Here is a 223,525-nt window from a genome sequence, read left to right on the forward strand (position 1 = left end):
GGGGGAGGGACTAACCTGGGGCGCCCACGTCGCCCCTCTTGAAACGTTGAAGATATGGACCGCGAGTGCGGCAGTTTAAGCCCCTCCCCCTTGTGGGGAGGGGTTGGGGAGGGGACTAAATTAATGACGGAAGATGGATCAGTCAGCAGCCTAAAAAAACGAAGCCGACATTTCCGGCGGCCCCTCAAGTGCATGTGCCATGAAGTCCAGCGCTCCCTTCAGGCGTTCGCGGCTGATCGGCCCGCCGAGGCAGACGCGCACGGCTTCGGGGGCCGCACTCTCCACCGAGAAGGCGTCGCTTGCCACCACGCCGATGCCGGAGGAGCGCATGTGGCTGCCGAAGGTGGAACGGGTCCAGCCATTGGTCAGCGGCAGCCAGATGTTGAAGCTGATCGGATCGGCCTTGTAGCTGCCCTCGGGAAGGATATTCGCCACCATCTGTTGGCGGGCACCCGCCTCCGCGCGGATGAAGCGCAGGATCGTGTCCGCCGTGCCATCTTCGATCCAGCGCGTCGCGAGCGCCACATTCATCGGCGAGGCCATGACATTGTTGGTGCGCATGGCGCTGACGAAGGGCCAGATCGCCTTGGTGTCCGGGGCGACCACATAGGCAAGGCGCAGGCCGGCGCCGATGCATTTGGCGAGACCGCCGATATGCCAGGTCAGGTCAGGCGCAATTGCCGCCAGCGGCGGCGGGCCGTGCAGCGGGATGAAGCCATAGGCATCGTCCTCGACGACAGGCACATGATATTTGCGGGCAACGGCGGCAATTTCCTCGCGGCGCTTTTCGGGAATGGTCAGCGTCAGCGGGTTCTGCAGGGTCGGATTGAGATAGAGTGCCTTCGGGGCCAGGCGCTCGCAGGCCTCGGCAAAGGCATCGGGCAGGGTGCCCTCCTCATCCATCGAAAGGCCGGAAAGATTGAGGCGAAGCTGGGCGGCAATCGAGCGCATGCCGGGATAGGTGATGTTCTCCGACAGCACGGTTTCGCCGGGCTTCGCCAGCAGGCCGAAGATCGCCAGCAGCGCGGGATGGGCGCCGGGTGTCACGAAGATGCGCTCCTGCGAGGGCACGAGCCCGCGACGGCTGAGCCAGGCGGCGGCGGCCTCCTTATCCATGCCCGAGCCGCCGAACCCCTGGTAGCGCAGCAGCGGAATGAGATTGGTTGCAACCGCCGACATGCCCTCACGCATGCGGGCGATCAGGTCCTGATCATCCGGCTCGGGCGGCAGGTTCATCGAGAAGTCGACCACCGAAGCGCGGCGCGGATCGGGCGCGGCATCAGAGGCGAAGCCGCGGCGCTCGCGGTCCTGCCCGCCGGTGACGAAGGTGCCGCGGCCGACATGCGAATCCACCAGACCGCGCTTCTGCGCCTCCACGTAGCCGCGCGCCACCGTGGTGAAATCGATGTTCAGGCGCTTGGCGAGCTCGCGCTGGGGCGGCAGCCGGTCTCCTACTGCCAGCACGCCGCTTCTCAGATCCATTTCGATCAGGTCGGCAATGGCCATGTAACGGGGGCTTGAGGAACGGGTAAGGTCTGGATGCCAATCTTTCATGTCATGATCCGAAATTCGTGATCGACGCAGAAGGGATTCCCGTCGACATTGACCGTATATTGTTGCATATTTCGCCTGTCACGCAAAAACAGCGCACGCCTTCCATGCGCCAGACGACTGACTGCCGCACGCAAGCATGATATAATCGGCATCACGCATTTCATCACCATATTGATCGCATTTTGACTGCATTCATTTTGATCTTCGTTGCATTCATTTTTTGCACGTAAATGCCCTTCTAATTGGCGTCAAATTCACCTCTGTCTAAAATTGAATGGATAATTGAACGCTTTTAGATGCAAATTGACTGCTATTTGTGCAAAGTCAATTTGGCACGGTGCTTGCAATTCAATGGCTGTACCCCGCGAGAGGGGCCTGACTTCAAACACAGGAGCCATTCATGCCCGCAGTTACCGCACCGGCCCACGCAGATGGAGACTTCTTCGTCGATTACGAAGAGAAGGTCTTTGAAGACGTTCAGGCCAAGGAGGGTGAGAAAGCCCTCATCACCTTCCACACCGTCGCCTTCGAAGGATCGATCGGCCTCGTGAACCTGCTGCAGGCCAAGCGCCTGAAGCGCAAGGGCTTCGAAACCTCCGTGCTGCTCTATGGTCCCGGCGTCACACTCGGCGTGCAGCGCGGCTTTCCCAAACTCGGCGCGGAAGCTTTCCCCGGCCACCTGAACTTCAACAACCAGATCAAGGGTTTCATGGAGGAAGGCGGCAAGGTCTATGCCTGCCGCTTCGCATTGCAGGCGCTCTATGGCCATGGCGAACAGTCGCTGATCCCCGGCATCCGCCCGATCAGCCCGCTCGATGTGCTGGACATGATCCTGATCCACCGCCGCGACGGCGCCTTCATCCTCGACACCTGGACGCTCTGACCCCGGCGGCAGCGCTGTCGTCAGGCGCGTTCGGGAGGCGGAGTTCCCCTCCTCCGCCTCTCCCACACCATCAGGAGGATTTCGCCATGGAAAAGAACAAGACCGTCCGGGCCGCAGCCGCGCAGATCGCGCCGGACCTGACCTCGCGCGAGAAGACGCTGGCGCGCGTGCTGGAAACCATTAGCGAGGCGGCCGCCAAGGGCGCGGAGATCATCGTCTTTCCGGAGACCTTCGTTCCCTGGTATCCCTATTTCTCCTTCGTCCTGCCGCCGGTGCTTTCGGGCCGCGAGCATCTGCGCCTCTATGAAGAGGCCGTCACCGTTCCGAGCGCCGCCACCGATGCGGTCGCGGCGGCTGCGCGCGAATATGGCATCGTGGTGGCGCTCGGCGTCAACGAGCGCGATCACGGCTCGCTCTACAATACCCAGCTTCTCTTCGATGCGGATGGCAGGCTGATCCTCAAGCGCCGCAAGATCACCCCGACCTACCATGAGCGGATGATCTGGGGCCAGGGCGACGCCTCCGGCCTCAAGGTCGTCGACAGCAGCGTCGGGCGGCTCGGCGCACTTGCCTGCTGGGAGCATTACAATCCCCTCGCCCGCTATGCGCTGATGGCCCAGCACGAGGAAATCCACATCGCCCAGTTTCCGGGCTCGATGGTCGGGCCGATCTTCGCCGAGCAGATGGAGGTGACGATCCGCCATCATGCGCTTGAAAGCGGTTGCTTCGTCGTCAATGCCACGGGATGGCTGACCGAGGAGCAGATCACTTCCATCACGCCCGACCAGGGACTGCAGAAGGCGCTGCGCGGCGGCTGCATGACGGCGATCATCTCGCCGGAGGGCAAGCACCTGGCGCCGCCGATCACCGAGGGCGAAGGCATCCTGATCGCCGATCTCGACATGAGCCTCATCACCAAGCGCAAGCGCATGATGGATTCGGTCGGCCACTATGCCCGCCCCGAACTGCTGCATCTCGTCATGGACGGCCGCGCCACCCAGCCGATGGTCGCCTCCGCACATTCCTTTGAAACAGACACAGGGACCAAGACCGATGGACAATACGACGTTTCTGCCGACCGAGACGCTGATCAACGAGTTGCAGTCCTTCGGAGCCAGGCTGGTTGATCCCAAGGCCGGGCATGAGAGCCGCCGCGGCGGCGCCGGTCCGTCCGACCACAAGGCGCTGACCATCGACGGCATGACCGTGATGGTGCCGGTTCATACCGCGCCGGCCTTCGAGAGCCCTTATCTGGTGGAAAAGCCCGATGAGGCGGGCAAGAGCCGCATCAGCCGCGACGGGCGCGTGCTCGGCGAAGTGTCCTTTCCGCTGCGGCCGCGCTTCTACGAGCGCACGACCGCCGACGGCATCCCCTATTCGCAGATTGCCGTGCTGCATGGCCGCGATGTGCTGGCGACCACGGTGCTGCAGACCTGCATCCGCTATCAAAGCCGCACCAAGACCTGTCAGTTCTGCGCCATCGGCCAATCGCTGGCGGCCGGCCGCACCGTTGCCCACAAGACGCCGGAGCAGCTCGCGGAAGTCGCCAAGGCCGCCGTCGAGCTCGATGGCGTCAAGCATATGGTGATGACGACGGGCACGCCGAAGGGGCCGGATCGCGGCGCTTCGATCCTTGCCGACAGCGCCCGCGCCATCAAGGCCGCCGTCGATCTGCCGATCCAGGCGCAGTGCGAGCCGCCGGAAGACGACATCTGGTTTTCGATCATGAAGGAAGCCGGCGTCGATGCGCTCGGCATGCATCTCGAAGTCGTCACACCGGAGCTGCGCGAGCGCATCATGCCCGGCAAGGCACAGGTGCCGATTTCAAAATACATGGCCTCCTTCAAGGCGGCCGTCGAGGTCTTCGGGCGCGGCCAGGTCTCCACCTATATTCTCGCCGGTCTCGGCGATACGCGCGAGGCGATCCTCGATATCTGCGAAAAGCTGGTTGCTATCGGCGTCTATCCCTTCGTCGTGCCCTTCGTGCCGATTTCCGGAACGCCGCTCGAAAGCCATCCGGCGCCGAAGCCGGACTTCATGCATTCGATCCTCGGCCCGCTCTCGAAAATGCTGGTCGAAAGCGGGTTGAAGGCCGTCGACATCAAGGCCGGCTGCGGCAAATGCGGCGCCTGCTCTGCCCTTTCCTCCTATGAAAGGATGCTGACCAAATGATGCTGGAGCCCTTCTCGCCCTATCGCGCCAGCGAATTCCAGGTGAAGTTTTCCACTTCGGAGTGGGAACGGCAGGAAGCGCATGCGCTGCGCCGCGCCGTCTTCTGCGAGGAACAGAAGATCTTCGAGAGTGATGATCGGGATGCGATCGACGATCACGCGATCCCGATCGTGGCGCTGTCGATGATGGGCGTTGCCGCCGACCGGGTGGTCGGCACGGTGCGTATCCATCAGGAAGAGCCGGGTCTCTGGTGGGGTTCGCGGCTCGCCGTGCATGCGGATTTCCGCAAGATCGGCGCGCTTGGCGCGACGCTGATCCGGCTTGCCGTATCCTCGGCCAATGCGATGGGTTGCCACACGTTTCTCGCCAATGTGCAGGTGCAGAACGGGCTGCTCTTTCGCCGGCTGCATTGGGATGTGATCGAGGAGTTCGAGGTCTATGGCAAGCCGCATCTCAGGATGAAGGCGGATCTTGCCTGGTACCCGCCCTGCCCGACGCCGGAAACCGGGCTGGTGGCGCTCGCCAGGAAGGCGGCGTGATGGGCGACAGGATCGATCTTGAGGCACTTGCCGCCAGGCTCACGGCCTCCTCCGGCATCGCCGCCAAGGCCGATATCGGCACGGTTGCCACGAGCCTCGGCCTTGCCGGCCAACCGGTGGCGGTGGGCGACGATTGCGCCGCACTGCCCGATGGCGACGGTTATCTGCTCTTTGCCATCGAGGGCTTCATCAACGAATTCGTCGCCGCCGACCCCTGGTTTGCCGGCTGGTGCGGGATGATGGTCAATATTTCCGATGTCGCCGCCATGGGTGGCCGGCCGGTTGCGGTCGTCGATGCCGTCTGGGCGAATGGCGAGGCAGGCGCAGCACCCGTCCTCGAAGGCATGCGGGCGGCGGCCAGAACGTTCGGCGTGCCGATCGTTGGCGGCCATACGAATATCCGCACCGACCGCGGCCAGCTTTCGGTCGCCATTCTCGGCAGGGCGAAGACGCTACTGACGAGCTTCGATGCCAAGGCGGGCGATGTGCTGATCGCTGCGATCGACCATCGCGGCCGCTATCGCGAGCCTTTCAACAATTGGGAAGCGGCAACCGATGCCCCGCCTGCCCGGCTGCGCGGCGATCTGGAACTCCTGCCTGACATTGCCGAAGCTGGATTGGCGCTGGCCGCCAAGGATATCAGCCAGGGCGGGATGATCGGCACTGCGATCATGCTGGCGGAATGTTCCGGCGTCGGCATCGATATCGATGTCCCGACAATCCCGCTGCCGCATGGCGTCCCACTCGAACGCTGGCTCGCGACCTTCCCAAGCTTCGGCTACCTGATCTCCACCGCGCCCGAAAAGGCCGATGAGGTGATCCTGCGTTTTGCCGCCCGCAACATCAGCGCGGCCGTGATCGGCAATGTCGAAGCCGGCAGCGAGGTGGCGATATCGGACGACACCGATCGTGTCGTGATCCGCGATTATTCCGTGATGCCGCTGCTGCAGCTCGGCCAGCAGGAGAATGCCGCATGAGCCGGCCGCTGCGGATCGCCATGCTCGCCCACTCCACCAACCCGCGCGGCGGCGTGGTGCATGCCATGCAGCTTTCGGAAGCGCTGGCCGCTCTGGGCCATCAGGTGGTGCTGCATGCGCCGGATGCGAAGGGGACGGGATTTTTCCGTGAGCCGGTCTGCGGCGCAGTATTGGTGCCGGTTGCGCAGGTTTCTCCCCCTTCTCCCCAGCGGGGAGAAGATGTCCGTAGGACAGATGAGGGGGCGGAGCGAAGCGACGCATCGAGCGGCAAGCGAGATGCTGAACTTGCGGGCGCGGCCCCCTCATCCGACCCTTCGGGCCACCAACCGGGGTCGAGCCACGGGTCTCAACCCGTCCTTCGGACCCCCGCTGGGGAGAAGGGGGAGATGACGGTGATGGTCGAGCAGCGGATTGCTGATTATGTCAGGTACTTCGAGAACCCGGCCGCCCGCGATTTCGATATCTACCACGCCCATGACGGCATTTCAGGCAACGCACTGGCGACGCTGAAAGAGCGCGGGCTTATTCCCGCCTTCGTTCGCACCGTCCATCATATCGACCAGTTCGCCGATATCAGGCTGATGGAGCTGCAGGACCGATCCATCGACCGCGCCGACCTGTTCTTCACCGTCAGTTCGATGTGGTGCAAGACGCTCAAGGAGACACGCGGCATCAGCTCCAGCATCGTCGGAAACGGCGTCGATACCAAGCGCTTCTCCCCCGCCATCGACGTTAGCGCACTGCGCCGCAAACTAGCCCTGCCCGATGGCCCTGTTTTCCTTGCCGTCGGCGGAATCGAGGCGCGCAAGAATACGATCGCCATGCTGGAAGCCTTCCGGCAGGTGCGCGCGATCCGGCCGGATGCGCAATTCGTCATTGCCGGCGGCGCTTCGCTGCTCGACCATCGCGGCTATCAGGGCGAATTTCGCGCTGTGCTTTCCTCCCTCGGCGAGCATGCGGCCGCCGTCCACATCCTCGGCACTGTGGCCGATGAGGACATGCCGGCGCTTTTACGGCTGGCCGATACGCTGGTCTTTGCCTCGGTCAAGGAAGGGTTCGGCCTCGTGGTGCTGGAGGCGATGGCGAGCGGCGTGCCCGTCGTGGTCTCCTCGATCGCGCCCTTTACCGAATATCTCTGTAACGATGATGTCGTCTGGTGCGATCCGCAGAATTCCGCCTCGATTGCTGAGGCCATGGCGATCTCGCTCATGCCGCCGGTGCGCGCCGGGCTGATCCCGCGCGGGCTTGATCTTGCCGCTCATCATAGCTGGCAGCGCACGGCTGCGGCCCATCTCCAAGCCTACGAGACATTGAAGGAGCCTGCCCATGCCTGAAATGCGCTTCGTCATCGCCTGGCCGGATGGCCGCGAGGAGACCTGTTATTCGCCCTCCCTCGTCATCCGTGATTTCTTCGAGGAGGGCCAGACATATCCGATCCGCGATTTCCTCGACCGCAGCCGCAAGGCGCTGACGATCGCCAGCGACCGGGTGGAGGCGAAATACGGCTATCCCTGCTCGCTTGCCCGCGGCCAGCTTGCCCGTATCGAGGAGGCCGGCTCCCTCTTCCTTGCCGATGTCGATGCGCGCGTGCGCTGCGAAACATTCATTCTCTGAAAGGAACCCGACCCATGACCTTTTCCCTCAAGCCGCATTACAGCGCCGTCGTCATCGGCGGTGGTCAGGCCGGGCTTTCGGCCAGCCACTATCTCCAGAAGCACGGCATCGACCATGTCGTCTTTGAGAAGAAGACGGTGGCGCATAAATGGAAGAACGAGCGCTGGGACGCCTTCTGCCTGGTCACGCCGAACTGGCAGTGCCAACTGCCCGACCACCCCTATGACGGCGATGATCCGCATGGTTTCATGGTGAAGGACGAAATCATCGCCTATGTCGACCGCTTCGTGAAAAAGGTGAATGCGCCGGTTCTGGAAGGCACGAGCGTCACCTCGCTGGAAAAGATAGGCGACCTCTTCCGGCTCTCGACTTCGGCTGGGGCGCTGACCGCCGACAGCGTTATCATCGCCACCAGCCTCTACAGCGCGCCGGCTATTCCGCGCGCCGCTGAACGCGTGCCGGACGATATCCTGCAGATCCACACGGCCGATTACCGCAATCCCGGTCAATTGCCTGACGGTGCCGTGGTCGTCGTCGGCTCCGGCCAGTCCGGCTGCCAGATCGCCGAGGATCTGCATCTGGCCGGCCGCAAGGTGCATATGGTGACGGGCAATGCGCCCCGCTGCGCCCGCTTCTACCGCGGCCGCGATGTAGTCGACTGGCTCGCCGATGTCGGCCAATACGACATCACCATCGCGCATGACGGCATGACCAAGAAGAAGCACGACACCAACCATTATCTGACCGGCCGCGATGGCGGGCGCGATATCGACCTGCGGAAATTCGCGCTGGAGGGTATGTCGCTCTACGGGCGCATGGAGGGCGTGTCCGGTGGACGGATGCTGTTCGAGGCGAACCTCAAGGACAATCTCGACAATGCCGACCGGGTCTATAACGGCATCAATGCGCTGATCGACCGGCATATTGCGGAAAAGGGCATCGATGCGCCGCCGGCCAGCGTCTATGCGCCGCTCTGGGAGCCGGAAAGCGAACCGACCGAGCTTGATCTCAAGGCGGAAGGCGTGACCTCGATCATCTGGGCGACCGGCTTTTCGCCTGACTGGTCCTATGTCGGCCTGCCGATCTTCGACGGCACCGGCTATCCCATGCAACGGCGCGGCGTGACCGGCATTGACGGCGTCTATGTGCTCGGCCTGCCCTGGCTCTGGACCTGGGGGTCCGGCCGGTTCCTCGCCGTCGGCAAGGATGCCGAGCATGTAGTGAACCATCTCGCCGGCCACCTGGAAGCCGCTGCCCAACCAGCCCTGAAGCAGGCGGCCAGCGCTTGAACATGAATGTCGCGATCCTCGATTTTCATCCCCCTGAACCTTCGGCGCGCGAGTTGATGGAGCAGGCGCTTGCGCCGCACATGCTCATCGGCATGCCTCACCTGACGCCCATAGGCCTCTCCGAGACATGGGCGATGAAGGAACTCGGGCATCGGCACTGGCTGATGCTCGCGCGCCATCTCGGCATGGAGAATGCCGATTTCCGCACGCCCGATGGCGGCGAGACCTATGCGGCGATCTGCGCGACCTCGCTGGAGCACGCAAACTTCGGTGCCGTTCGGGCCAACGATGTGCTGACGATTCGTTCGGCGCTTTCGCCGGTATCGCGCACGCAGGTTTCCACCCGCCACCGGCTTTTCGTGCGCGCCGGCCTGATTGGTGAGGTGGAGCTGATTTCCACCTTCGTCTGCCGCATGCGGGAGGGCGACAATTACTCCATCGCCCGCGTTCCCCTGCCCGGCCTGACGACGGCTGTGGAGGATAATGCGCTGGCAAGGACGGCGGCATTGCTGCGCGCAGGCACGCTGGAGACGCATTTCGGCCTGCCTGCCAATCCGGCCAAGGCATTGCGCGGCTTTCGCTTCGAGCCGGATGCATCGCAGGAATTCAACGGCGCCGGCCTGTTCTACTTCGCCGAATTCCAGGCGCTCGCCGACCGCGCCTTCGGGCGATGGTTTCCGGAGCTTTCGCAGGTGTCCCGGCGGGAAATCTTCTTTTCCGGCAATATAAGGGCGGGCGAAGCCGTGCGGGTGGAATTGATGGGGCTTTCACACGACCGGCGGCAAACCTGCTGCCGGCTGCGGCGGGAAGAGGATGGCAAGGTGATCGGCAAAGCCTTTATGGAGTGGCAGGCGGACTCATTGATGCCCGCTTGAGCGCATCCCGAAGCACCTCGAAGACCCTGTTATCCAGCGTCTGGGAGACGTTGAAGCGCATGAAGCCGGTGGCCGATTGCGACAGGCTGAAGGCGTTGCCGGGTGCCAGCACGACATTCTGGGCGAGTGCGGCGCGCGCTACGACGGCGGCATCGAAGCCATCCGGCAGGCGGCACCAGAGGAACATGCCCGCCTGCGGCTCCAGCCAGGGCCGGATGCCAAGTGATTTCAGCCGGGTGGTTACCTCGAACATCGCCTTGGAGAGGCGGCTGCGCAGGCCCTCGGCATGTTTGCGGTAGGTGCCGTCGCTGAGCACGCCGAGCACCAGTTCGGCATTCAGCCGGGCGCCGCCGAAGGAGGTGGCGATCTTGAGGTCGATCAGGCCTTCGATCCATTCCGGCCGCGCCGCGATGAAGCCGCAGCGCGCGGCGGCCGAGAGCGTTTTTGAAAAGCTGCCGATATGGATGACGCGGTCGAGCCCGTCGAAGGCGGCAAGGCGTGGTGCCGGCGTTAGTTCGAAATCGGCGAAAATATCGTCCTCGATGATTGTAAGGCCGTGTTGCTCGGCAAGCTTGAGCAACCGATGCGCCGTGACGGGCGAGAGCGTGGCGCCGGTCGGGTTGTGGATTGCGGAATTGGTGATGTAGAGGCGCGGCCGATGCTCGGCAAGCGCTGCGGCAAAGAGCTCGATATCCGGACCTGAAGGCGTGTAGGGAACGCTGACGACCTTGGCGCGGTGGGCTCTGAGAAGCGCATGGAAATTGAAATAGCAGGGATCGTCGACCAGCACGGTATCGCCGGGCTCGATGAGGAAGCGGCAGAGGAAATCGATCGCCTGGGTGCCGGATTCGGTGAGCATGATCTGGTCCGGCGAGGCCTCGATACCACGCTCCGCCGCGCGGCGTGCAATCAGCTGGCGCAGCGGCTTGAGGCCGAGAGGCGCACCGTAATCGGAAAGGCTCGCGGTATCGGCGCGCGACAGGGTCCGAAGCGTTCGGCGGATCGCCTCTTCCGGAAGCCATGCGGGCGGCAGCCACCCGCAGCCAGGCTTCAGGTCGCTTTCGCGCGCCTCCAGCGATTGCCGAGAGATCCAGAAGGGATCGACGGCGCGGTCGAGCTTCGGGCCGATATCGGCGAGCGAGAGCGGTGCCGTCTGGCTCGCGACATAGAAGCCGGAACCGGGACGCGAGAGGATCGCGCCCTCGGCCACCAGCCGTTCGTAGGCATCGACCACGGTGGAGGCGGAAACCTTCAAGGTTCCCGAGAGGCTGCGGATCGAAGGCAGCTTGGCTCCGGGCGTGAGGCTGCGGCCGGCAATGCGCTGGCGGATCGTCGCCATGACCATTCCCACCCGCGTGCTTCCTTGTATCTGCTCGTCCATCCGTACTGGTTCTTTCATCATTACAGTTTTGCCAAACTGTACCGAACTGTGGCTGGCAGCGCCAGTGAGAAGCGCCGATAAGCGTGAGACGAACAATGAGGGAGTCTCGGATGGATCGCACAGCGGCCGGATGGATCAATGGTTTTATCGGCGTGCTGATCTTCAGCGGATCGCTGCCGGCCACGCGCGTGGCCGTCATGCAGCTCGATCCGGTTTTCCTGACGGTGGCGCGAGCGGCGATTGCCGGCATCCTGGCGCTCTGCCTGCTGATCGCCTTCCGGGAAAAGCGGCCTTCCCGTCAAGACCTGATTTCGCTCGTCGTTATCGCGCTCGGCGTGGTCGTCGGCTTTCCCTTGCTGACGGCGCTGGCGCTGCAGCATGTGACCTCGGCGCATTCCATCGTCTTCATCGGCCTGCTGCCGCTCGCGACCGCAATCTTCGGCGTCATCAGGGGCGGGGAGCGGCCGAAGCCGGCTTTCTGGCTGTTCTCGCTGCTCGGCAGCGCGCTGGTCGCTGGCTTTGCGCTCGCGCAGGGGCTGACTGCCTCGCCCATCGGCGATGCGTTGATGCTCAGCGCCGTCATCGTCTGCGGGCTTGGCTATGCAGAAGGTGCGAGACTGTCGCGCCGGCTTGGAGGCTGGCAGGTAATCTCCTGGGCACTCGTCGTATCCCTGCCGGTCATGGTGGTGGCTGCCATCGCCTACCGGCCGCCTGACTTCACCGATATCCAGGCTCCCGCCATGCTGGGGCTGGCCTATGTCTCGCTCTTCAGCATGCTGATCGGCTTCATCTTCTGGTATCGCGGCCTTGCACAGGGCGGTATCGCCGCCGTCGGTCAGCTGCAGCTGCTGCAGCCCTTTTTCGGCCTGGCGCTTGCTGCAACGCTGCTGCGCGAAACGGTGAGCTGGTCCATGCTGGCGGTTACGGTCGCCGTCATTCTCTGCGTGGCCGGGGCGCGCAAGTTCGCGAAATAGGCTGTCAAATTGACAGGCCGGATATCATGTAATAACTAAAGTTACATGCAGATTAACGATCAATCCAATCCTCCCGCCTCTCACAGGACGGCATCTGCCTTTACCGGCGATGCCGTCAAATCCTATCTCGAAGGGCCGCCGCGGCAGGTGCCCGGCCTTTCAAGCCTGCACCGGATGGCAGCAATGCTGATGGCGGAGCGGATGCCTGACAAGGGTCGCGTGCTCGTGCTCGGCGCCGGTGGCGGCCTTGAACTCAAGGCCTTTGCCGAGGCGCGTGCGGGCTGGACTTTTGATGGCGTCGACCCCTCCGCCGACATGCTGCAATTGGCGCGGGAGGTTGCCGGAGAACATAGCAGCCGGATCGGCTTTCACCAGGGCGGCATCGATGCCGCGCCTGAGGGCCCTGTCGACGCCGCCGTTTGCCTGCTGACTTTTCATCATATCCCCGTAGAGCAGAGGCTCGAAATACTTTTGCAAATTCGCCGCCGACTGAAAGCCGGCGCCCCCTTTGTTGTTGCGCATATGAGCTTCCCGCAAACCGAGCCGGAGCGATCTATGTGGATCGATCGCCATATCGCCTATGGCGCGCCTGACGGAACAGACCCTTCCCGGCAGGAGAATGCACGCAAGGCGATGCGCGAAAGGCTGCATATCCTCGCCCCCGATGAAGAGGAAGCCATGCTGCGCACGGCAGGCTTTTCAGATGTCAGTCTGTTCTACGCCGCCTTCAGCTTCAGGGGATGGGTCACTTACGCTTAGCCAGCCTGCTCTGGCGGCCCTTAGACCTGCCTGATCCGGTCGCGATGCGCGGCCTGCTTGGCACGGTTGCCGCAGAGCGCCATGCTGCACCAGCGCCTGCGGTGGCCGCGCGTGTGGTCGGCAAACAGCAGGGTGCAGGACGGGCCTTCACAGGCCTTCACATTCGAAAAATCCTCCGTGCAGACGAAGCGGCCAAACGCCTCGCCGACCGGTAGCAACAATGCTTCCGGGGAGCGCCACTTCCGCATCGGCCGAAACTCGAAAACCTCGCCTTCGTCCGTCCGGCGCGCCACGACGCGACCGAAACCTTCGTCACGTTCGAGCAGGCGGTTCAACGGTTCCAGCTCAGCCAAGGCATCAGGCTTCAGCGGCTTTCCTTTGTGCTCTCGGACAAAGGTCCGGAACCATTCGCGCAGGTTCCTCGCCTGATCGGCAACTTTGTCCAGTTCGCCCGGCAAAGCCTGGGCGCGGATGCTTTCAAGCGCCTCTTCCGGAACCAGCTTTGCCTGCTCCAGCCAGCGCAACAGCCCCTCCCCGTTTTCTATCCAATCAACAGGCGTGTCGATAGGCGTCGCCACCGAATTCAGGAAATCCAGTGCCAGCGCATCACCTAGAAAAAGGGCGGGAGAGTGGTTGTCCATTACAAGTCCTATTCCGGCTGCCGGCCAACGCCGTAGGGCATCTCGCTTCAAAACGCGATTCACATGTAACCCGTCAAAAGGCTGTTGACAAGTTACCTTTCTCGATAGTAACCGTTCTACATCAATTTATACAGTTACCAAACGAAAGAAGGAGGAAGCAGATGTCACCGCAGTCAAAAGATCGGCAGACTACGCATACGGTGCCATCCATGGCGCCTGGGCTGACGGGTCCAGGTGGACCAATGTCATATCAGCACTTGCCGCCGAGGGCTTTGCGGCGACAGCCGCACCGCTGCCGTTGACCTCCTATGCCGATGACATCAACGCCCTTGCGCAGGTGCTGGATCGTGTGGAAGGGCCAGCGGCTCTCGCCGGCCATACCTATGCCGGAGCGGTTATCTCCGAACATCAACAGAAGGAAACAGGACCATGACCAAGATCCGCTACCGCAACACCACCGTCGACGGCATCAAGATCGCCTATCGCGAGGCCGGCCCCAAAGGCGCGCAGAAGCTCCTGCTGCTGCACGGCTTCCCGACCTCCGGCTATATGTTCCGCGATCTGATCCCGCTGCTTGCCGATCGCTATCACATCATCGCCCCTGATCTTCCGGGCTTCGGCCAGTCTGGCGATCCCGCTGTCAACAGCTTCGACAGCATTGCAGAGACGATCGACCGCTTCACCGAGATTGTCGGCTTCGATCGCTACGCAATCTATCTCTTCGATTACGGCGCGCCGACCGGCTTTCGCCTGGCGGTGAAACATCCAGAGCGGATCACGGGCATCATCTCGCAGAATGGCAATGCCTATGTCGATGGCCTCAGCGAAGCATGGAACCCGGTGCAGGCCTATTGGCAGGATGCTAGCGCAGAAAACCGGGCCGTGCTCAAAGCATTCCTCGGACCGGAAACGACGATCTGGCAGTATACGCATGGCGTTGCCGATCCGACCGCGGTCTCGCCAGACGGTTATTCGCTCGACAATTTCTATCTCTCGCGGCCGGGCGCGGAAGATGTGCAGCTCGATCTGATGGGCGACTACAAGAGCAATGTCGCGCTCTACCCGACCTTCCAGAATTACTTCCGGACCCACAAGCCGCGTTTCCTGGCGGTCTGGGGCAAGAACGATCCCTTCTTCCTGCCGCCGGGTGCGGAAGCCTTCGCCCGCGACATTCCTGATGCCGTGATCAAATTCTTCGACACCGGCCATTTCGCGCTCGAAACGCATGCGGACGAGATTGCCGCTACGATCCGCGGCTTCCTCGATTGAGCCTGATCGACTATCCGGACGTGACGCAGAAATTGTTGCCTTCGGGATCGTTCAGCACGGTGTAATCGGCCGTCTCACGCACGAAGGTCGCGCCGAGGGATATCAGGCGCGCGACCTCTTTTTGGCGGTCATCGGAGGCGATATCGAGATGGACGCGGTTGCGGGCGGTCCGCTCTCCGCGGCGAAGGTGGAAGCAGAGGCGTGTCCCCGGCCCCTCCATCATCACCACCGGGTCGGTCTCGGGGGTCAGGCCGAGCGCTGCAAGGCGGGCGATCTCCTGATCGTCATAGGGCAAGATCTCATAACCATCGAGTGCGGCGGCCCAGAAGCGGGCGACGCGGGAGGGTTGATCGCAATCGATGACGATTTCCTTCAGCCGTCCCATCGGTCCTCACGGATTGCCGGAACGGCGCTGGGCGACGCGCTCAGCCACGGCACCGCCGGCCGCCGGCAACAGTGCGAAGAGGATGAGTTGCGGCGTTCCCGTCAGGGTCAACAGGCTGGAAAGGAGAATGGCGACCAGCATTCCTGCGAGCCCGCCGACCAGATAGGGAAGATAACCCTTCAAGAGAGCCTCCGTCTTATCAATCGAAATGAGCTCGCAAGGCTCCACATAGGACGCTCAGCGGTATCGGCAATGACCGGTTGCGACCCGAGACGCCTTTCGCCCGCCGAACTAGGCGCTCGCTTTTTTCGATGCCGGTTTGCTCGCCTTGTTCAGCGCCACCGCCGCCCGTACCAACGCCGTCAGAGCCGCCTCGTCAATTTTCTCCCCTTCGTGAATATCGATCGCGCGGCGCGTATTGCCCTCAAGGCTGGAATTAAAGAGGTTGGACGGATCTTCCACGGAAGCGCCCTTGGCGAAGGTCAGCTTGACGACGGTCTTGTAGGTTTCGCCGGTGCAAATGATGCCGGCATGTTCCCAGACCGGGACGCCGCGCCATTTCCACGTTTCCTCCACCTCCGGATCCGCCTCGCGGATGATGGCCCTGATGCGGGCGAGCGTTTCGCCGCGCCAGTCGCCGAGCTCCTCGATCTTCGCATCGATGCGCTCGGAGGGAGAGGCTTCCTTCTTCTCAGTTTCCTTTTTCGTCGTCGCGGCTTTCATCAAACGCTCTTCCTTACATTTTCTCGCCGGGCAGCAGGCTTGCCTGTTTCACCCACGATGTAAACTGCGCCTCGTCAATCTCATCCTGTTCGTGGATGTGGAAATAGCGTGTTTCCGCTGTCCTGGATTCTTCTGGCGGTACGGGCTGCAAGGCAGCGCCGCGGAAGAAGGCGACCTTGATATATTTGTTGTAGCAATGGATGCCGAGGAACCAGCCGTCGCCCTTCATACCGTAGAACGGCGAGTTCCATTTGACGGCCTTGTGAGCATCGGGAACGGTTTGCATGATCAACGCATCGAGGCGACGGCCGACATCGCTTTTCCATCCGGGCATGGCGGCGATATAGGCCTGCACCGGGCCGTCGCCTTCGCCTTTTGCGATCTGCGGATTGCCGCCGGATAGCAGCTTGGGCTCTGCCGGTTTTGCCGGTTTGGCGGATATCTGGTTGGTCATAGGCTTCTCCCTTTGGGGATAATAAGGAAGGACGTCTCGATTTCCAGTCATGCGGAATGGACACAGGCTGCAAAGATCACAGCTTCATGACGCGGAAAACCTGCGACACGGCGGTAAACCCGTGGCATAAGGGCGCCAAAATTCTCCCTAGCTCTCGCGTCAGACATGATCCGTATCGAAAATATCAGCAAGCAGAACAGCCACCGCATCCTCTTCATCGAAGCCACAGCCGCCTTGAACCGCGGCGAAAAGATCGGTCTCGTCGGCCCGAACGGCGCCGGCAAGACGACGCTTTTCCGCATGATCAATGGCGAAGAACTGCCGGATGAAGGCCAGGTCTCGGTCGAAAAGCACGTCACCATCGGCTATTTCAACCAGGATGTCGGCGAAATGGCCGGCCGCAGCGCGGTTGCCGAGGTGATGGAGGGCGCCGGCCCCGTCAGCGTCGTCGCAGCAGAATTGCGTGAGCTGGAAGCCGCCATGTCCGACCCTGATCGCATGGACGAGATGGACGAGATCATCGAGCGCTATGGCGAGGTGCAGGCGCGCTACGAGGAACTGGATGGCTATGCGCTCGAAGGCCGGGCCCGTGAGGTTCTGGACGGCTTGAGCTTCAGCCAGGAGATGATGGATGGCGATGTCGGCGCGCTTTCGGGCGGCTGGAAGATGCGCGTGGCGCTCGCCCGCATCCTGCTGATGCGCCCCGATGTGATGCTTCTCGACGAACCGAGCAACCATTTGGATCTCGAAAGCCTGATCTGGCTGGAAGAATTCCTGAAGACCTATGAAGGCGCGCTGCTGATGACCTCGCATGACCGCGAGTTCATGAACCGCATCGTCACCAAGATCATCGAGATCGATGCCGGCTCGCTCAACAGCTATTCCGGCGACTACGGCTTCTACGAGCAGCAGCGGGCGCAGAACGAGAAGCAGCAGCAGGCGCAGTTCGAGCGCCAGCAGGCGATGCTCGCCAAGGAAATCAAGTTCATCGAGCGCTTCAAGGCGCGTGCCAGCCACGCCTCGCAGGTGCAGAGCCGCGTCAAGAAGCTGGAGAAGATCGAGCGCGTGGAGCCGCCGAAGCGCCGCCAGACCGTTGCCTTCGAATTCCAGCCGGCGCCGCGGTCCGGCGAAGATGTCGTCAACCTCAAGAACGTGCACAAGAAATACGGCAGCCGCACCATCTATGAAGGGCTGGACTTCATGGTCCGCCGCAAGGAGCGCTGGTGCATCATGGGCGTCAATGGCGCCGGTAAATCCACTCTCCTGAAGCTGGTAACCGGTACCGCAGAGCCGGATGCGGGCAGCGTGGCGCTTGGCGCCAGCGTCAAGCTCGGCTATTTCGCACAGCACGCCATGGACCTGCTCGACGGCGAGCGCACGGTGCTCGAATGGCTGGAGGATTCCTTCCCGCTTGCCGGCCAGGCGCCGCTGCGCGCGCTCGCCGGCTGCTTCGGCTTTTCGGGCGATGACGTGGACAAGCGCTGCCGCGTTCTCTCGGGCGGCGAGAAGGCCCGCCTCGTCATGGCCCACATGCTGTTCGACCCGCCGAACTTCCTCGTGCTCGACGAGCCGACCAACCACCTCGACCTCGACACCAAGGAAATGCTCATCAAGGCTCTCTCTGACTTCGAAGGCACAATGCTCTTCGTCTCGCACGACCGCCATTTCCTGGCAGCCCTTTCCAACCGCGTGCTGGAACTGACACCCGATGGCATCCACCAGTATGGCGGCGGCTACACGGAATATGTCGAGCGCACCGGCTACGAGGCGCCCGGCATCCACGCTTAACGGCTGAACGCGTCTATACCGGTCAGTTCCACCGAGAGCGCCCAGAGACGGGTCGCCTCGTCGGGATCGACGGCATAGGCGCGCACGCTGGTTTCCGCGCCGTCATCCGAGATGACAGCGACATCACAGTCTGCGCAGTAGAGGCCGCCGAGTCCTTCGAGCTGCGGCGAGGTCGCGGCCCAGACCTGTGTGGCGGCGCCCTGCTCCGGCGTCTTGAAACTCGGGTCGGCGGCGTTGCCCTCGGCATCGATCCAGCCGGCGGCGACCATGTCCTCCTTCTGCAAATGGCGCTGCAGCGGCGTCAGGATTTTGCCGGGATGCAGTGAGAAGGCGCGTATGCCGGCATCCCTGCCCAGCCTGTCGAGCTGCACTGCAAAGAGCGCGTTTGCGGTCTTCGACTGTCCATAGGCCTGCCACCGGTCATACCCCTCGGAGAACTGGATGTCATTCCAGCGGATAGGTGTGATGCCATGGGCACCGGAGGAGACGGCAACCACACGGGCTCCCCTCGCTATCGCCGGCCAGAGGCGATTGACGAGCGCGAAATGGCCGAGATGATTGGTGGCGAACTGCGCCTCCCAGCCCGGACCCACCCGCGTTTCCGGGCAGGCCATGATGCCGGCGTTGTTGATGACGATATCGGCCTTGCGTCCGGAGGCGATGAAGCGTTCGGCAAACTGCTGCACGCTTTCGAGATCGGAAAGATCAAGCCTGCCGACCTCGACATTGGCGATGCCCGAGAGCACCTCGGCCGCCGCTTCCGGCTGACGGGCGCCGATCAGCACATGGCTGCCTGCCCGCGACAGCGCCTTCGTCGTCTCCAGCCCAAGGCCGGAATGGCCGCCGGTGACGATTGCCAGTTTCCCCGTGAGGTCGATGCCGGCGAGCACGTCGTCGGCCGTTGAACGGGCGCCGAACCCGGAGCCGATCGGGTGTTGTGCGTTTTCCATTGATTCTCCTTTTTGCTTCTGTCTGAGACTAATGCGTTGGCGGCCATACGATCTATGCGTTAAAGTCCACGATATATTTGCGATCGTCCGGATTTCCGCATGAGTTCCGTTTCCATGGATCCGCTCTCCGATGTGCTGGCACTCTTGAAGCCAAAGAGCTACGTCTCAGTCGGGCTCGATGCCGGCCGCGACTGGGCGATCGATTTCCCGCCGCCGCAGGGCATCAAGTTCAATGCCGTGCTGTCGGGCAGCTGCTGGCTGGAGGTGGATGGTACCGCTGAGCCTGTCTGGCTGGAGGAAGGCGATTGTTTCCTGCTGACGCAGAGCCGGGCTTTCCGCATGATGAGCGATCGCAGCCTGCCGCCAATCCCGGCCCATGACGTCTATGCCCATGTGAAGGACGGGGTCGCCACCTGCAACGGCGGCGGCGCCTTCTTCCTGGTCGGCAGCCGCTTCGGCTTTTCCGGCCCTGGCGCCGACCTGCTTGTCGGCATCTTGCCGCCGGTTGTCCATATCAGCCAGCATTCGGATCAGGCCTCGGTCTTGCGTTTTGCCATCGACCAGATGGCGCGCGAGCTGCGCGGCCGACACCCGGGCGGCTTCCTGATGACCGAGCATCTGGCGCATATCATGCTGATGCAGATCCTGCGGCTCTATCTTTCAGCACCCGATACCGAAGGCACAGGCTGGCTCTTCGCGCTCGCTGACCGGCAGATCGGCATGGCGATCGGCGCCATGCATGCCGAGCCGGCGCGCCGCTGGACGCTGCAGCAGCTTGCAGCCATGACCGGCATGTCGCGTTCCTCCTTTGCCGAGCGTTTCAGGCAGAAAGTCGGTACTGCGCCGATGGATTACCTGACGCGCTGGCGCATGATGCTGGCGGGCGAACGGCTGGCAAAGAGTCGCGAGCCGATCGGAACGATTGCGCTTTCGCTGGGCTATGAGTCAGAAAGTGCCTTCAGTACCGCCTTCAAGCGTGTGATGGCGCGCTCGCCACGACAATACGGCCGGGACGCGGCAGGATAAAAGACGCAGGCCGCGGTCTTGCAGAAACGGCAGTCGTTTCATACCTATAGAAGGAATGGTATGCGTCCGGCCCTTGCCGGCCCTCGCAGCATTCCGGGCCTTCGTGCCGCGCCTTACGAGGATGAAACCATGAATATCGACAGGATTCTGCGGTCAGTCGTGGCCGTTCGCGCCTCCATCCCCGAAGATGCCTTCACCGCGAATACGCTAGGCACCCGCCGGGAAGGAAGCGGCGTCGTCATCAGGGAAAACGGGCTGGTGCTCACCATCGGCTACCTGATCACCGAAGCAGACGAAATCTGGCTGACGCGCCATGACGGCAAGGTCGTGCCCGGCCATGCACTGGCCTATGACCAGGAAACCGGCTTCGGCCTCATTCAGGCTCTCGCCCCTCTCGAGCTGCCAGCCATCGAAATCGGCGACAAGGTAAAGACTAAAGTCGGCGATGCAGTCATTTTTGCCGATGGTCTCGGTGAATTCGTACAGGCCCATATCGTCGCCAAACAGGAATTTGCGGGCTACTGGGAATATCTGCTCGACGAAGCGATCTTCATCGCGCCCGCTCATCCCTCCTGGGGCGGCGCGGCACTCATAAGCGACGAAGGCAAGCTGCTCGGCATCGGTTCGCTGCGCCTGCAGATGGTGCAGGACGATGAAGTCGCCGACATTAATATGGTCGTGCCGATCAACCTCCTGCCGCCGATCCTCGACGATGTGCTCAACCGCGGCCAGATCGACCGGCCGCCGCGACCCTGGCTCGGTGCTTTTTCGGCCGAAAGCAATGGCGAAGTGGTGGTCATGAGCGTTGCTCAGGGCAGTCCGGCCGCACAGGCCGGCCTGCAACAGGGCGACGTGATCTCGGAAATCCGCGACGGCGAAGTGGACGGGCTTGCCGATTTCTACCGCAAGGTCTGGAAGAGCGGCCCGGCGGGGGCGGAAATTCCCATGCGTGTGCTGAGGAACGGCCGCGAAGCATGGCTGCGCATCAAATCGGCCGATCGCAACAGCTTCCTCAAAAAGCCGCTGATGCAATAAAGCAGATACAGAGTGGCACCATTCGGCGGCTTTTATATGTAAAGAGGCGCCATTCGGCGCCAGGCACCGGCGCGGTGTGCCCTGCCATCCCAGAAATGCAGCTGATGGCCGACACCCTTGTCCGCGAGCAGGCGGCTGAGATAGCGATTATTGTCGAGGAAGGGATCCTCGTTGCCGATCGTCAGGACGATTTCGACCTGCCGCAGCTTCTCCAGCCGCCAGTCAAAGGAAAGACCCGGCAGGAAATGGGTCGGCATGTGGAAATAGACCGTCTCGTCGTAATAGCCGTCGAAAAGATCGCCGAAGGACTCGACCTTCATCGTCAGGTCATAGCGCCCGGAAAAGGCCACGAGCTTGCGGAAGAGATGCGGGTGGCGGAAGACGAGACTGGCGGCCTGGAAGGCGCCGAGGCTGCAGCCGTGGACGATGGTGCATTCGTGGCCGTTGCGGCTCTGCATCAGCGGCAGAACCTCGTTCAGCACATATTCCTCGAAAGCGATATGACGGCGGATGCGGTCGGCCGGATGGCGGCCGAAATCGTAAAAGCTCTCGCCGGCCAGACCCTCTATGCAGAAAAGTTGCAGATGACCGGCCTCGAGCTTTTCGGCGAGGCTGGCGACGATCCCGAGATGTTCATATTCCCAAAAGCGCCCTTCCCGAGTTGGGAATACCAAGACTTTGGCGCCGGCATGCCCGAACACCAGAAGCTCCATGTCACGGTGGAGCCGATCGCTGTACCAGCGCAGATATTCCCGGTTCATAGATTCCTGAAAAACCGCCCGACTCGCTCGCGCAGTGCGGTTTGTTGCACTGCACTGTCAGCATAATCGAAATGCCCGGCATCCAGGATGAAGATTTCATTAAATTTTGATTTTGGAAGAGCGTTCGCCACAGCGAACTGACAGGGGGGTGCCACCGCCGGATCGAAGAGCGCGACAGCGGCCAGCATCGGCACGTTGATGCGGCCCGCAGCCGTTGCGGCATCAAAAAGGCGTAGTTTTTCAAAGACGTCGGGATGAGCCTTCGCATATTCCTGCACCGAATGGGCGCTGCCCACCATCGGCAATGTCAGCCAGAGCTTGCGGTTGCCGAAGGTCGGTACCGTCAGATGGCCGCGCTTGATCCTGCTGTCGAAGGGAATGCCGAGCGCGCCGATACCGCCGCCGAAGCTGATCCCGCTATAGCCGATGTGGCCATCGAGCGCGGGATAGAGCGACAGCAGTGTAGAAACGGCAACCCAGAGGTCCTCGACGCAGCCACCGATCACGTAATGGTCGGGATCATCGATATCATGCAGCACATGGAAGGGAGCGTCGGGTGAAATCGGCGGATGAGCGCTGCGCGACATGCCGCGGAAGCAGGGAAAGAGGATCGCGGTTTCCTCGACCGGAATATCAAATTCAGGCTGGTCCCTGCCTCCATAACCGTGGCCGACGACGAGGCCACGCTTGACCTCACCCTTGCGGGGCGTGAGCAGCCAGCCGCCGATGCTGATATCATCCGTGGACGTGTAGACGATATCGCGTACCTGCCAGTTTGGATGGGTATCTTTGCTCGGGCTCAGGCGCGGCTCGGGCTTCACCGCCAGAGCCCTGGCATAGCGGTTCTGCCAGAAGAGATCGAATCCCGAGAGCGATTCCGGCGGGCGGATCGCCTGCAGGTCGGCAAGCGTCATGCCGTAGGTGGGATCGAAGTCGAAAGGATGGTCCGTCGGGATGCTCATGCAATGCTTGTTGCCGTGAAACCAGCCAGGGAGCAAGGCCTGCGGCCAGTTCCTGCCCACAATCAAACCGCCCTCTCCCTGAAATTGCGTGACAGCCCTGCTCGGCTGGTTTTAACTATAGTGCGCCGTCCACGCCGACTCGGGCGGCGCTCATTCGTTTTGCGTTCACTTCATCGGTCGGAGGGACCGCTTCAAATGAAAATCCCTGTCAACGGCGCGGCCGCGACGATCGGCCGGAAACTCGTCCGTGCTTCATGCGGGCGCGGGGTCCGCGTCCATATCGAAGACGAATTGAGCAACAGACTGCCGGAGCGCACCTGACATGCTGCTTGGAGCCATAGCCGACGATTTCACCGGCGCCAGCGATCTTGCCAACACCCTTGCCCGCGGCGGCATGGCGACGATGCAGTTCGTCGGCCCCGGCCGCGGCAAGGTCAATTGCGAAGCCGGCGTGGTGGCGCTGAAGACGCGCTCGGTACCGGTCGAGGACGCGGTGTTGCAATCCATGGATGCGGCGCGCTGGCTGCTGGACCAGGGCTGCGAGCAGATCTTCTTCAAATATTGTTCGACCTTCGATTCCACACGTGAAGGCAATATCGGCCCGGTGGCAGAAGCGCTGCAGCGGCTGACGGGGGCCGATGTCACCGTCGTTTGCCCGGCCTTTCCGGCAACCGGAAGGCGGGTGTTCATGAGCCACCTCTTCGTCAAGGACAAGCTGCTCAGCGAATCCGGCATGGAAAACCATCCGCTGACGCCGATGACCGATCCTGATATCCGCCGCTGGCTGCGGTACCAGACGCGCGGCGGCGTCGGCAGCATCACGCTCGATACGGTGCGCGAAGGTTCGGGCGCCATCCGCAGCCGGTTGCGCGACGAGCTCACCGATGGCAACCGCCTCGTCGTCGTCGATGCGATCGAGGATGAAGACCTCATGACGATCGGCGAGGCCGTCGCCGACCATGCGCTGGTCACGGGCGGATCGGGCTTGGCGCAGGGGTTGGCGCGCAATTTCGCCAGGCACGGCAAGCTTTCCGGCATCCCTGCCGACGTGCCTGTCGTCACCGGACCGGGCGTCGTCCTCTGCGGCTCCTGCTCGCTCGCCTCGCAGAACCAGGTCGCCTGCCACCTGCAGAACCATCCCGGCCTTTCGATCGATCCGGCAGCCATCGTGCGCGGCACCATGTCGGTGGAGATCGCCGCCCGCTGGGTCGCTTCCAATGCGGCCGACAATCCGATCGTCTATTCAACCACTTCGCCCGATGTCGTGAGCTTCGTGCAGCAGCGCTTCGGCCGCGAGGAATCGGCAAAGATCCTCGAAGATTTCTTCGGCAGCCTCGCCAAACGGCTTGCCGATTCCGGCACGCGCCAGATCGTCGTCGGCGGCGGGGAAACATCCGGCGCGGTCGTGGAGGCACTCGGCCTCAAGCATATGACCATCGGTGCGGAGATCGATCCCGGCGTGCCGGTTCTGGTGTCGGAGTACGGCCGGTCGATGCGCCCGATCGGGCTTGCGCTGAAGAGCGGCAATTTCGGTTCGCCCGATTTCTTCGCCAAGGCACTGGACAGGATTGCCGGCCATGAATGAAACGGCACTGCGCGAAGCCATCGTCCGCTGGGGAAAATCGCTCTTCGAGCGCGGCCTGACGGCCGGGTCCTCCGGCAATATCTCGGTGAAGACCCCAGACGGCTACCTTGCGACGCCTACCAATTCCTGTCTCGGTTTCCTCGATGCCGACAGGCTTTCGAAGCTCGACAGCGACGGCAAGCATCTCTCCGGTGATGCGCCGACCAAGGAACTGCCGCTGCATTTTTCCTTTTATGAGAAGCGGCCGCAAACGGGTGCCGTGGTGCATCTGCACTCCACCTACGCGACGGCCCTTTCCTGCCTTGCCGATACCGATCCGAGGGATGCCATTCCGCCGCTGACGCCCTATGTGGTGATGCGGGTCGGCAAGGTTCCGATCATACCCTATACCCGGCCGGGTTCGAGCGAGGTGAAGCCGCTGATTGCCGAGATCGCCGGCGAGCACAGCGCCGTGCTTCTGGAAAACCACGGGCCGATCGTATCGGCCGCCACGCTCGATTCCGCCGTCTTCGCGATCGAAGAGTTGGAAGAGGCAGCAAAGCTTTCGATCATCACCCGTGGCATGAAGGTCAGACAGCTCAATACCGAACAGATCGCCGATCTGGAGCGGCATTTCAAACTGCGTTAATTCTCTGTTTTCACGCATTTCCGGACGCGAAACCGCTGCGCGCTTCTGCTGGAATTGCTTATGCAAGCTCAATCAAGAGAGCCCGGTGGTCGGAAACTTCGGGCTGCTCCACCACCTCGAAACGCTGCACCACGATATCAGGCGTCACCAGCATATAATCGGCAAAGCGTCCCTCCTTCGGGTAGAGCGAAGTGCGGGTATCGGAAAAACCCTTGCCGGTGACGAGATCGTTGAGGCCGAGGCGACCGAGCTTTTCGAAGGTGATACTGTCAGGCAGCACGTTGAAATCGCCGCAGACGACGAGGCGTTCATCACCAGGCCAGACGCGTTCGATCAGCTCGACCAGCGCATCCGCCTGCGCATGGCGAGCCGGAATATCGCCCTTGCCGGCGGGATCACGCAAGCCGTGCAGCTGGACGATGGTGACCGAAAAGCCGCCGGTATAATCGAACAGACGGATGCAATGGGCGTTGCGGGAGCGCGGATGCTCGCCCCAGCCATCGGACGAAAAGCGGCCATGAATAAAATCCACCGCCTGGCCGATGACCGGATACGACTTGCGAACGAAAGTGGCGATGCCGAATTCGGTGGTAAACACCCTCCCGCCGTGAAAGAGATCACCCCGCGCAAACGGGCAGAAGAAGCCGTCATGATCGGGCAGAGCGGCGGCGACCTCGTCATAAAGATGGGCGCGCTGCGGCAGCACGACGTTCCCATCGCGGTATTCCAGCCATTCCGGCGCATCGGCGGCCGATCGCACCACCTCCTGCAGGCAGAAAACATCGGCCTCGGCGCCCGCGAGGTAAGTGATCAGCGGCGCATGGATGCTCCCGCCCCAGACATTCAGTGAAATAATCCGCAAACCCATGCCAGCCCCTTCCGGCGGGAAACTAGCAGATTCTTGTGAGGAACAAATGCCGGTCCTGCCCTGTTGTTGTCTTTGGACAGTAAGGAGAAACATCATGGGATCGAACAGCCCCAAGGATGGTGCACCCGGCACCACGGATCAGTCGCCGCGCTGGGAAGGCCCCCAGGGCACAAAACCGTCAGGCTATCTGCATGCGAAGGATGATCCGGAAAAGGCCCTCGACGCGCATGGCGAGAACCTTAACCACCCCAAGGTGAAGAAGGTTTCCGACGCCATGAAGACGAAGGAAGACGAGTAGAAAGACCGGGCGGCAGTCACCCGGCAACCTTTCATGACACCCGGAGGCGGCGCTCCTCATCACCCTTCAAACGCGGCCCGCGAGGCGCCGGATTGTAACCTCAACAGCTCGATCAGCGATAGCCGGTCTCATCAGCCGGCCGGCCGGGCTCTTGCACCTCGGCCAAGTAGCGCCAGCAATCCGGGCGCGTGCCGTCGAGATCGGTCAAGTCGTAGGCTTTCGCCAGTTGGAAGCTTGAAAGCGATTGGCCGTTCCATCTCTTACGGTCGGGATCGGCGGCAAGGGCAGCTACGCCCCGGCCGGTGAAACGCGGCGTTTCGGAGATAGCGAAATGCGGCTGGACTTTCGTGGCGTCGCGCCAATTTTCTTCCTTCACGCCATAGTTATCCAGCATCATTTCAGATCGCATCCAGCCGGGAGAAACCGAGACTGACGTCGCGCCGTGGCGCGCAAGATCCTTGGCGTGCGCCCAGGCCATGCGGTTCGTGCCCGTCTTGACGAGATCGTAGTAGGGGCAGAGCCGGTAATGCGTGGCATTGTATTCTGCCGTACCGTCGGTCATCTCCACCAGCAGGCCACCAGGCTTTTCGATCATTAGCGCCAAAGCGTAATGGGCGGTGATGAAATGGGTGTCGATCGCAAGCCGCAGCATATGCAAGCCCTTGTCGAGGGAATGCTCCCAGACCGGCTTGTCCCACTCCGTCAGATGCTCGCCGCCCCAGATATCGTTGACGAGGATATCGAGCTTGCCCTCCTCCGCCCGGATGCGGGCAACCAGCGCTTCGACTTGCTCGGGAACCAGATGATCCACCTGCACGGCAATGCCACGCCCACCCGCCGCGCTCACCAGTTCGCCTGTCTCCTCGATGGTCTCGGGCCGGCCATATTCGGATTGGTGCGCGCGGGTCGTGCGGCCGGTCACATAGACCGTCGCCCCTGCCGCGCCGAGTTCCACCGCAATGCCGCGGCCGGCACCGCGCGTTCCGCCGGCAACAAGTGCCACCTTTCCCTTCAACTTCGCTGTCACTTCGCTTTCCTCCCCGCTAGAAACAATCAATCGGCCTGATTGGCTTGCTTGTATGTAAACGAATGTTCGTTCATAAATATGGCGAACGCAAGGGAAAATTTCATGCCGCGTCCGCGCACGCTTTCAGATGAACAGCTACTTTCGATGGTTCTCGATGTGATCCAGTCCGAGGGGCCGGATGCGGCGACCTTTGCGGCGATCGCCAAGGCGAGTGGCCTTTCCGGCTCAACGCTGGTGCAGCGCTTCGCCACCAAGGCCGGCATGCTGCGCGCCGCGCTGCTCCACGCCTGGGATCGGCTGGACGCCGAAACGGCGCGGCTTGCCGAGACCCTGCCGAAGACCGCGGAGGGTGCGATCGCGCTCCTGACCGGTCTTTCCCGGGACTATGGCGATAGTCCCGCCTCCTATGCGGAAGGCCTGCTTCTGCTGCGCGAGGATTTCCGCGATCCGGTGCTGCGCGCCCGCGGCGGGGCCTGGGGGGCTGCCCTGACGGCAGCCCTCGCACAGCGTTTTGAGGGTCGGAAGCAAGCGCAAATCATTGCACGGCTGATGCTTTCGCAGTGGCAGGGATCGCTGCTCTGGTGGGGTTTCTCGTCCGAGGGGGCCGTGGCCGACTACGTGGAGCAGGAACTGCGGTTGTTTCTTGCCGCCCTCCAGCCCAAATTAATCTAGGGTCTCCTGCGAGTTCTTATCGTTTGTCGAGGGCAAGAGCCCGCGCTATCGACCGCATGCCGGCCATATCGTCGGACGATAGAGAGGAGACGCCATGAAGGTAAGACATTGCCTTATCGCCCTCGCCTTGTCGGTGAGCCCGCTTCATGCGGCAGACATGACGGACAAGGCGTTCCAGGAGATAGCGGAGCGCGTTTTTCAGCCCGTGATCAAACAATACGACATACCGGGACTGGCCGTCGGCGTGACGATCAGCGGCTCGGAATTCTATTACGCATATGGTGAAGCCTCGCGCGAGACGAAAGCGCCCGTGACCGGCGACACGATCTTCGAGCTCGGCTCCGTCAGCAAAATTTTTAATGTCACGCTTGCCGCACTTGCCGAACAGCGCAGCCTGCTTTCGATGGACCAGCCGGTTTCGACCTACCTGCCGGAACTCAAGGACAGCGCCTTCGACAGGATCACACTCGTCAATCTTGCCACCCATACCTCGGGCGGCCTGCCGCTGCAGGTGCCGGATAGCGTGACTGACGATGCCGGGCTGATGACCTATCTCAAGAGCTGGAAGCCGGCCTATGATGCGGGCACCATGCGCTCCTATTCCAATGTCAGCATCGGCCTTCTCGGGCGCATTGCCGGAGAGCGTTTCGGCGGCACCTACAGGCAGGCCGCCGAAGGCCGGCTGTTTCCCGCCCTCGGTCTCAAAAGCACCTTCATCGCAGTTCCGCCCGATGCCATGGATCGCTACGCTTTCGGTTATGACAAGGCCAACAAGCCGGTCCGCGTCGGACCCGGCGTCCTCGACGACGAGGCCTACGGCATCAAGACCACGGTCCGCGACATGGTGCATCTGCTGGAGCTGAATTTGAAGCCGGATGCTCTGGCACCCGAACTCAAGGCCGCAATCGAGAAGACGCATACGGGCTATTTCGATACGGCCTATTACACGCAGGACATGGTTTGGGAGCAATATGCCTGGCCCGTCGCGCTCAATAAGCTCCTCGACGGCAACTCTGCCAAAATGAGCCTGGAAAGCCAGCCGGTGAAAAAGCGGGCGGAACCGCTTGCGCCGCAGAGCGCAGTGCTGATGAACAAGACCGGATCGACGAACGGTTTCGGCGCCTATGTCGTGCTGCTGCCGAAGGCACAAATCGGGCTGACGGTGCTCGCGAACCGGAACTATCCGAATACCGCGCGCGCCGAAGCCGGGCTGAAATTCATCCACGCACTGGAGGCATATACAGCGAAATAGCCGCCAGGCGGCCGGTCGCAGCAAAGGTCGCGACCGGCGCCAGCGGTTCCCTATCCATTGGTGTCGCGGGACAGATCTCTCTTATCCGTGATATAGCGGCCGGTACCCCAATCAGGATGGAATGCATGTCATCGCATATGCTGGCAGATCCGCTGTATCAGTTTCTCGTTCTCGTCCTGCTGAGCGTCGCGGCGCGGTTCATTTTCGGACGAGAACCCACCTTCCGGCTGGCTGCCAACCTCGTCTTTTTCGCGCTGCTGACCTTGTTGCTCGTGAAGCACGAGATTGCCCCCTATACGTCCGACATGGGCAATGCCGACGATCTCTTCCGGCGCATCTTCGTCGGGGTCGCCAAGGCCGTCTGGTGGATCGGCGGGGCGATGGTGCTGGCAAGCTCGGTCCGGCTCTTCCTGATCTTCGAGCGCAAGCCGCGTGAGGGGCGCCTGCTGCAGGATCTCGTCGTCGCCATCATCTATCTCGGTGCCGGGCTTTCGGTCGTGGCTTACGTCTTCGGCGTACCGGTCGGCACACTGATCGCCACATCGGGCGTCTTCGCCATCGTGCTCGGCCTTGCGCTGCAGAGCACGCTGAATGACGTCTTCTCGGGCATCGCGCTCAACCTCGGCCGGCATTACAGCGTGGGTGATTGGATCGTTCTCGACGACGGCGTGCAGGGGCGCGTGGTGGAGACGAACTGGCGCTCCACCCATCTCCTGAACGGCACGAACGACCTCGTCATCGTTCCGAACAGCGCGCTCGCCAAGGCGCGGCTGACGAACCTGACAAGCCCCGAAGAAGCACACGGCGTGTCGCTGAAGATCCGGGTCGTGCCGTCAAGTCCGCCGGCGACCATCGAAGAGACGATGCGCACGGTGCTCTTGAGCAGCAATGCCATCCTGAAATCCCCTACCCCTGTTGTCAGCATCACAGGGCTGGACAGCAGCGCCATCGAATTCGAACTCTCCTTCCGCGTCTCCGGGTTGGGCGAAGCGACTGCCGCCCGCAACGAAGTCTACGATCTCGTCTATCGTCACATCAGGGCGGCCGGTCTGCAGCTTGCCGCATCCGCAGGCTCGCCGGCAATTCCCGTTACCGATCCGCAGGAAGACGCCGGGAAACATCCGAACTCGGCCTGGCGTCTGCTCAATGCCATCCCGCTCTTTTCGACGCTGACGGAAGACGAGAAGGAGTCGCTCGCCGCCGATATGAAACGGCTGACCTTCCGCAAGGATGCATTGATCGCGACACAGGATTCATCGCTGACATCGCTGATGATCGTCAGGCGCGGGGTGGCCGTCGTCGAACGCAAGGAAGGCGGAGAGACGATCGAGCTTGCGAGAATTGCACCGGGCGATCTGTTCGGCGAACGCGGTGTGCTGATGGGGGCGCCGGAGCCGGCCAATATCCGTGCGCTCACATCCGTCGTGGTTTATGAGATCGCCAAGGATCATCTTGCCGCCATCATGCAGGAGCGGCCGGCACTTGCCGAAGAGCTCGGCCTGCTGCTGTCGCGCCGGATCGAATCCGAGAAACATCGTTTCAGCGCCGGTGTGTCGGCCGACGCCAGTCATCCGACGACGCTGACGACACGCATAAGGCATCTGTTCCAGATCCCTCACAGCACCTGGTCGTGACGCTCAGCCGGTCTTTTCCGCGGGCTCTTCGGCGTCTTCGCCGACCGTCAGCGGCCAGTCGACGACATAATCTTCGAAATCATCGATATCGACGTCGTTTTCGCTGATGGTGCGGCCGCGGGCCGAGATGCCGGCAGCGTGGACGGTTTCCGGATCCCCTGATACCAGCGGGTGCCACCAATAGAGATCGCGGCCCTCGTTGACGAGGCGATAGCCGCAGGTCGGCGGCAGCCATGCGATCTCGGAGACGTTCTCCTTGGTGAGCTGAACGCAATCAGGCACGAAATCCCAGCGGTTCGGATAGCTGGAACAGCGGCAGCTTTCGCTGTCGAGCAGCTTGCAGCGGACCGAGGTGAAATAGACGTCGCCGCTATCCCATTCCTCGAGTTTGTTGAGGCAACAGAGGCCGCAGCCGTCGCAGAGGCTTTCCCACTCCTCGGCGTTCATTTCGGCAAGCGTCTTTCGCTTCCAGAAGGGCAGATCGTTCATCGCTCGTTTCTTGCAACAGCCGCCCGCAAATTCGCGTGACGACCGTTCAACTCTCTTGTTCTTGTGCGCAAAATCAACCAATTATTCAACTTGCTCCGGCTATCCGGAGAGTGAGGCGGCCCATTCAGGCCCGCTCTGGCGTCCGGAATCCGACGGCCGGCAGGCGTGTTCAAGCGGGAATACAGGACGTGCAGGATCCGGACAACCCCGAAAGCGGGCCAGATAAACCCGAAAGCGGGCAAGGCAAGACGCCAGATAGGCGGGAAGCCAGGAACCGCCATCTGCTGCTGCGCATCGATTCGTGGATCGACTCGACCGTCTGGAACGCCGGCTTCCGCGCCGCCGAAATCTGGGAAGACACCACCATCTTCTTCCGCCGCTTCCGCGTTCGCGGCTGGAAACGTATGGTTTTCGAACTCGCTGGCGAGGGATTGACGCTCGGTTCCGTCGGAATGGTGCTGATGCTGGCGCTCGCCCAGCCGGCTTTCGAGGCCACCAAGGAAGACTGGCGCAATCGCGGCGACTTCGCCGTCACCTTCCTCGACCGCTATGGAAACACCATTGGCCATCGCGGCGTCATCCATCAGAATTCCGTGCCGATCGACGAACTGCCGGATTCCCTGATCAAATCCGTCATCGCGACCGAAGACCGCCGCTTCTTCGACCATTTCGGCATCGACGTCATCGGCCTCTTTCGCGCCATGGTCACCAATGCCCAGGCCGGCGAAGTCGTCCAGGGCGGCTCGACGCTGACGCAGCAGCTCGCCAAGAACCTGTTCCTCTCCAACGAGCGCTCGATCGACCGCAAGATCACCGAAGCCTTCCTGGCGCTGTGGCTCGAAGCCAATCTCTCCAAGAAAGAGATCCTCGCGACCTATCTCGACCGCGCCTACATGGGCGGCGGCACCTTCGGTGCTGCGGCAGCGGCGCAATTCTATTTTGGCAAGAACATCACCGACGTGAACCTCGCCGAATCCGCCATGCTCGCCGGCCTCTTCAAGGCGCCGGCCAAATATGCGCCGCATGTGAACCTGCCGGCGGCGCGCGCGCGCGCCAACGAGGTGTTGACAAACCTCGTCCAGAGCGGACTGATGACCGAGGGACAGGTGATCGCGGCGCGGCGCAATCCCGCCACCGTCGTCGACCGCAACGAGGTGGAGTCGCCCGATTTCTTCCTCGACTGGGCCTTCGACGAAGTGCAGCGTCTGTCACCGCGCTTCCATCAGCGCTCGCTGATCGTGCGCACCACGATCGACATGGGCATCCAGCAGGCAGCGGACGATTCCATCGAGACGTCGCTGCGCGAATATGGCGAGGCCTATCACGCCAAACAGGGCGCGATGGTGATGATCGAAAACGGCGGTGCGGTGCGCGCCATGGTCGGCGGACGCGACTATGGCGAGAGCCAGTTCAACCGCGCCACCAAGGCGCTACGCCAGCCGGGCTCCTCCTTCAAGGTCTATACCTATTCGGTGGCCATGGAGAGCGGGATGACGCCGAAGACGACGATTATCGACGCGCCGATCTCCTGGGGCAACTGGAGCCCGCACAATTACGCAAACCGCTATGCCGGGCGCATCACACTGGAAACTGCGATCGCCCAGTCGATCAACACCATTCCGGTCCGACTTGCCAAGGAAAAGCTCGGGATCCAGCCGATCCGCGCCATGGCCAAGGCCATGGGCGTCGAAACGCCGATCCGCGACGACGTGACGATCCCGATCGGCACGTCCGAGGTGACGGTGCTCGACCAGGCGACCGCCTATGCCGTTTTCCCGGCCGGCGGCTTCCAATCGCGCCGCCATGGCATCACGCAGGTTCTCGACTACGACGGGGACGTTCTCTACGATTTCGATCGCGACGAGCCGCCCCCCCGGCGGGTGCTTTCCGAACAAGCCGACAGCTATATGAACCAGATGCTGTCGCGGGTGCCCTATGTGGGGACGGCGCGCAAGGCAGCGCTGGACAACGGTGTCGTCACCGCCGGCAAGACGGGAACGACGCAGGCCTATCGCGACGCCTGGTTCGTGGGCTTCACCGGCAATTACACCTGCGCCGTCTGGTTCGGCAACGACGACTACACGTCGACCAACAACATGACCGGCGGTTCGCTCCCCGCCATGACCTTCAAGCGCGCCATGGACTATGCCCATCAGGGTGTCACGCTGCGCCCCATTCCCGGCATCGAAAACCCGCTGCCGTCCGAACAGGATGTCGCCAAGGCCCAGGCCAGTAAGCCGAAGGACGGCGTGCCGGCCCTCATTCGCCCGCGCATGCTCTCCGTACAATCGACAACCATTCTCAAGGGCATCGGGGAGAAGCTGAAGGATGCTGCACCGCTCGAGGTGCAGAAGGTGGCGAGCGCGGAGTGATGGCCTAACCTGCGCTTAAGCGGCGCGCGGTGCGATCATCGCGAGGTCACTTAGTCTCTTCAGCCGGGGACACATCGCCTCACGGCATTCCACCCTGCCAGAATCAATGGTAACCCTTTCAACTGATTTGATCTTCAAGTTTGATCTTCAAGGGCGCAAGGTGTTTCGGTTTCCCCTTTTCATCCTGATCACGCTGATCGTCGCCTTCGGCGGCGGCATCATGATTTCGCTTTACGCGCTGGATGCGACGCAGGGATTCGGGGCGATCAAGCTCGGCGCCTGGGAGGCTTTTCCGGAACTCCAAACCGTCGACGCCGACCCCTATGCGAAATCGCACCGCGCGCGTGCAGGCAAACTGCTCTATGGCAGCGCGGAAGGGCTGACATTTACAGCCGGTGTCGACGACAGCGGAGAGCGGCTGAATGCCGCCTGCCATTACCGTATCACCGGCCAGACGCCGCCGGCGCGGCTGTGGACGCTGTTTACTGCAGACAATGCCGGCAACCCCGTTTCCCTGCAGGCGAGCCTGCCGGCGGCGCTGAACTCATGGACGGTGTTGCGACAGCCCGATAGCAGCTTCGCCATCGACATCGCCGCACGCGCTCAGCCCGGCAACTGGCTGGCGCTGCCGCAGGCCGGCTCGTTCCGGCTGGTGCTGACGCTGTTCGACACGCCGACGGCCGGCAGCTCCGGCGTGATCGACCTTTCCATGCCGAAGCTGACCAAGATCGGGTGCGGCAATGCTTAGGGTGTTCTTCGCCCTCCTCGCCGGGCTTTTCGGCGCAGCGCTTCTGCACCTCGTCATCATTCTCGCGCTGCCGCACTTCACCGGCCGTGATGCGGCGACGCGCGTGGAGGCGGAAGGCGATCCGAACAATTTCTATCTGCTGAGCAGCCGATATGACGAGGCAGGGCTCGCCAATGGCGATCCCTTCGTGCGCACTGCCGTCTGCTCCTTCGATGTGAGCGAAGCTCCGGTGCATTTCACCGCCAAGGGCAATGTGCCCTTCTGGTCGATCGCGATCTATGACCGCGCCTCGAACGAGGTCTTCAGCATGAACGACCGCACCTCCGTCGGCGGCGCGCTCGACGTTCTCGCAGCAAGCCCGATCCAATTGACGGATCTCCGCAAGAACCTGCCGCAGGCGCTGGAGCAGACGATCATGGTGGAGATGGCGCATCCCGAGGGCTACGCGGTGCTGCGTACGTTAGCGCCGCAGTCAAGCTTCGACGAAGCTGCTCGGGCTTTTCTGACGGAAGCGGGCTGCGACGAGCTCGACGCCCGCTAGGGTTGTTTTCGTGAGTTACTTGTTGTTGACGCGCGGCGCAGAATGCGTCGGGCCTTTACCAGGGGTTTCGACGATCCGTTCATAGCGGACGCCAGTAAACCAGAGGATTTTTGCTTCGCGGGGCTCCTTGCCCGTGCGGCGCGGCTCCTCACGCAGCCGGTCAGCCAATGCGACTACAATTGCCATTCTCGTCTCCCTGCACTGCCCGAGACGGATGAACTTGCGATGGATTTCACCCTGCCCGCCATGTTGCGGGCCAGCGCGTCCTCAAGCGCCGGATGAACCGGATCGAGGGCATTCGCGCCTTTCTCACGGCACCTGATCGAAATACCGTGATGTTGCGGAGCTTCCACGATCGATATTCCCAAATCGCGTCGTTCCTGTCCGAATTGAGACACACGACAGTTAACAGATTACTAATGTTCTGCCATTGCTTTGAGCAGTCTGCTCGGTACCGAGATAACGCGCAGAATGGTTGTTTGGTTGCAGCCGCGGAAAAGAAAAGCCGGGCTGACATCCGTCCGATAAAATTGAGGATAATTCAGGCAGTTAGCGGCCAAAGCGACACCCCGGAGGCTGGTGTTGCAAATATGCGTCACAAAAATATTAATTGCAGCAGGGTTGGATCGGTGTATCCTCCTCCCATCGGCCAGAAGCTTTAAGGCGACGGTCGCTCGGGAGATCATACGTGCTCTTGCTGTCATTCGGAGAGCAGCCCATGTCCTTTCTCTATAATTCCGCCTTCACGTCAGAAGACCTGGATGTGTTGCGTGACGCACTGGATGCGTGGTGCGCGGAAAAGCGTATCGACATCAGAAGTGTCGAAGCGCAATTCGCCGCTTCGACGGCGCTCGACCTTTACCAGTCCGGCCATGACGATCACGACAAACTTCTGTCGGCCCTCAGAAGCCGCAAGAGCCTTTAGTTTGCCGGCCATTTATCTCCATATTTAAATGTTGGGGATCGCCTCACCTCCGGGGCGATTTTATTTTGCCGGCTCATCAAGCTGCAACACGCGTAACGTGTATATTTCCGTTGCATTTTAATAAAATCTTCAGCATGCATTAACCCTGCCGGTGTAGGATTTGTTCATAACCGTATGGTCTGACATGCGTTCCGCCAGCGCTTGTCAGCCACCGTTTCCCGCTTGTTCTGCGTTTTCAGGGTGTGCTTGTGCGTGACCGGTTTCGAGACCTAGAAGGCCCCTTGGCCATCAGGAAGAAGGACGTGGTGTTAATGGCGACTGTCAGCAGTTTCGAGAACCTGTCACATCCGACACGCTCCGAACTGCGCCAGTTTGCCGAGCTCTTCATGCCGCTTTTCCAGGCCTCTTCCGAAGAGGCACGGCGTCAGGCCGTGGCAGCCCTTTCCCAATGCGAGAACATGCCGGCAGCAGTCGCACTCTTCATCGGCAACCAGCCGATCGAAATCGCCGCCCCTTTTCTCATCGCCTCCAAGGCGATCAACGACGACACGCTAATCACCATTGCCCGCACGCAAGGTGCTGCACATGTGAAGGCGATCGTCAGCCGGGATTGCCTCTCGCCTGAAGTCATCGATGCGCTGGTGGCCCTGCGCCAGGCCGAGCCGCGGCCGGTCGCCGCCGCACCTGTCGAGCAGCCGGCGATGCCGCTTTCGCCGATGCCTGACCTGCCCGAAATGGACCGGGAGGAAGCGCGGCGTCTTGCCGATGAAGAGGCGTTGCGCGAGCGCATCCGCAGCCTTGCCGGCCATCTCGGCCGCAATGACGAGGACCGGCTCGGCCTTCGCTCATTGTCCGACATTCAGGAGGCACTGCTGGTACGCTTTGCCCGCTCGCGTGAGGCCACGCATTTCGCCACCGCACTTGCCGATGCATTGTCGGCCAGCCGATGGCTTGCAGAGCGTATCATGCTCGACCTCTCGGGCCAGCAGTTGGCCATCACCTTGACGAGCCTCGGCATGGACTTCCTTGATTCCGTCTTCGTGCTGGAAAAGCTCTATCCGCATCTTGCAAAGGTGCAGCACAATGTCAGCCGCGCCTTCCTCTTGCTCGATGCGCTGGACCCGGAAGAGTGCCATGCCCGCGTGGAGGCCTGGTGTCGGGCCGACGGCTACACCTATAATCCGGACAAGCCGGCGGCAGCACAGCCGGCTCCCGCGGCCCAGGCTCAGGCTCCATCTTATCGCTTCATCCGGCAGGCGCCGCTGCGCGACCTCAAGAGCGTCAACCGGGCGCGCTAACGCGTGTCGCGATCTTCAGATCCGCTCGCCACGCTTTAGCTCTTTGTTTTACGCATGTCGTTATCGCAAAAACCGCTGCGCACTTTTGCGCGACATGCTTTAGCCGGTTTACAATGGAACTGCCTGCGCGACGAGCCCCGGCTCGGCGGCATGACGCCTATCGCGAGGTCTGCGACATTGCTGAGCTACTGTCTGCCGAGAAGCAGCTCGGCATCCCCTTCGCGTAACTACCTTGCCGGCAATTCCAGCCGGCGCGTGATGCCGACCATCTCCAGGAACACCTCGTCATGGCTGACGATCAGCAGTGCGCCGTCATAGGCCCTGAGGCCTGCTTCGACGGCAGCGACGGAATCGATATCGAGGTGGTTCGTCGGCTCGTCGAGGATCAGTAGCGACGGCGGTGTCGCGCTGCCGAGAACGCAGGCAAGGCCAGCGCGCAGAAGCTGGCCGCCAGACAAAGTAGAAACGATCTGCAGCGCCGCTTCCGCGCGGAACATGAAGCGAGCAAGTGCTGCACGGCAGGCATTCTCATCCGATTGCGGATTCAGGCGCCGGAAATTGTCGCGGATAGACCGTGGGGTCGAGCAGGCTGACGCGCTGGTCGAGCAGCGAAAAAGAGGTCAGTACTCGGACCGTTCCTTCCCACGGCTGCAGATCGCCTGAAATCAGCGCCAGCAAAGTCGTCTTGCCCGAGCCGTTGGGGCCGGTCACGGCGGTTCGTTCGGGACCTGTAATCTCGAAGGACAGTTTGCGGATGACGGGCTCATCCGCCTCGTAACCGGCCGTGACTGCATCGATCTTCAGCACCGATCTGCCCGGCGGCAGGCCGGTGGAGGGCAGTTTGACGGAGAGCGGCTGCAGGATCTCGATGCGTTTGCGCGCCTCCTCGGCATCCGCAAGCGCCTGCGCGCGACGCCGTTCGGCGAGGCGGGCATTCTCGCCGCTGGTATTCTCCGCCTGACGTTTCAGGCCGCCGGCAACGATACGGGGCATGTCGCCCCTGGCCGCTTTCTTCTTGCCGGCGCTGTCCTTGCGGGCCTTGCGCTCAGTCGTTTCCTGCGCGCTGCGGGAAACCTCGGCCATGCGTTTTTTGGCGTCGGCAAGATCGCGCTCGGCGGCGGCGAGTTCCAGTGCCTTGCGGGCGCGGTAGTCGCCCCAGTTGCCACCGTAGCGGGTGGCGCCCAATGTCGTAAGCTCGACGATGGCATCCATCGTCTCCAACAGTTCGCGGTCATGGCTGACGACCAGAGCGCCGTGGCGCCAGCCGCCGAGGAGCGAGATTACCGCTTCGCGCCCATCACGGTCCAGATTGTTGGTCGGTTCGTCGAGGATCAGAAAATCCGGATCCTCGAAGATCAGAGCGGCGAGTGCTGCGCGGGTGCGCTGGCCGCCGGAGAGCGCAGCTAGCAGCGCCTGCGGCGCGACGGCGAGGCCGGCACGTTCCAGCGCGGCTTCGATGCGGGCTTCGAGCGTCCAGTCGGCCACGGCAAGCTCATCGGCGCTCGCTTCGCCGCTTTCGGCACGGCGGAGAATGGCTAGCGCCCGCCTGGCGCCGAACAGGTCGGCGATCGTTTCATCAAGCCCGACCTGCACGCTCTGGCGCAGGATGCCCAGGGTGCCGGATACAGCGATGGAGCCGGTCCTCGGCTGCAGCTCGCCGGCGGCGAGCTTCAGAAGCGTGGTCTTGCCGACCCCGTTGCGGCCGACGAGGCCGGTGCGCTCTGCATTGAAGCTCAGATCGATATTGGAGAAAAGCGGCCGGCCGTCAGGCGTCGACCACGAAAGGTTGGAAAGTGTAATAGATGCAGGCATGGAAATCCCCGATGGCAAGGCGAATTGGCATTGCGATCAGGTTGGAATCCATTTTGCACCGTCCTGTTGGTATTGCGGATGGCGGTAAACTAGGCGGCAATTGGCATAAATTCAAGGCAGACCGTCAGCCGGCCATCGGGATGAGTTCCGAAACCTTGTCCGTCTCCAGCTCGACAATCCAGAGATCGGGGTCGAACTTGCGCTCGCGGTCCAGCATATCCCGCACTTTGTCCGGCTCGGCACGCTCCAGCCTGATTTCGAACAGGCGGTCGCCGCTGCTCTCTTCGTCGAAGAAGCTCTGCGGGGCGGGCGCATAGAGGGTTTCGAGCCCGTCGCGGAAACGCTGACGGATGAAGATCGCGCCGGCTTCCTCGGCGCCCTTCTTCTCCACGGCAGCAAAATCGCCCGCGGAGAAAACCCTGCGGACGAGAGCGGAAACGTAGATATCGGCGCGCAATCTCATGGATGAGGTATAAACCGCGCCGCAAATGGCGGCAACGTCGCGCTAAACTTGAGCGCTCTAAACCTTGACCGCCAGCCGCAGGCCGCCCCAATGCCTGCCGCGGACGGTGATCGGCGCGGATATATCCTTCATCATGACGAAATTGCCGCCGCCCATGTCTCGCCGGTAGGTCTGAACGAGGAAGGGCGCGGTGCTTCTGCCGGCGGCAAGGCCGACGCGGTCGTTGAAGATGCGGCGATTGCGGCAGTTGGCGGTATTCCAGACGGTGTCGCCTGGCCGCTGCGGTTCAGAGAATTTGCGGTTATGGGTCGGCAGGTAGCCATTTTCGTCGACGGCGGCGCAGAAGGCGATACGCTCATCCGAACCGGCAACCGGTTCCTGGATCGGCGGCAGCAGGCGGTCGGCGAGGCCTGTGAAGGGGGCCATCATCTGCACCGGATCGGTGCCGGGAATGAGCTGATACTGCCGGTTGAACAGGCTTTCCATACTGATTGCGCCTTCGGCGACGGCACGCTCCAGAGCTTGCGATATCTGGCCGGCGACGGATTGCGCCTGTTCGATCCAGCGGCGGTCGGCGGTTTCCACACCGGCGCTCGCGGTCAACTGGATCAACGTTTCCGAGAGGCCGACGACGCTGTCGACGCGTTTGGCCGCCTGCTGCAGCCGGCCGTTGGAATCCAGCACTTCCGCGGACATTTCGCCGAGCTGGGCGACGAAGCCGGCGCAGTCGCGATCCACGGCCTCGGTCGTGTTGGCCATGACGGCCGATGAATCGAGGATGCGCGTGATGACATGCTCCATGCTTTCGAAGGCGCCGCGCATCGCCTCGGACTTTTCACTGACGCCGGCCGCACTCTGGCGCGCGCCGCCGCCGACAGTCGAGAGACGGTCGATCTTGACGCGAAGCTGCTCCAACGTTTCCTGAATGGAGCCTGTGGCCTTCGAAGTCTGCAGCGACAAAGCGCGGATCTCAGAGGCGACGACGGCAAAGCCCTTGCCCGCCTCGCCGGCGCGGGCTGCCTCGATCGCGGCATTGAGCGCCAGAAGATTGGTTTGACGGGCGATGGTGCTGATTTCGGCGGCCACCTTATCGACATCTGTCAGCGAGCGGGAGAAACCGGAGATTTCCGTGCTGATCTCTTCCGACGACTGAACCATATGGCGGATTTCCTCGACCGAACCGGATAGGCGGTCGGCCGACTCCTTCAGCATGTGACGCGCCTGGGTGGCGGTGCTGTCCGTCTCGCGCAGCGAAACGGCAACGGAGCGGTTGGTCTCGGCGATGGAAAGGGCTGTGCGGGTGACATCGTCGAAGGCGGCGGCATGGCGGGCGGACATCGCCGCCATGTCCTGGATTGCGCCGGCTATATCGACGAGGTCGACGCCGAGCGTGGAGGCTTCCTCAGCGAGGCGCGAGAGAATATGGCGCAAGGTGTCGCGATCCGGTCCATCCGGCGCGTGGGCTGGACCTCCAGCATTATCCTTTACGGCCTGCAACGCCTGCATGATCGAGCTCCCCCAGGCTATATTAGAGAAGCTTCAAACAACATGGTTAACAATTGCCTAAGAATACGGGAGCTTATACTTAGGTCTTAAGTAGCCTTCAGCTAGGCGTCAGGCCCGTCAGTCTTTCGCTCATCTGCCAGAGGCGCTCGGCAAGCTCCGGATCGGTCGCCCAAGGGCGCACGCCGAGCAGTTCCTCGGAGTCGGCGGGTACGGCCTTTGCGATGTCGCAGTTCTCGCAATAGACGCCGCCCATGCCTTCCAATTCATTGCTGACGGCGCACCAGACGGTAGTTGCTGCGCCCTGGGCAATGGTTTTCTTGTTATTTTCGGGGTCGATGACCGGATTGCCGTCCGCATCTACATAGCCGCTCGCCTGCAGATACTCGCGCGACTGGTGACGGACGAGATCGGTATTGACGATGCCACCCGGATGCAGCGAGAAGGCCCGCACGCCCTCCCTTGCACCCAAAGCATCCAGCGAGACGGCAAAAAGTGCGTTGGCTGTCTTCGACTGGCCGTAAGCGATATAAGGCTGATATTCGCGGTTATCGAACATCGGGTCGTCGAAATCGACGCCGGAGCGGGCATGGCCGCGCGAGGAAACGACAACGACGCGGGCGCCCTCTGCCTTCACCAGTGCCGGCCAGAGCCGCGCCGTCAGCTGGAAATGGCCGAGGTGATTGGTCGAGAACTGCGATTCATAACCGCGGCTGTCGCGCGTCAGCGGGTTGGCCATGACCGCAGCGTTGTTGATGAGGAAATGCAGCGGCTCACCGTCCTCAAGGAAGCGATCGGCGAAATCGTCGATGGAGTCGGGATCCATCAGGTCCATGTAATCGAGCTTCAGGCCGGGGACGATTTCGCCGGCGGCTCTGGCTTTTTCGATATTGCGGGCGGGCACGATGACCTTGGCGCCGGCGGCCGCCAGCACGCGAGCGGTCTCAAGGCCGAGACCCGCATAACCGCCGGTGACGATCGCCACCTTGCCTGTGAGATCATGGCCGGCAGCCACCTCTTCGGCCGTAGACGCTGCGCCGAAGCCGGAGCCGATAGGAGCTTGTGGAGTGGACATCGAATGTTCCTTTCTGGTCGGGGAACATCTATGTCTGGCCTGCGGGATTTTGAATGCTTGTAAATCCCAATTTCTTGCGCCATCGTACAAGAATGACCAGCGATCCCCTCTCCGAAATGCTCAGTCTGCTCGATGCCCGCTGTCTGATTGCAGGCGGTCTGATTGCCGGGGGCGCCTGGGCGATTGCCTTTCCGCAGCCGAACCGCATCAAGATCAGCGCCGTCGGGAAAGGCCGCTGCTGGCTGGCGCTCGACAATGGCAGCGCGCCGATCCTGCTCGAAGCCGGCGACGTCGTCCTGCTTAACGGCAAGCATTCCTTCGTGCTGGCAACCGATCTTGAGGCAACGCCGATCGATGCCGTCACTGCTTTTAAGGAGAAGAAGGTCAACGGCATGGCGCGGCATGGTACGGGCGAGGATTTCCTCTATATCGGCGGGCATATCGCGCTTGGACCGGCCGGCACGGCGCTGCTGCTCGACGTGCTGCCGCCGGTCATCCATGTGCGGGCGACCCTTGCCGAGGCCGGCGTGCTGCACTGGCTGCTGGATCAGTTGGTGCGGGAAATGGCCGCCGGCAAGCCGGGGGCGCTGCTTGCCTCGGCCCAGCTTTCGCAGCTCATCTTCGTACAGGTGCTGCGCGCCCATATCATGACATCGGAGCCGCTGACGGTCGGCTGGCTGCGCGCCTTCGGCGACGAGAAGATCGCGCCGGCGCTGCGCCTGATGCACGCGGATCCGGCACATGACTGGCAGCTTGGAGAGCTCGCGAAAGCGGCCGGCATGTCGCGCACCAGCTTCGCGCTGCGCTTCAAGACGGTCGCGGGTGTTGCTCCGCTCACCTATCTCACCGCCTGGCGCATGCGACTTGCCGAACGGGCGCTGCGTGAGGGCTCGATGCCGGTTTCCGCGCTGGCGCTTTCACTCGGCTACACCTCCGAAAGTGCCTTCAGCAACGCGTTCAAACGCGTAACCGGCATCGCGCCGAAGCGCTACCGGACGTCAGCGGCCATCAATATCGGGCCGATCGAAGAAGTCGTCGATGTGGAAGGACGGGTGCCGACGGTCGACTATCGGCCTCTGCGACTGGGGAACCAGTCATCCGCGCCGGTGCGGCAGGGCTGATCCCGGTCTCGTTCGCTATCGGCCGACAGCAGGAGGCATTGTCGCAAATATGGGCTGTTTTGCCAGAGTGCTGGTCAAAGCGCGCCGATTTCCTTGAGCTTCTTCAGCACGGCTTCGTTAGGCTCACCATTTTCCGGGAGGTTATAGTGCTTCTGGAAGTGCCTGATAGCGGCGCGGGTCTGTTCCCCGGCGACACCGTCGACGCCGACATTGGCGTAGGCCATGTTGACCAGGCCCTTCTGGATCTTCAGTACCAGATCGACATTGGAAATGCCCGACAACGGAACCTGCTTCGGCCCAGATGGAGCCGTCTTGACGGTCTTCTCCGCGCTGCGGATGGCAGCTGCGACCGGATCTTCCTCTGCCGCCTTCGAGGTCACGTCCTCGCGCGGCTTCTCGACGGGGATGGTCGAGGGGCCGGCGGCATCGGTTTTGAGCGCTGCGAGCACATCGGGCGTCGCTTCGCCGCTTTGCGCCATGCCGACAGTTTCCTCGAAGAAGAGGATTGCCGCGCTGGTGCGCGGTCCGATGACGCCGTCTGCATTGCCATTGTAGAGCCCGCGGCGAATCAACTCCTTCTGGATATCCATCACGAGCTGGCTGGGCTGCTGGGCGGTGGCGGCAGGTGGCGTGGTTTGGGTTGTTGCAACGGCATCGTCCTGCCGCTCGATACGAAAGGTGGTGACATCGCCCTGCAGCTCGGCCTGCGGACGGAAGCCGATGGCGTTCGGCGCACCCGGATCGCGCGTGCGGAAGATCGGATGGGGATGCGCCCCCGGCTGATACCAGAGCGCATTGGCGGCCACGAAGGAGAAGATGACGACGAAGGCGATCGTACCGCCGGCAACAGAGGGATTGCGGCCTATGACACCGCCAAGCGCACCGGCGCCCTGAAGACCGAGGCCACCGAGCGCAGCCGCGCCTTGCAGGCCGACGCCGCCGAGTGCCGCCGCACCGGTCATCAAAAGGCCGGGCTGCTGCCGCCCCTTCCTGCCCTTAGGCGATTTTCGCTTGCGCGCGGCCATCGAAAAGCCCCTCTTCCAGTTCTGCGGCACCCACCGCGCCCTTCAGCCGCGGCGGGAATTCGACCGTTTCTGCTTGGCCGACATCTTCAACAGCCGGTGCTCCGGAACCATCCGCCGCGATCTCGATGGTGATGATCGTGCCCTCGCCTGGCTGGCTGGCGATGGCGAAATGGCCGCCATGCAGCGCGACAAGACCTTTGACCAGCGAGAGGCCAAGACCCGTGCCCTCGAATCGGCGGGTATAATCATTCTGGATCTGGACGAAAGGTTGGCCTAGTGTGGCGAGCCTGTCGGCGGGAATGCCGATGCCGGTATCGCTGACCGTCAGCTTGAGAATACCGTCGCGCATGGCCGCATCGACGGTCACCACGCCGCCGGCTTCGGTGAATTTCACGGCGTTGCCGACGAGATTGATGAGAACCTGCTGCAGCGCGCGCTGGTCGGCCACGACCTCTCCGATACCGCGCTGGACGCGGCTCGTCAGCGTGACGCCTTTGCTCTTGGCCTGCAGGGCCAGCATCGATTCGCAGGAGCGGATCGATGCGCCGATATCGAAAGGCTCGAGCATCAATTCGTAGCGGCCGGCCTCGATCTTGCTCATGTCCAGCATCGTGTTGACGACGGAGAGCAGATGCGCGCCGGACTCACGGATCAGGCCGACATATTCACGCTGACGCTCGTTCTCGAACTTGCCGAAATATTCGCCGATGAGGATATCCGAAAAACCTAGAATGGCGTTCAGCGGCGTACGCAGTTCGTGGCTGACAGCAGCAAGGAAACGGGATTTGGCATCGTTGGCCGATTCCGCATCGGCCGCACGGGTCTGCGCCTCGGCGCGAAGTCGCTGTTCTACCGACACGTCATGCAACTGGGCGATGACGGCCGAGAGCACGCCGTCGATATCGCGCCGCGCGGTCATATCCATGCGCAGGTACGCGAACTGCCTGTTATTACGCGAGACCGAGGGTCGCTCCAATCTCAGATCCACGATCCCCTTTTCCTCGCCCTGGCGCAGCGCATCCAGCGCCTGCAGGAAAAGGATGCGATCGGAAACATGCACCTGCTCGAAGAAGCCACGACCCTTCAGATCGCGCATCCAGGCGAGATAATCGCGCTTGTCGCGGCCGCCCGTCATCGTCACGCTGCCGTGCGGGTCGAGGAAGAGCACCAGGCCCGGGCTCATGTCAAGGAAGAGATCGTCGGCACTGGCTGCCGTCGTGTGCTGCGGGATAGCCTGGCGGGCCAGCGCGATGCTGCCGACGGCGGAAAAGAGAAAGGCGGCGCAGACGGTGGCGACACCGGCCGGAAGCGCAACGGCGGGGCTGGTGACGATGGAGAGGCCCACAGGAGCGGCGATGAGAGCGGCAGAGGACAGGAAGACCAGGCGGCGTAGAATGGCGAGTTCGCTCCCGCGCACGGTTTCGCCGCCGTTCGTCCGGGAGAGCCAGCCTGCCGCTGCCCGGTCTACGAGGGCTGTCGCCCGGCCGCCAATGTCACTCAATACACGCACGCAATACCTGCCCGAAAAGGCCTTTCGTTGACCTGGACAATAGGCCCCGGCGGCTTAAGGAAAGGATAAGGCAAAGTCGCCTTCCACAGCGCAAAAACGCCAAAAGTCCCGTTTTGGGCCATCTGTGCTGCTCTTTGAATTTCGTGGTTAATAGCAGGTAAGCGACGGATTTTCCTCATATTTCAGCACTGCGTTAACTCTTGTGGCAGAGCAGCGGGCCAAAAGCCCAGCAATTGCAGGCGGCGGCTGCCACCATGCTTAACGATATCAGGTAGAATTTGACTGAAATGTTCCGAAAATACCGATCATTAAAATTCGAGACAAATTTGCCGCAAATGCCAGTGAGTTTCGAAAAGCGGCATTCGCAACTTAGCGGTAGGGTGCAGACACACCGGACAACCGGCCCGATTCGGCGACAAGACCGGACGGGAAACAGGATGGGCAAGACAATGTGGTTTCTGATCAAAGGATCATTCTGGTTTGGCCTCGTGCTCGTCGCTCTCTCCATTTTTAGTTCGGAGAGTTCTGACAATGCCGGCCACCCGCAATTGCAGCTTTCCGACGCCTTCACAGCGGCAAGCGGTGCCTATGACTATATGACCGGCATGTGCTCCGAAAAGCCCGAGGTCTGCACCAAGGGCGGGGAGACGCTGACTGCTCTCGGCTATCGGGCTCGCGAAGGCGCCCGTGTCGCCTATGAACTGCTTGACAGCCAGTTCAGGGATGACAGCACCAAAATGGCTTCCGCAAAGACGGCCGTGCCGCCGGCGGCGCTTGCCGCACCTTCCCTGCCGGAAGCGCTCACCAGTACGGTGCGCGAGGCACAGGCTGCACTGAACCAGCCGATGCCGCATCTGCCGCAGCCCTACCGCGCGCCTGTCGACGACGACGCCTCGGCCGAACAGGTCGTAACTGGTACCATTCCGGCCGGGTCGATCCCGCTGCCAACGCCGAAACCGGCAATCTGACGAATTTCGCGGGCGGCTTGCCCGTGCCCAAGCTTGCATCGGCGGTCCGCATGAAGCGGAGATGCCCCATGCCTGACGTGCCTGCCCTGTTTATTTCAGCACTTTGCTGCGCCGCGAGGATGCCCATCCCTCGCGGCGTTTCTTTTAGCGGTTCAAATCTGCGATGGCTTCGCCTATATGAACTGATAATAGCGAAAGGCCTGACAGCATGGCGACCCTCGACCAGATCATCGACGACTTCTCCTTCCTGGACGATTGGGAAGACCGGTACAGATACGTCATCGAACTCGGCAAGGCGCTGCCTGATTTGGCCGACGAGAAGAAGACTTCCGAAAACAAGGTGATGGGCTGCGCCAGCCAAGTGTGGCTGGTCACGCATACGTCAGGCGACCCGGACAATCCGGTCATGCGTTTCGAAGGCGATTCCGATGCGCATATCGTGCGCGGTCTCGTCGCCATCGTGCTTGCCACCTATTCCGGCAAGACGGCGTCCGAAATCGCTTCGCTGGATGCGTTCGAGACCTTTTCCAGGATCGGGCTCACCGAAAACCTCTCCTCGCAGCGCTCCAACGGGCTTCGCTCGATGGTAAACCGCATCCGCGAGGAAGCGCGTGCACGCGCGGTCGCCTGAGGGCGCGCGCGGGCTAAGCGCCCGGAGGAAATCCGCCGGACGCCCGAATTTAATACCCTCTGAGCGGATTATTTGCCGTCAGCTATCTTTTCACGCAGGCGCTCTTCCTGTTCGGCAAGCTCCGGTGTGAAGGCTTCGCCGAAATCGGCGGCTTCGAAGACCTGGCGGATTTCGAGCTCGCTTGGGCCGGGCATCGGATTGGGGCAGCGTTTGACCCATTCCAGCGCCTCATCCATGTCCTTGACCTGCCACAGCCAGAAGCCGGCGATCAGTTCCTTGGTTTCGGCGAAGGGGCCGTCGATGACGAGCCGCTTCGGGCCATCAAAGGCAACGCGCTTTCCCTTGGAAGACGGATGCAGGCCCTCGCCCGCCAGCATGATGCCGGCGTTGACCAGATCCTCGTTATACTTGCCCATGGCCTCCAGAAGCTCGGTGGAGGGCATGACGCCCGCTTCACTGTCTGCGGTCGCCTTGACGATAACCATTACACGCATGTCTCTTCTCCTCTTATCTGCGGCGGCATGAGCGCCTGCCTGTCTTGAGATCTTCTTGCTTTCACGCAATTCCGGACGCAAAACTGCTGCGCACTTTTGCTGGAATTGCTTTAGAGACGGATGAGCAATCGCCGGGCCGACATTTTTTGCCGCACTTTTTTGAACATAGCTGACAGAGGTTGGAAGTCATTCGAAGAGGCAATCGCCACCTTGAGGACGAATGAAAAAAGCCGGGTTCTAAGCCCGGCTTTTTGTTATCCAGCGGCGCTTGAAGCTCAGCCGCGACCGCGCTTGCGACGCTGCCCCAGGCCCATTTCCTTTGCGAGGCGCGAGCGCGCTTCGGCGTAGGCCGGAGCCACCATCGGGTAGTCGGCAGGCAGGTCCCACTTCTCGCGATATTCTTCCGGCGCGAGATTGTGATGCGTCATCAGGTGGCGCTTCAAGGACTTGAAGTTGCCGCCGCATTCCAGGCACGTAATCTGCTCGTCCTGTACGGACTTGCGGACAGAGACTGCGGGCTTCTGCTTTTCGACGACCGCTGCCACCTGCTGCGGTGCGGATGTGTTGCTCAATGCCGAGTGTACGTCGGAAATCAGATTAGCCAGGTCGCTGACCGGGACAACGTGGTTGCTGACATAGGCCGCGACGATATCGGCCGTCAGTTCCACAAGCAGCTCCGGCGCATTGCCGGTCGCCATATCCGTCATATTCTTTCTCCTGTTAGCATGCTCAAACGGTCCTTCTCTCAAGAGACGAAGAACGCTCGTCGTAGAGCTAAACAGCAAAAGAGCAGGTGGCAGCCTTTTGTTTCGAAAAACCGGAAATCCACCCCTAGATTCCGAAGACCGTATTCTGCACCAATACTGCCTGAAGGTGGTTTACTACGTATTCTTCCAGGCCGTTACCCAGTTAGACATTGGCAATCAAGGCAAAGGGACTTAGAAGCAGTACGATTCTAATTCACAATCAGAACTCTACTTGATTTTTCAAATAGCATCGTTTTCGCAAAAGGCCAATTATTAATTGTGATTTTTCTAGAAAAAAAATCCGTCACAAAGAATTGGTCAGGAGTTCAGCAAGCTTTACTCGTGCTTCCAGTGCATAAGTTTGGGTAAAATTGCTTAAAATTCTGAGTAGCCCCGTCCTCAGCGCATTCGCATATCGTCACGTACTGAGATATCGGCCGGAAAGTGCCCGGTTTTATGCGCAGCTTTCGCAAGAAGGTGTGCAGAAACAGGTGCCGTCAGGATGAAAAAGAGGAAACCGGCCAGCGCTCTTGCAAGCACGGCAAGTTCGCCCGAGTAAATCCCGGCGGCAAGCAGCAACAAGCCGGAACCGACCGTGCCGGCCTTGGAAGCAGCGTGCATGCGCGTGTAGAGATCCGGCAAGCGCAGGATACCGATCGCTGCCACCAGCGCGAAGAAGGCGCCTGCCAACAGCAGCAAGGCGGTGGCTATGGCGAGCGTGTAGTCCATCATCGTCAGTTTCTCCTTTGCGTTCCAGGCCCGGCATCTCCCACCTGTCCGCGCGAGAGCACGAAACGAGCGAAGGCGACGGTTGCCAGGAAGCCGACAAGACCGAGCGCAATGGCAATATCGATGTAAAGCGAGAAGCCGGTACGCACCGCGACGACAGCGATGAAGCCGATGGCGATACCCGTCAGCATGTCGAGCGCCAGAATGCGATCCGGCAGGCTGGGGCCGGCAATGACCCGCCAGACCGTTATCAAGAGCGCCACGCAGAGGATGCCAAGCGCTGCGATTGCAGCAGTGGAAACGATTGCGGCGGGCGTTATCATCCGAAGGCCTCCATGATACGGCGCTCGAATCCGTCAGCAATATCGCGTCTGACAGCCAGCGGATCGGCACAGTCCAGCGCGTGCACATAGAGCGTGCGCCGATCCTCGGACACATCGACCGAGAGTGTGCCGGGCGTGAGCGTGATGAGGTTGGCAAGCAGAGTGATCTGGAAATCATCCCTCACCGTCAACGGGAATGCGAGAATACCGGGAGTAAGCTGCATACGCGGCGAAAGCACCGTCAGCGCCACCCGCCAGGCCGAAAGTGCCAGCTCCTTCAGGAAAAGGCCGGCAAGGAGGAGGATATGCAGCGGGCTGATACGGCGCGGCGGCGACCGGTCGGCAAAGGCTTCGCGCACGACCGCGAGCGACAGCAGCGACAGGGCGAGGCCGAAAACGAAATTATGCGGCGAGGCGCTGCCGGTTACGGCGACCCAGGCAACGGCGAGCGGCAGACTGAGGAACAGGACGCTCATCGTATAGTCCCTTCCGGAAAGACGGTGAAGATATAGGCGGAGGGATCGGCGAGCCCCTCGGCGGCGGAGCGCGCGAGCTGCAGCAATTGCTCCGGCAGGATGCCGAAGCCGATGACGAGGATCGTCAATGCAGCAAGCGGCAGACTGGCCGTCCAGCCGGTCCGCACCGGCGGGAGCGCCATGAGCGCGGGACGCCAATAGGCAAGCAGGAAGACGCGGCCACAGGCGATCGTCAGCAGGAAACCGCCAAGCAGGATCGCGCCCGCCAGCCACCAGGCGCCGACATCGAGCGAGGCCTTGACCAGCAGCACCTTCGGCCAGAAGCCTGAAAAGGGCGGCAGGCCGCAGGCGGCCAGAAGCAGCATCAGCGAAATCGCCGCGAACCAGCCGTTCTGGCGATAGAGGCCGGCGAGCGCAGCAATCGAGAAGGAGCCGCCTCGCCTGCCCGCTTCGCCGGCAACAAGATAGAGCGCCGTCATCAGCACCACCGAATGCAGCGCATAGAAGACAGCACCGGAGAGACCGTCGGCGGTGCCGAGTGCCGCACCGACCATCATGTTGCCGATGCCCGAGATCACCACGTAGCCGAGCAGACGGCGCAGGTCGGTTTCGGCAAGCGCACCCAGTGCGCCGACGATAATGGTCAGGGCACCGACAACCGATATCAGCAGGCTGAGCTCATCGCGCTCGACCGGCAGCAACATCACCAGGACGCGCAGCAGCGCATAGATGCCGACCTTGGTCAGCAGGCCGGCAAAGAGCGCGGAAACGGCGATGCGCGGCGTGTGATAGGAGGCCGGCAGCCAGAAATTCACCGGAAAGGCCGCGGCCTTCATGGCGAAAGCGAGCAGGAAGAGGCAGGCAAGCGTCATCAGCGGCGCCGTGCCGCTCAAGCCCGCTGCCCGCTCGGCGATATCGGCCATGTTGAGCGTGCCGAAGCTCGCATAGAGGATGCCGATCGATATCAGGAACAACGTCGTGGCGATGAGGTTCAGTACCGCATATTTCAGCGCTCCATCGATCTGCGCCCGCTCGGAGCCAAGGATCAGCAGGCCGAAGGAGGAGATGAGCAGCACCTCGAACCAGACATAGAGGTTGAAGATATCGCCGGTCAGGAATGCGCCGGTGACGCCTGCCATCAGCAGCATCAACAGCGGAAAGAAACCGTAGCGCCGGCCGCTTTCAGTGACATCAGAGAGCGCATAGATGCCGGCCGAGAGGGCAGCGACCGCTGCGGCGAGCGCCATCAACGCACTGAAGACATCGACCGTGAAAGCAATGCCGAAGGGCGGCAGCCAGCGGCCCATGACCATGGTGAGCGGGCCGTGTTCGACGACCTGCCGCAGGAGGGCGGCGTCGAGAAACAGCACGACGGCAAGGCCGGCGATGGCGATCCATGCCTGCAGGCGGGGAAGGCTGCGCAGCATCAGGAGCAGCGCGCCGAGGCTTATGCAAAGCGCGACCGGCAGGATCGCCAGCCAGTGGGCCGGCGGGACAGGCGTGGTGACCATGGCGGCCGAGAGGTCGGGGATGGGGGCTGCCATCAGGCCGTGCCTCCCATAAGGGTCGTCGGGGTGAGCATCCGCACAACCATGCCTAATACCCCAACGGCGGCAGCGACCGGTCTTCCGGCTCCGCATCGTGCATGCGGGTCGTATCGTCGGTGCCGAGCTCCTGGTAGGCGCGATAGGTCAGCACCAGCAGGAAGGCAAGGAAAGAAAATGAGATGACGATGGCCGTCAGGATCAGCGCCTGCGGCAGCGGATTGGCGGCACCTGATGGCAGCATGTCGGCCCCGGTGGGTATGATCGGCGGCACCTCTCGCGTCACTCGTCCTGCCGTGAAAATCAACAGGTTGACGGCGTTACCGAGAATGGCGATGCCGAGCATGATGCGGATCGAGAAGCGCGACAGGATCAGATAGACGGCTGCCGAAAAGAACAGGCCGACGAGAATGGCAAAGAGCACTTCCATCAATCCATCTCTCTTTCTTCCAGCGCCAGCGCAATCGAAGCGACGGCGCCGAGCACGACGAGATAGACACCGAGATCAAAGAGCATGACGCTGGAAAGCGGCACCTCCACGCCGAAGACGACAGGATAAATCCAGAGACCGGTCATGAAGGGCATGGCAAAAAAGATGGAGACCAAGCCGGCAATGCAGGAGAGCAGCAGACCGAAACCGGCAATCGCCAAGGGGTGGAAGCGCATTGCCCGGCGCACTGCCTGCACGCCGAAGGCAATGCCGTAGATCGCCAAAGCCGAAGCGGCAATCAGCCCACCGATGAAGCCGCCACCCGGTTCATTGTGGCCGCGCAGCAGGATGAAGACGGAAAAGAGCAGCATCAGCGCGGTGATAAAGGGCGCGACCGTGCGGAAGATGACTGTGTTCATGGGGCGCCTCTGGTTCCAGGTATGGCAAGGCGGGCAGACACAGGAAGGCGGGCGCTGGTCGATCTGACTTGCCGAAACCTATTCCCTCTCATCAAGTCAACAAATGAGGAAAGCGGTGCTCGTGGCCCCCTCACCCTAACCCTCTTCCCGGTGGGTAGAGGGGACGTGCTCCATGATGCCCTTGAGAATGCGCCGACGGTGCCGAAACTCCCCTTCTCCCCTCGGGGAGAAGGTGCCGGCAGGCGGATGAGGGGGCCGGACCGCAATACGTCAGCCACTGTGCTCATGCCTCCTCCGCATCCGGATCGTTCGTCGCCAGCCGGCGCTCCGAATTGCCGCGGATGCGGATGAGCGCGAGGATGGCGAGGCCTGTTACCGCGACGACGGCGATTTCGCCGAGTGTGTCCGTGCCGCGGAAATCGACGATGATGACGTTGACGACATTGGCGCCGTGGGCGATCAGCTTCGAATGGGCGTTGAAGAAATCGGTGAGCGCCGTGTTGAACGGTGCGTCGGTGGAGCGCATCAAAAGCAGCGCAAAGCCGAGGCCGCAGGCGAGCGAAAGGGCGATATCGAAAAGGCGGCGGGCGCCATGGCGCGGATCGGTCGGCGACAGGCGCAGACGGGTCATGACGAGAGCGAGGATGACGACTGCGAGCGTCTCGACCATGAACTGGGTGAAGGCCAGGTCCGGGGCGCCGAAGAGCAGAAAGATCAGCGCGACAGCAAAACCCTGAATGCCGAGCGAGACGATCGCGGTGAGCCGGTCGCGGGCGATCAGCACGGCGGCAAGGCCGAACAGGGCGATCAGCATGACCCCCGCTTCCTGCAGGCGCAGATCTGCAGGCCAGACAAAGCCCAGCGGCAGTTCGTCATGGCTGATCAGCGGGACGAACAGGATCGCGGCGACACAGAGGAAGGTGCAGGCGACGTAGACATCCAGCCGTCTTGGCTGGACGATTGCGATGACATGGTGCGCGAAACGGACAAGCCCGGCGATGACATGATCGAAACCACGATCCGGGCCCTGAACGGAGTGCAGCAAGTACCCGACAAGAGTCCTGCTACGGTCGAGCTGCCAGTAGACAGCGATGCCGAGCAGTATCGTCAGCAGCGACAAGGCAAGCGGCAGGCCGACATGCGGGACAAGCGAAATGGAAACAGCCTTGGGAATGCCGGCAACGGCTGAGGCCATGGGCGAGGAAATTGCGCCATGAATGACGCCGGAAAAGAGGGCGACAAGCAGGCCTGCCAGAGCGAGAACGGCCGGTCCGAGCCAGAGCAGAACCGGCGCTTCGTGGGGAGGTTTCGGCGTTTCCACCGGCCGGCCGAGAAACGGTCTCATCGCCACGGCGAAGGCGATCGCGAACATCAAGGCATTGCCGAAAACTGCGATGGTCGTGGCGAGGATGGAATAAAGATCGCCGCCGACGAGAGCCGTGTAGATTTCCTCTTTGGCGAGAAAACCGAAGAAGGGCGGCAGGCCGGCCATGGAAAAGGCGGCAGCCATGGCGATCGCAAAGGTCAGCGGCATCGCCTTTCTCAAGCCCCGAAGCCGCGTGATATTGCGCGTGCCGGTCTCATGGTCGATAATGCCTGCGACCATGAAAAGCGCACCCTTGAAGAGCGAATGCGCCACCAGATAGAGCACCGCCGCTTCGACGGCATAATCCGAGCCGAAGCCGGTCAGCAGCACCAGTAAGCCGAGGGAAGAGACGGTCGTATAGGCAAGCTTCAGTTTCAAATCCGTCTGGCGGATCGCGAGCACCGAGCCAGTGGCGAGCGTCAGGCCGCCGAAGATGGGCAGCAGGACCTCCCATGCTGACGTCGCGCCCATGACCGGGTTCAGCCGCATCAGCAGATAGACGCCTGCCTTCACCATGGTGGCGGAATGCAGATAGGCCGAAACGGGTGTAGGCGCTTCCATCGCGTTCGGCAGCCAGAAGTGGAATGGAAACTGAGCCGATTTGGTGAAGGCGCCAGCAAGCACCAGCAACAGGGTTGCGAAATAAAGCGGGCTGCCCCTCACGATATCGCCGAACTGCAGCAGCTCGGATAGCTGCGCAACGCCTGTCTGCCCCCAGAGCAGGAGCAAGCCGGCAAGCAGCAGCAGCCCTCCCCCGCCTGTGACGACGAGCGCCTGCAAAGCGGCGCGACGTGCCGCCTCCCGTTCATGGTCGAAGCCGATCAGCAGGAAGGAGGTGATCGATGTGAGCTCCCAGAAGATGAAGAACATCAGAAAGCTGTCCGACACCACGACGCCGAGCATCGCACCCATGAAGAGAAAGATGAACGAGAAGAACCGGCCCTGATCCGGATGGCCCTTCAGATATCCGCCGGCATAAAGCACGATCAGCGTGCCGATGCCGGTAATGAGCAGGGCGAAGGTGAGCGACAACCCGTCGAGGAACCAGGAAAAGCGCAGGCCCAGGACCGGCACCCAGTCATAACCGTCGGTTATGATTTCGCCATCAGCGATCTGCGGCAGGAGACGCAGAAAATGCAGGAAGGCGAGTAAAGGGGCGACGGCGAGCAGCCAGGCGCCGCCTGCACCGAAGGCACGAATGATAAAGGGAGCCGCAAGAGCGCCAATCAACGGCAGGCACAGGGCCAGAAATGTCAGAGCCGTGACATCGGCCATGTCCCCTCCCGTGAGCACGGATGAAAGCTGGCAATCAACCTTTTCTAAGGCTTAGGTGAATCGGCTGTCAGCCTCAAGCAATTTCGGCAACCCCTCAATGGAGGCAGGCGGCGGTTTTCACAGGCTTGACGTTCAGGAAAGGCGCGTGACGAGACGGGAAAAGGAACCGTGCAGGATGAAGAAAGCAAGCGGCAAAGGCCAGAGAATGCAGGCGATCAGCCCGGCGATGCGATGCACCGTCCAGCGGTCATGGTTGACCCAGCCTTCCAGCAGGGTGATGGCCAGGGCGATCGCGGCAACTGCGCCGTACAGAACAATCATCAGAGTATGAAACACCGTTTGTCCCCGAAACACGCAGCATTAAGCTTAATGGCACACTAAAGATAAAGCACGGGTGATTCGCCGTCTTCCCCCGAATTGGGTAGATAGCAATTGGGGCGTTGAAGCGGCGGGTTTGATCGTGAAGCCCGATCCCAGACTTGATCAATCGTGCTCAACGCACCACATTTGCGCACGAAAAAGAGATTGCCCATCGGCAAAAGGAGCACTCCATGGCCGAAACGACCGCTACCCCGAAAGTTCACAAAACCGATGCCGAATGGAAGGAACTGCTGACTCCCGAGCAGTACCGCATTACGCGCCAGCACGGCACCGAACGCGCTTTTACCGGCCCCTACTGGGATTCCTTCGAGACTGGTCTTTACCGCTGCGTCGGCTGCAATGCGCCGCTCTTCCGCTCCGACACGAAGTTCGATGCCGGATGCGGCTGGCCGAGCTATTTCGAGGCGGTTTCTCCCGATGCGGTGACCGAACACCGCGACACGACCTACGGCATGGTGCGCACAGAGATTCGCTGCGGCACCTGCGAAGCCCATCTCGGTCACGTCTTCCCCGACGGACCGCCGCCGACCGGCCTGCGCTACTGCATCAACGGGCATGCAATGGTTTTCGAACCCGGCAAGTAAGAGCTTGCAAGTAAAAGGAAAGCGGATCCCAACCGATCCGCTTTTTTCATATCAACCCGGCGGATGGGATGAGCGGCGAGCGCCGGTCTTGCAGTACATGCTCTGCCGCTAACCGGCCGAGCAGCGGCGCGAGAATGACGCCGGGATGGCCGACGGCGACGTAGGCGCCCTCAATGCCGGGCAGGAAACCGAGCCGCGGCATTTCATCGGAAAAGAAGGGGCGATACCCTGTAGCGGCCTCGACGAGCGTCACGTCTTCCGGCAGGCGCAGGCGCTCATGCATAACCTTCAAGATCCGCTCGCCAACCTTTTCCGGCGCGTTTTCCTTGCGATCGTCGATATAGCCCTTGGCGACATGCAGCATGTTGTCCGCCGACTGGCGGATTTCCAGGCCGGGGCCGCGGAGGATGCGGCTCACGACAGGCTCCGCGCAGCCATATCGGAGGATGATCGAGGGCGAGGTTTCGACGCCGGTTCGGAAGCCCAGGCGTTCCGTCAGGCGGTCGACCGATGTTCCGCCTGCGAGGATCACGAGATCGGCATCGATCGTGCCATCGGCCAGACGTACGCCACGCACCCGGCCACCCGAAAGGATGAGGCTTTCGACCTTTTGACCAAAGGTGGCAGTTACGCCGACGGCATCGATCAGGTCGCGTGACAGCCTTGCAGGATCAAGCGCGAGATCGCGAGGCGAGAAGATCGCGCAGGCGGGCGGCTCAAGCAGATTGGGTTCCCATTCGGTGATCGTCGCGGCATCGACCAGTTCGACATCCGTACCTGTGGCGCGATGAGCTGCCGCGAAGGCTTCGGTCTCCGCAGTACTTTTGAGCCAGAACAGGGAGCCGGGACGCGCGGCGACAAAGGCATCCGGCAGATCGGCCTGCAGACGGGTATAGTCGGCGAGCGCCTGCTGCACCAGGCGGTAATTGACCGCTCCCGGTGCGATATTGATGATATTCACCCAGCCGAAGGCGCGTGCTGTCACGCCGCTGCCGGCTTGCACATTCTCCTCCACCACATGGACAGTGGCTCCACGCCGGGCGAAATGGAAAGCCAACGAAGCGCCAACAATGCCGGCACCGACGATGATGACGCGTATCTTTGCAGATGCCATGGTGGGAGCTCTTGTATAAAGCGGAACGAAGAGGTGGGCGCGGCTTAGGCTCGCTCCATGACAGAGGGATGAAACGATGTCCATCGTCCGCGAAATCCTGCGCAGCGACCGGCTGGTGTTGCGCGAAATCACCGTCGCGGACCTGCCGGCGCTCGAGCGCATCTTCTGCGATCCGCTGTGCATGCGGTATTACCCTTCCGTGAAGGATGCCGCAGCGACGCGCGATTTCTTCGACAGGCTCGCCTTCGGAAGCTACGAGAAAAATGGCTTCGGCCTCTGGGCCGTGATCGATCGCGACAGCGGCGATCTGCTCGGCGACTGCGGGATCACGCTGCAGGACACATCGCGCGGAATGGAGCCGGAGCTCGGCTACCATCTCTGGCCGGATTACTGGGGCAAGGGCTATGCCACTGAGGCCGCGCTTGCCTGCCGCGACCATGCCTTCTCAGTCATGGGACTGTCGCGCCTCGTCAGTATCGTCAGCCTGGAAAACCTTCCCTCGCAGAAGGTCGCCGAGCGGGTGCATCAGCGACGGGAGGTCTTCAGCAAGAAGAATGCGGCCGGCGAGACGGTGGAGCGCTATCTCTACATCAGCGAGAAGAATTCAGGCGCATGAGCACGATCAGCCACCCCGAAGGATCGGGCATCTTTCCGCCAGGATCGAACGCGATCGCTCGGACGTAGCGAGGGGTATGCTCTTCTGCGTCAGCCTTTGCCCTGACAACAACCTGCTCCGGCAGAATGCTGCAATCTAGCCAGAAAAGGCTCTAATCCTGCTCCTGCGGGCAAGGCCAGTTCGAAGGGACAGAAAGCCCCGAAGGCAGCTTCGTGGAGGAATCACCGCAGGCGAGGTCGATCTGCGCCTGCTGCAGGCCGGTGGCGGCGGACAGATCCAGACCCTCGATGCGGGTCAGAAACATGAAGGCTCGGTCGAAGCTGATCGCACCTTCGTAACTTGCGCCCGTCAGATCGGCGCGGGAGAGATTGGCGAGCGCGAAGCTGACGCCTGTCAGCACCGCCTTGTCGAAATTGGCCCGGCCCAGTTCGGCCTTCTCGAAATTGGCTTTGGTCAGCTGCGCACCGGTGAAATCGGCCCGCTGCAACTCTGCACCGGCAAAGCTTGCGCCGTCAGCGATGGCGCCAGCAAATGTGGAGCGGTAGGCTTCGATCTTGCCGAAGTTGGCGCCCTGAACGCTTGCCCCGGCCAGCGAGGCGCGCACGAGGGTCGCCTTTTCCGCATTGGCGGATTTGAGGTTGGCGCCGCCGAGGTCGGTCAGCGAGAAATCGGTGCCGGCCAGATTGGCACCCTGGAGGTCGCTGCCCTGAAGCATCAGGTTCTTCTTGTTGCACTCCTGCCAGTCGAGCTCCGGCGAAGCCGTGCTGCCGCAACTGGCCGCTATCACCGGCAGCGAATAGGCCGCCATAGCCAGGAAAGCCGAAAGACCGAGCACCGAGCGTCCAAACATCAACCTCTCCTCTGCGAGTCGCGCCACCAGAGATTTCTACAAGGCGCAGACTACGATAAAAATATGGTTAGTCCCGGGCGGCAATCAATCTGGAGATGGCCCTGTCAGGCTTTTGGTACGCGCAATTCCATGCAGGTGAGATCCAGCCAGCGGCCGAATTTGATGCCGACTTCGGAAAATGTGCCGGCGATGCGGAAACCGAGTTTCTCGTGCAATCTGATGGAAGCCGTATTTTCGGCCTCGATGCCGGCGATCATGACGTGGACGTTGGCAGCACTTGCACGCTCGATCAATGTGCGCATCAGCTTTTCGCCGATGCCGGCGCCGCGGCGATCCTTGTCCACATAGACGGAATGCTCGACCGTATGGCGGTAGCCATCGAAGGCGCGCCAATCGCCATAGGAGGCGTAGCCTACGACCTTGCCATCCATTTCGGCGACGATGACCGGAAAGCCCCTGCCCCTTCGCGCCTTGAACCATTCCAGCCGGTTGTCGAGATCGACGAGCGTCTCGTTCCAGATCGCCGTCGTATGCTCGACCGCGTGATTGTAGATATCCCTGACAGCTGGAAGATCAGCTTCGGCAGCGTCCCGGATGAGAACGGTATCGGTCATGTGGCAGGCCCGGTTCGGAATCGTCTTCTGCCGGGGCATACGCCGGGCGCGGGCCGATGTAAACGCCGGAGATCAGAAGCTGGGAACCGACAGGCTGAAGCAGGTCAGCACGGCCGAATAATGCACGGCGGCGGCGGCGACCACGAAGCCGTGCCAGATGGCGTTCTGGAAGCGCAGCCTCTCCCAGACATGGAAGACGACGCCCAGCGAATAGATGATGCCGCCGATGACGATCAGCAGCATGGAAGCATAAGGAATGCGCGAGGCGACGGGCTCCGCCACCAATACGCCGCTCCAGCCCATGGCGAGATAGAGCAGGATCGCCAGCCGGTCATACTTGCCCGGGAAAACACATTTGACGAAGATGCCGAAGGCGGCAATCAGCCAGATGACGATCAGCATGCCAGACAGCAGCGGATTGTCGGCTCCGCGCTCCAGGAAGGGGGTGTAGGTGGCGGCGATGAGGATGAAAATCGCCGAATGATCGAGCCGGCGCAGATACCATTTGGTGCGTGAAACCGGCCAGATATTGTAGGAAAAGGAAATGCCCAGCGTGAGCACCAGCCCGACACCGTAAACCCAGGCGGCAATCAGCGCGCCGGCAGGGCTCCAGAGAGTGGCGTAGAAGATCAGCACGGTCACGCCGATCAGGGCAAAAAACAGCCCCACGCCATGGACGATGCCGTCGGCGATCAGTTCATATCTGTCGTAAGCCCAGCGAATGCTGTTGATTTCGCCCATGCGCTCACCCTTACTCAGAGTGAGAGGATCGTCGCATTGAATTGGCCAGGGCGCAACCGGACGCCTGGTGGCGTCAGGTTAAATCTTTGTGACGAGCCATGCTCGTTTTTGATGACGCACCTACTTGCCCGCCGCGCAATCCTCGCAGAGCGGCGTCTGCGGCAGCACAGCGAGGCGAGCTTCCGATATCTTGGCGCCGCAGCGGGCGCAGGTGCCGTAAGTGCCCTTGGCGATGCGTTCGAGGGCGGCGTCGATGGCGCGCAACTCGTCCTCGCCAGCCTGGCCGAGACCTTCCAGCACTTCGTCATTCTCGTTCTCGATGGCACGGTCGTCGTCATCGGCAGTCTTGGTGCGGCTAAGGTCCGTGTCGATCTTTCGCAGGCGCGCTGTCAGTTCGTGCCAGCGGTTGCGCAGAATCTTTTCCTGAAGTTTCGTGTCCATGGCTTCACATCCTACCGATCCACCAGCACCGAGCACTTGGCGTGGCGCACCACGCGGTCGGCGGTCGCACCGATGAAATAATTATAGATGTCGGGAATGTGCGAGGCGATGATGATGAGGTCGGCGCGACGCTCTTCGGCCGCAGCGATGATTGCCGTAGCTGGCGAACCGTTGCGGACTTCGACAGCGGCCGGAATGCCGGTCTTGGCAACGAGGCCGCCCAGCCGCTCGCGGCTTTCCTTCATGGCATCCTCGATGATGTTTCCCGGCAATTCGATGGCGACATAGGTCGGAATATCCTCGACGACATTGAGGAGGATGATCTCGCCGCCGTTGTCGAGCAGCTCTGCCGCCTTGCGGAAAATCTTCTCGCCTTTTTCGATGCTGCCGATTTCAATCGGAACGATGATTTTCTTGTACATGCGATCCTCCTTGAGGTGTTGCCCTTCACCGTCAACTTCCTCCCTGGATAGATAAAGCGCATTGACTGATATCAAGTGGGACACGAGCCATCGTCAATGTTTATAGAACGCTTCATCGTCAAAAACGGCCCTTCTGTGAACAATGCGAATGGGCCATATAGGGATCAAGTACAGCAGCCGAGGGGAGCTTACAGGCGAATGGACCGGCGAAAATTCCTCGCGCTCGCTACGGGCGGCACATTTGCCGCCACCGCCGGTACGCTTTTCGATTCAAGGGCAGGAGAACATTCCATGACGTCATCTGAAACATCCTATGCGCTGACGCGCCCTGCCTATATCGACCAGTCGCATCTCGTCGTGAAAGACCTGTCAGCTGTTTCCGGCTTCTATCAGAAGATGCTCGGCCTCTCGGTGCTCGAAAAGACCGCAAGCGGCGAGATTCTGGGCGTCGCGGGGCTGCCGCTGCTGACCTTGACGACGGATGGCAATGCGCGCGAAGCCCCCCGCAATGCAGCCGGCCTGTTTCACACCGCCTTTCTGATGCCCAGCCGCGCCGAGCTTGCCCGCTGGCTGCGCCATGCGGTGCACCACAATGTCGCACTCGACGGCGCGTCCGACCATCTGGTCAGCGAGGCGATCTACCTTGCCGATCCGGAAGGCAACGGCATTGAAATCTATGCAGACCGGCCGCATGAAAGCTGGAAATTCCATCCGGACGGCATGGTGGAAATGGCAACGCAGCGGCTCGACCTGCAGGCGCTCTACAACAGTGCACCAGAGGATACCTGGATCGGGATGGCTGACGGTACCGCGATCGGTCACATCCATCTGCAGGTCGGCGACATTCCGCAGGCGGATGCCTTCTATCGCGACGTGCTTGGCCTGAAGGTGATGGCACGTTATCCGAGCGCGAGCTTCTTTGCGAGCGGCGGCTATCATCACCATCTCGCCGCCAATATCTGGAACAGCCGCGGCGCCGGCATGCGCGCCGACCACATGACCGGTCTTTCCGACTATAAGATCCGCTTCAACGACAAGGAAACGCTCGACAAGGCCGTTGCCAAGCTCGATGAACTGGAGATCAAGAGCGAAAAGCGCGACGGCGGCGTCTTCCTTAGGGATCCCTGGGGTATCGGGCTTACGTTGTCGGCCTGAAGGAATCGGTGAAGCGACGCGAATCGCGATTGGAACGCGCGGGGCTGTGCTTTCGAAGCAAGACGTCCAGACGACGAATGGCGCCGGTTCCGGCGCCATTTCTCATTTGCATGCCTCAGACTTCAGTGACGGGGCTCGATAGTCACCTCGCCGAACATGACGCCGCGCGTCAGTGGCTTGGCAAGGAAATCATGCGGGAAGCCGAGAACGATGGCGCTTGCCTCGGCCAGCCGGGCACGATGCTCGTCCGACAGCACAACGTCGAGCGCACCGAGATTGTCTTCGAGCTGGGCCATCGTCTTCACACCCATGATGGGCGAAGTCACAGCAGGGTTGGTGAGCGTCCAGGCAATCGCCACCTGTGCCGGCGTCTTGCCGATTTCGGCGGCGATCTCTTTCACGACATCGGCAATGCCGAGATTGCGTTCGGTCAGCGAACCGTTGCCGGCAGCGACATTCTTGCGAGTACCGACCGCGCTTGCGGTGCCGGCACCGATATCGAGACCGGAGCGGCTGTATTTGCCGGTCAGGACGCCCATGCCAAGCGGCGACCAGGGAATGACGCCGAGGCCGAGTTCAGCGGCCATCGGGATCAGTTCGCGCTCAACCGTGCGCTCGATCAGGCTGTATTCGATTTGCAGCGCCACCAGCGGCGCCCAGCCGCGCAGGTCGGCCAGCGTCTGCATGCGCGCCACCTGCCAGGCCGGCGTATCGGAAATGCCGGCATAGACGATCTTGCCAGCCCGAACGAGGTCGTCCATGCCGCGCATCACCTCCTCGACCGAGGTCGTGAAGTCCCAGGCGTGCAGGTAGAAGAGGTCGATGTAATCGGTGTTCAGCCGCTTCAGACTATCTTCCACCGAACGGACCATGCTGCGGCGGTGATTGCCGCCGGAGTTCGGATCCTTCGGGCGCGAGGTGATCGTGTATTTGGTGGCAATCACCAGCTCGTCGCGGCGGCCTTCGGCAAAGCGTCCCACAAGGGTTTCGGAGGTGCCGCCCGTATATTGATTGGCAGTATCGATGAAATTGCCGCCGCGATCGACATAGGCGTCGAACATGCGGCGAGACTCCTGCTCATCGGCGCCCCAGCCCCAGTCTGTTCCGAATGTCATGGCGCCGAGCGACAACGGCGAAACGCGCAGGCCGGAACGGCCGAGGAGACGGTAGCGGTCAAGGGACAATGTATCAGTCATGGATGATCTCCTGTGTTGCAGACAGAAGATGCGCGTTGCCGATACTGACAACAATGCTACATTATCAGCATGGCTTCTTTAGAAAATAGAACATAATGCGCGGCAGCGACTATGCGGAACTCAGGGCTTTTGCGGCAGTTGCCGAACAGGGAAATTTTGCCCGCGCGGCCGCGCGGCTCGGCATGTCGGCCTCCGCACTCAGCCAGACGATCCGCACACTCGAAGAACGGATGGGCATCCGGCTGCTCAACCGCACGACCCGCAGCGTCGCGCCGAGCGAGGCTGGCCAGCGCCTGCTTACCCGGCTCTTGCCGGCCCTTGCCGATCTCGACCGGGCGGTAGCGGACGTTGCGGCGCTGCGCGATAAGCCAGCCGGTCTCCTGCGCATCAACGCGCCTCGGGTCGCGATCGTGCACAGGCTGGCGCCGTTGATCGCCCCCTTCCACGCGGCCTATCCCGATATCGCCATCGACATTATCGTGGATGACAGACTTTCCGACATCGTCGCCGGCCGTTTCGATGCTGGCATCCGGCTGGGTGAGATGGTGGAAAAGGACATGGTAAGCGTGAAGCTCGGCGGCGAGATGCGGCTCGTCGTCATCGCCTCGCCCGACTACATCGCGCGCCACGGCGTGCCGGAAACGCCACGCGACCTGCGCGACCACTCTTGCGTCGTCTCCCGCTGGCCGACGGATGGCAGCCTCTATCACTGGGAATTCGAGCGTGGGGACGAAAAGCTCGAAGTGGCCGTCACAGGGCCGCTCAGCACCACCGACAACGATCTGATGCTGCGGGCCGTGCTCGATGGCGTGGGGATCGGCTATCTCTTCGATTATCACGTGGCGGACCATCTCGTCTCCGGCCGGCTGGTCAGCATGCTGGACGACTGGACACCCCCCTTTCCCGGCTTCCACCTCTATTATCCCAGCCGGCGCCAGATGCCGCCGCCGCTGCGTGCCTTCGTGGATTTCATCGGGCGGCAGCGAGCCGCCTAGAGGCCTTTAACCTCCCGGGGAACCGGCGGCACCCCCTGCGCGTTGATTGGCGAGGCAATGGGGCTTCGGGGACATATCGCACATGGGCATCGCCAACGGCATCCGGAAACAGGCAAACAATATCCGCCTCGGCGAGCGCCATACCAGCGCATGGGCACGAACGTTTCAGGAAGCTGCCGAGGAGCTTCCACAGGCACCGATGCGGCGTGTCGAGAAGGACGGGCTCGATGTCAGCATGGCGTGGGCCATCATCGGCATTTTCGGTATCCTTGGATTAGCGGCGGTCTATCTGATGTCGCTGATCCTGATCCCGATCACGCTCGCCGTGGTCGTCGGCATGATCCTCGGTATGGCGGCGGAGAAGCTCTCGAAGATGGGCGTTCCGCGGCTCGCGAATGCGGTGATCCTCTCAACCAGCGTCGCGCTCGTCATCGCTCTGCTGATCAATTCGCTTGCCGGACCGCTGGCCACGCTTGCCAATGAAGCGCCTGACTTCATCGGGCACACCGCCCAGCGCATCATGCCCTATCTGGAGCGGATCGAATGGCTGCACATCACGCCCGCGACCTTCCAGAGCGGGCCGATGTCCATCGATGCGCTGCTGGAAAACACCGGCAACGTGCTGCATGTCGTGACGACGAACCTGACGCCGGCGCTGGTGCAGGGACTGATCTTCTTTGCAGCGCTGCTGCTCTTTCTGGCAAGCCGCGTGAGCCTGCGCAAGACGATCATCATGACCTTTCGCACCCGTGCGCAGCGGCTTGCGGCCATCCGCGTCATCAACGCGGTAGAGCAGGCGCTCGGCTTCTATTTCGCCACTGCTTCGCTGATCTATGTGGCGCTCGGCTTCATGATGACCGTTATCGCCTATGCGGGTGGGCTATCCATGCCCATCCTTTGGGGTTTCTTCGCCTTTCTTTCGAGTTTCATTCCCTATCTCGGCATAACGATGATGACCCTTGCGGTAGCGATCGCCGGCGTTATTACCCATGATGCCATCATTATCGGCCTTATGCCGGCTGCAGCCTTCTTCACTGTCCACCTCGTGATGGAGAACCTGATCTTTCCCGCTGTCATGGGCAGGCGGCTGGAGATCAACCCATTCATCGTCTTCCTGGCGATCATCTTCTGGACGTGGATGTGGGGGGCAGTCGGCGCGATGCTGGCACTACCGCTCTCGCTCATCGTCATGACCATCATCGAGGAGCTGGTAATCGAGGAAAGACCGCAGCCGCAATTGCCGAAGTAAGGACAACGGCCGGGGACCGGAGACGAGTTGAGATAACCGCGCGGCATCCTTGTTTTCACCCGATTGCAAATGTGAAGCCGCTGCACGCTGTTGCTGGAGTTACCCTATTCGGTCGTCTTGTCGTCACCCGTATCGGCAACATCCTGCAGCCGGACGAATTCCGTACCCTTGGCCTTGAGATCGACAAGCGCCCTGGCGACGCCCGCACCGGCCGCGTGGGTCGGCTGGTTGATGTGGGAGATGACGACATCGCCGTCCTTGGCAGAGGAAATGCGCTTTTCGGTGATCGCAGCACCGAGCAGTGAACCGCCGTCGCCATTCACGGAATAGCCGGCGATACGGTAACCCATGGCGCGGATCTGGCCGATGGCCGAGAGGTCATACTTGGCGGTCGAGCCACGGAACCAGCGGGGCGCCGGAATGCCCGACGCGACCATCGCGGCAGCACCGCCTTCCACTTCCTGCCTGACGGCATCGGGCGAGCCGGCAGCTGCGATGCCATAGACCAGCACCGGCTTGTCGACGGCCGGGATATGCTTCTCGCCGTGATTTTCCAGTTCGAAGAGATCGGGATTCTGTAGGAAGACGGCAACCGCCTTCGGATTGCGCTTCAGCCAGCGCGCCGTGACGAAAATCGTCGCGGGAATGCGCTCATTCACCAGCGTCGAGAGAATGCGCTCGTCGGCCTCGCCCATGCAGGCATCGAAGGTAAGCGCGATGCGGGCATGGCCCGTGACGTTCGAGCGGGCGATGTGCAGATGCGGTTCCACAAGCTTCGGACCGGCGGCCATGAGCGGAGGGGCGAGCACGGCAGGTGGAACTTCCGCAGCAAGCACCGAAGAGGCAGCAGCAAGCAGCAGTGCAGATCCAAGAAGAGGTCGGTTCATGAAGAATCAGATCGGTTGATGTTTTAGCTGATGTTAAAGCAAAGACATGAGCCGATCTATGTGGCCTGATGCCGCCCGGCAAGGACGGCTCATGTCTCAATCTGCCCGCATCGCTATGCCTGGCACGGGAATGCGAAAGAGCGGGAAAAGATCGAGGGCTCAATCGTAGAGGTAATATTTGGTCCACTTATCCTTCGGTACCTTGTCACCGATCTTGTACTTCAGGTCGCGTACATTGATGTGCTGCGGACCGGTGATGCAGGTATAGGACAGGTGGTACCAGTCGCCCTTGCTGCGGAAGACGGCGCCGGGCGCTTCGAGGCGATCGTCACTCGGGATCGGGTCCTTGAACGTATAGGCGATGACCTTGTCCGGCCGGAAGCCGGTGCCGTCCTTGTTGATGCGGCTCATGGCTTCGGCATCGCAGCTTTGCTCGAGGCGGGTGGCAGGATCCAGCTTTTCGAGCTGCTTCTTGATGGCGGGGTCGACCGCAAGGGCAGACGAGGCGGCAAGGCTTGCGAGCGACATAAACAGGACCAGACGTTTCGGCATGATGGAGAAACCTTACTGTTATCTATTCGCGCCGCCGGCTGCCTGCCGGGGCCTGATGCGAGTGCAATTTTCGCGCGGGGCCAGCGGACATTCTCAAACAATGTGGTGACATCAAGGCGACGCGCCGGCCATCTGTCCCAAGAGGGTTCACCGGCCGACGCTTGATCATAACCTGCAGCACCTCTATCTCTTGCCCACCGATACCGCCCTTACGGAGCTTTCCTTGACCCCTTTCAAGAACCTGCCTACCCCGCCCGCCGCTGAAAAAAGACCCGTCTCCGACACGCGCCACGGCATCACGCGGACCGACGACTACGCCTGGCTGCGGGCCGACAACTGGCAAGCGATGTTCAAGGATCCTTCTATCCTCGATCCTGACATCCGCGCCCATCTGGAAGCCGAAAACGGCTACATGAATGCGGCCATGGAAGACACCAAGCCGCTGCAGAAGACGTTGTTTGCGGAGATGCGCGGCCGCATCAAGGAAGATGACAGTTCCGTACCGGTCAAGGATGGCGCCTATGCCTACGGCACCTCCTTCGTCACCGGCGGCGAGCAGCCCCGCTATTTCCGCATCCCGCGCGACGGCAGCGTGAGGGACGAGACGATCCGCACCATCCTGCTCGATGGCGACAAGGAGGCTGCGGGCAAGGCCTATTTCCGCCTCGCCGGCCTTGACCATTGCACCGACCACAGCCGCGGCATCTGGGGCTATGACGACAAGGGTTCCGAGTTCTTCACGCTGAGGGTTCGCGACCTCTCGACGGGGGCGGATCTGCCCGATCTCATCGAGAATACGGGCGGCGGCGGGGTCTGGGCGCCTGACGGCAAGAGCTTCTTCTATTCGGCGCTCGATGAGAACCACCGTCCGTCGAAAGTGTTCCACCATATTCTCGGCACGCCGCAGAGCGAGGACCGCCTTGTCTACGAGGAAGCGGATGCCGGCTTCTTCATGGGCGTCGGCGGTTCGCTGCTCGATGATTTCATTTACATCGACATCCACGACCACGAAACGAGCGAATATCGCCTGCTTTCGACCAAAGATCTGACAGCCGAGCCGACGCTGGTGGCCGCGCGCCAGGAAGGCATCGAATATTCGCTGACGGAAGGCGGCGATGTCTTCTACATCCTCACCAACGATAGTGGCGCCAAGGATTTCAAGATCATGGAAGCGCCGGTTGACAAGCCGGGCAAGGAGAACTGGCGCGAAGTGGTGCCGCACAAGCCGGGCACGCTCATCATCAGCCACATGGCCTATGCACGCCATCTGCTGTGGCTGGAGCGCAAGGACGGCCTGCCGCAGATCATGATCCGCGACCGCCGCACCGGCGAAGAGCATGCGATCGCCTTCGATGAGGAGGCCTATTCGCTCGGCCTTTCGGGCGCCGCCGAATATGACACCGACGTCATCCGCTTCTCCTATTCGTCGATGACGACGCCCTCGCAGCTTTACGATTACAATATGGTCACCCGCGAGCGCACGCTCCTGAAGACGCAGGAAGTCCCATCGGGCCACAATCCCGACGATTATGTCACCCGCCGCGTCTTCGCGCCGGCATGGGACGGCGAAAAGGTGCCGGTGACGTTGCTTTACCGCAAGGACACGCCGCTCGACGGTTCCGCACCCTGCCTGCTCTACGGCTATGGCGCCTATGGCATCACTATTCCGGCCGGCTTCAATACCAACTGCCTGTCGCTTGCCGATCGCGGCTTCGTCTATGCCATTGCCCACATCCGCGGCGGCAAGGACAAGGGCTTCGCCTGGTACGAAGACGGCAAGATGGACAAGAAGACCAACACGTTCAAGGACTTCATCGCCGCCGCTGACTATCTGAATCAGGAGAAGTTCACGTCCTACGCGAACATCATCGCCGAGGGCGGATCGGCCGGCGGCATGCTGATGGGTGCGGTCGCCAACATGGCGCCGGAGAAATTCGCCGGCTTGATCGCCGCCGTGCCCTTCGTCGACGTCTTGAACACGATGCTCGACGACACGCTGCCGCTCACCCCGCCGGAATGGCCGGAATGGGGCAACCCGATCGAAAGCAAGGAAGAATACGAGCAGATCGCCGCCTATTCGCCCTATGACAATGTCGGCGCCAAGTCCTATCCGCCGATCCTGGCGCTCGGTGGCCTGACCGACCCGCGCGTCACCTATTGGGAGCCGGCCAAATGGGTCGCCAAGCTGCGCGATAAGACAACCGGGCCCGCACCCATCCTGCTCAAGACCAATATGGATGCCGGCCACGGTGGCGCCTCGGGCCGCTTCCAGCGATTGGAAGAGATCGCATTCGAATATGCGTTTGCGGTCAAGGTAGCGGGCAAGATGTGAGGAGTAGATGTGGCGTGTTCTCTACACGCCACTCATTCAAGGGAGGGAGAAATGGCAGTCTATGTTGCGCTGCTGAGAGCCGTGAATGTCGGCGGCACAGGCTCCCTGCCGATGGCGGAGCTGAAGGCGATCTGCGAGGGGCTCGGCTTTGCCGATGTGAAGACCTATATCCAGAGCGGTAACGTGCTCTTTCACTCCGACGAGGCCGAAAAGGCGGTCGAGGAAAAGCTCGACGCGGCCCTCGGGAAGACGTTGGGCAAGCGGCCCGGCGTGATGGTGCGCAGCCGCAGGGAGCTCGACGCTATTATCGCCGATGCGCCCTTTCCCGAGGCCAAACCCAATTTTCTGCTGGTCTACTTCCTGCCGCAAGCGGCACCGAAGGATGCGCTGGACAAGATGGTCGCGCCCGATGGCGAGGAAGCGAAGCTCGCCGGGCGCGAAATTTATGTGCATTATCCCATCGGCTCCGGCCGCTCGAAGCTGAAGCTGCCGGCGCTGAAGGCGGGAACCTCCCGCAATCTCAACACCGTACGCAAGCTCGCCGGCATGGCGGCCGAGATGGAAGACGGCAAGCCTTAAAGCTGGCGTCGGCTCAACGAGCGGCGGCTCGATGACTGCAGGAGAGCATCCCTACTTGGCCTTGTAGCCGCTGATCTCTGCGCCTGCCGTCGGCGAGAAGCGCAGGTTCCAGATGGTGGCGCTGATCGAAATGAGTGCGACAACGACGAAGGCGGTGGAAAAATCGCCAAGCTCGGGCGTTTCGACGCCGTTGAAGGCCATCGAGGCATGCAGCGCCAGCGCGCCGATGCAGATACCGAGCGAGAGCATCAGCTGCTGGAAGGTGGTGTAGAAGCTCGTCGCCGAGCTCATGCGTTCCTGGCCGATCTCGTCATAGGCGATGGTATTGTAAGCCGTGAACTGGAACGACATGAAAAAGGCGCTGAGCACCAATGCGATGAAGATCAGCGGCATCGGCCAATCCGGCCGGAAGGCGGCGCAGAGGCCGTAGCCGATGGTGCCGAGAATACCATTGATAATCAGGCTCCTGCGGAAGCCGACACGGCGGAAGACGGCTTTGGCCAGAGGCTTCATGAACAGCGCGCCGAGCGCCGTGGAAATGACGATCTGACCCGCGGCGGCAGCCGACAGGCCGAAGCCGATCTGGAAGAGCAGCGGCAGCAGGAAGGGCTGCGCGCCCTGCGTGATGCGGGTCAGCGAACCGGCAATGACCGAAATGCCGAAGCTCGGCACTTTCATCAGTGAGAAATCCATGATCGGGGCCGGATGCTTGCGGGCATGGCGCAGATAAGCGATGCCGAAGAGCAGACCGATCGCGATGAGGAAGATCGAAAGCGAGACCTGCCCTTCATGGCTCGACAGTTCGAAGCCGAAGAGGAGGGAGCCGAGCGAGATGCCCGACAGGATGAAGCCGATCGTATCGAAAGGACCAGCGGCCTTGCCCTTCACTTCGTCGATATAGATCGAGACGAAGATCATGCCGATGATGCCGATCGGCACGTTGATGTAGAAAATCCAGCGCCAGTCGAGGTAGGTGACGATGAAGCCGCCGAGTGGCGGGCCAACGATCGGGCCGATCAGCGCCGGTACCAAAAGCCAGGACATGGCGCTCACCATATCTTTGCGATCGACGCTGCGCATCAGCACGAGACGGCCGACAGGCATCATCATGGCGCCGCCGATGCCCTGCAGAAGGCGCGCAAGCACCAGGAACGGCAAGCTCGGCGCGAAGGCGCAGAGGATGGAGCCGACCACGAAAACGGCGATCGCCGAACGGAAGACGGTGCGCGAGCCGAAACTATCCGCCACGCGGCCACTGGCGGGGATGAAGATCGCCAGGCTGAGCAGGTAGGAGGTCAGCGCAATCGACATGGCCGGGGCGTCCACACCGAAATCGCGCGCCATCGTCGGCAGCGCGGTCGCCAGCACCGTTGCGTCGACATTTTCCATGAGCATGGCGCTCGCGACAATCATCGCGATCACCCGGAAATTGGGTGCTGCACGCCGAGCCAACGGCGCATGATAAATCTGATCCGACATCGTCAGGGATCACTCGCAGTGGCGCAGCGGAGCACACGGGGCGACAGGGCCGCGGGGGATGACATGGCAAAAATGCCAAGGGGAGATGGTTTGCTATACGCCTGCAATCATGGCGACGCTATTTCTTTTACGGCAAATCTGCTTTGACGAAAGGGAAAGGCAGATCACTATTCCTTGCACTTTTTGTCTTTCGTGAAGGGAACGGTTTGGAGCCGAGATCGGCTTGCGCAATTGCACCTGCGGCCCTACCTATTGGCCATGACCTCCGCCTTGCAGAAAAACCGGCCGGACACGGCCTTCGGCTTCGACAATAGCTACTTGCGGCTGCCGCAGAACTTCTTCGCATTACAGGCGCCGACGCAGGTGGCCGAGCCGTGGCTCATCAAGCTCAACGTGCCGCTGGCCGAAGAATTGGGACTTAATGTCGAGATTCTGAAGCGCGACGGCGCTGCGATCTTTTCCGGCAACCTCATCCCCGAAGGTGCCGAGCCGCTCGCTATGGCTTATTCCGGCCACCAGTTCGGCCATTTCGTGCCGCTGCTCGGCGACGGGCGCGCGATCCTGCTCGGGGAGGTGATCGACCGCAACGGGCAGCGCCGCGATATCCAGCTCAAGGGTGCAGGGCAGACGCCCTTTTCCCGTCGGGGGGACGGGCGGGCAGCGCTTGGCCCAGTCTTGCGCGAATATATCATCAGCGAGGCGATGTTTGCACTCGGCATTCCGGCGACGCGAGCACTTGCAGCCGTACTGACCGGTGAAGGCGTTCGGCGTGAGAATGTCTTGCCGGGCGCCGTCTTCACGCGCGTTGCTGCAAGCCATATCCGCGTCGGCACCTTCCAGTATCTTGCCGCTGGTGGTGACGAGGATGGCATCAAGGCGCTTGCCGACTATGTGATCGAACGGCATTATCCCGAGTTGCTGGCGGCAGAGAATCCTTATCTTGCGCTCTACGAGGCTGTCTGCAACCGGCAGGCCGCGCTGATCGCCCGCTGGCTTCAGGTCGGCTTCATCCACGGGGTAATGAATACTGACAATATGACGATCTCGGGCGAGACGATCGATTTCGGTCCCTGTGCCTTCATGGACGCCTATGATCCGATGACGGTCTTCTCCTCCATCGACCAGCATGGGCGCTACGCCTATGCCAACCAGCCGGGTATCGGGCAATGGAACCTGGCGCGGCTCGGCGAAGCGCTGCTGCCGCTGATCGATGTTGACAGAGACAAGGCAATCGAGCACGCCAATGCCATCATCAAGGCCTATGGCGAGCGGTTTCACGCCCAATGGCTGCAGGGTATGCGCGGCAAGATCGGCCTGGATTCAGCCGAGGACGGCGACCTTGAAGTCATTCAGTCGCTGCTGGCGCTGATGCAGGCACAGGGCGCGGACTTTACGCTGACATTCCGGCGGCTTTCGGCGCTTGCAGGCGATCCGGGGGCAGAGAGCGTCTTCGCAGCGACCTTCCGCGAACCTGCTGCCACTGCGGAATGGCTGCTACAATGGCGCGAGCGACTATCACGCGATCCGCAGGTGCCCGCGGATCGGGCCGCTGCTATGAAACGGGCCAACCCGGCCTTCATTCCGCGCAACCACCGTGTCGAGCAGGCAATCGAGGCTGCCGTTCAGGATGGCGATTTCTCGTTGTTCGAGGCGCTGCTGACGGTTCTTTCGCATCCCTATGATGAGCAGCCGGCATTTGCGGCCTATATGGAGCCGCCGAAGCCCGAAGAGCGGGTGCTTCAGACCTTCTGCGGAACCTGATTTCAGTGAATTCGATAACAACTGGCCATACTAACTGGAGATAATGATGACCGACCTTCTCGATATCCCGGTCAAGACCATTCAGGGGCGCGAGACGACGCTCAACGAATATCGCGGCCAGGTGCTGCTCATCGTCAACGTCGCATCCAAATGCGGGTTGACCGTGCAGTATGAAGGGCTTGAAAAGCTCTATGCGGACAAGCGCGAACGCGGCTTCGTCATCGCCGGCTTCCCGGCCAATGACTTCAAAGGCCAGGAGCCAGGCACAGATGCGGAAATTCTGGATTTCTGCACCAGCACCTTTGGCGTCGATTTCCCGATATACTCCAAGATTTCCGTCAAAGGGCCGGACAAACATCCGCTCTATAAGAACTTGACCAGCGCAGACGTAGAAACGACCGGCGAAGGACCGATGCGCGAACGGCTGAAGAGCGCCGGCCTTGCCTCCGACGACAAGGAGATCCTCTGGAACTTCGAGAAATTCCTCGTCGGCCGCAACGGCAAGGTCGTTGCCCGTTTCGCCCCCGACGTGACGGCTGACGATAGTCGTCTCGTCTCGGCGATCGACCGCGAGCTTGCAAAAGCGAATTAGTGCGACAGTTTCAACCGCCGCGAATTGCGGCGGTTGAAAGGCAGCCCTTCCGCTCTACCTGCCTGATCGGCGTATGTTTTTCGCCATCCTCCGATCCGGCTAACCAGCGGGAGACTGCCGTATGGCAATCGTCATTACCTCCATCCTTTTCATCATTTTCGGACTGGCGCTCGGCGCCGGCGGGCTCTGGCTCGTCACGCTCGGCGGCAGCGTTTTCTATCTCTTTGCGGGACTGATGTTCCTGCTGACGGCAGGCCTGCTTCTCATGCGCAAATCGGTGGCGCTCTGGGTCTATGCCGTGCTTGTGGTCGTTGCACTCGCCTGGGCGATCTGGGAGGTCGGGTTCGACTGGTGGCAGCTCGGCCCGCGCGGCGGCCTCATCATTCTCTTCGGGCTCTGGCTGCTGACACCCTGGATCCGCCGGCCACTCGGCTTCCGCAGCCCGACCGGTACCTACTACGGCGCCAATCCCTGGCCGCTCGCCATTCCTGTTATCGCCGCCATCATCGTCGCCCTCTATTCTATGACGACGGATCCGCATGACCTCGCGGACGACTTGCCGACGCAGGCGGTTACCGCCACGCCGGCCTTCGGCGGCAATGTGCCTGATGGCGAATGGCACCAATATGGCCGCACGCCCTACGGCCAGCGCTATTCGCCGCTCGACCAGATTACCGTTCAGAATGTCTCCTCCCTTAAGGAGGCCTGGCGCTACCAGACCGGCGACGTGAAACGGCCCGACGACGTCGGCGAGACGACCTATCAGGTGACGCCGCTGAAGGTCGGCAACACGCTCTATCTCTGCACGCCGCACAATTGGGCGATCGCGCTCGATGCCAAGACCGGCCAGCAGAAATGGAAATATGACGCCAATTCCGGCATGAACCCGGACCGGCAGCACCAGACCTGCCGGGGTGTGACCTATTACAGCGATGAGGCGACGCCTGCCGGCCAGCCCTGCAAGGAGCGCGTCTACCTGCCGACTTCGGATGCGCGGCTGATCGCGCTCGATGCCACCAACGGGCAGGTCTGCACGGGCTTTGCGGAACAGGGCGTGCTGCAGTTACAGGCCGGCATGCAGTACAATCCGGCCGGTTATTATTACTCCACCTCACCGCCGGTCGCCGTCGCTGGAAAGATCATCATCGGCGGGGCAGTGAACGACAACTATTCGACGAAAGAACAGTCCGGCGTCATCCGAGCCTATGACATCAACAGCGGCGCGCTGATCTGGAACTGGGATTCCGGCAATCCGGACCAGACGACGCCATTGCCGGAGGGACAGCATTACACGACGAATTCGCCGAACAGCTGGTCGGTCTTCAGCGTCGACGACCAGCTCGGCATGGTCTATATCCCGCTCGGCAATCAGGTCCCGGACCAGCTCGGCATGAACCGCAGCGAGAATGTCGAGAAGTTCTCCTCCTCCGTCGTGGCGCTCGACATCAATACGGGCCAGCTGCGCTGGGTGCAGCAGTTCGTCCACCACGATCTCTGGGACATGGACGTGCCGGCCCAGCCGGTGCTGCTCGATCTGACGAAACAGGATGGAACGACAGTACCGGCTCTGGTGGCATCCACTAAGCAGGGCGATATCTACGTGCTCGACCGGCGTACCGGCCAGCCGATCATTCCCTTCAAGGAAATCCCGGCACCTGGCGGAGCGATCCCGGAGGATCACACGGCGCCGACGCAGCCAATCTCCGATCTCACCTTCTCGCCAGAGCCCCTGCAGGAAAAGGATATGTGGGGCGTTTCGCTGTTCGACCAGCTTGTCTGCCGCATCGATTTCCACCGCTACAAGTACGAGGGCCGCTATACGCCGCCCTCGCTGCAGGGAACGATTGTCTATCCCGGCAATTTCGGCACCTTCAACTGGGGCTCGGTCGCGATCGATCCGGAGCGGCAGGTGATGTTCGGCATGCCGACCTACCTCGCCTTTACCTCGCGCCTCGTGCCGGCAGCCGATATTCCGCCTCGCGGGCAGGATGAGAAAGGCAGCGAACAGGGCCTCAACCGCAACGACGGCGCCCCCTACGGCGTGTTCATGGGTCCCTTCCTCGGGCCGCTGCAGATTCCCTGCCAGGCGCCGCCGTGGGGCTATGTCGCCGGCGTCGACCTGCGTAGCGGCCGTATCGCTTACATGCACAAGAATGGCACGGTGCACGACATGACGCCGCTGCCCCTCCCCTTCAAAGTGGGCGTGCCCGGCATTGGTGGGCCGATGGTAACCAAGGGCGGCGTCGCGTTCCTCGGTGCAGCCGTCGACAACTACCTGCGCGCCTATGACGTGACGAACGGACGGCAATTGTGGGAAGCCCGGCTTCCGGCCGGCGGACAGGCGACGCCGATGACCTATACGACGGATGACAACAAGCAGTATGTCGTCATGGTCGCCGGCGGGCATGGGTCTGTTGGCACCAAGCCCGGCGACTATGTCATCGCCTACACGCTGCCGTAGTACGGCAGCGGAGAGACACAAGCTCCGGGCAGGTTTGCCCGATCATGCTGCTGCCGTTTTTCAGGGGGATTTTTCATGGAAATCGGTAGCAGCCTTTCAATTTATTCCGGCCTTGGTGCGCTTTTCGAGCAGGGCAAATCCAAGAATAAGCAAGCCGACGAATTCGGCGGCAGCACGCGCAACCAATCCGGCGCCGGCCTGCAGCCGAGCACGACACCGCCGTCGATCGCCAATACGATGTGGGCAGTGCAGGCGGGCAACGAGACCTATATCAATCCGCCCTCCGGTGAGGAGGCGACGATCAAGGAGGCAAATAAACGCGCGGCGGATGAATTCAGCAAGTGGAGCAGCATGACGCCCGAAGAATTCATCCGTGCGCGTTATCTGGCGGCACACAATCTCACCGAGGACGACCTCAATGCGATGTCCGCGGACGAGCGCGCCGCAATCGAGAAAGAAATTGCCGAACAGATCAAGCGCGAACTCGCCGGTATCGAGGATGGCGGAGACGGCAACAAGAAACCCGCCGCTGCGCAATCGACGAGTACGCAGGCCGCCGGCGAAAATACAGGCGCCTGAGTTGCAACACCAATTCAAAAGCCGCGGACGGCGGCGCTGCGCCGCGGCTTCATTGATCGCTGTCCAATTTACATCGATCCGACGGGCAGGGAGAGACCCTGGAAGATCAGGCCACTTCCCTACACCATCTCCGCGATCATCCTGCCCACTTCAGCGAAAACCGGGTTGAACTCATTCATCTTCGCAGTCGTTTCCGCGATATAGACGGCGGCGACGATCGGGCCACGGTTGGGAGGCCAAATGATAGCGATATCGCCGGCCGCACCGTTATCGCCCGTTCCGGTCTTGTCGCCGATCTTCCAATCAGACGGCAACCCTGCGCGCAGGCGCGCGCCGCCGGTCGTATTGGCCACCATCCAATCGACCAGCTGACTTGCGGAGGTTTCCGAGAGAACCGAGCCGAGGGCAATATTGCCGAGCGTATCGAGCATGGCATCCGGTGTCGTGGTGTCGCGCGGATCGCCCTTTGCCGCCTCGTTCAGCGTCGTTTCCGTGCGGTCGAGCCTCGTCGTGCCGTCGCCGATGGAGCGCAGCCAGTCGGTGAGTGCAGCCGGGCCGCCAAAGCTTTCCAGCATCAGGTTGCCGGCCGTGTTGTCGCTCAGCGTAATAGCGGCCTTGCAGATCTCGGCCATCGTCATGCCGTCGCCGCCGGCATGCTTTTCGGTCTCGGGCGAATAAGTGACGAGCTTATCCTTGCCGTAGATGACGCGCCGGTCGAGCTTTTCATCACCCTTATCGACACGGGCAAGAACGAGGCCTGCGGCCAGAACTTTGAAGGTGCTGCACATGGCGAAGGGCTCGCTGCCGCGATAGCCGAATGAAACATTCGTGTCGCTGTCGAGAACGGAAACCCCGAGGCGCCCGCCAATGCGCGCTTCAAGCGCTGCAAGCCGCTTGTCGATATCGTCGTTCTGCTGCTCGGCGCGCACGCAAGGCCCAAAGCCCAGCGCAGGCAGCAGCAAGGCGGAGCCCATGAAACTGCGGCGGGTGAGGCTGTGATTCATGAAGACCTCCAGGGAATCAAGGATCACAGGCGTAAGGCTCGATTGCGGCGGCATCTCGGCTTTTGGGCGCGATCAGGCAGCGCGCGTAACCTCCACCGTCACATGCGACAACTCGTCTAGGCTCGCCAGCCTCTCCTTGTAGAAGGCTGTATCGCGCGGCTGCGGCGTCAGCACCGCGACAATCGCGGCATGGTGGCCGGGACCGACCTGCCAGACATGAAGATCGGTGATGCGGTCGCCATCGCCTTCGATCGCGTCCCGAATCTCGTCCGGCAGTGTTTCCCCTTCCGAGAGCACATCGAGCAGCACGGAGCCCGAAGATTTCATCAGTCCCCAGGACCATTGCGCGATGATCAGAGCGCCGACAATGCCCATCAGCGGATCAAGCCAGAGCCAGCCATAGAGGCTCCCGAAGGTGAGCGCGGCGATGGCAAGCACCGAGGTCAGCGCGTCGGCGATGACGTGCATATAGGCAGAGCGAATATTATTGTCGGCATGACCATGGTGATTATGATTATGATTATGATTATGATGATGATCGTGATGGTGATCATGCCCGTGACCGTGGTGGTGATGATCGTAGCCGCCACCACTGAGGAGCCAGGCACTGACGAGGTTGACGGCAAGGCCAATAACGGCGACGGCAATCGCCTGGCTGAAGGTGATCGGCACCAGCGACGTGATGCGCAGGAAGCTTTCCCACCCCATCAGCAGGGCGATCATCGCCAGAATGATGGCACTCGCAAAACCGGCGAGATCGCCGAGTTTGCCGGTGCCGAACGTGAAGCGCGGATTGCGGGCCTGCTTGCGGGCGAAGAGATAGGCGAGCGCAGAAATGAGCAACGCGCTGGCATGGGTGGACATGTGCCAGCCGTCGGCGACCAGCGCCATCGAGCCATAGATCGTGCCGGCGGTAATTTCGGCCACCATCATGACAGCCGTCAGCGCGATCACAAGCCAGATGCGGCGTTCGTCCCGCCCCAGGAAGACATGATCATGTCCGTGGGTATTCGTTCCTGATATCATCGCCATCTCCTTATCGATATCGATCCGGCTCAGCGGATATAGGTGCGCAATACTTCCGATATTTCCTCGACCGCTTCCGCCCTCGCCTTCTCGTCGACGGCCTGCAGCACATGTTCGTGCAGATGGTCGTCCAGCACTTCGCCGGTCAGCCCTGTCAGTGCGCCGCGCACGGAGGCGAGAAGCTGGAGGATTTCGCCACATGGACGCTCAGCTTCCAGCGCGCGCTCGACGGCCTCGAGCTGACCTCGGAGGCGGCTGACACGGGCGATGAGCTTCTTCTTCTGGTGGGTCGTATGGGACATGATCATCTCCGATAGGATAGTGGGGTACCCTATTCTACATTCCATAAAAAGCAATCCGGCAATGGTCAGTCCGCGCCCATCTGCCGCCCATTGACAAACGACCGGTTTAGGAGGATTGATCTCCGCATGATCGAGAACGCGCACCATAGCCGCTCGTATTTTTGGCTGTACCTGTAAAGGGCGGCCGAGACAGATCATAATGTCAACAAGCCGCCGTCAGGCGGCTTTGTTGTATCGGCAGCGTCCTGGCGGCATAAACTTCGAAAAGGACGCGAAGACCATGCTTGAAATCGAAGACAGCGAAATATCACTCATGCGACCGCCGGTCGTGACGATCCGCGCCGCAAAACCGCGCGACATTTCCGAACTCCACGAAATGATCGGCCTGCTTGCCGCCCATCATGGCGACATATCGGTCTCGACCCAGGAACAGCTCGAGCGCGATCTCTTCGGCACCACGCCCTGGATTTCTGCCATTGTGGCCGAAGGCAGCGAGGGGCTGATCGGCTACGCCATCCTCGTCCCGCTCTACAGAGCGCAGGAGGGCAAGCGCGGCATGGACCTGCATCATCTTTTCGTGCGCGACGGCCATCGCGGCCATGGCACGGGCCAGCTTCTCGTCGACCGCGCCCGCGAAACGGCGCGCATTGTGGGCTGCGATTACCTCTCCGTCAGCGCCGCAACCGGTAATCTCAAGGCGCACCGCTTCTACGAACAGATGGACTTCACCCCTCGCCCGGTCACCGGCATGCGCTATATGCAGGCTCTGTCGTGAGTGGCTCCAGCCGCTCGGCCATCCTGCAAGGGAGGAAAGCATGACTCGACTGGCGGTGGTTCTGACCGAAGGCTTCGCGGACTGGGAAGTGGGGCAGCTTGCTGCCTCCGCCCGCACTCACTTCGGCTTCGATGTGGTGACGGCAAGTCCCGGAGGCGCAGAAATCCGCTCCATGGGCGGGATGCGGGTGGCGGCAGATACAGTAGCCGAAAACCTGCATGGAGACGCTTTCGATGCGCTTGTTATCTGCGGGGGCACAATCTGGGAGACAGAAAAGGCACCCGACCTTTCGTCCGTCATCAACGATTTCATTGCGCGCGGCAAGGTCACTGCTGCGATCTGCGGCGGGACGCTGGCACTGGCACGTGCCGGTGCACTGAACAATATTCCGCATACCAGCAACGCGCCCGACTTCATTGCCAGTGCTGAGGGCTATCGCGGCCAAGCGCATTATCGCGACGGTCCGCAGGCCGTAAGATCGGGCATGATCGTGACTGCGCCCGGTTCGGCGCCGATTACTTTTACGGCTGAGATTTACCGGGCGCTCGGCTTCGGCAGCGAAGAACTCGACACCTATGTGCAGATCCTCGGCGCGGAACATCAGCCGAAGGCGGCTTGAGCGTCACCGAGCACGCCGATCATTTGGATGAGCCTCCTTCGGCAGGTTGTCAGTGGGCGCCACCTCATGCACCGGGCGGGTCGCCCATTGGTGAAGCGCGCTCTTCGCGAACAGAAAGGCCGCAGCCCTTGCCTGCGCAAGATCGACGGGATCATCGAGACGGCCCGCAGTCTTTGCCTCCATGACGGCAAGCGTATCGGTGAACCACCGCGCGAGAACCGCGTTGCGCGCAGCGAGGCGCTCCCGCATGTGGGCGATGGCGGCGCCTGTTTCCTCGAGCGACGGATGCTTCATTGTGCCAGTGTGGCCTGCGGCGCTTGCCCCAAGCAGACGCTACTTATTCGGCACTGCCTTCAAATAGGCTGAGATCGCTTCGATGTCGGACTGCGGCAGATGGGCGATGTTTTGCTGCACGTCCACCATCTGGCCGCCCGCGGAGTCGAAATCGGGGGTGAAGCCGGTCTGCAGATAGTTGGTGATATCGGCCTCGCTCCAGGAACTGATGCTCTTCGAGCCGGGTGTGATGTTTGGTATACGGCCCTTGCCTTCCGGGTTTGCGGCGCCGGCAAGCCACTGGTCGCGAACGAACCCCCCGAGGGAATCGCGCGGGGTGTGGCATTCGCCGCAATGGCCAAGACTTTCGGCCAGATACTGGCCGCGCTTCACCTTGTCATCAGCGTTGGCGAGTACGACGCGCGGCTGGTCGTTGAAATAGAGAAGCTTCCAGCCGCCGAGCGCCAGGCGGATGTTGAAGGGAAACGGCAATTCGTGCGGCGGGGTGACATTGCTGCTCTTCGGCAGCGTTTTCAAATAGGCGAAAAGGTCGTTGACATCCTCGTCGCTCATGCGCGCGTAGGAGCCGTAGGGGAAGGACGGATAGAGATGCTGGCCGTCAGGGCCGACGCCGCGCTTCATGGCGTTGCCGAACTGAGCGAGCGACCAGCGGCCGATGCCGGCCTGTTCATCCGGAGAAATATTCGGGACATGGAAGGTGCCGAAGGGGCTCTTCAGTGCGAGGCCACCGGCAAGCGTCAGCTTCGCATCGCCTTGCGCGCCGGGGGCGGCATGACAGCTGACGCAGCCGCCGGCCCAGAAAACCCTTTCGCCATTCGCAACGTCAGGAGCGCCGAGACTGGCCCATCGGCTTTCCGGCAACGAATCGGGTGCGGTGACGAAATAGAAGGCCGCGCCGCCGATGACGACAACGCCAATGAGACAGAGCACCAAGCGGATGAACCTGCGGACCATGCGCGGCCTCTCCTTACTACCGACATTAAGGGCATTCCCGATCCGCCGGCCAGCAGCGCTCGGGGAGAATAAGGCAATCCGCACCGGCGGCAAGGCCAGTGCGGACCACGGGATCATGCGGGAAGCGCTCTATCGCTCAGTCTTTTTTGATGCGATAGAGCTGATGACAGCCACCGCAATTGCCGCCGATGGTATTGAGAGCAGCGCCGACGCCTGCAGCATCGGTCGGAAGCTGGGCGAGAACTGTTTCGGCATCGGTCGACAGTTTTGCGGCACGAGCCTTGAAGTCATCGATGTTTTCCCAGATCTTCGGGCTGGCTTCGCTATCGCCCGTCTCAGTGCCGGGTTTGAACTGCTCCGGGAAAGCCTTCGCCGTCTGAGCGATCGTCGTCACTGCCGTCTTTACGGCTTCGGCATCATAAGGCTTAGTGCCCTTGGCAATGGCAGCGAGAGAACCTGCTGCGCCGCCGATCTGCTTCATCATCCCAATGCGTGCGTCATGCGTGCCGTCGGCGGCCACAACCGGGCCAAAGGCAACGCCGGTGAACGCCATAGCCGCAGCTACTGCTTTCCAATTCATATTCTCTCTCTCCATTGTTCCACCGGCGAAGCCGGCCCTGCGCAATCTGCACCGGGATCATGACAAAATCCATGTGGGCGCATAGTCACGTTTAACCGGACCCTCATAAAAACAATGTGATAAAGACAGGCGGAATCAGGCCGCTTTCCAGCCCTGCCAGAGGCTGATCGCAGAGATGACGACCAGCAGCAGGCCGGCAAGACGGCCGATGACGGCGGTCGTCTTCGGGTTGGACACCAGGAGATCGCGGCTGCGCCCGGCCGTCATCGCAAGCGTGCCGTAGACAGCAAACTGGGTGAGCACGGTCAGGACGCCCATGATCAGCCCCTGCAGCCAGATCGGCCCATATTCCGGCTTTATGAACTGCGGATAGACGGCCAGCACGAAGATATAGGCCTTGGGATTGACGAGGCAGGTGACCGCACCCTGCCGGAACGCCTTCCAGGTGGATCGCGCCGTGCCGGGGCCGACCGCCTCGACCTTGATCGAGCTTTTCATCAGCGAGATGCCGATCCAGATCATATAGCCGACGCCGGCAAAGAGGAGCAGGTTGAAGATACCGGGCAGCATGGCGACGAGGATGCCGACACCTGCCGCACCATACGCCGAATGCACCGCCCCTCCCAGCATAATGCCGCTGGTGGCGGCGAGCCCCCGCCTGGTGCCGCCCGTCAGCGCGTTGGCGAGCACGAAGAGCATGTCCATGCCCGGTACGATGATGATGCCGAAGAGAAGGGTGAAGTAGAGCCAGAGGCTTTCGTGATAATCCATGTCAGTTGTCCGTTCCGTATTTCTGCGTGCCTTTTCAGGAAGCACATAGATTTCAATTCGATAGGATGCTCTATACGGCAGGCCAACTGACAGTGTATTGTCAGGAGCTTTTGAGAAAGGGTGGCAAATGCGCAAGGCCTCCAGGCTTTTCGAGATCATCCAGATATTGCGGCTGGCAAAGAAGCCGATGACAGCCGCCGCCATGGCCGAGAGGCTGGAGGTGACGGTGCGCTCGATCTACCGCGATATCACTGCCCTGCAAGCGATGCGCGTGCCGATCGAAGGCGAGCGCGGCATCGGCTACATCATGCGGCCGGGCTTCGACCTGCCACCCTTAATGTTTTCGATCGAGGAGACGGAGGCGATCGTGCTGTCGCTGGCACTGCTGGAACGCACAGGCGACGAAGAACTGAAGCTCGCCGCCCGACGGGTCAATCAAAAACTTGCCGGCGCAGTGCCGCCGCCGCTCCGCCAGGCCATGGAGAACAAGGCGCTGTTTGCCTGGGGTACGATCGCTCCGCCTCCTCCGGGGATGGATCTTGCCATCGTGCGCCGGGCAATCCGCGACGAACGCAAGCTCACCCTCGATTATCGCGACGAAATGGGCCGCGCGACCGAACGGACGATCCGCCCGATCGCGCTGATCTATTATTCACAGACCGCCAATATCGTCGCCTGGTGTGAACTGAGGCAGGCAATCCGCAATTTCCGCAGTGACCGGGTCGAGGCCTGTGCAGAGGCGAACGCCTTTTTCAAGGGCGAAGGCGACGGACTGCGGATACTTTGGACGCAGAGTTGGACGGAAGGGGCAGTCGCGGCGAATGCCTGAACCGCTGCGTTACTCCCTGCGGGCAAAATCGGCAAGGAAAGCGGCGTCAATCATCGCCGCCATTTGCACGTCGATCTCCGCCCGCGTCCAGGGTTTTCGCGGCGCATCCTCGCTGATCAAGTCGGTTCGCGCAGGGCACAGCCGACGGCGATCGCGACGGAGCCGGCTTAATAGGACAGCGTGCGGCTTTCTTCGCGGCCGAAACCGCGGATTTCCAGCCGGTCGGAATAGACATCGACAATGGCGAAGGTGTTTTCGCTCTCAGTATCGACCACGCCCTTGAAGTTGACGAAGTGGCAGCCGGCGACCTTGCCGTAATTGCCGACATGGTTGTGGCCATTGAGATAGGCGATGACATTGTCCTGCGAGGACAGCAGGGCGACGATGCGCTCGCGGTCCCACATGTCATGTTCGCAAGGCGGATGGACGGGGAAGTGATTCATGACGATCACCTTCTCGTCGGCAGCCTTCGCTTGTTCGATTTCATGCGCCAGCCAGGCGAACTGCTCGTCGCTCAGCGATGCATTCCATGTCTGCGCGTTACTCGCACCAACTGCCAGCAGGGCAGCGAGGCGCTGCTCGGCCAAGGCGCGGAAGGGATGGCTTTCCGGCGGCGCGAAGGTGCTGACCTCGTTGCCGTCGAGCACGATGAAGCGGAAGCGGTGGCGCCGGAAGCTGTAATAAGGCGCCGGCATGCCAACGCGCTCAACGACCTTTTCCAGATCTTCGGGGGCGACGGCGAAATCGTGATTCCCAAGCAGGAAGAGCGCTTCGTGGCGCAGCTTTTCATAGACTGGGAGGATATCGTCGAAGCTCTTGAAATCGCGGTCGATAATATCGCCGAGCGTCATGACGAAATCCAATTCCTCGCCATTGAAGGTCTCGATCGCAGCTGCGACCTTTGCGAGGCTGTTGGCATAATAGCGCCCCATCTCGACCTGAGGTTCGATGGCGGCATATTGCGGATCGGCGATGATGCCGAAGCGGAAAAGGGGAAGATCGGCTGATGACATGCGGCGTGATGTAGAGGCCGCGGATGACAGCGATGTGACGGCTGCCAGCCACGGTCTCAGTGAAAACCGCATTCCCTACCCTGCAGCCGATACCTGCTCACGGCGACCGGTGAAATAGGGCAATGCGAACATGTAGAGGCCGCTGAGCAGCAGCAGGAAAAGCGGCGGCAGCGGCGAATAGACCACCCAGGCCGGCGGCGTGCCGAAGGCCATGGTGGCGAAATTGGCGACGACCGTCAGCGTGAAGATGATCGACAGCCAGCGGTGAAGCTGACGAATAGACTTGCTCCAATTCACTGATATTTCCTCCTCAAACAGGCCGATGCCTTTGTTCAGTCTTCGCGCCCCAAAACCTCTTGCAGATTGTCGAAGAAGCGCTGCCAGCCGAACTTGGCACCCTGGTAGGCCTGTTCCTGATCTGGGCGGAAGCCTGCCTGTTCCATGCGCAGACGCGTGCCGGAACCGGCAGGCGTAAGCGTCCAGGTGACGGTGCTTTCGAGGCCGTAGGCATCCCATGTGTAAGAAAGGGTCCTGTTCGGTTCTATCTCCAGTACCTTGCAATCGACGGAGCCCCATTCGGCGGTGAACTTGAACCTGTGATCGCGCACGGGCTTGAAGTCGCTCTTCATCAACCATTCCTCAATCAGATGCGGCTGCGTCAGCGCACGCCAGATTTTCTCCGGCGGAAACGCGATCTCCCGCTCGACGACGACGGAGCGGACTTCAGTTGCGGTGTCGTTCATTGATCCATCCTTTTGAGCAAATCTTCCAGAGCGTCGAACCGGCCTTCCCAGTAGCCGGCCATTTCCGTCGTCCAGTCCGCCAGAGGAGCAAGCGCCTTGATCTCGGCGCTGTAATGCGTCTGGCGACCTTCATGACGGTCGCGCACGAGGCCGGCGGTCCTCAGCACCGCCAGGTGTTTCGAGACGACCGGCTGGGAAACACCGGCGCCGACCGTCAGAACGCCGACCGTCTTCTCGCCTTCGCGGCACAGACGCTCGAAAATGGCGCGCCGGGTCGGATCGGCAAGCGCCCGGAAAAGTGCGTCCTGAACATTCGACATTAGAATTCATACCTGATTGGCTATGGATTAACTTATAGCCATACGGGTATGAATGAGTCAACGGCCTTCGAAGGCATTTGTTTCAGCAGAAACGAAAACACCCGGCGCTGGGCAGCGCCGGGTGTTCAAAAACCAAAGCTTTGGAAGTGCTTACTTGGTAGCTGCTTCGTAACGTTCCAAGACGTAGTCCCAGTTGATCAGGCTGTCGATGAAGGCTTCGAGATACTTCGGACGGGCGTTGCGGTAGTCGATGTAATAGGAGTGTTCCCAGACATCGACGCCGAGGATCGGGGTGGCGCCGTGCACGAGCGGGTTTTCGCCGTTCGGGGTCTTGGAGATTTCGAGCTTGCCGTTCTTGACGGAAACCCAGGCCCAGCCGGAGCCGAACTGGGTGGCGCCGGCATTGGCGAAATCGGCCTTGAACTTGTCGTAGCCGCCGAGGTCGGAATTGAAGGCAGCTTCGAGCTTGCCCGGCAGCTTGTTGCCGCCGCCGCCCTTCTTCATCCACTTCCAGAAATGGATGTGGTTGTAGTGCTGGGCAGCATTGTTGAAGAGGCCGGCATTGGTGCCGAAGGACTTCTTGACGACGTCTTCCAGAGAGAGATCGGCGAGGCCGGCTTCTGCTGCAAGCTTGTTGCCGTTATCGACATAGGCCTTGTGGTGCTTGTCGTGGTGGAACTCCAGCGTCTCCTTCGACATGAAGGGAGCAAGGGCTTCGTAGTCATAGGGAAGTTCAGGCAATTCGAAAGCCATATCAGATCTCCTCTTGGCAATAGATTGCGTCATCGGCAGGTGAGGCGGAACATAGGAGGGGAAGCACAGACAGGCAACCGGCGAATTATCAAAAAACAACGACTTCGAGGAAAAAACACCTCTCGCCACAGGCTCCCTTCGAAAGCGCGAACCGCGGGAAGTATCGCGCTCTGCGGGATATGAAAGCAGCGTGGCCACAAGGAATTGCGATGCCGCCGGAACCGGAGCCTGCCTTCATGAGTTTGAAGGCAGGGTCTGGAGGAGGCGCTCGCGTGGGACAAGTTCGAAATCAGGCGGAAGACCAGCAGAAAATTTATCAGCGCTGGGCACCGGTCTATGATCGGATCTATCGCGGCCTCCTGCGCGACGGGCATCGCACACTGGCGCGACTTGCCGCTGGTGCCGGTACGGACATTCTGGAGATCGGCGTCGGCACCGGTCTGGTGCTCTCTCACTATCCCCGCCGCTCCCGGGTGACGGGCATCGACATTTCCGAACATATGATCGCCAAGGCGCGGGAAAAAATCGATCGTCACAAGCTTTTCCATGTGCGGCAATTGCAGGTGATGGACGCGCACGCGCTGGCCTTCGAGGACAAATCCTTCGACGCTGTCTGCCTGCCTTTCGTCATCACGCTCATCCCCGAGCCGGAACGGGCGTTGGACGAATGCGCCCGTGTTTTGCGGCCAGGCGGCGAAATCATCGTGGCCAGCAAGCTCGGGGACGGCGCAGGACTGCAGGGGGCGATCGAGGAGGCGGTCGCTCCGCTCGCCCGGCGGATCGGTTGGAGCTCGTCTTTCCGGCTCAGCCGGATCACCGATTGGGCGCACAAGAGAGATTTTGATGCCATCGAAATATTGCCGGTTTTTCCGAACGGATTCTTCAAGGTGATCCGCCTCAAGCGCCGCTTGCCAAACGCCGAGACGGACCTTTCACGCTAGCCCTAGCGTATTCTCAAGCGAGCACCGAATTCGCCGTGACGCTGATATCTCGATGACCTTTATGCTGGCGCTCCGCTGGTGTGAACTAGGCCCGATCATCGCGGGGCGATCGCCGCGCCCGTCGGGGCGATACCCGTCAAGCGGCTGCCCGTGAAACCGGATGATCGCAGTCTCAATCGTCCTCATCGCGACATCGGCGGTGGGGCTCTTCTAGGCCGTATTGCGGCCGAAATAGACATCGACCGAGGCTATCCTGTTACCGTCGAAGCGGAAACTTTCCATGTTGCGGAAGGCTTTGCCATCGGTCATTTCGGCACGGTAACGGACGACCGCCTCATCACCCTGAACCGTCAGGAACTCGATGTCGAAGGCTTTCAGCGCCGGCTCTTTCGGCCAGCATCGCTCGAAATAAGTGGCGCGGTCGATATGATTGTCCTGCGGACTGGAGAAAGTGAAATCTTCAGCCAGCATCGCGCCGACGACTTCCTTGCGGTGAGCGATATAGGCCGCGTAGAGATCGCGCAGCATCTGTGCGCGGTGTTGATCGCGATTGGTCATGTCTGCTCCTTCATATTACTGATTGCACATTGCAATCAGTTAGCGGCAAAATCATGACATTCAAACCGCCGTCCCCTTGCCGGCAGGTCTGATCGGGGGGAATTAGTCCTTGGCAGGATTCCGGTCTGTGCGTAAAGTGAGGATCGCTTCATCTTGGCCACGCCAGACTGTACCGAAGAAGATCCGCAATGACAGATACTCAATGGGACGCCGCGAAGGTGGTGCCCGAATCCGCCTACTGGAAACGCAATCTCGTCATCTCATTGCTTGGTTCGTTCACGACCATCGTGGCGATGACGCTGCTGCTTCCGTTTCTTCCGCTTTATGTGGAAGAACTTGGCGTGAGCGATCATACGGCGATCGTGCAGTGGTCGGGCATCGCCTATGGCGCGACTTTCTTTGCTGCCGCCTGCGTGGCGCCGCTCTGGGGCCGGCTGGGAGACATCTACGGGCGCAAGCTGATGCTGGTGCGTGCAAGTCTCGGCATGACCATCGCCATCTCGCTGATGGGAATGGCCGGCAGCGTCTGGCAGTTGGTGGCGCTGCGCCTCTTCGTGGGCCTGGCGGGCGGTTATGCCTCCGGCTCGATGGTGCTGGTGGCGACGCAGACGCCGAAGGACCGGTCTGCCTGGGCGCTCGGCGTGCTCTCATCCGGCATCATGGCCGGCAATCTCGTCGGGCCGCTGATCGGCGGGGCACTGCCGCCCATCATCGGCATCCGCGGCACGTTTCTGGCCGCAGGCGGCATGATCTTCATTGCCTTCCTGGCAACCACGTTCCTGATCAAGGAGGAGAAATCGGCAGCCCGCAAGCAGGCGGCCAAGGCCTCCGGCGGTTGGAAATCCATTCCCGACAAGGGGCCTGTCGTCGCGATGCTGGCAACCGGCCTGCTCCTCATGCTCGCCAACATGTCGATCGAGCCGATCATCACCGTCTATGTGGCGCAACTCGTCCCTGATCAGGGTCAGGTGACAATGATAGCCGGCATCGTGATGTCGGCGGCGGCGCTCGGCAGCATTCTCTCGGCCTCGCGGCTCGGGAAGCTTGCCGACCGGATCGGCCACTGGCCGGTCATTGCCGGCGCGCTCGCAATCGCGGGACTGCTGCTCATTCCACAGGCCTTAGTGACCGCCTCATGGCAGCTGATCGGCCTGCGCTTCCTGATGGGTCTGGCACTCGGCGGGCTGCTGCCCTGCATCACTGCCGTCATCCGGCACAATGTGCCTGATAGTGCCGCCGGCAGCATTCTCGGACTGTCCATTTCTTCGCAATATGTGGGACAGGTCACCGGACCTATCCTTGGTGGCTTCGTCGGCGGGCATATCGGCATGCCGGCGGTCTTTCTCGGTACCAGCGTTCTGCTGCTGGCGGGCGCGGCCTTCACATGGCTGGTGCGGACGAAGGAAGAGGGAGCCTGAACCTCAGGCTTTGCCGCAGATCATATCCACGCCGGACTGTGCCAAAGCCTCCAGCGTCTTCCGGCTGTCGCCGGCCCGGGCGCGCACGGCGAGCGAATGCATGACGGCCGAGGCAAGCCTCGCAAGCGTGTGGACATCGCTGCCGTCAGGCAGTTCGCCGCGTTCGACGGCGAGCGCCATGCGCTGTTCGATCGCACCGTCAAAATCCTCAAGACTGCGGCTCAGGAGGTCCCGAACACGCTCATGCTGGATCGCCTCAGCCGTCGCGGTGCTGATAAGGAAACAGCCCCGCGCCGAGGTCTCACCATGAAGATAAATCTCGAGCGCGCTCTTATAAACCCGCGCGAGATTGTCGCGCAGCGGCAGTGACGGATCGAGTGCATCCGCCAGCACATCCATGCTTTCGGCCCGATACGCCTCCATGACATCGAGATAGAGAGCCTCCTTGTCGCCGAACGCACCGTAGAGGCTCGGACGATTGAGCCGGGTGGCGGCGCTCAGCGTATCCAGCGATGTGCCGGCAAAACCGCGGTCCCAGAACACTTCCCTCGCCTTTTCCAACGTTACCTTGGCATCGAAGGCTCTCGGGCGACCACGCTTCTTCTCGCTCATTTTGTACCGTTTCGCATAAAATAATTGACCGAGGGAATTTTATGCGAAATAGTACAAATGTTCAACGGATTGATGCGGCCGGTCTTAAACCGCCGCAGGAGGAGAAGCCATGAAGCTCTATATGCATGCAGCCGCCTGTTCGCTGTCGCCGCACATCATCTGCCGCGAACTCGAGGTCGATATCGAGCTCATCACGGTCGATCGAAAGACGCACAGGACCAGCGAGGGAGACGACTATTTTTCGATCAACGGCAACGGCTATGTGCCGGCGCTGGTGCTTGACGACGGCAAGGTGCTGACGGAGGGACCGGCGATCGCGCAGTTTCTCGCCGACAGTTCCCCTGATGGACGAAGAATGCTTCCGGAATTCGGCAACTTTGCCCGCAATCAGGTGCAGTCCCTGCTGAACTTCATCACATCGGAACTGCACAAGCCGATGGCGATGCTTTTCAACGCCGACTATGCCACGGCCCATGACGCCATGCGGGAAGTCGTCCACAAGCGTCTCGACTGGATTAATGGAAGGCTTGCCGGCCCCTATCTCACCGGCGAGGATTTCACGGTCGCGGATGCCTATCTTTTCGTCTGCCTCAACTGGTCGCCGTGGATCAAAATCGATCTCGACCGCTTTCCCGCACTTCCCGCTTTCATGAAACGCGTCGCGTCACGGCCGGCGGTGTTGACGGCGCTGAGCGAGGAAGGGCTGATGGCCTTCGACGCCAGCGGGAGTTTCTTTGCACCGGCCGCCTATATCCAGTCTGCCGGTTATGTCGGCTCGCCGGTCCGGCCGTGATGGAGTGCCGATCCGGCAGCAGCGCCGCCGGATCGCATCATGTTTTAATCTAATAGCCGCCCATTGTTGGCCCGGCCAAGCGGCACCTGGCCCTTCGCGTGGCTTAGGGCGTTCGAGCCTGCAATCGATTCACCGGATCGATTGCTGCCGCTGCGCGGCACCGGCTCTCACCACCACCACTATTCATCGCTCGCAGAGCGGCCGTAGGCCCAGTCCATGTAGAGTTCCAGCGCCTTGCGCGTGACCGGGCCTTCCTGGAAATGACGGCCGTCGAGCCTGTTGACGCCGACCACCTTGGCATAGTTGCCGCTCGTGAAGACCTCGTCGGCGCCCATGAAATCCTCGACCGAGAGTGTTGCCTCGCGCACGTCGAAGCCTGCCTTGCGCAAAAGGCCGATGACACGCTGGCGTGTAATGCCGGCGAGGAAGGTGCGGTTGGCGATCGGTGTGAAGACCACGCCGTCCTTGACCATGAAGACGTTCGAGGAGGCGGTTTCGGCCACGTTGCCGTTCATGTCGCGCATCAGGGCATTGTCGAAGCCGCGGCTTTTCGCTTCGGCGATGGCGCGGCCGCTATTCGGATAGAGCGAGCCCGCTTTGGCGTCCGTCGTCGCGGTTTCCGGCGTCGGGCGACGGTAGGGAGACATGGTGAGCGAGGAGCCGCCATGGCCGCCCATGGCCGCTTCGAACAGGCAGAGCGCAAAACGGGTGGATTCACCATCAACGGCCACGACGCTGCCCGGCGAGCCATGCTCGCCCCAATACATCGGCTTGATGTAGATCGGCGTCTTGCCGTCGAATTTCTTCACGCCTTCCCAAGCGAGCGCCTCGATTTCTTCGGCGGTCTTGACCGGCTTCAGCCCCATGGCGACGGCGGACCGGTTGATGCGCTGGCAATGCAGGTCGAGATCGGGCGCGATGCCGTCGAACCAGCGGGCCCCGTCAAAAACGGTGGAGCCGAGCCACATGGCATGCGAGGTCGGCCCGATCAGCGGCGGGTTGCCGGCAATCCACTCTCCGTCGACATAGGTCCAGGTGGTCGTGCGAGGTGACGTATCGACGGGCATTTGCGGCTCTCCTTATGAAGTCGGCAAAGCAAAATCCTCCCTGTCGGGGGCGGTCAAGCGCAAATTGACGGTTGAAACATCGAAGCAACAAAATGCCGGAGACCGCGCTGCGATTGAAATATTGATGCGTGTGTCATGATGCTAAAACGATGGATCCATAAGGGAAAATGATGGAAATGCGACTGGATGGATGCCACTTCCACATGCCATCATGGCTGACGGGAACGCGGCCGGGCGAGGAGATGAACTGATGAAAGCCATGTATTACGAAGCCTTCGAACAGGCGCCTGAGATCCGTACGGTGCCGGACCCGACGCCTTCGGGAGACGGCGTGGTCATCAAGGTCGGCGCGACGGGGCTCTGCCGCAGCGACTGGCACGGCTGGATGGGGCATGACCCGGATATTCGCCTGCCGCATGTGCCGGGGCACGAGCTTGCCGGCAAGATCGTCGCTGCCGGCAAGGGCGTGGTACGCTTCAAGATCGGCGACCGTGTGACGGTGCCCTTCGTTTCCGGCTGCGGCCATTGCAGCGAATGCCATTCCGGCAACCAGCAGGTCTGCCCCAACCAGTTCCAGCCGGGCTTCACCCACTGGGGCTCGTTTGCCGAATATGTCGGCATCGATTATGCCGATACCAATCTGGTGCATTTGCCGGAGACTGTGGATGACGCCACGGCGGCAAGCCTCGGCTGCCGTTTCGCCACCTCCTTTCGTGCAGTCGCCGACCAGGCGCGCACTGGCCCGGGCGAGTGGATCGCCGTGCATGGCTGCGGCGGCGTGGGCCTTTCGGCCATCATGATCGCGACTGCGCTCGGGGCCAATGCGATCGCCGTCGACATATCCGAGGAGAAGCTCGCCTTTGCGCGAGAGTGCGGGGCCGTGGCGACGATCAACGCCTCCGCCGTCGCCGACGTGGCGGAAGCGGTGCGCGAGATCACCAAGGGCGGCGCGCATGTTTCCATCGATGCGCTCGGCCACCCCGTCACCTGCTTCAACTCCATCAGGAACCTGCGCCGGCGCGGCCGGCACGTGCAGGTGGGTTTGATGCTCGGTGAGCACTCGACGCCTCAGATCCCAATGGCGCAGGTGATCGGCCACGAGCTGGAAATCTACGGCAGCCATGGAATGCAGGCCTGGCGCTACGACGCCATGCTTTCGATGCTCGCGGCCGGCAAGATCGCGCCGCAGAAGCTGATCGGCCGGCGCATCAGCCTTGCCGAGGCCGTGCCGGCGCTGATGGCGCTCGACAGGGCCGAAGGTACCGGTATCAGCGTGATTACGCAGTTCTAGGATCGTGGGATGGCAGTTCGGCGCGAACTACCGGGCTAAAGATCGCGATCCCACCTATGGTAGATGAGGCCGCGGGTTCGCCGGCGGCATGGGGATTTCATGAGCGAGACACACCGTAAGCTGACGACGATTTTTGCAGCCGACGTGCAGGACTATACGCGCATGATGGGCGAGGATGAGGAAGGGACACTCGCGATGCTGAAGCATTATCGCGATGCCATGTCCCGCCTTATCGCCTCGCATGGCGGCCGGGTGGTCAACACCTGGGGTGATGGGCTGCTTGCGGATTTTCCAAGCGTCGTCGAAGCGGTGCGGGCGGCGATCGACGTGCAGAACGAACTTGCCGGCAAGAACGCGGCGCGACCCATGGACGGGCGCATGCTCTTCCGCATCGGCATCAATCTCGGCGACGTCATCCTCGAGGGTGAGGATATCTACGGCGACGGCGTCAATATCGCTGCCCGCCTGCAGGCCTCCGCGCCGGCCGGAGGGATCGTGATCTCGAACACCGTCTACGATCAGGTGCGCAACAAGGTCGCTGTAGGGTTCGACTTTCTGGGACCACTGGAGATGAAGAATGTTGCCGATGCCGTGCCGCGCTATGCCGTGCGCATCGGCGATATCAGCGCGGAGCCGCGGAAACCGGCAGCCGCTCCCGAACGGTCCGTCGAAACGGCGGCACCCAAATCCGCCCCGGCGCTGCGCCCGCGCGGCAGGCTGCGCAAGCTCGGTGGCATTCTGGCTCTTATCGGCGTGGTACTCGTCTTCATCAACATTATCACTTGGGAAGGCGAGTTTTGGGCGGTTTGGCCGCTGCTTGCCTTCGCCTTCGTGGCGGCGATGATTTGGGTGCGGAGGCAGGACCGGTTCGATCAGCGCGTCGCCGCGCTAGCCGTCATCGGGGTCGGCATCGTCGTTATCAACATGCTGACATGGCACGGGACATTCTGGGCAATATGGCCGTTGCTGGGGCTGTCTGTCGCCGCCGGCATTCGCTGGGCAATGCGCGACTGAGACTTAGGCGCCATCGACAAGGACGGGCGGCGCCATCGATCATCATCCGCCGGTCGGCTTCGAAGAAGGCCTCGCGGCTGCAATTGTGATAATGCGTGGCCGCCCGGCGCGTCAGCGGGAAATCGGCGGCTTATCAGTGATAAATTTTCAGACGATCCAATGAAAAAAGCTCTTACCGTCATCTATGCCACCGTAATCCTCGATGCCGCCGGGATTGGCCTCACCCTGCCGATCTTTCCGCGACTGCTTCAGGATGTCGGCCATACCGACAATCTCGGCTGGCGGTTCGGTGCCTTCCTGGCGCTTTATGCGTTGATGCAATTCATCTTCTCCCCGGTACTCGGTTCATTGTCAGATCGGTTCGGCCGTAAGCCGGTGCTGATGCTGTCGCTTGCCGGTGCGGCGGTCGACTATGTTTTCATGGCTCTCGCGCCATCGCTCTGGCTGCTCTTTATCGGTCGGGCGATCGCCGGTATCACCGGCGCCAGCAACGCAGTGGCTGCCGCCTGCGTGACGGACATTGCCGAAGATACCGAGCGCACGCGCCGCTTCGGCCAGCTCAGCGCCTGTTTCGGCATCGGCTTCATTGCCGGCCCGGCGATCGGCGGCGTTCTGGGTGAATTCTCGGTGAGGTTGCCCTTCATTGCTGCTGCCGCACTCAATGCCGTCAGTCTGCTGATGGCGCTCCTCCTGCTGCCGGAGACGCGCATGACCGGTGCGGAAGCCGAGAAACAGGAGTTTTCGCCACTCGCCCATTTCCGCTGGCTGATGAGTTATCGGCTGCTGCTGCCGCTTGCCGGCGTCTATTTCATCCTGGCACTCGTCGGCGAAGTCGGCGGCACGATCTGGGTTCTCTACGGTCAGGACAAATTCTCCTGGTCGCCGATGATGGTCGGCCTCTCACTTGCCGCCTTCGGCTTTTTCCATGCGATCGTGCAGGCCTTCATCGCCGGGCCGATCAGCGAAAGATGGGGAGAACACCGGACGCTGCTGATCGGCATCGTCGCCGACAGCGCGGCCTATATCACCATCGCGCTGGTGACGCAGGGCTGGATGGCATTCCTGCTCATGCCGCTCTTCTGCCTCGGCGGCATAGGTGCGCCGGCCCTGCAATCTCTGGTCACCGGGCGCGTCGACGACGATCATCAGGGACGCGCGCAGGGGCTGCTGGCGAGCATGACGAGCCTTGCCTCGATCGTCGGGCCACTGGCGATCAGTACGGTCTATTTCGCCTCGCGCGATGTCTTTCCGGGGCTGGTCTGGGTGTTGGGCGCAGGCTTCTATGTGCTCTGCCTGCCGGTCGCTTTCACGCGGCGGCCGAAAAATGCCGCAGCCTGAAGGGTGGCGGCGGCGAGACATCACTCGCCGCCAGGCAATCCTGATTTACTGTGCTACGCCGATCGAGGCCAAATATTCGGCCGAAGCGATGATCTTCGACTTGTCCTTGATCTCGATGATCAGGCGCGGGTTGCTTTCGACCTTGGCAAGGGCCGCAAAGACCGCACGCCAGTTGACGGTGCCTTGGCCCAGCGGCCAGTGGCGGTCGGCATAACCATCGGCGTCCTGCAGGTGAACGTGGCCGAGGCGGTTGCCGGCGGCATGGACGTAGTAATCGACCGGCGGGGCGCCGGTGGAACCATGGGCGTAGTGCGCATGGCCGGTGTCGATCGAGACGGCGACTGCCGGCGAATTGAAGCTCTCAGCCAAAGCTACGCGGATATGCGGATCCTTGTCCTCGATGTTCTCGATCACGAGCGTGCAGTCGATTTCCTCCGCGCGCTTCACGGCTTGCCTCATCGTCTGATGGGAGTAATCGATAATGCTTTCGCGCTCGCCTGGATTGTTGTCGAGATTGTTGTAGCCCCAGGTCGTGTAGGGGCTATGGATGACCATGTGCGTGCCACCGATCGCGGCGCAGACATCGAGGCCCTGCAGCATGCGGCGGGAGACGACGGCGCGGATATCCGGATCCTGCGAGGCGATGATAAAGCCCCAGAACGGGCCATGGATGCCGACGCGGCCCCTGAAGCCGTCGAGCAGTTTCCTGGCGCGATCTGCGCGCGGCGTCCAGTCGCCGTTCAGAACGTCGGCATCGATGAAGCTCTGCAATTCGAGATCGCGGGACTTTTCGAAGAGCCAGTCACGATGGTTTTCGAGTTCGTCGATCGTCATGGCTGCGCCGACGACGGGAAGAGAAGACATGGGTTGCTCCGCTGATGGTATGCCTGATTGGCGGGGAAGGATCGGTGCGTTCTATGCGCCTCTTCTATGTCGCCGATATTACAGAAGAGGCGGCTGTCAACCTGTCGCACTTGCGAAGCGGAGAAGCCATACCGATATGATCGCGGTCGGTTTCAGGGACGGAAACCGCGCAAACGGCGCTTTGCTCGCCCCTCCCCGATTTTGCGGCGGTTGCCAAAACGGCCGCAAAGGTCTATCGGACCGCCCCGCAAGAACAAGAAAGAGACATCATGTCCAACTCATTTGTGAAAGCAGATGCCCGGACGGAGGCAAAAAGCTTCTTCGTGCTGGGCGACAAGGTCGAGCGACGGGCTCGCCTCACAGGCAACTGGCTCAACATCTTCGACGTGACGGTCGAGCCCGGCGGCAAGACGCCGCGCCACGCCCATGCAAGCCCGGAAGTCTTCCGGATCATCGCGGGTACACTGACGATCTGGCGGCTGACCGATACAGGGCCGGAGGAGATCGAGGCGAGCGAAGGCGATATCGTCGCTATCGCGCCTTTCATGGTGCACGGCTATTCCAACAATGGAACCGTCCCCGCAGTCTTTTCCGCCATCGTCGATCGCGACATGGCCGAATTCATCGAGACCGAGGGTGTTACCGAGCAGCCGCAAGGCAGCCCGTCAGCAGAAACCGTGGCGCGTATGCGGGCCGCTGCAAACGCCCACGGGATCACCATACTGGCGGCGTAAGCGCCGTCAGTTTCTCCTGATGCCACGGAGCTACTGGCGAAAAGATCGTCCTCGAGGCCTCCCCGCGTTAACACATTCGCTATTCGACTGCCTAAGCACCACTTTCAGTATTGCGCGCAGCGGTTGATCCGTTAGCATGTATTTTGCGGCGTCTGGGGATTTAATCGTGTTTCTGCGTACAGTCGTTTTAGGGGTCTTAACGTCCGCATCCTGGTTCGGAACTGCATGCGCGGACATCGCACCACAGCGCGTGCCGGCCGCAGCGTCTCCCGCAATCAAGGTCGAGCGGCCAAACGCAGCCGACTTTCCGGTTCAAGGCCGGTTTACCGGAAAGACGGTGTTGCCGGATTTCAAAAGGCGTGACCGTGACTTCAACAGCTTCAGAACGCGCATCCGCGAGGGAATGCGCCAAGGACCGAATTTTGCTGGACACTATACGCTTATCCAGATTGGTTGCGGTGCCGGGTGTTCTTTCGCCATAGTGGCCGACAACCAGACAGGTCGTCCGGCGTCTTTCCCCCGTGGTGGCGAAGACAACATGTATCTGGACCTGGATTATAGCCGGGACAGCCGACTCGTTGCCGTCCAGTGGCTGAGCTACGAGGTCAACAAGTGTTTCATCGAGTTCTTCGACTTCGATCGGAATACATGGAAGCCCATCAGCAAAACCGAGATCGGCGATACCGATGCCTGCTACAAGCCGATAAAAGAAAACCTTCGCTGACCCCGCCGACATTCGTCGAGATCGGAAATGTGCAAGTGTTAGCGCGGCGATCCTGGTCGCCTGAATCGGTCGGCCTGCGCGGCCGATCCTCCTGCGCCGGCAGATACACGGGCCAACGTTCACGGGAGATAGCGCCGGCGCTCTGAATACCCTCACAGATAACCACCATCACCGCGTTCGGAAGGGGCCGACGCTTTGCGGACGCCGTAGCTCCCGCAGGTCTCAGCGCGCAGGAGGATTGGACCCGCCTTCCCGCCCAATAGTGACATCGGGCAGCGCTTAAAAGGCAATGGACTCCACACACCGTGATTGCAGCCTGTGGCAACAGAGTCTAGTCGCAGACGGTCCTGTATCGTACCACGCGGTGATGATGCCTATATTTGTAGTATTTCTGCGTCCAGCACCGGTCGCGATGGCGATACCTCGGGCGGTCATAGTCGTCATCGTAGGCGTAGCGTGGCGGGTATCGATAGTACCGTGGTTCTGGGCGATCGTAATAGCGAGGGCCGGTCCCATACTCGAAGTAGATCTGAGAGAATGCGGGCGACGCTGTTAACGCCGTCGCTAAAGCCAACGTTGCGATAATGAGCTTTTTCATGTCTTCTTCCGATTCCGATTTATGCGCACTCCGTTGAAGGCAATCTCCCCACGCCTTGAATCCTAATATGTCGTCTGCACCATGTTTGGACACTGGACCTAGGTCCCGCTCGAACAAGGACTTAGGTCCGACAACATAAAGCGGGATCCTCGGCGAACATGCTGCGGGCCGTTTTGCGATGGATCATCTGGCATTGCCGCGTTATAAGCGCGCGCTATTTTCGGGAAGAGCCTTTTAGCGGTAACCGATGCCAAGTCCTCCCAAATCCTCGACGCAAAGTGCTGGTGACTCAAGCGCAGGCGGCAATCAGCCGACAAATTCGGAGCTCCCGAGCGACGATGTTGGGGCGCAGGCGCCTGCCACGGACCCTTTGGACGGAACCAGTTCATCCTCCCAGGCCGACCAGCCGCAACAGTCCCTCAAATCCTTCGGCCAAAGCAGACAGGCGGCGCACAATTTACTGCATGCCCTGGCTCATGATTTGCGGATGAGTTCAACCTGGGCCAAGGCCAAGACAGTCGCAGCCGCCTCGTATTTGAATACGAAATTCGAGGGATTAATCCGGCCGGAAACCACAACGACGATCCCCGATCTTGGCAAGTGGTTTGCGACTGCTCTGGCTAAAGCAGGGCGCGGTATCCGTGCGATACCCTTCAAAAATCGCCGACGCGGCTCGCATGCGGGACGGTGGAAAATCGCTCTGGGATCGGCCTTTCTTGCCTGCCTCCTGCTGACGGGAAGTGTCCTGGTGTGGGCGCTAAAGGACGTTCCCTGGGGCGAGATCCGGGATGGGACCTTGAAGCCTGTCGTGGTGCTGGAAACCGCTGACGGTGCGCCGTTGGTGAGACAGGGGCCGTATCAAGGAGCCTATGCGCAATACAGCCAGTTTCCGCCGCATCTGATCGACGCTGTCCTCTCGATCGAGGACCGGCGGTTCATGCATCACTTTGGCATCGACGTCAGAGGGATCGGGAGAGCGCTCCTGCGGAATTTCCAAGCTGGTTCGGTGGTAGAGGGCGGCAGCACGATCACCCAGCAGCTTATCAAACTGCAGTATCTCGACAGTGACCGGACAATAAAACGAAAGATACAGGAGGTCGTCATCGCCCTCTGGCTGGAGTGGAAACTCGGCAAACAGGAAATCCTGGCACGCTATCTTAACAGCGCTTATCTCGGCGCCGGTGCGACCGGAATGCCTGCCGCCGCGCGGATCTACTTCAACAAGGATATCGGCGCCCTCGATCTGCCGGAATCAGCGATGCTGGCGGGATTGCTGCGGGCACCGAGCCTATGGAATCCGATCGATAATTTCGAGGGCTCCCGGCAACGCACCGCCGTCGTTCTTGACGCGATGGTGGCCAATGGCAAGATCACCGGGCCGGAGGCGGAGGAAGTCAAGGCGAGTTTCGCCAAGCTGCATCCGACGACGCCGACACCGCGCTCCGGAAGCTGGTTTGCCGACTGGATTTCCCCGCAGGCGAGCGAGATCGCCGGCGCCGCGCCAGGATCGACGACAGTGCGCACCACCCTCGTGCCGCATCTGCAGCAGATCGCTGAAAGCGTCGTAAAAAGAGCCCTGGACAGAGAAGGAAAGGCTGCAGGAGTTTCGCAGGCAGCGTTGGTTGCAATGACGCCGGACGGCGCGGTCGTCGCGCTGGTCGGCGGCCGCGACTACAAGGCAAGCCAGTTCAACCGCGCCGTCACGGCGATGCGGCAGCCGGGCTCCACCTTCAAGCTGTTCGTCTACTACGCCGCTCTGAAGGCTGGGCTTACCTTGTCTGATTGGGTTCTCGACGCGCCGATCGACGTCGACGGTTGGTCACCGGAAAATTCCGGCGGCCGCTACCACGGCTGGGTGACACTCGCCGAGGCTTTCGCCCGGTCGCTCAATGCCGCTACGGTGAGGCTTGCCGAACAGGTGGGGCTCGACAATGTGATTGCCGCCGCACGCGAGCTCGGCATCGATGCGCCGCTTGCCAATACACCGTCTCTGGCGCTCGGCACATCCGAAGTAAACCTGCTCGACCTCACCAGCGCTTATGCGTCCGTCCATCTCGGCAAGGCGCCTGTCAGACCCTGGGGTATCGTCGACTTTCAGGCGGCCGGGCAGCCAAAAGCGTTTCGAGTTGGCTCACAAGCTAGGCCGAGCATCGATCTTTCCCCCTATCAGTCCGATCTTCTCGGGCTCTTGCAGTTGGTGGTCGAGCGCGGCACCGGACGGGGAGCCGACCCGGGGACGTTCGCGGCCGGCAAGACGGGCACCAGCCAGAACAACCGCGATGCCTGGTTCGTCGGCTTCACAAAACCGCTTGTCGCCGGCGTCTGGGTGGGCAATGACGACGACGCGCCGATGAACGGCGTCACAGGCGGCGCCCTGCCGGCCCGTATCTGGCGGGACTTCATGCAGGAGGCGATGAGCGAGCCTGCGCCCAATGAGACGAGGTCGACAGAAACAATGATTGACGGCCAAAGCGCACCGCAGTCCTGCAATATCACCGCCTGCTCCCGCAGCTATCGTTCCTTCCGACCGTCCGACTGTACTTACCAACCCTACTCTGGCGAGCGGCTGCTTTGCGAAAAGTGATCTTCATTTCGACGCAAAAGCCCTACCGGACAGCCCGTTCGAACCGGCGGCAACATAGACAAGGTTCGCATCGCCGCGTCGAGGACGCGGCCCGACTCCAGGAGAAAAAATGATGGCATGGTCGGCCAGCCAATATGTGAAATTCGAGGATGAACGCACCCGCCCGGCGCGCGACCTGCTGGCGCAGGTGCCGCTGACGGAACTCCGCCACGCGATCGATCTCGGCTGCGGGCCGGGCAATTCGACTGAGCTGATCATCGATCGATATGGCGCGCAAAACGTGTCCGGACTCGACAGCGACCTGAACATGCTGGAGGCGGCCCGCAAGCGCCTGCCGGGCACGGCGTTCGTGGAGGCTGACCTTTCCACCTGGCAGCCTTCCGAGCCGGCTGACCTGCTCTTTGCCAATGCCGTGTTCCAGTGGTTGCCCAACCATCTCGACATTTTCGACCGGCTTATGGACGGGCTGGCGCCGGGCGGCGTGCTTGCCGTGCAGATGCCCGACAATCTCGGCGAGTCGAGCCATCTGATGATGGAGGAAACGGCGCATGCCGGCCCTTGGAGGACGGCCTTCGAGAAGAAGAGCGTGCGGCGCAATGGACTTGCGCCGCCATCCACCTATTACAGCCGGCTGACCGTCAAATCCTCGCGCATCGACATCTGGCACACGATCTACAATCACCCGATGGACAATGCCGCGGCGATCGTCGAGTGGGTGAAGGGGACGGGCCTGCGCCCCTATCTCGATCATGCCGGCGAAGAGCATCGCGAGGCGTTTCTGGCCGATTATCTCGACCGCATCGAGCGGGTCTATCCGAAGACCGCCGACGGCAAGGTTCTGCTCAAGTTCCCGCGGCTCTTCCTAGTGGCCGTAAAGGCCTGATCACAAAATCCCGGTTTATTGCCCTGGATGCCGGCGGCGGTCCCTGTGATGACTGCCGTCGCAGCTTTGCCGCCATCGGCAAGCCACACGCAATGTTTGAAGTGTAGTGAGCCGCCCTGTAGTTTCTCAATCCAGACGTGCTTTTGCTGGCGTCATCGATGCCAATCCCTATCCGTTAAACGCCTTTGCGCCACCACGTGCGGGCCCGACAAAGAGATTTTGAGATGGTTTCTTCTGTTTCCAACATTCGGCTGCAAACGGCGCAGATAGCGTTGCAGACGATCAAGGGCGGCTCCTCGGAGAGCAGATCCGGCAGTTCGACCGATCACGACTATTCCAGCCTTCCCTCACAGACGCGCTCGGCGCTGTCGGTCATGCTCGACAGGATCAATGCCGGCAAGGCAGGATCGACGGATGACCCCGGCAACACCACCGCCAGCACCGACATCACCACCGCCTCCTTTATGGCGCTGCTGCGCCAGAACATGACGGCTGCAGCAGACGCCAAGGGCGAAGGCAGTCAGGAAGCCGCCATGCTTGCCGCCTTCAAGAAGGGCCTACTGACGGTCACCGATCCGACCCAGGGCGTTTCGATCAAGGCCTGGGACGTGACCGACCCCAACGAAGCCGATATCGACCAGAAGAAGGGCACTGATATCAAGACCGACGACTGGAACGACTTCCTGCGCGACCATCTCCAGCGCGATTCGCACGGGCGCCTGGTTCGAAGCGAAAACGGCAGCTTCATCGAGAAGGGCACCGGCAACGAAGTCTACTTCGGACAGGTCGGCACGCAGAATTACTACATCACCTGGCCGGTGAAGACCGAAACGAAGCCGGTGAATGGCACAGGTGACAAGCTTGCGAACGATGCCGGTGTATCGAAACCGGCCACCGATACCACGCCGGACAAGTCCTCCTCTTAAAACGGCCATTGCGGTAAGCCTTTCGCAATGGCCGTATTGTTTCACGCGCCGACAAGGTCGATCAGCGACACTATCGCAGCCGCGAGAATGACGAGGCCAAAGCAGATGTTGAGTGCCCGCTCGCTCGACGGCTCCAGCTTCACCTTGCCCAAAACGACACCCAGCCACAGCCAGAAAATATCGACGACGATCATGATGAAGACGCAGAGCGTCCACTTGGCCTGCATGTCCAGCGCGCCGTCCTGCGAGAGCCGGTAGGCAGCGAAAAGAGAGGCGAAGGCGATATAGGCCTTGGGATTGGTGAGGCCGAGTACGACACCGCCGGCAAGGGTCGGCGACGTCTCGCGCCGGGCAACGGAGAGATCGGCACCGACTGGCGCCGAGGCAATGTTCCAGGACAACCAAACGAGATAGAGGGAGGCGGCAACCGCCATTACCAGCATTGCCCCGGGGATTGCTTCGATCAACGACAGCAGGCCGGCTGCTGCCGCTGCGGCTGCAATCGCGAGACCGATCTGCCAACCGTGATAAAAGCGCAGGCCGGTCGCCATGCCGTGCAGGCGGCCCATTGCGAGAAGGGCGGCGATCGCAGGCCCCGGCGAACCGAGAAGTGCGAGAGCGGCCATGACGAAGAAGCCGGCGCTGACAATATCGATCAATGGCTGCCATTTAATGACATAATGATATCTTTATATGATTACATGGTTTTCCCGGATGTCAAACGCTTGTTACCCTTGAGCCGCAAGGTGGTTGCGGCGAAGCCGGAGCGCTTTATATTCGCCGGGAAAATAAGCTGGAGATGACACTCATGGACGCTCACCCCACCCCGCCCGTCACTCTCGTCATCTTCGGCGCCACCGGCGACCTGACACGGCGATTGCTGGTTCCCGCCATTATCAATCTCACCCGCGGCCGTCTCGTCGGCCAGGACCTGAACATCCTCGGCGTCGGCATCGAGCCCGGCGACGACGAATTCCTGCGCCAGCGGCTGGATGCTTTTCTCGCCCATCTCGAAGGCGAGGAGGCGAGCGCGAAGGATGAAGCCTGGGAGAGCCTGCGAGCGCGCATCTCCTATCTGCAGGGCGATTTTACCAAGGACGACATCTTCCTCGAAATCGGCAAGCGGCTCGGCACGACCTGCAATGCAGCCTTCTATCTCGCCGTGCCGCCGAGCTTCTTCGGCCCCATCGTCGAGAAGCTGTCCGATCTCGGGCTGATGGACGAAAGCGGCGGCTGCTTCCGCCGTGTGGCGATCGAAAAGCCCTTCGGCACCGACCTTGCCTCGGCCCGGGCCTTGAACGCGCGCATCCTCGCCCGCGTGGACGAAAGCCAAGTTTACCGGCTCGACCATTTCCTCGGCAAGGAAACGGTACAGAACCTGATGACGGCGCGTTTCGCCAACATGATGATCGAGTCGCTGTGGAACAGCCGCTATATCGACCACGTGCAGATCACCGCCTCGGAGATCGTCGATGTCGGCACACGCGGGAAGTTCTACGATGCGACTGGCGCGCTGCGTGACATGATCCCCAACCACCTCTTCCAGCTTCTGGCGATGATCGCCATGGAGCCGCCGAACAGCTTCGACGCGGAGGCTATCCGCAACGAGAAGAGCAAGGTGCTGAAGGCGCTGCGCATCTATACGCCGGAGGAAGCCAGAGCGAATGGCGTGCGCGGGGCCTATACCGCCGGTCCGCTCAACGGTACTGACCTGCCTGCTTATCGCGAGACGAAGGATGTTTCACCCAGCAGCAAGATCGAGACTTTTGTGGCGCTGAAGCTCTATGCCGATACATGGCGCTGGGCGGGCGTTCCCTTCTATCTGCGCACCGGCAAGGCAATGACGGCGCGCGATACCGAAATCGTCATTACCTTCCAACCCGTTCCTTTCGCGCAGTTCCGCGAGACGGAGGTCAACCGACGGCTGCCGCCGAACAGGCTCGTCATCCAGGTGCAGCCCGATGAGGGCATGAGCATGGAGATTTCCATCAAGTCGCCGGGACAATCCGTCGATACCGTACCGGTCTCGCTCGATTTCCGCTATGCCGACAAATTCGATATCAGCAAGACGACTGGCTATGAATCCCTGCTCTACGACCTCTTCATCGGCGACCAGACGCTATTCCAGCGCGCCGACGGCATCGAGGCCGGCTGGGCGGCGGTGCAGCCCTTCCTGGACGAGTGGGCAAAAGATGACCGCATTCCTGATCCCTATGCTCCGGGCAGCATGGGACCTGCCTGTGCCGACGAACTGATCCAGCGCGACGGCCGCGAGTGGCATGAACTGGGCGTGATCCTGCACAGGAACGGGAAATAGCCGTTCCTGCTCTCTCTAACCTGACCTTATTCCGTCAGCGGCAGGCGGCTGCCAACGTGCCATCGCGCTCGGCCACGCGATATGCCCGCGTGCCATGCTTCGGGCAAACCGTCCGATCGGACGGAACGACGACGGTGATGTTCTCGCTTTCGACCGGGTCGAGCGGAATGGAGATGCCGCCGCCGCTGGCGTCAGCATCCGGAACGGTGCCAGGCGGCATGCCGCCGAAACGGCCGGAATAGTCCATATCGCCGAGGGTTTGGGAGAAGACCGGGGCGGCGAAACCGAGGAGAATGATCGAGGCTGCTGCAATGACCGTACGCATGACCATATTCCTTCTTATCTGGCCGATATGAAACGAGATCTGGGTATCCCTCGTTCCAGCCGATCCGGCCGTCGGTGAAAAAATCCGGCATGCACTTATCTAGGAAGAGTCTGCGCGGATTTCCATCCGGCGATTGACGCCGCCGGATGTTTTGCTTTGATTCAAAAAACAACCGATCCGTTCGCGAATAAGGCGCACGGCTCTCATCACCCACGAGGATCGATCATTCGTATTCATCGAGATAAAAACCCCCCGCGCCTCTCAACCTGCAATACTCAGCCTCAGGCTCTCGCCCGTGAATCGCCGGTCGCACTTACCTTTCTGACCATGGCCGACACTCCAGCAACACGGCCAGACGAGGCGTTCAAGCCCTGTCGAGGCGATCGCCTCGAAAGAGGACCAGGCCTTGCTGCCGTCGCGTCGCCAGAGTACGCCGCCCGGCCCCATGCCGCCATGCAGGAGGATGTGAAGATCGAAATCCTCGCCCGGCGGCAGGGCGGGACCGAAGAAGTAGTAAGGGCTGCGACCGGGATCGCGACCGAGGATGAGCGTCAATTGCTGCTGCCTGCCGCGCAGGCCAAGCCATAGGGGCGCCAAGCCTTCATCGCCGAAAGCCGAGAAGATCGTCTGCGAAGGGGTCTGGGCGTCCGATGCCATGCGGCCGCTCAGGCGCAGTTCGATGATCCGGTCGGCACCCATCGGCCCAGTCCAGAGAGCGTCGCTCACGCCATGGGGGAGGCTAAGCCATCTATCCCCGCGCGCAAGGACAGGCGGCCATTGCAGGCTTTCCCGCGCAATGCCTTCGGTATCGAGAACCTGATAGCGAAGGCCCTCCTCATCGAGGGCTGCCTGGATGCAATGGAGATATTCGACACCTTCGGGCATTCTGTGTGCGGTTCCCGCTCCCGCTGTACATATTTGCAGCACACCGCGACGAACCTGTACATCGAAAGCCAGGATATGGCTGCAGCAATAGGCGAAAACATCAGCCTTCACGAGAGTATCCCAGAAGCGCCCGGCATATTCATGGCCGATCTCGCGCTGGTAGGCGCCGGCGTAGCCATTGACCGGAAAGACCGGATGATGACCGAGCACCAGCTTATAGCGAGCATCGGCATGGTCCCTCAGCGTCGCCTCCAGCCACTCCGTTTCGACATGACCTTCGCCGCCAAGACCGCTCCAGAGTGTATGGACGAAGACCATGAGCAGATCACCGCGGCGAACCCAATACGCGAGCCCCTCCTGCCCCGCGGGCCCGTTTGCCGGAAGGCCGAGCGTGTCGCGGAAGACGGCCTCGCTCATCTCGTCATAGGTCGTGTGATTGCCGGTCGTGTGCCACATCGGAATGTTCACCCGGTCGAGCCAGGCCATCTCGACATCGAACCAATGCCGCCACTGGGCGCGCAGCGAGGCTTCATCTGCCGTCAGGCCGATGATCTCATCGCCCGGAAAGAGAATGAACTGCGGCTGGGGCCTAAGCCTGTGCAGGACAGCATTCACGGATGCAAAAGTACGCTCGTGCAGGGCACCGGCGACGCCCGAGCAGGAATCGCCATAGAGCACGAATTGATGGCCGGCCGACTTGGGCAGCAAAGCTTTGATCGGGGATGTACCGGCCATGAAAACACACAGAGAAACGAGGGAAAGGCTTTAAAAACAAAGCCCCCGGCCGATGTGAACTGACCCCCGAAGGTTGATGTCCAACTTTCGGGGGTCAGTTCAGATTGCCGGGGGCTTCAGGAAATGATGGGTCGTCTCAGACGAACTGGCTGAGGCCGGGAACGGAAGCGACGACCTGATCGACCACTTCCTCGCCCGCATGTTCCTTGGCAATCGCAATGGTTTCCTTGGCGAGCGAGGTGATTTCGCTCATGCCGAGACCTTCGCTCATCAGCTGCTGGCCGAGGCCCATGATGCCGCCGCCACCGAGCGCGCTCATCAGGCCGCCGAGCAGGCCGCCGCCACCGCCGGACCCTTCGCCGTTGAACTGGGCGACGAGTTCGGTGGCGCCGGGGATTTTCTCGATCATCTCGGCAACCGGGCCATCGGCCGCTTCGCGCTGCAGGAAACCGAGCATCATGCCGAGCGCCTTTTCGGCCAGATCGGGCGCAATGCCCACACGATTGGCGATTTCAGTTACAATCTCATTCATCGTCTGCCTCCTGTCTGACGTTAACGTCAACGTAATCGAAGCGAGGCGGCAACTCAAGCGGCTCCGTTGGAGAGTGTCCGCTCCCGCTTTTCCTTTCGACACAGACAGTTGTCCGTCTCCCGTCGCCTGCTTATAACAGAGAAACGATATTTGCATGACCGTGCGGAAAGAGCATCCCGCATATTCTGGAATTGAGCGGCGGCATCGACCGAGGGAGACATTCTACATGCTCGAGGACGGCAAGATTTTCATCGGCGCAAGCCGCAATCCCGACGACAGCATCAACAAGGGCGAATATCTCGACCTCAAATTCGGCAACCGCCACGGGCTCGTGACCGGTGCCACCGGCACCGGCAAAACGGTGACGCTTCAGGTTCTCGCCGAGGGTTTTGCGAGAGCAGGCGTTCCGGTCTTCGCCGCCGACATCAAGGGCGACCTCTCGGGCATCGCCGCCAAGGGCGAGCCCAAGGATTTCCTCACCAAGCGCGCCGAGCAGATCGGCTTTACCGACTACGAATTCGACCAGTTTCCAGTCATCTTCTGGGACCTCTTCGGCGAGAAGGGCCATCGGGTGCGCACGACCGTCGCCGAGATGGGCCCGCTGCTGCTGGCACGACTGATGGACGCCTCCGAGCCGCAGGAAGGCGTTATCAATATCGCCTTCAAGATCGCCGACAAGGCCGGCCTGCCGCTGCTCGACCTCAAGGACTTCACGGCGCTGCTCAACTATATGGGCGAGAATGCGTCAGAGCTTTCCAGCCAGTTCGGGCTGATTTCCAAGGCCTCCGTCGGTTCCATCCAGCGTGCGCTGCTGGTGCTGGAACAGCAGGGCGCGGAACATTTCTTCGGCGAACCCGCCCTTAAGATCACCGACATCATGCGCACGTCGAACAATGGCTACGGGCAGATCTCCGTGCTTGCCGCCGACAAGCTGATGATGAACCCGCGCCTTTACGCCACCTTCCTGCTCTGGCTGCTTTCCGAACTCTTCGAGGAACTGCCGGAAGTGGGAGATCCCGATAAGCCGAAGCTGGTCTTCTTCTTCGACGAAGCGCATCTGCTTTTCAATGATGCGCCAAAGGTGCTGGTCGAGCGCGTCGAGCAGGTCGTGCGCCTTATCCGGTCCAAGGGCGTTGGCGTTTATTTCGTCACGCAGAACCCGCTCGACGTACCGGAAACGGTGCTCGCCCAGCTCGGCAACCGTCTCCAGCATGCGCTGCGCGCCTATTCGCCGCGCGAGCAGAAGGCGGTGAAGACGGCGGCCGACACCTTCCGCCCCAACCCGGCCTTCGATTGCGCCACAGTCATCACCACTCTCGGCACCGGCGAGGCGCTGGTCTCGACGCTCGAAGCCAAGGGCGCGCCCTCGATCGTCGAGCGCACACTGGTCCGTCCGCCGTCCGCACGCGTGGGACCGGTGAGCGACGCCGAGCGCCGGCAAGTGATGGACCATAGCCCCGTGCTCGGCGTCTATGACGAGGATGTCGACCGTGAATCCGCTTTCGAAATGCTCGCCGCACGCGCCAGGAAGGCGGCTGATTCCGAAGCCGCCAAGCGGGCGCAGGAAGAGGCGCCGGCGCCGCAGGAGGGCAGCACCACATCCGGCTGGACGCTCCCCGGCTTTGGCGGCAGCGACGACGACCAGCCCGCCCGCGGCCAGTCTCGCGGCCGCGCCGGCTATCAGCGCGAAACGGTCATGGAAGCGGCGATGAAGAGCGTAGCCCGCACGGTGGCGACCCAAGTCGGCCGCGCGCTGGTGCGCGGCATCCTCGGCAGCCTAAAGCGCTAAGACCAAGACATGGCGCGCAAAATCGCTGCACGCTTTGCGCAACATTCCTTGATCAGCGCTTACGGACAAATTCCGTGCGAAGTACGAGACCCTTGATCGTATCGTGACGGCAGTCGATCTCTTCCGGATTGTCCGTCAGACGGATCGAGCGGATGACGGTGCCCTGCTTCAGTGTCTGGTTGGCGCCCTTGACCTTCAGGTCCTTGATGAGCGTGACGGAATCGCCGTCCTTCAGCACATTTCCGGAGGCATCGCGAACCTCGGACGCAGCCTGTGCGGCTGCCGCCATTTCGGAGGCAGGGCGCCATTCGCCTGTCGCCTCGTCATAAACATATTCGTCGTCACCGCCTGCCATGAATTCGCCCTCGATCAGGAATTTCCTCAGTCTATCGACGGCTGCTTATAACGCTCACAGGGTGTTGTGCAACTATAGTGGTAAACAGAGGACGATGCCCTGCGGCGCGCCTCGCGATCCCGGATGAAGAAGGCCTTTCATACCATCTGAGCGTGTTCACTGCCATCATGATCCCTTGTTTCCAACCGCGGGCAATGGTATTTCCCTTCTGGAACCGAGAAAGAAAGGAGGGCTGCCCATGAATACCTATTTCCGGCATCATCGCCAGCGTGGCCCAGTCAACGCCCTGCAGATGCGTTTGCAGGGCTGACCAGAGGCCGTTTCTCGCAAATCTCTTCCTGGTCTGCCCCTAGTGGCACTGCTGCACCTGAATGCTCGTCGTTCAAGCTGCAGCATTTCATCATCCGCCAGCATAACGCGCTTTTCCGTCGATGGCTGGAAGCCCCGGATAGGCGCGATCGCTTGGCAAGACCAGGATACGCTCATGACCCTCATCAATATCCGAAATGTCGGCATCGTCCTGTCCGCGCCGCTGTTTTCGAAACTCAATCTCGTCGTCAATGCCGGCGACCGGATCGGCCTCGTGGCGGCGAACGGGCGGGGCAAATCCACCCTGCTCAACCTCATGACGGGCAAGCTAGAACCGACCGAAGGCGAGATCACCAGGGCGCGCGGGCTCACCATCGGCCATGTGGAGCAGAATGTGCCACCGGCACTGCTCGATGCCAGTTTCCGTGACGCCGTGCTTCTCGCCCTTCCTCCTGATCAGGCCGAGAGCGAAAGCTGGCGTGCGGATGTCGTGCTGGAATCGCTCGAAGTGCCTGAGGAATTGCGCGAGCGGCCGCTCCGACAGCTCAGCGGCGGATGGCAGCGGCTGGCGCTGATTGCCCGCACCTCAGTGAACGAACCGGACGTGCTGCTTCTCGACGAGCCGACCAACCATCTCGATCTCGAAAAGATCGCGCAGGTGGAAAACTGGTTGAACGCGCTGCCACGCGATACGCCGGTGATCATCTCCAGCCACGACCGCGCCTTCCTCGATGCGACGACCAACCGGACGCTCTTCCTGCGGCGGGAGCAATCGCCGGTCTTCTCCCTGCCCTATAGCCGGGCGAGAGCGGCACTCGACGGGGCGGACGCCTCCGATGCGCGGCGCTACGAGAAGGACATGAAGACGGTCGAGCAGCTGCGCAAGCAGGCGGCGAAGCTCAACAATATCGGCATCAATTCCGGTAGCGACCTGCTGGTGGTCAAGACCAAGCAGCTGAAACAGCGTGCCGAAAAGCTGGAGGAAGCCGCAAAGCCCGCGCATCTGGAGCGTTCGGCAGGCGCAATCCGCCTCACCAATCGCGGCACGCAAGCGAAAGTGTTGGTTACGCTTGAGGATGCAGAAGTCACCACGCCTGACGGCACGCTGCTCTTCCGAACGGGAAAGCAGTTCATCTGCCAAGGCGACCGCATCGTGCTGCTCGGCCTCAACGGTGCCGGCAAGTCGCGGCTCGTCTCCATGCTGCGGGCAGCAATCGCCGAGCCTGAAACGGCGAAGGCCGGCATCAAGGCGACACCCTCGCTGGTGCTCGGCTATGGTGATCAGCTGCTTGCCGATCTCAGCGATGCCGACACCCCGCTGCAGACGATCATCCGCCGTTTCGATGTCGGCGACCAGCGGGCGCGCTCGCTGCTTGCCGGCGCCGGCATGACGATCGAGATGCAGGGCAAACCCGTAAAGCTGCTTTCCGGCGGACAGAAGGCACGGCTCGGCATGCTGGTGCTCAGGCTGACGCAGCCGAACTTCTACCTGCTCGACGAGCCGACGAACCATCTCGACATCGAGGGGCAGGAGGCGCTTGAGAGCGAGCTGATGGCGCATGAGGCAAGCTGCCTGCTCGTCTCGCATGACCGCAGTTTCGTGCGGGCGGTCGGCAACCGCTTCTGGCTGATCGAGCGGAAGAAGCTGGTGGAAGTGGAGAGCCCGGAAGGGTTCTTTGCAAGTGTGGGTGGGGCTGGATAGAGGAGTCTCGGGCGGCTTTTCGTCTTCTGGCGTGCCTGTGGCCCCCTCATCCGACCCTTCGGGCCACCTTGTAACTTCCCCTTATCCGCGATTGAGGCTGTAATGCCTGTTGCGGTGGCGGATGGAAGACCGATGCACCTTTGGGATACCAAGCCCGTGGGAGAGCCTGGGTCTCCGTCCGCCGTTCCATTGAACCCGAACAGTCGCCAGGGCCGCTTGCGAAAGCAAAGCCCGCTTAGGCAAGGATGGGATCAGATGGAGACAATTGTTGGCATTGATGTTTCGAAGGACCGGCTCGACGTGGCGGTCCTACCGCAGGGCGAGGCCTTCGCTGTCGGCAATGACGATACCGGCATCGGCGAACTGATTGGCCGGCTGAAGACCATCGGCGCCGATGCGATCGCGCTCGAGGCGACGGGTGGCTTCGAGACGCAGGCGGTGGCCGGACTGTCATCGGCGGGATTGGCGGTCCTCGTCGTCAATCCGGCGCAAGTGCGCGCCTATGCTCATGCCATTGGCCGCAGGGCCAAGACCGATCCGATCGATGCTGCCCTCATCGCCGCCTTCGTGCTGGCGACGAAGCCGGAGATCCGACCGTTGCGTGATGCCGAGACGCAGGCTCTGTCAGAACTCGTGGCCCGCCGGCGTCAGATCGTGCAGATGATCGTGGCCGAAGAGAACCGGTTGCGCATGGTGCTGGCAAAGCAGGCGCAGAAAAGCATCAAGCGCTTGCTTGCGGCCTTGCGGCGCGAGCTCGAAAGCCTCGATGCCGATCTCGACGACCATATCCGCAAGTCGCCAATATGGCGGGTGCGCGAGACGCTGCTCGTCTCCGTGCCGGGTGTGGGGCCGACAACGGCCCGCACGCTCCTGGCCGAGCTGCCTGAACTGGGCAGTCTCGACCGGCGTCAGATTGCCTCGCTGGCAGGCCTTGCGCCCTGGACGCGGCGATCGGGCAAGTGGAAGGGTAAGAGCTTCATTGGTGGCGGCAGGAGCAAGGTACGCGCCGCCCTGTTCATGGCAGCCCTTGTCGCCAGCCGTCATAACCCGAGCCTCAAGGCCTTTCGTGACCGTCTCGTTGCGGCCGGCAAGCCCAGGATCGTCGCCATCGTCGCAACCATGCGAAAATTGCTCACCATCCTCAACGCCATCATCAGAGACAATAAACCATGGCAAAACGCTTGACAGCAGAGACAGTCGCTCTCCCCACTGGGGAGAAGGCAAGAATGCGAGGGCTCGGCGGCGTCCTTTCTCCCCGGCGGTGCCGGCAGGCGGATGAGGGGGCCACACGGCACCCCTTACCCGCGTCACTTCTACATTCGGCCACCCCCTACCGCTTGCCCGCCGACAGGCAGAAATAGGCGCCTTGCGGATCCACCGCCTGACAAACCCAGCCGCCGGGGACTTCCATGGGGCCGTTGACGATCTTGCCGCCGCCAGCATTGGTGCGTTCGATCGCAGCATCGAGCGCCGGCACGGTGAAATAGTAGGACCAGAAGGCCATCTTGACTTCCGGGGGGCGGGTCATCATGCCGCCGGTCTGTTTTCCGTGTTCGGCGAAGATATGGTAGACGCCCATCGGCCCCATGTCGAAATCCTGATCCTTCGTCCAGCCGAAGAGCTTGGAATAGAAGTCGAACGCCTTCGCCCCGTCATTGGCGTAGAGCTCCCGCCAGCCGACATGGCCGGGCGTGTCGAAAGGCAGCTCCGGCGGCGGATTTTCCATCGGCAGCGGCGTCATGATGCAGAGCACAGCTCCGTCAGGATCGGCTACCACGGCAAAGCGTCCTATGCCTGGAATATCCGCCGGCTGGCGGCGGACGGTACCGCCGTTTGCCGCGAAGTCGCGTGCCGACTGATCGACATTGTCGACGGCGACGTAGCCGGTCCAATTCGGCGGAATGCCCTGGCCTTCCAGCTCTGCCGGAAAAGGCATCATACCGGCGACCCTGACGCCGTTCGCCTCAAAGATCGTGTATTCCGGCTGGTCTGCCGCCGGCATCTTGCTCGACGTCCAGCCGACGACCGAGCCGTAAAATTTCGCCGCCGCATCCGGGTCCGGCGTCATCAGTTCGCACCATATGAACTTGCCATGCGTATTGGACATCGTGTTCTCCTCGCTCCACGCTTGAGTTCTGTCTCCTGGCTTTCACGCAATTTCAGCCCTTGCGGGTGTATCTGGCTTCCATGAACTGCTTCCAGGTGCCATCAGGCTCCCTGGTGCTCGACGTGAAGGTTCTGACGTCCTCGTCGAGGAAGATGATCTGCTCGCGATAGTCAGCAAGGCCGCTGCCGTCGAAGGCCGGCCCCCTCGTATACAGCGACAGCACGTTGCCCGACGGCTCGACCTCGCCCTCATAGGTCCACATGTAATCCATCATGGAGCCGATCCAGCTGCCGACGTACTTGCCTTTGCTCGGGTCGTAGCCGAGGGTCAGGATCGTTGTCGCCTGCTTGCCGTCAGTCATTTCGCCGCTGCCTTCGGCAACGAACCAGATGCCTTGCAGAGAGCGCACGGTCTCCTCCCAAGGCTTCTGGCCGGTCATGTCTGGAGCGTTGACGGCCCATTGGCCGACCATTCTCTCCAGAAAACTATGCTCCTTCAGCACTTCTGCAGTCTTCATCGTCCTTCTCCTCCGGATGACGGATGGCTGGCTTGAGCATTTCCGTTTTATTTCGAGTCCCGAAATTGCCCTGTCTCATTGCTTTCACGCAATTCCGGATGCAAGACCGCTGCGTACTTTAGATTGAATCGCGTTAGTGGCAGCAGGATGAGGCCTGAGGGGCTTCCTCATATTCGTCGTGGCGCTTTACGAAATCCATGGTCGAATCTTCGTTGCGGCCTTTGGGGGCATGATCCAGAATCATCAACGTACCGAGAATTTCTTCCGCGCCTCGGGCATAGCTCGAATAGGTATGAAACACTTCACCCTTGTCATTTTTATAAAAGGCGGAAAGTCCCGGTAGTTCATCATTGGCGTCAGCGGGCGCTATGGCTGAGAAATTGTAAAAGACCTTGTCTTTGGCAAGATCCTCGGGCGTGAAAGATACGTGATAATCGAAGTTGAAGTCGCTGCCGAAAGACGAGACCCAGGGGAACTTCCATCCCATGCGCTGCTTGTAGGCCTCGATCTTGGCGAGCGGCGCGCGGGCGACGGCAACGAGAGTGACGTCGTGGTGATTGAGGTGCGGCAGTGTGCCATCGAGGTGGTCGGCCAGGAACGAACAGCCGGGGCAGCCGGCCTCCCATTCGGGGCCGAACATGAAGTGATAGACCATGAGCTGGCTGCGGCCGTCGAAAAGGTCGGCGAGCGATTTCGGACCCTGCGGCGTATCGAACCTGTAGTTCTTCTCCACTTTCACCCAGGGCAAAGCCATGCGCTCGGCATTCACCTTGTCTCTCAGATGGGTCGCCTCCTTCTCTCTCAGGAGCAGAGCTCGGCGCGCTTCGAGCCATTCCTCGCGGGACACGACGGGATTTTGAGTTACCTTGTTCAGCATGATCTGCGCCCTCCTCCGGCGCGGCCGGTATTTTCCGGCAGATGATCTCCTCATCTTGACTAAATATATTGATATCAATAGAAATAGATCATGTCAAACGTGATCACGATTCCTTTTTCCACCACCCTACTGGTGCGCGATACGTGCCTGTGTCTGCACGTACAGCGCGCTGCCCGTGCGCTCGCCCGCCTGTTCGACGATGCCCTGCGGCCCGTCGGCCTCACCAATGGCCAATTCTCCCTTTTGATGTCCCTGAACCGACCGGAGCCGCCGCCGATGGGACCCGTCGCAAACCTGCTCGCCATGGACCAGACGACACTGACGGCAGCATTGAAACCTCTACAGCGCAAGGGTTTCGTCGATGTCGTGGCCAACCCGAGAGACCGGCGCGGCCGCCTGCTCCTCCTGACGGATGACGGGCGAGCTGTGCTGCAAAAGGCCCTGCCGATATGGGAGAGCACACATGCGGCACTGGAAGCAAAGCTGCCAAATGGCGATGCAAATGGGCTGAGACGAGACCTGCAGTTTCTCTCGTGATCTTTACAAGGCCCGGGATAAGATGACTGCAAAATTAGCTGCAAAAAGCCTCTTGACTTAGAGTGCGCTCGAAGCCGTAGCTTCCTTGGCGTCGTGACAAGAACAGGTGTCTCATGAAGATCAGTGACCTCGCGAAACGGTGCGGTCTGTCGGCGCATACGCTGCGTTATTACGAGCGTATCGGCTTGCTTCCCTATGCCGATCGCGACCGATCCGGACAACGCGACTACGACGCCTCAATCCTTTCCTGGATCGAGTTTCTCGGCCGTCTGAAGACGACCGGCATGCCGATCCGCGACATGCTGCTTTATGCAAAGCTTGCCGGTAGCGGGAAAGCCACTTTCAGCGAGCGTCGAGAGATGCTTGAAGAGCATCGCGAGCGTGTCCGGGCCCATGTGGCCGATCTCGAAGCCTGCCTTCGCGTCCTCGACGGCAAAATCGCCTCCTATGGGGAGGCGGAAGAAAGGATGAGAGATGACAAACGGAACAATGCGAACACGCCGGCTCGGGCAAGGACTTGAAGTCGGATCGATCGGTCTCGGCTGCATGGGCATGAGCTGGGCCTATGGCGCAACGAAAGCGGACAGAGGCGAGGCGATCGCGACGATCCATCATGCGCTCGACCGCGGCGTAACCCTGCTCGATACCGCCGATGTCTACGGCCCGCATACCAACGAGGAGCTTGTGGGTGAAGCGATCAGAGGCCGGCGTGAGCAGGTGGTGCTTGCAACCAAGTTCGGCATCGTACGCGGATTAGAAGCAATACCTGGCACCCAGACGGTGAACGGGCGGCCCGACTACGCCAAAGCCTCCTGCGAAGGGTCCTTGCGGCGCCTCGGCGTCGACCACATCGACCTCTATTATCTCCACCGCGTCGACGCCCACACACCAATCGAGGAAACGGTCGGCGCGATGAAGGAGCTGGTCGAAGCTGGCAAGGTCAGGCATGTCGGCCTGTCGGAAGCCAGCCCTGAAACGATCCGCCGAGCGCATGCCGTGCATCCCGTCACCGCTGTCCAAAGCGAATATTCGCTGTGGTCCCGCGACCCTGAAGGTGGCGTGCTGCAGACATTGCGTGAACTCGGGATCGGGCTCGTCGCCTATTCGCCGCTCGGGCGCGGCTTCCTGTCGGGCGCCATCCGATCCATCGACGATCTTGCGCCTGACGATTACAGGCGGACCTCGCCGCGGTTCGTGGGTGACAATTTTAAGCGCAACCTCGAACTGGTCGCTGTGGTCGAAGAGATTGCGCATCGCAAGGGGGTAACACCGGCGCAGCTGGCGCTTGCCTGGGTGATGGCGCAGGACGAGAACATCGTTCCGATCCCCGGCACCCGCCGCCGCAGCCGGCTGGACGAGAATCTCGGAGCGGCCGCCCTTGATCTGACGGCGCAAGATCTTGAGGAAATCGCCAGTGCCCTGCCTCGTGCGGCCGGAGATCGCTACGGCGAAATGGGCATGCGCGAAGTCAACGGATGAAATTTCGAAACAAACGAACAGCAGGCGGCGCATTGAATTCAACGAAAAGGCCGGAGCGCTGCCCCGGCCCTTCTCGATCGATATTCGAGAATAATCAGGCAACCGTGACCGGAACTTCGGTCGAAGTGCGCATCGCGTGGCTGTAAGGGCAGACAATATGGGCGGCCGCCGCGAGCTTTTCGGCGGTTGCCTTATCGACACCCGGGATGTTGACCGTCAGCGCAACTTCGATGCCGAAGCCGCCGCCATCTTCACGCGGGCCGATGCCGACGGTTGCGGAAACCGTTGTTTCCTCGGGAATCTTGACCTTTTCCTTGCCGGCCACAAATTTCAAAGCACCGAGGAAGCAAGCCGAATAACCGGCCGCGAAGAGCTGTTCGGGATTGGTGCCGGTTGCGCCGTCGCCGCCGAGTTCCTTCGGCACGGTCAACGTAACGTCGAGAACGCCGTTCTCGGAAACGGCGCGGCCTGCGCGGCCACCGGTGGCGGAAGCTTTGGTCGTATAGAGAATAGGCATGACAATCTCCTTTGGTTGGCCCCGTTCGTTCGGGTTGAGTTTTTAATAACGCCCAATTAAATTGTACGCAAGTGAATTTTGCAAATTGCATTCGGAATTTGAAAAGAGGACAATGAAGACGTCTAGGGATGGCAGTGATGAAAGCGAGAACGGCGAAAGTGATGGAAATACCGGAAGAGGAAAAGCGGCTGGAGAAGCAGCTCTGTTTCGCGGTCTATGCGACGGCGCATGCGTTTACCCGCGCCTATAAGCCCATACTCGATAGGGTGGGCCTCACCTATCCGCAATATCTCGTCATGCTGGTTCTATGGGAAAAGGCTGAACTGCCGGTCAAGACGATCGGCGAGCAGCTCGATCTCGATTCCGGCACGCTCTCCCCCCTCCTCAAGCGGCTGGAGCAGAACGGTCTCATCAAGCGCACCCGCGATTCCCGCGACGAACGGCAGGTCATCGTGTCGCTGACGCCGAAAGGTCAGGCGATGAAGGGCGAGGTCAACACGATCATGTCTTCGATCGGCGAGGCGATCGGCTGCACGCTGGAGGAAATGGCCGTCATGCGTGACATGCTGACCCGTCTGCGCGGAAATCTCAACGCAAGCATATAGGCCGAGACCGAGCACGGCCTGAAAGACGATGCCCGCGCCACTCCGGCGCGGGCAATTTGCATTATTCTGCTGCCTGATAGGCCTGCGGGCGAAGCCCGGCGCTCTTCGGGCCGACAGCGGCAAGCAGCGTGATCAGGATCGCCAGCAGCGCCACGAACACGATACCGCCGACGTAAGGGTCCCAGCCGAAGTGCGGGGCTGCCGCGAAGATAGCGGAAGCGGCCGCAAGCACGATGCCGCCGCCGATCTGGAAGGAGGCAAAGAGCAGGCCGGAGGCAAGGCCTGACTTGTCTTCCTCGACATCGGAGAGAGCAGCAACCTGGATCGCCGGATAAGTCATGGCATAGCCGACGCCGAGCGGGATCTGGTTGAGGGCAACCAGGATGATCGGATCGATGTGGCCGACCAGCGCGACCCAGAGGATATAGCTCATCGCCTGCAGCCCGACACCGACCGCCATCAGGCCCGTCGTGCCGCGGTTCTGCGCCACAGTGGCGAAACGCGGTGCAAGGAACATGACGCAGACGCCGCCGAAAGCGAAGCAGAAGCCGGTGGCAAAGGCCGACCAGCCGATGACATCCTGATAATAGAGCGTGGCGATGAACTGGAAGCCGACATAGGCGCCCTGGAACAAAGCGGCGATGGCATTGGCATGGCTGAGCTTTGCCCTGCGGAAGATATGCAGAGGCACCATGGGATCGGCATGGCGCGATTCCACGATCAGGAAGAGCGCGATCAGCACCGCGGAGGCGACGAGCGAACCCCAGGTGAAGAAATCATTCCAGCCCGCGGCCGCGGCATTGGTAATGCCGAAGACGAAGAGCAGCAGTCCAGGCGTGATTGTGAGCGCGCCTGCCCAGTCGAAGTGCTTGCGCCCCTCGCCGCGGCGCTCGTCCGCAGGCAGGACGAAGGGAGCGATGACAAGTGCCAGAATGGCGACCGGAGCGCCCATGACGAGCGTCGCCCGCCAGCTGACGATGGTCGCCGCACCGCCGAGCACCATGCCGAGCACGAAGCCGGTGGCGCCTGTCGAGGCGAAGACGCCGAGCGCCTTTGCGCGCTTTTCACCCTCGCCGAAAACGGAGAGCAGCAAGGCGAGTGCCGCAGGCGCGGTGAAGGCGGCAGCGATTCCCTTCACTAGGCGGGCAGCGATCAGCGTCGGGCCGCTATCGACGAAGCCGCCGGCAATGCTGGCGGCAGCGAAGATGCCAAGCGACCAGAGGAAGACGCGGCGGTGGCCGAAGAGGTCGGCGACACGGCCGCCGAGCAGCAGGAATCCACCGTAACCCAGCACATAGGCGCTGACGGCCCATTGAAGCGAGGTTGCAGGCATACCAAGTTCGGTCTGGATAGCAGGCAGGGCGACCCCGATAGTGGAAACATCCATGGCGTCAAGGAAGTTCGCAGCGCAGAGCAGCAGCAACGCCAGGCCGGCTCCGCGTGGAGATGGGGAATTGGTCATCGATCTCGGTTCCTTCTTTGCTGCCGCCTTCACCGGGAGGCTGGCGGGCGGCAGGGAACGAGAAAATGTACAGCCTCACATCCTATTGCAAATTGATAGTAGCCATGTCAGGTATTACTCATAATGATGAATGATGCTGTCCTTCGCAAAATCGATCTGAACCTTCTGCTCGCCTTTTCAGTGCTGATGCAGGAGCGCAATGTCAGCCGTGCAGCTGAAAGGCTGTTGCTCGGCCAGTCCGGACTTTCCGCCGCGCTCAAGCGACTGCGCGAGGCGCTGGACGACGAGTTGTTCGTACGCGTCGGCCGCGGCCTGCAGCCGACGGCGCGGGCGCTGGCCATCGCGCCGGCGATCGAGGATGCGCTTTCCGGAATCGAACGGGCGATCCGCCCGCCCAAAGGCTTCGATCCATCGACATGGCAGGGCGAATTCCGCGTCGGCATGTGCGACAATCTGGAGACGGCCTTCTTCGGCCCGCTGGTTGCGCGGCTGCGCCAGCTTGCGCCGGGCGCGCGGCTGGTGGGCGTCGCCGCCGACAAACGCGATGCGGCGCAGATGCTTGATGACGGCGCCTACGAATTCAGCATCTCCGTTCATGGCGAACCGGCCTCCTGGCATATCCGCATGCCGCTATTCGAGCAGTGTTCGATCGCTATTTATGACCCGCTGCAATTGAAACTGAAGCCGCCGATCAGCGTTGAGGATTTCGTCGCCGCACCGCATATTGCCATCTCCTTCGTCGGCAGTGCGACGACGGCGGTCGATGCCGCGCTCGACAAGGTGGGCCTAGGCCGCAATGTGGTGGCGACCGTCCCCCGCTATTCGGCCGTGCCGCCGGCGCTGAGGGCCATGCCGTCGATCGCCATCGTGCCGGAATCGCTCGGACGCTGCATGGCGCAGCTTCACAATCTCGAGGTCTCGATGCCGCCGATCGAGCTGCCGGCCGATCCAGTGTCGATGCTGTATCGGCGGGTGGACAGGGCGGATGAGCGGGCGTCGTGGTTTCGGCAGCTGTTTGTCGAGGTGGCGGACAAGGCGCTGCTTGCCTCGGGGTGCAAGGCTGGGATTTGCGCTGAGGCGGCGTAACTATCAAGTCAAAAGAAAACCGCCCGTGTTGGGCGGTTTTTGTGTTTTGGGGTTAGGCACCCTTCCAGCCCTGCGCTTACGCTTCGGGCGTTCGCTGCTGCAATCGATTCACTGGATCGATTGCTCGGGCTACGCCCGACCGCAGCTCACTGCCAAACAACGATCGGGGTTTTGTTGGGGACGCGATCGTAGAGGTCGATGATGTCCTGGTTGAGCAGGCGCACGCAGCCCGATGAGACGGCCTTGCCGATGGAGCGCCATTCCGGGTTGCCGTGCAGGCGGTAGAGCGTATCTTCATCGTCGGAGAAGATGTAGAGCGCGCGCGCACCGAGCGGATTCAAGAGCCCAGGTTCCATGCCGCCACGCTCGATCGAGTATTTCGCAAGCTCCGGCTGGCGGGCGACCATCTCATTCGGCGGCTTCCAGCGCGGCCATTTCTGCTTCCACTGGATGACGCCATTGCCCGACCACGCAAAACCTTCGCGGCCGATGCCAACGCCGTAGCGCATCGCCATGCCGCCGGGCTGGACGAGATAGAGGAATCGCGAGGGCGTATCGACGACGATGGTACCGGGTGGCTGGCCCGTCGGATCCACGACCTGCTGGCGGTAGTAGCGCGGATCGATCTGCTGGTAGGGAACGGCGGGGATGAGGAAGCCGCCGTCCTCGATTGGGCCGTACATGACGGCAAGTTCTGCTTCGCCGGGCACGCTCGTCGTCTGGAACGCGCGGAAAGGCGAACGGTAGCTGATCGACATGCCGCCATTTTCGACCGTATTCGAGGTGGAGGCGCAGCCTGCCAGCGCGGAAGCCGCTGTCAAAGCCGAAAAGGAAAGAAAGCTACGACGGGAGAGAGGTTTATCGAGGCTCATGACGCGGGACTGATTTCCTTCGTGATGCGGGGCTTGCCATAAGCGCAGCTCACCCCTGATTCGTCCAATGCCGAAATCGACAAGAAAGATTTATCGGCTTATGCTGAATAAACCATAGCATCACGCAGACGTGTGCGGCTTCGGGCAGACGATCTCGCCTGCCCTGTTGCAGCCCTACATCACCACGATCTCGGACTTGGCAGGCACACGGTCATAGAGGTCGACGACATCCTGATTGAGCATGCGCACGCAGCCCGAGGAAACCGCCTTGCCGATCGACTGCCAGTCGGGCGTGCCGTGGATGCGGTAGAGCGTGTCCTGGCCGTCCTTGAAAATATACATGGCGCGGGCGCCGAGCGGATTTGCAAGCCCCGGATTCATGCCGCCATTCTCCGCAGAGAAGGGGCGAACTTCCGGCTGGCGGGAGACCATTTCGACCGGCGGCGTCCAGCGCGGCCACTTCTGCTTCCACTGGATAAGGCCACGGCCCTTCCAGGCGAAGCCCTCCCGGCCGAGGCCGACACCATAGCGCATCGCTCTGCCGTTGCCTTCGACGAAATAGAGGAAGCGGTCCTTGGTATCGACGACGATCGTGCCCGGTCGCTCGTTGGTCTGGTAATCGACCTCCTGGCGCAGATATTCCGGATGGATGCGCGTGGCAGGGATGGCCGGCAGCGTGAAATCGCCGTCCCTGACCTGGCCGTACATGCCCATATCCAGGTTCAACGGATTGCTGACCGGCAGGCCGTAAGTCTGGTGGAACTGCGTCTTGTAGAGTTCGCGCGTCTGCGGCACCGGCTGATCGGGGATCGGCTTGACGCGGCGCGGATCGACGCCGGGCGGCTCGTAAAAGACCGGCGAGATTTCCTGGACGAAGCGCGCAGGCGAATCGGCTGCGACATCGGGAACGAGAATGTTGCAGCCGCTGACCGTCATTGCGGCAGCCGCGAGCCCGGCAAAGGGGAAAGCCCGGCGCAGAAAATTCATCAAACCACCCTCATCAGCGATAACAGAGACAGCATAATCTGCTCGCAGGATGGCATTCGCGGCTGGCGCGAGGCTGGTGGCCGACGCTAAAAACCGGCTGGAAAAGCCTGACGATGCGGGTCCTCGCCGGCCCCGCATCCAACAGCCCTCAGGCCGCCACACCGTGGAAGAACTGGATGCTCTGAGCGATCTCGGCCGGCAGCGCCGAGGTATGGTTGCCGACGACAGTATCGGCTTCAATACGCGTGCCCGCCGCACGGGCGCGGGCGACGAGCAGATCGGCGCGATCGTTGAAGTGAGACTCTTCCGTGCCGTGCAGCACCCGCACCGGGCATTTGAAACTATGCGCGTAGCAAAGCGCCGTGCGCACCTCGAATTCATGCGCATTGGAATCGTCGAAGCGGATGTCCTCAGGATAGCGGTTGAAGAAGCGGAAGGCATCTGCGTTGCCTGAGATCGGCACGGCGGCGCGGAACTGGCGCGTACTCATCGCCGTCAGCATGGTCAGCGTGCCGCCGATGCTGTGGCCCGCGATGAAGAGACGCTCGGGATCGACGCCCGGTAGATGGCGCAGCCGCTCGGTCGCGGCGAGCACATCGTCCACCTCGTCATAGAAGCCGGAAAAATTGCCCATCTGGCCGTTTTCGCCGCGCAAGGACGGCATCATCACGACATAACCGGCGTCTATGTAAGGTTTCACGAGCTGCCAGTGGCCGATACCCATGGCATTGCCGCCATGAAGAAAGAGGACACCGGGCTTTGCCTTGTGCTCACGCTTGTATTTGGACACCCAGGCCGTCAGCTCCAGCTCGCCGCCGTAGCCGGAGCGGTAGAAGATCCGGTCGGCATCGGCGGGTGCTGTCAGGGGCTCGTATTTATCCGGCGCGGGCCCCTTCTGCAGCAGTTTGGTGCGGAAGTGGCGGCGGACACTGGCATAGTCATGCTTGGCGAGCCTCGGAACGTCGGGAACATCGAAGGCATTCGCGAGGCTGGGCAGCACAAGAGAGCCGGCGATGCCTGCAAGCAGGCCGCGGCGTTGACGGAAAAAGGCATTTCGTTCTTGCGAGCTCATACGCGGCACCCATCATTTCCCCGGCTCGAAAAATCTGCACCGGAAGAGCGTTGCCGCCAATACACATGCTGTTGAAAACGTGGTGTCTGCGTCATTTTTGCGCAGGCGGATAGTATCAGCCCGCCTTGGCGTCGATCATGGCAATGAGCGTGCGCAGGCGATCGGCCTCGTAGGACGGCTTGTCGGGTCGTAATCTCGCGATGCGGGGGAAGCGCATGGCAACGCCCGACTTGTGGCGGGTGGAGCGATTGATCCCCTCGAAGGCGACTTCCACTACGAAGCCGAACTCCTTGTCCGCACGCACTGCCCTGACTGGGCCGAAACGCTCGGTCGTATTGTTGCGCACGAACTTGTCCAGCACTTCGAGCTCGGCATCGGTGAAGCCGAAATAGGCCTTTCCGACGGGGACGAGCTGTTCCCCATCCTCGTCCTCCGCCCATACGCCGAAGGTGAAATCCGAATAATAGCTGGAACGCTTGCCGTGGCCGCGCTGGGCATACATCAGCACGGCGTCGACATTATAAGGGTTGCGCTTCCACTTGAACCACGGCCCCTTCATGCGCCCGGCCTGATAGATGCTGTCACGCCGCTTGATCATTACGCCTTCGATGACGGGATCGGGCGGTGCTGCGCGCAGACCGTCGAGCTCCTCCCAGGTCGAGAAAGGCACCAGCGGTGAAAGATCGAAGCGATCGTGAGGCGCGTGCTCGATGATTTCGGAGAGACGATCGCGGCGTTCGACATAGTTTCTGCCGCGCACGTCCTCGTCGCCGTCGAAGAGCATGTCATAGGCGCGGATGAAGGCTGGATATTCGTCCAGCATCTTTGCCGTCACCGTCTTGCGGTTCAGGCGCTGCTGCAGATCGGAAAAAGTGCGGGTCGGACTATTGGAGCGCGCCGTGCCGCCGACCAGAAGCTCGCCGTCGATGACACCGGAAAAGCTGATCGATTCCAGAATATCCGGGAAGGCGCCGGAGATATCGTCGCCGGAACGGGAGTAAATCTTGCGTGTCTCTCCAGAGCGCGACAGCTGGACGCGGATGCCGTCCCATTTCCACTCGGCAGCGTAATCGGCAGGGTCGAGGGCACTCAGATCGCCCTCCTCTACCGGATTGGCGAGCATGACGGAGTGGAAGATCGCGGGCGAGGCGAGCACCGGCTTTCCTTCTCTGCCCTCAAGCCATTTGAAGAGCGATTCATAAGGCGGCTGCAGGCCGTGCCAGAGGGTCTCGATCTCTGTGACATCCTTGCCGCCGAGGTCGGCGAGCGCCTGTTTGGCAAGCCGGGCGGAAACGCCTATGCGCAGCGCTCCGGTCGTGAGCTTGATGAAGGCGAAGCGGCCGGAGGAGTCCAGGCGATCGAGCAGGTCGCGCACGAAGCTTCGTACCTCGGTGCGGCCGAGCGAATTCATTTTAACGATCACTTCGCCGAGACGCGGCTGGGCAAGTGCAGAGCGGTCGATATCACGCTCGTTGTCCCAGACCAGTGAGATGGTTTCGGCCAGATCGCCGACATAGTCATAGGAATAGCGGAAGAGCACCTCGTCCATGCGCTCCAGCACCAGATCGCGCAACATGGCGGGCTTGACGTCACGCACTTCGAGCGTGCCGGCGATGGCGGCAAGGCCGTAACCGCGGTCAGGGTCCGGCGTATCGCGGAAATAGTCGGTCAGAAGCTTCAGCTTGCCGTTGCGGCTGGGGGTGAGAACCAGACGGTCGAGGAGGTCGGCAAAGGCCTTCATTTTAGGCCTCCATCCCTTCTCCCCAGCGGGGAGAAGGTAGCCCGAAGGGTCGGATGAGGGGGCCGCGAGCGCCGAACGTGAATTGTTCCTGCAACAGATAACTCTTGGCTTGCAGCCCCCTCATCCGGCTGCCGCCACCTTCTCCCTGATGAGGAGAAGGGATCTTTGGTTTGCCGCCCGCCCAACTTTTTGCTCCGTGGAAAAGTCCCCTCCCCAACCCCTCCCCACAAGGGGGAGGGGCTACGATGCCGCTCCCTCCTGCCCCTAAGCCACGCTGCTATTCGCGGGATGGCAGGAAGTGAAATGCGAAGGGCACGGCACGAAAGCCCCTCCCCCTTGTGGGGAGGGGTTGGGGAGGGGTTTTGACGCACTGAGCATCTCGCCATCCTCAATCCCCCTCATCCTCATAGCCGACAAGATGCAGCGGCTTGGCCTTGATGCCCTGCAGCTCGCACCAGCGCACCAGAGCCTCCTCGCGGCCGTGGGTGACCCAGACCTCCTGCGGGGCAAGTTCGGTGATCGTCTCGGTCAGTTCCGGCCAATCGCAATGGTCCGAAATGACGAGCGGCAGTTCAACGCCGAGCTGCTTGGCGCGCTGGCGCACCATCATCCAGCCGGAGGCGAAGGACGGCAGCGGGTCGTTGAAGCGGCGCGCCCAGCGGTCGGCGAAGGCTGAGGACGGGCCGATGACGACGGCACCCTTGAAGAAAGACTTGTCGCGACTTTCGATGGTTGCCGGCAACAGTTCGCCGAGATCGATGCCTTGGCTCACATAATAATCGCAGAGCCGTTCCATGGCGCCGTGGATATAGATCGGCTCGCGATAACCCGCATCACGCAGCAGGCGGATGACGCGCTGCGCCTTGCCGAGCGCATAGGCGCCGACGAGATGCGTGCGTTCGGGAAACTGGCGGAGTGAGGCGAGAAGCTTGCCGGTCTCGTCGATCGGATCGGGATGGTGGAAGACCGGCAGGCCGAAGGTCGCCTCAGTGATGAAGACATCGCATGGCACCGGCACATAGGCTTCGCAGGTCGGATCGGGGCGGCGCTTGTAATCGCCTGATACGACGATGCGTATGCCGTTCTTCTCGATGGCGATCTGCGCCGACCCGAGCACATGGCCGGCGGGATGGAAATTCACCCTGACGCCATTGACCACCAATTCTTCACCGAATGCGACCGGCTGTTCGCTGGCACAGAAACCATCGCCGTAGCGGATGCGCATGATGTCGAGCGTCTGGGCGGTGGCGAGCACATTCACATGGCCTGGACGGGCATGGTCGGAATGGCCGTGGGTGATAAGCGCCCGCTCCACCGGCCGCACCGGATCGACATAGAAGCCGCCTTCCGGGCAATAGAGCCCTTCAGGGGCAGGATAGAGCAGCGCGTCTGGTCTCATGACAGCAAAGATAGTGGGAAATGTGTTTTGCGCCAGAGGGATGGCGCGTGCCGCCTTTTCCTTCGTTGCATCAACCCGTCAGTCTCGCTAGCTTCGCCCGCGCTGCAACAGGGAAGCGATTGAGGCGCATGCGGACGGTTTTCGGATTTGGACTACTGGCGCTCGGGCTGATGCTGCCTGCCGTGGCCTCGGCGACCGACTGGCAGCCGAGCGAAGAAGTGAAGGCCTATGCAATCACCGGCCGCACCGGCATGGAACTTTACCGGTCCATCGGCGAACACGGGCCGCAGGCTGGGCCAGGACGGGTGATCGCGCATACGACTTTCAAGCTGACCTGGACGCGCAAATATGAACAGCGGGGCAGCGCCTGCACCCTTACCTACGCGAAGCCGAAGCTCATCATCATCTACACGTTGCCGAAAGCGCCGGCCGACCTTCCGGCGGCAACCAAGGCAAGCTGGGAGAGCTTCATCGCCGGCGTGCGTACCCATGAACGCTGGCACGGCGAGACGATCATCGAGATGGTCAAGGAGATCGAGACGCTGAGCAACGGTTTCTCCGTACCTGATGACCCCGGCTGCAAGAAGATCAGGCCGGAACTGACGGTGCGGCTCGGCGAGCTGTCCAACAAGCAGCGCCAACGCGGCCGGGATTTCGACCGCGTGGAAATGAGCGAGGGCGGCAACATCCAGCAGCTCATCCTGAAGCTGGTGAACGGTCCCTGACGAGTTCAGAGCGCGGCAAGGAAAGCGTCGACGCGGCTCCAGGTGGCTTCCGCCGCCTTTGCATCATAATCAGGCAGCGACGGATCTGTATAGAGATGACCGACGCCGGGATAGAGGAAGACCTCAAGAGCGATATTGGCTCTTGCGGCATGCGCGCGCCACGGAGCCACCTCGTCCGCCGGCGCAAACTCGTCGGGCTCTGCCAGATTGAGCTGAAGGGGAATGCCTTCGCGCGCATTGGCAGGAATTTCTGCGATACCGTGCAGCAAGAGAATGCCGGCCGCTTGCGGTCGGCCCGGCCAGAGGCTTGCGGCTACGCCTGCGCCCATGGAGAAGCCGCCGAGGACGGCTGACGCCGGCAGGCCGGCGACCGCTTTTTCAGCGCGCCTGCAAAGTTCGGCCCAGCCAATCTCTTTCTTGAAGGCGAAGCCTTCTTCGAGGGTGCGCCCTACCCTGCCCTCATAGAGATCGGGCGTGATCACCTGATGGCCGGTCGCCCGCAGGCGCTCCGCAGCGTCGCGCTCAAGGGATCGAAATCCGTAGACCGAATGAAAAAGTGCAATCGCCGCCATCGCTACCTTCCTGTTTTGCGGGGTCAACATAGGGTTTCTGCAACGTGAAGGCGAGCCTTTCCCCACAAAAACCCTAAATGAGCCCAAGAACCACCGGAATCGCTTTCTAGCCATTTGCCGAGGCAGGATCGGAGGGGATGATGGGACGGAAGCTCAAATATGCCGGCGTGGCGGTTCTTATCTTTGCCGCCGCAGTTTATCTCAACAACACCAGTCTGTTGGCCGAACATCGCGAGGGCAAGCCATTGCTTCTGGCGCATCGCGGCATCGCCCAGCGCTTCGACGAAACGGATCTCAAGAACGACACCTGCACTGCCGCGCGGATGCTGCCGCCGAAACATGACTATCTGGAAAATACCATCCGCTCCATGCAGGCGGGATTCGATGCCGGCGCCGACGTTGTGGAGATCGACGTGCATCCGACGACGGACGGGCAATTCGCCGTCTTCCACGACTGGACGCTCGATTGCCGCACGAACGGTCATGGCGTCACGCGCGAACATTCCATGGCCGACATGAAGACACTCGATATCGGTTACGGCTATACGGCCGATGGCGGCAAGAGTTTCCCGTTCCGCGGCAAAGGCGTCGGTCTGATGCCCGCCCTTCACGAGGTGCTTTCCACCTTCCCGGACAAACATCTGCTCATCAATGTCAAAAGCCGCGACCTCTTGGAGGGCGAAAAACTCGCGGCCGTGCTGAATGGCCTGCCTGCCGAACGGCGCGCCAGGATCATCGTTTATGGCGGCAACGAGCCGATCGGCAGGCTCCGGCAATTGGCGCCCGATATCCACACCGCTTCACGCGCCAGCCTGATGGGCTGCCTCACCGGCTATATCGGCTACGGCTGGACGGGCATTCTGCCTGATGATTGCAAGAATGCGATGATGCTGGTTCCGATCAATTATGGGCCGTGGCTGTGGGGCTGGCCGGACAGGTTCCTCAACCGGATGCAGGACGCCAATACCCAGGTCTTCGTCATCGGCCCCTATCATGGCGGCGGTTTTTCGACGGGTATCGACAATGCCGAACGCTTCGCGCAACTGCCCGCCAATTATTCCGGCGGCATATGGACGAACGAGATCGAGACAACCGCCGATCTGGTGAGAGATCAGGCGCCTCGCGCCAGCAGCATGACGCCGATTTCTTCCGGTGCGACAGGCTTGGAGAAGCGATAGCCCTGCGCCTCTTCGCATCCGGCATGACGCAGGAACTCCAGTTGCGCATCGGTTTCCACGCCTTCGGCGAGCACCGAGAGTTTGAGCGTCTGGGCGAGCGAAATGACGGCCAAGGCAATGGCGACGGCGGTCTTGTCCGCAGGCAGAGCCTCGACCAGCGAGCGGTCCATCTTCAGCCGGTCGAAGGGGAAGGTCTTCAGCGCCGCAAGCGAGGAATAGCCGGAACCGAAATCATCGATCGACAGGCGCACGCCGAGAGCACGCAGCGACAGCATCATAGACAGCGCGCGGGCAGCATCCTGCATGATAACGCTCTCGGTCACCTCCAGCTCGAGCCAGTGCGCACTCAGCCGGTGGCTGTCGATCGCCTCGGCGACGTGACAGGCGAAATCCGGATCGGCAAATTGCTTGGGCGAAACATTGACAGCAATGGTCAGCGGCGTCAGGCCCATGTCCTGCCAGGCGCGAGCCTGACGACAGGCCTCATTCAGCACCCAGAGACCGAGCGGCACGATGAGACCAGTCTCTTCGGCAAGCGGAATGAACTTGACGGGCGGTACTATGCCCTTCGTCGGATGGTTCCAGCGTACCAGAGCTTCGAGACCGGCAATGCGGCCGGTCGCGACATCGACCTGCGGCTGATAGAGCAGGAAAAGCTGGTTGGAAACGATCGCCTGGCGCAACTCTTCCTGCTCGCTGAGCGGCAGGTCGACGGAATTGCTCACGACGCCGTCGTGATATTGCAACGTATTCCGCCCAAGCTGCTTGGCACGGTACATGGCGCGGTCGGCATTGGTGAGCAATTCCTCCGGTGTGGCGCCATCCCATGGGAAGGCGGCGATGCCGATGCTGGATGTGACAGCGATTTCCCCCGCCTCGGAGCGGACCGGCTTGGAAATCGCCTTCTGCAGCTCGCGCAGGCGCCGCATGATGCCGGCATCATGGCCGGACTGGTGGACGAGCACGACGAGGAATTCATCGCCGCCGAGACGCACGACCATATCTGAGGCGCGCACGCAGTTCGCCATGCGGGCGGCTATCTCCTTCAGCACCTCGTCGCCAGCCGCATGACCGCTCGTGTCGTTGATTTCCTTGAAATTGTCGAGATCGATATAGGCGACGGTGACCTTGCGATTGTTGCGGCGGGCCTGGTCGAGGATCTTGGCCATGCGCTCCTTCAGGAAAGCGCGGTTCGGCAGGCCTGTCAGATCGTCGTGATGGGCCATGAAATGGATGCGGTCGTCGACGCGCTTACGCTCGATGGCGATGCCGGCGATATGGGTGGCGAGCGCCACCAGCGTCATCTCGTGTTCGGTCGGGCGCCGCGGCTCCTTCGAATAAAGCGCGAAGGTGCCGAGCACATTTTTTTGCGAGGTGCAGATCGGCGTGGACCAGCAGGAGCGGAAGCCGAACTGGCTGACCATCGCCCGAAAGTCCTCCCAGAGCGGATCGGCCATGATGTCCGCAACGATGGTGGTTTCGCCACGCCAGGCTGCCGTGCCACAAGAGCCCACCTTCGGGCCGATGGCAACGCCATCGATCATTCGGCTGTAGGCGCCGGGCAGATTGGGAGCCGCGCCGTGGTAGAGCCGCGTTCCCTCGCTGTCGAGCAGCAGCACGGAGCCGGAAATACCGGTCATCTGCCGTTCGATCATCAGCACCAGCGCCTCAAGAATCATCGGCAGCGGTTCGTTGCGGGCAATCATTTCCAGTAGGTTCGCCTGACCGCGATAGAGCTCCTCCTGTCGCTTGCGCTCCGTGATGTCACGGGACACGCCGATCAGGCCAACCACCTCGCCGTTATCGTTGCGCAACGGTATCTTGGAGGTCAAGCGACATACGGTGCCGCCACCGGGCAGGGGCACGAGTTCTTCCATGTCGATGCGGGGCTCGCCGCTCGACATGATGTCCTGCTCGATATCGAAATACCTGCGGGCCGTTTCAAAATCGAACATATCGAAGTCGCGTTTGCCGGCGATCTCGGCGGCGTTCTCCAACCCGTGGCTGCGCGCCACGACGGCATTGGCGAAGACGAAGCGGCTGTCGCGGTCCTTGACGTAAAGAAAATCGGGAAGCTCGTGGACGATCGCCTTGAGGCGGAGGTTTTCTATGCCTTCGGAAAGGTGATGGGCGGTCGCCGCCATCATTGCCTCGGTGGCAGCTACGATACGTCGTGTCTCGGCACTGAAGCTGTCACCAGATTCCCAACGCCGGGCACCCATTCCATTCATGACGCTGTTCTCCCGGTAACCGCAGCTGCCCACAATAGTCATAATTGAAACCGCTTTTCTAAAATAACGGGCATTTCCTTCGGGGTGCTTAAATGGAAAGGTGAACAAGACGACAATATTGAAAAGGTTGCGTTTGCTACTCGACCGATGGTTATTCTCCCCCTGCAGATATGCGTCAAAAAGAGACATTTCTGCTGGCATGAATCCTGCATGGGCACCGCTATGAAGAAGGATTTCACAGAAGTCTCCCGACGGGATATACTTGGCATGGCGGGGGCCACCGCAGCGGCCATGCTGGCGCCGCGCGCTTTTGCTGCTCCGCTCAGTGCGAACCAGTCTGACCTGCGTGGTGCAATCGATGCGGTGCAGTATCGCGCCATTCCCGAAAGCGGCGGACAGACGAACCGTAACCTGCAGCAGATGATCGAAAAAGCGGCGCGCGAGAACGTCCCGGTCTTCCTGCCGCCAGGAACCTACCGCATCTCCAACCTAACGCTGCCGGACAATACGCGCATCACAGGCGCGCCGGGTGCAACACGGATCGTCTATACCGGCGAAGGTCACCTCTTTGCGGCAGAGAATGCCGGCCACATCGAACTTTCCAACCTCGTCATCGACGGATCGAACCGGTCGCTTGCAGACTATGCCGGCGGCCTCATCCAGTTCACCGGCGTCGGTGAGGTGTTGATCGACAATTGCGAGATCGTCGGCAGCCGGAAGCATGCGCTGCAGCTCGAGCGTTGCGGCGGGCGTATAGAGCGCAGCAAGATCTCGGGGGCCGGTCAGTCCGGCATCTATGCTGTGGAATCGGCGGGTCTTTCGATCACGGACAATGTGGTTTCCGATTGCGGCAATGGCGGCATTCTCGTGCATCGCTGGAAGAAGGCCGAGGATGGCACAATCGTTTCCGGCAACCGTGTTTCCAATATCCGTGCAAATGATGGCGGCACCGGCGAAAACGGCAACGGCATCAATATCTTTCGCGCCGATGACGTGACGGTGACAAATAACCAGATCTCCGATTGCGCCTTCACTGCGATCCGAGCCAATTCCGGCTCCAACATCCTGATCAACAACAACCAGTGCCGGCGCTCCGGCGAGACGGCGATCTATGTGGAGTTCGAATTCGTCGGCGCCATTGTCTCGGGCAATGTGATCGACGGGGCGGCAAACGGCATATCGATTGCCAATTTCGACCAGGGCGGCCGACTGGCCAGCGTGACGGGCAATGTCATCCGCAACCTGTCGCTCAAGGGACCCTACAAACACGAGGTCGGCTTCGGCATCGGCATCGCGGCGGAGGCCGATACGTTTGTGTCAGGCAACGTCATCGAGGATGCGCCGCGCTGGGGGTTGCAGATCGGCTGGGGACCCTATCTTCGCAATGTCGTCGTCAACGGCAATGTTGTGCGCAAGTCGCCGGTCGGTTGCGCGGTCTCGGTTGCCGAAGGCGCCGGTTCGGCCGTCATCACCGACAATATCTTTCAGGAGATCGGCAAGGGCGCTGTGCTGGGGTTCGAGTGGGAGAAGCAGGTGTCGGACGAGCTTGCCGACGACAGCTCCCGCTACAAGCAGCTGACAGTCGAACGAAACCGGACTTCCTGAGCGCTATCAAAAGCTTTCATCGACATATCATTCGCAGATGCTTTCTTCACGATCGCATTGCCCTTAGGGTCGGCGCAGCAAGGAAGGGGACTGTCATGCTGACAATCTACGGGGTCTACCGTTCGCGCTCCGCGCGCGTTTACTGGATGGTCGAGGAATTGGGGATCGAATTCCATTCCGTGCCGGTACTGCAGGCCAGGCGGCTTGCCAATCCGCTGTCTCCGGAAGCGCCCGTCAATACGCTCTCGCCGGAATTTCTCGCCATCAATCCAATGGCGCTGATTCCAGCGATCAAGGATGGCGATCTCGTACTGAACGAGTCTCTGGCGATCAATCTCTATCTCGCGCGCAAATATGGCGGAGAGCTCGGCGGCAAAACCGTCGAGGAAGACGGTTTGATGACGATGTGGACGGTCTGGGCAGTTTCCGAGCTCGATGGCAACACGGGCAAGATCGTCTCGACCTATGATGACGGCAAGGAGAACACCGAAGCGGGCCGCGCGGTGATCGATGTCGCCTGCCGTAGCATGAAGCGTCCGCTTGCAGTCCTCGAAAAGCATCTCGACGGCAAGGACTGGATCGTCGGCGGACGCTTCACAGTCGTTGACCTCAATATCGCGGAGGTGCTGCGCTACGCCCAGAGCGAAACGGCGCTGTTTGCGGCGCATCCGAACATCGATGCCTGGATCAAGCGCTGCCAGTGGCGCCCGGCCTATCTGGAAATGCAGCGGAAGCGCTCACTGGAGCCGGTGGACGTCTGACGGTCAGCCGAAGATCGCGGCCGTTTCAGCCATTTCCTCGCGGATCCATGCCTTGAAGTCGCGCACCTTCTTCGGTTCGCGGCTGCCTTCGGCGGTGACGAAGTAATAGCCATCGCCGGTACTGGCGCGGATACCGAAAGGTGCGACCAGCCGGCCCTCCTGCAGCGAAAAGCCCGCGAGCGTCTGCCAGGCGAGCATGACGCCCTGCCCGGCAATCGCTGCATCGAGGCAGAGCGAGGCGTCGTTGAACACGTGGCGCACGGTTGGCGGCGGTCCTGAGAGGCCGGCGGCTCTCATCCAGACATCCCATGTGAACATGGCATGGGCATCGATGACGGCAGGGAGCTTCACGATATCGGCCGGCTCCCTCAGCTTTGCGGCCATGTCGGGAGAGCAGACCGGAAACACCTCCTGTTCCAGGAGATGCTCGACCTTGACGCCCGGCCAATGGCCTTTGCCGACACGGATCGCGACATCGATGTCGGAGGCGGCCAGATTGACGAGCTTGGTGGTCGCATCGAGACGCAGGTTGATTTCCGGGTGACGCTCCATGAAACGGTCCAGCCGGCAGACCAACCAGCGGGCGGCGAGAACAGGCGCCACCGAAATGGTCAGGATGCATTCGTCCTTGCGTTGCGCCATCGCGACGGCTTCAGAAAGCCTGACGAAACCTTCGTTCAGCGCGGCAAGAACAGGCGTGCCGGCTTCGGTTATCAACATGCCCTTCGGTGTGCGCTCGAAGAGCAACCGGCCGAGTTGGCCTTCAGCCTTTATGACCTGCTGGCTGACGGCACCGACGGAAACGCCAAGCTCATCCGCAGCCGCTTGAAGCGAGCCGAGCCGACCGACAGCTTCCAGGGCGCGAAGCCCATTAAGATGCACGGAGTTGAGGTTCCTCATATAGCTTTTCTATATCGGCAAACCGGTAATCTCAATTGAAAACGACGCGGTTGCCGCCAATATTGATATTACAAGAGTGGCGTCCGGAGTACAGCTATCATGAACTGGCGGGCGCAGCTAAGTCCCAGCGCCACGAGCCGAAGACGACCCTCGGAAAGCGAGAGCAAGATGTCGTTGCTGAAGTTTTTCTTGAGCCAATCGACCCCTACCAAGGTCGCTCAACGCAAATATGACGAGGATGAAGATCTCCTCGATCATCCCGATATCGCCACGATGTCGCAGCGAGAGCTTGCCGACCTGCCTTTGCCGATCCCTGCGCCAAGACGCCCCCAACCGCAATCAGGCTCAGGATCTATCGGTTTGGATTGAGCTATGACTCACGGTTCGGCAAAGAGATTGTAAGGGCTGCAAGCGCCTCGAAATCGCCGGCATGTCGACGCGCGTTGCCGTCACTCTTCCAAAACAGATACTCGGCGGGAAGTAACGCCACGATGTCCTTCAGACGGCTTATGGCCCGCTCTTTGTTGCCATCTCTTGCGGCGGAAGCCTGATTGCCGCACCCGTCAGGAGGTTGTTGAGTTCCTGCGCCATCCGAAGGTGGTCAAGTACCTTCGGAAGAAGGGCGGCCGCCAGCCGCTGCATGTCCGCATCCTCGCCCATGGAGATCTCCCATGAAAGCAGTTGCGCGGTTTTCTGATGGTCGACAATCTGGGACTTGACGTAGGCGGCATCAAAATCGTCGCCATTCAGCTTCTGAAGCCGGTCGCGCACGATCGAGTGCTCCGCGTCGAGCTGGTCGGGGATAGGAATTTTCGCTGCGTCAGCCAGGTCCTTCAGCTTGGCGTTGGCATCAGAATGATCCCGGACCATGATCTCGGCGAAGCGCTGTACGGCGTCCGCCTTCGCTTTTTCACCGGCCAGTTTTCCAAAATCGACTTCAGCGATGCCGCCCGCTATCGCGAGCTGGGCGAACAGCCTGTCCTGGTTGTTGGTCTGGTGCGGCGCAGGGACCCCTGGCTTCGTCATGCGGGTGTCGACGCCCATACCAGCCGGATTGCCCATCTGCGCCGCCGCGGCGAGCGGCGTGACGCAGAGTACGACGGATAGAATTGCAGTGCGGATTTTCATCGCCGCCTCCTATAGCGTTAGCATGTAAGCGACGAGGTCCTTCTTCTCCTGCTCCTCCAGCTTGGTGCCGAGAACGAGGTTGAAGAACTCGACGGTGTCGGCAAGCGTCATCAGACGGCCGTCGTGCAGGTATGGCGGCGAGTCTTTGATGCCGCGCAGCGTGAAGGTCTTGATCGGGCCATCGGGGAGTGTGACGAAGTCGTTGAAGACTTGGCCGACCCTATAGAAGCGCTCGAGCTTCAGGTCGTGCATGTTGTTGTCCATGAACTCCGTCTGCGGCACATGACATTCGGCACAACGCCCCTTGCCCATAAAGATCTTTTCGCCTGCCAACTCCTGCGGCGTGGCAAGTGAAGGATCAAGCCGGTTGAACGGATCGAGCTTGGGCGCCGGGGGAAAGTCGATGATGTTTTGCATCTGCGCCATCATCGCGACCTGGTTCGTCCTATCCGGCAGGTTCGGGCCTTTGCGGGTGGCGCTGACGTGGTCGCCGTTAAAGTAGGCCGTCCGCTGTTCAAATTCGCTGAAGTCTTCAACGGACCGCAAGGAGCGCTTCGATCCGTGGATCTGCTGGTTGAACAGACCTCTGATGCTGGTCGTATCGAGACGGAAGCGGTCTGCCTGCGGCCTTACATCCGGCGTCAGATGAAAGGCAGCGTTGGTGTGAAAATTCGAATGACAGTCGAGACAGGCGACGCCGGTGCTCTGATCAGCCACCTTCCGGTCTTCCGTCTGGTTGAACTCCTCCTGCGGAAACGGCGTCAGCAGCAGGCGCAATCCTTCCATCTGCACCGGCGTGACGATCCCGTTCATGATCTCGTAGAAATTCTTGATGGTGAGGAGCTGCCCTCGGGACACGTCACCGAGCTCCGGATGGGTCGTCAGGAAGATCGGCGGAGGGAATTCCGGCGTCAGATTGTCGGGCAGATCGAAATCGACGTCGAAACGACGAAGATCGCGCATCTCCTGCGCGTGGATCTCGTCTATCTGCCGGTTTGGAAACACCTGGCCGCCAGTCGCTTGTTTGACGTGAGGCAGGGGCAGGAAGCCTTCAGGCAGAAGGTTTTTGTCCCTGATCTCGAGCGGCTTCATCGCCGCAAGGTCAGCCCAGCTCGTGCCAGGCGCGAGTTTCACGCGAACGCCGTCCTGAACCGGCTTCAGTCCGCCGGACATCATCACGCCTGCCATCGGCTTATCTGAAAGGTCGTAGCGCCTTTCGAGAAGATCGCGCTGGCGCTTCATGACCTCGGGCTTCTGCGCCTCGTCGATTTGACGCGCCTGGGAGAACGGCATTGTCGGCAGCGGCCGATATGTCGTGTCCGGAGGCAGCGGATCGGAAAACGCTCCGACCGCAAAAATAACGACCCCTGCGGAGAGAGATCCAGCAATGAGCGTCATCAAGATTCGTGAGTTGGACATGATTTCCCCCTGCGTCGAGCGCAAGTCCAACTCCGAAGAATTCAAAATGTTCCCGTTAAAGTTCATTGATCCAGCGCTGGAGGCTGAATCGAGCGATCGGAAATGAAGGGCTTGGGAGGACGTCTGCGCAAGCGGCCGGTTGGCGAGACAAAGCCAACCTGGAAGGTATAGCTGAAGACGTGATAGATTTTTGCGGGGACAATCGGGCAGACGACATGACCGAAGGCGTGGAAGGCGTTCTAGCGCGACTGAAGCGGCTGGCAAAGGAGGCCGGGCTGCCCGGCATCGAGGAAAGCACATCCTATGGCAACCCGGCGCTGAAGGTCGGGGGCAAGAGCTTCGTCGCGGTCAAGAACGACGAAACGGTGGTGTTCTCGATCCCGATCGATCACAAGGAACACTTGCTGGCGATGGCGCCTGACATCTATTTTCAGACGAACCATTATGCCGGCTGGCCGCACCTGCCGCTTCGGATCACCGCCATCGGCGACGATGAGCTCAAGCAGCGGCTGATCGACGCCTGGACGTACCGGGCGCCGAAGAAGCTGATGTCCGCCTACCGCGCTCAAACTTTTTCGCGTGCCAGCGCTCGCTGAACCGCAGGGCGCTCCAACATTCGGGCATGATGCTCGCTGATCTTGGGGAAGCGCGCGGGATCCACACCATCGGATGGCAGCCAGCCGGTGATGACGAAGAGATAGGGATCGGCGACCGTATAGCTGTCACCCATCACCCATGGCCCCTTGAACATGGTTGCCTCGATCAGCTCAAAGCTTTCGCCCATGGTCTGCGGCACCTTGGCCCTCATGGATTCCAGCGCGGCTTCATCATCGGCCCAGCGGGAACCGCGCGGGCGGTGGGCGTGGTTCACATGCACAGTGGAAGAGATATACCCGTTGAAAGCCTGGAGCCGGGCAAACTCGAAGGGGTCGTCCAGCGGAGCGAGCCTGGCGGCCGGCGCCACCTGGGCGATATAGGCAAGGATCGCCGTCGTCTCCGTCAGCACGCCGCGATCGGTTGCAAGCGCGGGAACGCGGCCCTTCGGATTGATCTTCAGATAGGCTTCCGAACGCTGCTCGTTCTCCCGCATACTGATCTTTTTCGTATCGAAGGAAAGACCGGAATCCTCCAGTGTAATCAGGCTTGCAAGCGCGCAGGTTCCCGGTGCGAAATAAAGTGTGAGCATGGTGAGACTCCCCTTTCGGAGAGCCTTATAGCGTGAGTTTCGGGGCCAGAGAAAGACAGCGTGGCGTATTCCCTCTCAGACCGGAAGAACGGGCAGAGCCTCAAGCGCAACCCGGCACGTCCTCCAGCCGGTACCAGACCGGAATACCGCGCTCCTCGGCGATGCGCACGTCGTTGTCGGCGCCCTTGGAGTCGCCCGGCAGGCGCAGCACGCCTTCGCAGAGCTGCAGCAGTCGGCCGGCGACGGGGTGGAAGATTTCCTCATAGAGGTCGTCACCCACCGACTTGCCGCCGGCGGCATGCCAGATGGGCAGCGCCACCCATTCGCCAATCATCGGCACATGGCCTGCCTTGAAGAGCGCATGAGACGGCTCCTCCAGGCGCTTGAGGTTGGCAGCCATCTTTGCCGGGTCATCGCCCGTTCCGGACCGGTACGGACCGGCAATCAAAATCAACATTGGTGTCTCCATCAACTCCCGGCCTCATGCACGGACTTCACGAAAATGCACGATATTTCTTGAATGTCGAGTCAATTCGTGCATATTCATGACATTCATAGATTTTCGTGCAGGGGCATCCATGCTGACCAGCCAACGCAAGACCCTCATCCTCGACATCCTGCGGCGCGATGGGCAGGTCATCGCCAAGCGGGTCGCGGAGGACTTCGAATTGTCGGAGGATACGATCCGCCGCGATCTCCGGGAGATGGCCGCAGAAGGGCTGCTCAAGCGCGTGCATGGAGGGGCCTTGCCCATTGCCCCTGACTTGCCCGACTTCACGGCCCGCCGCGACGTCGCTTCTGGTGTCAAGGCGCGGCTCGGCGCGAGGGCGGCTGAGATGGTGAAGGCCGGACAGATGGTGTTTCTCGACGGCGGCACGACCACGGCGGAAATCGTTCGTCACTTACCGCGCGACATTGCCTTCACTATTGCGACCCACAGTCCAACGATTGCCGCCGAGCTGGAGCACCACCCGACGGCCGAAGTGATCCTCTGCGGTGGCAGGCTCTACAAGCATTCCATGGTGGCGACCGGTGCCGTCGCGATGGCGGCGATCTCGGCCCTGCGGCCGGATCTCTTCTTCCTCGGCGTGACGGCCGCTCATCCCGTACACGGATTTTCGACTGGGGATTTCGAGGAGGCCGCGATCAAGCGGCATATCGCCCAGCGTTCGGCGGAGACGCATGTGCTGCTGACGGCGGAGAAATTCGATCTCGTTTCACCGTGCACGGTGCTTGCCGTAAGCGACGTGGCGGGGTTGATCGTACCTGCAGAAACGCCGGCTGAACGGCTTCAGCCTTACGCCGAGCTCAATGTCGCAATTGCCGCAGCTTGACCTGCGTTCGGCGCAGCGAAGGAACAAGGCCCGGTGGCAAATGCATGATTAGGGCAGCGATCAGGCGAAGGCCTCGGTTACCCTGATATCGCCGACATGAATGCCGTTCCAGTTGCGCATTGATTTATTCGCCATCGCCGTCAGCGCAACCTCTTCCTTCCCGCCCTTCTCGAAGAAGCGGGCAAGCGTGGCAGCAACCATGGCTTCGGCGGCGCGGGTGGTGCCGTCATCACATTTCAGCGCAATCGCAATGCCCTGTTCTGGTATCGCGGCGCAGAAGACGCCTTCCGCACCCGTCTTGCAGAAGATCCGGCCGGGGGCGATCTGCATCAGCACCGTGCAGGCGCGGCCTGTGCCGGCAACATAGAAAGGCTCTGCCATGCAGGCTTCGACGAGCCGGCGCGAAGCTTTCGCACGCTCGCGGCCGAGGCCGTTGCCAGTCGCCATTTTCGCAAAGCCATGCGCAAGTGCTTTCAGCGGCACGGCATAGGTCGGAATAGAGCAGCCGTCGGTGCCGCAATTATCATGTCCGAGTACCGCACCCGTCAGGCTTCCCATAGTGTCGCGGATCTGCTGCTGAAGAGGATGGTCGTAGCCTACGTAACCCTTGGCATCGATGCCCTGATGACAGCAGGCGCAGATGAAGCCGGCATGTTTGCCGGAGCAATTGTTGTGAAGCGCCGTCGGCCTCTCCAGCGTGCGGGCCTGATGGATCAGCGTCTTCTGGTCCGAAGACCAATGCGCGCCGCATTCCAACGCTTCCATATCGCGGCCGGCCCGGGACAGCATGGAAGCGGCAAGCGCCACATGTTCGTCCTCGCCGCTATGCGAGGAACAGGCGAGCGCAAGCTCCTTATCACCGAAGCCATAGGCATCCGCCGCACCGCTTTCAATCAATGGCAATCCCTGCATGGCTTTGCAGGCCGAGCGCGGGAAGACATTCGCCTCAATTTCGCCGAGCGAAAAGGCGACACGGCCATCGCCATCCACGACCGCAATCGAACCGCTGTGGCGGCTTTCGACGAGCGAGCCCCTGGTGACTTCGACGAGGACGGGATTGGACATGAGCAAGAATCCGGATTGTGGGCAGGGAAACTGCAGGCATAGCCTCTCGCTCTCCGAAAGCCAATGGCATTTGCGCCGGTGCCGCTGTCGGCATTGTCACGATCGTCATCCTGCTTCATCTCGAAACGGCAGCCTGGCGTGCCAGCCGGCCTGGACCTTGGTCTCTACCCAGTTCCTCATCGAAAACCGTATGACACTTTTCGGGAATTGCTAAAGCGGGGTAACTCGATAAGCGCAACGCCGCGCGCCTAGCAATATGTGTTCGCATCGTTCGACATTGGCAGCGAGTACGCTGCGGAAGGTTTCGAGCTCGGATCGGCAGAAGCCGGCGCACGCCGTCGCCGCGGCACAGATCGGGCAATGGTTTTCGACCAATATCAACGATCCATCGTCCTCCCGCCAGCTATCCGCCATGTAGCCCTCACGGGTTCGGATGGCGGCCAGCCCTTCGACGCGGGCGGCCAGATCCGACCTGTCTGCGAGTTCGTCACGATAGCGCTGCAATGTTTGATTTTCGCGAGCAGTGATGACGGTATTGAGTGCGGCTTGGCCAAGCTGTTCGACCATGGTGGTCAAAAGCGCTGCCGTCAGTTCGGCATGGGCATCTGGGAAACGCGCGTTACCCTCGGCCGTCAGGTGCCAGAGTTGCCGGGGCCGTCCCCTCCCCTTGGCTGCGACTGTCACGGGCTCCACAAGCCCCTCTTCAGCCATCTTGGCAAGCTGCTGGCGGGCGGCCTCGCCTGATACGCCGAGCGCATCCCCGACCGCAGCGGCGAGTTGCGGTCCCTCGGTCTTCAACAGGATCAGAATGCGATTGACCGGAGACTGGCGCATATTTCCAAGCTATCTCTTGTTTTAATCCCAAGATTGTGCAATTTTCCAATTCACAGCTTGGAAAATAATAACGAATTGGGAAAAAAGCAAGGATTAGTCATGTCCGAGACCGCCTTGGAATCACCAGCTTCTTCAAATTCCGTCTTCCAGCTCTTTTCTCCCTCGCTGCTGCCGGGAACGTTGATGCTTGCCGGCGGCGTGACGCTTTATGCCGTAGAAAGCTACATTACAGCAACGATTGCGCCGAGTATCGTCCGCGATATTGGTGGGCTGGCATTGTTTTCCTGGGTAACGACACTTTATATCGCTGCCGCCCTGCTCGGTTCGATCTTTATCGCGACACGACCAAAGGCTTTCAGCCTGCGCAACGTTTATGTCATGGCTGCAGTGGTTTTCGCCATCGGCAGCTTGCTTTGTACCATCGCCCCATCCATGCCGGTCGTTCTGCTCGGCCGAACGGTGCAAGGTTTCGGAACGGGTGCGCTTGCCGCCCTCGGCTACGCCTTCATCCGCTTTGTCTATCCCGAGCCGCTCTGGTCCAAGGCATCGACCCTATACGCGGCGATTTGGGGTATATCGACCGTCATCGGGCCGACGCTCGGCGGCTTTTTCGCGCATGACGGCGCCTGGCGCTATGCCTTTGCCGTGCTCGTTCCGTTCGGCGTGCTGATGGCGGTTCTGGCGCCACGGCTGCTGCCGGAGGCCGAGGATGACCGCGAGGAAACCGAGACGCCGGTCCTGCAGATCAGCCTGCTGCTATCGGCAGTGCTGCTCGTCAGCATTGCCGGCACTTTGGAGGCGATGAGCGCAAAAATCACACTGATCGCCGTTTCCGTCGCTGCCGTCGGTGCGATGCTCGTCCTGGAAAGGCGGAGGACCAACCGGCTGCTACCAGCGGGCGCTGTGACCTTCTGTCAGCCGATCGCGCGGGTGTACCTCACAATGCTCGGCCTCACCTTCGTCCTCGTCAGCGATATTTTCATTCCCTATTTCCTGCAGGTCCTGCATGGGGTGACGCCGCTGGTCTCAGGCTATCTGGTGGCGCTGGTCGCGCTCGGCTGGACGATAGCGGCTTTCCTCAGCGGGTCCTTCTCCGGCCGGAAAGCCGACGCGGCAATTATTGCAGGCTGCGCGACAGAGGCCGTGGCGACAGCCGCACTCGCCATCTTTCTCGCTCGCGAAAACCGCGAAGCCCATCTCGCGGTCCTTGGACCGGCGGCGGTTGCCATGTTCATGATGGGGTTCGGGGTTGGCCTCGGCTGGGCGCATCTCGTCGCCAAGGTTCTGAAGCTGGTAATCGACAGCGAACAGGACAAAGCGTCGGCGGCAATCCCGACGATGAGTTCGCTCGGCAGCGCCTTCGGCGCGGCCTTTGCCGGCGTCATCGCCAATGGCGCGGGACTCGTCGAGCCGGGAGGCGTTGCAGGGGCGCTTTCAGCTGCAGGCTGGCTCTATCTGATCATGGCATTACCAGGGCTGATTGCCATCGGCGCGGCGTTGTCTCTCAACCGAGCTTCAGCATGATCTTGCCGATATGGTTGCTGCTCTCCATCAGTCGATGAGCGGCCGCTACATCCTCGAATGCAAAGGTCTCGTAGATGACGGGTGCGACCGTGCCGGCTTCCAGGAGCGGCCAGACCTCGGAGAGAAGATCATCGCGGATCGCCCGCTTCTCCTCTGCCGTGCGCGGGCGCATGGTGGAGCCGGTTACCGTCAGACGCTTGACCATGATCGGCGCCAGGTTGACCTTTTCGGCAACCGCGCCCTGCAGGAAGGCGATGATGGACAGGCAGCCGTCCTTCGCCAAGGAGGCGATGTTCTTTTCGAAATAGGCTGCGCCGATCATGTCGAGGACGATATCGACGCCCTGGCCGGTCTCTTGCCTGATGACGGCGGCGAAATCCTCTTCCCGGTAGTTGATGGCCCTCGCAGCGCCGAGCTTCTCACAGGCCTCGCACTTCTCCTTGGAGCCGGCGGTCGCATAGACCTCGGCGCCGAAAGCCTTGGCGAGCTGAATGGCGGTCGTGCCGATGCCGCTGGAGCCGCCATGGATCAGCACTTTCTCGCCTTCTGTGAGGCCGGCCATCTGGAAGAGGTTTGCCCAGACGGTAAAGAAAGTCTCCGGAAGGGCCGCCGCCTTCACTGCATCGTAGCCCTTGGGGAAAGGCAGCGCCTGACCGGCCGGCAGAAGGCAATATTCTGCATAGGCGCCGCCATTAGCGAGGCCGCAGACCTTGTCGCCCTGCGAATAATCGGTCACGCCGGGACCGATCGCGACCACCTCACCGGCGAGTTCCAGGCCGAGAATGGGGCTTGCATCCCCTGGCGGCGGATAGCTGCCCTGCCGCTGGGAAATATCGGGACGATTGATGCCTACCGCTTCAGTACGGACGAGGATCTGGCCTTCACCGGGTACCGGCACTGGTCCGCTTGCAACGACCATCGCCTCCGGCCCACCGAAAGACGGCAGATCGATAAAGCGCATTTGCGACGGCAAAGACATGGCCCGGCTCTCCCTGTTCCGAAGCACTGGAATAAATCAGGGTCTGGGGCTTGGGAAGGCCGGAAGTAACAGAGGCGTCAATTCGCCTCGCCTAACGCATGAAATACGAGGCCGTCTTCATTTTCCTTGGCGGCAGACTTTACGAGGGCGATCTCGGCGCTGACACGATTGATATCGTCGATGACGAGACCTTCTGGCAGTTCGAGAACACCGATCGAGCAGCGCATCAGCGGGAAGAAGGCCTCCGCGCCGGCGCGATCGTGCCCGTGGATCCGGCCGGCGGCGCGGTCCTCATCCGAATAGAGATCAAGCACATCGTCGTGGAAATCGCTGATGAGACGATCGAGGATTTCCGTCAGTTCCTCCTTCGTCCAGCCAACGACACCGATGAAGAAGTCATCGCCGCCGACATGGCCGAGAAAGTGGCGCTCGGCAAAGAAGTAACGGCGCATCAGCGCGGCAAAGAGCGAGATCGCATGGTCGCCGAGATGGAAGCCGTAAGCATCGTTGAAGGGCTTGAAGTTATCGAAGTCGCAATAGCAGAAATGGCGCACGTCGTCGCCGTCGCGGCCGGAATGGCGCATGAAGTCGCGGATGGCGCGATTGCCCGGCAAGCCGGTCAGCGGATTCTGATCCTGCGCCGTCTTCAGCTGCTTCTCGTTGATGACCTTGATCAGCGAGGCGGCGGAGACGACGCCGGCATAGCGCATGTTGTCGGTGAGGATCAGGCAGTTGCTGCCTTCCATATTGGCGAAGATCACCATGAGCTGATCAGCATCGCTGTCGAGGCCGACGATCGGCGCACGCTCGACGAAATGCGAGATGGTGCGCTCGTAGTCCTTGTTCTTCAGAAGGTCGCGACCGAAGGGCTGGTAGATATATTCCTTGAGGTGATGCTCGTGGATGATGCCGCGCGGCTCGCCATTGGCATTGAGAACAGGGAAATAGGCCTGGCGCGGATTGCGGCGGAAGAGTTCGAAGACCATATCGATGCCATCGCTCTCATAGACGGTCGGCAGCATTTCGATCTGCTTGCGGATGAGGATCTCGTCGAGCGACTGGCTGTTGCCCTTGTTCTTGCCGAGTTCCTGCAGATGCGGGAAGGCAGGCACGAGTTCGGAGAGATGCGTCGACGGACGCGAGATGAACCAACCTTGCACGAGATCCACGCCATAATCGCGGCAGACGATGAATTCGGCTTCCGTCTCGATGCCCTCGGCGATCACGCGCGTGCCGAGCACATGGGCCATGTTGACGATGCTCTTCAGCAGGTGGCGCTTGCGCGGGCTGCGATCGATATCCTCAACGAAATGGCGGTCGATCTTCAGGTAATCGACGGAATAATCGCAGAGCAGTTTCATTTCGCCGTGGCCGACCCCGAAATCGTCGATCGCCAGCTTGAAACCCGCCTGGCGCAGACGCGAAACGAGTTCGGCGAATTCGGGGACGCTGGTATTGTCGAAACGTTCGGAAAATTCGAAGCAGACGGAGGATGGCGGGATGTTCGCCGTTTTCAGCTGCAGCAGCAGGCTCTCGATCAGACGATTGCCATGTGGGATGAGGCGAACGTCGAGATTGAGAAACAGCGTTGCGGTCGCGAAGTTCGACAACGTGGCGAATTTTGCGAGCGCGCGGTTGGCAACCATCTGCTCGAGTTGCAGGAGCTGCCCGTGCTCGTGGGCTTCGTCGAGGATTTCGATCGGCGTTTCGAAACCGATGCGCTCCTGTCCACGCATGAGGGATTCGTAACCGAAGACCGTGCCGGTGCCGGCTTCGACGATCGGCTGAAACGCATTTTCGATGACGAGTTTGGCGAGGGGGACGATTTGATCGCTGGCGTAACGACGCACGACACCCGGTTCGACGCTGGCAGCCAAAGACATGCCAATCTCCACTGTGACCTTTTCTTTTTCGGCCGGACAATGGAACAGAAGGGTCAACGAACCCTTTCGTTAGTGTGAAACTTTTATGAACGCGCAAGCGCTCATGCACGCCGAGCGCTTATTAGATTTCTATTTTGCAATCAACAGCTTATCAGGCCGAACGGCGATGCTCGGCTTCATGATCGGCGAACATATCGGCGACGCATCTACCACCGCTGGGTGCGCTTTCATCGGCCGGGACTTCGCCGCGATATTCGCCCAGTTTGCGGGCCGTATCCCACAGGCGCAGTGCCTCGCGCACGACTTCGCTGCTCGACGCATATCCCCCTTGATCGACAGCATCGCGAATGCCGGCTGCCTGGAGCGGTGAGATGGAAACGGTGACCATCGGCATGGAATTCTCCTCCCATTCTATTTCGGCAGAGACTGCCTCGGGGGTCCATTTTCGGCTTCTCAAGGCGACATGCGCCAATGCCGAAGTGCCTCAGCACAGGAGGCGGCCCTTCTGCGGAGCCGGCCTTCAATCGCGGAATTTTAGTACCCAGTCATCTTCTTGTCAAAAAAGAAACCGCCTGATCAGACCATCCGGCGCGCTCTCCACAGTTCAAGACCGGATACCTAGGCCGAAGGCGAGCATTGTCCAGCCCTGAATGATGAGATCAACCGCCAGGAAGAGGCCGAGAATCCAGAGGCTGTTGACCGGCCAGCCGAGTGCAATCACGAAGCCTGCAAGGGCGGTGATGACACCGCTTGCGACGATCCAGCCCCAACCTTTGAGCGGTCGCATACGCCTGCCGACGAAGACGCGGAAGACACCGGCAATGAGCAACGCGATGGCCAGAAACAGGGTCAAGGCAGCCGAGGTGAGGATGGGATTAATGAAGGCGCAGATGCCAGCGAGCACATAAAGCACACCGCTCAACGCCCAGAAGAGCACATGATCCCAGCCGCGCACCTGGAAGGCGTGGATCAAATAGATAACTCCGCCTGCCAGCATCAGCATACCGACATAAAAGACCGAAGCCACGGTCGCCATCAACAGGTTACTGAGAGCGATGAGGCCGCAGATGAGAAGCAGCACGCCGAGACCGACGAACCATACCCATTTCGACCGCAACGGGGATTCGGGCATTCCGTCGTAAATATTGGCCATTGGCGCACCTCCTGATTGCTGGAGATATGCTGCAGCAATTTCTCGCGAAAAGAGGTGATCCGGATCAATGCAGCGAAAGATTTTTGTTGATTGATCAGTCAATCAAAAATACGCTCAATGCATTCTCGGGAGAATTGAACTTGCCGAAGGTCGGAATGGAACCGGTGCGCCGCAAGGCGCTTGTTGATGCAGCACTGCGGGTGATCGGCGATCACGGTTCGCTGACCGTCACCATGTCCGATATCGCCCGCCGGGCCGGGGTCTCGCCAGCTCTTGCGCACCACTATTTTGGCAGCAAGGAACAGCTGCTGATCGAGACGGTTCGTTTCCTTTTACGCCAGTTGCGCGACGACGCTGTGGCGGCACTGGGGCAAGCGGCGACACCGCGGGAGCGGGTCTCGGCCATCATCCGCGTCAGCTTTAACGCCGACCAGTTCGCGCCGCAGACGATTGCCGCCTGGCTTGCCTTCTATGCCGACGCACAGCGGTCCGAGGAGACACGGCGTTTCCTCGTCATCTACGCGCGACGCCTGCGCTCCAACCTGCTTGCGGCGCTCAAGGCGCTTTGCCCTGACGATGCCGCAGAACGCATCGCCGAGGGCGCGGCCGCGATGATCGACGGGCTCTATATCCGGCAAAGTCTGAAATCGGCACCGATCGACATCAAAGCCTCGATCGCGCTGACGGAGGATTATGTGACGACGCAGCTTGCCCGCATAGGCAAATAAACAACACCGTGACAACCAGCCAGGGACCAGCGACATGAAAGCCCAGCCGAAAGCATCGCACTTCATCGACGGGGAATATGTCGAGGATGAAGGCGGCACCCTCATCGAAAGCATCTATCCGGCAACCGGCGAAGTGATCGCCCGGCTCCATGCCGCAACGCCTGCTATCATCGAAAAGGCGATCACGGCTGCCAAACGCGCGCAGCCGGAATGGGCGGCCATGAGCCCGATGGCACGCGGGCGCATCCTCAAGCGCGCGGCCGAGATCATGCGCGAGCGCAACCGCGAGCTTTCGGAGTTGGAAACGCTCGATACCGGCAAGCCGATACAGGAAACGATCGTTGCCGACCCGACGTCGGGAGCTGACGCCTTCGAATTCTTCGGCGGCATCGCACCGGCGGGACTGAACGGCTCGCATATCCCGCTCGGCCAGGATTTTGCCTATACGAAACGCGTCCCGCTCGGCGTCTGCGTCGGCATCGGTGCCTGGAACTATCCGCAGCAGATCGCCTGCTGGAAAGGCGCGCCGGCGCTGGTGGCCGGCAACGCGATGGTCTTCAAGCCCTCGGAGACTACGCCGCTCGGCGCGCTGAAGATTGCCGAGATCCTGTACGAGGCCGGCCTGCCGAAGGGCCTCTACAACGTCATCCAGGGCGACAGGGATACCGGGCCGCTGCTCGTCAATCACCCCGATGTCGCCAAGGTGTCGCTGACCGGCTCGGTCCCGACCGGGCGCAAGGTGGCCGCGGCGGCTGCAGGCCAGCTCAAGCACGTGACGATGGAGCTCGGGGGCAAGTCACCGTTAATCGTCTTCGACGATGCCGATCTCGACAGCGCCGTCGGCGGCGCCATGCTCGGCAATTTCTATTCCACGGGCCAGGTCTGCTCCAACGGCACGCGGGTCTTCGTGCAGAAGAAGATCAAGGGCGAATTCTTGAAACGGCTAAAGACGCGCACCGAAGCGATCCTCATCGGTGACCCCCTGGACGAAGCCAGCCAGCTCGGCCCGATGGTGTCTTGGGCGCAGCGCGAAAAGGTGTTGTCCTATATCGAAAAGGGCAAGGCCGAGGGCGCAACTCTGGTGACCGGCGGCGGCATTCCCAATCACGTAACCGGCGAAGGCTATTATGTGCAGCCGACCGTCTTTGCCGATGTGACTGATGGCATGACGATCGCCCGCGAAGAAATCTTCGGCCCGGTCATGTGTGTGCTCGATTTCGACGACGAAGCCGAGGTGATCAAGCGCGCCAACACGACGGAGTTCGGCCTCTCCGGCGGCGTCTTCACCGCCGACCTGACACGCGCTCACCGTGTCGTCGATCAGCTCGAGGCCGGTACGCTCTGGATCAACACATACAATCTTTGCCCGGTCGAAATCCCGTTCGGAGGATCGAAGCAATCAGGCTTCGGGCGCGAGAATTCGCTGGCAGCACTTGAGCATTATAGCGAGCTGAAGACGGTTTACGTCGGCATGGGCCCGGTCGCCTCGCCTTACTAATAAAGTCCCCTCCCCAACCCCTCACCACAAGGGGTGCGAGAGGAAATCCAGATCATCCGTTGCACACGACAATCCAAAGGGAACAGCATGCAACAGGCAGATTTCGTCATCGTCGGCTCCGGCTCGGCAGGTTCGGCGCTGGCCTACCGGCTTTCGGAAGACGGCAAGAACACGGTCATCGTCATCGAGGCGGGAGGCTCGGATTTCGGGCCGTTCATCCAGATGCCGGCGGCCCTTGCCTGGCCGATGAGCATGAAGCGCTATAATTGGGGGTATCTGTCGGAGCCTGAGCCCAATCTCAACAATAGGCGCATCACCGCGCCGCGCGGCAAGGTGATCGGCGGCTCCTCCTCCATCAATGGCATGGTCTATGTGCGTGGCCATGCCGAAGATTACAACCGATGGGAAGAGCTCGGCGCGAATGGCTGGGCCTATGCGGACGTGCTGCCCTATTTCAAGCGCATGGAGCATTCGCACGGCGGAGAAGAAGGCTGGCGTGGCACGGACGGGCCGCTGCATGTGCAGCGCGGCGTGATGAAGAACCCGCTGTTCCACGCTTTCATCGATGCCGGAAAGCAAGCCGGCTTCGAGACGACCGAGGATTATAACGGGTCGAAGCAGGAGGGCTTCGGGCTGATGGAACAGACCATCCATCGCGGCCGGCGCTGGTCGGCGGCGAGCGCATATCTGAAGCCGGCGCTGAAGCGGCCGAACGTTGAGCTCGTTAAGGGCTTTGCGCGCAGGATCATCATCGAAAACGGCCGCGCGGCCGGCGTGGAAATCGAGCGCGGCGGCGCAACCGAGATCGTCAAGGCCAATCGCGAGGTGATCGTCTCGGCCTCCGCCTTCAACTCTCCGAAGCTTTTGATGCTGTCAGGCATCGGGCCAGGTGGCCATCTGCAGGACATGGGCATCGAGGTAAAGGTCGACCGGCCGGGCGTCGGCGCCAATCTGCAGGACCATATGGAATTCTATTTCCAGCAGATATCGACAAAGCCGGTGTCGCTCTATTCCTGGCTGCCATGGTTCTGGCAGGGGGTGGCCGGCGCGCAATGGCTGCTTTCCAAGGGCGGGCTCGGCGCTTCCAACCAGTTCGAAGCCTGCGCCTTCCTGCGTTCGGCACCCGGCCTGAAACAACCAGATATCCAATATCATTTCCTGCCAGTCGCCATCAGCTATGACGGCAAGGCTGCGGCCAATACGCACGGCTTCCAGGTGCATGTCGGCTACAATCTCTCCAAGTCACGGGGCAATGTCACACTACGCTCAGCCGACCCGAAGGCAGATCCGGTGCTGCGCTTCAACTATATGAGCCATGCCGAAGATTGGGAGAAGTTCCGCCACTGCGTGCGCCTCACCCGCGAGATCTTCGGCCAGAAGGCCTTCGACCATTATCGCGGCCCGGAAATCCAGCCGGGCGAGAAGGTCCAGACCGACAATCAGATCGACGCCTTCCTGCGCGAGCATCTGGAGAGCGCCTATCACCCCTGCGGCACCTGCCGGATGGGCGCGAAAGACGATCCGATGGCAGTTGTCGATCCCGATACAAGGGTGATCGGCGTCGATGGCCTGCGTGTTGCCGACAGCTCGATATTCCCCCATGTGACCTACGGCAATCTCAACGGCCCATCGATCATGACGGGCGAGAAGGCCGCAGACCATATTCTCGGCAAGCAACTGTTGGCGCGCTCCAATCAGGAACCATGGAGCAATCCTCGCGCGGCGGTGAGCGACCGGTAGTCAGTGATAGTCTTCTTCGCGCTGATGACGGATGGCGAGCACGATGACGGTCGCTTCATCGGTCACTTTGAAAAGAATGACATATCCGACTGAGCCGAACGGGACGACAAGTTCACGTAGCAACGGATCATCCGCAGATGCGCGTCGCGCCATCAGCGGAAAGTCCTGCAGTATCATCAGAGCTTTTTGAATGCCGCTGATGGCACGTTCCGCCAGAGTCGGATCGTGTTCGATAAGAAACTCTGAAAGCCGCTCCAAATCCTCATAGAAGGTTCGAGTATACTTCAGCTCGAAGGTCATTTCTGTTGAGCGGCCTTGCGCGCTTTCGCCTTTTCAAGCTTCTTGCGTATCAGCTCCATGACGTCGGCATTCGTGTGATAGACACCCGTGCGTTCCGCTTCCGCCAAGCCGGCCAGCCCTCGTGCAATGAATTCCGCCTGGGTCTTTCTGTAATCGATCTGGCGGCGAAGAGAGTCCTCGATCAGCGACGACAAGGACTCGCCTTCTTTCAAAACGCTTTCGGCGGCGGCGCGCAATTCAGGATCGACGCGAAGGGATGGGAGCGATGCCGTTTTCATGATCTGCCTCATGCGTTGCAATTGCGATGCAAGATAGCGTGCGGTTGAGTTTTAAACAACTCCTCTCTGTCGAGCGCGTCTTGACCGAAGCGAATAAAAACTGGACAGCATGTAACAAATGGCCACCTCATCTCGTCCAGCCTTCTCGAACCGGCGAGTGAAGGCGATGGCATGGCTATGGCCAAGCTGGACGAAAGAGAGGCTGAGCGATGACGGCGGCAGAGGGAGAAGCGCCATGGCCGCCTTCAATCCGCTGCGCCCGCGCTTGACGCGAGTTGCCTATCGTATGCTGGGTCGGTAGCAGAGGCCGAAGATATCGTTCAGGAGGCATTCGCGAGCCGACGGCTTTTTGGACAGGATCGGCCAACGGGTGCTGCAATTCATGCGTGGGCGCGGCTGAGCAATCGCATCAGAGAATTTTCCCCCTACCCGAATGCGCAGTCAGGTGGAAATGAAAAGAGCGCTCACCGATTCCTAGAGATCGGTGAGTCGGAGGAAACGGATCAGGCGAGAAGGCGCGTGACTTCAGCACCCCGCTTGGTGCCGACGGCATCGGCAATCGTCGTGGAGAACAACACCTTGCGGGTGGCGTCCGCTACCTTGGCGAAAACGTGACGAATCTGGCAGGTCTGCTCGCCGTCGCAATCATCGCACTTGCGATAGGCAGTGATCGACAGGCAGGGCAGCGGCGCGATCGGGCCATCGATGACGCGCAGGATCTCGCCAAAGGTGATGCTGTGGGCCGGCTTCAGCAGCAGGTAGCCGCCCTGCTTGCCGCGACGGCTGACGACTATGCCATGATGTTTGAGGTCGAGCAGTATCTGTTCCAGAAATTTCTTCGGGATCTTCTGCTGCACGGCAATGTCGGAAATCATAACGGGTTCGTCGGCCGTAGCTTCCGCCAGAACCGTCAGCGCCCGCAGCGCATATTTCGCCTTTTGCGTAATCATCTCGGACCGTCGACACACACAGAGCGGTGTCGAATCCGACATCGCCAAAAAAGCTAATTGCCTCTATTGCACGGCCAGCATGAACGGAATTTGAACGCGCTGGAAAAGCCTTGAGAGACAAGTATTTTGGCCTTGTTTTTTACCCTCAGCCAACAGCTGGTAATCTATGTCAAAACAGGGCAATTTTCATCATCCGTGCCATCAATTCAGATTTCCAATTGACAGGCACCGTGTAACTCTACTATTTTTATAGACATTAAGTTCGAGGTGCGGTTTCTGCGCCTGCGGCTGCTTTTCTGCATTGCGGCGGGATGGGAGAGATATTTGCTCCGCTAAGCAGTCCTTTCGAAATCCCTTTTTCTGTCCGATCCATCCTTGAGCTGCGATACTCCGGCAAATATTAAGGACAGGATCCCCCATGACTGTTATCAATCCGATCGAAGAAGCCGAGGCTTTGGCTGACAAGCTTTCGGGTCTCGACCTCGCGGGCCGGCTTTCGTTCGTCGCCGGCCTTGGCGGGCGCGTGGTCTTCACCACCTCGCTCGGCATCGAGGACCAGGTCATCACAGCCGAGATCGGCACGCATCGCCTGCCGATCGACGTCGTCACGCTGCAGACAGGCCGGCTTTTCAAGGAAACGCTTGATCTGATCAGTGAGACCGAGAGCCAATACGACATTCACATCACCCGCTACGAACCGGAGCAGGCCGACATCGACGCCTATGCGGCGAAATACGGCATGAACGGTTTCTATGAGAGCGTCGAAGCCAGGCATGCCTGTTGTGGCGTGCGCAAGCTGAAGCCGCTTGCGCGAGCGCTGGCAGGCGCCACCATCTGGATCACCGGCCTGCGCCGCGGCCAGTCGGCCAACCGCGCCGAGACGCCGTTCGCCGAATATGATGCCGAGCGGCACCTGCTGAAGGTCAATCCGCTCGCCGACTGGGACATCGACAAGATCAAGGCCTTCGTCGCCGACAATGGTGTGCCAATCAATCCGCTGCATGCCCGCGGCTATCCCTCGATCGGCTGCGAGCCCTGCACCCGAGCGATCAAGCCCGGCGAGCCTGAGCGTGCCGGCCGCTGGTGGTGGGAACAGGATGAGAAGCGCGAATGCGGCCTGCATGTCGCCGAAGAGGCGGCAGCGATCGCCGTGCAGCAATAAAAGTCTGGAGTACGAAATGCCCGATACCCGTCAGGATACGCAACTGACCAATCCGCAGAGCGCCAAGCCGCCGCTCGACCCGCATCTGAAGGCGCTGGAAAACGAAGCGATTCACATCTTCCGCGAAGTTGCTGCCGAATTCGAGCGTCCGGTGATGCTCTATTCGATCGGCAAGGATTCCTCCGTGCTGCTGCACTTGGCCCGCAAGGCCTTCTATCCCGGCCGCGTGCCCTTCCCGCTGCTGCATGTGAATACCGGCTGGAAGTTCGCGGAGATGATCACCTTTCGCGACGAGATCGTGAAGAAGTACGATCTCGATCTGATCGAGTACATCAATCCGCGCGGTGCGGCTGAAAATATTACGCCGTTCACGTATGGATCGGCCCGCTATACCGACATCATGAAGACAGAAGCGCTGCGCAATGCGCTGGATGCCGGCCAGTACGACGCAGCCTTCGGCGGCGCTCGGCGCGACGAGGAAGCCTCCCGCGCCAAGGAACGCATCTATTCGTTCCGCACGCCCGACCATCGCTGGGATCCGCGCAATCAGCGCCCCGAACTGTGGAACGTCTATAACGGCCAGATCCGCAAGGGCGAAAGCGTTCGCGTCTTTCCGCTGTCCAACTGGACCGAGGTGGATATCTGGCGCTACATCCAGGCCGAGGAAATCCCGATCGTGCCGCTCTATTTCGCGGCCAAGCGCCCCTATGTAGAGCGCGACGGCATGATGATTGCGGCCTCCGATCCGCGCCTCGAGCTGCTGCCTGGCGAAACGAGGCAGGAAGATTTCATCCGCTTCCGCACGCTCGGCTGCTTCCCGCTGACCGGCGCGATCCGCTCGACCGCCACCACCCTTGAAGACATCATCGCGGAGCTGGAGATCGCCACGGTTTCCGAGCGCCAGGGCCGCGCCATCGACCGTGACCAGTCCGGCTCCATGGAAAAGAAGAAGCGTGAAGGATATTTCTGAGATGACTGCAGTAGTTCCCGCAAACGCCGTCGCTGTGCCCGCCGCCGAGCCCCTGAAGGCCGTGCGCGACTCGCGTCCGTTGCGCCTCATCACCTGCGGCAGCGTCGATGACGGCAAGTCCACCCTGATCGGCCGCCTGCTCTGGGACACCAAGGCAGTGAAGGAAGACCAGGCGGCGACGCTTCGCCGCGATTCCACCGGCAAGCAGAACGATCTCGGCCTGCCCGATTTCGCGCTGCTGCTCGACGGCCTGCAAGCAGAGCGCGAACAGGGCATCACCATCGATGTCGCCTATCGCTATTTCTCGACCGACAAGCGCTCCTTCATCGTCGCCGACACGCCCGGCCACGAGCAGTACACGCGCAACATGGCGACCGGCGCCTCCACTGCCGATCTCGCCGTGCTGCTGGTCGATGCCCGCGCCGGCATTCTCGAGCAGACGCGCCGTCATGCGACGATCGCCTCGCTGCTCGGCATCAAGCAGTTCGTACTCGCCGTCAACAAGATCGACTTGACGAACTACGACCGTGCCGGCTTCGACAAGATCACCCACGAGTTCAAGGAATTTGCGCTCTCGCTCGGCGTCAAGCAGATCACCGCGATCCCGATGTCGGCGCTAAAGGGTGAAAACGTCGTCTATTCCGGGCAGGCAGCCATGCCCTGGTATAATGGTCCGACGCTGGTCGAGACGCTGGAGCACGCAACCGTCCGTTCCGGTCAATCGACGGGCTTCCGCCTCTCCGTACAGCGCGTCTCGCGCCCGGGCGAAAGCTTCCGAGGCTATCAGGGCACGGTTGCCGGCGGCTCGGTGAAGCCTGGCGACAGCGTCATGATCCTGCCCTCGGGCATGGTCGCCAATGTCAGCAAGATCGTGACCTTCGACCTGGTGCGCAATGCGGCCGTTGCGGGTGATGCGATCACGCTCGTCCTCGATCGCCAGGTAGATGTGGCGCGCGGCGACATGATCGTGTCGATCGACAGCCAGCCGCAGACCGGTCTTTCGTTCGATGCACAGGTGGTTGCTCTGCAGCCTGAAGGCATCGAGGCCGGCAAGCGCTACTGGCTGAAAAGCGGCTCTCGCCGCCAGCGTGTTCAGGTCGAGCCTGTCAGCCAGCTGGATCTGAAGAGCGGTTCATGGAATTCCGCCCAGCGGCTCTACATGAATGCCATCGGCAAGGTGCGCCTGGTTTTCGACGAAGCCGCGATCTTCGATCCCTATGAACAGAACCGCATGACCGGCTCCTTCATCCTGATCGACCCTGAAACCAACAACACGATCGCCGGCGGCATGGTGACCAGCAAGCGTGCCGATGTCAGCGGTCTCCATGGCAATGATGCCCGCGTCATTCTTTCGCTTCCGGCCGATCTCGCAGAGCAGATCATGGCGAGCGAGCTTTTCGCCAACCGCCGTCATGAGGCGGAAGTGCGCCGCATGACAGCATCGGAAGCGGCCGAACTTTGGTCGAGCGCGGCAAGCGATATCTAAGGAAAAGGGGCCGACCGGCCCCTTTTTCATTGCTTTGGCTTTGCGCGCGTCGAACCACGTTCGATAATTGAAAGGCCGGAAGCGATCCGGTTCGGCTAAACGCGAAATCGAAAAATTCAACATATTTGACCATTCCGGCACCCGCGTGCATCAAACAGGCGGCGCGGGGAGAATAGCGCCGCGCTTAGTCAACCAAGATTAAATTATAGTAATACCTTACAATGCTGTAATATAAACATGATCAATGTTTAATTTGCAAACCCTGCGGAAACTGGTCATATAGATATCCAGCGCCAATTCCTGCTGTTCGCAGTATTCACCAAAGAATATACGGACGATCCAAGTAATAATGACATGAATTGGCAGCGATACTCTTCGACGCCAAGGTCCATGGCATGGAACCAAGACGCCATCTAATGCCAACGCTCTCGCACGGGACTCCATCATGTCAAACATTCTTCGCAAGCACAGGGCCGCAGCACTTGTCGGAGCGGCCATCGTTCTCGGCGCGGCCTCCCTGCCCTTCGCCATCTCCTCGTCTTCGAAAGCTCTTGCTGCGCCGGCTGAGACCGGCGGCATTCTCGCCTCCAGCGGCTCATTTGCTTCCGTCGTCGATGCCGACAAGCCGGCAGTGGTGACAATCACCACCACGATGAAGGCAACCAACGCCAGCGCCGACAATTCGCCGATGGACGAGCAGTTCCGCCAGTTTTTCGAACAGCAGGGCATTCCTTTGCCGCACCAGGCACCGCAGCAGCACGGTTCGCAGCATGCCATGGCGCTCGGGTCCGGCTTCCTCATCAGCCCTGACGGCGTAATCGTCACCAACAACCACGTCATCGACAATGCGATCGACATTAAGGTCACGCTCGACGACGGCACCGAGCTGCCGGCAAAGCTGCTTGGGGCGGATGCCAAGTCCGACCTTGCGGTTCTGAAGATCCAGGCTCCGCATCCGCTTGCGACTATCGCCTGGGGCGATTCCGATAAGCTGAAGCTCGGCGACCAGATCCTTGCCATCGGCAATCCGTTCGGCATCGGCACGACGGTGACGGCCGGCATCGTCTCGGCCCGCGGCCGTGACCTGCACAGCGGCCCCTATGACGACTTCATCCAGATCGACGCGCCGATCAATCATGGCAATTCCGGCGGCCCGCTGGTCGACCGCGATGGCAATGTCGTCGGCATCAATACTGCCATCTACTCGCCGAACGGCGGCAGCGTCGGCGTCGGCTTCGCCATTCCCTCGGATGAAGCCAAGGCGATCGTTGCCAAGCTGCAGAAGGATGGCTCGATTGATCACGGCTATCTCGGCGTGCAGATCCAGCCGGTCACCAAGGACGTCGCCGATGCCGTCGGTCTCCCCAAGGCTGAAGGCGCGCTGGTAGCCGCCGTCTCTACCGGCGCACCTGCAGCCCATGCCGGGGTAAAGACCGGCGATATCGTCACCGCGGTCGGCAGTGAAAACGTCAAAACGCCGAAAGACTTGTCGCGCCTCGTTGCCGACCTGTCGCCGGGTGCCAAGGAAACGCTGACTGTCTGGCGTGACGGCAAGGCGGTCGATCTCAATGTCACCGTCGGCGGCAATGAAGACACGCAGAAGCAGGCCGCCGTCGAAAGCAGCGACGACCTGGGCCAGGCTGCCAGTCAGCCGAGCCTCGGCATCGGCCTAGCCGACCTGACGCCTCATATCCGCCAGCAGCTCAACCTGCCCCACAGCGTTGTCGGCGCCCTCGTTGCCAACGTCAATCCGGACAAGTCGGCCGCAGCGGCCGGTATCCAGCCCGGCGACGTGATCGTCTCGGTGAACGACAAGCCGGTGCATGACGCCCGTGACGTCAAAACCGCCGTAACCGATGCCGGCAAGTCCGGCCGGAAGTCGGTGCTGCTCCTGATCGAACGGGGCGGCAACAAAACCTTCGTGGCCGTGCCCTTCGCCGCCGCTTGAAGGGCGCCCACGTGAGCGCTGCGCCCGGACCATGTCCGGGCGCAAGTGTTTCTAACCTAACACCAGCCTGATATCGCTCGCCAGTTTTTCAACGGCGGTCGCTTCCGCCTGCGAGATGCCGAAGAGAATGCCGGGAGCGGATCTGCCGATAAAGAAACCGGACATCGGCATCAGGCCGTATCCCGATGCATTCATCCTCGCGACGACCGCCCGGTCGTCCGCGGTTTCGTCTCGAAACCAGACCGCAAGCTGCAGCCCGCCATTGCCGCCGGAAATGGCGAGTCTTCCGTCAAAACGACTCTCCAGCATTCCGATCGTGCGGGCCATGCGTTCTGCATATTGCTGGTTCATGCGCCTCAAGTAAGCGCGCAGGCGGCCCTCGTTGATGAAATCGGCAAGAGCGGCCTGGATATGGGTGGAGACGGCAACGCCGCGCCGATGCAGCGCCTCAGAGGCTTCCGCCACCAGCCAGCGCGGCACGACGGCATAGGCGACACGCAGGCCAGGCGCCAGCACCTTGGAGAAGGTGCCGACATAGGCGACCACCTCCGCCCTGTCGATGCCCTGCAAGGCGGCGATCGGCCGCGAACCATACTGAAAATCGCTGTCGTAATCGTCCTCGACGACAAGGCTTTGGTGACTGCGCGCCGCCTCCAGCAGCGCCAGCCGGCGCGGCAGGCTGAGCGTAGCGCCAGTTGGATATTGATGGGATGGCGTCACATAAATCAGCGCCGGCTGCGCGCCGTCCACCCTGGAAACATCGATACCCTGATCGTCGCAGGGGACCGGCACGACCTCGGCGCCTGCATCGCCGAGCAGCAAGCGCGCGGCGGGATAGCCGGGGTCTTCCATCCATGCCGTCTTGCGGCCGCTCCTTCTCAGCATGGTCCTTGCCAGCATGTCGATCGCCGCGCGCGTGGAGGGCATGATCATGACCTGCTCCGGCTCGGCGATCACCCCGCGCGTTGCGGAAACATGCTCAAGGATAGCTTCGCGCAGCTCGCGGATGCCGGTCGGGCTCTCATAGCCGAGATGATTGCCGCGCAGCGAGCGGCTGCGTGCGGCAAGGTGACGGCTCCAGGCGGCATGCGGGAAATCCGATACATCTGGCACACCGGGCCGGAAGAGACCGCGATAGGAAGGCAGGTCGGGCCTCTTTTCCTCAACGTGCGCGCCGTTATCCCGCTGCCGTTCCGGTCGCATTCGTTCAAGTGTTGAAACCCGCGTCGCGGCACCCGCAGAAGCTTCGATATAACCTTCGGACTTCAGCCGGTCATAGGCTTCCACGGCCGTGGAGCGCGCGACACCGAGCGAGGCCGCCAAGGCGCGTGTCGACGGCAGCCTGTGACCAGCCGGAAGCTGGCCAAGCAGGATGCGCTCGCGCAGGCTTCGATAGATCTGGCCGGTTAGATCGCCACCGTTTCGATCGAGGCTCAACCACGCGGGTGCTGATGTCATGCGTCAACTGGTCTGCTGAAAAGATCAGAATTGGACTTTTACTCCAGTCCATTTGCAAGGCAAGAGCAGTCGGAGTTCAATGCATAAGTTCAATGGAATGACGGATATGACAAAGGATCTTGCAGACTGGAAGGGCGTTGCCCGCCCCGCCCGCGCCCCGATCGAAGGCCGCTACGTCCGCCTGGAACCGCTGGACGCCGCAAAACACGGCGCCGATCTGCTCCGCTCGGCACAGCAGCCGGGGGCGGAGGACCGTTTCCGCTATCTCTTCGAAAGCGCGCCAGCCGACATGGCAGCCTTCACGCCCTGGCTGGAAAAGTCCGTCGCAAGCGAAGATCCGCTGTTCTTTGCCGTCATCGACAAGGCAACGGGACGCGCCGAGGGCCGGCAGGGGCTGATGCGCATCGATACCGCCAATGGCGTCATCGAGATCGGCAACATCCTTTGGGGACCTGATATCGCACGCACGCGGGTTGCGACCGAAGCGCTCTATCTCTGCGCAGCTTACGTCTTCGACACGCTCGGCTACCGGCGCTTCGAATGGAAGTGCAACAACCTCAACGAACCCTCCAAGCGCGCAGCACAGCGCTTCGGCTTCGCCTTCGAGGGCGTTTTCCGCCAGCATATGGTGCAGAAGGGGCGCAATCGGGACACCGCCTGGTTTGCCATGATCGACAGCGACTGGCCGAAGCTGAAGGCCGGATATGAGGCATGGCTTTCGCCCGAGAACTTCGATGCCGAGGGACAGCAGAAGAGCAAGCTCAGCTTCTAATGCGGCTGGCGGCGGCAACAAAAAAGCCGCCGCCCCGATGACAATAACTTCACTGCTACCAATATGTTCATGCGTCCCAATTGAGGTTAAGGATTGGGGCCTTCATTCAAAGCACGAAGTTATTCTGTCAGGAGCTCACATGACCGGTTCGTCCGAGTATACGCCCCCAAAGATCTGGACCTGGGACAAGGAAAACGGCGGCCAATTCGCCAACATCAACCGCCCGATTGCAGGGCCGACCCACGAGAAAGAACTGCCGGTCGGCCGCCATCCGCTGCAGCTTTATTCGCTGGGAACACCGAATGGCGTGAAAATCACCATCATGCTTGAAGAGCTGCTGGCACTTGGCCACAGCGGCGCGGAATACGATGCCTGGCTGATCAAGATCGGAGATGGCGACCAATTCGGCAGCGGCTTCGTCAAAGTCAATCCGAACTCCAAGATCCCGGCCCTGATGGACCGCAGCGGCGAGAAGCCGGTGCGCATTTTCGAATCCGGCGCGATCCTCACCTATCTCGCCGAAAAATTCGGCGCCTTCCTGCCAACGGATCCGGCCAAGCGCGCCGAATGTTTCTCCTGGCTGTTCTGGCAGGTGGGCAGCGCGCCTTATCTCGGCGGCGGCTTCGGCCATTTCTATGCCTATGCGCCGACGAAGATCGAATATGCGATCAACCGCTTTGCCATGGAAACCAAGCGCCAGCTCGACGTGCTCGACCGGCGCCTGGCCGAAAGCGAATATATCGCCGGCGACGAGCTCACCATAGCCGACATAGCGATCTGGCCCTGGTATGGCGGCCTTGTGAAAGGCTGGATGTACGGTGATTCCGCCGAATTCCTGCAGGTGCAGGAATACAAGCATGTAAACCGCTGGGCCAACATGATCGGCGACCGCCCGGCCGTCAAGCGCGGCCGCATGGTCAACCGTGTCAGCGGCGAGCCCTCCAGCCAGCTTCGTGAACGCCATGACGCCAGCGACTTCGACACGAAGACGCAGGACAAGCTGCAGGCAGCCGAGTGACGACACCGGAAGGCGGGCGCGTCGTTACGACGGCGTGCTCTCCTTGCCAAAAAACGGCGCAAGGCCGAAATCGCAAATTTTCCCACTAAAAATTACGGGTTTTTAAGCGAGCTGTACCGAATCCGGCAAAAGTGCCCTCGCCTCATCCTTTCAGTCTTGCTGAAATGCAAAAGCTCTCCTGCCACCTTTCGGAGAGCTTTCCCCATCTACCCCGCCGAATGCCGCCGGCGGGGCTTTTTTATTTCAGGCTGTTGGGAACCATAAAGCTCTCAGCTGCGCCAGAGCGGGCAGGCGCCGTCACGGCAAAGCTCTGGGTGAAAACAGCTTCCAGTTAGCGCCACTTCGGCTGAGGCGTCGGAGCATTCGCCTGTATCTCATGGAGCGGCGCCCGATGGCCAAGGAGCTTCTTCAGCTTTTTCTCCTCGGCCGGGCCTATGCCGAATTTCCGGCAATGCTCGGTGATGTCCTGATCTTTCGGGCCGGGAATTCGAACCTGCCGATTGTCCATCTTCTTCATTGACGTTTCCTCCTCCGAAGAAAACCATCGTAGCGTCTATTTGTTCGTTAGAAAATTCTAAAATTTGGATGTTTGGGGGCAACCGATGTGTTAATGGAGAACACGGTCCTCCGAGCGGCGGGAGCGTATGCCACCGGCGGGATAAACCAACGTGTAAGGAACGGAGAAAACCACAAAAGAAAAAAGCCCGCTTGCGCGGGCTTTGCCCGACTTGAGAGATAGGTGACGTTTTGTACCGGAGAGATGGGTAACACTTTTCGCTTTTGGCGGGAGGTGTTGATGCCGTGGAAAGAGACTTCGGTGATGGAGGAACGTCTGCGATTTGTCGCCCGGCTACTAGAGGGCGAAGGGATGAGCGATGTGTGCCGTGCATTCGGCATTTCGCGCAAGACCGGCTACAAAATCTTCAATCGCTATAAGGACGACGGCCTGGAGGCGCTGACGGATCGGTCTCGACGGCCGGTGCGTTATGCCAACCAGCTACCTGAGCCGGTCGAGGCGATGATTGTCTCGTGCAAGAAGAGCAAGCCGCATTGGGGTGCCAGGAAGATCAGGGAGCTTTTGGTGAGGCGCCTAGCCGGCGATGTGCGCGTGCCGTCGAAGAGTACGGTGCATGCCGTTCTTGACCGGCACGGGCTGGTCGCCCATGCCCGCAAGCGGCAGCGACATCGAGCCGAAGGGACAGCCTTGTCACTGGCATTACTGCCGAACGATCTTTGGTGTGCCGACTTCAAGGGCGAGTTCAAACTTGGCAATGGTCAATACTGTTACCCATTGACGGTCACCGACCAGGCGTCACGTTATCTTCTCGCCTGCGAAGCCTTTGAGTCGACGCGAGAACCGGCTGTCTTCGACGCCTTCCGTCGGCTGTTTGTCGAGCGCGGCTTGCCAGCCGCCATCAGAAGCGACAACGGCTTGCCTTTCGCCAGCCCAAACGGGCTCTACAATCTGTCTAAACTGTCGGTGTGGTGGCTGAGGCTCGGGATCACGCTGGAGCGCATCAGGCCGGGCCGTCCCCAACAAAACGGCCGGCATGAGCGCATGCACCTGACGCTGAAGAAAGAGGCGACCAGACCATCCGGCAAAAACATCCTCCAGCAGCAGGCCCGCTTCGATGCTTTCGTCAGCGAATTCAATCAGGAACGGCCGCACGAGGCGCTCAACATGAAGGTGCCGGCAGATCTCTACGCCGCGTCGTCACGACTCTATCAGGGCCTGCCGGAGATCGACTACCCCTTCCATGATCGGGAGGCGCTGGTCACCAATTGCGGCCGCATCTGCATCTATCGCAAGAAGATCAACATATCGACGGTGCTGGCCGGCCAGAAACTGGGGCTCAAGGAAGTCGACGACGGTATTTGGCTCGTCAGCTTCATGCATTATGATCTGGGATATATCGACCTGGAGCAGAGGACTTTGCAAACCATCGACAACCCGTTCGGCACGAGGTTGTCACCCATGTGTCAGGTACGTTTTGTTACCTATGTCTCCGGGCTGGACACGGGAAAAGTGGTAGCGGAGGAGGGATTTGAACCCCCGACACAAGGATTATGATTCCTCTGCTCTGACCTACTGAGCTACTCCGCCACTGGTCAAACGATACCGTTCGCGAAGCGCTTCCGGTTCGTGGGATGTGCGGCTTATAAGGTGCGCTTCCGCTTTGTGTCAAGCACATGATGGAGAAAAACGGTGGGCTTTCCGAAGTGCCGTTTATTGCCGTTTCAGGCCATTGCGTGGCTGGAAAGCAGCGCCTTCAGTGAGGCTTCTGCTTCAGCCTCGCGCTCGGAACGCTCAATGAAGCCGCCGCCGAAGACGCGGGCGTCGTCGCCGGGTGCCGAATAGAGCGCGCAAGCCTGGCCGGGCGCGATACCGGCTTCGCTGACCGTCAGATCGACATAGACACCGCTCCCATCGCTATGCAGGACGGCAGGTGCCGGCGCGCGGGTGGAGCGTACCTTGGCGTAGCAGGCAAAGCCTTCGCCTGAGGCTGCGACCTCAAGTGTCTCGTCGCCCAGCCAGTTAACGTCACGCAGATAAACGCGGTGCGTTTCGAGCGCTTCTTTCGGGCCGACGATGACGCGGCGCGAGCGAGCGTCGAGATAGACGACATAGAGCGGCTCGCCTGTGGCGATGCCGATGCCGCGCCGCTGGCCGATTGTATAATGCAGGATGCCTTCGTGCTGGCCGAGGATGCGGCCGTCGAGATGAACGATGTCACCGGCCAAAGCCGAATTCGGCTTCAGCTTGGTGATGATGTCGGAATATTTGCCCTGCGGCACGAAACAGATGTCCTGGCTGTCGGCCTTCTTGGCAACGACGAGACCCATCTCTTCGGCCAGCCGGCGCGTTTCCGACTTGGGGAGTCCACCCAGCGGAAAGCGCAGATAGTCGATCTGCTCCTGCGTCGTGGCGAAGAGGAAATAGCTCTGGTCGCGGTCGGCATCAGCCGGGCGATAGAGCGCGCGGCGACCGGGATTGCTGGATGACGGGTTCGGGCGCGAGCGGATATAATGGCCCGTCGCCAGCGCATCGGCGCCGAGTTCCTTGGCGGTGGTAAGAAGATCGGCGAATTTGACCGTCTGGTTGCACGCAACGCAGGGGATCGGCGTTTCGCCGGCGACATAGCTGTCGGCAAAAGGATTGATCACGGTTTCGCGGAACCGCTTCTCGTAGTCGAGCACGTAATGAGGAATGCCGAGCGTTTCACAGACGCGGCGCGCATCGTCGATATCCTGGCCCGCGCAGCAAGAGCCGGCGCGGTGGACCGCCGCCCCATGATCATAAAGCTGCAGCGTAATGCCCAGCACATCATAGCCCTGGCGTTTGAGAAGCCCGGCCACGACGGAGCTGTCAACGCCGCCAGACATGGCGACAACGACACGGGTGTCTTCCGGCTTCTTGTCAAAATCCAGTGTGTTCACGGGTGCTGCCAAATTCTGTGCTGTTTCGATCCGCCTTTTCTCACGTCGGAATGTGGCGGATTTCCTGTGTTCCGGCGGGATCGGCCGCCAGCTTGCATGGGCGACGGATATAGAAACTATTGCGTCTCCGCGCAAGGGCCAGCGTTCCGGCGGGTCATGCGCGGGTCACGCATTGCAGCTATTCGCAATCGACCTTTGCTGGGCCGTATTTCATCACGTAGATGAAATGACCCACCTTTTAGAGATTCGGATAAATGACAGCCGCCTCCACCACGCTTCGTGGCGTCCTTGTCGCATTTGCGGCCTATGCCGTCTTTGCCTTCAGCGATGCATCCATCAAGGCCCTGCACGGCACGGTTCCCTCGTTCCAGGTCGCTTTCACGGGTGCGATCCTCAGCCTTGCCGCCCTGCCCTTCATCAAGGGGCCAGGTGATTCATGGCTCGACATTTTCAGGACGACGAACCGGCCGCTCTGGCTGGTGCGCTTTGCGGCCGGTGCGACCGGCGCAATCGCCTCCATCATCACCTTCACCAAGCTGCCGATGGCAGAGGCCTTCTGCCTTCTCTTCTTGCTGCCTTCCTTCGTCACTATTCTTTCAGTGATCTTCCTGAAGGAAGATGTGCGCTGGCAGCGCTGGGCAGCCGTCATCGTCGGCTTCCTCGGAGTGCTGGTGGTTCTCAGACCTGGCTTCCGCGAATTGTCCGTCGGCCATTTGGCAGCGACCATCGGAGCGATCGCGGCGGCCATAGCCATCGTCATCCTGCGCAAGCTCGGCCCGGCCGAAAAGCGCCTTTCACTCTATGGCGCTTCGCTGCTCGGCACCCTCATCGTCAGCGGCCTGCTCATGCTCTCGCAGGTAGTCGTCCCAAGCCTGCAGCAATGGCTATTTCTTGCCAGCTACGGCCTGCTTGGCGCTGCCGGCAATGTCATGCTGATGACCGCCGCGCGGCTTGCCCCCGCAACGCTGGTTGCGACACCGCAATACAGCCAGATGATCTGGGCGATCGCCTTCGGTTATCTCTTCTTCAACGACAGCGTCGATCTGCCGATGGCTCTCGGCATCATACTCATCATCTGCTCCGGCCTGCTGACGCTGATCCGCGAACGCAAGCGCCAGGTGCCTCTGCCCGCAGCCGTCGCCTCCGGCGACGCGCAATCGCAGATCGCCACGACGCCGGTGGAAGGCGAAGCAGAAGCGCCGATGCGGTAGATCTATTCTGCCGCCTCACGCCGGCCTCGAGCGGGCGGTTCGTTCATCACCGCCCGCACATGCGGCAAGGATGCCGGATATTCGCGCTGGATGAAATCGATCAGCTTCTCGCGCACCTCGCAGCGCAGATCGAAGGTGCGGGCGGAATTCGATGCCGATACGAGAATACGGATTTCCATGACCGCCTCACGAAAATCCGTAACGGCAACATTGACTACGCGCCGATCCCAGAGCTTTGAACCTTGCGCGATCTCTTCCACCTTCCTGCGGATGGCCTCGACCGGCACGCTATAATCCAGATAGATCATGACGGTGCCGATCAGGGCCGAACTTTCACGCGTCCAGTTCTGAAACGGGTTCTCGATGAAGTAGCTGAGCGGCAGGATCATCCGCCGCCAATCCCACAATTGCACGACGACATAGGTCGAGGTGATCTCTTCCACCCTGCCCCACTCGCCTTCGACCAGCAGCGCATCGTCGATGCGGATTGGCTGGGTGATGGCGAGCTGAATGCCGGCAAACAGATTTTTCAGCACAGGTTGCAGTGCGAGACCGACGACGATACCCGCCACACCGGCGGAGGCGAGCAAGCTGACGCCATATTGACGGACCGCATCGAAGGTCATCATACAGGCCGAAATCGTCACCATGACGATCAACAGATCGACGACGCGTTCCATGATACGCGTCTGCGTCACGTGCTTGCGCGCAAGGAGATTGTCCTCGGCATCGAGCTTGAAACGCCTGAGATAGACCGTCATCCAGATATGCTTGACGGTCTTGGCCATCCAGGCAACGAGCACGATGAAGAAAATGAGCAGGATATGCCGGACAGTCGCCGACTGCGTATCCGTCAGCGGCGCAATCGTTGCCCCGAAGGAAAGGGCGGCCACCAGCATGGCAAGCCGCACGACCCGCTTCAGGCGTGAGACGAGCGAGCGCCAGAAGAGATCCTTGCTTTCAACCAACTGCGTCAGCAGACGGAAGAGAATGCGATGCGCAAAGAGCGTCACCGAGATGACGACTGCGAAGATGATGACGCTCGCCAGCCAGTCCGGCAGCCAGATGCCTCCGGCACGGATGTCGTTCAGAAACTCCGTCATGCAGGCACAGTTAGGGTGCAATGCAGCATGGAAAAGGGAAAGGCATCAAAAAAAGGCGCAGCCGGAGCTGCGCCTTTGGGAAAAGGATGGGTGATATCGGCTCAGGTGTCGATCAATTTGTTGCGCGCAAGTGCGATGCCCGGATTGGCGATAAGGCGGTCACGAGTGCCAGACCGACCATCGACAGCGCATAGCGTTTCATGCGCATCCTCCTTTTTCAGCCCCGCGGAGTATGCAATGCTGACTACATTCTCAAAATAACGAATGATCGAGCCAGTTGTGAAGGCGCCAGGCGATCAGCTCTCCAGGCACGGATCGACGAAGAGCGAACCATTATAGGCGCCGCAGCTCGTGCGGATGGCGACGACGACCCAGATTGCGGCAAGGGCTGCAACCAAAACCTCCCCGAACCCCGTCAGCGCCGGCAATGGAAAGATATTGGCAAGCCGCAGTGTCGCGACGGCATAGACGCCGATCGGGAAGGTGTAACCCCACCAGCCGAGATTGAAGGGCAAACCCTGCCGCAGATAGTTGATGGTGATGGCGACCGCCAGACCAAGCCACCAGAGGCCATAGCCCCAAAGCAAGACAGCACCGAGCAAAGCCGCACCCGAAATCGCCGGAGCCAGCGCACCAAGCCCGCCGGCTGCAAGAGCCTGCCCGCCATTGATGGAAAACAGAGCGAGGCCAAGTGCGCCGGTACCGACAGGGCCGAGGGCAAGGAAGCTCGTCGCTGCCATGCTGGCGTGTGGCAGCTTGTGAAGAGCCATGCGCAGGAAGAGGATGACGAGAATGCCGAGGGCCAGCGGCACCGAGCAGGACCAGAGCGCGAAGCTTGCAAAAAGTACCGGAAGCTGCGCGCCTTCGGCAAGATGCGGCAGCAATAACCCGCCGCTTGCTGCCGCGACCTCAGAAGCGACGATCGGTAACAGCCAGACGGCGCTCATATCCTCGATTGCATGCTGCTGCCGTGTGAACATGACCAGCGGAATGGCAAGACCCGCCAAAACTGCCAACGCCGCATCCACCCACCATAGCTCCGCTGCGATAGAGACGCTTATCTCACCCAACAGACCTGATCCGAAGATCAGGAAACCGTTGACGATAGTGGCAAGGCCCATCGGAATACAACCGAAGAACATCGAGACGACGGGATGGTCGAATGCCCTGAGTGCCGCGCCGGAGTGTAGCAACCACTTCCCGGCATAGATGCAGGTCAACACTGCAAACAGGCCGATATTCGCGAGCCACAGCATCTCGCCCGTCGTGTGGACTGCCGGCAAACCCGGAAACTGACCGAAGCAGACGGCAAGGATGCCGGTCCCCATTGTCGTCGCAAACCAGTTCGGCGTGAAGTGGCGCAAGACATGCGTCCCCGGGCGAACAATCGGTGCAGAAGGAGATAGATGCAGGGCGGCCATAGTTGGTTTCCTTTCGTTGACCGCTTTCATATCGGCGCCAAATAATCGATTCCAACGATTTATCTTTGTCATTATATTCGATAAAATCGAATGGTTGATGGAGGTGACATGACACTGGAACAGCTCAGAATCTTCGTAGAGGTGGCGGCGCGTCAGCATATTACGAAGGCGGCGGCTCACCTGAACATGACCCAGTCGGCCGTTAGCGCCGCAATTACAGCACTGGAAGCACGCCATCGCGTCACCCTCTTCGACCGCGTCGGCCGCTCGATCGTGCTGAACCGGACCGGTAAGCTGTTCCTGAAGGAAGCACATGCTGTGCTGACAAGTGCAAAGGCGGCGGAAGCCGCACTCGTAGACCTCTCCGGCCTTATGCACGGCGAACTTACGATCATGGCGAGCCAAACGATCGGCGGCTATTGGCTATCGCCACGGCTCGTCGCGTTCCACCGCAGATATCCGGGCATCGAACTGACAATCCGCATCGGCAACACAGCTGAAGTCTCGGACGCTGTTGCCAATGGCGAGGTGGAGGTAGGCCTCATCGAGTGGCCGAGTGAAAGGCGTGGCGTTTCGGCAAGGCAAGTCGCTCTTGACGAGATGATCGTCGTCGTTGCTCCTAATCACCCCTGGGCGGACGGGAAAGCACGCAGTCCGTCCAATTTTCCTCAGACACAATGGGTCCTGCGCGAACAGGGATCAGGGACCCGCCTTGCCTTCGAAAGTCTTCTGAAAAAGGCCGGCCTCGACATTGAGGCGCTGGAAGTGGCGATGGTGCTGCCGGAAAACGAACCGCTCGTTGGCGTTGTCGAAGCCGGTATCGGCGCGACACTCATGTCACGAAGCGTTGTTGCAATGAGGCTGCGCAACGGTTTTCTCACCGAGGTGAACGTGCCGGCCCAACCCCGTCCCTTCTTCCTGCTGCGCCATGAGGAGCGCTATCGCAGCAAGGCTGCCGATACCTTCGATGCCATGATCTCAAGCTGATGCCGTCTTCAGCCGGCGGTCGATCTGTGCCTCAAGCCAGCCATCCAGCGGCTTGGACTGAAAGTTCTACCCGGGTCGCCAGGACGAAGGTTGGACGCATACCTGATTTTCAGTTGGAACCAATTCATTTCCGAGGAGTTATTTCTAGTTGAAAATACAACCCGTCCGCAGGGAGGCGGTGATGGGCGCGTCCACAATCACAGATCATGATAAAATTCGGGAATGGATCGAAGCACGCGGCGGCCATCCCGCCCGGATCAGAAGCGGCCAGGTCGGCGTCGATTTCGACGGGCCGGAAAACCCTGTCGAGAACATTTCCTGGGACGAGTTCTTCAGGGTGTTCGATGCGAACAGAGACACTTTCCTGCATCACCACACGAATGCCACCCGCCGCCACTGATCGCAGATCACTGGCGACATGCGCTGGACTATAGAAAAAACCGGCTCGAAGACCGGACCGGTTTTTCCATGTCTCTCCTTGGGAGGAAAATTCAGTCGACGTTGAAGGTCAGCGGCTTTGCCTGGCGGATCGCCGGATTGGCTGTCAACTTGTTCAGAACGACATCGTCAACTGCAGCATCGACATAGAGCAGGGCGATGGCATCGCCGCCCTGTTTGTCGCGACCGAGCTGGAAGTTGGCGATGTTGACACCGGCAGCACCAAGCGTCGTGCCGATGAAGCCAATCATGCCGGGAACGTCGGTATTGGTGATGTAGATCATGTGGCTGCCGACATCGGCGTCGAGATTGATGCCCTTGATCTGAATGAAGCGCGGCTTGCCATCAGAGAAGACCGTGCCGGCGACAGAACGCGTCATGGATTCCGTCGTCACCGTCAGCTTGATGTAGCCGTCGAAGACGCCCGACTTGTCGCGCTTGACCTCGGAGAGAATGATGCCCTTTTCCTTGATCATGATCGGGGCCGAAACCATGTTGACGTCAGCCACCTGCGAACGGATCAGACCGGCGAGAACCGCAGACGTCAACGCCCGAGTGTTCATGCTGGCGGTTACGCCGTCATAGAGGATCTCGATCTCCTTGATCGGCTCTTCGGTGACCTGGCCGACGAAAGCGCCGAGGACATCGGCCAGCCTGATGAACGGCTTCAGGATCGGCGCTTCTTCAGCCGTGATCGACGGCATGTTGATGGCGTTCGAAACCGCCCCGTTGACGAGATAATCGGCCATCTGCTCGGCCACCTGCAGAGCGACGTTCTCTTGCGCTTCCGTGGTCGAGGCACCGAGATGCGGTGTGCAGACGACGTTCGGCAGGCCGAAGAGCGGGCTTTCCTTGGCGGGTTCGACTTCGAAGACGTCAAAGGCGGCGCCGGCGACATGGCCGGACTTGATGGCATCGGCAAGCGCTGCTTCGTCGACGAGACCGCCGCGGGCGCAATTGATGATGCGAACGCCGGGCTTGGTCTTGGCAAGCGCTTCCTTATTCAGAATGCCACGGGTCTTGTCCGTCATCGGCACGTGCAGCGTGATGAAATCTGCCCGGGCGAGCAGCTCGTCGAGCTCGACCTTGGTGACACCCATCTCTTCGGCACGCTCCTTGGAGAGGAACGGGTCGTAGGCGATGACATGCATCTTCAGGCCGATGGCGCGGGCGCAGACGATGGAGCCGATATTGCCGGCACCGATGACGCCGAGCGTCTTGCCGGTGATCTCGACACCCATGAACTTCGACTTTTCCCATTTGCCGGCCTGTGTCGAGGTGTCGGCAGCCGGAAGCTGGCGCGCAACCGCAAACATTAGGGCGATTGCGTGTTCGGCAGTCGTGATCGAGTTGCCGAAGGGCGTGTTCATGACGATGATACCGCGGCGCGACGCGGCCGGGATATCGACGTTGTCGACGCCGATACCGGCGCGCCCGACAACCTTGAGGTTCTTGGCCGCTTCGATGATCTTCTCGGTCACCTTGGTAGCCGAACGGATGGCGAGGCCATCATAATTGCCGATGACTTCGAACAGCTTGTCTTTGTCCTTGCCGAGCTGCGGCTGGAAATCGACTTCAACGCCGCGATCACGGAAGATCTGGACGGCGGTTTCCGACAGTTCGTCGGATACGAGAACGCGAGGTGCCATGTTGGCCTCCTTCAAAGAGTTCAGCGATAAACTTGAATTGGGAATGCGAGGCTCCGCCCTCAGACGGAGCCGGATGCGATCACATCAGGCAGCAGCCTGGGAAAGCGCAGCTTTCTGCGTCTCGAAGGCCCAGGAAAGCCACGGCATCAGCTTCTGCATATCGGCAGTCTCGATCGTGGCGCCTGCCCAGATGCGAAGACCGGACGGGGCGTCGCGGTAAGCGCCGATGTCATAGGCGACGCCTTCCTTCTCAAGGAGAGCGACGAGGCCCTTGGCGAAATTCGCCTGGCCATCGGCATCGAGAGCAGCAACGTCCTTGTCGACGATTTTCAGGCAGATCGACGTGTTGGATTCGATTTCCGGTTTGACGGCGAGATTGGCGATCCAGCCGTTTGCCGCTACGAAATCGGCGATAACCTTTGCATTGGCATCGGCGCGCCCAATCAGAGCCTTGAGGCCACCGAGCTGCTTGGCCCAGAGAAGCGCATCGATATAGTCCTCGACGCAGAGCATGGAGGGCGTGTTGATCGTTTCGCCTTGGAAGATGCCTTCGATCAGCTTGCCGCCCGAGGTCAGGCGGAAGATTTTCGGCAGCGGCCAGGCCGGCTGGTAGGAGACGAGGCGTTCGACGGCGCGCGGCGACAGGATGAGGATACCATGCGCACCCTCGCCGCCCAAAACCTTCTGCCAGGAGAAGGTGACGACATCGAGCTTGGCGAAATCGAGTTCTTGCGCGAAAGCGGCTGAGGTCGCATCGCAGATCGTCAGGCCCTTGCGATCGGCCGGGATGAAATCGGCATTCGGTACGCGAACGCCTGAAGTGGTGCCGTTCCAGGTGAAGACCACATCACGGTCGAAATCGACGGTGGAAAGATTCGGAAGTTCGCCGTAACCGGCTTCGATCTTGCGGACGTCCTTCAGCTTGAGCTGCTTGACGACATCGGTAACCCAGCCCGCGCCGAAGCTTTCCCAGGCGACCATGTCGACACCGCGCTCGCCGAGCAGCGACCAGAGGGCCATCTCGACAGCGCCGGTGTCGGAAGCCGGCACGATGCCGATACGGTAATCCGCCGGCACTTCCAGAATTTCGCGGGTGAGATCGATCGCCTGCTTCAGCTTCGCCTTGCCGACCTTCGCACGGTGCGAACGGCCAAGAGCCGCATCGGAAAGAGCTTCGAGCGTCCAACCGGGACGTTTCGCGCAGGGGCCAGAAGAAAAATGGGTATTTTGCGGACGCACGTCCGGCTTTGCGGTATTTGCCATATTGCTACCCTTCCAGATAGATGGCTCCTCGTTGGGGAGGAGTGTCCCGCCGCCGTGTTTATGGGCGAAGCCCGTCATAGTCAAGCGGGCGATGTCGTTTCTGAAAGGTATTTTGCCGCAGCGGCGATCACATCTATGCTGAGGCAACCAGCGATATCACTGCTAGGCAGGCTGAAAGCGGGCTTTCGAAATCATTCAGTCAATGGTCGCCACAAACACGCGCTGAAGCGAAAAAGCCGCCCTTGCGGACGGCTTTTGTAATCCGTGAAGCTTTGGCCTTATTTGTAGACTGGCTGCTGCAACGGAATGTCCGGCGGTTCGTAGGCGACCGGCTGAGCGCAGCCGCCGAAGAGGTAACGGGCACCGACACGGGCTTCGTGGACGTTGACGCCACGGTCGCGACCCGGGCCGCCGTTTTCGGCATAGCCAAACATGCTGCCGCCATCGATATGCAGGTAGCGGTAGCCGACATCGGCCTTGACGTTGCAGGTCACATCGATCGAAGCGCCGGCCATGAGGGCATAGCTGAAGCGCCAGCTACCACGTCCACCATGAATGACTTCGTCATCGCAACCACTGCCGTCATCGGCGCAGGCGACGTTGTGGAGGTCCTTCCACTTGACGTAGGAACCACCGATACCGGCGCCGACATAGGGCGTGAAATAGGCGTAGGTGCCGAGATCGACATAGGCGTTGGCGAGAAGCGTATAAGCCGTCATCGACGATACGTCACGCGAGGTACAGGAGACCACGCAGGCACCGAAGGCAGCGCCGCCGCCGACCGTCGAACCGCGGAAGTCAGACTTGGTCAGATAGTCGAAGGTCAGATCAGTGCGCAGATAGCTGTTGATCTGGTAACCGACACCGCCGCCGACCGTCCAGGCATCTTCAAGGTCTGCATGATCGAAATCGGCTTCGAGAGCATTGCTGCCCTGGAAGAACTTCGCGCCACGCAGGTCGGTGAAGGCGTAGCCGACATCACCGCGCAGATACCAGCCCGTGCTTTCGCTGACGGCGACTTCCGGCGGTTGTTCCGGCACGGGCTCAATCGGTGCAAGATCGGCGGAATAGGCATTCGACGCGATCAACAGCACGCCGAAGATACCGGACAAAGTTCGTTTCATGGATTCACTCCAGTCGGTTGCGTCGGCGCGCTGCGGGCCGCCAAAACGGATATGCTTTTTATGGATAATGAATCGGAAACGTTAAAAGCTGCTTAACCATAAGAAGTAATTCGAATATCCGCGGCAGAACATGTTTCGAGAAGTAAATGCTGGCCACCTGCCTGTCTCGACTTCGCTAATCGGGAAGACGACGAAGAAAAAGCCCGCCAAACCTTTACGCTTGCGAATGACGGATGAGCAAAGGCGAGGGAACAGCAACGGGCAAGGCCCACAAGGCCGAAGACTCGGCCTGCGGCAATCACACGGTCTGGCTCGCGCAATGCCGGTAAATCAGCACCAATAAAAAAGCCGGCTCGAAGGCCGGCTTTTCAATCCTTGATGTCGCGCCCTCAGGCGGCGCTGCGCACGCTCGAAATCGTGCCGATCAGATCGTTGACGATGCGTTCGATCTGCGCGCGGTCGTCGCCTTCCGCCATCACGCGGATCAATGGTTCGGTGCCGGAGGGGCGGATGACGAGACGGCCGTTCTTGGAAAGCTCGGCTTCGGCATCGGCAATCGCCTTGACCACCTGCAGGTCTTCCAGCGGCTTACCGCCGGAAATGCGGACATTGCGCAGAAGCTGCGGCACGGGCTCGAAGCGACGGCAGATTTCGCTGACTGTTTTACCGGTGCGTTTGACGGCCGCCAAAATCTGCAGCGCAGCAACGAGACCGTCGCCGGTTGTGCCGTAGTCCGAAAGCACGATGTGGCCGGACTGCTCCCCGCCGACATTGTAATTGTGTTGGCGCATATGCTCGACGACATAGCGGTCGCCGACCTTGGTACGGGCAAGGCCGAGACCCTTGTCCTCGAGGAAACGCTCAAGGCCGAGATTGGACATGACCGTCGCAACGATACCGTTTCCGCGCAGCTGCTGGCTCTCGGCCCAGCTTTCGGCGATGACGGCCATCAGCTGATCGCCATCGACGATCGAGCCGTTTTCATCAACGATGATAACGCGGTCCGCATCGCCGTCGAGCGCAATGCCGATATCGGCGCGCACCTCGTCAACTTTCTTCTGCAGGGCGACCGGGCTGGTGGAGCCGCAATTCAGGTTGATGTTCGTCCCGTTCGGATCGTTGCCGATCGTCACCACGTCGGCGCCGAGTTCCCAGAGAACGGCAGGCGCCACCTTGTAGGCCGCGCCATTGGCGCAATCGACCGCGACGCGCAGGCCCTGCAGGGTCACGTCGCGCGGCAAGGTGCGTTTGACGTGCTCGAGATAGCGGTAGATATCGCCATCGACGCGCTTGGCGCGGCCGATTTCCTCAGCCTTGGCAAGCTGTCCCGAAAGATCCTTGTCGAGCAGGTCCTCGATCTGTGTCTCGAGATCGTCGGAGAGCTTGTAGCCATCAGGACCGAAAAGCTTGATACCGTTGTCTTGGAACGGATTGTGCGACGCCGATATCATCACGCCGATATCGCATCGCAGAGAACGCGTCAGCATGGCAACCGCAGGTGTCGGAATCGGACCGAGCAGAAACACGTCGAGTCCCGCCGCGGTAAAGCCGGCCACGAGGGCATTCTCCAGCATGTATCCCGAAAGCCGCGTGTCCTTGCCGATCACCACACGATGACGATGGGCGCCGTTGCGAAAAATCGTTCCTGCAGCAATGCCGACCCGCATTGCGAGGTCCGGGGTCATGGGGAAGATGTTAGCTTCGCCTCGAATGCCGTCCGTCCCAAAATAGCGTCTTTTCATATGCACTCCTGCGCTTTCCGCGCGTCGTAGAAGCTTACGCATTCCTCAAGCAAGAATCCGGTTTCAAAGATTGCGTTGCGCCCGAACCTCGATCCAGACTTGTCCTTGCTCAGCGGAATGCCACAAAACCGCGTTACCGGCACGTAAATTACCAAGAAAATTGATTATATCCTGTTACTAATATTAAAAGGGCCGGATTCCCTGTGGAAATCCGGCCCTTTCAGGCAAATGCCTGTTCACTTTCAGTGAGGCTGAGGTTCCAGCCCGCCCTCGGGTTCATCACCCTTGGAAGCAGGGCGCGCACCGGCCTTTGGAACAGCCGAGCCACGGCTCGGAGGCGAATCATCACCAAGATCGCGTGCAGGCTTCTCGCCACGAATCAGCGCCTTGATCTCTTCGCCCGTCAGCGTTTCGTATTCGAGCAGCCCTTCGGCAAGTGCTACGAACTCATCATGCTTTTCCGTCAGGATGTCCCTGGCCTGCTGATAGGCCTGGTCGATCAGGCGGCGCACTTCGTTGTCGATCTTCTGAGCGGTCGCTTCGGACACGTTCTTCGACTGCGAAACCGAATGACCGAGGAAAACCTCCTGCTGGTTCTCGCCATAAGAAACCTGGCCGAGCTCGTCGGAAAAGCCCCACTGGGTGACCATCGCACGGGCAAGCTTGGTGGCCTGCTCGATGTCGGAGGAAGCACCCGATGTGATGTTCTCCTTGCCGAAGGTCAGTTCCTCGGCAACGCGGCCACCCATCATGATGCAGAGGCGCGAGATCATCCACTTGTAGCTCATCGAGTAACGATCACCCTCGGGAAGCTGCATGACCATGCCGAGCGCACGGCCACGCGGAATGATCGTTGCCTTGTGCAGCGGATCGGCGACGGCGACATTCAGCGCGGTAATGGCGTGACCGGCCTCGTGATAGGCCGTGAGCTTCTTTTCCGCTTCGGTCATGGCCGAAGAGCGGCGCTCAGCGCCCATCATGATCTTGTCCTTGGCGTCTTCGAATTCCTGCATGGTGACGACACGCTTGTTGCGGCGGGCGGCCATGAGGGCAGCTTCGTTGACGAGGTTCATCAGGTCGGCACCCGAGAAGCCGGGGGTACCGCGGGCCAAAACCTTGAGATCGACATTCGGTGCCAGCGGAACGTTGCGGGCATGAACCTTCAGGATGCGTTCGCGGCCGACGATATCAGGGTTCGGAACGACTACCTGGCGGTCGAAACGGCCCGGACGCAGCAGCGCCGGATCGAGAACGTCGGGACGGTTGGTCGCAGCGATCAGGATGATGCCTTCATTGGCTTCGAAGCCGTCCATCTCGACGAGAAGCTGGTTCAGCGTCTGTTCGCGTTCATCGTTGCCGCCGCCGAGACCAGCACCACGATGGCGCCCGACGGCGTCGATTTCGTCGATGAAGATGATGCAGGGCGCATTCTTCTTGGCCTGCTCGAACATGTCGCGGACGCGGCTTGCACCGACACCGACGAACATTTCGACGAAGTCCGAACCGGAAATCGTGAAGAACGGCACGTTGGCTTCGCCGGCAACCGAGCGGGCAAGCAGCGTCTTACCGGTGCCCGGAGGACCGACGAGCAGCACGCCGCGCGGGATCTTGCCACCGAGGCGCTGGAACTTCTGCGGGTCACGCAGGAATTCGACGATTTCTTCCAGGTCCTGCTTGGCTTCATCAACGCCGGCGACGTCGTCAAAGGTTACACGGCCGTGCGCTTCGGTCAGGAGCTTGGCCTTTGACTTGCCAAAGCCCATCGCGCCACGCGAGCCACCCTGCATCTGGCGCATGAAGAACAGCCAGACGCCGAGGATCAAAAGCATCGGCAGCAGCGTTCCGAGATAGCTCAGAAAGCCGGAGGAACCATCGGTTTCCGGGCGCGCAGTGACAGCGACATTCTTGGATTGCAGGCGATCGAGCAGATTGTCGTCGATAACAGGTGAATACGTCTGGAAGGTGTTGTTGTTCTCCAGATATGTTCCCGTCAGCCTGTTGCCGGTGACCACGACATCCTTCACGCGGCCCGCATCAACCTCACGCAGGAACTGCGAATAAGGGATTTCACGCGAACCCGTCTGCGCCGGAGCCGTCTGGAACATACTGAAGAGGGCGATCAGCAGAAGCGCGATGATCGCCCACAAGGCGAAATTACGTAAGTTAGGGTTCATTGAACTCCCCAGCACTGGACAGTCGCCTCATGGCGACCGTCATATTTGGTCTCTAACATAGGGTTGCGCTACGCCATTGCCAAGGCAATCCGCTAGGTCAGATCGTTTTTCCGTCAATACTTCTTAAAAGGTGGCTCCGCATAGGGCGCCTTTGAGAAAACTGCCGAAAGCCTATTGGCAAAGGTGAAATCAAATCGTGTCAAAAAGCGGTCGAAAGGTGCGAAATAGGGCGCCAAATCAACGGATCGGGCGGATTTCGCGGATAAAATGCCTTTCTCGACGTATAAGGCCGGCGCCGAAGCAACAGCGCGCTTCCATGCCGCCTTGGGCAGGTGCGCAAAATCCTCCGTGCTCGGTACGGGGAGCCACCCACTGTGCGTCGACGGCGTAATCGACTGAACAGAGTATGAAACGCCTTCTGCGGACCCGAAACTAATGGTTTTCTCTGGCGAGTGCAGGAACGAGGGTGCCCCAGCAGCTGCTGCCTCGACCCCAATGGTTGCTCCCGACCTGTTTCTGACTTCGAACCTGCCATCCCAGATCCTGGTGCTCCCCGGCGGCAGTATCAGGGGCGCGATCCCCCTGGTCTCGCGCGCCAGATAAAGCCCGTCACGCCGCAGATCGAATACTACCCTGCCGACGCTCGTTCGTCCCGGCTTGCCACCAGCTGAGAACGCAAGAAGCTGCTCCATCTGAGCCCTCCCCGGCCCAAACGGCTGTCCTCCGAAAACCGCCGTCAGGCGGCCGAGCGCGTAATCAAGGACTGTGCGATCCCGGCTCAGCCCGTCAGGCATTACCTGACCGAGCAGACCGCCATGAAGCCTGAAATAACGATCGAGCCATCCGGCCCCGTCAGAAGAAAGAGCCAGTCGTTCATCCCAGATTCCAGTTATATTTGTCTCCGCCTTCGCATCAAGGGAAAGCTGCCGCCGCGTCCGCACGCGCTCGTATTTCACATCATCGTTGCTGGGATCGTCGATCCAGGGCGTGCCGCGTGCGCGCAGGAAGTCGCGGATATCTGCCCGGTAAGAGAAAAGAAGCGGCCGCAGGACCCAGAAACGCCGGTCGAAAAGCATCGCATCCGCTATACCGGTTGAGATTTGCTCCGATCGCATCCCGCGCATCTGCAGCGTTTCACCCTGATCATCGAGCGTATGTCCTGTGACGATGAGATTTGCATCGAACGCTTCTGCCGCCTCGGCAAGAAGTCGGTAACGTGCCTCGCGCGCAGCTGCCATGATCCCGGCTTTCGGCTTCTCGCCCTGCCAGACCATCGTACGATGCGAAATATCCTTCGAGGTGCAGAGAGCAGCGACCTGGTAGGCCTCGTCTGCGGATCCATCGCGCAACGCGTGGTCGACGGTTGCGGCGCAAAGGGAAATGGAAAGATCGGGAGCGGCCTTCAGCGCTTCGAAGAGCAGCAGGAGCAGGCCGGTGGAATCGCTTCCGCCCGAAATCGCGACAAGAATGCGCGCAGGCGTCTTCAGCGAAGCGAGGAAACGGCTGGTTGCCGCTTCAGGAGACATCGGGCCTTCCGGAAACAAGCCGGAGACCTCAGCAGGCGAGACGCTTCTGCTCGCTCGCAACTTTATTTATGACCGCACGGGAGGCCTTCGGATAGCGCTTGCTGACTTCGCGCAAGGTCGCGCAGGCGGTGTCGGTATTATCGAGTGCGGCAAGCGACATGCCGAGCTTCAGCAGCATCTCGGGTGCCTTTTCGGACGTACCATATTTCTGATGGGCGTTCAGGAAGGTCTTGGCCGATTCGTTGAACTTGCCCTGCGAATAAAGCGCTTCCCCAAGCCAGAAATTGGCATCCGCTACACGCGAGCTGTTGGGATAACGGGAGATGTACTGCGTGAATTCCTGCTCCGCCGTAGCGTAGTCGCCAGAAAGCACATGGCCATACGCGGCCCTGTACTGATCGGACTCGCTACCGAGCGAGGCCGTCTGCTGCGGTGATGTTGCATTCGGCAATGGCGCAGAACCAACGGTGGCATTTTTGTTCATCGTATTGCCAATGGGATTACCATTCTGGTCAAAATCGATGGAGCCGAGCTCGCGCGGCGGCTGACCGAGACCTTCATTGGCCGGCACATCGGTGGAGGGAGCCGTTTCGGCTCCCTGTGGGGCTTGAATGACCTTGGCGACATCGTCGCCACCACCCGATGCCGGCGGGGCAATATCGGCTTCGCTCTTTTTCACGGGCGTCTTGGCACCGCCGCCACCGCCCGTCTTTTCGAGCTGCTGGAAGCGGAATTCATTGTCTTCCTGCTGCTTGCGGATCGTCTCCTGCATCTGGAGGAGCTGATAGCTCATTTCCTCGATACGACCATTCAACTGCCGCATCTGGTCTTCCATCTGCTGGATGCGGACCTCCGCTCCGCTGCTCTGCACGTTGACAACCGGCGCTGCCGGCTGGGCCTGTTGCACGGATTGGCCGCCGATGTGCAAGCCGAAGAACGAAGCGGAATAAGCCGCTCGCTCGCTCCCGGTCACGGCCGCAAGGCACAGCATGCCTGCCACGACTAGTTTTTTCATTTTTGTATCGTCCTGTCCCAGTGATTCTTCGCGCCCCGATGGCACGACAGGAGATTTTTCCAATTGCTGTCAAAAAGCAACGGAGTCTGGCCAAAGTGTGGTCAAAAAGAAAGGCGGCCCGCAAGCGAGCCGCCCTGCCAAATTCCGGCTTTTGCCGAAAATTACATGCCTGCACCGCCGAGAACCGTGACCGCACGGCGGTTCTGCGACCAGCATGAGATATCGTCGCAGACGGCGACCGGACGCTCCTTGCCGTAGGAGATCGTCTTCATACGCTGGGCCGGAACGCCGCGCGAAGCCAGATAATCCTTGGTGGCCGCAGCGCGGCGGGCGCCGAGAGCAAGGTTGTATTCGCGCGTGCCGCGTTCGTCGGCATGGCCTTCGACAGTGATCTGGTAGTTCGGGTAACGACCGAGCCACTGAGCCTGACGGTCAAGTGTCTGGGCAGCGTCGGCGCGGATCGATGTGGAGTCGGTATCGAAGAAGATGCGGTCGCCGACATTGACCGTGAAGTCCTGGGCAGAACCCGGCGTTGCAGCACCGGCGCCGAGGCCGAGATCGCCGGCGCTGTTCGGCACATTCTTCTTGTTGGCGCAGCTCGCAAGAGCGAGACCGGCGACAAGCGCGATCATGACGGGGTTGCGGGCGAAATTCTGCAGACGGCTCATTGCCGGGGTGTGAATTCGGCTCATGGCCGGGTCTCCTTGCGACTTCAATCAGGTTTCCGGACAGTAACCGCACTCGGTTAACCGGCCCTCAAAGATCATGGTTAACGATTTACTGATTTGTCCCTGCTTTGCCCATTTTCAGGACTTTGCGGCGACATGAAGGCGAATTTCGGCCCTCCACTACTCAAGCAGCGGCGACCAGGCCGGGTCCGAACCATACGCCGGCGTCTTGATAGCCTGTTCGTTATAGCCCGTCAGATCGATCGAATAGAGCTGCGGACCGCCGGCACCGGCCGCCTGACGGAAGAACATGATGACGCGGCCATTCGGCGCCCATGTCGGGCCTTCGTTGTGGAAACCGGTCGTCAGGATACGCTCGCCCGAGCCATCCGGCTTCATGACCCCGATCGAGAACTTGCCGCCAGACTGCTTGGTGAAGGCGATCAGATCGCCGCGCGGCGACCACACCGGCGTAGAGTAGCGGCCATCGCCGAAGGAAATGCGGGTCTGGCCCGAACCATCGGCATTCATGACATAGATCTGCGACTGACCGCCGCGGTCGCTTTCAAAGGCAACGCGATTGCCGTCAGGCGAATAGGAAGGCGAGGTATCGATTGCCGCGGTCGAGGTCAGGCGGGTCGTCGTGCGCGAACGCAAGTCCATCGTGTAAATGTTCGAGTTGCCTTCCTGCTGCAGACTCATGATGACCTTCTGGCCGTCAGGAGAAAAGCGCGGTGAAAAGGTCATGCCCGGGAAATTACCGACGACTTCGCGCTGTCCGGTCTCGAGCTGCAGCAGATAGACGCGCGGCTGCTGGTTAGCGAAGGACATGTAGGTGACCTCCTGCCGGTTCGGCGAGAAGCGCGGCGTCAGCACGAGGTCGCTGCCGTCGGTCAGCATGCGCACGTTGAAGCCGTCCTGGTCCATGATCGCCAGCTGGCGCTTGCGCTGCTGCTTGGGGCCGGATTCGGAAACGAAGACGACACGGGTGTCGAAGTATCCCTCTTCGCCGGTGATCTGCTTGTAGATCGCGTCAGCGATGATGTGGGCGACACGGCGCCAGTTCTCGGGCTGTGTGTAGAATTGCTGGCCGGTCATCTGCTGGCCGGCAAACGGGTCCCAAAGCCGGAACTCCGCACGGAGGCGGCCATCCGCTTCCTGGGTCACGCGGCCCGTCACTAGCGCCTGCGCGTTGATGACCTTCCAGTCCTCGAAGCGCGGCGAGGCATCGGGATTGGAAATCTTCTCGATGAAGGCCGTCTTGCTGATCGGCGCAAACAGGCCGGACCGCTGGAGATCGGCTGCGATGACCTGAGAGACCTGCGCACCCATATCGCCCTGCAGGAAGTCCGTCACCGCAATCGGCAGCGGCTGAACGTTACCTTTTCGAATGTCGATAGTGACCAACGCATTGGCCGGCGTCGCAAAGACAGCAGCGGTCATCAGACCGGCTGCGATCGCAATGGCGCGGAAGAAGGAACACTTTGTCATACCAAACAGCCTTTCAGCATCTATGGAGTCGGATCGCCGGGTTCGAAGCGCAGGACCACTTCTTTCCAGGATTCGTATTTGTCTTTCGGAAGTGTGGTGAATGGCGATGCGCGCTGCACTGCACGGAGAGCCGCAACCGACAGATTTTGTCGTGCAGCCTCATCGCCGCCTGAAGCCGTCACCAGCGGCGCCCCGTTGATCGCGCCAGTCCTGCTAAGTTTCAGGTGAACGGTGATCAGAACCTTACCGCCGTCCAGCAACCCCGCAGGGACATTGAAATACATTGCTACCGCCCGCCGTATCGCCTCCACTGACGTATCGTCGGTTGCTGCCCCGGCTGACTGTGCCGAAGCCTCAAAGGCGCAGCCCAGAATCGTGCCAAGCACTACGGCGGCTGCAAGGGACTTGTTGCCATTGGACAGGTCCGTCAGCATCTAGATTCCCATGCTGCTCGGATCGAAATTCAGTTCGACCTCATTCCAAGCGTCATACTTGTCCTTTGGAAGCATCGAGAAGGGTGCGGATTTCATGACAGCTCTGTAGGCGCCACTTTCCAGCGCACGTCGCGTGGAATCGCTGCTGCTACCGCCCGAGGATTCCACTTCCGGCTGGCCGATGATGTTACCATCCTTATCGAGCTTCATATGTACCCTGATGACCATGCCGGAAAGGCCTTCCATTCCGGGAGTGATCAGCCAGTTACCTTCGATCAAACCTTGCAGCGCATTCTCTTCGCTTTGACTCAGTTTCGAGCCGCCCGTGCTCTTCTTCGCGCCCAAGGATGCTTCCTGCGTCGAACGCTTGGCGCCACCGGCAGACGGATCAGTCTTGTTCAACAGCGCGGAGATCTCATCCGCATTGAAGTCGCTCTTCATCGACGAAGCGGATTTCGCCACTTCCCGCTTCTGATCGTCCTTCTTCTTGTCCGTCGGCTTCTCGGCCGCCTTCGGCTGTTCCGGTGTCTTTTCCGGCGGCTTCTCAGCTGGCTTCTGTTCCGGTGGCTTTACCTGCGGCTTGACGACTGGAGTCGGCACTTTATCCGGCAGCGCTTCGGCATCCGGCTTCGGCGGTTCTGCAGGTTTGGCCTGTTCTTCCGGCGGCTTTTCCTCGGGCTTCGGCGGCGTCACGTCCACTGGCTTGGTCTGCGGAATGGAAGCGACTTCCTTCGGCTGTTCGACCTCGGTCTCTTCCTTGTTGACTTCCTTGACGTCATTCGGCTTGGGATCAACCTGCGGCAGGGGCTTTTCGCTCGAATTGGCGGCAGCCGCCTCGCTATTGCTCGGCTTGGCATTCGGAACCGGCGGCGTCTTCAGGTCTACATTGTTGTCGCCTGCATTTTCCGCCGGCTGCGGGATCGGTGGCCGGGTCGTCGGCGTCGGCGCAGAAACCTCTTTCTTCGGAGCCTTCTTGTCGCCCTGCTGCAACTGCGTGATGGACTCAACCGGCACGAGGTCGACCGGCATCGCCTCGAAATCCTCCACCTTGAAGGATTCCGGCGCGCTGAGCGACACCAGCGCCCAGGTAAGCACCAGCCCGTGCAGAACCGCAGATGTGACGACGCTGGTCTTCATCTTAAGCGTTACTGGTCCTTCTTCTGCTGCGTCACGAGGCCGATATTCTTGAAGCCGGCGCCCTGGATGCGGGCCATGACGTCAGCAATCACGCCATAAGGCGCAGTCGCGTCGCCGCGCACAAAGATGCGTTCGTTGTAACCGGTGGTGGCGATCGCCTCGAGCTTTGCAGCAATTTCCTCAGCCGGGATCGGCGTTTCCTGCAGATAGACTTCGCCGCTGTTCTTGACCGAAATCGTGATCGGCTGCGTCTCGGAATTCAGCGCCTTGGCCTGCGTTTCCGGCAGGTCGATCGGAACACCAACGGTCATCATCGGTGCGGCCACCATGAAGATGATGAGCAGCACGAGCATGACGTCGACGAGCGGCGTCACGTTGATTTCGGAGATCACCCCTTTGTTGCGGCCACCGCGGCGGCGGCGTCCGCCGCCTCCTCCGCTATTGCCGCCTACAGCCATACCCATAGTCGTCGCTCCGTCCGTTACTGCGCAGCCTGACGCGGCTGCAGCTTCTCATCGATCTGGCGCGAAAGGATGGCGGAGAATTCGTCCGCAAAGCCTTCCATGCGAGCCGAGAGCTTGCCGGCATCGGCGGAGAACTTGTTGTAGGCGATAACCGCTGGAATAGCTGCGACGAGACCGATGGCAGTCGCGAGAAGAGCTTCCGCGATACCGGGCGCCACGACCGCAAGGTTGGTGGACTTCGAACCGGCGATTGCCTGGAACGAGGTCATGATACCGACGACCGTACCGAAGAGGCCGATGAACGGACCGGCCGAGCCGATCGTCGCGAGCGAGCCGAGGCGGGCCGAGAGATATTCGGATTCACGGGCGAGTGTGACGTCCATAGCGCGATCGATACGCATTTGCAGACCAATCGGCGAACGCGCACCGCGCTCGAAGGACTTCTTCCATTCGCGCATCGCCGCAACAAAGATCGCCGCAAGGCCAGTATTGTTGCGCTCGGACAGCGTCCGGTAGAGTTCTTCAAGCGACTGGCCCGACCAGAAAACCTGCTCGAACTTGTCGAACTGGCGACGGGCACGGCCGTACGCCAGGTATTTGTCGATGACGATCGCCCAGGTCCATACCGAAGCGGCGATAAGGCCGAGCATGACCAGCTTGACGACGATGCCGGCCTGCATGAAAAGCGACCAGAGACTGACGTCGGTCGTGGCTGCTGCCAATCCTACTTGTTCCATAGATCCAAAATCCCCGAATCCAAACGCCCGGCGCTTGACCGGGCGGCACGAAGTGATCACGCAAGAATGTCTGGCGGCCGCCGCCCAAAGCCCTGGTCAAGCTTCCAAGCTCTTCTTCCGCCTTCTTGCCGTCAAATTTGGTCAAAGGAAGGCGTGCGTCGCACAAACTCCGACTCCGCGAGTAAGACACCATTATGGTTAATAGATCGTTAGTGCCAGACTATGACAGCAGGAATGTCGCGTGAGATTTGTTCCTGGATTAGCTTGACCGGAGCATCGCCCGGTGCTGAACGCAGCGCTCATCTTGCAGCGCGGCAATTCCTTCACATAAAATTCAAGTTTTTACAAGCCCCCGATTCGATCGCCATGGCTTATGGAACACGTGGAAATCGAACTCTTCTGCTTGTAAATTAAGCATGCATATTAAATAGTCATTACCGCTTCTCTCCCTCCTCCCGGGATTTTTATATAACAGGGGAACAACATGTTACGACTCGCAACAAAAGTCGCTGCCGGCCTTATCGCGCTTGCAGCATCGACCTACTCCGTCGGCGCTCAGGATCTGAAACCAGTCCACTTCTCGCTCGACTGGGCACTTCAGGGCAACCACGCCATCTGGGCGCTCGCCCTGAAGAACAAATACTTCGAGGAGAACGGCCTCAATGTAACGATGGATCGCGGATACGGCTCGGGCGACACGGTCGTCAAGGTTGCTGCCGGAGCGTATGACATCGGCTTCACCGATATCAATGCCGTCATTAAGTTCAACGCGGAAAACCCCGGCCAGCGGCTCGTTGGCTTTTATCAGGTCTTCGACCGCACTCCGAACTCGATCATCACTCTTAAGAAATCCGGTATCGCCAAACCGGCAGATCTTGCCGGCCATACTATCGGTGCACCGGAAGCCGATTCCAGCCGCATCATGTTCGGCGCCTTCGCAAAGGCAAACAGCATTGATCCGGCAAGCGTCAAATGGGTTAGCATGGCTCCGAACCTTCGCGAAACGATGCTGGCCCAGGGCCAAGTCGATGCAATTTCAGGCTTCTCCTCCACATCGGTCTTCAATTTGATCGCAGCCGGCATCCCGCGTGAAGATATCGTCGTTATCCCCTACTCCGACAACGGCCTTGATCTCTATGGCAGCGCGCTCGTCGCAAAGCCGGAATACATCGAGAAGAACCCCGACATTATCAAAGGATTCGTCAAGGCGACGATAGAGGGTACGGTCGCACTCCTGAAGGATCCCGCTTCCGGCATGGCGGCCATCAAGGAAGGCGATCCCCTGTTTGACGAAAAGCTGGAGGCCGATCGCCTGGCCTATTTGATGGATATCGGCGTCCTGAAATCCAAGGCTTTCGATGAGAACGGCCTCGGCTATATCGATCCTGCCAAGATGGAAACGACGATAAAGACCAATAGCGAAGTCTACAATATCGCTGCGCCCGCAGCCGATACGGTCTATACGACAGCTTTCCTACCGCCGCAGGCCGAGCGGATGCCGCCGAAATAAGCGCTGCCTCTTTCCACGTCCGAGAATCGAATAGCAGGCGTCAGGAGATGACCGTATCATGAACCCCCTTGTCGAGCTGATCGATGTCAGCCTCTCCTACGCGGGCACGACGGCGCTTTCCGGTTTCCGCATCTCGGTGCCAGAAGGCAGCTTCGCTGCCGTGGTCGGCCCCTCCGGCTGCGGCAAATCCACGCTTATGAAACTGGTGACCGGCCTATTGCCGCCGACTTCGGGCGCCGTTCTGGTGGACGACAAGGAGATCGACGGACCGCTCAACATCGTCGGCATGGCATTCCAGAACCCGAACCTCCTGCCCTGGCGCACGACTCTGGAGAACGTTCTGCTGCCGCTCGAGGTCGTTCGCCCAGCCCGTTACGAGTTTCGCCAGAAGCGGGAGGAATTCACGGCGCGCGCCACGGCATTGCTGAAAATGGTCGGTCTCGAAAATTTCGCCGATCATTATCCCTGGCAGCTTTCCGGCGGAATGCAGCAGCGCGCGTCGCTTTGCCGCGCCCTGATCCATCGTCCGCGGCTGCTGATGCTGGATGAACCTTTCGGCGCGCTCGACGCCTTCACCCGTGAAGAGCTCTGGGATGTGCTGCAGACGATCTGGACCGAACAGAGATTCACGACAATCCTCGTCACTCACGACCTGCGCGAGGCGCTCTACCTGGCAGACACGGTCCACGTCATGTCGGCCCGGCCCGGTAGGATCGTTCGGTCGCTCGATACGGTGCAATTCGCTCGCCCAAGGGATGAGAAGACTTTCATCGATCCGCGCTTCAATGAAGCGGTCCTGGAACTGCGCGAGGAAATCCGCAATCAGCGTTCGCCTCCCGATATGCAATCCCTAACCCGGGCCGCGGAGTAAACGGATGAAAAATTTAGATCGCATCGCCCCCTACGCCGTCGGCCTTCTGCTGCTCCTTGTCTGGGAAATCGCCTGTTCGGCTTTCAAAGTCCCTTCCTTCGTGTTGCCGTCACCGATGGAAATCGCCGTCGCGCTCTATCAGAATATCTATGTGATCTGGTTCCATTCCAGCCAGACACTCCTCACGACACTGGGCGGCTTCGTCCTAGCGGTGATCTTCGGCACCGGCCTCGGTGTTGCGGTCGGCTCGTCACGCATGGCCTATTCCAGCCTCTACCCTCTGCTGATCGGCTTCAATTCGGTTCCGAAAGTCGCAATTGTGCCGGTACTGGTCGTCTGGTTCGGCATCGGCATCGTGCCCGCAGTGCTGACCGCCTTCATGCTGAGCTTCTTCCCGATTGCTGTGAACGTGGCGACGGGCCTTGCCACGATCGAACCGGAGCTGCGTGACGTCTTGAGGTCTCTCGGCGCAAGCCAGACGGACGTCGTCCGCAAGGTCGGCATCCCCCGGTCCCTGCCCTATCTCTTCGCATCGTTGAAGATATCGATTACCCTTTCCTTCGTCGGATCGGTTATTTCAGAAACGCTCGCATCCAATCGTGGTATCGGCACGCTGATGACTCAGGCTTCGGCGAACTTCAAGATTCCGCTGGTCTTCGCCGGACTCGTGGTGATCGCCTTCATGGGCATCGCCATGTATGCGGTCTTTGCTGCCGCTGAACGGCGCATGACAGGCTGGGCCGTTCGGGGCTCCAACTTCGCCGTCGGCGGATGAAAATCGAACGGCTGTGCGCCTCAGTTCTCAGGGATGAGCATCTGCCTTGCAAGCGCCTCGGGCAGCCGGCGCGGCCGTCCCTTGGCATTGATGACCGCAATGATCACCTTGGCAGATATCAGCAGCGTATCATCACGGCGGATTTCCTGGTTGAGCACCATCTTCGCGCCGCCCGCCTTTTCCGTGTGTGTGATCACAGTCAAAATGTCGTCCATGCGGGCCGGGCTTTTAAAGTCGATCTCCATGCGATGGACAACGAAAACGAGGCCCTCCTCGTCCGCATTGACGAGCTCTCGCTGCTCGACACCGAGGCAGCGCAGATAGTCGGTGCGGCCCCGTTCGAGGAAATGCAGATAGCGTGCATGATAGACCAGACCGGAGAAATCCGTATCTTCATAATAGACCCGCTGCACGAGTCGGTGGCCTGCCTCGGTGAGTTCGCCGGAAATAGAAAAACAGTGTTCCGCCATAATTTTCTCCAAACTTTCCGGCCCTCTTTGGCGCAACACGTCTCGACAGGCAAGCATTGAACAATTGTCATATTTCCTAACTATCCCAGTTAGGAAGCAACCGATGAGGAACCAGTGGCATGAAGATTGCGGTGATGGGCGGAGACGGTTTTATCGGTTGGCCAACCTCGCTGCATCTCTCCGATGCCGGGCATGACATCCACATCCTCGACAATCTCTCCCGCCGCTGGATCGATACAGAGCTCGGCGTCCAGTCGCTGACGCCGATGGACTCCATTCAGGAGCGCACTCGTATCTGGCATGCCGAAACCGGCCGCCGCATCCATTTCAATCTGATCGACCTCGCCCGCGACTACGAGCTCCTGAAGAAGTGGCTCGCGGAAAACCGTCCGGAAGCGATCATCCATTTCGCCGAGCAGCGCGCCGCGCCCTATTCGATGAAGAGCGACCGGCACAAGAATTACACTGTCAACAACAATGTCAGCGCCACGCATAATCTTTTGAATGCATTGGTCGAGCTGCAGCTCGATGCGCATCTGGTTCACCTCGGCACCATGGGCGTCTATGGCTATTCGACTGTCGGTGCTGCCATTCCGGAAGGTTACCTGCCTGTCGGCATCGAGACGATGGACGGCGAAACTGCCTCGCAGGAAATCCTCTATCCATCCAATCCCGGCTCGATCTACCACATGACCAAGTGCCTGGATCAGTTGCTCTTCCAGTTCTATGCCAAGAACGACAACCTCAGGATCACTGATCTGCATCAAGGCATCGTGTGGGGCACGCATACCGAACAGACGCGCCGCCATCCGCAGCTCATCAACCGCTTCGATTATGACGGCGACTACGGCACGGTGTTGAACCGTTTCCTCATCCAGGCCGCCATCGGCTATCCACTGACCGTCCACGGCACCGGCGGGCAGACGCGCGCCTTCATCCACATCCAGGATTCCGTTCGCTGCATCGAACTGGCGCTCAAGAATCCTCCCGCCCGCGGTTCACGGGTCGAGATCTTCAACCAGATGACGGAAACCCATCGCGTGCGCGATCTTGCGGAGATGATCGCCAGGATGGCCGGTTCCGAAGTCGTCTGGCTCCCCAATCCGCGCAAGGAAGCTGCCGAAAACGATCTCGTCGTCAGGAACGACAAGTTCCTCGGCCTTGGCCTCAACCCGATCACGCTGCAGGCCGGCCTGCTCGACGAAATCGTCGAAGTCGCCAAGAAATTCGCCTATCGTGTCGACCGCTCCCGTGTCCCGGCCGTCTCCGCCTGGACAAAGGATATCGCCGCGACGATCAATCACGACCCGGAAGGCAAGCGACTGAAGTCCGTTTCATGAGGGGTGCCCTCTTCTCGGCGCAACAGTGTTGCCGGAGCGAGGTCGTTCAGGAAGGTATCCTGCATCCATGACCCCTGCCCCGCACTTCGCCTACGTCACTCTCGTCACCAACGCCGATTACGCCATGGGCGCGACGGCACTAGCCAACTCGCTGCGCCGCACTGGTACCGACGCCGCTATCGTCATCCTGCATACCGGCGGTGTTGAAGCGGCCACGCTCGCCCCACTGGGCACCCTCGGCTGCCGACTGATCGAAGTCGAGCACCTGCCGCTGTCGAAGGCGTTCAACGAGCGCCATGCCCGCGGCAATCTCCACTCCGCAGCGCCTTTCACCAAAGGCCGCAAGCCGGCCTTTCATTCACCGCTCGACAATTTTTGCAAGCTGCGCCTCTGGCAGCTTGTCGAATACGAGCGCTGCGTCTTCATCGATGCCGACGCGATCGTGCTGAAGAACGTCGACAAGCTCTTCGCCTACCCGGAATTCTCCGCGGCGCCCAATGTCTATGAAAGCCTCGCCGACTTCCGTCGCATGAACTCAGGCGTCTTCGTTGCCCGTCCGTCAGAAGAGACATTCAGGAGAATGCTGGAGCTTCTGGATCAGCCCGAGATCTTTTGGCGGCGCACCGATCAGACCTTTCTCGAAACCTTCTTTCCCGATTGGCACGGCCTGCCGGTCTATTTCAACATGCTGCAATATGTCTGGTTCACGATGCCGGCCCTGTGGGATTGGAAGAGCATTTCAATCCTGCACTATCAGTATGAAAAACCTTGGGAAAAAGATCACCCGAAGGCGGCGGAGCTACAACCTTTGATCGATTTGTGGCATTGTTTCCATACTGACAGCCACGTGCCGGAGATTGCATCCCTGGCCAATCCGGATGAGGCGACATGAAAGTACTGGTATCAGGCGGAACGGGCCTCGTCGGACGTTATATCGTCGAAGAGCTGCTTTCCGCCGGATATCAGGTGATTATCGGCGGGCGGCGCGCACCGCTTCCACAGGCCTTTTCCCGTCCGGTCGATTTCGTCCCGCTTTCGCTCGATCCGGAAAAGAACGATATCGGCGCCTTCGATGACGCCTATTTCTTCGTGCACGCCGCCTTCAGTCACATCGAAGGAAAATATCGCGGCGGCGAAGGCGATGACCCGAAGGCATTTCACCGCCTGAACCTCGACGGCACCGTAAAACTCTTCGAGGAGGCAAAGCGCGCCGGTACCCGCCGGTGCATCTTCATCTCCAGCCGCGCCGCCTATGGCGAGCATGCACCTGGCACCGAGCTTTTCGAAACCATGCCCGCCACGCCGGAAACCCTTTACGGGCAGGTCAAGCTCGATGGGGAACGCACGCTCGCCCATCTTTCCGGACCGGGCTTTGCGGGAGCAAGCCTGCGGGCAACAGGTGTTTACGGTGACCATTCTCCAAACAAATGGGACCGGCTGATCGATGACTATCTGAGCGGCGAGCCTATTTCCTCACGTGCGGGAACCGAAGTGCACGGACGTGATCTCGGCCGCGCCGTGCGGCTGATGCTGGAAACAGAAAGCGCCCGAATCTCCGGCGAGGTCTTCAACGTTTCGGATATCGTCGTCGATACGAGGGATATCCTTTCGCCGATCCGGCATCGCGCCGACTGTCCCTTCCCCCTGCCCGAAGCAGCGGACAAGGCAGAGCTTTGCGCCATGAACACAGGCAAGATCCGCGCGCTCGGCTGGAAGCCCGGCGGCATGACCCTTTTCGAGCAGACAATGCGGCAACTGGCCAAGAAACGAACCGTTTCGCGGCCCAGTTCCACGCAAGGCTGATCTGGCAGAGTGCGCCCAAAATGTAATCGGGGGTATATTATGCAGCTCTCAACCGTTCCGGCGACCACCCTTCTGCGCGGCACCCAACCGGTACAATCCGGCGTTTCGTCCACGGGCGATGAGCCCGACACCGGTGTACTGAAGATCCAGCGGCAGTCGCTGGCGCTGGAGCAGGTGCGCAATTCACTGGGAAGCTCCGCCGACGATGCAAAGAGCCGCGCCCAGCGCAAGCTAGAAGAAGCCAAGCAGGAGCTTCAGGCGCTGAAGACGGCGGGCTTCCCGCCTGAAGTGATTGCGCGTCTCGCCGCCGAACTCGCGCGAAAGGTCGGCGCCGCGGCCTCCGAATTCGCCTCGGCCGTTGCAACCGGGGGCTCCTCCGACGCAGATGCTGCGACCAGCGCTGCAGCCGTATCGGCTTCCACCGCCGCGACGACCGCTGCCACCACGAATGGAACGGCCGACGCTGTCGCAAGCGATGCAATGGTGTCCACCAAAGTAACGCAGGATACCGAAACGGCAACGGAAGCAGTGGAAGACGGCACCGACACTGCGGAAACAGACGGCGCGGCTCATGCCCGCAAAGCCTATCAGGAAATCGTCGAGGACGGTCCGAAGTCCTCGGCAATTTCCGCCGACGACCGCAAGACGATGGAAGAGTTCAAATCCATCGTCCGCGAGCTGAAGCAGATCCTTGAAAAGGCCATGCGCGACCTGCGTGAGAAGAATCGCAACGCCGCCGAAGGTGCAATCGGATTAGCACAATCAGCCGTGACCGGGCTGTCGGCCGCCATGCCGGCGGCGACCATTCCTTCGAGCATCGTCGTCTAAGCCTTAGGCGCTGCCGTCTGCGGCAGGAAATGGATTGTTGCGTGGTTGACGAGGCAATTGCAAATAGCCTACCAGCAGTGCTGACGTTGGCAGGGCATGATCGGCGGTTCCCATGGCCATCATCGACAGCGGCGTCATCACGATCGAATAGGTGAGATAATTCCTGGCCCGGAGGAAGGGCCTGGCGCCGCCGAGCATGCCGATAACAAGCACATCGGCCCAACTTGGCAAGGCTACAAACGACAGCAATCTCGCACAGCAGACACCGAAGAGAACGCCGATCACTCTTTGCGTCGTCTTCAACGGCAAACGCTCCGGCCGCCGCTCGATCAGCAGCGCCAGCGCCGCGCAGTGGCTTCGCAAGAGCGCAAGACGTTGATCGAGGCGTCGGAGATTATGCTGAAGCTCGCCTATGCCCATCCCGAGGACGGGGCGCAATCAGGCGAGGAATAGACCCTTTTCATCTGTCGCCTCCAGCCGCAAGCGGTTATGTTCGCTGGGCAACGATACTGGATTTTAGATGACGCCCAAGGAATTGAAGGCTCAATTGCGCGCCGAACGTCTGGCTGCCCGGGACGCCATCCCGACAGATCTTCGCACAGCCAAAAGCCTCGACATGGCAGCTCATGCCGGGGATGCGATTGCTTTTGCGCCTGGAACAACCATCTCCGGTTTTCTGCCGATCCGCTCGGAAGCCGACCTGCAGCCGTTGATGGCGCGGTGGCGCGGGCGCGGCGGCCGTCTTTGCGTGCCCGCAATCATCGACAAGCAAACCATCGTCTTTCGGGAACTCGTCCACGGTGCGGCACTGAGGAGCACCGGCTTCGGCACGGTCGGCCCAGGCGAAGATGCTGCCATCCTCGACCCCGAAATCATGCTCGTGCCGCTATCGGCCTTCGATTCCCGCGGCCACCGTATCGGCTACGGCGCCGGCCATTATGACCGTGCAATCGACCGTCTCAGGCAAAAAGGGCTCTCACCGAAGCTGATCGGCATTGCATTTGACTGCCAGGAAGTGGCAGAGGTACCCGCTGAGCCGCATGACATAAGCCTGGATGCCATCCTGACGGAAAGCGGCCTGCGCCATTTTACCTCACGGATTGGATAGGGAATGCGACTGCTATTTCTGGGTGACATGGTCGGCAAGACGGGACGCACGGCGGTATGGGACCGCCTGCCCGGCCTGGTTTCCGACCTGAAGCTCGATTTCGTCATCGTCAATGGCGAGAACGCCGCCGGCGGCTTCGGCATCACCGAAGACATCTTTCTGGAAACGATCAATGCCGGCGCCGATGTGGTGACAACCGGCAATCACGTCTGGGACCAGAAGGATGCTGTCGCCTTCGCTGGCCGCCATGACCAGTTTCTGCGTCCGGCAAACTATCCGCAGGGTACGCCCGGGCGCGGCTCCGGTCTGTTCTATGCGCGCAACGGCGCGCGCGTGCTCGTCGCCAACATCATGGGCCGCGTCTTCATGCATCCCGAGCTCGATGATCCTTTCAAGGCGGCCGAAACGATCCTTGCCGCCTGTCCGCTGAAGGAACAGGCCGACGCCATCATCTTCGATTTCCATGCGGAGGCGACGAGCGAAAAGCAGTGCTTCGGTCACTTCGTCGATGGCCGCGCCAGCTTCGTCGTCGGCACCCACACCCATGTCCCGACCGCCGATGCGCAGATCCTCAATGGCGGTACAGCCTATATGTCGGACGCCGGCATGTGCGGCGATTACGATTCCTCGCTCGGCATGGACAAGGAAGAGCCGCTCAACCGCTTCATCTCCAAGATGCCGAAGGGCCGCATGGAAGCAGCAACCGGACCCGCCACCATCTGCGGCGTCGGCGTGGAAATTTCGGATGCGACGGGTCTGGCCGAAAAGATCGCGCCGCTGCGCCTTGGCCCGCGGCTTGCCGAAACGATTCCGGAGTTCTGGCGCTAGCGCCTCTCAACACGCAATTGTGAGCATATCCCGTCTGGACCGCTGCGGCGGCATGCCGCATCCTCCGGGCGTCGTGAAAGCGCCGGAGGGGTGGCATGAAGCCGCATTGTCTTGTCCTCGCTATCGCATGTCTTGCGATTTTCACCGTGCCAAACCTTGCCGCAGCCCAGGAAGATCGAAGCCCGGTCAGCCAGTGCCAGGCAATCGCTCAGAATATTCCGAAGGCCACCTTCGCGAGTTTCTCCGGCGTGGCGCCGGTAGTCCCTGCAGTTTCCGAGGGTGAAGATGTCAAGTTCACCTATCTCGGCCATTCAACCTTCGAAATTGAGACTCCCGGCGGCATCGTCATCGCCACGGATTACAATGGTTGGTATAGGCCGGCCGTCACACCTGACGTCGTCACCATGAACAAGGCGCACTCGACGCATTACACCCTGACGCCGGATCCCGACATCAAGCACGTGCTGCACGGGTGGAGCGACATCCCCGGCGAAAAAGCCAGGATCAATCTCGTCGTCGGTGACGCCTATATCCGCAATGTGACGACGGATATCCGCTTCAGCTATGGGTTGGGCGGGTCACAACTGGACGGCAATTCAATCTTCATCTTCGAAATCGCCGACCTCTGCATCGGCCATCTCGGCCACCTGCATTATGAACTGACTGACGCACATTATACGGAAATCGGCAGGCTGGATGTGGTCATGGTGCCGGTCGACGGCGGTCTGACCATGGGAGCCGACAGCATGAGCCGCGTCATCAAGCGGCTGCGGTCATCGCTGATCCTGCCGATGCATCGCCGCGGCCCGCCGGTCAACTCCTTCATCTCGATGTTCGGCAACGGCTTCGACGTCAATTATGCGCCTGACAATAGCCTCACCGTTTCCATGCGTACGCTACCGAAAAAGCCTCTGATCTATGTAATGAAGGACGTGCAGTAGAAGGCCCGGGCTGTGCCGAGCCTTTAGCTCATGCAAATTGCAAATGCCGTTTGATACCGACATCAGGCATCTTCTCCTCGTCGAAATTGGCCTTGGCAATTTCCCAGCCGAATTTTAGTTTGCTTCCGGTCGAGACCCAGATCTCGGCATCATCGACATGCATGGAAAGCATCGTCAGCTTCGGATCCTTCTTGCCGCCTTCATACCAGGCGGCCACGACAGAGTTCCAGAACTCCTCGATTTTTGCGGGATCAGGACGTACCTCGATAACCCCGGACAGGCAGGCATGATAATCGTGGTTCTTGCCGATGACGCAGAAATGCGCGCGGCTGCCGGGTTTGATCATCCGCACGAGTTCGGCATCCGTCTTGGTATAGAACCAGATCGTATTGGTGGTCGGATCGACATTCGGAGCCATGGGCTGCATATGCATGTCGACGCCTGAAAGGCCGAGCATGCCGGCGTGGATGTCGTTGATCTGATCCCAGAGTTGACGCGCCGGTTGTTCACGGGCTTCGCTGAAGCTTGCCATAGCCGTTCCTTTCCTGCTGGTGTTGTCGGTTGAAAACGTCATCTTTGCCGCTTTGTTCCGCCATTAGCCATGCCACCAGAGAAGGATTGAAAAGCCGCTTTTTCCTTGAATATCGCCCTTACCGATCTTATAAGGCGGCCCATTCCGAACAAGAGACGTGAACAGGGGTGCCATGGCTGGCCATTCACAGTTTAAAAACATCATGCACCGCAAGGGCCGTCAGGATTCCGTGCGCTCGAAAATGTTCTCCAAGCTCGCGCGCGAAATCACCGTTGCCGCCAAGGCCGGCCTGCCCGACCCTTCGATGAACGCCCGCCTGCGCCTGGCGATCCAGAACGCCAAGGCCCAGTCGATGCCGAAGGACAACATCGATCGCGCCATCAAGAAGGCTTCCGGCGCCGATACCGAGAACTATGACGAAGTACGCTACGAAGGCTACGGCCCGGGCGGCACGGCGATCATCGTCGAGGCCCTGACCGATAACCGCAACCGCACCGCCTCCAACGTCCGCTCGATCTTCACCAAGGCCGGCGGCGCCCTTGGCGAAACCGGCTCGGTTTCCTTCTCCTTCGATCATGTCGGCGAAATCACCTACAAACTGTCGGCCGGCGACGCCGACAAGGTCATGGAAGCCGCGATCGAAGCCGGCGCCGACGATGTGGAGACCGACGAGGAAGGCCATTACATCACCACCGCCTTCGAAGCCCTCGGCGAAGTTGCCAAGGCGCTCGAAGCATCCCTAGGCGAAGCCGAGACTGTCAAAGCCGTCTGGCGCGCCCAGAACAACGTGCCGGTCGATGAAGAAAGAGCCCAATCGCTGCTGAAGCTCATCGACTCGCTCGAAGACGATGACGACGTCCAGAACGTCTACTCGAACTTCGAAGTCTCGGAAGAAGTTCTGGCCAAGCTCTCGGCTTAAGCGATATTGAATCGAAAAACCCGGCCATTCCGCCGGGTTTTTTGCTTTCTGGAATGCCTGGTGGCTAGGCCGCAGCTCGCAGGAAATTGCCAAGTCCGGCAAAGAGCTCCACCGATTTCAACCGTGCCTCGATATCATGGATCGGCATGGAGATGATGACCTCATCGGCCTGCGTTTCCTTGAGGAATTCATTGAGCTGGGCCTCTGCTGTGGCTGGGGAGCCGACCACGGCGTAACGCAACGTGTGCTCCACATTCATCTTTTCCATCGGCGACCAGAAGGCGTCCATGTCTTTGACCGGCCGCGGGAAAGGGCCACGCACATTGCGCCTGAGATTGACGAATTGCTGCTGTGCAGAGGTGAAGTGATACCGCGCTTCCTCGTCCGTTTCGGAAACAGCGCCCATGACGCCGACCATCACATAGGGCTTGTCCAGTTCCGAGGAAGGCTGGAACCGGTCGCGATAGATCGCGATCGCATCAAGCAGCATGTCAGGCGCAAAATGCGAAGCAAAGGCGAAGGGGAGACCGAGCATGGCCGCAAGCTGGGCGCTGTAGAGGCTGGAGCCGAGCAGCCATATCGGGATGTTTGAATTGCTGCCGGGTACGGCGAGGATTGCCTGGTTTTCGATCGGTGCCCCCAGAAGCTGCTGTAGCTCCACTACATCATTGGGAAAACTGTTTGCGCCGGCATCGAGGTTACGCCTGAGCGCCTGTGCCGTGCGCATGTCCGTTCCCGGCGCGCGGCCGAGACCGAGATCGACGCGGCCGGGAAATAGCGCTTCCAGGGTGCCGAACTGCTCGGCGATGACGAGCGGCGCATGGTTCGGCAGCATGACGCCGCCCGAGCCGATTCGAATGGTCTTTGTTACCGCTCCGATCTGGCCGAGAATGACCGAAGTCGCCGCGCTCGCGACGCCGGGCATGCCGTGATGCTCCGCCATCCAGAAACGGGTATAGCCGAATTCCTCCGCCTTCTGTGCCATGCGCTTCGATGCCGCAAAGGATTGGCTGATGGTCGTGCCTTCGGCCACAGGGGAAAGATCGAGAATGGAAAAGGGAACCATGGAAACCTGCCGCGCAAGAATGGGAGTGCGGTCTATGTAGGTTCGCCGTGGCTCTATTCCAAATCGCGGCTTAAACAAAAGCTGCCGCAGAAAATAACCGTCATTCGTCGAAAGCCGGGGAGAACTTCAGCACACCTGACGGTGGCGATCCTTTGAAGACGATCCGCTGCACATAACGCGTGTCGAGATCGCCATAGGTGAGCTTCCCATCGCTCTCGAAACCAACGCCGCGATAAACGGCCGGATTTCCGATCAGCGCGCAGCCGGTCGCATCACACTCTCTCAGCAGACCAAGCCCCTTCAGGATCAATGCTCGGCCGATTCCCTGCCTTTGCCGTTCCGGTTTCACCGAAATCGGCCCCAGCCCAAACCATCCATCCTCGATGTCGCCGATCGTGATCGGCGAGAAGGCGACATGGCCGATAATCTCTCCGCCCTCTTCCGCGACAAGAGATATTGTCAGGTCACCCGACGTACGGAGATCTCTGACGATCTGCGCTTCGGTATTGTTGCTGAAAGGCGCCGGTTCGAACGCCGTCCACGTCAGCGCGTGAATGGCGTCAGCATCATCAGGTCTTTCGAACCGGATCAGCACGACGCGATCAGGCTCGCTTGCGCAGCAGATGCACGTCGGCGCTATACTGCTGACCTTCGGCAAGCGTAAAATTGCCGAGCTGGCGGTCCATCTCTACGGCCTCGGTTGCCAGACGGTGAATGGCAGCTGTCGTCTCCTCGACCATCGCCGCATTCTGCTGTGTCATGGAATCGAGCTCGGCGACCGCGCTATTGATCTGCCGCAGGGTGTCGGCCTCTTCCCGGGTGGATTCCATGATCTCGTTGATCTGGCCATCGATGGCTTCGACATGACCACCGATGCCAGCGAGCGCAACGCCTGCCCTTTCAACAAGCGCAACGCCGCTTTCAACCTCATGCGTGGATTTCTGCAACAGACTGGAGATTTCCTTGGCAGCGCTCGAAGAGCGTTGCGCCAATTCACGTACTTCCATGGCGACGACTGCAAAACCCTTGCCGCTTTCGCCCGCGCGTGCCGCTTCGACGCCGGCATTCAGGGCCAGCAGATTGGTCTGGAAGGCGATATCGTCAATGACGGAAATAATAGTGTTGATCTGCCGCGACGACGCCTGGATCGCTTCCATCGCTGCAATCGTCTCGCGCATGATTTGACTGGAGCCGACCGTCTCCTTCTTGGCGTCGCGGGCGATGCGCGCGGCCTGCTCGGCGCGTTCGATCTGTACGCGTACCGACTGGGTGATGGCGCTGATCGCGCTGGCCGTCTCGGTGATCGAGCTTGCCTGGCGCTCGGTGCGGCCGGCCAGTTCGTCCGCGCCGGTACGCATCTCCTCGGAGCCTGAACGCACGGCCATGGAGTTGCCGCCGATCGCGGTCATCGTCTCGTTGAGCGTTGCCAGCGCCTCATTGAAGTTCACGCGCAGACTTTCGAGTTCGCTCGGGAAGCGTGTTACGATCTGGTAGGCCAGATCGCCGCTCGCCAGACGATGAAGCCCCTCGTCAAGTGCCGTGACCACATCCTGCAGGCTGCGGGCCTCCGCCTCGCGCTGGGCCAGATTCTGCTGACGCTCGCTTTCAGCCCGCATGCGCGTTTGCTCGCTCGCAGCTTCGAGCTGGCGGCCTTCGATCAGCGACTGCTTGAAACGAGCAAGCGCCTTCGCCATCGTGCCGATCTCATCCTTGCGGTTCTGGCTGCCAATCTCGACTTCGAGCTTGCCGTCAGCGACTTCGCTGGTCACGCCTGCAAGACGGGCAAGCGGTGAGAACAGGAAGTTGGTGATCAGCCCAGTCGCAATAGCCATGATAACGAGTACGCCGACGCCAATCGAGGTCAACAGCGTCGCGATCTCGATGGAACCGGCATTCAATTCGCTGAGCAACACGCTTTCAACGACGAGGAAACGGTCGCCGCGATAATCAATGCCGCGCACATAGGCGCGTGCTGTTCCATCGGCGCGATCGAAATCCGCAACCGTCATTGCCGAACTTGCAAGCGCATCCTTGATAAAGGTGAACGGCGCAGTATCAAGTGTCGCAAGCTGGCCGGATGCATTGAGACCAACGGCCGAACCATCAGCAGAAATGATGGCCGCCTTTGCCGTGCTGCCGGACACAATACCCTTTGCGAGAATGCTGGTGACGACATCGTCGCGCACCTTGAACAGCATCAGCCCCTTCGCCTGGCCGAGCTTGACGATCGGCACGGCATAGAAGATCGCCGACTTGCCGCTTCCACTATCGACACGCAGGCCGGAAAAGGCCGTCGGCGCGGAATCGTCGGTCGCCTTGGCGGTATTCTCGATCGCCTTGACATAGGCGATGCCCGCGCCGGTCGACTTCCAGGCGTCCGATTTCAGGTTCTCGGCGAAATCGTCATTCTTCTTGTAGGAATAGAGCACGGTGCCATCGAGATCGACCATCAGGAGGTCGCTGAAGGCCGTGTCGGCGAGGTCGCGAGCCACTTCGCCCTGCGTCTTCTCGTGGCTCGAATAATAGAAACCGCTCGGCCCCTCCGGCTTTGCGAGCTTCTCGCGCTGGTCGGCAGGGTTCGGATTGTTCGTGATGAAGACCTTCTTCAGCTCCCCACGTGCATCGCCGGAGCTTTTCTCGATCGTCTTCCAGCCGCTCTTCAGGCTGGTGATCGCCATCTGCAGCGCTTCGATACGCGCAATCGAGGTCGCTTGATTTTCAAGCTGCACAAGCTGATCCTGCAGCATGTCGCCGCGGAAGATCAAGACGCTCTCCTTGGCCTTCAGCGCCTGCTCGTCGGAAATGCGGCTGCTGGCGAAATAGGCGAGGATATTGATCACCGCGACCGAAAGCGTGGTCAGCAGGATGAAGGTGGCTATCACCTTGAAGGACAGGGACTGAAATCTCTGAGTCATGAAAAACGAACCCTTCCGGAACGGCGGCGCCGGCGAGTGGAAGCACGGAGACATCACCCGCCGGTTGAAATGCAAACAGACCATCAGAAGCCTTAAGCTTTGCGAAAGCTGGCCCCTCTCACATTTGACGGACTAGAATTCAGGCATCCGGTTTAATTCGCGGTAAACACGACGCCGCAAAAACAGCGAATGTTTTCGCTTTGTTCACACATCAGTGGCACTTATTTCGTCATCTCTATAAGGTGAGCCATGCAAAACACGATTCGCATCATCGGTATCGATCCCGGCCTTCGCCGCACCGGATGGGGCATCATCGATACGCTCGGCAATTCGCTGCGCTTCGTTGCCTCGGGAACTGTTACCTCGGATGGTGACATGGACCTCGCTTCCCGCCTCTGCCAGCTGCATGACGGCCTTGCCGATGTGGTCCATTCCTACAAGCCGAACGAGGCCGCCGTCGAACAGACTTTTGTCAACAAGGATGCGGTAGCAACCCTCAAGCTCGGCCAGGCCCGCGGCATCGCCATGCTTGTGCCCGCCCGCGCCGGTCTTCCAGTGTCGGAATATGCACCAAACGCGGTGAAGAAGACCGTCATCGGTGTCGGTCACGGCGAGAAGCAGCAGATCCATGTGATGCTGAAGATCCTGATGCCAAAGGCGGAATTCAAAGGCAACGACGCCGCCGACGCCTTGGCGATCGCCATTTGTCACGCTCATCATCGCGGAGGAAATAAGATGCGGCGGGCACTCGCCAGCTGATTTGTTCTTGACTTGTTCCGTATCGACCGCTAGGTATTACTTAAGAGGTATTACCATGCGCGTGACCGAAAAAGGCCAAGTGACCATCCCCAAGGAAATCCGCGACAGGCTTGGAATCATTCCCGGTTCGGACGTGGATTTCGTTGCCGATGAGAAAGGCGCTCGCCTGGTGGTCGTATCCGGCCAAGGCAACCGTTCGAACGAGGATTTCGAAAGCTGGATCAACAGTGTCAGCGGCACTCTCGACACAGGCGGCATGACGACCGATGAATATATGGAATGGTTGAGGGGACCGCGTGACGATCTCGGTTCTCGTTGACACCAATATCTTTATCGACGTCTTCGGCCCGGAAAACCCGTTCAAGGAATGGTCTTCCCGCACGCTGATCTCGCTGCGCCAGCAGGCACAGTTCGTTCTGACACCCGTAGTCTGGGCCGAACTGGCAAGTATGGCTCCCGGTGAAGAGGCGCTAGTGAGCTTGTTGGGAAGACTCAATCTGACCCGAGAGCCATTGCCGTTTTCAGCAGCCTATCGGGCCGGCATAGCCCATGCGAAATACCGGAAGAATGGTGGCAATCGCGAGCGAACGCTGCCGGACTTTTTCATCGGCGCCCATGCGGATTGGAACCGCCATCGGCTGCTGACTCGCGATGCGGCCCGCTACCGTTCCTATTTCCCCTCACTCGATATCATTTCACCTGAAACTCATCCCTGACGGAACAAGATCATGATCGGCAAGCTGAAAGGCACTATAGACGAGATCGGCGACGACTACGTGCTCGTAGATGTGCACGGCGTCTGCTATGTAGCCTATTGCTCCGCGCGCACGCTCTCCAAGCTCGGTTCCGTCGGAGAAGCCTGCGTGCTCTTCATCGAGACCTATGTGCGCGAGGACCAGCTTAAGCTCTTCGGCTTCCAGACCCAACTCGAACGCGAATGGTTCAATCTGCTGCAAAGCGTGCAGGGCGTCGGCGCGAAAGTGGCGCTCGCCGTGCTTTCGACCCTGACACCTCCCGAACTTGCCAATGCGATCGCCCTCCAAGACAAGACCGCCGTTTCGCGCGCCCAGGGCGTCGGCCCCAAGGTCGCGATCCGTATCGTCACCGAACTCAAGAACAAGGCGCCTGCCTTTGCCGGCGAGGCGATTAATATCGGCCTCAAACAGGAGATCGGCGAAGGTGTGGCTCCAGCCCCTGTGGCTGACGCCGTCTCGGCCTTGACCAATCTCGGCTATTCGCGAGACCAGGCTGCCAACGCGGTTGCCGCTGCCATGAAGACAGCCGGCGAGGACGCAGACAGCGCCAAGCTGATCCGTCTCGGCCTGCGGGAGCTTTCACGTTGATGCTTCGCCAGGGTGTCAATGGCGGCCGCTTGGTGTATGGACTTGAGCAAGCTTTGAACGGAAATGCCTGATGACGGATGCCCGCCTGATAACGCCTGAAAAGCGCGGCGAAGACCTGGACACCACCCTGCGCCCACAGTCTCTGGACGAGTTCACCGGCCAGGCGGAAGCGCGTGCCAATCTCAAGATCTTCATCGAAGCAGCCAAGAACCGGGGCGAGGCGCTGGATCACGTCCTCTTCGTCGGTCCGCCGGGCCTCGGCAAGACGACGCTGGCGCAGATCATGGCGAAGGAACTCGGCGTCAATTTCCGTTCCACTTCCGGCCCCGTCATTGCGAAGGCCGGCGACCTAGCCGCATTGCTCACCAATCTCGAAGAGCGCGACGTTCTCTTCATCGACGAAATCCATCGCCTCAATCCGGCAGTCGAGGAAATCCTCTATCCGGCGATGGAAGATTTTCAGCTCGACCTCATCATCGGCGAAGGCCCGGCCGCCCGCTCGGTGAAGATCGATCTGTCGAAATTCACGCTCGTTGCCGCGACCACCCGCCTCGGCCTGCTGACGACCCCGTTGCGCGACCGTTTCGGCATTCCGGTGCGCCTTTCCTTCTATACGGTAGAGGAACTGGAGCTGATCGTTCGCCGCGGCGCCCGCCTGATGGGCCTTGGCATGACCGATGACGGCGCCCGCGAGATCGCGCGGCGCGCTCGGGGCACGCCGCGCATTGCCGGCCGCCTGCTGCGCCGCGTGCGCGACTTCGCCGAAGTCGCAAGGGCCGAAGCCGTCACCCGCGAGATCGCCGATGAGGCGCTGACCCGCCTGCTGGTTGACAATGTCGGCCTCGACCAGCTCGACAAGCGTTACCTCAACATGATCGCAGTCAATTTCGGCGGCGGCCCGGTCGGCATCGAAACCATTGCCGCCGGCCTCTCCGAGCCGCGCGACGCGATCGAGGACATCATCGAGCCTTACATGATCCAGCAGGGCTTCATACAGCGTACGCCGCGTGGCCGCGTTCTGACCGCAATCGCATGGAAACATCTCGGCATGCAGCCGCCCAAGGATATGGAGGCTGCGCAATTCGGGCTGTTCCGGGAGGACGATTGATTGATCAGCCGGCGCGGCTTTCTCAAACTCATGGGCGGCAGCTTTGCAGGCCTCATGGCACTCGGCGGATATGCCTTCGCCTATGAACCGCTGGCTCGGCTGGCAATTTCCCGTTACAGGCTGACCCCGCCTGGGTGGACTCCCGGCCTGAAGCTGCGCCTTGTCGCACTGGCCGATTTCCACGCCTGCGAACCCTGGATGTCCAAAGACCGCATCGCTTCGATCTGTGCCCGCGCCAACGAGCTGGAAGGTGATATCACACTCCTGCTCGGCGACTACGCGGCTGGCATGAACATGGTGACGCGTTACGTTCATTCCAGTGAATGGTCAAAGGCGCTGGCGACGCTAAAAGCCCCGCTGGGAGTCCATGCTATCATGGGCAACCATGATTGGTGGGAAGATAGAACGGCGCAGATGAATGGCGGAGGCGATACGTTCGGACATAGGGCTTTGGCGGAAGCCGGTATTTCCGTCTACAGCAATCGCGCCGTCCGTTTGGAAAAGGACGGATATGGCTTTTGGCTGGCGGGTCTGGAAGACCAGTTGGCGCTTCTACCGGGCAGGAAATGGGACCGCAGCCGGATGCAGGGTCTCGATGATCTCGACGGAACGCTCGCGCAGGTTTCCGATGACCTGCCCGTCATCCTGCTCGCGCACGAGCCTGATATTTTTCCGCGCGTGCCCGAACGTGTATCACTCACTCTGTCCGGCCATACGCATGGAGGACAGATCCGTCTTCTCGGCTATTCGCCGATGGTGCCCTCGCGCTATGGCGATCGCTATGCCTATGGCCATATCCTAGAGAACGGCCGAAACATCATCGTTTCCGGCGGGCTCGGCTGCTCCATCGCGCCCGTGCGCTTCGGCGTTCCGCCGGAGATCGTAGTCATCGATCTCGGATAAAATCATGCGCAAGAGAACCGTCGTTCGCCTCAATGCAGGCCGCCAGCGCTTCAACTATCGCATCGCCGGGCTCGGCTTTCGTGATGGGCACGTGCTTGTCCATCGCGCCGTTCACGAACCTTTCTGGACTTTTCCCGGCGGCCGTGCGGAGATCGGCGAAACCTCTGAGGAAACGTTGAAGCGGGAGATGATGGAGGAGATCGGCGTCGAAGTGACCGTCGGCCGCCTGCTCTGGAGCGTCGAGAATTTCTTCCATTACGAGGGACGCGACTGGCACGAACTCGGCCTCTACTATTTCATGGAAATCCCCCAGGAATTTCCGTTCCGCACGCATGAGATCATTCATCGGGTGGAGGACGGCGACAACCATTTGGAATTCAAATGGGTGCCTGCAACATTCCAGGCCCTGACTGCGCTCGATATTCCGCCCTATTTCATCGCAGCCGAGATCGAGAACCTTCCCGCCTCACCCCGTCATCTCGTGTGGCGAGACGGCGATCTCGATAACAAGACCTAGAGTAAATCCCGCAAAGCGTGAAGCGTTCTGCGCCCAAGATTGCCTGAAAACAAAGAGACAATGCATGTGCGTGTTTCGGAGAAAAACGGACATGCATTAAGGAGGAGACGCGATGCCGAATTTCGACCCCTGCCGCATGTTTCGAAAGCTCGCCTACAACAATGCCCTGGCGAACAACCGGCTTCTTGCAGCCTGCGCAGCCCTCAAGCCCGGTGAATTCGAGGTTACGCGTACAAGTTTTTTCCCATCGATCAAATCGACGCTGAACCACATTCTCACGGTCGACTGGTTCTATGTCGATGGGCTGGAAGGCGGCACGCTCGGCCTTCGCGCTTTCGACGTCGAAGAACCTTTTGACGATATCCCGTCGCTCTCCGCAGAGCAGGCGAAGGTCGACCAGCGTCTTGTTGCAATCTGCGAAGGCCTGACACCCGAGAAGCTTGCCTCGACCGTGGAGCTTCAGCGCGAGGGCCGCATCCAGCGGGAACGCGTGGAGGATGTGCTGAGCCACCTCTTCCAACATCAGACGCACCATCGCGGACAGGTCCATGCCATGCTGGCTGGCAGCAGCGTCGCCCCGCCGCAACTCGACGAATTCATCGTCAATGATGATGCAAGGTTCCGAGGCGGCGAAGTTGCCGCCCTCGGCTGGAGTGAGCAGATGCTGATGCGTTAAAGCATGTCGCGCAAAGTGCTCCACGGCTCTGCGCGACATGCGAAAACAAGAGCCTAAGGCGTGGCAAGCGAATCTGAAAGATCGCGCCCCTCTTTAGCCCTTGAGGCGCGCCTTCAAGCCGTCGACGATCGTCTTCGTCAGAAGATCGTAATTTTCGTCGAAGTGATGGTCGCCCGGCAGTTCGATGACCTCGCCGCCGACATCCTTGACGGCTGGACAAGCCACGTCATCGTCATCATCCTTGCCGTAAATGCACTGGACAAGCTTGGGATCCGCACCCTTGAGATCCTTGACGGGATCGCCGCCCGCCCCCTCGGTTTTCTGACCGAGCCAGCCCATGACGGAGATGACATAATCGACCTGGTGCGACAGCGAGAGGAGCGAAATCTGCGCAACAGTCGCCTTCTCCGCAGGCTTCAAAAGCTGATAGGTGGCTGGCAGGATATCCGCGCCGAAAGAGTAGCCGATCAGCAGGACGTGCTTCACCTTCCACTGCTTGCGGTAGAATTCGATGATACGGGAAAGATCGTCAGCCGTTTCCTGCGGCTTCCGCTCCGTCCAGAAATAGCGTAGCGAGTCGATGCCGACGACGGGGATGCCTTCCTTCTGCAGCTTGCCGCCCACTTCCTTGTCGATATCGCGCCAGCCCCCGTCGCCGGAATAGATCACCGCCATCGTGTCCAGATTCGGGGTGGCGTCGAGAACGGCAAGTGGCAGGCCGAGCGGATTGTCGAAGGCGCCAGAAGCCGTCACCAAATCGTCGAGCGTATCGGCAAACGCAGTCTGCGCATCGTCGGTGGAGTCGCGGATTTCGATGGCGTCATGCGTCTTCTTGAGATCCTCGACATGAGCACGGCCATCCTTGTCTGCATTGGGCGTGAAGGTGGCGATAACAGGATCCGGCAGAGCACCATCGGTGAGCCCATAGACGCTGCGGTCCCCGACCACCTTCTTCGTGGCCGGTGTGCACAACTCCTTGCTCAACGGAATGCCGGCTCGCGGATCGACGGCAAATGTCTGGCCGATCGTCGCATCGGGTGTCTGTGCGGCAATGGCAAGCGCCAGCGCGCCGCCTTCGCCGATGCCGGCAACGATCGGCAGGTGATAGGGGCTGTTGCCGGCGGCGCGCTGTACCTGCTGGCTGAGCGATTCAATATCGGAAACCGTGTAGATGCAGCCATCGTTGAGACTGACGTCATAGCGGTTCAGCGCTTCCATATAGGACGGAAAATCGACGCCGATGACGACAGAACCCTGCGAAACCAGACGGTCTGCTTCGGTCTTTTCATTGTCTCCCCAGCCGGCTGCATCGGAAATCAGGAAGACTGCGCCCTTCACCTCGCCCTGCGGCAGGAAGATGTGCGGCGAAGGGATAAGGCCAGTTTCGAAACTCTCAGCGGTTTCATCCGCGGCATGGGACGGCGCGGCCGCGAGCATGCTGACGCATGCAGCAGCAAACAGATATTTTTTCATCATTTTCTCACTACCCCTTTCAATCCGCCCCCGATCAGAAATGTCGCATCCATCAATGCGATCATCGGATTGCCCCCTCCTGAAACCGCAAGATAGCGCGGTTGCCAGTGCGGATGAAACTTGGATTTGAAGGCGCGAAGCCCCTTGAAGTTGTAGAAGCGCTCGCCGTGTTCGAAGACGGTACCGCCGATACGGTCCCAAACGGGCGCCACCTCGCGTTTCGACATGCCGGAGAGGGGCGCCATGCCGAGGTTGAAATGCGTAAAGCCCTGGGCACGCAGATATTCCATGATCTGCACGAACAGGAAGTCCATAGACCCCTTAGGCGCATCAGGCGAGAAGCGCATGAGGTCGATCGTCCCTTCCTCCTTCGCCGCGGTGACAAGGATATTGGCAAAGGCAACGATCCGGCCGTCCTTCTTGAGAATGCCGACCGGTTGCGACTTTACATAGTCCGGATCGAAGGCGCCAAGCGAGAAGCCCTTCTCCTTGGCATTGTGATGCTCGAGCCAGGCGTTGGAAACGGCCGAAAGATCGTCAATGATCCCGGGAATATCGACGGGTTCGACAACGCTGAATTCCAGACCGTCGCGCTGGGCGCGGCTTGCGGTCTGGCGCAAGTTCGCCCATTTGCCGCCCTTCATCTCGAAAGTGCGCAGATCGGTCACCGCTAGTTCGCCGAGCTTGAAGGCGCGCAGTCCGGCGTCGGCGCAATGCGAAAGCAGCGCCGGCGATATCTGGTAGAATACAGCGCGGCAGCCTGCAGCGCGCGCTGCCTCCACGAAGCGCCAGACCAGTTCCGGCACAGCATGACGATCGCCGATCGGATCAAACAACGCTATCCACGAACGGCCCTGCCGGCCATACATGATGAAGGCGTCGCCCTTTTCCGAAAACATGATGGACTTATCGCCCATGCGCACCAGATTGGCGTCTGCGCTATCCTGTTTCTCGACGATTTCCACAGCACGGCGCACCGCCTCTTCATCTGCCGGTTCCGGTTTGAAAGTCGCCGGCCGCAACAGGCTGAAAATGGCAATGGCTGAGGAAATGATGGAGATGCCGAGCACGGCACGCAGGCCACGCGGCGCTTCCGCGGCAAACTCGAACTGCCACCAGAGCTCGTTGCTGTATTCGACGTCACGATAGACGAAGAGCAGGATGACGACCGCGCCTCCGATGATCACAGCGATCGCCATCAGCCAGGAAGCCGTCATCGCCTGGTTGAGAAGCGAAGCATGGCGAGTAAAAAGCCGGCGGCTGACGAATAGGCCGAAAACCAGAAAGGCGAGGAAAGCCGCTTCGACAAGGGCGATCGCCTTCAGCAGCGAGAGCGTCAAGGCAGCAACCGCCGAAAACACCGCCACCCACCAGGCGCCGTCAAGCCGCTGGCCAAGGCCCCGCGCCGCAACGACCAGTGCAAGGCCAAGAAGGCTGGAGAGGAAGTGGGCACCTTCCACGATCGGCAGCGGCAGATAGTTGGAGAGGAATTCAAGATTCTGGTCAGGCGTCGGCGTCACGCTCGAAAAAATCAGCATGACGCCGAGAAGCAGCGCCAGCGCCGAAAGCAGCTGCGGCATCAGCCGCCCGCCGATGCGCCGCACGCTGGAGGCGGCCGGATGATCCACGAAGCGGCGAAGCTCCGTCACCGAAACCGCAAGGATGGCGATCAGCAGCGGCAAGACGTGATAGATCAGACGGTAAAGAACCAGTGAGCCGAGGACGGCATCGATATTCACCGCACTGCCGAGCGAAGCGATGATGACGGTCTCGAAAACACCGAGGCCCGCCGGCACATGGCTCAGCACGCCAAGCCCGACGGCAATCGCATAAACTGCCAGAAACACCGGCCAGCCGATCGCCGTCTGCGGCAAGAGCACATAGAGCACCGAGGCGGAAGCCGCGATATCGAATGCGGTCACCAGGAACTGGCGCGACCACGTACGCGAATCCGGCAGGCGGAGCGCGATCGACCCGATTTCGATCACCCGGCCTTCGCGGCCGATGACCATGAGGGAACCGAGGATTGCCAGGATCGCTGCTGCGATGATGCGAAGCCACAGGCTGCTGACGCTGATCAGCGGGGCGATCTCGTCGGCAATGACGAGGAGCGCAATTGCTGCGACGGCAGCCAGCCCGAGGCCGAAGGAAAGTGTCACGAAAGCGATGATACGGCCGATATCTTCGGGCGCAATTCCAAGCCGCGTATAGGCACGGTAACGGATCGCACCACCGGAGAGAGCGCCGAAACCGGCTGTATTGCCGACAGCATAGGCGCTGAAGGCCGTGAGGGCGACATGCGGGAAGGGCAAACGCTTGCCGATATAGTCGATGGCGTTGAGATCATAGAAGACGAGCGCCAGGAAACTCAGCGCCGTGAAGAACAGTGCGATCAGGATCGAACTCGGCCGCGTTTCGGCCAGTGCCTCGACCACGTCGTCATAGCGCACCTCATCCGTCAGCTGCATGATCGCATAGCCGACGAGGCAGAAAATGAGGAGCGTGGCGAGAGCCGTCAGCGGTGTGCGGTAGCGCCGGAAAAGTGCGCCAAAGGAAAAGCCCTCTTCCGGCTCTGAATTAACTTCCAACTTGTCGTTACCCGACATCTCTTACCTGCCGTAATTGCCATCTGGCGGGAATCTCTTTTGAAAGACGTAACATAAGCAACATACAGGCTCTATGAACCATGTTGCGGCTAACCACACCCGCGCACTTGCCGCCTCCTTCATCCTCAATTGGGGCAAATTTGCGCAGTGCTGATCCTGATCGCATTGCGATTTCGTAAGCTTTGCCATTCAGTTGAGGATCAGGTCGTCGGCTCTCCCGCGGCACGGGCCTGCGCCGCATAACGCGCCGCAGCGACGCTCGCCTCAATCTCGCGCTCGCCCGAGACCTGCACCGTCGGAACGGCGAACTCGATACCGTTCTCCTTGAAGGCATTGCGGATCATCGCCAGCGCATTGCGGCGGATGACGAACTGCTCGCCGGGCTTGGTCATCATCGAAAGGCGGATCTCGATTGCGAATTCGCCGAACTGCTCAACCCCCTTCATCTTCAGCGTTTCGATGATGTTCGGACCCCATTCGGGGTTTTCGAGAAGCTGCTGGCCGATCTGCTTGATGATCTTCTTCGTTTTCACGAGATCGGTGTCGTAGGTCACGTTCAGGCTGATCTTGTCGATCGTCCAATCGCGGTTGAGGTTCTTGACCGCCCCAAGCTCCCCGAAAGGCACCGTCGTCAGCGGCCCGCGGTGATGGCGAAGTTTGACGGAACGCAGGCTGAAGGCTTCGACCACGCCCTTGTGGCTGCCGCTTTCGATATATTCGCCGACACGAAAGGCATCGTCCCACAGGTAGAACATGCCGCTGATGACATCCTTGACGATGGTCTGCGCACCGAAGCCGACTGCGACGCCGACGACGCCGGCGCCGGCGATCAACGGCCCGATCTCGATGCCGAGGCCCGAAAGTACCATCAGGACGGCGATCACGACGATGACGACTGCAAGGACGTTGCGGAAGATTGGCAGCAGTGTCTGCAGACGGGCGCGCTTCACCTTGTCCTCGTCGCTGACCGTGCCATCGAGGGGCGAATCCAGAAGCTTGCCGTCGATGTAAGCCCGGACCAGATGCCAAAGCAGATCGGCCGCAAGCAGGATGACGATACCGCCGACAATACCGCGTGCCACCCGATTGATCATCGTTTCGTTCGACATCATCATCGTGGTTGTTTCGACGCCGAGCATGCGTCCAAGCCAGATCGCTGCAAAGGCGATGATCAGCGCCCGGACGCCACGGTCGAGCAACACGGTCGCGATGCGGCGTTTGGCGAGAAAACCCGCTTCTGCATAGTGGAAGGATTTGACCGCTAGCGTCGAGACGGCGAGCACCCTCGGCAGCAGCAGGAGATAGATGCACACCCAAAGGAGCCAATTGAAGCTCAGCACCCATATGCCCCAGAGCAGCAGGAAATAAAGCGTCAGCAGCCAGGTAATGGCATAACTGCGCCGGGTTTCGTTCCCCGGCCGTGACCAGACAGCCTCGGTGGCAATCAAGAAGAGGCCGACGCCGAGCACATAGCCGATCAGATACCGCGCGGCCATCGAATAGCCGAGCGGTCGCATCGATTGCAGGACGGCCCAGCCGAAGACGAAATAGATGACAAACAAGGTGCAGCGGCGGAACCAGAATTGTGCGACGGCCGGATCGACCGCAACCGTCTCTCCCTCGCCGCGCGGCAAGGTGACGAGATCGATGATGACACCGCCGAGGGAAACGGCGAAACGCTGCACGACGACAGCGATGGCAATGGCAATCGCGATATTCAGGCTGACCGGCGGCCAATTGAAGCTGATCAACGTAAGGCCCGTCGCGAGGCCGAATACGATGGCCGGAATGATCCGGGCGGCAAGGCGCGTGACCGTCATCTGCGCTGCCCGCTCCCGCCTTTCACGTACCATCCTTCGCACCAGGATTTCGACGACGAAGCCGGTGACGAGGACGGCGAGAAATTGCCCGACCATGCGGAGCGGACCAGCCGCGCGCAATTCGCCGAGAAAAAGCGCTGACGCCCGTGCTACTTCGGAGGGCAGTGTCATCGCCGCACCGGAGACCATGGCGATGTGCTGGCGGGCGTGCTGGAGGCGGTCGGACAATATCGACATTTCCTCGTTATTGCCGGTCGAGGCTGCGGGCGCCGCCATCTGCGTCGCCATCCATTGCTTCACTTCGGGCGTTTGCATCAACTCCATCATCTGCCGCACCTGGGCAGGCGGTGGCGCAACGTCGGTGGAAGTTGCCGGAGTCGTCTGCGCGGAAACGGCGCCGAAAAGAGAAAGCAGCATCATGATGCTGCAGATGCCGATCGCAGAAATTTGCCCCATGCCCGCCTCCGGTTTGCTCGTCAGGCATTTATGCTAGTGCTGCAGCGGAAAAGCCAGACAGACAAATGGTCTAGCTATCGCGGCGAAAAGAAAGCCGCCGGACCTCGCGGACCGGCGGCTGACATAAAGACAGCGTGTTTGCTTATTTGTGCGGCTTCTCGGCATGACCACCGAAGCCGGCGCGCATGGCCGAAAGTACCTTGTTGGCGAATTCGTCCTGGTCGCGCGAGGAGAAACGGCCGTGAAGCGCGGCGCTGAGCACCGGCGTCGGCACGCTTTCATCGATGGCGGCCATGATCGTCCAGCGGCCTTCGCCGGAGTCCGAAACGCGCCCGGCATATTGCGTAAGCACCGGGTCCTTGTGCAGCGCATCGGCCGTCAGGTCGAGTAGCCACGAGGTGATGACGCTGCCACGGCGCCAGACTTCCGCAATTTCCGGCAGATTGAAATCGTACTGGTAATATTCCGGATGAGAGAGCGGCGCCGTCTCGGCATCGGCCTCATGCGTCAGGGCGCCGATATTTGCATGCTTCAGAATATTGAGGCCTTCGGCATAGGCGGCCATGAGCCCGTATTCGATGCCATTATGGACCATCTTGACGAAGTGGCCGGCGCCATGCGGGCCGCAATGCAGGAAGCCCTGCTCGGCGGTACTCAGCGCCGCAGCCTCGGCTGTGCGGTTCGGCGAGGCTTCCGCAGTGCCGTTGCCCGGCGCCAGCGTTGCGAAGATCGGCGACAGATGCTGCACGATACCCTTCTCGCCGCCAATCATCAGGCAATAGCCGCGTTCAAGGCCGAAAACGCCGCCGCTGGTGCCGACGTCGACATAGTGGATGCCCTTGGTGATGAGTTCTGCGCCACGACGGATGTCGTCATGATAATAGGAGTTGCCGCCGTCGATCAGGATATCGCCGTCATGCAACAGCGGAACGATCGAGGCGATGACCTTGTCGGTGATCGCAGCCGGCAGCATCAGCCAGACGGCCCGCGGGCGGGCGAGCTTGGAGACGAATTCTTCGAGCGAGCCACTGCCGTCGGCACCGAGGCCGACAAGCTCGGCGACGCTTTCCGGCCTGGCGTCATAGACCACACATTCGTGGCCTCCCCGCATCAAGCGCTGGACCATGTAATTGCCCATACGGCCCAAACCTACCATGCCAAGCTGCATCTGAAATCTCCTGGATTTAATCGATATGATTCCGGAAACTAACACCCGCATCGTGACAGGCAAGCAAAGTCTCTGTCATGAAGGCGAGTGCTTTTATTGCACCTTGTGCAGGGCTATGCCTTCCGCATTTGGCAATCTGCCGTCTTCAGGACGTAATGCCAACCTCCAAAAGACATATAGCCGCCTCATCGGCGGCTATATGATCTTCTGCCTACTCGGCACCGGTTCGGCTGGATCGCCCTAGTTGCGGCTTGTCTCCCGTACTAGATGTACGATGCTAGCTGGGTTGAGGATCCACCTCCCGCGAAGATTGGGTGGCAGTGGCTCGATGGGATCGCAGCGCGGAACGCCGGCCTTCTCCAGATACTCCGCGGCCCGGTCGAAATCCGGCGTCATGAATTCCAGCCAGAGCTCGGCCTGGCTCATCGTTTCGACACGGTCGATCCAAAGCCGGATCGGCCCAAGCTCGAAGGAGATATCGTCCCCTTCGATTTCTTTCAGCTTCACGATGTCGCGGTAGAAGGAAACGGTGGCTTCATACTGATGCGGCGGAACCTTCATCGCGACGTCGATGCCGCCATAGATCAGGTCGTTCATGGCGCTTCCCCTCACCCTTCCTGCGCTTTTGCCTGCTCACCCCGCATCTCGCTGAGGAACATGCCCTCACGCAGGTTGATGCCGTATTCGACGAAGGCCTTCATGCAGCAGAACATCTGCGTCCAGCCCTCGAGATTCTGGTAGGTTCCGCGGCGCCCCGGCTCATCCTCGCGCCAACCATCCTCGGCGATGGTCACCATGGTGCCACCGTCATCAAGCGATTTGAAATTCATCTCGACGAGGGTTTTGTAAGGCTTCTTCCCCTCGTCAGTTGCGCCATCCCAACGCAGCACGATCTTGCTGTCTGGCACGAGCTCGACCACCTCGACCGGCACATCTTTCCACCAGGTCACCGTCGTGCCCTCAACCAGCGGCGCGCTGGCACCGCCCACCGTGGTGAAATAGCTCGACAGCTTTTTTGGATTGACGACCGCATCGAAGACATCAGCCACCGGGCGGCCGATGCGGCCCGAGACGCGAATATTGAGGGACATGCGACTTCCTCCTCTTCTCCGTTGTATCCGACCCTAATTATGTTATAAAAATATAACATGTCAAGCGAATCGGATGACGACCCCATTTTCAAGGCGCTGGCGCATCGCCGCCGCCGCGATATTCTCGACCTTCTGAAGGAAGAGCCGCGCACGACAGGCGCGCTCTGCGAAGCATTCCCGGAGATGGACCGCTGCACTGTCATGCAGCATCTGAAGGTGCTAGAGGAGGCCGATCTAGTGATTGCGAGGAAGGAAGGCCGCGAGCGCTGGAACCATCTGAACAGCCTGCCGATCAAGCAGATTCACGATCGCTGGATCAGCGCCTATGCCGGCCACGCATTGTCCATTCTCGACCGGCTGAAGAGCGACCTCGACAGTCCTTCCCACTAACTTGCGCCGGTAATCGTTGCTGCTCTATGGTGAAGAGGGGGAAGAACCATGCCGATATCGGGATCTGCCATCCGTCGCATGCGCCAGTTGCGCAATATGAAGCAGGAGCATCTGGCGGAATTGCTCGCCGTCAACCAGGCGACCGTCTCCCGCTGGGAGCGGGGCATCCTGCCGGTCACCGTTGCTCAGGCAAGGCGGCTGGAAAGCATCCTCGCTTCCCCATCATCCTCCGCCGATGCCGCATTGAAACGGCTGGTCGAACATTCACAGAGCAAGGTTCATCTCATCTGCGACCGCACCCACCGGCTTCTTGCCGCGTCCGGTGCACGGCAGAGCGAATGGCGCCTGCCGATTTCCGATTTTCTGGACCGGCTTCTTCTCCCCTATGCGTCGCAGGAGATCGTGAAGACGGAGCGCGAACTCGTCGGCCTCGGCTGGCATGAGGGCCAAATGAATTCGCTGATACTGGAGACAGGCGCCAACGGAAATCCGCACCTGCCTATTGCTGCCGGGCGTGTGCTCTGGGAGCGCATCTTCCTGGCCGACGGCAGCGCCGCACGGCTCGTTACGACACTCGACTGAGCCTGCAGATTTCCTGCATTCTGCTGCATAAATTATGCGTTGCCCCGTCGAAGCGGCCTTTGTTAGCGTCCGTCACCAACTGTCTGGAGACGCAGAATGACGATACTGGTGACGGGAAGCGCCGGGCATCTGGGCGAAGCGCTGATGCGGACCTTGAGGGATCAAGGCCGTCAGGTGCGCGGCATCGATATCAAACCCTCGCCTTTTACCGATATGACCGGATCAATTACCGATCCCGATTTCATCAGCCGCGCGATGACAGGCATCACTGCCATTATCCACGCCGCCACGTTGCATAAGCCGCATGTCGGAACGCACGCCAACAAGGATTTCGTCGATACCAACGTCACGGGCACGATGAACCTTCTCGAACAGGCAGTCGCCGTTGGCGCAACACGCTTCGTTTTCACCAGCACCACCAGCGCTTTCGGAGCAGCCCTGCGCCCAGCCGCAGGCGAGCCGGCCGCCTGGGTCACAGAGGATGTTCTGCCCGTTGCCCGCAACATCTACGGCGTTACGAAGGTCGCTGCCGAAGGCATCTGCGAACTCTTCGCGCGCACCATGTCGCTGCCCGTCGTCATTCTGAGGACTTCGCGATTCTTCCCGGAAAATGACGACGATCCCGATATCCGCAACCGCTATTCCGCCGAAAATGCACAGGCCAACGAGCTGCTTTATCGGCGCGTCGATATCGAGGATGTAGTCGACGCTCATTTGCTGGCACTGGAACGAGCGCCGTCCATCGGCTTCGGCCGCTACATCGTATCGGCAACGGCACCCTTCACCGAAGCCGATCTTGCCGACCTGCGCCGCGATGCGCTCGCGACGGTGGAGCGCATCTTCCCCGGCATGACCGAACTTTACACGGCGCGCGGCTGGACCATGTTTCCGCACTTCGACCGCGTCTACGTCAATGCGCTGGCCCGGCAGGAACTCGGCTGGCGTCCGAAGTACGATTTTCGGCACGTGCTCGATTGCCTGCGCGACGGCAAGGAATGGAGAAGCCCCCTCGCTCTGGTCGTCGGCGCAAAGGGCTATCACGACCAGATCTTCGAGGATGGGCCTTACCCACTCCAGCGCCGCTGACGGACCGCGGGGCCTACCGGCTGCGCGGGCGAACCGGTAATGATTGCCGATATCGCCAAGCTTGCCTGAGCCGTAGGCGATAGGGAAACGCGCGCCGAAGGGCCCGTTCCTCAAGCTGCCTTGTCCCAGGCCGGCGCCAACCCTTCCGGGCTGACGATACGGCCTGCGGCTTTCGCCAACGCGTGGATTGCCGTCATCTCTTCCGAAGAGAGTTCGAAATCGAAGATCGCCGCATTCTCCCGCGCGCGTTGTTCCGAGACGGTCTTGGAAAGCGCGATCAGATCCTGCTGAACGATCCATCGGAGCACGATCTGGGCTATCGACCTGCCATGCTTAGCAGCAATCGCCTTGAGCACCGCATCTTCGAACACCTTACCATCAGCCATGGCGTAATAGGCTGTCACCGACATATCGAGCTGCTTTGCAGCACGCAGCACCGGCGTTTGATCGATATAGGGATGATACTCCACCTGGTTCGTCACGACCGGCAGGCTGCTGAGCTTGACGGCCTGGCGCATCAGCTCCGTATTGAAGTTCGACACGCCGATATGGCGGACCTTGCCTGCCTTCGCCACTTCATTCAGCGTCCCGATCTGCTCGGCGAGCGGTACGGTTTGGTTCGGCCAGTGAAGCAGCAGCAGGTCGACATAGTCGGTTTTCAACTTCTTCAAGCTCTCGTCGACCGATGCAAGGAAGGCATCGCGCTTGTAGTTCTCGACCCAGACCTTGGTGGTCAGGAAGATATCGCCGCGGGCGACGCCGGAGCGGCGAATACCTTCGCCGACCTCGGCCTCGTTGCCGTAGATCTGCGCAGTGTCGATGTGGCGATAACCATTGGCGAGCACGTGCGAGACCATGCGTTCGGCGTCCGGCCCCGGCACACGGAACGTGCCAAAGCCGAGGGCGGGGATTGAGGCACCGTTGGCGCTGACGAATTTCATGCTGTTTCCTTTCAAGCAGGAGAGATCAGGCCGCGCTGCAGGCAGCGGCAGCATTCGGGATTGAGCGGCGGTCGAGGGCGCCGCTCCGAATGGTGAGGCCTAGGGCAACGGTGACGAGCGCGGCCGCAACGAAGGGCGTCGCACCCAGCCCGAAACGAGACTCGACCACCAGACCACCGACCCAGGCGCCCATGGCGATGCCGAGGTTGAAGGCGGCGATATTGAGCGCCGAGGCCACATCGACAGCATTCGGCCGGAGCCCGCGTGCGAGCTGCACGACATAAAGCTGCAGGCCCGGCACATTGGCAAAGGACAGGAAGCCGAGGATCGCAAGCGTTGGGATCGTTAGCCAGGGCGAAACCGCCGTGAAGCCGAAGAGCACCAGCACGAGTGCCTGGGCGATGAACAGGAAGGTCAGAGCCTTGACCGGATCACGGTTGGAGATACGCCCGCCGACGACGTTGCCGATGGCAATCGCCACGCCATAGAGCATCAGGATCAGGCCGACGGCCGAAGAGGCAAAACCGGTGATCTGCTCAAGGATCGGCGCAAGGAAGGTAAAGGCGACAAAGGTGCCGCCGTACCCCAGTGCCGTCATCGCATAGACAAGCAACAGCCGTCCCGTGGCAAGCACGCGGATCTGTTCACCGATACTGGCCGGCGGCGCCTTCTTGAGATTCGAGGGAAGCAGGAAGGCGATGCCTGCGAAAGCGATCACACCGAGGCCGGCAACGGCAGCGAAGGTGGTGCGCCAGCCGAAGGTCTGGCCGATGAAGGTACCCAGCGGAACGCCGGTGACGATTGCAACCGTCAGGCCCATGAACATCATCGCGATGGCAGATGCGCGGCGGTTTTCGGGTACCAGATCGGCAGCGATCGTGGAACCGACGGAGAAAAATACCCCGTGCGCGAAGGCCGAGACGACGCGGGCAATCAGCAGCACTTCGTAACCGGGGCTGAGCGCCGCGATGATGTGGCCGATAATAAAGAGCGCCATCAGTCCAAGCATGAGCGGCTTGCGCTCGATCCGCCCGGTCAGCGCCGTCAGGATCGGCGCACCGAAGGTGACACCCAGCGCGTAGACGCTGACGATGAGGCCGGCGAGCGGCAGGGTGATGTGTAGGTCGTTGGCAACGGTCGGCAGCAAGCCGACGATAACGAATTCCGTGGTCCCGATCGCATAGGCCGCGATCGTCAACGCGAAGAGAGCAAGTGGCATGAGAGTGACCCGATGGTTTGGTTCTTGTTCGGGCCGGAATATGGGCGTGGCGCACCTGTTCGATAATCGCCTATAATAGCTCAACAGTTGTGAATTGAATTCAAGATAGGAAGCGGATGGACAACCGCATCGGCGAGATGGATGTTTTCGTACAGGCGGCCGAGCTGCAGAGCTTTTCGGCGGCCGGCCGCAAGCTCAGGCTTTCGCCCTCTGCCGTCAGCAAGCTCGTCACGCGGCTGGAAGATCGGCTCGGCACGCGTCTTCTCGTGCGCACCACCCGCGCTCTGAAGCTGACGCCGGAAGGCGAAATCTATCTTGAACGCTCCCGCCGCATCCTCGCCGACATCGAGGAGACAGAACGCGCCGTCTCGGCCGGCGGCACGACCGTGGCGCGCGGCCGCCTGCGCGTCAGCACTTCGGTCGCCTTTGGCGTTCGCTACATCGTCCCGCTGGTTCCTGATTTCCTGAAACTCTATCCTGAGGTCGATCTCGACCTCGCCCTCAGCGATGGCATCATCGATATCGTCGGCGAGCGCGCAGACATCGCCATTCGCTCGGGCGCCTTACGCGATTCCTCGCTGAAGGCACGCAAGCTGCTCGAAAGCCGCCGGGTCATCGTCGCCTCACCTGCCTATCTGAAACGGCAAGGCATACCGGAAAGCCCCGGCGACCTGGACCATCACAACTGCCTGACCTTCAGCTTCCGCATGGCATCAGAGGAATGGCCATTTCGCGACCCTGAAAATGGCGGCCGCTTTTCAAGACCCGTCTTCGGTAACCTCGAAACCAATAACGGACCGACCGCACGCAGCCTTTGTCTCGCCGGTCTCGGCCTCGCCCGCGTCGGTCAGTTCCATGTGCAGCCGGATATCGATGCCGGAACGTTGGTGCCCATATTGGAAACCTATAACCCTGGAGATATCGAGCTCATTCACGCCGTTTATCCCGGTCACGAACATCTGGCAGCGCGTATCCGTGCCTTCATCGATTTTCTGGTCAAGAACATCCACGAAGACCACCGTCATTCCCCTGTCACCGGCCAACGATAGCGAGCGCTCCATGCCGATAGAAATCTGTCCGCCACGACAAAGCTGGGGTGACGACTTCATAAATCTGAAGCAGGCCATTCTGCGCGCAGCGCCCGCTGGTGCCGTCATCCATCACATCGGCTCCACCGCCGTACCCCGCTTGCCGGCAAAAGACACCATCGACATCCAGGTGAGCGTCGATGCTCTTGATCTCGTCGATGAAGAGGCCTTCGAGCAGGTAGGGTTCAAGAGCCGATCGATCGTAACCGATCATTGCCCGCCGGGTCTCGATCTGGCCGAAAGTGAGCTGAGAAAGCTGTTTTTCAAAAGCACTGGCCGTCCCGCGAATATCCACGTTCGTGAACGCGGCCGCTTCAATCAGCGCTACCCGCTTCTCTGCCGGGATTTCCTGCGCGCCCATCCGACAGCGGCCGCTGCCTACGGGCTGATCAAACAGCGCCTCGCCAGTTTTTTCCCTGACAATGCCGATGCCTACTACGACATCAAGGATCCGGTCTTCGATATCATCATGGAAGGCGCTTACGACTGGGCGAAGCTGACCGGCTGGACAGAGCCCTCGGGCGACTGACAATAAAGCTTATTAGGGAAATGGGTCTGGTTGGTCAGGAAGAACCCGGCCAAAAAGAGAAGAGTGCGATCCACGCAACCGGTGGAAACTTTCGATCCTGGGCGCCTACGAAAGTAGGTGGGCGCCGTATGTCCAGACCCACGAGCCCGGACAGGGACAGCTCCCTAAGGATCGGGTATGGCCCCGAGGATTCATTTGTTCCTGTCGAGAAGCACAGACCGCGTGAGGGAATATAGGGGCATTTAGGTCGCCGCACCAGTGGGGTAGCGGTGCCGTCCGAAATTAATTAAGTTCAGCCGGCGCACGGCCGTTCAGCTTGTCGGTGATGCTCTGAATACGGCTCGTCACTTCCGAGAGCGCCGCCGCAATGCCTTCTTCCGTACGGGCGGTGGCAGCAAGCACGGTATCCCGGTTGCCGCGCAGCGTTTCCAGCTCCGATTCCAGTCCGGCGACGCGCCGCGTCAGCTCCGATATCTCGTCCATGACCATGATCCCAGCCATGACGGTAATTCTGAGATCCCCGATTTCGCCGAACTGGCCCTTGAGATGGCCGACGTAACGGTCGAAACGGACTGCCAGGTCGGTCAGGTGCTCTTCCTGCCCTTCTTCGCAGGCCATGCGATAGGCCTTGCCGTCGATCGTTACCGTTACCTGCGCCATGCTATCAAGTCCTCTTAGCGGTCAAGAACCGCGCGGATCGTTTCCATCGCCGTCACCAGGCGGCGCGAAACCTCGCGGTTGACCTCTTCCAGTCGGTTCGCGCGGAATTCGGCCTGGTCCAGCTCCTGGGCAAGGCGCGAGCGGTCGGCATGCACGCGGCGAACCTCGCCCTCGATCTCGCCCTGCTCGCGCTGGCGCTCGATACGCATATCGACGGCATTCTCAAGGCCCGAGATCGCCTGTTTCAGCTCCGTAAGCGCAGCTTCGATGGTTTTGCCGTTAGGCGTCATGTCTCTTCCGGTTCCCCGCACAAGACCCGCGAATCGGCCTCTGGCACCGACCCTGTATTTTCAAGAGGATATGCAGCTAGGTTGGAGCGCGTCAATAAAGCCTCCCGGCTCAGCCTCGCCCTATTCTGTGGATGAGCGATTTACATAAGCCCGTCACATAAAATTCGTCTTTTGTAAAACTTGACGGTCAAATGTCAAAAATCGTCGCACCCATCCGCCAAACGGCTTCCATTTTGTTGACTTGGCCAATCCAACTGCTATGTCTCGACCGCTCTCATTGATGGTCTTGTCAGGTTCGAGGCCATCCTCCAACCCGGAACCAGCGGAAAAGCCATGACCTCACGCGAACAAAACGATCGGATGGCGAATGCGATCCGATTCCTCTCCATGGATGCTGTCGAAAAGGCGAATTCCGGCCACCCGGGCATGCCGATGGGCATGGCGGATGTGGCGACGGTCCTCTTCACCAAATACCTCCGCTTCGATCCCCAAAAGCCGCACTGGCCGAACCGTGACCGCTTCGTCCTTTCCGCCGGCCACGGCTCCATGCTGCTCTACTCGCTGCTCTATTTGACCGGCTATCCGGATATGTCGGTCGAGGACCTCAAGCAGTTCCGTCAGCTCGGCTCCAAGACCGCCGGCCATCCGGAATACGGTCATGCCACCGGCATCGAAACCACCACCGGCCCGCTCGGCCAGGGCATTGCCAACGCCGTCGGCATGGCGATCGCCGA

At 60.7% G+C, this 223,525-nt stretch carries 228 protein-coding genes, 1 tRNA gene, 1 other RNA gene and 3 pseudogenes (1 of these 233 cut by a window edge); 110 read left to right on the forward strand and 123 right to left on the reverse strand.

What is annotated here, in order from left to right; translation table 11 throughout:
- Window positions 1-150 precede the first annotated feature (150 nt).
- Window positions 151-1,554, reverse strand: a complete 1,404-nt coding sequence (locus JNB85_RS14455) for an aminotransferase-like domain-containing protein (RefSeq protein WP_220334978.1) — start codon at window positions 1,552-1,554, stop codon at window positions 151-153.
- A 400-nt stretch (window positions 1,555-1,954) separates the two neighbouring features.
- Here JNB85_RS14455 and JNB85_RS14460 point away from each other — a divergent pair, with 400 nt between their 5' ends.
- From JNB85_RS14460 to JNB85_RS14500, 9 genes are all read left to right on the forward strand, one after another.
- Window positions 1,955-2,437 carry an MSMEG_0572/Sll0783 family nitrogen starvation response protein gene (locus JNB85_RS14460; RefSeq protein WP_113427328.1) on the forward strand — a complete coding sequence of 161 codons (483 nt, stop codon included), beginning with the start codon at window positions 1,955-1,957 and terminating at the stop codon, window positions 2,435-2,437.
- Window positions 2,438-2,523: 86 nt separating this feature from the next.
- Window positions 2,524-3,564, forward strand: a complete 1,041-nt coding sequence (locus JNB85_RS14465; RefSeq protein ID WP_220334979.1) for a Nit6803 family nitrilase — start codon at window positions 2,524-2,526, stop codon at window positions 3,562-3,564.
- Entirely contained in the window at window positions 3,491-4,609 is a 1,119-nt protein-coding gene (locus tag JNB85_RS14470; protein ID WP_220334980.1) for an MSMEG_0568 family radical SAM protein, read from the forward strand. The genes JNB85_RS14465 and JNB85_RS14470 overlap by 74 nt, the downstream gene beginning before the upstream one ends.
- Window positions 4,606-5,148: an MSMEG_0567/Sll0786 family nitrogen starvation N-acetyltransferase gene (locus tag JNB85_RS14475; protein ID WP_220334981.1), complete on the forward strand. Its 543-nt coding sequence runs from the start codon at window positions 4,606-4,608 to the stop codon at window positions 5,146-5,148. The genes JNB85_RS14470 and JNB85_RS14475 overlap by 4 nt, the downstream gene beginning before the upstream one ends.
- Window positions 5,148-6,125, forward strand: a complete 978-nt coding sequence (locus tag JNB85_RS14480) for a sll0787 family AIR synthase-like protein (RefSeq protein WP_220334982.1) — start codon at window positions 5,148-5,150, stop codon at window positions 6,123-6,125. Before JNB85_RS14475 ends, JNB85_RS14480 begins: the two co-directional genes overlap by 1 nt.
- Window positions 6,122-7,459 (forward strand): MSMEG_0565 family glycosyltransferase, encoded by a 1,338-nt coding sequence (locus JNB85_RS14485; protein ID WP_220334983.1) that lies wholly within the window; start codon window positions 6,122-6,124, stop codon window positions 7,457-7,459. The genes JNB85_RS14480 and JNB85_RS14485 overlap by 4 nt, the downstream gene beginning before the upstream one ends.
- Window positions 7,452-7,739, forward strand: coding sequence for an MSMEG_0570 family nitrogen starvation response protein (locus JNB85_RS14490; RefSeq protein WP_183735738.1), 288 nt, complete (start codon window positions 7,452-7,454; stop codon window positions 7,737-7,739). Before JNB85_RS14485 ends, JNB85_RS14490 begins: the two co-directional genes overlap by 8 nt.
- A gap of 14 nt (window positions 7,740-7,753) precedes the next feature.
- Window positions 7,754-9,028, forward strand: a complete 1,275-nt coding sequence (locus tag JNB85_RS14495; RefSeq protein ID WP_220334984.1) for an MSMEG_0569 family flavin-dependent oxidoreductase — start codon at window positions 7,754-7,756, stop codon at window positions 9,026-9,028.
- A gap of 2 nt (window positions 9,029-9,030) precedes the next feature.
- Entirely contained in the window at window positions 9,031-9,903 is an 873-nt protein-coding gene (locus JNB85_RS14500) for a Pnap_2097 family protein (protein ID WP_220335487.1), read from the forward strand.
- On the opposite strand, the gene JNB85_RS14505 is transcribed toward JNB85_RS14500, so the two are convergent.
- Complete coding sequence (locus JNB85_RS14505) at window positions 9,866-11,305, reverse strand: aminotransferase-like domain-containing protein (RefSeq protein ID WP_220334985.1); 1,440 nt, start codon at window positions 11,303-11,305, stop codon at window positions 9,866-9,868. The two genes, JNB85_RS14500 and JNB85_RS14505, sit on opposite strands and share 38 nt — an antisense overlap.
- 89 nt (window positions 11,306-11,394) lie before the next feature.
- Between JNB85_RS14505 and JNB85_RS14510 the strand changes: the two genes are divergently transcribed.
- Together JNB85_RS14510 and JNB85_RS14515 are read left to right on the forward strand one after the other, a co-directional pair.
- On the forward strand, window positions 11,395-12,258 hold the full coding sequence (locus tag JNB85_RS14510; protein WP_220334986.1) for a DMT family transporter: 864 nt from the start codon (window positions 11,395-11,397) through the stop codon (window positions 12,256-12,258).
- 45 nt (window positions 12,259-12,303) lie between these two features.
- Window positions 12,304-13,017 (forward strand): class I SAM-dependent methyltransferase, encoded by a 714-nt coding sequence (locus JNB85_RS14515; RefSeq protein WP_220334987.1) that lies wholly within the window; start codon window positions 12,304-12,306, stop codon window positions 13,015-13,017.
- A gap of 20 nt (window positions 13,018-13,037) precedes the next feature.
- On the opposite strand, the gene JNB85_RS14520 is transcribed toward JNB85_RS14515, so the two are convergent.
- Complete coding sequence (locus JNB85_RS14520) at window positions 13,038-13,658, reverse strand: CGNR zinc finger domain-containing protein (protein ID WP_220334988.1); 621 nt, start codon at window positions 13,656-13,658, stop codon at window positions 13,038-13,040.
- 429 nt (window positions 13,659-14,087) lie between these two features.
- Here JNB85_RS14520 and JNB85_RS14525 point away from each other — a divergent pair, with 429 nt between their 5' ends.
- On the forward strand, window positions 14,088-14,927 hold the full coding sequence (locus JNB85_RS14525) for an alpha/beta fold hydrolase (RefSeq protein ID WP_220334989.1): 840 nt from the start codon (window positions 14,088-14,090) through the stop codon (window positions 14,925-14,927).
- 10 nt (window positions 14,928-14,937) lie between these two features.
- Here JNB85_RS14525 and JNB85_RS14530 read toward each other — a convergent pair whose 3' ends face one another.
- The 4 genes from JNB85_RS14530 to JNB85_RS14545 form a co-directional block, all read right to left on the reverse strand.
- Entirely contained in the window at window positions 14,938-15,312 is a 375-nt protein-coding gene (locus tag JNB85_RS14530) for a VOC family protein (protein ID WP_220334990.1), read from the reverse strand.
- 6 nt (window positions 15,313-15,318) lie between these two features.
- Window positions 15,319-15,495 (reverse strand): hypothetical protein, encoded by a 177-nt coding sequence (locus JNB85_RS14535; RefSeq protein WP_220334991.1) that lies wholly within the window; start codon window positions 15,493-15,495, stop codon window positions 15,319-15,321.
- A gap of 108 nt (window positions 15,496-15,603) precedes the next feature.
- Window positions 15,604-16,038 carry a DUF1801 domain-containing protein gene (locus tag JNB85_RS14540; protein WP_420852271.1) on the reverse strand — a complete coding sequence of 145 codons (435 nt, stop codon included), beginning with the start codon at window positions 16,036-16,038 and terminating at the stop codon, window positions 15,604-15,606.
- 10 nt (window positions 16,039-16,048) lie between these two features.
- The gene (locus JNB85_RS14545) at window positions 16,049-16,489 is read right to left on the reverse strand and encodes a DUF1801 domain-containing protein (RefSeq protein ID WP_220334993.1); all 441 of its coding nucleotides are present in this window, start codon (window positions 16,487-16,489) and stop codon (window positions 16,049-16,051) included.
- A gap of 165 nt (window positions 16,490-16,654) precedes the next feature.
- Here JNB85_RS14545 and JNB85_RS14550 point away from each other — a divergent pair, with 165 nt between their 5' ends.
- Window positions 16,655-18,277 carry an ABC-F family ATP-binding cassette domain-containing protein gene (locus JNB85_RS14550; RefSeq protein WP_220334994.1) on the forward strand — a complete coding sequence of 541 codons (1,623 nt, stop codon included), beginning with the start codon at window positions 16,655-16,657 and terminating at the stop codon, window positions 18,275-18,277.
- Here JNB85_RS14550 and JNB85_RS14555 read toward each other — a convergent pair.
- The gene (locus JNB85_RS14555) at window positions 18,274-19,227 is read right to left on the reverse strand and encodes an SDR family NAD(P)-dependent oxidoreductase (protein WP_220334995.1); all 954 of its coding nucleotides are present in this window, start codon (window positions 19,225-19,227) and stop codon (window positions 18,274-18,276) included. The genes JNB85_RS14550 and JNB85_RS14555 overlap by 4 nt on opposite strands.
- 114 nt (window positions 19,228-19,341) lie before the next feature.
- On the opposite strand from JNB85_RS14555, the gene JNB85_RS14560 reads away from it, so the two are divergent.
- Together JNB85_RS14560 and JNB85_RS14565 are read left to right on the forward strand one after the other, a co-directional pair.
- A complete protein-coding gene (locus JNB85_RS14560) occupies window positions 19,342-20,253 on the forward strand; it encodes an AraC family transcriptional regulator (RefSeq protein WP_220335488.1) in 912 nt (303 codons plus the stop codon).
- A gap of 129 nt (window positions 20,254-20,382) precedes the next feature.
- Window positions 20,383-21,288, forward strand: a complete 906-nt coding sequence (locus tag JNB85_RS14565) for a S1C family serine protease (protein WP_220334996.1) — start codon at window positions 20,383-20,385, stop codon at window positions 21,286-21,288.
- A gap of 32 nt (window positions 21,289-21,320) precedes the next feature.
- On the opposite strand, the gene JNB85_RS14570 is transcribed toward JNB85_RS14565, so the two are convergent.
- The gene (locus JNB85_RS14570) at window positions 21,321-22,049 is read right to left on the reverse strand and encodes an esterase family protein (RefSeq protein ID WP_220334997.1); all 729 of its coding nucleotides are present in this window, start codon (window positions 22,047-22,049) and stop codon (window positions 21,321-21,323) included.
- Window positions 22,046-23,011, reverse strand: coding sequence for an acetylxylan esterase (locus tag JNB85_RS14575; protein ID WP_220334998.1), 966 nt, complete (start codon window positions 23,009-23,011; stop codon window positions 22,046-22,048). The genes JNB85_RS14570 and JNB85_RS14575 overlap by 4 nt, the downstream gene beginning before the upstream one ends.
- Window positions 23,012-23,333: 322 nt before the next feature.
- Here JNB85_RS14575 and otnK point away from each other — a divergent pair, with 322 nt between their 5' ends.
- A complete protein-coding gene (gene otnK / locus JNB85_RS14580) occupies window positions 23,334-24,596 on the forward strand; it encodes a 3-oxo-tetronate kinase (RefSeq protein ID WP_220334999.1) in 1,263 nt (420 codons plus the stop codon).
- A complete protein-coding gene (otnC, locus tag JNB85_RS14585) occupies window positions 24,589-25,224 on the forward strand; it encodes a 3-oxo-tetronate 4-phosphate decarboxylase (RefSeq protein WP_220335000.1) in 636 nt (211 codons plus the stop codon). The genes otnK and otnC overlap by 8 nt, the downstream gene beginning before the upstream one ends.
- Before the next feature lie 58 nt (window positions 25,225-25,282).
- Here the strand turns inward: otnC and JNB85_RS14590 are convergent, their stop codons facing one another.
- Window positions 25,283-26,092 carry an endonuclease/exonuclease/phosphatase family protein gene (locus tag JNB85_RS14590; RefSeq protein ID WP_220335001.1) on the reverse strand — a complete coding sequence of 270 codons (810 nt, stop codon included), beginning with the start codon at window positions 26,090-26,092 and terminating at the stop codon, window positions 25,283-25,285.
- Between the two features lie 94 nt (window positions 26,093-26,186).
- Between JNB85_RS14590 and JNB85_RS14595 the strand changes: the two genes are divergently transcribed.
- Entirely contained in the window at window positions 26,187-26,390 is a 204-nt protein-coding gene (locus tag JNB85_RS14595) for a hypothetical protein (protein ID WP_220335002.1), read from the forward strand.
- Between the two features lie 112 nt (window positions 26,391-26,502).
- Here the strand turns inward: JNB85_RS14595 and JNB85_RS14600 are convergent, their stop codons facing one another.
- Window positions 26,503-27,417: an SDR family oxidoreductase gene (locus tag JNB85_RS14600; protein ID WP_220335003.1), complete on the reverse strand. Its 915-nt coding sequence runs from the start codon at window positions 27,415-27,417 to the stop codon at window positions 26,503-26,505.
- A gap of 102 nt (window positions 27,418-27,519) precedes the next feature.
- Here JNB85_RS14600 and JNB85_RS14605 point away from each other — a divergent pair, with 102 nt between their 5' ends.
- The 3 genes from JNB85_RS14605 (at window position 27,520) to JNB85_RS14615 (ending at window position 30,975) form a co-directional block, all read left to right on the forward strand.
- Window positions 27,520-28,089 carry a TetR family transcriptional regulator gene (locus tag JNB85_RS14605; RefSeq protein ID WP_220335004.1) on the forward strand — a complete coding sequence of 190 codons (570 nt, stop codon included), beginning with the start codon at window positions 27,520-27,522 and terminating at the stop codon, window positions 28,087-28,089.
- 94 nt (window positions 28,090-28,183) lie between these two features.
- Window positions 28,184-29,341, forward strand: a complete 1,158-nt coding sequence (gene ampC, locus JNB85_RS14610) for a class C beta-lactamase (protein WP_220335005.1) — start codon at window positions 28,184-28,186, stop codon at window positions 29,339-29,341.
- A gap of 125 nt (window positions 29,342-29,466) precedes the next feature.
- A complete protein-coding gene (locus tag JNB85_RS14615; RefSeq protein WP_220335006.1) occupies window positions 29,467-30,975 on the forward strand; it encodes a mechanosensitive ion channel family protein in 1,509 nt (502 codons plus the stop codon).
- A 3-nt stretch (window positions 30,976-30,978) separates the two neighbouring features.
- Here the strand turns inward: JNB85_RS14615 and JNB85_RS14620 are convergent, their stop codons facing one another.
- Entirely contained in the window at window positions 30,979-31,464 is a 486-nt protein-coding gene (locus JNB85_RS14620) for a YcgN family cysteine cluster protein (protein ID WP_220335007.1), read from the reverse strand.
- 188 nt (window positions 31,465-31,652) lie between these two features.
- On the opposite strand from JNB85_RS14620, the gene JNB85_RS14625 reads away from it, so the two are divergent.
- The 3 genes from JNB85_RS14625 to JNB85_RS14635 all read left to right on the forward strand — a co-directional run bounded on the left by JNB85_RS14625 (window position 31,653) and on the right by JNB85_RS14635 (window position 35,125).
- A complete protein-coding gene (locus tag JNB85_RS14625; RefSeq protein WP_220335008.1) occupies window positions 31,653-33,836 on the forward strand; it encodes a transglycosylase domain-containing protein in 2,184 nt (727 codons plus the stop codon).
- 160 nt (window positions 33,837-33,996) lie between these two features.
- A complete protein-coding gene (locus JNB85_RS14630; RefSeq protein WP_220335009.1) occupies window positions 33,997-34,584 on the forward strand; it encodes a DUF1214 domain-containing protein in 588 nt (195 codons plus the stop codon).
- Complete coding sequence (locus tag JNB85_RS14635; RefSeq protein WP_220335010.1) at window positions 34,577-35,125, forward strand: DUF1254 domain-containing protein; 549 nt, start codon at window positions 34,577-34,579, stop codon at window positions 35,123-35,125. Before JNB85_RS14630 ends, JNB85_RS14635 begins: the two co-directional genes overlap by 8 nt.
- A gap of 15 nt (window positions 35,126-35,140) precedes the next feature.
- Here the strand turns inward: JNB85_RS14635 and JNB85_RS14640 are convergent, their stop codons facing one another.
- The gene (locus tag JNB85_RS14640) at window positions 35,141-35,311 is read right to left on the reverse strand and encodes a hypothetical protein (protein WP_220335011.1); all 171 of its coding nucleotides are present in this window, start codon (window positions 35,309-35,311) and stop codon (window positions 35,141-35,143) included.
- A 532-nt stretch (window positions 35,312-35,843) separates the two neighbouring features.
- On the opposite strand from JNB85_RS14640, the gene JNB85_RS14645 reads away from it, so the two are divergent.
- Entirely contained in the window at window positions 35,844-36,050 is a 207-nt protein-coding gene (locus tag JNB85_RS14645) for a hypothetical protein (protein WP_183744717.1), read from the forward strand.
- Window positions 36,051-36,298: 248 nt separating this feature from the next.
- Window positions 36,299-37,348 carry a DUF2336 domain-containing protein gene (locus JNB85_RS14650; protein WP_220335012.1) on the forward strand — a complete coding sequence of 350 codons (1,050 nt, stop codon included), beginning with the start codon at window positions 36,299-36,301 and terminating at the stop codon, window positions 37,346-37,348.
- Between the two features lie 227 nt (window positions 37,349-37,575).
- Here JNB85_RS14650 and JNB85_RS14655 read toward each other — a convergent pair.
- The 4 genes and pseudogenes from JNB85_RS14655 to JNB85_RS14670 all read right to left on the reverse strand — a co-directional run bounded on the left by JNB85_RS14655 (window position 37,576) and on the right by JNB85_RS14670 (window position 42,201).
- A pseudogene (locus tag JNB85_RS14655) lies at window positions 37,576-39,160 on the reverse strand (ABC-F family ATP-binding cassette domain-containing protein).
- Window positions 39,161-39,284: 124 nt separating this feature from the next.
- Window positions 39,285-39,623 (reverse strand): DUF1491 family protein, encoded by a 339-nt coding sequence (locus JNB85_RS14660; protein WP_220335013.1) that lies wholly within the window; start codon window positions 39,621-39,623, stop codon window positions 39,285-39,287.
- Between the two features lie 57 nt (window positions 39,624-39,680).
- Window positions 39,681-41,129, reverse strand: a complete 1,449-nt coding sequence (locus tag JNB85_RS14665; RefSeq protein WP_220335014.1) for a methyl-accepting chemotaxis protein — start codon at window positions 41,127-41,129, stop codon at window positions 39,681-39,683.
- Window positions 41,130-41,226: 97 nt separating this feature from the next.
- On the reverse strand, window positions 41,227-42,201 hold the full coding sequence (locus tag JNB85_RS14670) for an oxidoreductase (RefSeq protein WP_220335016.1): 975 nt from the start codon (window positions 42,199-42,201) through the stop codon (window positions 41,227-41,229).
- Window positions 42,202-42,254: 53 nt separating this feature from the next.
- On the opposite strand from JNB85_RS14670, the gene JNB85_RS14675 reads away from it, so the two are divergent.
- A complete protein-coding gene (locus JNB85_RS14675) occupies window positions 42,255-43,322 on the forward strand; it encodes an AraC family transcriptional regulator (protein WP_220335018.1) in 1,068 nt (355 codons plus the stop codon).
- Between the two features lie 74 nt (window positions 43,323-43,396).
- Here the strand turns inward: JNB85_RS14675 and JNB85_RS14680 are convergent, their stop codons facing one another.
- Both JNB85_RS14680 and JNB85_RS14685 read right to left on the reverse strand, forming a co-directional pair.
- Window positions 43,397-44,347 (reverse strand): peptidoglycan-binding domain-containing protein, encoded by a 951-nt coding sequence (locus JNB85_RS14680; protein ID WP_220335020.1) that lies wholly within the window; start codon window positions 44,345-44,347, stop codon window positions 43,397-43,399.
- Entirely contained in the window at window positions 44,319-45,857 is a 1,539-nt protein-coding gene (locus tag JNB85_RS14685; protein ID WP_220335023.1) for a sensor histidine kinase, read from the reverse strand. Before JNB85_RS14685 ends, JNB85_RS14680 begins: the two co-directional genes overlap by 29 nt.
- Window positions 45,858-46,306: 449 nt before the next feature.
- On the opposite strand from JNB85_RS14685, the gene JNB85_RS14690 reads away from it, so the two are divergent.
- Window positions 46,307-46,825, forward strand: coding sequence for a DUF5330 domain-containing protein (locus JNB85_RS14690; protein ID WP_220335489.1), 519 nt, complete (start codon window positions 46,307-46,309; stop codon window positions 46,823-46,825).
- Between the two features lie 208 nt (window positions 46,826-47,033).
- On the forward strand, window positions 47,034-47,456 hold the full coding sequence (locus JNB85_RS14695; protein WP_220335025.1) for a SufE family protein: 423 nt from the start codon (window positions 47,034-47,036) through the stop codon (window positions 47,454-47,456).
- A 68-nt stretch (window positions 47,457-47,524) separates the two neighbouring features.
- Here the strand turns inward: JNB85_RS14695 and JNB85_RS14700 are convergent, their stop codons facing one another.
- From JNB85_RS14700 to JNB85_RS14745, 10 genes are all read right to left on the reverse strand, one after another.
- Window positions 47,525-47,950 (reverse strand): YciI family protein, encoded by a 426-nt coding sequence (locus tag JNB85_RS14700; protein WP_220335027.1) that lies wholly within the window; start codon window positions 47,948-47,950, stop codon window positions 47,525-47,527.
- Between the two features lie 275 nt (window positions 47,951-48,225).
- A complete protein-coding gene (locus JNB85_RS14705) occupies window positions 48,226-48,657 on the reverse strand; it encodes a Ros/MucR family transcriptional regulator (RefSeq protein ID WP_220335029.1) in 432 nt (143 codons plus the stop codon).
- 438 nt (window positions 48,658-49,095) lie between these two features.
- Window positions 49,096-49,428: a monovalent cation/H(+) antiporter subunit G gene (gene mnhG, locus JNB85_RS14710; RefSeq protein ID WP_220335031.1), complete on the reverse strand. Its 333-nt coding sequence runs from the start codon at window positions 49,426-49,428 to the stop codon at window positions 49,096-49,098.
- A gap of 2 nt (window positions 49,429-49,430) precedes the next feature.
- The gene (locus tag JNB85_RS14715) at window positions 49,431-49,748 is read right to left on the reverse strand and encodes a cation:proton antiporter (protein ID WP_220335033.1); all 318 of its coding nucleotides are present in this window, start codon (window positions 49,746-49,748) and stop codon (window positions 49,431-49,433) included.
- Entirely contained in the window at window positions 49,745-50,224 is a 480-nt protein-coding gene (locus JNB85_RS14720; RefSeq protein WP_220335034.1) for a Na+/H+ antiporter subunit E, read from the reverse strand. Before JNB85_RS14720 ends, JNB85_RS14715 begins: the two co-directional genes overlap by 4 nt.
- Window positions 50,221-51,768 carry a Na+/H+ antiporter subunit D gene (locus JNB85_RS14725; protein ID WP_220335036.1) on the reverse strand — a complete coding sequence of 516 codons (1,548 nt, stop codon included), beginning with the start codon at window positions 51,766-51,768 and terminating at the stop codon, window positions 50,221-50,223. Before JNB85_RS14725 ends, JNB85_RS14720 begins: the two co-directional genes overlap by 4 nt.
- Before the next feature lie 52 nt (window positions 51,769-51,820).
- Window positions 51,821-52,198 carry a Na+/H+ antiporter subunit C gene (locus JNB85_RS14730; RefSeq protein ID WP_220335037.1) on the reverse strand — a complete coding sequence of 126 codons (378 nt, stop codon included), beginning with the start codon at window positions 52,196-52,198 and terminating at the stop codon, window positions 51,821-51,823.
- Window positions 52,198-52,617 (reverse strand): Na+/H+ antiporter subunit B, encoded by a 420-nt coding sequence (locus tag JNB85_RS14735; protein WP_220335039.1) that lies wholly within the window; start codon window positions 52,615-52,617, stop codon window positions 52,198-52,200. The genes JNB85_RS14730 and JNB85_RS14735 overlap by 1 nt, the downstream gene beginning before the upstream one ends.
- 283 nt (window positions 52,618-52,900) lie before the next feature.
- Window positions 52,901-55,258: a putative monovalent cation/H+ antiporter subunit A gene (locus tag JNB85_RS14740; RefSeq protein WP_220335040.1), complete on the reverse strand. Its 2,358-nt coding sequence runs from the start codon at window positions 55,256-55,258 to the stop codon at window positions 52,901-52,903.
- 132 nt (window positions 55,259-55,390) lie between these two features.
- Window positions 55,391-55,579 (reverse strand): hypothetical protein, encoded by a 189-nt coding sequence (locus JNB85_RS14745; RefSeq protein WP_222858688.1) that lies wholly within the window; start codon window positions 55,577-55,579, stop codon window positions 55,391-55,393.
- Window positions 55,580-55,809: 230 nt separating this feature from the next.
- On the opposite strand from JNB85_RS14745, the gene msrB reads away from it, so the two are divergent.
- Entirely contained in the window at window positions 55,810-56,223 is a 414-nt protein-coding gene (gene msrB / locus JNB85_RS14750; RefSeq protein ID WP_183822565.1) for a peptide-methionine (R)-S-oxide reductase MsrB, read from the forward strand.
- 46 nt (window positions 56,224-56,269) lie between these two features.
- Here msrB and JNB85_RS14755 read toward each other — a convergent pair whose 3' ends face one another.
- Window positions 56,270-57,337: an NAD(P)/FAD-dependent oxidoreductase gene (locus JNB85_RS14755; RefSeq protein ID WP_220335043.1), complete on the reverse strand. Its 1,068-nt coding sequence runs from the start codon at window positions 57,335-57,337 to the stop codon at window positions 56,270-56,272.
- 76 nt (window positions 57,338-57,413) lie between these two features.
- Here JNB85_RS14755 and JNB85_RS14760 point away from each other — a divergent pair, with 76 nt between their 5' ends.
- Entirely contained in the window at window positions 57,414-57,953 is a 540-nt protein-coding gene (locus JNB85_RS14760) for a GNAT family N-acetyltransferase (RefSeq protein ID WP_220335045.1), read from the forward strand.
- Between the two features lie 151 nt (window positions 57,954-58,104).
- On the opposite strand, the gene JNB85_RS14765 is transcribed toward JNB85_RS14760, so the two are convergent.
- The 5 genes from JNB85_RS14765 to JNB85_RS14785 form a co-directional block, all read right to left on the reverse strand.
- The gene (locus tag JNB85_RS14765; protein ID WP_220335046.1) at window positions 58,105-58,803 is read right to left on the reverse strand and encodes a pentapeptide repeat-containing protein; all 699 of its coding nucleotides are present in this window, start codon (window positions 58,801-58,803) and stop codon (window positions 58,105-58,107) included.
- Window positions 58,804-58,907: 104 nt separating this feature from the next.
- The gene (locus JNB85_RS14770) at window positions 58,908-59,456 is read right to left on the reverse strand and encodes a GNAT family N-acetyltransferase (protein ID WP_220335048.1); all 549 of its coding nucleotides are present in this window, start codon (window positions 59,454-59,456) and stop codon (window positions 58,908-58,910) included.
- Between the two features lie 33 nt (window positions 59,457-59,489).
- Window positions 59,490-60,158 carry a PAQR family membrane homeostasis protein TrhA gene (gene trhA, locus JNB85_RS14775; protein ID WP_220335050.1) on the reverse strand — a complete coding sequence of 223 codons (669 nt, stop codon included), beginning with the start codon at window positions 60,156-60,158 and terminating at the stop codon, window positions 59,490-59,492.
- 120 nt (window positions 60,159-60,278) lie between these two features.
- Window positions 60,279-60,599 (reverse strand): TraR/DksA family transcriptional regulator, encoded by a 321-nt coding sequence (locus tag JNB85_RS14780; protein ID WP_220335052.1) that lies wholly within the window; start codon window positions 60,597-60,599, stop codon window positions 60,279-60,281.
- An 11-nt stretch (window positions 60,600-60,610) separates the two neighbouring features.
- The gene (locus JNB85_RS14785; protein WP_220335054.1) at window positions 60,611-61,021 is read right to left on the reverse strand and encodes a universal stress protein; all 411 of its coding nucleotides are present in this window, start codon (window positions 61,019-61,021) and stop codon (window positions 60,611-60,613) included.
- 198 nt (window positions 61,022-61,219) lie between these two features.
- On the opposite strand from JNB85_RS14785, the gene JNB85_RS14790 reads away from it, so the two are divergent.
- Window positions 61,220-62,176, forward strand: a complete 957-nt coding sequence (locus JNB85_RS14790) for a VOC family protein (RefSeq protein ID WP_220335056.1) — start codon at window positions 61,220-61,222, stop codon at window positions 62,174-62,176.
- Between the two features lie 122 nt (window positions 62,177-62,298).
- Here JNB85_RS14790 and JNB85_RS14795 read toward each other — a convergent pair whose 3' ends face one another.
- Entirely contained in the window at window positions 62,299-63,372 is a 1,074-nt protein-coding gene (locus JNB85_RS14795) for an aldo/keto reductase (protein ID WP_220335057.1), read from the reverse strand.
- Window positions 63,373-63,467: 95 nt separating this feature from the next.
- Between JNB85_RS14795 and JNB85_RS14800 the strand changes: the two genes are divergently transcribed.
- Window positions 63,468-64,367, forward strand: a complete 900-nt coding sequence (locus JNB85_RS14800) for a LysR family transcriptional regulator (protein WP_220335059.1) — start codon at window positions 63,468-63,470, stop codon at window positions 64,365-64,367.
- An 82-nt stretch (window positions 64,368-64,449) separates the two neighbouring features.
- Window positions 64,450-65,616 (forward strand): AI-2E family transporter, encoded by a 1,167-nt coding sequence (locus JNB85_RS14805; RefSeq protein WP_220335061.1) that lies wholly within the window; start codon window positions 64,450-64,452, stop codon window positions 65,614-65,616.
- Window positions 65,617-65,720: 104 nt separating this feature from the next.
- On the opposite strand, the gene JNB85_RS14810 is transcribed toward JNB85_RS14805, so the two are convergent.
- Both JNB85_RS14810 and JNB85_RS14815 read right to left on the reverse strand, forming a co-directional pair.
- Complete coding sequence (locus JNB85_RS14810) at window positions 65,721-66,503, reverse strand: polysaccharide deacetylase family protein (RefSeq protein WP_220335063.1); 783 nt, start codon at window positions 66,501-66,503, stop codon at window positions 65,721-65,723.
- 159 nt (window positions 66,504-66,662) lie between these two features.
- Window positions 66,663-67,055: a DUF930 domain-containing protein gene (locus tag JNB85_RS14815; RefSeq protein WP_220335064.1), complete on the reverse strand. Its 393-nt coding sequence runs from the start codon at window positions 67,053-67,055 to the stop codon at window positions 66,663-66,665.
- Between the two features lie 223 nt (window positions 67,056-67,278).
- Here JNB85_RS14815 and JNB85_RS14820 point away from each other — a divergent pair, with 223 nt between their 5' ends.
- A complete protein-coding gene (locus tag JNB85_RS14820; protein ID WP_220335066.1) occupies window positions 67,279-69,387 on the forward strand; it encodes a S9 family peptidase in 2,109 nt (702 codons plus the stop codon).
- 51 nt (window positions 69,388-69,438) lie between these two features.
- Window positions 69,439-69,966, forward strand: coding sequence for a DUF1697 domain-containing protein (locus JNB85_RS14825; protein WP_220335068.1), 528 nt, complete (start codon window positions 69,439-69,441; stop codon window positions 69,964-69,966).
- 51 nt (window positions 69,967-70,017) lie between these two features.
- Here the strand turns inward: JNB85_RS14825 and JNB85_RS14830 are convergent, their stop codons facing one another.
- On the reverse strand, window positions 70,018-71,445 hold the full coding sequence (locus JNB85_RS14830) for an MDR family MFS transporter (protein ID WP_220335069.1): 1,428 nt from the start codon (window positions 71,443-71,445) through the stop codon (window positions 70,018-70,020).
- A gap of 258 nt (window positions 71,446-71,703) precedes the next feature.
- Between JNB85_RS14830 and JNB85_RS14835 the strand changes: the two genes are divergently transcribed.
- The 4 genes from JNB85_RS14835 to JNB85_RS14850 all read left to right on the forward strand — a co-directional run bounded on the left by JNB85_RS14835 (window position 71,704) and on the right by JNB85_RS14850 (window position 76,838).
- Window positions 71,704-73,206 carry a protein adenylyltransferase SelO gene (locus JNB85_RS14835; RefSeq protein ID WP_220335490.1) on the forward strand — a complete coding sequence of 501 codons (1,503 nt, stop codon included), beginning with the start codon at window positions 71,704-71,706 and terminating at the stop codon, window positions 73,204-73,206.
- Window positions 73,207-73,249: 43 nt separating this feature from the next.
- Window positions 73,250-73,798 (forward strand): glutathione peroxidase, encoded by a 549-nt coding sequence (locus JNB85_RS14840; protein ID WP_275957763.1) that lies wholly within the window; start codon window positions 73,250-73,252, stop codon window positions 73,796-73,798.
- Between the two features lie 121 nt (window positions 73,799-73,919).
- On the forward strand, window positions 73,920-76,259 hold the full coding sequence (locus JNB85_RS14845) for a glucose/quinate/shikimate family membrane-bound PQQ-dependent dehydrogenase (protein ID WP_220335072.1): 2,340 nt from the start codon (window positions 73,920-73,922) through the stop codon (window positions 76,257-76,259).
- A gap of 75 nt (window positions 76,260-76,334) precedes the next feature.
- Window positions 76,335-76,838 (forward strand): hypothetical protein, encoded by a 504-nt coding sequence (locus tag JNB85_RS14850; protein ID WP_223216510.1) that lies wholly within the window; start codon window positions 76,335-76,337, stop codon window positions 76,836-76,838.
- A gap of 119 nt (window positions 76,839-76,957) precedes the next feature.
- On the opposite strand, the gene bla is transcribed toward JNB85_RS14850, so the two are convergent.
- The 3 genes from bla to dmeR all read right to left on the reverse strand — a co-directional run bounded on the left by bla (window position 76,958) and on the right by dmeR (window position 79,170).
- Window positions 76,958-77,842, reverse strand: coding sequence for a class A beta-lactamase (bla, locus tag JNB85_RS14855; protein ID WP_220335074.1), 885 nt, complete (start codon window positions 77,840-77,842; stop codon window positions 76,958-76,960).
- Between the two features lie 72 nt (window positions 77,843-77,914).
- The gene (dmeF, locus tag JNB85_RS14860) at window positions 77,915-78,868 is read right to left on the reverse strand and encodes a CDF family Co(II)/Ni(II) efflux transporter DmeF (protein WP_220335076.1); all 954 of its coding nucleotides are present in this window, start codon (window positions 78,866-78,868) and stop codon (window positions 77,915-77,917) included.
- Between the two features lie 29 nt (window positions 78,869-78,897).
- Window positions 78,898-79,170: a Ni(II)/Co(II)-sensing transcriptional repressor DmeR gene (gene dmeR / locus JNB85_RS14865; RefSeq protein ID WP_220335078.1), complete on the reverse strand. Its 273-nt coding sequence runs from the start codon at window positions 79,168-79,170 to the stop codon at window positions 78,898-78,900.
- 280 nt (window positions 79,171-79,450) lie between these two features.
- On the opposite strand from dmeR, the gene JNB85_RS14870 reads away from it, so the two are divergent.
- Both JNB85_RS14870 and JNB85_RS14875 read left to right on the forward strand, forming a co-directional pair.
- A complete protein-coding gene (locus JNB85_RS14870) occupies window positions 79,451-79,945 on the forward strand; it encodes a GNAT family N-acetyltransferase (protein WP_220335080.1) in 495 nt (164 codons plus the stop codon).
- A 40-nt stretch (window positions 79,946-79,985) separates the two neighbouring features.
- Window positions 79,986-80,564, forward strand: a complete 579-nt coding sequence (locus JNB85_RS14875; protein WP_220335082.1) for a type 1 glutamine amidotransferase family protein — start codon at window positions 79,986-79,988, stop codon at window positions 80,562-80,564.
- A gap of 3 nt (window positions 80,565-80,567) precedes the next feature.
- Here JNB85_RS14875 and JNB85_RS14880 read toward each other — a convergent pair whose 3' ends face one another.
- The 4 genes from JNB85_RS14880 to JNB85_RS14895 all read right to left on the reverse strand — a co-directional run bounded on the left by JNB85_RS14880 (window position 80,568) and on the right by JNB85_RS14895 (window position 83,163).
- Window positions 80,568-80,858: a hypothetical protein gene (locus JNB85_RS14880; RefSeq protein WP_220335083.1), complete on the reverse strand. Its 291-nt coding sequence runs from the start codon at window positions 80,856-80,858 to the stop codon at window positions 80,568-80,570.
- 39 nt (window positions 80,859-80,897) lie between these two features.
- A complete protein-coding gene (locus JNB85_RS14885) occupies window positions 80,898-81,812 on the reverse strand; it encodes a cytochrome c (protein ID WP_220335085.1) in 915 nt (304 codons plus the stop codon).
- Window positions 81,813-81,948: 136 nt separating this feature from the next.
- On the reverse strand, window positions 81,949-82,392 hold the full coding sequence (locus JNB85_RS14890; protein ID WP_220335086.1) for a c-type cytochrome: 444 nt from the start codon (window positions 82,390-82,392) through the stop codon (window positions 81,949-81,951).
- Between the two features lie 135 nt (window positions 82,393-82,527).
- Entirely contained in the window at window positions 82,528-83,163 is a 636-nt protein-coding gene (locus tag JNB85_RS14895) for a LysE family translocator (RefSeq protein WP_220335087.1), read from the reverse strand.
- A gap of 127 nt (window positions 83,164-83,290) precedes the next feature.
- Here JNB85_RS14895 and JNB85_RS14900 point away from each other — a divergent pair, with 127 nt between their 5' ends.
- Window positions 83,291-83,992 (forward strand): helix-turn-helix transcriptional regulator, encoded by a 702-nt coding sequence (locus JNB85_RS14900; protein WP_220335089.1) that lies wholly within the window; start codon window positions 83,291-83,293, stop codon window positions 83,990-83,992.
- A gap of 167 nt (window positions 83,993-84,159) precedes the next feature.
- On the opposite strand, the gene JNB85_RS14905 is transcribed toward JNB85_RS14900, so the two are convergent.
- From JNB85_RS14905 to JNB85_RS14925, 5 genes are all read right to left on the reverse strand, one after another.
- Window positions 84,160-85,005, reverse strand: a complete 846-nt coding sequence (locus JNB85_RS14905; RefSeq protein WP_220335491.1) for a metallophosphoesterase — start codon at window positions 85,003-85,005, stop codon at window positions 84,160-84,162.
- A gap of 75 nt (window positions 85,006-85,080) precedes the next feature.
- Window positions 85,081-85,302: a hypothetical protein gene (locus tag JNB85_RS14910; protein WP_220335090.1), complete on the reverse strand. Its 222-nt coding sequence runs from the start codon at window positions 85,300-85,302 to the stop codon at window positions 85,081-85,083.
- 35 nt (window positions 85,303-85,337) lie between these two features.
- Window positions 85,338-85,748 (reverse strand): SRPBCC family protein, encoded by a 411-nt coding sequence (locus JNB85_RS14915; protein WP_220335092.1) that lies wholly within the window; start codon window positions 85,746-85,748, stop codon window positions 85,338-85,340.
- The gene (locus JNB85_RS14920) at window positions 85,745-86,068 is read right to left on the reverse strand and encodes an ArsR/SmtB family transcription factor (protein ID WP_220335094.1); all 324 of its coding nucleotides are present in this window, start codon (window positions 86,066-86,068) and stop codon (window positions 85,745-85,747) included. Before JNB85_RS14920 ends, JNB85_RS14915 begins: the two co-directional genes overlap by 4 nt.
- Window positions 86,069-86,218: 150 nt before the next feature.
- Complete coding sequence (locus JNB85_RS14925; RefSeq protein WP_220335096.1) at window positions 86,219-86,821, reverse strand: superoxide dismutase; 603 nt, start codon at window positions 86,819-86,821, stop codon at window positions 86,219-86,221.
- 272 nt (window positions 86,822-87,093) lie between these two features.
- Between JNB85_RS14925 and JNB85_RS14930 the strand changes: the two genes are divergently transcribed.
- Window positions 87,094-87,762: a class I SAM-dependent methyltransferase gene (locus JNB85_RS14930; protein ID WP_220335097.1), complete on the forward strand. Its 669-nt coding sequence runs from the start codon at window positions 87,094-87,096 to the stop codon at window positions 87,760-87,762.
- A 210-nt stretch (window positions 87,763-87,972) separates the two neighbouring features.
- Here the strand turns inward: JNB85_RS14930 and JNB85_RS14935 are convergent, their stop codons facing one another.
- A complete protein-coding gene (locus tag JNB85_RS14935; protein ID WP_220335099.1) occupies window positions 87,973-88,320 on the reverse strand; it encodes a nuclear transport factor 2 family protein in 348 nt (115 codons plus the stop codon).
- 188 nt (window positions 88,321-88,508) lie between these two features.
- Here JNB85_RS14935 and JNB85_RS14940 point away from each other — a divergent pair, with 188 nt between their 5' ends.
- Window positions 88,509-89,738 (forward strand): MFS transporter, encoded by a 1,230-nt coding sequence (locus tag JNB85_RS14940; RefSeq protein WP_220335101.1) that lies wholly within the window; start codon window positions 88,509-88,511, stop codon window positions 89,736-89,738.
- A gap of 3 nt (window positions 89,739-89,741) precedes the next feature.
- On the opposite strand, the gene JNB85_RS14945 is transcribed toward JNB85_RS14940, so the two are convergent.
- Entirely contained in the window at window positions 89,742-90,350 is a 609-nt protein-coding gene (locus JNB85_RS14945; RefSeq protein WP_220335103.1) for a TetR/AcrR family transcriptional regulator, read from the reverse strand.
- 109 nt (window positions 90,351-90,459) lie between these two features.
- Between JNB85_RS14945 and gstA the strand changes: the two genes are divergently transcribed.
- Window positions 90,460-91,143, forward strand: coding sequence for a glutathione transferase GstA (gene gstA, locus JNB85_RS14950; protein WP_220335104.1), 684 nt, complete (start codon window positions 90,460-90,462; stop codon window positions 91,141-91,143).
- Window positions 91,144-91,322: 179 nt separating this feature from the next.
- On the opposite strand, the gene JNB85_RS14955 is transcribed toward gstA, so the two are convergent.
- A complete protein-coding gene (locus JNB85_RS14955; RefSeq protein ID WP_220335105.1) occupies window positions 91,323-92,210 on the reverse strand; it encodes a branched-chain amino acid aminotransferase in 888 nt (295 codons plus the stop codon).
- Window positions 92,211-92,460: 250 nt separating this feature from the next.
- Here JNB85_RS14955 and JNB85_RS14960 point away from each other — a divergent pair, with 250 nt between their 5' ends.
- From JNB85_RS14960 to tet, 3 genes are all read left to right on the forward strand, one after another.
- Window positions 92,461-93,501, forward strand: a complete 1,041-nt coding sequence (locus JNB85_RS14960; RefSeq protein ID WP_220335106.1) for a zinc-dependent alcohol dehydrogenase family protein — start codon at window positions 92,461-92,463, stop codon at window positions 93,499-93,501.
- A gap of 99 nt (window positions 93,502-93,600) precedes the next feature.
- Window positions 93,601-94,515, forward strand: coding sequence for an adenylate/guanylate cyclase domain-containing protein (locus tag JNB85_RS14965; RefSeq protein ID WP_220335107.1), 915 nt, complete (start codon window positions 93,601-93,603; stop codon window positions 94,513-94,515).
- A gap of 159 nt (window positions 94,516-94,674) precedes the next feature.
- Window positions 94,675-95,853 (forward strand): Tet(A)/Tet(B)/Tet(C) family tetracycline efflux MFS transporter, encoded by a 1,179-nt coding sequence (gene tet / locus JNB85_RS14970; protein WP_220335109.1) that lies wholly within the window; start codon window positions 94,675-94,677, stop codon window positions 95,851-95,853.
- Window positions 95,854-95,898: 45 nt separating this feature from the next.
- Here tet and JNB85_RS14975 read toward each other — a convergent pair whose 3' ends face one another.
- Window positions 95,899-96,717 carry a sugar phosphate isomerase/epimerase family protein gene (locus JNB85_RS14975; protein WP_220335111.1) on the reverse strand — a complete coding sequence of 273 codons (819 nt, stop codon included), beginning with the start codon at window positions 96,715-96,717 and terminating at the stop codon, window positions 95,899-95,901.
- Between the two features lie 269 nt (window positions 96,718-96,986).
- On the opposite strand from JNB85_RS14975, the gene JNB85_RS14980 reads away from it, so the two are divergent.
- The 5 genes from JNB85_RS14980 (at window position 96,987) to JNB85_RS15000 (ending at window position 103,166) form a co-directional block, all read left to right on the forward strand.
- The gene (locus JNB85_RS14980) at window positions 96,987-97,451 is read left to right on the forward strand and encodes a cupin domain-containing protein (protein ID WP_220335112.1); all 465 of its coding nucleotides are present in this window, start codon (window positions 96,987-96,989) and stop codon (window positions 97,449-97,451) included.
- 166 nt (window positions 97,452-97,617) lie between these two features.
- Complete coding sequence (locus tag JNB85_RS14985; protein ID WP_223216511.1) at window positions 97,618-98,175, forward strand: hypothetical protein; 558 nt, start codon at window positions 97,618-97,620, stop codon at window positions 98,173-98,175.
- An 845-nt stretch (window positions 98,176-99,020) separates the two neighbouring features.
- Complete coding sequence (locus JNB85_RS14990) at window positions 99,021-101,357, forward strand: PBP1A family penicillin-binding protein (protein WP_220335113.1); 2,337 nt, start codon at window positions 99,021-99,023, stop codon at window positions 101,355-101,357.
- A gap of 112 nt (window positions 101,358-101,469) precedes the next feature.
- Window positions 101,470-102,240 (forward strand): trans-aconitate 2-methyltransferase, encoded by a 771-nt coding sequence (tam, locus tag JNB85_RS14995; RefSeq protein ID WP_220335492.1) that lies wholly within the window; start codon window positions 101,470-101,472, stop codon window positions 102,238-102,240.
- Window positions 102,241-102,464: 224 nt separating this feature from the next.
- Window positions 102,465-103,166: a hypothetical protein gene (locus JNB85_RS15000; RefSeq protein WP_220335115.1), complete on the forward strand. Its 702-nt coding sequence runs from the start codon at window positions 102,465-102,467 to the stop codon at window positions 103,164-103,166.
- A gap of 41 nt (window positions 103,167-103,207) precedes the next feature.
- Here JNB85_RS15000 and JNB85_RS15005 read toward each other — a convergent pair whose 3' ends face one another.
- Entirely contained in the window at window positions 103,208-103,825 is a 618-nt protein-coding gene (locus JNB85_RS15005) for a LysE family translocator (protein WP_220335117.1), read from the reverse strand.
- 149 nt (window positions 103,826-103,974) lie between these two features.
- On the opposite strand from JNB85_RS15005, the gene zwf reads away from it, so the two are divergent.
- Complete coding sequence (gene zwf / locus JNB85_RS15010) at window positions 103,975-105,483, forward strand: glucose-6-phosphate dehydrogenase (protein ID WP_220335119.1); 1,509 nt, start codon at window positions 103,975-103,977, stop codon at window positions 105,481-105,483.
- Between the two features lie 34 nt (window positions 105,484-105,517).
- Here zwf and JNB85_RS15015 read toward each other — a convergent pair whose 3' ends face one another.
- From JNB85_RS15015 to JNB85_RS15025, 3 genes are all read right to left on the reverse strand, one after another.
- Window positions 105,518-105,808, reverse strand: coding sequence for a hypothetical protein (locus JNB85_RS15015; RefSeq protein ID WP_183744910.1), 291 nt, complete (start codon window positions 105,806-105,808; stop codon window positions 105,518-105,520).
- 261 nt (window positions 105,809-106,069) lie between these two features.
- Entirely contained in the window at window positions 106,070-107,428 is a 1,359-nt protein-coding gene (locus tag JNB85_RS15020; RefSeq protein ID WP_220335121.1) for a metallophosphoesterase family protein, read from the reverse strand.
- A gap of 136 nt (window positions 107,429-107,564) precedes the next feature.
- Window positions 107,565-107,960 (reverse strand): hypothetical protein, encoded by a 396-nt coding sequence (locus JNB85_RS15025; protein WP_220335122.1) that lies wholly within the window; start codon window positions 107,958-107,960, stop codon window positions 107,565-107,567.
- Window positions 107,961-108,186: 226 nt separating this feature from the next.
- Here JNB85_RS15025 and JNB85_RS15030 point away from each other — a divergent pair, with 226 nt between their 5' ends.
- The gene (locus tag JNB85_RS15030; protein WP_220335124.1) at window positions 108,187-109,749 is read left to right on the forward strand and encodes a helicase HerA-like C-terminal domain-containing protein; all 1,563 of its coding nucleotides are present in this window, start codon (window positions 108,187-108,189) and stop codon (window positions 109,747-109,749) included.
- A 52-nt stretch (window positions 109,750-109,801) separates the two neighbouring features.
- Here JNB85_RS15030 and JNB85_RS15035 read toward each other — a convergent pair whose 3' ends face one another.
- Window positions 109,802-110,104 (reverse strand): alkylphosphonate utilization protein, encoded by a 303-nt coding sequence (locus JNB85_RS15035; RefSeq protein ID WP_183735631.1) that lies wholly within the window; start codon window positions 110,102-110,104, stop codon window positions 109,802-109,804.
- A gap of 484 nt (window positions 110,105-110,588) precedes the next feature.
- On the opposite strand from JNB85_RS15035, the gene JNB85_RS15040 reads away from it, so the two are divergent.
- Together JNB85_RS15040 and JNB85_RS15045 are read left to right on the forward strand one after the other, a co-directional pair.
- The gene (locus JNB85_RS15040; protein ID WP_220335125.1) at window positions 110,589-112,115 is read left to right on the forward strand and encodes an ABC-F family ATP-binding cassette domain-containing protein; all 1,527 of its coding nucleotides are present in this window, start codon (window positions 110,589-110,591) and stop codon (window positions 112,113-112,115) included.
- Window positions 112,116-112,370: 255 nt separating this feature from the next.
- Complete coding sequence (locus JNB85_RS15045) at window positions 112,371-113,300, forward strand: IS110 family RNA-guided transposase (RefSeq protein WP_220335127.1); 930 nt, start codon at window positions 112,371-112,373, stop codon at window positions 113,298-113,300.
- Window positions 113,301-113,445: 145 nt separating this feature from the next.
- Here the strand turns inward: JNB85_RS15045 and JNB85_RS15050 are convergent, their stop codons facing one another.
- From JNB85_RS15050 to JNB85_RS15060, 3 genes are all read right to left on the reverse strand, one after another.
- Window positions 113,446-114,222 (reverse strand): VOC family protein, encoded by a 777-nt coding sequence (locus JNB85_RS15050; protein ID WP_220335129.1) that lies wholly within the window; start codon window positions 114,220-114,222, stop codon window positions 113,446-113,448.
- 52 nt (window positions 114,223-114,274) lie between these two features.
- Window positions 114,275-114,739: a DUF1579 domain-containing protein gene (locus tag JNB85_RS15055; protein WP_220335131.1), complete on the reverse strand. Its 465-nt coding sequence runs from the start codon at window positions 114,737-114,739 to the stop codon at window positions 114,275-114,277.
- A 133-nt stretch (window positions 114,740-114,872) separates the two neighbouring features.
- Window positions 114,873-115,616, reverse strand: coding sequence for a DUF899 domain-containing protein (locus JNB85_RS15060; protein WP_220335132.1), 744 nt, complete (start codon window positions 115,614-115,616; stop codon window positions 114,873-114,875).
- A gap of 90 nt (window positions 115,617-115,706) precedes the next feature.
- Here JNB85_RS15060 and JNB85_RS15065 point away from each other — a divergent pair, with 90 nt between their 5' ends.
- From JNB85_RS15065 to JNB85_RS15075, 3 genes are all read left to right on the forward strand, one after another.
- Window positions 115,707-116,153, forward strand: coding sequence for a MarR family winged helix-turn-helix transcriptional regulator (locus JNB85_RS15065; RefSeq protein WP_220335133.1), 447 nt, complete (start codon window positions 115,707-115,709; stop codon window positions 116,151-116,153).
- Window positions 116,154-116,266: 113 nt separating this feature from the next.
- Complete coding sequence (locus JNB85_RS15070) at window positions 116,267-116,674, forward strand: MerR family transcriptional regulator (RefSeq protein ID WP_220335135.1); 408 nt, start codon at window positions 116,267-116,269, stop codon at window positions 116,672-116,674.
- Window positions 116,643-117,632, forward strand: coding sequence for an aldo/keto reductase (locus tag JNB85_RS15075; protein ID WP_220335493.1), 990 nt, complete (start codon window positions 116,643-116,645; stop codon window positions 117,630-117,632). The genes JNB85_RS15070 and JNB85_RS15075 overlap by 32 nt, the downstream gene beginning before the upstream one ends.
- A gap of 94 nt (window positions 117,633-117,726) precedes the next feature.
- On the opposite strand, the gene JNB85_RS15080 is transcribed toward JNB85_RS15075, so the two are convergent.
- Entirely contained in the window at window positions 117,727-118,149 is a 423-nt protein-coding gene (locus JNB85_RS15080) for an organic hydroperoxide resistance protein (protein ID WP_183802413.1), read from the reverse strand.
- Window positions 118,150-118,277: 128 nt separating this feature from the next.
- Between JNB85_RS15080 and JNB85_RS15085 the strand changes: the two genes are divergently transcribed.
- Window positions 118,278-118,754: a MarR family winged helix-turn-helix transcriptional regulator gene (locus tag JNB85_RS15085; RefSeq protein ID WP_220335136.1), complete on the forward strand. Its 477-nt coding sequence runs from the start codon at window positions 118,278-118,280 to the stop codon at window positions 118,752-118,754.
- A gap of 61 nt (window positions 118,755-118,815) precedes the next feature.
- Here the strand turns inward: JNB85_RS15085 and JNB85_RS15090 are convergent, their stop codons facing one another.
- A complete protein-coding gene (locus tag JNB85_RS15090; protein WP_220335137.1) occupies window positions 118,816-120,216 on the reverse strand; it encodes an MFS transporter in 1,401 nt (466 codons plus the stop codon).
- Window positions 120,217-120,339: 123 nt separating this feature from the next.
- On the opposite strand from JNB85_RS15090, the gene JNB85_RS15095 reads away from it, so the two are divergent.
- Window positions 120,340-121,302: a LysR family transcriptional regulator gene (locus JNB85_RS15095; protein WP_220335139.1), complete on the forward strand. Its 963-nt coding sequence runs from the start codon at window positions 120,340-120,342 to the stop codon at window positions 121,300-121,302.
- Window positions 121,303-121,448: 146 nt separating this feature from the next.
- Here JNB85_RS15095 and JNB85_RS15100 read toward each other — a convergent pair whose 3' ends face one another.
- From JNB85_RS15100 to JNB85_RS15120, 5 genes are all read right to left on the reverse strand, one after another.
- Window positions 121,449-122,174: a L,D-transpeptidase gene (locus tag JNB85_RS15100; RefSeq protein ID WP_220335140.1), complete on the reverse strand. Its 726-nt coding sequence runs from the start codon at window positions 122,172-122,174 to the stop codon at window positions 121,449-121,451.
- Between the two features lie 174 nt (window positions 122,175-122,348).
- The gene (locus JNB85_RS15105; protein WP_220335141.1) at window positions 122,349-123,161 is read right to left on the reverse strand and encodes a L,D-transpeptidase; all 813 of its coding nucleotides are present in this window, start codon (window positions 123,159-123,161) and stop codon (window positions 122,349-122,351) included.
- 148 nt (window positions 123,162-123,309) lie between these two features.
- Window positions 123,310-124,233: an alpha/beta hydrolase family protein gene (locus JNB85_RS15110; RefSeq protein ID WP_220335142.1), complete on the reverse strand. Its 924-nt coding sequence runs from the start codon at window positions 124,231-124,233 to the stop codon at window positions 123,310-123,312.
- 115 nt (window positions 124,234-124,348) lie between these two features.
- Window positions 124,349-125,974 (reverse strand): cisplatin damage response ATP-dependent DNA ligase, encoded by a 1,626-nt coding sequence (locus JNB85_RS15115; protein ID WP_220335143.1) that lies wholly within the window; start codon window positions 125,972-125,974, stop codon window positions 124,349-124,351.
- A 388-nt stretch (window positions 125,975-126,362) separates the two neighbouring features.
- A complete protein-coding gene (locus JNB85_RS15120; protein ID WP_220335144.1) occupies window positions 126,363-127,373 on the reverse strand; it encodes a ligase-associated DNA damage response exonuclease in 1,011 nt (336 codons plus the stop codon).
- Window positions 127,374-127,501: 128 nt separating this feature from the next.
- On the opposite strand from JNB85_RS15120, the gene JNB85_RS15125 reads away from it, so the two are divergent.
- Complete coding sequence (locus JNB85_RS15125; RefSeq protein ID WP_220335146.1) at window positions 127,502-128,098, forward strand: DUF922 domain-containing Zn-dependent protease; 597 nt, start codon at window positions 127,502-127,504, stop codon at window positions 128,096-128,098.
- 5 nt (window positions 128,099-128,103) lie between these two features.
- Here the strand turns inward: JNB85_RS15125 and JNB85_RS15130 are convergent, their stop codons facing one another.
- Entirely contained in the window at window positions 128,104-128,700 is a 597-nt protein-coding gene (locus JNB85_RS15130; RefSeq protein ID WP_220335148.1) for a dienelactone hydrolase family protein, read from the reverse strand.
- 110 nt (window positions 128,701-128,810) lie between these two features.
- Between JNB85_RS15130 and JNB85_RS15135 the strand changes: the two are divergent.
- A pseudogene (locus JNB85_RS15135) lies at window positions 128,811-129,779 on the forward strand (glycerophosphodiester phosphodiesterase family protein); the annotation flags it as partial.
- 2 nt (window positions 129,780-129,781) lie between these two features.
- On the opposite strand, the gene JNB85_RS15140 reads toward JNB85_RS15135, so the two are convergent.
- Window positions 129,782-132,079: a putative bifunctional diguanylate cyclase/phosphodiesterase gene (locus JNB85_RS15140; protein WP_220335150.1), complete on the reverse strand. Its 2,298-nt coding sequence runs from the start codon at window positions 132,077-132,079 to the stop codon at window positions 129,782-129,784.
- 222 nt (window positions 132,080-132,301) lie between these two features.
- On the opposite strand from JNB85_RS15140, the gene JNB85_RS15145 reads away from it, so the two are divergent.
- Complete coding sequence (locus JNB85_RS15145) at window positions 132,302-133,684, forward strand: TIGR03808 family TAT-translocated repetitive protein (protein WP_220335494.1); 1,383 nt, start codon at window positions 132,302-132,304, stop codon at window positions 133,682-133,684.
- Window positions 133,685-133,779: 95 nt separating this feature from the next.
- Window positions 133,780-134,445 (forward strand): glutathione S-transferase family protein, encoded by a 666-nt coding sequence (locus JNB85_RS15150; protein WP_220335151.1) that lies wholly within the window; start codon window positions 133,780-133,782, stop codon window positions 134,443-134,445.
- Between the two features lie 3 nt (window positions 134,446-134,448).
- Here JNB85_RS15150 and JNB85_RS15155 read toward each other — a convergent pair whose 3' ends face one another.
- From JNB85_RS15155 to JNB85_RS15165, 3 genes are all read right to left on the reverse strand, one after another.
- A complete protein-coding gene (locus JNB85_RS15155) occupies window positions 134,449-135,345 on the reverse strand; it encodes a LysR substrate-binding domain-containing protein (RefSeq protein ID WP_220335152.1) in 897 nt (298 codons plus the stop codon).
- Window positions 135,346-135,852: 507 nt separating this feature from the next.
- A complete protein-coding gene (locus JNB85_RS15160) occupies window positions 135,853-136,407 on the reverse strand; it encodes a DUF4142 domain-containing protein (RefSeq protein WP_223216513.1) in 555 nt (184 codons plus the stop codon).
- Between the two features lie 75 nt (window positions 136,408-136,482).
- Window positions 136,483-137,871, reverse strand: coding sequence for a cytochrome B6 (locus tag JNB85_RS15165; protein WP_223216514.1), 1,389 nt, complete (start codon window positions 137,869-137,871; stop codon window positions 136,483-136,485).
- On the opposite strand from JNB85_RS15165, the gene JNB85_RS15170 reads away from it, so the two are divergent.
- Together JNB85_RS15170 and JNB85_RS15175 are read left to right on the forward strand one after the other, a co-directional pair.
- Complete coding sequence (locus JNB85_RS15170) at window positions 137,861-137,998, forward strand: hypothetical protein (RefSeq protein WP_220335509.1); 138 nt, start codon at window positions 137,861-137,863, stop codon at window positions 137,996-137,998. The genes JNB85_RS15165 and JNB85_RS15170 overlap by 11 nt on opposite strands.
- A gap of 109 nt (window positions 137,999-138,107) precedes the next feature.
- Entirely contained in the window at window positions 138,108-138,488 is a 381-nt protein-coding gene (locus tag JNB85_RS15175; protein WP_220335156.1) for an MmcQ/YjbR family DNA-binding protein, read from the forward strand.
- Here JNB85_RS15175 and JNB85_RS15180 read toward each other — a convergent pair.
- Entirely contained in the window at window positions 138,458-139,078 is a 621-nt protein-coding gene (locus JNB85_RS15180) for a glutathione S-transferase family protein (RefSeq protein ID WP_220335158.1), read from the reverse strand. The genes JNB85_RS15175 and JNB85_RS15180 overlap by 31 nt on opposite strands.
- Window positions 139,079-139,178: 100 nt before the next feature.
- A complete protein-coding gene (locus JNB85_RS15185) occupies window positions 139,179-139,535 on the reverse strand; it encodes a DUF4406 domain-containing protein (protein ID WP_220335159.1) in 357 nt (118 codons plus the stop codon).
- Window positions 139,536-139,656: 121 nt separating this feature from the next.
- On the opposite strand from JNB85_RS15185, the gene JNB85_RS15190 reads away from it, so the two are divergent.
- A complete protein-coding gene (locus JNB85_RS15190; protein WP_220335160.1) occupies window positions 139,657-140,412 on the forward strand; it encodes a DeoR/GlpR family DNA-binding transcription regulator in 756 nt (251 codons plus the stop codon).
- 60 nt (window positions 140,413-140,472) lie between these two features.
- On the opposite strand, the gene JNB85_RS15195 is transcribed toward JNB85_RS15190, so the two are convergent.
- Both JNB85_RS15195 and JNB85_RS15200 read right to left on the reverse strand, forming a co-directional pair.
- Complete coding sequence (locus tag JNB85_RS15195) at window positions 140,473-141,477, reverse strand: asparaginase (RefSeq protein ID WP_220335161.1); 1,005 nt, start codon at window positions 141,475-141,477, stop codon at window positions 140,473-140,475.
- 210 nt (window positions 141,478-141,687) lie between these two features.
- Window positions 141,688-142,311, reverse strand: a complete 624-nt coding sequence (locus JNB85_RS15200; protein ID WP_220335162.1) for a helix-turn-helix transcriptional regulator — start codon at window positions 142,309-142,311, stop codon at window positions 141,688-141,690.
- A 99-nt stretch (window positions 142,312-142,410) separates the two neighbouring features.
- Here JNB85_RS15200 and JNB85_RS15205 point away from each other — a divergent pair, with 99 nt between their 5' ends.
- Window positions 142,411-143,835 carry an MFS transporter gene (locus tag JNB85_RS15205; protein WP_220335163.1) on the forward strand — a complete coding sequence of 475 codons (1,425 nt, stop codon included), beginning with the start codon at window positions 142,411-142,413 and terminating at the stop codon, window positions 143,833-143,835.
- On the opposite strand, the gene JNB85_RS15210 is transcribed toward JNB85_RS15205, so the two are convergent.
- The 4 genes from JNB85_RS15210 to JNB85_RS15225 form a co-directional block, all read right to left on the reverse strand.
- Window positions 143,816-144,814, reverse strand: coding sequence for an NAD(P)H-quinone oxidoreductase (locus tag JNB85_RS15210; protein ID WP_220335165.1), 999 nt, complete (start codon window positions 144,812-144,814; stop codon window positions 143,816-143,818). The genes JNB85_RS15205 and JNB85_RS15210 overlap by 20 nt on opposite strands.
- A gap of 77 nt (window positions 144,815-144,891) precedes the next feature.
- Window positions 144,892-146,697, reverse strand: coding sequence for a bifunctional diguanylate cyclase/phosphodiesterase (locus JNB85_RS15215; protein WP_222858680.1), 1,806 nt, complete (start codon window positions 146,695-146,697; stop codon window positions 144,892-144,894).
- Between the two features lie 151 nt (window positions 146,698-146,848).
- Window positions 146,849-147,091, reverse strand: coding sequence for a ribbon-helix-helix domain-containing protein (locus tag JNB85_RS15220; RefSeq protein ID WP_220335167.1), 243 nt, complete (start codon window positions 147,089-147,091; stop codon window positions 146,849-146,851).
- Between the two features lie 210 nt (window positions 147,092-147,301).
- Complete coding sequence (locus JNB85_RS15225) at window positions 147,302-147,850, reverse strand: HdeD family acid-resistance protein (RefSeq protein ID WP_220335168.1); 549 nt, start codon at window positions 147,848-147,850, stop codon at window positions 147,302-147,304.
- A gap of 140 nt (window positions 147,851-147,990) precedes the next feature.
- Between JNB85_RS15225 and betI the strand changes: the two genes are divergently transcribed.
- The 3 genes from betI (at window position 147,991) to betA (ending at window position 151,816) form a co-directional block, all read left to right on the forward strand.
- Window positions 147,991-148,578 (forward strand): transcriptional regulator BetI, encoded by a 588-nt coding sequence (gene betI / locus JNB85_RS15230; RefSeq protein WP_220335170.1) that lies wholly within the window; start codon window positions 147,991-147,993, stop codon window positions 148,576-148,578.
- A 34-nt stretch (window positions 148,579-148,612) separates the two neighbouring features.
- On the forward strand, window positions 148,613-150,076 hold the full coding sequence (gene betB / locus JNB85_RS15235) for a betaine-aldehyde dehydrogenase (protein WP_220335173.1): 1,464 nt from the start codon (window positions 148,613-148,615) through the stop codon (window positions 150,074-150,076).
- Window positions 150,077-150,163: 87 nt separating this feature from the next.
- Window positions 150,164-151,816 (forward strand): choline dehydrogenase, encoded by a 1,653-nt coding sequence (gene betA, locus JNB85_RS15240; protein ID WP_220335174.1) that lies wholly within the window; start codon window positions 150,164-150,166, stop codon window positions 151,814-151,816.
- On the opposite strand, the gene JNB85_RS15245 is transcribed toward betA, so the two are convergent.
- The 3 genes from JNB85_RS15245 to JNB85_RS15255 all read right to left on the reverse strand — a co-directional run bounded on the left by JNB85_RS15245 (window position 151,817) and on the right by JNB85_RS15255 (window position 153,344).
- A complete protein-coding gene (locus JNB85_RS15245; RefSeq protein WP_220335176.1) occupies window positions 151,817-152,116 on the reverse strand; it encodes a type II toxin-antitoxin system RelE/ParE family toxin in 300 nt (99 codons plus the stop codon). It abuts the gene before it with no gap.
- Window positions 152,113-152,394: a YlcI/YnfO family protein gene (locus JNB85_RS15250; RefSeq protein ID WP_220335177.1), complete on the reverse strand. Its 282-nt coding sequence runs from the start codon at window positions 152,392-152,394 to the stop codon at window positions 152,113-152,115. The genes JNB85_RS15245 and JNB85_RS15250 overlap by 4 nt, the downstream gene beginning before the upstream one ends.
- Before the next feature lie 503 nt (window positions 152,395-152,897).
- Window positions 152,898-153,344, reverse strand: a complete 447-nt coding sequence (locus tag JNB85_RS15255) for an RrF2 family transcriptional regulator (RefSeq protein ID WP_220335178.1) — start codon at window positions 153,342-153,344, stop codon at window positions 152,898-152,900.
- A 418-nt stretch (window positions 153,345-153,762) separates the two neighbouring features.
- Here JNB85_RS15255 and JNB85_RS15260 point away from each other — a divergent pair, with 418 nt between their 5' ends.
- The 4 genes from JNB85_RS15260 (at window position 153,763) to JNB85_RS15275 (ending at window position 158,910) form a co-directional block, all read left to right on the forward strand.
- Window positions 153,763-154,506: a phosphoadenylyl-sulfate reductase gene (locus tag JNB85_RS15260; protein ID WP_220335179.1), complete on the forward strand. Its 744-nt coding sequence runs from the start codon at window positions 153,763-153,765 to the stop codon at window positions 154,504-154,506.
- A gap of 16 nt (window positions 154,507-154,522) precedes the next feature.
- Window positions 154,523-155,476 carry a sulfate adenylyltransferase subunit CysD gene (gene cysD, locus JNB85_RS15265; RefSeq protein ID WP_220335180.1) on the forward strand — a complete coding sequence of 318 codons (954 nt, stop codon included), beginning with the start codon at window positions 154,523-154,525 and terminating at the stop codon, window positions 155,474-155,476.
- Window position 155,477: 1 nt separating this feature from the next.
- On the forward strand, window positions 155,478-156,962 hold the full coding sequence (gene cysN / locus JNB85_RS15270; protein ID WP_220335182.1) for a sulfate adenylyltransferase subunit CysN: 1,485 nt from the start codon (window positions 155,478-155,480) through the stop codon (window positions 156,960-156,962).
- 445 nt (window positions 156,963-157,407) lie between these two features.
- Window positions 157,408-158,910: a DegQ family serine endoprotease gene (locus JNB85_RS15275; protein ID WP_220335183.1), complete on the forward strand. Its 1,503-nt coding sequence runs from the start codon at window positions 157,408-157,410 to the stop codon at window positions 158,908-158,910.
- A gap of 51 nt (window positions 158,911-158,961) precedes the next feature.
- Here JNB85_RS15275 and pdxR read toward each other — a convergent pair whose 3' ends face one another.
- Window positions 158,962-160,368 (reverse strand): MocR-like pyridoxine biosynthesis transcription factor PdxR, encoded by a 1,407-nt coding sequence (gene pdxR, locus JNB85_RS15280; protein WP_220335184.1) that lies wholly within the window; start codon window positions 160,366-160,368, stop codon window positions 158,962-158,964.
- Window positions 160,369-160,474: 106 nt separating this feature from the next.
- Between pdxR and JNB85_RS15285 the strand changes: the two genes are divergently transcribed.
- Both JNB85_RS15285 and yghU read left to right on the forward strand, forming a co-directional pair.
- Window positions 160,475-161,140, forward strand: coding sequence for a GNAT family N-acetyltransferase (locus JNB85_RS15285; protein ID WP_220335186.1), 666 nt, complete (start codon window positions 160,475-160,477; stop codon window positions 161,138-161,140).
- A 139-nt stretch (window positions 161,141-161,279) separates the two neighbouring features.
- Entirely contained in the window at window positions 161,280-162,158 is an 879-nt protein-coding gene (gene yghU / locus JNB85_RS15290) for a glutathione-dependent disulfide-bond oxidoreductase (protein WP_220335187.1), read from the forward strand.
- A gap of 331 nt (window positions 162,159-162,489) precedes the next feature.
- On the opposite strand, the gene JNB85_RS15295 is transcribed toward yghU, so the two are convergent.
- Window positions 162,490-162,675 carry a hypothetical protein gene (locus tag JNB85_RS15295; protein ID WP_183745033.1) on the reverse strand — a complete coding sequence of 62 codons (186 nt, stop codon included), beginning with the start codon at window positions 162,673-162,675 and terminating at the stop codon, window positions 162,490-162,492.
- Window positions 162,676-162,954: 279 nt separating this feature from the next.
- On the opposite strand from JNB85_RS15295, the pseudogene JNB85_RS15300 reads away from it, so the two are divergent.
- Window positions 162,955-164,136, forward strand: a pseudogene (locus JNB85_RS15300) (IS481 family transposase); the annotation flags it as partial.
- Between the two features lie 49 nt (window positions 164,137-164,185).
- On the opposite strand, the gene JNB85_RS15305 reads toward JNB85_RS15300, so the two are convergent.
- Both JNB85_RS15305 and mnmA read right to left on the reverse strand, forming a co-directional pair.
- Window positions 164,186-164,262: transfer RNA gene (locus JNB85_RS15305), tRNA-Met, on the reverse strand.
- Between the two features lie 134 nt (window positions 164,263-164,396).
- The gene (gene mnmA / locus JNB85_RS15310; protein WP_220335189.1) at window positions 164,397-165,596 is read right to left on the reverse strand and encodes a tRNA 2-thiouridine(34) synthase MnmA; all 1,200 of its coding nucleotides are present in this window, start codon (window positions 165,594-165,596) and stop codon (window positions 164,397-164,399) included.
- A 254-nt stretch (window positions 165,597-165,850) separates the two neighbouring features.
- Here mnmA and JNB85_RS15315 point away from each other — a divergent pair, with 254 nt between their 5' ends.
- On the forward strand, window positions 165,851-166,807 hold the full coding sequence (locus tag JNB85_RS15315; RefSeq protein WP_220335191.1) for a DMT family transporter: 957 nt from the start codon (window positions 165,851-165,853) through the stop codon (window positions 166,805-166,807).
- Between the two features lie 2 nt (window positions 166,808-166,809).
- Here JNB85_RS15315 and JNB85_RS15320 read toward each other — a convergent pair whose 3' ends face one another.
- Both JNB85_RS15320 and JNB85_RS15325 read right to left on the reverse strand, forming a co-directional pair.
- On the reverse strand, window positions 166,810-167,910 hold the full coding sequence (locus JNB85_RS15320) for a mechanosensitive ion channel family protein (protein ID WP_220335192.1): 1,101 nt from the start codon (window positions 167,908-167,910) through the stop codon (window positions 166,810-166,812).
- 296 nt (window positions 167,911-168,206) lie between these two features.
- Entirely contained in the window at window positions 168,207-169,331 is a 1,125-nt protein-coding gene (locus JNB85_RS15325) for a TDT family transporter (RefSeq protein WP_220335194.1), read from the reverse strand.
- A 108-nt stretch (window positions 169,332-169,439) separates the two neighbouring features.
- On the opposite strand from JNB85_RS15325, the gene JNB85_RS15330 reads away from it, so the two are divergent.
- Both JNB85_RS15330 and JNB85_RS15335 read left to right on the forward strand, forming a co-directional pair.
- Window positions 169,440-170,318: a LysR family transcriptional regulator gene (locus JNB85_RS15330; protein ID WP_220335196.1), complete on the forward strand. Its 879-nt coding sequence runs from the start codon at window positions 169,440-169,442 to the stop codon at window positions 170,316-170,318.
- Between the two features lie 181 nt (window positions 170,319-170,499).
- A complete protein-coding gene (locus JNB85_RS15335; protein WP_220335198.1) occupies window positions 170,500-170,718 on the forward strand; it encodes a hypothetical protein in 219 nt (72 codons plus the stop codon).
- Window positions 170,719-170,809: 91 nt separating this feature from the next.
- Here the strand turns inward: JNB85_RS15335 and serA are convergent, their stop codons facing one another.
- From serA to tolQ, 13 genes are all read right to left on the reverse strand, one after another.
- Window positions 170,810-172,405 (reverse strand): phosphoglycerate dehydrogenase, encoded by a 1,596-nt coding sequence (serA, locus tag JNB85_RS15340; RefSeq protein ID WP_220335200.1) that lies wholly within the window; start codon window positions 172,403-172,405, stop codon window positions 170,810-170,812.
- A gap of 84 nt (window positions 172,406-172,489) precedes the next feature.
- Window positions 172,490-173,668 (reverse strand): phosphoserine transaminase, encoded by a 1,179-nt coding sequence (locus JNB85_RS15345; RefSeq protein WP_220335201.1) that lies wholly within the window; start codon window positions 173,666-173,668, stop codon window positions 172,490-172,492.
- A gap of 278 nt (window positions 173,669-173,946) precedes the next feature.
- Complete coding sequence (locus tag JNB85_RS15350; protein ID WP_220335202.1) at window positions 173,947-174,792, reverse strand: outer membrane protein; 846 nt, start codon at window positions 174,790-174,792, stop codon at window positions 173,947-173,949.
- A gap of 389 nt (window positions 174,793-175,181) precedes the next feature.
- Entirely contained in the window at window positions 175,182-176,534 is a 1,353-nt protein-coding gene (gene glmM / locus JNB85_RS15355; protein WP_220335204.1) for a phosphoglucosamine mutase, read from the reverse strand.
- Between the two features lie 242 nt (window positions 176,535-176,776).
- Window positions 176,777-178,708 (reverse strand): ATP-dependent zinc metalloprotease FtsH, encoded by a 1,932-nt coding sequence (gene ftsH / locus JNB85_RS15360; protein WP_220335205.1) that lies wholly within the window; start codon window positions 178,706-178,708, stop codon window positions 176,777-176,779.
- Between the two features lie 113 nt (window positions 178,709-178,821).
- Complete coding sequence (tilS, locus tag JNB85_RS15365; protein ID WP_420852273.1) at window positions 178,822-180,234, reverse strand: tRNA lysidine(34) synthetase TilS; 1,413 nt, start codon at window positions 180,232-180,234, stop codon at window positions 178,822-178,824.
- Window positions 180,235-180,262: 28 nt separating this feature from the next.
- Window positions 180,263-181,249, reverse strand: a complete 987-nt coding sequence (ybgF, locus tag JNB85_RS15370; protein ID WP_220335207.1) for a tol-pal system protein YbgF — start codon at window positions 181,247-181,249, stop codon at window positions 180,263-180,265.
- Window positions 181,250-181,410: 161 nt separating this feature from the next.
- Window positions 181,411-181,941, reverse strand: coding sequence for a peptidoglycan-associated lipoprotein Pal (gene pal / locus JNB85_RS15375; protein ID WP_183748843.1), 531 nt, complete (start codon window positions 181,939-181,941; stop codon window positions 181,411-181,413).
- Between the two features lie 156 nt (window positions 181,942-182,097).
- Complete coding sequence (gene tolB / locus JNB85_RS15380) at window positions 182,098-183,408, reverse strand: Tol-Pal system beta propeller repeat protein TolB (protein ID WP_220335209.1); 1,311 nt, start codon at window positions 183,406-183,408, stop codon at window positions 182,098-182,100.
- A gap of 20 nt (window positions 183,409-183,428) precedes the next feature.
- On the reverse strand, window positions 183,429-183,842 hold the full coding sequence (locus JNB85_RS15385; protein ID WP_220335210.1) for a cell envelope integrity TolA family protein: 414 nt from the start codon (window positions 183,840-183,842) through the stop codon (window positions 183,429-183,431).
- On the reverse strand, window positions 183,843-184,979 hold the full coding sequence (locus JNB85_RS15390; RefSeq protein ID WP_220335211.1) for a hypothetical protein: 1,137 nt from the start codon (window positions 184,977-184,979) through the stop codon (window positions 183,843-183,845). It abuts the gene before it with no gap.
- An 8-nt stretch (window positions 184,980-184,987) separates the two neighbouring features.
- A complete protein-coding gene (tolR, locus tag JNB85_RS15395) occupies window positions 184,988-185,443 on the reverse strand; it encodes a protein TolR (RefSeq protein WP_007827059.1) in 456 nt (151 codons plus the stop codon).
- Between the two features lie 17 nt (window positions 185,444-185,460).
- Window positions 185,461-186,180 carry a protein TolQ gene (gene tolQ, locus JNB85_RS15400; protein WP_183748840.1) on the reverse strand — a complete coding sequence of 240 codons (720 nt, stop codon included), beginning with the start codon at window positions 186,178-186,180 and terminating at the stop codon, window positions 185,461-185,463.
- Between the two features lie 484 nt (window positions 186,181-186,664).
- Here tolQ and JNB85_RS15405 point away from each other — a divergent pair, with 484 nt between their 5' ends.
- The 3 genes from JNB85_RS15405 to JNB85_RS15415 are packed head-to-tail and all read left to right on the forward strand — an operon-like array spanning window position 186,665 to window position 189,336.
- Window positions 186,665-187,690: an ABC transporter substrate-binding protein gene (locus JNB85_RS15405; protein ID WP_220335213.1), complete on the forward strand. Its 1,026-nt coding sequence runs from the start codon at window positions 186,665-186,667 to the stop codon at window positions 187,688-187,690.
- 58 nt (window positions 187,691-187,748) lie between these two features.
- Window positions 187,749-188,561 carry an ABC transporter ATP-binding protein gene (locus JNB85_RS15410; protein ID WP_220335214.1) on the forward strand — a complete coding sequence of 271 codons (813 nt, stop codon included), beginning with the start codon at window positions 187,749-187,751 and terminating at the stop codon, window positions 188,559-188,561.
- A gap of 4 nt (window positions 188,562-188,565) precedes the next feature.
- On the forward strand, window positions 188,566-189,336 hold the full coding sequence (locus JNB85_RS15415; protein WP_220335216.1) for an ABC transporter permease: 771 nt from the start codon (window positions 188,566-188,568) through the stop codon (window positions 189,334-189,336).
- A 20-nt stretch (window positions 189,337-189,356) separates the two neighbouring features.
- Here JNB85_RS15415 and ybgC read toward each other — a convergent pair whose 3' ends face one another.
- Entirely contained in the window at window positions 189,357-189,806 is a 450-nt protein-coding gene (ybgC, locus tag JNB85_RS15420) for a tol-pal system-associated acyl-CoA thioesterase (RefSeq protein WP_220335218.1), read from the reverse strand.
- Between the two features lie 119 nt (window positions 189,807-189,925).
- Between ybgC and JNB85_RS15425 the strand changes: the two genes are divergently transcribed.
- The 4 genes from JNB85_RS15425 (at window position 189,926) to JNB85_RS15440 (ending at window position 193,777) form a co-directional block, all read left to right on the forward strand.
- A complete protein-coding gene (locus JNB85_RS15425; RefSeq protein ID WP_220335220.1) occupies window positions 189,926-191,146 on the forward strand; it encodes an NAD-dependent epimerase/dehydratase family protein in 1,221 nt (406 codons plus the stop codon).
- 67 nt (window positions 191,147-191,213) lie between these two features.
- Entirely contained in the window at window positions 191,214-192,038 is an 825-nt protein-coding gene (locus JNB85_RS15430; RefSeq protein ID WP_220335222.1) for a glycosyltransferase, read from the forward strand.
- On the forward strand, window positions 192,035-192,949 hold the full coding sequence (locus JNB85_RS15435; protein ID WP_220335223.1) for an NAD-dependent epimerase/dehydratase family protein: 915 nt from the start codon (window positions 192,035-192,037) through the stop codon (window positions 192,947-192,949). The genes JNB85_RS15430 and JNB85_RS15435 overlap by 4 nt, the downstream gene beginning before the upstream one ends.
- Before the next feature lie 39 nt (window positions 192,950-192,988).
- Window positions 192,989-193,777, forward strand: a complete 789-nt coding sequence (locus JNB85_RS15440) for a hypothetical protein (protein WP_220335225.1) — start codon at window positions 192,989-192,991, stop codon at window positions 193,775-193,777.
- Between the two features lie 3 nt (window positions 193,778-193,780).
- On the opposite strand, the gene JNB85_RS15445 is transcribed toward JNB85_RS15440, so the two are convergent.
- Complete coding sequence (locus JNB85_RS15445) at window positions 193,781-194,080, reverse strand: FUSC family protein (protein ID WP_220335226.1); 300 nt, start codon at window positions 194,078-194,080, stop codon at window positions 193,781-193,783.
- Between JNB85_RS15445 and JNB85_RS15450 the strand changes: the two genes are divergently transcribed.
- The 4 genes from JNB85_RS15450 to JNB85_RS15465 all read left to right on the forward strand — a co-directional run bounded on the left by JNB85_RS15450 (window position 194,066) and on the right by JNB85_RS15465 (window position 196,654).
- A complete protein-coding gene (locus tag JNB85_RS15450) occupies window positions 194,066-194,230 on the forward strand; it encodes a hypothetical protein (protein ID WP_220335227.1) in 165 nt (54 codons plus the stop codon). The genes JNB85_RS15445 and JNB85_RS15450 overlap by 15 nt on opposite strands.
- 67 nt (window positions 194,231-194,297) lie before the next feature.
- Window positions 194,298-194,885: a 5-formyltetrahydrofolate cyclo-ligase gene (locus tag JNB85_RS15455; protein ID WP_183748834.1), complete on the forward strand. Its 588-nt coding sequence runs from the start codon at window positions 194,298-194,300 to the stop codon at window positions 194,883-194,885.
- Window positions 194,886-194,888: 3 nt separating this feature from the next.
- Window positions 194,889-195,713 (forward strand): TIGR00282 family metallophosphoesterase, encoded by an 825-nt coding sequence (locus JNB85_RS15460; protein ID WP_007827096.1) that lies wholly within the window; start codon window positions 194,889-194,891, stop codon window positions 195,711-195,713.
- A 95-nt stretch (window positions 195,714-195,808) separates the two neighbouring features.
- Window positions 195,809-196,654 carry an MBL fold metallo-hydrolase gene (locus JNB85_RS15465; RefSeq protein ID WP_220335228.1) on the forward strand — a complete coding sequence of 282 codons (846 nt, stop codon included), beginning with the start codon at window positions 195,809-195,811 and terminating at the stop codon, window positions 196,652-196,654.
- 28 nt (window positions 196,655-196,682) lie between these two features.
- Here the strand turns inward: JNB85_RS15465 and JNB85_RS15470 are convergent, their stop codons facing one another.
- The gene (locus JNB85_RS15470) at window positions 196,683-197,186 is read right to left on the reverse strand and encodes a pyridoxamine 5'-phosphate oxidase family protein (RefSeq protein ID WP_220335229.1); all 504 of its coding nucleotides are present in this window, start codon (window positions 197,184-197,186) and stop codon (window positions 196,683-196,685) included.
- Between the two features lie 172 nt (window positions 197,187-197,358).
- Between JNB85_RS15470 and JNB85_RS15475 the strand changes: the two genes are divergently transcribed.
- Window positions 197,359-198,105 carry a YebC/PmpR family DNA-binding transcriptional regulator gene (locus JNB85_RS15475; RefSeq protein ID WP_183748831.1) on the forward strand — a complete coding sequence of 249 codons (747 nt, stop codon included), beginning with the start codon at window positions 197,359-197,361 and terminating at the stop codon, window positions 198,103-198,105.
- 64 nt (window positions 198,106-198,169) lie between these two features.
- Here the strand turns inward: JNB85_RS15475 and JNB85_RS15480 are convergent, their stop codons facing one another.
- The 3 genes from JNB85_RS15480 to JNB85_RS15490 all read right to left on the reverse strand — a co-directional run bounded on the left by JNB85_RS15480 (window position 198,170) and on the right by JNB85_RS15490 (window position 202,086).
- On the reverse strand, window positions 198,170-199,171 hold the full coding sequence (locus tag JNB85_RS15480) for an LLM class flavin-dependent oxidoreductase (RefSeq protein WP_220335230.1): 1,002 nt from the start codon (window positions 199,169-199,171) through the stop codon (window positions 198,170-198,172).
- 100 nt (window positions 199,172-199,271) lie between these two features.
- Window positions 199,272-199,766 (reverse strand): GNAT family N-acetyltransferase, encoded by a 495-nt coding sequence (locus JNB85_RS15485; protein WP_220335231.1) that lies wholly within the window; start codon window positions 199,764-199,766, stop codon window positions 199,272-199,274.
- 7 nt (window positions 199,767-199,773) lie between these two features.
- Window positions 199,774-202,086 (reverse strand): methyl-accepting chemotaxis protein, encoded by a 2,313-nt coding sequence (locus JNB85_RS15490; protein WP_220335232.1) that lies wholly within the window; start codon window positions 202,084-202,086, stop codon window positions 199,774-199,776.
- A gap of 249 nt (window positions 202,087-202,335) precedes the next feature.
- Between JNB85_RS15490 and ruvC the strand changes: the two genes are divergently transcribed.
- The 8 genes from ruvC to JNB85_RS15530 all read left to right on the forward strand — a co-directional run bounded on the left by ruvC (window position 202,336) and on the right by JNB85_RS15530 (window position 207,392).
- Window positions 202,336-202,845, forward strand: a complete 510-nt coding sequence (ruvC, locus tag JNB85_RS15495; protein ID WP_220335233.1) for a crossover junction endodeoxyribonuclease RuvC — start codon at window positions 202,336-202,338, stop codon at window positions 202,843-202,845.
- A gap of 55 nt (window positions 202,846-202,900) precedes the next feature.
- Entirely contained in the window at window positions 202,901-203,164 is a 264-nt protein-coding gene (locus JNB85_RS15500) for an AbrB/MazE/SpoVT family DNA-binding domain-containing protein (protein WP_220335234.1), read from the forward strand.
- Complete coding sequence (locus tag JNB85_RS15505) at window positions 203,142-203,561, forward strand: type II toxin-antitoxin system VapC family toxin (protein WP_220335235.1); 420 nt, start codon at window positions 203,142-203,144, stop codon at window positions 203,559-203,561. Before JNB85_RS15500 ends, JNB85_RS15505 begins: the two co-directional genes overlap by 23 nt.
- A 12-nt stretch (window positions 203,562-203,573) precedes the next feature.
- The gene (ruvA, locus tag JNB85_RS15510; RefSeq protein ID WP_220335236.1) at window positions 203,574-204,188 is read left to right on the forward strand and encodes a Holliday junction branch migration protein RuvA; all 615 of its coding nucleotides are present in this window, start codon (window positions 203,574-203,576) and stop codon (window positions 204,186-204,188) included.
- A gap of 67 nt (window positions 204,189-204,255) precedes the next feature.
- Window positions 204,256-205,296 (forward strand): Holliday junction branch migration DNA helicase RuvB, encoded by a 1,041-nt coding sequence (gene ruvB / locus JNB85_RS15515; RefSeq protein WP_220335496.1) that lies wholly within the window; start codon window positions 204,256-204,258, stop codon window positions 205,294-205,296.
- Window positions 205,297-206,199, forward strand: a complete 903-nt coding sequence (locus tag JNB85_RS15520) for a metallophosphoesterase (RefSeq protein ID WP_220335237.1) — start codon at window positions 205,297-205,299, stop codon at window positions 206,197-206,199.
- Between the two features lie 4 nt (window positions 206,200-206,203).
- Window positions 206,204-206,716 (forward strand): NUDIX hydrolase, encoded by a 513-nt coding sequence (locus JNB85_RS15525; RefSeq protein WP_220335238.1) that lies wholly within the window; start codon window positions 206,204-206,206, stop codon window positions 206,714-206,716.
- Window positions 206,717-206,828: 112 nt separating this feature from the next.
- Window positions 206,829-207,392 (forward strand): DinB family protein, encoded by a 564-nt coding sequence (locus JNB85_RS15530; protein WP_220335239.1) that lies wholly within the window; start codon window positions 206,829-206,831, stop codon window positions 207,390-207,392.
- A gap of 93 nt (window positions 207,393-207,485) precedes the next feature.
- On the opposite strand, the gene JNB85_RS15535 is transcribed toward JNB85_RS15530, so the two are convergent.
- From JNB85_RS15535 to JNB85_RS15560, 6 genes are all read right to left on the reverse strand, one after another.
- Complete coding sequence (locus JNB85_RS15535) at window positions 207,486-208,868, reverse strand: virulence factor family protein (protein ID WP_220335240.1); 1,383 nt, start codon at window positions 208,866-208,868, stop codon at window positions 207,486-207,488.
- Entirely contained in the window at window positions 208,865-211,471 is a 2,607-nt protein-coding gene (gene mprF, locus JNB85_RS15540; RefSeq protein ID WP_220335241.1) for a bifunctional lysylphosphatidylglycerol flippase/synthetase MprF, read from the reverse strand. The genes JNB85_RS15535 and mprF overlap by 4 nt, the downstream gene beginning before the upstream one ends.
- 200 nt (window positions 211,472-211,671) lie before the next feature.
- Entirely contained in the window at window positions 211,672-213,747 is a 2,076-nt protein-coding gene (locus tag JNB85_RS15545; RefSeq protein WP_220335242.1) for a mechanosensitive ion channel family protein, read from the reverse strand.
- Between the two features lie 142 nt (window positions 213,748-213,889).
- Window positions 213,890-214,915, reverse strand: a complete 1,026-nt coding sequence (gnd, locus tag JNB85_RS15550) for a phosphogluconate dehydrogenase (NAD(+)-dependent, decarboxylating) (RefSeq protein WP_220335243.1) — start codon at window positions 214,913-214,915, stop codon at window positions 213,890-213,892.
- A gap of 240 nt (window positions 214,916-215,155) precedes the next feature.
- Window positions 215,156-215,512: a VOC family protein gene (locus JNB85_RS15555; protein WP_220335244.1), complete on the reverse strand. Its 357-nt coding sequence runs from the start codon at window positions 215,510-215,512 to the stop codon at window positions 215,156-215,158.
- Between the two features lie 11 nt (window positions 215,513-215,523).
- Window positions 215,524-216,006: an SRPBCC domain-containing protein gene (locus JNB85_RS15560; RefSeq protein ID WP_220335245.1), complete on the reverse strand. Its 483-nt coding sequence runs from the start codon at window positions 216,004-216,006 to the stop codon at window positions 215,524-215,526.
- Between the two features lie 57 nt (window positions 216,007-216,063).
- On the opposite strand from JNB85_RS15560, the gene JNB85_RS15565 reads away from it, so the two are divergent.
- From JNB85_RS15565 to JNB85_RS15575, 3 genes are all read left to right on the forward strand, one after another.
- The gene (locus tag JNB85_RS15565; RefSeq protein WP_220335246.1) at window positions 216,064-216,396 is read left to right on the forward strand and encodes an ArsR/SmtB family transcription factor; all 333 of its coding nucleotides are present in this window, start codon (window positions 216,064-216,066) and stop codon (window positions 216,394-216,396) included.
- Window positions 216,397-216,444: 48 nt separating this feature from the next.
- Window positions 216,445-216,978, forward strand: coding sequence for a helix-turn-helix domain-containing protein (locus JNB85_RS15570; protein ID WP_220335247.1), 534 nt, complete (start codon window positions 216,445-216,447; stop codon window positions 216,976-216,978).
- Window positions 216,979-217,074: 96 nt separating this feature from the next.
- Window positions 217,075-218,064 (forward strand): NAD-dependent epimerase/dehydratase family protein, encoded by a 990-nt coding sequence (locus JNB85_RS15575; protein ID WP_220335248.1) that lies wholly within the window; start codon window positions 217,075-217,077, stop codon window positions 218,062-218,064.
- A gap of 110 nt (window positions 218,065-218,174) precedes the next feature.
- On the opposite strand, the gene JNB85_RS15580 is transcribed toward JNB85_RS15575, so the two are convergent.
- Together JNB85_RS15580 and JNB85_RS15585 are read right to left on the reverse strand one after the other, a co-directional pair.
- Complete coding sequence (locus tag JNB85_RS15580; protein ID WP_220335249.1) at window positions 218,175-219,005, reverse strand: aldo/keto reductase; 831 nt, start codon at window positions 219,003-219,005, stop codon at window positions 218,175-218,177.
- A gap of 25 nt (window positions 219,006-219,030) precedes the next feature.
- Window positions 219,031-220,224: an MFS transporter gene (locus tag JNB85_RS15585; protein ID WP_220335250.1), complete on the reverse strand. Its 1,194-nt coding sequence runs from the start codon at window positions 220,222-220,224 to the stop codon at window positions 219,031-219,033.
- Between the two features lie 116 nt (window positions 220,225-220,340).
- On the opposite strand from JNB85_RS15585, the gene JNB85_RS15590 reads away from it, so the two are divergent.
- Window positions 220,341-221,273 carry a LysR family transcriptional regulator gene (locus tag JNB85_RS15590; RefSeq protein ID WP_220335251.1) on the forward strand — a complete coding sequence of 311 codons (933 nt, stop codon included), beginning with the start codon at window positions 220,341-220,343 and terminating at the stop codon, window positions 221,271-221,273.
- A gap of 10 nt (window positions 221,274-221,283) precedes the next feature.
- Window positions 221,284-221,841 carry a GrpB family protein gene (locus tag JNB85_RS15595; RefSeq protein ID WP_220335252.1) on the forward strand — a complete coding sequence of 186 codons (558 nt, stop codon included), beginning with the start codon at window positions 221,284-221,286 and terminating at the stop codon, window positions 221,839-221,841.
- A 63-nt stretch (window positions 221,842-221,904) separates the two neighbouring features.
- Here JNB85_RS15595 and ssrS read toward each other — a convergent pair.
- From ssrS to JNB85_RS15610, 3 genes are all read right to left on the reverse strand, one after another.
- A non-coding RNA gene (gene ssrS, locus JNB85_RS15600) (6S RNA) lies at window positions 221,905-222,064 on the reverse strand.
- Between the two features lie 59 nt (window positions 222,065-222,123).
- Window positions 222,124-222,501, reverse strand: coding sequence for a cell division protein ZapA (locus JNB85_RS15605; protein ID WP_220335253.1), 378 nt, complete (start codon window positions 222,499-222,501; stop codon window positions 222,124-222,126).
- A gap of 14 nt (window positions 222,502-222,515) precedes the next feature.
- Complete coding sequence (locus JNB85_RS15610; RefSeq protein ID WP_007826550.1) at window positions 222,516-222,791, reverse strand: DUF4164 domain-containing protein; 276 nt, start codon at window positions 222,789-222,791, stop codon at window positions 222,516-222,518.
- 333 nt (window positions 222,792-223,124) lie between these two features.
- On the opposite strand from JNB85_RS15610, the gene tkt reads away from it, so the two are divergent.
- Window positions 223,125-223,525 carry the 5' portion of a transketolase gene (gene tkt, locus JNB85_RS15615; RefSeq protein WP_220335254.1) on the forward strand. Its footprint extends 1,573 nt past the window's final position, so the window shows 401 of its 1,974 coding nt (coding positions 1-401); its start codon is at window positions 223,125-223,127; the stop codon falls past the right edge of the window.

Source organism: Rhizobium mesosinicum, from assembly GCF_019511345.1.
GTDB lineage: Bacteria > Pseudomonadota > Alphaproteobacteria > Rhizobiales > Rhizobiaceae > Rhizobium > Rhizobium mesosinicum.

Coding starts and splice junctions, on each gene's coding strand:
- JNB85_RS14925 (WP_220335096.1), bottom strand. CDS start 86,821: ATGGCTTTCGAATTGCCTGAACTTCCCTATGACTACGAAGCCCTTGCT.
- yghU (WP_220335187.1), top strand. CDS start 161,280: ATGACCGGTTCGTCCGAGTATACGCCCCCAAAGATCTGGACCTGGGAC.
- JNB85_RS14940 (WP_220335101.1), top strand. CDS start 88,509: ATGACAGATACTCAATGGGACGCCGCGAAGGTGGTGCCCGAATCCGCC.
- JNB85_RS15465 (WP_220335228.1), top strand. CDS start 195,809: ATGAAGCCGCATTGTCTTGTCCTCGCTATCGCATGTCTTGCGATTTTC.
- mprF (WP_220335241.1), bottom strand. CDS start 211,471: ATGTCGGGTAACGACAAGTTGGAAGTTAATTCAGAGCCGGAAGAGGGC.
- JNB85_RS15165 (WP_223216514.1), bottom strand. CDS start 137,871: ATGACGCTCATTGCTGGATCTCTCTCCGCAGGGGTCGTTATTTTTGCG.
- JNB85_RS14835 (WP_220335490.1), top strand. CDS start 71,704: ATGACCTCCGCCTTGCAGAAAAACCGGCCGGACACGGCCTTCGGCTTC.
- JNB85_RS15585 (WP_220335250.1), bottom strand. CDS start 220,224: ATGCCACTTGCTCTCTTCGCGTTGACGATCGCGGCCTATGCGATCGGG.
- JNB85_RS14900 (WP_220335089.1), top strand. CDS start 83,291: ATGCGCAAGGCCTCCAGGCTTTTCGAGATCATCCAGATATTGCGGCTG.
- JNB85_RS15275 (WP_220335183.1), top strand. CDS start 157,408: ATGTCAAACATTCTTCGCAAGCACAGGGCCGCAGCACTTGTCGGAGCG.
- JNB85_RS14965 (WP_220335107.1), top strand. CDS start 93,601: ATGAGCGAGACACACCGTAAGCTGACGACGATTTTTGCAGCCGACGTG.
- JNB85_RS15350 (WP_220335202.1), bottom strand. CDS start 174,792: ATGAAACGAACTTTGTCCGGTATCTTCGGCGTGCTGTTGATCGCGTCG.
- JNB85_RS15180 (WP_220335158.1), bottom strand. CDS start 139,078: ATGCTCACACTTTATTTCGCACCGGGAACCTGCGCGCTTGCAAGCCTG.
- JNB85_RS15200 (WP_220335162.1), bottom strand. CDS start 142,311: ATGCGCCAGTCTCCGGTCAATCGCATTCTGATCCTGTTGAAGACCGAG.
- JNB85_RS14760 (WP_220335045.1), top strand. CDS start 57,414: ATGTCCATCGTCCGCGAAATCCTGCGCAGCGACCGGCTGGTGTTGCGC.
- JNB85_RS15115 (WP_220335143.1), bottom strand. CDS start 125,974: ATGAAGGCCTTTGCCGACCTCCTCGACCGTCTGGTTCTCACCCCCAGC.
- JNB85_RS14695 (WP_220335025.1), top strand. CDS start 47,034: ATGGCGACCCTCGACCAGATCATCGACGACTTCTCCTTCCTGGACGAT.
- JNB85_RS15565 (WP_220335246.1), top strand. CDS start 216,064: ATGTCAAGCGAATCGGATGACGACCCCATTTTCAAGGCGCTGGCGCAT.
- ybgC (WP_220335218.1), bottom strand. CDS start 189,806: ATGGCGGAACACTGTTTTTCTATTTCCGGCGAACTCACCGAGGCAGGC.
- JNB85_RS14895 (WP_220335087.1), bottom strand. CDS start 83,163: ATGGATTATCACGAAAGCCTCTGGCTCTACTTCACCCTTCTCTTCGGC.
- JNB85_RS15490 (WP_220335232.1), bottom strand. CDS start 202,086: ATGACTCAGAGATTTCAGTCCCTGTCCTTCAAGGTGATAGCCACCTTC.
- JNB85_RS14715 (WP_220335033.1), bottom strand. CDS start 49,748: ATGATAACGCCCGCCGCAATCGTTTCCACTGCTGCAATCGCAGCGCTT.
- JNB85_RS14615 (WP_220335006.1), top strand. CDS start 29,467: ATGTCATCGCATATGCTGGCAGATCCGCTGTATCAGTTTCTCGTTCTC.
- JNB85_RS15545 (WP_220335242.1), bottom strand. CDS start 213,747: ATGGGGCAAATTTCTGCGATCGGCATCTGCAGCATCATGATGCTGCTT.
- JNB85_RS14805 (WP_220335061.1), top strand. CDS start 64,450: ATGGGCATCGCCAACGGCATCCGGAAACAGGCAAACAATATCCGCCTC.
- JNB85_RS14675 (WP_220335018.1), top strand. CDS start 42,255: ATGCTTGTAAATCCCAATTTCTTGCGCCATCGTACAAGAATGACCAGC.
- dmeR (WP_220335078.1), bottom strand. CDS start 79,170: ATGTCCCATACGACCCACCAGAAGAAGAAGCTCATCGCCCGTGTCAGC.
- JNB85_RS15095 (WP_220335139.1), top strand. CDS start 120,340: ATGATGAATGATGCTGTCCTTCGCAAAATCGATCTGAACCTTCTGCTC.
- JNB85_RS14485 (WP_220334983.1), top strand. CDS start 6,122: ATGAGCCGGCCGCTGCGGATCGCCATGCTCGCCCACTCCACCAACCCG.
- otnK (WP_220334999.1), top strand. CDS start 23,334: ATGCTGCTTGGAGCCATAGCCGACGATTTCACCGGCGCCAGCGATCTT.
- JNB85_RS15580 (WP_220335249.1), bottom strand. CDS start 219,005: ATGAAATTCGTCAGCGCCAACGGTGCCTCAATCCCCGCCCTCGGCTTT.
- JNB85_RS15195 (WP_220335161.1), bottom strand. CDS start 141,477: ATGTCCAATCCCGTCCTCGTCGAAGTCACCAGGGGCTCGCTCGTCGAA.
- JNB85_RS14845 (WP_220335072.1), top strand. CDS start 73,920: ATGGCAATCGTCATTACCTCCATCCTTTTCATCATTTTCGGACTGGCG.
- JNB85_RS14785 (WP_220335054.1), bottom strand. CDS start 61,021: ATGTACAAGAAAATCATCGTTCCGATTGAAATCGGCAGCATCGAAAAA.
- JNB85_RS14495 (WP_220334984.1), top strand. CDS start 7,754: ATGACCTTTTCCCTCAAGCCGCATTACAGCGCCGTCGTCATCGGCGGT.
- mnhG (WP_220335031.1), bottom strand. CDS start 49,428: ATGATGGACTACACGCTCGCCATAGCCACCGCCTTGCTGCTGTTGGCA.
- JNB85_RS14875 (WP_220335082.1), top strand. CDS start 79,986: ATGACTCGACTGGCGGTGGTTCTGACCGAAGGCTTCGCGGACTGGGAA.
- JNB85_RS14480 (WP_220334982.1), top strand. CDS start 5,148: ATGGGCGACAGGATCGATCTTGAGGCACTTGCCGCCAGGCTCACGGCC.
- JNB85_RS15090 (WP_220335137.1), bottom strand. CDS start 120,216: ATGACCAATTCCCCATCTCCACGCGGAGCCGGCCTGGCGTTGCTGCTG.
- JNB85_RS14980 (WP_220335112.1), top strand. CDS start 96,987: ATGTCCAACTCATTTGTGAAAGCAGATGCCCGGACGGAGGCAAAAAGC.
- JNB85_RS14815 (WP_220335064.1), bottom strand. CDS start 67,055: ATGCCGAAACGTCTGGTCCTGTTTATGTCGCTCGCAAGCCTTGCCGCC.
- JNB85_RS14500 (WP_220335487.1), top strand. CDS start 9,031: ATGAATGTCGCGATCCTCGATTTTCATCCCCCTGAACCTTCGGCGCGC.
- JNB85_RS15320 (WP_220335192.1), bottom strand. CDS start 167,910: ATGACGGAGTTTCTGAACGACATCCGTGCCGGAGGCATCTGGCTGCCG.
- JNB85_RS14700 (WP_220335027.1), bottom strand. CDS start 47,950: ATGCGTGTAATGGTTATCGTCAAGGCGACCGCAGACAGTGAAGCGGGC.
- JNB85_RS14725 (WP_220335036.1), bottom strand. CDS start 51,768: ATGGCAGCCCCCATCCCCGACCTCTCGGCCGCCATGGTCACCACGCCT.
- otnC (WP_220335000.1), top strand. CDS start 24,589: ATGAATGAAACGGCACTGCGCGAAGCCATCGTCCGCTGGGGAAAATCG.
- JNB85_RS15160 (WP_223216513.1), bottom strand. CDS start 136,407: ATGGGCAATCCGGCTGGTATGGGCGTCGACACCCGCATGACGAAGCCA.
- JNB85_RS14605 (WP_220335004.1), top strand. CDS start 27,520: ATGCCGCGTCCGCGCACGCTTTCAGATGAACAGCTACTTTCGATGGTT.
- bla (WP_220335074.1), bottom strand. CDS start 77,842: ATGAATCACAGCCTCACCCGCCGCAGTTTCATGGGCTCCGCCTTGCTG.
- ruvA (WP_220335236.1), top strand. CDS start 203,574: ATGATCGGCAAGCTGAAAGGCACTATAGACGAGATCGGCGACGACTAC.
- tolR (WP_007827059.1), bottom strand. CDS start 185,443: ATGGGTATGGCTGTAGGCGGCAATAGCGGAGGAGGCGGCGGACGCCGC.
- JNB85_RS15015 (WP_183744910.1), bottom strand. CDS start 105,808: ATGCGTACGGTCATTGCAGCAGCCTCGATCATTCTCCTCGGTTTCGCC.
- pdxR (WP_220335184.1), bottom strand. CDS start 160,368: ATGACATCAGCACCCGCGTGGTTGAGCCTCGATCGAAACGGTGGCGAT.
- JNB85_RS14575 (WP_220334998.1), bottom strand. CDS start 23,011: ATGAGCATCCCGACGGACCATCCTTTCGACTTCGATCCCACCTACGGC.
- cysD (WP_220335180.1), top strand. CDS start 154,523: ATGCCCGATACCCGTCAGGATACGCAACTGACCAATCCGCAGAGCGCC.
- JNB85_RS14645 (WP_183744717.1), top strand. CDS start 35,844: ATGTCCTTTCTCTATAATTCCGCCTTCACGTCAGAAGACCTGGATGTG.
- JNB85_RS15250 (WP_220335177.1), bottom strand. CDS start 152,394: ATGAAAACGGCATCGCTCCCATCCCTTCGCGTCGATCCTGAATTGCGC.
- pal (WP_183748843.1), bottom strand. CDS start 181,941: ATGAGCCGAATTCACACCCCGGCAATGAGCCGTCTGCAGAATTTCGCC.
- JNB85_RS15470 (WP_220335229.1), bottom strand. CDS start 197,186: ATGGCAAGCTTCAGCGAAGCCCGTGAACAACCGGCGCGTCAACTCTGG.
- JNB85_RS15045 (WP_220335127.1), top strand. CDS start 112,371: ATGGAGACAATTGTTGGCATTGATGTTTCGAAGGACCGGCTCGACGTG.
- JNB85_RS14490 (WP_183735738.1), top strand. CDS start 7,452: ATGCCTGAAATGCGCTTCGTCATCGCCTGGCCGGATGGCCGCGAGGAG.
- ruvC (WP_220335233.1), top strand. CDS start 202,336: ATGCAAAACACGATTCGCATCATCGGTATCGATCCCGGCCTTCGCCGC.
- JNB85_RS14955 (WP_220335105.1), bottom strand. CDS start 92,210: ATGCCCGTCGATACGTCACCTCGCACGACCACCTGGACCTATGTCGAC.
- JNB85_RS15500 (WP_220335234.1), top strand. CDS start 202,901: ATGCGCGTGACCGAAAAAGGCCAAGTGACCATCCCCAAGGAAATCCGC.
- JNB85_RS14530 (WP_220334990.1), bottom strand. CDS start 15,312: ATGGGACGGCTGAAGGAAATCGTCATCGATTGCGATCAACCCTCCCGC.
- JNB85_RS14595 (WP_220335002.1), top strand. CDS start 26,187: ATGGGATCGAACAGCCCCAAGGATGGTGCACCCGGCACCACGGATCAG.
- JNB85_RS14515 (WP_220334987.1), top strand. CDS start 12,304: ATGCAGATTAACGATCAATCCAATCCTCCCGCCTCTCACAGGACGGCA.
- JNB85_RS14740 (WP_220335040.1), bottom strand. CDS start 55,258: ATGGCCGATGTCACGGCTCTGACATTTCTGGCCCTGTGCCTGCCGTTG.
- JNB85_RS15610 (WP_007826550.1), bottom strand. CDS start 222,791: ATGACGCCTAACGGCAAAACCATCGAAGCTGCGCTTACGGAGCTGAAA.
- JNB85_RS14705 (WP_220335029.1), bottom strand. CDS start 48,657: ATGACGGATATGGCGACCGGCAATGCGCCGGAGCTGCTTGTGGAACTG.
- betB (WP_220335173.1), top strand. CDS start 148,613: ATGAAAGCCCAGCCGAAAGCATCGCACTTCATCGACGGGGAATATGTC.
- JNB85_RS15125 (WP_220335146.1), top strand. CDS start 127,502: ATGCGGACGGTTTTCGGATTTGGACTACTGGCGCTCGGGCTGATGCTG.
- JNB85_RS15430 (WP_220335222.1), top strand. CDS start 191,214: ATGACCCCTGCCCCGCACTTCGCCTACGTCACTCTCGTCACCAACGCC.
- JNB85_RS15215 (WP_222858680.1), bottom strand. CDS start 146,697: ATGTCTTTGGCTGCCAGCGTCGAACCGGGTGTCGTGCGTCGTTACGCC.
- JNB85_RS14555 (WP_220334995.1), bottom strand. CDS start 19,227: ATGGAAAACGCACAACACCCGATCGGCTCCGGGTTCGGCGCCCGTTCA.
- JNB85_RS14635 (WP_220335010.1), top strand. CDS start 34,577: ATGCTTAGGGTGTTCTTCGCCCTCCTCGCCGGGCTTTTCGGCGCAGCG.
- JNB85_RS14665 (WP_220335014.1), bottom strand. CDS start 41,129: ATGCAGGCGTTGCAGGCCGTAAAGGATAATGCTGGAGGTCCAGCCCAC.
- JNB85_RS14840 (WP_275957763.1), top strand. CDS start 73,250: ATGATGACCGACCTTCTCGATATCCCGGTCAAGACCATTCAGGGGCGC.
- JNB85_RS14730 (WP_220335037.1), bottom strand. CDS start 52,198: ATGGAAGTGCTCTTTGCCATTCTCGTCGGCCTGTTCTTTTCGGCAGCC.
- JNB85_RS14560 (WP_220335488.1), top strand. CDS start 19,342: ATGGATCCGCTCTCCGATGTGCTGGCACTCTTGAAGCCAAAGAGCTAC.
- tam (WP_220335492.1), top strand. CDS start 101,470: ATGGCATGGTCGGCCAGCCAATATGTGAAATTCGAGGATGAACGCACC.
- JNB85_RS14745 (WP_222858688.1), bottom strand. CDS start 55,579: ATGATTGTTCTGTACGGCGCAGTTGCCGCGATCGCCCTGGCCATCACC.
- tolB (WP_220335209.1), bottom strand. CDS start 183,408: ATGACAAAGTGTTCCTTCTTCCGCGCCATTGCGATCGCAGCCGGTCTG.
- JNB85_RS14915 (WP_220335092.1), bottom strand. CDS start 85,748: ATGAACGACACCGCAACTGAAGTCCGCTCCGTCGTCGTCGAGCGGGAG.
- JNB85_RS15560 (WP_220335245.1), bottom strand. CDS start 216,006: ATGTCCCTCAATATTCGCGTCTCGGGCCGCATCGGCCGCCCGGTGGCT.
- serA (WP_220335200.1), bottom strand. CDS start 172,405: ATGGCACCTCGCGTTCTCGTATCCGACGAACTGTCGGAAACCGCCGTC.
- tolQ (WP_183748840.1), bottom strand. CDS start 186,180: ATGGAACAAGTAGGATTGGCAGCAGCCACGACCGACGTCAGTCTCTGG.
- JNB85_RS14505 (WP_220334985.1), bottom strand. CDS start 11,305: ATGATGAAAGAACCAGTACGGATGGACGAGCAGATACAAGGAAGCACG.
- JNB85_RS14870 (WP_220335080.1), top strand. CDS start 79,451: ATGCTTGAAATCGAAGACAGCGAAATATCACTCATGCGACCGCCGGTC.
- JNB85_RS14525 (WP_220334989.1), top strand. CDS start 14,088: ATGACCAAGATCCGCTACCGCAACACCACCGTCGACGGCATCAAGATC.
- JNB85_RS14780 (WP_220335052.1), bottom strand. CDS start 60,599: ATGGACACGAAACTTCAGGAAAAGATTCTGCGCAACCGCTGGCACGAA.
- JNB85_RS15335 (WP_220335198.1), top strand. CDS start 170,500: ATGGGCGCGTCCACAATCACAGATCATGATAAAATTCGGGAATGGATC.
- JNB85_RS14885 (WP_220335085.1), bottom strand. CDS start 81,812: ATGGTCCGCAGGTTCATCCGCTTGGTGCTCTGTCTCATTGGCGTTGTC.
- JNB85_RS15475 (WP_183748831.1), top strand. CDS start 197,359: ATGGCTGGCCATTCACAGTTTAAAAACATCATGCACCGCAAGGGCCGT.
- JNB85_RS15025 (WP_220335122.1), bottom strand. CDS start 107,960: ATGAATGAGATTGTAACTGAAATCGCCAATCGTGTGGGCATTGCGCCC.
- JNB85_RS14590 (WP_220335001.1), bottom strand. CDS start 26,092: ATGGGTTTGCGGATTATTTCACTGAATGTCTGGGGCGGGAGCATCCAT.
- JNB85_RS15170 (WP_220335509.1), top strand. CDS start 137,861: ATGAGCGTCATCAAGATTCGTGAGTTGGACATGATTTCCCCCTGCGTC.
- JNB85_RS15440 (WP_220335225.1), top strand. CDS start 192,989: ATGCAGCTCTCAACCGTTCCGGCGACCACCCTTCTGCGCGGCACCCAA.
- JNB85_RS15345 (WP_220335201.1), bottom strand. CDS start 173,668: ATGGCAAATACCGCAAAGCCGGACGTGCGTCCGCAAAATACCCATTTT.
- JNB85_RS15130 (WP_220335148.1), bottom strand. CDS start 128,700: ATGTTGACCCCGCAAAACAGGAAGGTAGCGATGGCGGCGATTGCACTT.
- JNB85_RS15410 (WP_220335214.1), top strand. CDS start 187,749: ATGAACCCCCTTGTCGAGCTGATCGATGTCAGCCTCTCCTACGCGGGC.
- JNB85_RS15435 (WP_220335223.1), top strand. CDS start 192,035: ATGAAAGTACTGGTATCAGGCGGAACGGGCCTCGTCGGACGTTATATC.
- JNB85_RS14465 (WP_220334979.1), top strand. CDS start 2,524: ATGGAAAAGAACAAGACCGTCCGGGCCGCAGCCGCGCAGATCGCGCCG.
- JNB85_RS14960 (WP_220335106.1), top strand. CDS start 92,461: ATGAAAGCCATGTATTACGAAGCCTTCGAACAGGCGCCTGAGATCCGT.
- JNB85_RS15530 (WP_220335239.1), top strand. CDS start 206,829: ATGCCGAATTTCGACCCCTGCCGCATGTTTCGAAAGCTCGCCTACAAC.
- JNB85_RS14455 (WP_220334978.1), bottom strand. CDS start 1,554: ATGAAAGATTGGCATCCAGACCTTACCCGTTCCTCAAGCCCCCGTTAC.
- glmM (WP_220335204.1), bottom strand. CDS start 176,534: ATGAAAAGACGCTATTTTGGGACGGACGGCATTCGAGGCGAAGCTAAC.
- JNB85_RS14470 (WP_220334980.1), top strand. CDS start 3,491: ATGGACAATACGACGTTTCTGCCGACCGAGACGCTGATCAACGAGTTG.
- JNB85_RS15220 (WP_220335167.1), bottom strand. CDS start 147,091: ATGCCGATGGTCACCGTTTCCATCTCACCGCTCCAGGCAGCCGGCATT.
- JNB85_RS14460 (WP_113427328.1), top strand. CDS start 1,955: ATGCCCGCAGTTACCGCACCGGCCCACGCAGATGGAGACTTCTTCGTC.
- JNB85_RS15070 (WP_220335135.1), top strand. CDS start 116,267: ATGAAGATCAGTGACCTCGCGAAACGGTGCGGTCTGTCGGCGCATACG.
- JNB85_RS15030 (WP_220335124.1), top strand. CDS start 108,187: ATGCTCGAGGACGGCAAGATTTTCATCGGCGCAAGCCGCAATCCCGAC.
- JNB85_RS14550 (WP_220334994.1), top strand. CDS start 16,655: ATGATCCGTATCGAAAATATCAGCAAGCAGAACAGCCACCGCATCCTC.
- JNB85_RS15120 (WP_220335144.1), bottom strand. CDS start 127,373: ATGAGACCAGACGCGCTGCTCTATCCTGCCCCTGAAGGGCTCTATTGC.
- JNB85_RS14795 (WP_220335057.1), bottom strand. CDS start 63,372: ATGACTGATACATTGTCCCTTGACCGCTACCGTCTCCTCGGCCGTTCC.
- JNB85_RS14770 (WP_220335048.1), bottom strand. CDS start 59,456: ATGCCCCGGCAGAAGACGATTCCGAACCGGGCCTGCCACATGACCGAT.
- JNB85_RS14475 (WP_220334981.1), top strand. CDS start 4,606: ATGATGCTGGAGCCCTTCTCGCCCTATCGCGCCAGCGAATTCCAGGTG.
- JNB85_RS14620 (WP_220335007.1), bottom strand. CDS start 31,464: ATGAACGATCTGCCCTTCTGGAAGCGAAAGACGCTTGCCGAAATGAAC.
- JNB85_RS15555 (WP_220335244.1), bottom strand. CDS start 215,512: ATGAACGACCTGATCTATGGCGGCATCGACGTCGCGATGAAGGTTCCG.
- JNB85_RS14800 (WP_220335059.1), top strand. CDS start 63,468: ATGCGCGGCAGCGACTATGCGGAACTCAGGGCTTTTGCGGCAGTTGCC.
- JNB85_RS15285 (WP_220335186.1), top strand. CDS start 160,475: ATGACAAAGGATCTTGCAGACTGGAAGGGCGTTGCCCGCCCCGCCCGC.
- betA (WP_220335174.1), top strand. CDS start 150,164: ATGCAACAGGCAGATTTCGTCATCGTCGGCTCCGGCTCGGCAGGTTCG.
- JNB85_RS15175 (WP_220335156.1), top strand. CDS start 138,108: ATGACCGAAGGCGTGGAAGGCGTTCTAGCGCGACTGAAGCGGCTGGCA.
- JNB85_RS15455 (WP_183748834.1), top strand. CDS start 194,298: ATGACGCCCAAGGAATTGAAGGCTCAATTGCGCGCCGAACGTCTGGCT.
- JNB85_RS15145 (WP_220335494.1), top strand. CDS start 132,302: ATGAAGAAGGATTTCACAGAAGTCTCCCGACGGGATATACTTGGCATG.
- JNB85_RS14680 (WP_220335020.1), bottom strand. CDS start 44,347: ATGGCCGCGCGCAAGCGAAAATCGCCTAAGGGCAGGAAGGGGCGGCAG.
- JNB85_RS15150 (WP_220335151.1), top strand. CDS start 133,780: ATGCTGACAATCTACGGGGTCTACCGTTCGCGCTCCGCGCGCGTTTAC.
- JNB85_RS14935 (WP_220335099.1), bottom strand. CDS start 88,320: ATGACCAATCGCGATCAACACCGCGCACAGATGCTGCGCGATCTCTAC.
- JNB85_RS14660 (WP_220335013.1), bottom strand. CDS start 39,623: ATGAGATTGCGCGCCGATATCTACGTTTCCGCTCTCGTCCGCAGGGTT.
- JNB85_RS15525 (WP_220335238.1), top strand. CDS start 206,204: ATGCGCAAGAGAACCGTCGTTCGCCTCAATGCAGGCCGCCAGCGCTTC.
- JNB85_RS15065 (WP_220335133.1), top strand. CDS start 115,707: ATGTCAAACGTGATCACGATTCCTTTTTCCACCACCCTACTGGTGCGC.
- JNB85_RS14510 (WP_220334986.1), top strand. CDS start 11,395: ATGGATCGCACAGCGGCCGGATGGATCAATGGTTTTATCGGCGTGCTG.
- JNB85_RS15035 (WP_183735631.1), bottom strand. CDS start 110,104: ATGGCAGGCGGTGACGACGAATATGTTTATGACGAGGCGACAGGCGAA.
- JNB85_RS15000 (WP_220335115.1), top strand. CDS start 102,465: ATGGTTTCTTCTGTTTCCAACATTCGGCTGCAAACGGCGCAGATAGCG.
- JNB85_RS15085 (WP_220335136.1), top strand. CDS start 118,278: ATGGCAGTGATGAAAGCGAGAACGGCGAAAGTGATGGAAATACCGGAA.
- JNB85_RS14690 (WP_220335489.1), top strand. CDS start 46,307: ATGTGGTTTCTGATCAAAGGATCATTCTGGTTTGGCCTCGTGCTCGTC.
- JNB85_RS15415 (WP_220335216.1), top strand. CDS start 188,566: ATGAAAAATTTAGATCGCATCGCCCCCTACGCCGTCGGCCTTCTGCTG.
- tilS (WP_420852273.1), bottom strand. CDS start 180,234: ATGTCTCCTGAAGCGGCAACCAGCCGTTTCCTCGCTTCGCTGAAGACG.
- ampC (WP_220335005.1), top strand. CDS start 28,184: ATGAAGGTAAGACATTGCCTTATCGCCCTCGCCTTGTCGGTGAGCCCG.
- JNB85_RS15260 (WP_220335179.1), top strand. CDS start 153,763: ATGACTGTTATCAATCCGATCGAAGAAGCCGAGGCTTTGGCTGACAAG.
- JNB85_RS15185 (WP_220335159.1), bottom strand. CDS start 139,535: ATGTTGATTTTGATTGCCGGTCCGTACCGGTCCGGAACGGGCGATGAC.
- JNB85_RS15055 (WP_220335131.1), bottom strand. CDS start 114,739: ATGAAGACTGCAGAAGTGCTGAAGGAGCATAGTTTTCTGGAGAGAATG.
- JNB85_RS14880 (WP_220335083.1), bottom strand. CDS start 80,858: ATGAAGCATCCGTCGCTCGAGGAAACAGGCGCCGCCATCGCCCACATG.
- JNB85_RS15480 (WP_220335230.1), bottom strand. CDS start 199,171: ATGGTTCCCTTTTCCATTCTCGATCTTTCCCCTGTGGCCGAAGGCACG.
- JNB85_RS14905 (WP_220335491.1), bottom strand. CDS start 85,005: ATGTCATCAGCCGATCTTCCCCTTTTCCGCTTCGGCATCATCGCCGAT.
- gstA (WP_220335104.1), top strand. CDS start 90,460: ATGAAGCTCTATATGCATGCAGCCGCCTGTTCGCTGTCGCCGCACATC.
- JNB85_RS14735 (WP_220335039.1), bottom strand. CDS start 52,617: ATGAACACAGTCATCTTCCGCACGGTCGCGCCCTTTATCACCGCGCTG.
- JNB85_RS14945 (WP_220335103.1), bottom strand. CDS start 90,350: ATGAGCGAGAAGAAGCGTGGTCGCCCGAGAGCCTTCGATGCCAAGGTA.
- JNB85_RS14640 (WP_220335011.1), bottom strand. CDS start 35,311: ATGGCAATTGTAGTCGCATTGGCTGACCGGCTGCGTGAGGAGCCGCGC.
- JNB85_RS15390 (WP_220335211.1), bottom strand. CDS start 184,979: ATGAAGACCAGCGTCGTCACATCTGCGGTTCTGCACGGGCTGGTGCTT.
- JNB85_RS15100 (WP_220335140.1), bottom strand. CDS start 122,174: ATGAGCCTCGATAAACCTCTCTCCCGTCGTAGCTTTCTTTCCTTTTCG.
- JNB85_RS14825 (WP_220335068.1), top strand. CDS start 69,439: ATGGCAGTCTATGTTGCGCTGCTGAGAGCCGTGAATGTCGGCGGCACA.
- JNB85_RS14755 (WP_220335043.1), bottom strand. CDS start 57,337: ATGGCATCTGCAAAGATACGCGTCATCATCGTCGGTGCCGGCATTGTT.
- JNB85_RS14545 (WP_220334993.1), bottom strand. CDS start 16,489: ATGACCAACCAGATATCCGCCAAACCGGCAAAACCGGCAGAGCCCAAG.
- JNB85_RS14830 (WP_220335069.1), bottom strand. CDS start 71,445: ATGTCGGATCAGATTTATCATGCGCCGTTGGCTCGGCGTGCAGCACCC.
- JNB85_RS14920 (WP_220335094.1), bottom strand. CDS start 86,068: ATGTCGAATGTTCAGGACGCACTTTTCCGGGCGCTTGCCGATCCGACC.
- JNB85_RS14720 (WP_220335034.1), bottom strand. CDS start 50,224: ATGAGCGTCCTGTTCCTCAGTCTGCCGCTCGCCGTTGCCTGGGTCGCC.
- JNB85_RS15330 (WP_220335196.1), top strand. CDS start 169,440: ATGACACTGGAACAGCTCAGAATCTTCGTAGAGGTGGCGGCGCGTCAG.
- JNB85_RS15595 (WP_220335252.1), top strand. CDS start 221,284: ATGCCGATAGAAATCTGTCCGCCACGACAAAGCTGGGGTGACGACTTC.
- JNB85_RS15590 (WP_220335251.1), top strand. CDS start 220,341: ATGGACAACCGCATCGGCGAGATGGATGTTTTCGTACAGGCGGCCGAG.
- JNB85_RS15050 (WP_220335129.1), bottom strand. CDS start 114,222: ATGTCCAATACGCATGGCAAGTTCATATGGTGCGAACTGATGACGCCG.
- JNB85_RS14850 (WP_223216510.1), top strand. CDS start 76,335: ATGGAAATCGGTAGCAGCCTTTCAATTTATTCCGGCCTTGGTGCGCTT.
- JNB85_RS15210 (WP_220335165.1), bottom strand. CDS start 144,814: ATGTCTTTGCCGTCGCAAATGCGCTTTATCGATCTGCCGTCTTTCGGT.
- JNB85_RS15245 (WP_220335176.1), bottom strand. CDS start 152,116: ATGACCTTCGAGCTGAAGTATACTCGAACCTTCTATGAGGATTTGGAG.
- trhA (WP_220335050.1), bottom strand. CDS start 60,158: ATGGGCGAAATCAACAGCATTCGCTGGGCTTACGACAGATATGAACTG.
- JNB85_RS14565 (WP_220334996.1), top strand. CDS start 20,383: ATGAATATCGACAGGATTCTGCGGTCAGTCGTGGCCGTTCGCGCCTCC.
- JNB85_RS15155 (WP_220335152.1), bottom strand. CDS start 135,345: ATGAGGAACCTCAACTCCGTGCATCTTAATGGGCTTCGCGCCCTGGAA.
- JNB85_RS14790 (WP_220335056.1), top strand. CDS start 61,220: ATGGACCGGCGAAAATTCCTCGCGCTCGCTACGGGCGGCACATTTGCC.
- JNB85_RS14890 (WP_220335086.1), bottom strand. CDS start 82,392: ATGAATTGGAAAGCAGTAGCTGCGGCTATGGCGTTCACCGGCGTTGCC.
- JNB85_RS15225 (WP_220335168.1), bottom strand. CDS start 147,850: ATGGCCAATATTTACGACGGAATGCCCGAATCCCCGTTGCGGTCGAAA.
- msrB (WP_183822565.1), top strand. CDS start 55,810: ATGGCCGAAACGACCGCTACCCCGAAAGTTCACAAAACCGATGCCGAA.
- JNB85_RS14990 (WP_220335113.1), top strand. CDS start 99,021: ATGCCAAGTCCTCCCAAATCCTCGACGCAAAGTGCTGGTGACTCAAGC.
- gnd (WP_220335243.1), bottom strand. CDS start 214,915: ATGCAGCTTGGCATGGTAGGTTTGGGCCGTATGGGCAATTACATGGTC.
- JNB85_RS15060 (WP_220335132.1), bottom strand. CDS start 115,616: ATGCTGAACAAGGTAACTCAAAATCCCGTCGTGTCCCGCGAGGAATGG.
- cysN (WP_220335182.1), top strand. CDS start 155,478: ATGACTGCAGTAGTTCCCGCAAACGCCGTCGCTGTGCCCGCCGCCGAG.
- JNB85_RS15140 (WP_220335150.1), bottom strand. CDS start 132,079: ATGAATGGAATGGGTGCCCGGCGTTGGGAATCTGGTGACAGCTTCAGT.
- JNB85_RS15205 (WP_220335163.1), top strand. CDS start 142,411: ATGTCCGAGACCGCCTTGGAATCACCAGCTTCTTCAAATTCCGTCTTC.
- JNB85_RS15605 (WP_220335253.1), bottom strand. CDS start 222,501: ATGGCGCAGGTAACGGTAACGATCGACGGCAAGGCCTATCGCATGGCC.
- JNB85_RS15110 (WP_220335142.1), bottom strand. CDS start 124,233: ATGAGCTCGCAAGAACGAAATGCCTTTTTCCGTCAACGCCGCGGCCTG.
- JNB85_RS15325 (WP_220335194.1), bottom strand. CDS start 169,331: ATGGCCGCCCTGCATCTATCTCCTTCTGCACCGATTGTTCGCCCGGGG.
- ybgF (WP_220335207.1), bottom strand. CDS start 181,249: ATGAAAAAACTAGTCGTGGCAGGCATGCTGTGCCTTGCGGCCGTGACC.
- JNB85_RS15535 (WP_220335240.1), bottom strand. CDS start 208,868: ATGATGAAAAAATATCTGTTTGCTGCTGCATGCGTCAGCATGCTCGCG.
- JNB85_RS14975 (WP_220335111.1), bottom strand. CDS start 96,717: ATGTCTTCTCTTCCCGTCGTCGGCGCAGCCATGACGATCGACGAACTC.
- JNB85_RS14810 (WP_220335063.1), bottom strand. CDS start 66,503: ATGAACCGACCTCTTCTTGGATCTGCACTGCTGCTTGCTGCTGCCTCT.
- JNB85_RS15385 (WP_220335210.1), bottom strand. CDS start 183,842: ATGCTGACGGACCTGTCCAATGGCAACAAGTCCCTTGCAGCCGCCGTA.
- JNB85_RS15460 (WP_007827096.1), top strand. CDS start 194,889: ATGCGACTGCTATTTCTGGGTGACATGGTCGGCAAGACGGGACGCACG.
- JNB85_RS14670 (WP_220335016.1), bottom strand. CDS start 42,201: ATGTCCACTCCACAAGCTCCTATCGGCTCCGGCTTCGGCGCAGCGTCT.
- zwf (WP_220335119.1), top strand. CDS start 103,975: ATGGACGCTCACCCCACCCCGCCCGTCACTCTCGTCATCTTCGGCGCC.
- tet (WP_220335109.1), top strand. CDS start 94,675: ATGAAAAAAGCTCTTACCGTCATCTATGCCACCGTAATCCTCGATGCC.
- JNB85_RS15075 (WP_220335493.1), top strand. CDS start 116,643: ATGCGAACACGCCGGCTCGGGCAAGGACTTGAAGTCGGATCGATCGGT.
- JNB85_RS14765 (WP_220335046.1), bottom strand. CDS start 58,803: ATGTTTGGACGCTCGGTGCTCGGTCTTTCGGCTTTCCTGGCTATGGCG.
- JNB85_RS15425 (WP_220335220.1), top strand. CDS start 189,926: ATGAAGATTGCGGTGATGGGCGGAGACGGTTTTATCGGTTGGCCAACC.
- JNB85_RS14520 (WP_220334988.1), bottom strand. CDS start 13,658: ATGGACAACCACTCTCCCGCCCTTTTTCTAGGTGATGCGCTGGCACTG.
- JNB85_RS15105 (WP_220335141.1), bottom strand. CDS start 123,161: ATGAATTTTCTGCGCCGGGCTTTCCCCTTTGCCGGGCTCGCGGCTGCC.
- JNB85_RS14570 (WP_220334997.1), bottom strand. CDS start 22,049: ATGAACCGGGAATATCTGCGCTGGTACAGCGATCGGCTCCACCGTGAC.
- JNB85_RS15040 (WP_220335125.1), top strand. CDS start 110,589: ATGACCCTCATCAATATCCGAAATGTCGGCATCGTCCTGTCCGCGCCG.
- JNB85_RS15295 (WP_183745033.1), bottom strand. CDS start 162,675: ATGAAGAAGATGGACAATCGGCAGGTTCGAATTCCCGGCCCGAAAGAT.
- dmeF (WP_220335076.1), bottom strand. CDS start 78,868: ATGATATCAGGAACGAATACCCACGGACATGATCATGTCTTCCTGGGG.
- JNB85_RS15570 (WP_220335247.1), top strand. CDS start 216,445: ATGCCGATATCGGGATCTGCCATCCGTCGCATGCGCCAGTTGCGCAAT.
- ftsH (WP_220335205.1), bottom strand. CDS start 178,708: ATGAACCCTAACTTACGTAATTTCGCCTTGTGGGCGATCATCGCGCTT.
- JNB85_RS15190 (WP_220335160.1), top strand. CDS start 139,657: ATGCTGACCAGCCAACGCAAGACCCTCATCCTCGACATCCTGCGGCGC.
- JNB85_RS15575 (WP_220335248.1), top strand. CDS start 217,075: ATGACGATACTGGTGACGGGAAGCGCCGGGCATCTGGGCGAAGCGCTG.
- JNB85_RS15080 (WP_183802413.1), bottom strand. CDS start 118,149: ATGCCTATTCTCTATACGACCAAAGCTTCCGCCACCGGTGGCCGCGCA.
- JNB85_RS15315 (WP_220335191.1), top strand. CDS start 165,851: ATGACAGCCGCCTCCACCACGCTTCGTGGCGTCCTTGTCGCATTTGCG.
- JNB85_RS15405 (WP_220335213.1), top strand. CDS start 186,665: ATGTTACGACTCGCAACAAAAGTCGCTGCCGGCCTTATCGCGCTTGCA.
- JNB85_RS15255 (WP_220335178.1), bottom strand. CDS start 153,344: ATGATTACGCAAAAGGCGAAATATGCGCTGCGGGCGCTGACGGTTCTG.
- JNB85_RS15020 (WP_220335121.1), bottom strand. CDS start 107,428: ATGGCCGGTACATCCCCGATCAAAGCTTTGCTGCCCAAGTCGGCCGGC.